General features: G+C 62.8%; 220 protein-coding genes, 1 other RNA gene and 4 pseudogenes. 92 read left to right on the forward strand and 133 right to left on the reverse strand.

Annotated features, from left to right (window positions below; all coding sequences use genetic code 11):
- Positions 1-270 precede the first annotated feature (270 nt).
- The gene (locus NVS32_RS11005) at positions 271-966 is read right to left on the reverse strand and encodes a prepilin peptidase (RefSeq protein ID WP_368407208.1); all 696 of its coding nucleotides are present in this window, start codon (positions 964-966) and stop codon (positions 271-273) included.
- A 312-nt stretch (positions 967-1,278) separates the two neighbouring features.
- Between NVS32_RS11005 and NVS32_RS05210 the strand changes: the two genes are divergently transcribed.
- The 4 genes from NVS32_RS05210 (at position 1,279) to epsC (ending at position 4,693) form a co-directional block, all read left to right on the forward strand.
- Positions 1,279-2,451, forward strand: coding sequence for a cation diffusion facilitator family transporter (locus NVS32_RS05210; protein WP_258498952.1), 1,173 nt, complete (start codon positions 1,279-1,281; stop codon positions 2,449-2,451).
- Between the two features lie 8 nt (positions 2,452-2,459).
- Positions 2,460-2,906, forward strand: coding sequence for an aminoacyl-tRNA hydrolase (gene pth2, locus NVS32_RS05215; RefSeq protein WP_258498953.1), 447 nt, complete (start codon positions 2,460-2,462; stop codon positions 2,904-2,906).
- Between the two features lie 201 nt (positions 2,907-3,107).
- Positions 3,108-4,019 carry a cysteine synthase A gene (gene cysK, locus NVS32_RS05220; protein WP_258498954.1) on the forward strand — a complete coding sequence of 304 codons (912 nt, stop codon included), beginning with the start codon at positions 3,108-3,110 and terminating at the stop codon, positions 4,017-4,019.
- Positions 4,019-4,693 carry a serine O-acetyltransferase EpsC gene (epsC, locus tag NVS32_RS05225; RefSeq protein WP_258498955.1) on the forward strand — a complete coding sequence of 225 codons (675 nt, stop codon included), beginning with the start codon at positions 4,019-4,021 and terminating at the stop codon, positions 4,691-4,693. The genes cysK and epsC overlap by 1 nt, the downstream gene beginning before the upstream one ends.
- Positions 4,694-4,879: 186 nt before the next feature.
- Here epsC and NVS32_RS05230 read toward each other — a convergent pair whose 3' ends face one another.
- The 3 genes from NVS32_RS05230 to NVS32_RS05240 form a co-directional block, all read right to left on the reverse strand.
- On the reverse strand, positions 4,880-6,250 hold the full coding sequence (locus tag NVS32_RS05230) for an MFS transporter (RefSeq protein ID WP_258498956.1): 1,371 nt from the start codon (positions 6,248-6,250) through the stop codon (positions 4,880-4,882).
- A complete protein-coding gene (locus NVS32_RS05235) occupies positions 6,251-7,426 on the reverse strand; it encodes a metallophosphoesterase family protein (RefSeq protein WP_258498957.1) in 1,176 nt (391 codons plus the stop codon). It abuts the gene before it with no gap.
- Between the two features lie 74 nt (positions 7,427-7,500).
- A complete protein-coding gene (locus NVS32_RS05240; protein ID WP_258498958.1) occupies positions 7,501-8,169 on the reverse strand; it encodes a class II aldolase/adducin family protein in 669 nt (222 codons plus the stop codon).
- A gap of 158 nt (positions 8,170-8,327) precedes the next feature.
- Here NVS32_RS05240 and NVS32_RS05245 point away from each other — a divergent pair, with 158 nt between their 5' ends.
- From NVS32_RS05245 to NVS32_RS05260, 4 genes are all read left to right on the forward strand, one after another.
- Positions 8,328-9,311 carry a LacI family DNA-binding transcriptional regulator gene (locus NVS32_RS05245; protein WP_258498959.1) on the forward strand — a complete coding sequence of 328 codons (984 nt, stop codon included), beginning with the start codon at positions 8,328-8,330 and terminating at the stop codon, positions 9,309-9,311.
- A gap of 226 nt (positions 9,312-9,537) precedes the next feature.
- The gene (locus tag NVS32_RS05250) at positions 9,538-9,744 is read left to right on the forward strand and encodes a PTS transporter subunit EIIB (RefSeq protein WP_258498960.1); all 207 of its coding nucleotides are present in this window, start codon (positions 9,538-9,540) and stop codon (positions 9,742-9,744) included.
- Complete coding sequence (locus NVS32_RS05255; RefSeq protein ID WP_258498961.1) at positions 9,650-11,470, forward strand: PTS sucrose transporter subunit IIABC; 1,821 nt, start codon at positions 9,650-9,652, stop codon at positions 11,468-11,470. Before NVS32_RS05250 ends, NVS32_RS05255 begins: the two co-directional genes overlap by 95 nt.
- Positions 11,471-11,552: 82 nt before the next feature.
- Positions 11,553-12,983 (forward strand): glycoside hydrolase family 32 protein, encoded by a 1,431-nt coding sequence (locus NVS32_RS05260; protein WP_258498962.1) that lies wholly within the window; start codon positions 11,553-11,555, stop codon positions 12,981-12,983.
- 166 nt (positions 12,984-13,149) lie between these two features.
- Here NVS32_RS05260 and NVS32_RS05265 read toward each other — a convergent pair whose 3' ends face one another.
- The 3 genes from NVS32_RS05265 to asnS form a co-directional block, all read right to left on the reverse strand.
- Positions 13,150-13,794: a glycoside hydrolase family 3 N-terminal domain-containing protein gene (locus NVS32_RS05265; protein WP_438273324.1), complete on the reverse strand. Its 645-nt coding sequence runs from the start codon at positions 13,792-13,794 to the stop codon at positions 13,150-13,152.
- Between the two features lie 364 nt (positions 13,795-14,158).
- The gene (locus NVS32_RS05270) at positions 14,159-15,139 is read right to left on the reverse strand and encodes a magnesium transporter CorA family protein (protein WP_258498963.1); all 981 of its coding nucleotides are present in this window, start codon (positions 15,137-15,139) and stop codon (positions 14,159-14,161) included.
- Between the two features lie 26 nt (positions 15,140-15,165).
- Positions 15,166-16,575 (reverse strand): asparagine--tRNA ligase, encoded by a 1,410-nt coding sequence (gene asnS / locus NVS32_RS05275; protein WP_032111161.1) that lies wholly within the window; start codon positions 16,573-16,575, stop codon positions 15,166-15,168.
- Between the two features lie 107 nt (positions 16,576-16,682).
- On the opposite strand from asnS, the gene NVS32_RS05280 reads away from it, so the two are divergent.
- Together NVS32_RS05280 and pyrE are read left to right on the forward strand one after the other, a co-directional pair.
- Positions 16,683-17,210 (forward strand): GAF domain-containing protein, encoded by a 528-nt coding sequence (locus tag NVS32_RS05280; protein ID WP_258498964.1) that lies wholly within the window; start codon positions 16,683-16,685, stop codon positions 17,208-17,210.
- A 50-nt stretch (positions 17,211-17,260) separates the two neighbouring features.
- Positions 17,261-17,923, forward strand: coding sequence for an orotate phosphoribosyltransferase (pyrE, locus tag NVS32_RS05285; protein WP_258498965.1), 663 nt, complete (start codon positions 17,261-17,263; stop codon positions 17,921-17,923).
- Between the two features lie 103 nt (positions 17,924-18,026).
- Here the strand turns inward: pyrE and NVS32_RS05290 are convergent, their stop codons facing one another.
- The 6 genes from NVS32_RS05290 to NVS32_RS05315 all read right to left on the reverse strand — a co-directional run bounded on the left by NVS32_RS05290 (position 18,027) and on the right by NVS32_RS05315 (position 22,131).
- On the reverse strand, positions 18,027-19,019 hold the full coding sequence (locus NVS32_RS05290) for a DUF5692 family protein (protein WP_118100269.1): 993 nt from the start codon (positions 19,017-19,019) through the stop codon (positions 18,027-18,029).
- A 57-nt stretch (positions 19,020-19,076) separates the two neighbouring features.
- Positions 19,077-19,226 carry a hypothetical protein gene (locus NVS32_RS05295; protein ID WP_258498966.1) on the reverse strand — a complete coding sequence of 50 codons (150 nt, stop codon included), beginning with the start codon at positions 19,224-19,226 and terminating at the stop codon, positions 19,077-19,079.
- Positions 19,172-19,723, reverse strand: coding sequence for a TetR/AcrR family transcriptional regulator (locus NVS32_RS05300; protein ID WP_258498967.1), 552 nt, complete (start codon positions 19,721-19,723; stop codon positions 19,172-19,174). The genes NVS32_RS05295 and NVS32_RS05300 overlap by 55 nt, the downstream gene beginning before the upstream one ends.
- Before the next feature lie 190 nt (positions 19,724-19,913).
- The gene (locus NVS32_RS05305; protein WP_032111166.1) at positions 19,914-20,429 is read right to left on the reverse strand and encodes a ferritin; all 516 of its coding nucleotides are present in this window, start codon (positions 20,427-20,429) and stop codon (positions 19,914-19,916) included.
- 96 nt (positions 20,430-20,525) lie between these two features.
- Positions 20,526-21,518: an inorganic phosphate transporter gene (locus NVS32_RS05310; RefSeq protein ID WP_032111167.1), complete on the reverse strand. Its 993-nt coding sequence runs from the start codon at positions 21,516-21,518 to the stop codon at positions 20,526-20,528.
- The gene (locus tag NVS32_RS05315) at positions 21,511-22,131 is read right to left on the reverse strand and encodes a DUF47 domain-containing protein (protein ID WP_032111168.1); all 621 of its coding nucleotides are present in this window, start codon (positions 22,129-22,131) and stop codon (positions 21,511-21,513) included. Before NVS32_RS05315 ends, NVS32_RS05310 begins: the two co-directional genes overlap by 8 nt.
- Positions 22,132-22,380: 249 nt before the next feature.
- Here NVS32_RS05315 and NVS32_RS05320 point away from each other — a divergent pair, with 249 nt between their 5' ends.
- Positions 22,381-22,863, forward strand: a complete 483-nt coding sequence (locus tag NVS32_RS05320; RefSeq protein WP_258498968.1) for a hypothetical protein — start codon at positions 22,381-22,383, stop codon at positions 22,861-22,863.
- 46 nt (positions 22,864-22,909) lie between these two features.
- Here the strand turns inward: NVS32_RS05320 and NVS32_RS05325 are convergent, their stop codons facing one another.
- Entirely contained in the window at positions 22,910-23,131 is a 222-nt protein-coding gene (locus NVS32_RS05325) for a hypothetical protein (protein WP_258498969.1), read from the reverse strand.
- Positions 23,132-23,245: 114 nt separating this feature from the next.
- On the opposite strand from NVS32_RS05325, the gene NVS32_RS05330 reads away from it, so the two are divergent.
- From NVS32_RS05330 to NVS32_RS05360, 7 genes are all read left to right on the forward strand, one after another.
- Positions 23,246-23,467 (forward strand): helix-turn-helix domain-containing protein, encoded by a 222-nt coding sequence (locus NVS32_RS05330; RefSeq protein ID WP_233516530.1) that lies wholly within the window; start codon positions 23,246-23,248, stop codon positions 23,465-23,467.
- A 96-nt stretch (positions 23,468-23,563) separates the two neighbouring features.
- A complete protein-coding gene (locus tag NVS32_RS05335) occupies positions 23,564-23,977 on the forward strand; it encodes a holo-ACP synthase (protein ID WP_052009902.1) in 414 nt (137 codons plus the stop codon).
- Positions 23,974-24,993 (forward strand): NADH:flavin oxidoreductase, encoded by a 1,020-nt coding sequence (locus NVS32_RS05340; RefSeq protein WP_199590057.1) that lies wholly within the window; start codon positions 23,974-23,976, stop codon positions 24,991-24,993. Before NVS32_RS05335 ends, NVS32_RS05340 begins: the two co-directional genes overlap by 4 nt.
- 50 nt (positions 24,994-25,043) lie before the next feature.
- Positions 25,044-25,352 (forward strand): hypothetical protein, encoded by a 309-nt coding sequence (locus NVS32_RS05345; RefSeq protein WP_117651803.1) that lies wholly within the window; start codon positions 25,044-25,046, stop codon positions 25,350-25,352.
- On the forward strand, positions 25,349-27,958 hold the full coding sequence (locus tag NVS32_RS05350) for a DEAD/DEAH box helicase (RefSeq protein ID WP_118110452.1): 2,610 nt from the start codon (positions 25,349-25,351) through the stop codon (positions 27,956-27,958). Before NVS32_RS05345 ends, NVS32_RS05350 begins: the two co-directional genes overlap by 4 nt.
- A 148-nt stretch (positions 27,959-28,106) precedes the next feature.
- Positions 28,107-28,568 carry a universal stress protein gene (locus tag NVS32_RS05355; protein WP_117651801.1) on the forward strand — a complete coding sequence of 154 codons (462 nt, stop codon included), beginning with the start codon at positions 28,107-28,109 and terminating at the stop codon, positions 28,566-28,568.
- A 300-nt stretch (positions 28,569-28,868) separates the two neighbouring features.
- Positions 28,869-29,960, forward strand: a complete 1,092-nt coding sequence (locus tag NVS32_RS05360) for a coiled-coil domain-containing protein (protein ID WP_032111176.1) — start codon at positions 28,869-28,871, stop codon at positions 29,958-29,960.
- Between the two features lie 243 nt (positions 29,961-30,203).
- Here NVS32_RS05360 and NVS32_RS05365 read toward each other — a convergent pair whose 3' ends face one another.
- Positions 30,204-31,169 carry a DMT family transporter gene (locus NVS32_RS05365; protein WP_032111177.1) on the reverse strand — a complete coding sequence of 322 codons (966 nt, stop codon included), beginning with the start codon at positions 31,167-31,169 and terminating at the stop codon, positions 30,204-30,206.
- 193 nt (positions 31,170-31,362) lie between these two features.
- Between NVS32_RS05365 and NVS32_RS05370 the strand changes: the two genes are divergently transcribed.
- Genes NVS32_RS05370 through NVS32_RS05380 form a run of 3 tightly spaced genes read left to right on the forward strand, consistent with a single transcriptional unit; the run spans position 31,363 to position 37,418 of the window.
- On the forward strand, positions 31,363-34,332 hold the full coding sequence (locus NVS32_RS05370) for an insulinase family protein (protein WP_118110446.1): 2,970 nt from the start codon (positions 31,363-31,365) through the stop codon (positions 34,330-34,332).
- Position 34,333: 1 nt separating this feature from the next.
- Entirely contained in the window at positions 34,334-35,653 is a 1,320-nt protein-coding gene (locus tag NVS32_RS05375; RefSeq protein ID WP_118110443.1) for a 2-hydroxyacyl-CoA dehydratase subunit D, read from the forward strand.
- Complete coding sequence (locus NVS32_RS05380) at positions 35,643-37,418, forward strand: acyl-CoA dehydratase activase (protein ID WP_258498970.1); 1,776 nt, start codon at positions 35,643-35,645, stop codon at positions 37,416-37,418. Before NVS32_RS05375 ends, NVS32_RS05380 begins: the two co-directional genes overlap by 11 nt.
- Before the next feature lie 27 nt (positions 37,419-37,445).
- On the opposite strand, the gene NVS32_RS05385 is transcribed toward NVS32_RS05380, so the two are convergent.
- Both NVS32_RS05385 and NVS32_RS05390 read right to left on the reverse strand, forming a co-directional pair.
- Entirely contained in the window at positions 37,446-38,030 is a 585-nt protein-coding gene (locus NVS32_RS05385; RefSeq protein ID WP_258498971.1) for a nitroreductase family protein, read from the reverse strand.
- 106 nt (positions 38,031-38,136) lie between these two features.
- Positions 38,137-39,297, reverse strand: coding sequence for an aminotransferase class I/II-fold pyridoxal phosphate-dependent enzyme (locus tag NVS32_RS05390; protein ID WP_072354319.1), 1,161 nt, complete (start codon positions 39,295-39,297; stop codon positions 38,137-38,139).
- Between the two features lie 510 nt (positions 39,298-39,807).
- On the opposite strand from NVS32_RS05390, the gene nrdD reads away from it, so the two are divergent.
- From nrdD to nrdG, 4 genes are all read left to right on the forward strand, one after another.
- Positions 39,808-42,030, forward strand: a complete 2,223-nt coding sequence (gene nrdD / locus NVS32_RS05395) for an anaerobic ribonucleoside-triphosphate reductase (RefSeq protein WP_258498972.1) — start codon at positions 39,808-39,810, stop codon at positions 42,028-42,030.
- A gap of 565 nt (positions 42,031-42,595) precedes the next feature.
- Positions 42,596-42,886 (forward strand): hypothetical protein, encoded by a 291-nt coding sequence (locus NVS32_RS05400; protein ID WP_032111183.1) that lies wholly within the window; start codon positions 42,596-42,598, stop codon positions 42,884-42,886.
- Positions 42,879-43,148 (forward strand): type II toxin-antitoxin system RelE/ParE family toxin, encoded by a 270-nt coding sequence (locus tag NVS32_RS05405; RefSeq protein ID WP_052009903.1) that lies wholly within the window; start codon positions 42,879-42,881, stop codon positions 43,146-43,148. The genes NVS32_RS05400 and NVS32_RS05405 overlap by 8 nt, the downstream gene beginning before the upstream one ends.
- A 28-nt stretch (positions 43,149-43,176) precedes the next feature.
- Positions 43,177-43,725 (forward strand): anaerobic ribonucleoside-triphosphate reductase activating protein, encoded by a 549-nt coding sequence (nrdG, locus tag NVS32_RS05410; RefSeq protein WP_032111184.1) that lies wholly within the window; start codon positions 43,177-43,179, stop codon positions 43,723-43,725.
- Positions 43,726-43,795: 70 nt separating this feature from the next.
- Here nrdG and NVS32_RS05415 read toward each other — a convergent pair whose 3' ends face one another.
- Positions 43,796-44,224 (reverse strand): Hsp20/alpha crystallin family protein, encoded by a 429-nt coding sequence (locus tag NVS32_RS05415; protein WP_032111185.1) that lies wholly within the window; start codon positions 44,222-44,224, stop codon positions 43,796-43,798.
- A 498-nt stretch (positions 44,225-44,722) separates the two neighbouring features.
- Here NVS32_RS05415 and NVS32_RS05420 point away from each other — a divergent pair, with 498 nt between their 5' ends.
- Positions 44,723-45,841, forward strand: a complete 1,119-nt coding sequence (locus tag NVS32_RS05420; protein WP_052009904.1) for a DUF3810 domain-containing protein — start codon at positions 44,723-44,725, stop codon at positions 45,839-45,841.
- Here NVS32_RS05420 and NVS32_RS05425 read toward each other — a convergent pair.
- On the reverse strand, positions 45,814-47,541 hold the full coding sequence (locus NVS32_RS05425; RefSeq protein ID WP_438273325.1) for an alpha-amylase: 1,728 nt from the start codon (positions 47,539-47,541) through the stop codon (positions 45,814-45,816). The genes NVS32_RS05420 and NVS32_RS05425 overlap by 28 nt on opposite strands.
- Positions 47,427-47,687, reverse strand: a complete 261-nt coding sequence (locus NVS32_RS05430; protein WP_258498973.1) for a hypothetical protein — start codon at positions 47,685-47,687, stop codon at positions 47,427-47,429. The genes NVS32_RS05425 and NVS32_RS05430 overlap by 115 nt, the downstream gene beginning before the upstream one ends.
- Before the next feature lie 199 nt (positions 47,688-47,886).
- Between NVS32_RS05430 and NVS32_RS05435 the strand changes: the two genes are divergently transcribed.
- Positions 47,887-48,066, forward strand: coding sequence for a hypothetical protein (locus NVS32_RS05435; RefSeq protein WP_032111187.1), 180 nt, complete (start codon positions 47,887-47,889; stop codon positions 48,064-48,066).
- Positions 48,067-48,167: 101 nt separating this feature from the next.
- On the opposite strand, the gene NVS32_RS05440 is transcribed toward NVS32_RS05435, so the two are convergent.
- Positions 48,168-49,046 (reverse strand): type III pantothenate kinase, encoded by an 879-nt coding sequence (locus NVS32_RS05440; RefSeq protein ID WP_258498974.1) that lies wholly within the window; start codon positions 49,044-49,046, stop codon positions 48,168-48,170.
- A gap of 148 nt (positions 49,047-49,194) precedes the next feature.
- On the opposite strand from NVS32_RS05440, the gene NVS32_RS05445 reads away from it, so the two are divergent.
- Positions 49,195-50,913, forward strand: coding sequence for an OPT/YSL family transporter (locus NVS32_RS05445; RefSeq protein WP_258498975.1), 1,719 nt, complete (start codon positions 49,195-49,197; stop codon positions 50,911-50,913).
- 177 nt (positions 50,914-51,090) lie between these two features.
- On the opposite strand, the gene NVS32_RS05450 is transcribed toward NVS32_RS05445, so the two are convergent.
- The 4 genes from NVS32_RS05450 to NVS32_RS05465 form a co-directional block, all read right to left on the reverse strand.
- Positions 51,091-52,299: a MalY/PatB family protein gene (locus NVS32_RS05450; RefSeq protein WP_258498976.1), complete on the reverse strand. Its 1,209-nt coding sequence runs from the start codon at positions 52,297-52,299 to the stop codon at positions 51,091-51,093.
- The gene (locus NVS32_RS05455) at positions 52,296-52,778 is read right to left on the reverse strand and encodes a YbaK/EbsC family protein (RefSeq protein ID WP_118100277.1); all 483 of its coding nucleotides are present in this window, start codon (positions 52,776-52,778) and stop codon (positions 52,296-52,298) included. The genes NVS32_RS05450 and NVS32_RS05455 overlap by 4 nt, the downstream gene beginning before the upstream one ends.
- A gap of 80 nt (positions 52,779-52,858) precedes the next feature.
- On the reverse strand, positions 52,859-53,584 hold the full coding sequence (locus NVS32_RS05460; protein ID WP_081920128.1) for a metallophosphoesterase family protein: 726 nt from the start codon (positions 53,582-53,584) through the stop codon (positions 52,859-52,861).
- The gene (locus NVS32_RS05465) at positions 53,581-55,533 is read right to left on the reverse strand and encodes a BMP family ABC transporter substrate-binding protein (RefSeq protein WP_258498977.1); all 1,953 of its coding nucleotides are present in this window, start codon (positions 55,531-55,533) and stop codon (positions 53,581-53,583) included. Before NVS32_RS05465 ends, NVS32_RS05460 begins: the two co-directional genes overlap by 4 nt.
- Before the next feature lie 807 nt (positions 55,534-56,340).
- Here NVS32_RS05465 and ilvD point away from each other — a divergent pair.
- The 10 genes from ilvD (at position 56,341) to NVS32_RS05515 (ending at position 66,598) form a co-directional block, all read left to right on the forward strand.
- A complete protein-coding gene (ilvD, locus tag NVS32_RS05470; RefSeq protein ID WP_118077617.1) occupies positions 56,341-58,005 on the forward strand; it encodes a dihydroxy-acid dehydratase in 1,665 nt (554 codons plus the stop codon).
- Positions 58,002-59,912, forward strand: coding sequence for a biosynthetic-type acetolactate synthase large subunit (gene ilvB, locus NVS32_RS05475; protein WP_258498978.1), 1,911 nt, complete (start codon positions 58,002-58,004; stop codon positions 59,910-59,912). Before ilvD ends, ilvB begins: the two co-directional genes overlap by 4 nt.
- Complete coding sequence (ilvN, locus tag NVS32_RS05480; RefSeq protein WP_233519074.1) at positions 59,909-60,394, forward strand: acetolactate synthase small subunit; 486 nt, start codon at positions 59,909-59,911, stop codon at positions 60,392-60,394. Before ilvB ends, ilvN begins: the two co-directional genes overlap by 4 nt.
- 115 nt (positions 60,395-60,509) lie before the next feature.
- Complete coding sequence (gene ilvC, locus NVS32_RS05485; RefSeq protein WP_032111191.1) at positions 60,510-61,514, forward strand: ketol-acid reductoisomerase; 1,005 nt, start codon at positions 60,510-60,512, stop codon at positions 61,512-61,514.
- A 600-nt stretch (positions 61,515-62,114) separates the two neighbouring features.
- Entirely contained in the window at positions 62,115-62,915 is an 801-nt protein-coding gene (locus tag NVS32_RS05490; protein ID WP_032111192.1) for a protein-ADP-ribose hydrolase, read from the forward strand.
- Complete coding sequence (locus NVS32_RS05495) at positions 62,860-63,735, forward strand: SIR2 family NAD-dependent protein deacylase (RefSeq protein WP_118078414.1); 876 nt, start codon at positions 62,860-62,862, stop codon at positions 63,733-63,735. Before NVS32_RS05490 ends, NVS32_RS05495 begins: the two co-directional genes overlap by 56 nt.
- Positions 63,736-63,776: 41 nt before the next feature.
- Positions 63,777-64,571, forward strand: coding sequence for an SDR family NAD(P)-dependent oxidoreductase (locus NVS32_RS05500; RefSeq protein ID WP_258498979.1), 795 nt, complete (start codon positions 63,777-63,779; stop codon positions 64,569-64,571).
- Positions 64,572-64,728: 157 nt separating this feature from the next.
- Positions 64,729-65,502, forward strand: coding sequence for an AzlC family ABC transporter permease (locus NVS32_RS05505; RefSeq protein ID WP_258498980.1), 774 nt, complete (start codon positions 64,729-64,731; stop codon positions 65,500-65,502).
- Positions 65,499-65,822, forward strand: a complete 324-nt coding sequence (locus tag NVS32_RS05510; RefSeq protein ID WP_258498981.1) for an AzlD domain-containing protein — start codon at positions 65,499-65,501, stop codon at positions 65,820-65,822. The genes NVS32_RS05505 and NVS32_RS05510 overlap by 4 nt, the downstream gene beginning before the upstream one ends.
- A 26-nt stretch (positions 65,823-65,848) precedes the next feature.
- Complete coding sequence (locus tag NVS32_RS05515; RefSeq protein ID WP_258498982.1) at positions 65,849-66,598, forward strand: alpha/beta hydrolase; 750 nt, start codon at positions 65,849-65,851, stop codon at positions 66,596-66,598.
- On the opposite strand, the gene NVS32_RS05520 is transcribed toward NVS32_RS05515, so the two are convergent.
- The 4 genes from NVS32_RS05520 to crcB all read right to left on the reverse strand — a co-directional run bounded on the left by NVS32_RS05520 (position 66,595) and on the right by crcB (position 70,057).
- Positions 66,595-67,914, reverse strand: a complete 1,320-nt coding sequence (locus NVS32_RS05520) for a DHA2 family efflux MFS transporter permease subunit (RefSeq protein ID WP_258498983.1) — start codon at positions 67,912-67,914, stop codon at positions 66,595-66,597. The two genes, NVS32_RS05515 and NVS32_RS05520, sit on opposite strands and share 4 nt — an antisense overlap.
- 121 nt (positions 67,915-68,035) lie before the next feature.
- Positions 68,036-68,758, reverse strand: coding sequence for an MBL fold metallo-hydrolase (locus NVS32_RS05525; protein WP_258498984.1), 723 nt, complete (start codon positions 68,756-68,758; stop codon positions 68,036-68,038).
- Positions 68,759-68,780: 22 nt separating this feature from the next.
- Positions 68,781-69,305, reverse strand: coding sequence for a nitroreductase (locus NVS32_RS05530; RefSeq protein WP_258498985.1), 525 nt, complete (start codon positions 69,303-69,305; stop codon positions 68,781-68,783).
- A gap of 371 nt (positions 69,306-69,676) precedes the next feature.
- Positions 69,677-70,057, reverse strand: a complete 381-nt coding sequence (gene crcB / locus NVS32_RS05535) for a fluoride efflux transporter CrcB (RefSeq protein WP_258498986.1) — start codon at positions 70,055-70,057, stop codon at positions 69,677-69,679.
- 516 nt (positions 70,058-70,573) lie between these two features.
- Here crcB and NVS32_RS05540 point away from each other — a divergent pair.
- The 4 genes from NVS32_RS05540 to NVS32_RS05555 all read left to right on the forward strand — a co-directional run bounded on the left by NVS32_RS05540 (position 70,574) and on the right by NVS32_RS05555 (position 74,458).
- Positions 70,574-71,146: a hypothetical protein gene (locus NVS32_RS05540; RefSeq protein WP_258498987.1), complete on the forward strand. Its 573-nt coding sequence runs from the start codon at positions 70,574-70,576 to the stop codon at positions 71,144-71,146.
- Between the two features lie 54 nt (positions 71,147-71,200).
- A complete protein-coding gene (locus NVS32_RS05545; protein ID WP_032111200.1) occupies positions 71,201-71,758 on the forward strand; it encodes a tryptophan transporter in 558 nt (185 codons plus the stop codon).
- Between the two features lie 140 nt (positions 71,759-71,898).
- Positions 71,899-73,719 carry an ABC transporter ATP-binding protein gene (locus NVS32_RS05550; RefSeq protein ID WP_258498988.1) on the forward strand — a complete coding sequence of 607 codons (1,821 nt, stop codon included), beginning with the start codon at positions 71,899-71,901 and terminating at the stop codon, positions 73,717-73,719.
- Positions 73,712-74,458: an energy-coupling factor transporter transmembrane component T family protein gene (locus NVS32_RS05555; RefSeq protein ID WP_258498989.1), complete on the forward strand. Its 747-nt coding sequence runs from the start codon at positions 73,712-73,714 to the stop codon at positions 74,456-74,458. The genes NVS32_RS05550 and NVS32_RS05555 overlap by 8 nt, the downstream gene beginning before the upstream one ends.
- Before the next feature lie 111 nt (positions 74,459-74,569).
- Here the strand turns inward: NVS32_RS05555 and NVS32_RS05560 are convergent, their stop codons facing one another.
- From NVS32_RS05560 to NVS32_RS05570, 3 genes are all read right to left on the reverse strand, one after another.
- A complete protein-coding gene (locus NVS32_RS05560; RefSeq protein ID WP_258498990.1) occupies positions 74,570-75,517 on the reverse strand; it encodes an L-lactate dehydrogenase in 948 nt (315 codons plus the stop codon).
- A gap of 72 nt (positions 75,518-75,589) precedes the next feature.
- Positions 75,590-76,204, reverse strand: a complete 615-nt coding sequence (pcp, locus tag NVS32_RS05565; protein WP_258498991.1) for a pyroglutamyl-peptidase I — start codon at positions 76,202-76,204, stop codon at positions 75,590-75,592.
- Between the two features lie 62 nt (positions 76,205-76,266).
- Positions 76,267-76,461 (reverse strand): hypothetical protein, encoded by a 195-nt coding sequence (locus tag NVS32_RS05570; protein ID WP_258498992.1) that lies wholly within the window; start codon positions 76,459-76,461, stop codon positions 76,267-76,269.
- A 627-nt stretch (positions 76,462-77,088) separates the two neighbouring features.
- Between NVS32_RS05570 and NVS32_RS05575 the strand changes: the two genes are divergently transcribed.
- Both NVS32_RS05575 and NVS32_RS05580 read left to right on the forward strand, forming a co-directional pair.
- On the forward strand, positions 77,089-80,235 hold the full coding sequence (locus tag NVS32_RS05575) for a thiol reductant ABC exporter subunit CydD/CydC (protein WP_258498993.1): 3,147 nt from the start codon (positions 77,089-77,091) through the stop codon (positions 80,233-80,235).
- A gap of 304 nt (positions 80,236-80,539) precedes the next feature.
- Complete coding sequence (locus tag NVS32_RS05580) at positions 80,540-82,918, forward strand: LuxR C-terminal-related transcriptional regulator (protein ID WP_258498994.1); 2,379 nt, start codon at positions 80,540-80,542, stop codon at positions 82,916-82,918.
- A 93-nt stretch (positions 82,919-83,011) separates the two neighbouring features.
- Here NVS32_RS05580 and NVS32_RS05585 read toward each other — a convergent pair whose 3' ends face one another.
- From NVS32_RS05585 to NVS32_RS11105, 3 genes are read right to left on the reverse strand one after another with little or no spacing between them, the layout of a single operon-like run.
- Entirely contained in the window at positions 83,012-83,308 is a 297-nt protein-coding gene (locus NVS32_RS05585; RefSeq protein WP_258499085.1) for a dioxygenase family protein, read from the reverse strand.
- Positions 83,256-83,429 carry a hypothetical protein gene (locus tag NVS32_RS11100; RefSeq protein WP_438273326.1) on the reverse strand — a complete coding sequence of 58 codons (174 nt, stop codon included), beginning with the start codon at positions 83,427-83,429 and terminating at the stop codon, positions 83,256-83,258. The genes NVS32_RS05585 and NVS32_RS11100 overlap by 53 nt, the downstream gene beginning before the upstream one ends.
- A 36-nt stretch (positions 83,430-83,465) precedes the next feature.
- Positions 83,466-83,789 (reverse strand): dioxygenase family protein, encoded by a 324-nt coding sequence (locus NVS32_RS11105; RefSeq protein ID WP_438273327.1) that lies wholly within the window; start codon positions 83,787-83,789, stop codon positions 83,466-83,468.
- Between the two features lie 467 nt (positions 83,790-84,256).
- Between NVS32_RS11105 and NVS32_RS05595 the strand changes: the two are divergent.
- Positions 84,257-85,188: pseudogene (locus NVS32_RS05595) on the forward strand (carbon-nitrogen hydrolase family protein).
- 20 nt (positions 85,189-85,208) lie between these two features.
- On the opposite strand, the gene NVS32_RS05600 reads toward NVS32_RS05595, so the two are convergent.
- Both NVS32_RS05600 and NVS32_RS05605 read right to left on the reverse strand, forming a co-directional pair.
- A complete protein-coding gene (locus NVS32_RS05600; RefSeq protein ID WP_258498995.1) occupies positions 85,209-85,835 on the reverse strand; it encodes a response regulator in 627 nt (208 codons plus the stop codon).
- On the reverse strand, positions 85,832-86,929 hold the full coding sequence (locus tag NVS32_RS05605; protein WP_258498996.1) for a sensor histidine kinase: 1,098 nt from the start codon (positions 86,927-86,929) through the stop codon (positions 85,832-85,834). The genes NVS32_RS05600 and NVS32_RS05605 overlap by 4 nt, the downstream gene beginning before the upstream one ends.
- A gap of 165 nt (positions 86,930-87,094) precedes the next feature.
- Here NVS32_RS05605 and NVS32_RS05610 point away from each other — a divergent pair, with 165 nt between their 5' ends.
- From NVS32_RS05610 to NVS32_RS05620, 3 genes are read left to right on the forward strand one after another with little or no spacing between them, the layout of a single operon-like run.
- Positions 87,095-88,048 (forward strand): ABC transporter ATP-binding protein, encoded by a 954-nt coding sequence (locus NVS32_RS05610; protein WP_258498997.1) that lies wholly within the window; start codon positions 87,095-87,097, stop codon positions 88,046-88,048.
- A gap of 10 nt (positions 88,049-88,058) precedes the next feature.
- Complete coding sequence (locus tag NVS32_RS05615; RefSeq protein ID WP_258498998.1) at positions 88,059-89,228, forward strand: ABC transporter permease; 1,170 nt, start codon at positions 88,059-88,061, stop codon at positions 89,226-89,228.
- The gene (locus tag NVS32_RS05620; RefSeq protein WP_258498999.1) at positions 89,215-90,393 is read left to right on the forward strand and encodes an ABC transporter permease; all 1,179 of its coding nucleotides are present in this window, start codon (positions 89,215-89,217) and stop codon (positions 90,391-90,393) included. Before NVS32_RS05615 ends, NVS32_RS05620 begins: the two co-directional genes overlap by 14 nt.
- A gap of 38 nt (positions 90,394-90,431) precedes the next feature.
- Here the strand turns inward: NVS32_RS05620 and NVS32_RS05625 are convergent, their stop codons facing one another.
- A complete protein-coding gene (locus NVS32_RS05625) occupies positions 90,432-92,045 on the reverse strand; it encodes a peptide chain release factor 3 (protein ID WP_258499000.1) in 1,614 nt (537 codons plus the stop codon).
- Between the two features lie 240 nt (positions 92,046-92,285).
- Here NVS32_RS05625 and NVS32_RS05630 point away from each other — a divergent pair, with 240 nt between their 5' ends.
- From NVS32_RS05630 to NVS32_RS05640, 3 genes are read left to right on the forward strand one after another with little or no spacing between them, the layout of a single operon-like run.
- Positions 92,286-92,531: a hypothetical protein gene (locus tag NVS32_RS05630; protein WP_258499001.1), complete on the forward strand. Its 246-nt coding sequence runs from the start codon at positions 92,286-92,288 to the stop codon at positions 92,529-92,531.
- Positions 92,532-92,568: 37 nt separating this feature from the next.
- Positions 92,569-92,892, forward strand: a complete 324-nt coding sequence (locus NVS32_RS05635) for a nucleoside triphosphate pyrophosphohydrolase family protein (protein ID WP_258499002.1) — start codon at positions 92,569-92,571, stop codon at positions 92,890-92,892.
- A 24-nt stretch (positions 92,893-92,916) separates the two neighbouring features.
- Positions 92,917-93,621, forward strand: a complete 705-nt coding sequence (locus NVS32_RS05640) for a DNA alkylation repair protein (protein ID WP_258499003.1) — start codon at positions 92,917-92,919, stop codon at positions 93,619-93,621.
- A gap of 503 nt (positions 93,622-94,124) precedes the next feature.
- Here the strand turns inward: NVS32_RS05640 and NVS32_RS05645 are convergent.
- From NVS32_RS05645 to NVS32_RS05665, 5 genes are all read right to left on the reverse strand, one after another.
- Positions 94,125-94,988 (reverse strand): hypothetical protein, encoded by an 864-nt coding sequence (locus NVS32_RS05645; RefSeq protein WP_258499004.1) that lies wholly within the window; start codon positions 94,986-94,988, stop codon positions 94,125-94,127.
- 82 nt (positions 94,989-95,070) lie between these two features.
- Positions 95,071-95,805 carry a DUF4428 domain-containing protein gene (locus NVS32_RS05650; RefSeq protein ID WP_258499005.1) on the reverse strand — a complete coding sequence of 245 codons (735 nt, stop codon included), beginning with the start codon at positions 95,803-95,805 and terminating at the stop codon, positions 95,071-95,073.
- 163 nt (positions 95,806-95,968) lie between these two features.
- Complete coding sequence (locus NVS32_RS05655) at positions 95,969-96,583, reverse strand: response regulator transcription factor (RefSeq protein WP_258499006.1); 615 nt, start codon at positions 96,581-96,583, stop codon at positions 95,969-95,971.
- Positions 96,580-98,091, reverse strand: a complete 1,512-nt coding sequence (locus NVS32_RS05660) for a sensor histidine kinase (RefSeq protein WP_258499007.1) — start codon at positions 98,089-98,091, stop codon at positions 96,580-96,582. Before NVS32_RS05660 ends, NVS32_RS05655 begins: the two co-directional genes overlap by 4 nt.
- Positions 98,088-99,920, reverse strand: a complete 1,833-nt coding sequence (locus tag NVS32_RS05665) for a hypothetical protein (protein ID WP_258499008.1) — start codon at positions 99,918-99,920, stop codon at positions 98,088-98,090. The genes NVS32_RS05660 and NVS32_RS05665 overlap by 4 nt, the downstream gene beginning before the upstream one ends.
- Positions 99,921-100,121: 201 nt before the next feature.
- On the opposite strand from NVS32_RS05665, the gene NVS32_RS05670 reads away from it, so the two are divergent.
- Entirely contained in the window at positions 100,122-101,399 is a 1,278-nt protein-coding gene (locus NVS32_RS05670; RefSeq protein WP_258499009.1) for an SPFH domain-containing protein, read from the forward strand.
- A 111-nt stretch (positions 101,400-101,510) separates the two neighbouring features.
- Here NVS32_RS05670 and ulaA (NVS32_RS05675) read toward each other — a convergent pair whose 3' ends face one another.
- From ulaA (NVS32_RS05675) to NVS32_RS05690, 4 genes are all read right to left on the reverse strand, one after another.
- The gene (gene ulaA, locus NVS32_RS05675; protein ID WP_258499010.1) at positions 101,511-102,902 is read right to left on the reverse strand and encodes a PTS ascorbate transporter subunit IIC; all 1,392 of its coding nucleotides are present in this window, start codon (positions 102,900-102,902) and stop codon (positions 101,511-101,513) included.
- A 62-nt stretch (positions 102,903-102,964) separates the two neighbouring features.
- Positions 102,965-103,243: a PTS sugar transporter subunit IIB gene (locus NVS32_RS05680; protein WP_258499011.1), complete on the reverse strand. Its 279-nt coding sequence runs from the start codon at positions 103,241-103,243 to the stop codon at positions 102,965-102,967.
- 99 nt (positions 103,244-103,342) lie between these two features.
- Positions 103,343-103,792, reverse strand: coding sequence for a PTS sugar transporter subunit IIA (locus NVS32_RS05685; RefSeq protein WP_258499012.1), 450 nt, complete (start codon positions 103,790-103,792; stop codon positions 103,343-103,345).
- A 9-nt stretch (positions 103,793-103,801) separates the two neighbouring features.
- The gene (locus NVS32_RS05690) at positions 103,802-104,506 is read right to left on the reverse strand and encodes a transaldolase (protein WP_258499013.1); all 705 of its coding nucleotides are present in this window, start codon (positions 104,504-104,506) and stop codon (positions 103,802-103,804) included.
- Between the two features lie 283 nt (positions 104,507-104,789).
- Here NVS32_RS05690 and NVS32_RS05695 point away from each other — a divergent pair, with 283 nt between their 5' ends.
- On the forward strand, positions 104,790-105,578 hold the full coding sequence (locus NVS32_RS05695; protein ID WP_258499014.1) for a DeoR/GlpR family DNA-binding transcription regulator: 789 nt from the start codon (positions 104,790-104,792) through the stop codon (positions 105,576-105,578).
- 147 nt (positions 105,579-105,725) lie between these two features.
- On the opposite strand, the gene NVS32_RS05700 is transcribed toward NVS32_RS05695, so the two are convergent.
- The 5 genes from NVS32_RS05700 to NVS32_RS05720 form a co-directional block, all read right to left on the reverse strand.
- Complete coding sequence (locus NVS32_RS05700) at positions 105,726-106,097, reverse strand: VOC family protein (protein WP_258499015.1); 372 nt, start codon at positions 106,095-106,097, stop codon at positions 105,726-105,728.
- Positions 106,098-106,197: 100 nt separating this feature from the next.
- The gene (locus NVS32_RS05705; protein WP_258499016.1) at positions 106,198-107,331 is read right to left on the reverse strand and encodes an MFS transporter; all 1,134 of its coding nucleotides are present in this window, start codon (positions 107,329-107,331) and stop codon (positions 106,198-106,200) included.
- Positions 107,332-107,555: 224 nt separating this feature from the next.
- On the reverse strand, positions 107,556-108,665 hold the full coding sequence (locus tag NVS32_RS05710) for a hypothetical protein (protein WP_258499017.1): 1,110 nt from the start codon (positions 108,663-108,665) through the stop codon (positions 107,556-107,558).
- 132 nt (positions 108,666-108,797) lie between these two features.
- Entirely contained in the window at positions 108,798-109,367 is a 570-nt protein-coding gene (locus NVS32_RS05715) for a DUF2798 domain-containing protein (protein ID WP_258499018.1), read from the reverse strand.
- Between the two features lie 241 nt (positions 109,368-109,608).
- Complete coding sequence (locus NVS32_RS05720; protein WP_258499019.1) at positions 109,609-110,517, reverse strand: LysR family transcriptional regulator; 909 nt, start codon at positions 110,515-110,517, stop codon at positions 109,609-109,611.
- Between the two features lie 113 nt (positions 110,518-110,630).
- Between NVS32_RS05720 and NVS32_RS05725 the strand changes: the two genes are divergently transcribed.
- Positions 110,631-111,374 (forward strand): carboxymuconolactone decarboxylase family protein, encoded by a 744-nt coding sequence (locus NVS32_RS05725; RefSeq protein WP_258499020.1) that lies wholly within the window; start codon positions 110,631-110,633, stop codon positions 111,372-111,374.
- 176 nt (positions 111,375-111,550) lie between these two features.
- Here the strand turns inward: NVS32_RS05725 and map are convergent, their stop codons facing one another.
- Positions 111,551-112,435 (reverse strand): type I methionyl aminopeptidase, encoded by an 885-nt coding sequence (gene map / locus NVS32_RS05730; protein WP_258499021.1) that lies wholly within the window; start codon positions 112,433-112,435, stop codon positions 111,551-111,553.
- A gap of 341 nt (positions 112,436-112,776) precedes the next feature.
- Here map and NVS32_RS05735 point away from each other — a divergent pair, with 341 nt between their 5' ends.
- Positions 112,777-113,229, forward strand: coding sequence for a MerR family transcriptional regulator (locus tag NVS32_RS05735; RefSeq protein ID WP_258499022.1), 453 nt, complete (start codon positions 112,777-112,779; stop codon positions 113,227-113,229).
- Positions 113,230-113,591: 362 nt separating this feature from the next.
- On the forward strand, positions 113,592-113,891 hold the full coding sequence (locus NVS32_RS05740; protein WP_032111229.1) for a YhbY family RNA-binding protein: 300 nt from the start codon (positions 113,592-113,594) through the stop codon (positions 113,889-113,891).
- A gap of 114 nt (positions 113,892-114,005) precedes the next feature.
- Here NVS32_RS05740 and NVS32_RS05745 read toward each other — a convergent pair whose 3' ends face one another.
- Positions 114,006-114,539: a flavin reductase family protein gene (locus NVS32_RS05745; RefSeq protein WP_258499023.1), complete on the reverse strand. Its 534-nt coding sequence runs from the start codon at positions 114,537-114,539 to the stop codon at positions 114,006-114,008.
- Between the two features lie 110 nt (positions 114,540-114,649).
- A complete protein-coding gene (locus tag NVS32_RS05750) occupies positions 114,650-115,297 on the reverse strand; it encodes an NAD(P)-dependent oxidoreductase (RefSeq protein ID WP_258499024.1) in 648 nt (215 codons plus the stop codon).
- Between the two features lie 143 nt (positions 115,298-115,440).
- Between NVS32_RS05750 and NVS32_RS05755 the strand changes: the two genes are divergently transcribed.
- The 4 genes from NVS32_RS05755 to NVS32_RS05770 all read left to right on the forward strand — a co-directional run bounded on the left by NVS32_RS05755 (position 115,441) and on the right by NVS32_RS05770 (position 118,865).
- Positions 115,441-115,800, forward strand: a complete 360-nt coding sequence (locus NVS32_RS05755; RefSeq protein WP_258499025.1) for a winged helix-turn-helix transcriptional regulator — start codon at positions 115,441-115,443, stop codon at positions 115,798-115,800.
- Between the two features lie 52 nt (positions 115,801-115,852).
- Positions 115,853-117,343 carry a sensor histidine kinase gene (locus NVS32_RS05760; RefSeq protein ID WP_258499026.1) on the forward strand — a complete coding sequence of 497 codons (1,491 nt, stop codon included), beginning with the start codon at positions 115,853-115,855 and terminating at the stop codon, positions 117,341-117,343.
- Positions 117,340-118,062, forward strand: a complete 723-nt coding sequence (locus NVS32_RS05765) for a response regulator transcription factor (protein ID WP_258499027.1) — start codon at positions 117,340-117,342, stop codon at positions 118,060-118,062. Before NVS32_RS05760 ends, NVS32_RS05765 begins: the two co-directional genes overlap by 4 nt.
- A 155-nt stretch (positions 118,063-118,217) precedes the next feature.
- Positions 118,218-118,865: a DedA family protein gene (locus tag NVS32_RS05770; protein WP_258499028.1), complete on the forward strand. Its 648-nt coding sequence runs from the start codon at positions 118,218-118,220 to the stop codon at positions 118,863-118,865.
- Positions 118,866-118,884: 19 nt separating this feature from the next.
- On the opposite strand, the gene NVS32_RS05775 is transcribed toward NVS32_RS05770, so the two are convergent.
- The 8 genes from NVS32_RS05775 to NVS32_RS05800 all read right to left on the reverse strand — a co-directional run bounded on the left by NVS32_RS05775 (position 118,885) and on the right by NVS32_RS05800 (position 123,896).
- Positions 118,885-119,205 (reverse strand): ArsR/SmtB family transcription factor, encoded by a 321-nt coding sequence (locus NVS32_RS05775; protein ID WP_258499029.1) that lies wholly within the window; start codon positions 119,203-119,205, stop codon positions 118,885-118,887.
- A 32-nt stretch (positions 119,206-119,237) separates the two neighbouring features.
- Positions 119,238-119,726 (reverse strand): arsenate reductase/protein-tyrosine-phosphatase family protein, encoded by a 489-nt coding sequence (locus NVS32_RS11010; RefSeq protein WP_368407209.1) that lies wholly within the window; start codon positions 119,724-119,726, stop codon positions 119,238-119,240.
- Between the two features lie 35 nt (positions 119,727-119,761).
- Positions 119,762-120,589: a fructosamine kinase family protein gene (locus NVS32_RS05780; RefSeq protein ID WP_258499030.1), complete on the reverse strand. Its 828-nt coding sequence runs from the start codon at positions 120,587-120,589 to the stop codon at positions 119,762-119,764.
- An 87-nt stretch (positions 120,590-120,676) separates the two neighbouring features.
- Positions 120,677-121,141: a GNAT family N-acetyltransferase gene (locus NVS32_RS05785; RefSeq protein ID WP_258499031.1), complete on the reverse strand. Its 465-nt coding sequence runs from the start codon at positions 121,139-121,141 to the stop codon at positions 120,677-120,679.
- Entirely contained in the window at positions 121,138-121,416 is a 279-nt protein-coding gene (locus NVS32_RS11015; protein ID WP_368407210.1) for a MarR family winged helix-turn-helix transcriptional regulator, read from the reverse strand. Before NVS32_RS11015 ends, NVS32_RS05785 begins: the two co-directional genes overlap by 4 nt.
- A gap of 37 nt (positions 121,417-121,453) precedes the next feature.
- Entirely contained in the window at positions 121,454-121,729 is a 276-nt protein-coding gene (locus tag NVS32_RS05790; RefSeq protein WP_258499032.1) for a hypothetical protein, read from the reverse strand.
- Positions 121,730-121,931: 202 nt separating this feature from the next.
- Entirely contained in the window at positions 121,932-122,378 is a 447-nt protein-coding gene (rpiB, locus tag NVS32_RS05795; protein WP_258499033.1) for a ribose 5-phosphate isomerase B, read from the reverse strand.
- A 102-nt stretch (positions 122,379-122,480) separates the two neighbouring features.
- The gene (locus NVS32_RS05800) at positions 122,481-123,896 is read right to left on the reverse strand and encodes an ATP-binding protein (protein ID WP_258499034.1); all 1,416 of its coding nucleotides are present in this window, start codon (positions 123,894-123,896) and stop codon (positions 122,481-122,483) included.
- Between the two features lie 298 nt (positions 123,897-124,194).
- Between NVS32_RS05800 and NVS32_RS05805 the strand changes: the two genes are divergently transcribed.
- The 3 genes from NVS32_RS05805 to NVS32_RS05815 all read left to right on the forward strand — a co-directional run bounded on the left by NVS32_RS05805 (position 124,195) and on the right by NVS32_RS05815 (position 125,760).
- Complete coding sequence (locus NVS32_RS05805) at positions 124,195-124,842, forward strand: alpha/beta hydrolase (RefSeq protein WP_258499035.1); 648 nt, start codon at positions 124,195-124,197, stop codon at positions 124,840-124,842.
- A 3-nt stretch (positions 124,843-124,845) separates the two neighbouring features.
- Positions 124,846-125,175, forward strand: coding sequence for an alpha/beta hydrolase (locus NVS32_RS05810; protein ID WP_258499036.1), 330 nt, complete (start codon positions 124,846-124,848; stop codon positions 125,173-125,175).
- An 84-nt stretch (positions 125,176-125,259) separates the two neighbouring features.
- Complete coding sequence (locus NVS32_RS05815; protein ID WP_258499037.1) at positions 125,260-125,760, forward strand: YaiI/YqxD family protein; 501 nt, start codon at positions 125,260-125,262, stop codon at positions 125,758-125,760.
- Positions 125,761-125,862: 102 nt separating this feature from the next.
- On the opposite strand, the gene NVS32_RS05820 is transcribed toward NVS32_RS05815, so the two are convergent.
- The 3 genes from NVS32_RS05820 to NVS32_RS05830 are packed head-to-tail and all read right to left on the reverse strand — an operon-like array spanning position 125,863 to position 127,249.
- Positions 125,863-126,381, reverse strand: coding sequence for a DUF2207 family protein (locus NVS32_RS05820; RefSeq protein ID WP_258499038.1), 519 nt, complete (start codon positions 126,379-126,381; stop codon positions 125,863-125,865).
- A complete protein-coding gene (locus NVS32_RS05825; protein WP_258499039.1) occupies positions 126,374-126,838 on the reverse strand; it encodes an SPASM domain-containing protein in 465 nt (154 codons plus the stop codon). Before NVS32_RS05825 ends, NVS32_RS05820 begins: the two co-directional genes overlap by 8 nt.
- 48 nt (positions 126,839-126,886) lie before the next feature.
- On the reverse strand, positions 126,887-127,249 hold the full coding sequence (locus tag NVS32_RS05830; protein ID WP_258499040.1) for a hypothetical protein: 363 nt from the start codon (positions 127,247-127,249) through the stop codon (positions 126,887-126,889).
- A 339-nt stretch (positions 127,250-127,588) separates the two neighbouring features.
- Here NVS32_RS05830 and NVS32_RS05835 point away from each other — a divergent pair, with 339 nt between their 5' ends.
- From NVS32_RS05835 to NVS32_RS05845, 3 genes are read left to right on the forward strand one after another with little or no spacing between them, the layout of a single operon-like run.
- Complete coding sequence (locus NVS32_RS05835; protein ID WP_258499041.1) at positions 127,589-128,050, forward strand: Rrf2 family transcriptional regulator; 462 nt, start codon at positions 127,589-127,591, stop codon at positions 128,048-128,050.
- Positions 128,047-128,739: an alcohol dehydrogenase catalytic domain-containing protein gene (locus NVS32_RS05840; RefSeq protein WP_258499042.1), complete on the forward strand. Its 693-nt coding sequence runs from the start codon at positions 128,047-128,049 to the stop codon at positions 128,737-128,739. The genes NVS32_RS05835 and NVS32_RS05840 overlap by 4 nt, the downstream gene beginning before the upstream one ends.
- The gene (locus NVS32_RS05845; RefSeq protein WP_258499043.1) at positions 128,721-129,143 is read left to right on the forward strand and encodes an alpha/beta fold hydrolase; all 423 of its coding nucleotides are present in this window, start codon (positions 128,721-128,723) and stop codon (positions 129,141-129,143) included. The genes NVS32_RS05840 and NVS32_RS05845 overlap by 19 nt, the downstream gene beginning before the upstream one ends.
- Before the next feature lie 320 nt (positions 129,144-129,463).
- Here NVS32_RS05845 and NVS32_RS05850 read toward each other — a convergent pair whose 3' ends face one another.
- Positions 129,464-129,778 (reverse strand): hypothetical protein, encoded by a 315-nt coding sequence (locus NVS32_RS05850; RefSeq protein ID WP_258499044.1) that lies wholly within the window; start codon positions 129,776-129,778, stop codon positions 129,464-129,466.
- A gap of 158 nt (positions 129,779-129,936) precedes the next feature.
- On the reverse strand, positions 129,937-130,659 hold the full coding sequence (locus NVS32_RS05855) for an SAM-dependent methyltransferase (protein WP_258499045.1): 723 nt from the start codon (positions 130,657-130,659) through the stop codon (positions 129,937-129,939).
- A gap of 537 nt (positions 130,660-131,196) precedes the next feature.
- Here NVS32_RS05855 and NVS32_RS10905 point away from each other — a divergent pair.
- From NVS32_RS10905 to NVS32_RS05870, 4 genes are all read left to right on the forward strand, one after another.
- Complete coding sequence (locus tag NVS32_RS10905; protein ID WP_303646539.1) at positions 131,197-131,808, forward strand: TetR/AcrR family transcriptional regulator; 612 nt, start codon at positions 131,197-131,199, stop codon at positions 131,806-131,808.
- Between the two features lie 23 nt (positions 131,809-131,831).
- On the forward strand, positions 131,832-132,248 hold the full coding sequence (locus tag NVS32_RS05865) for a hypothetical protein (RefSeq protein ID WP_258499046.1): 417 nt from the start codon (positions 131,832-131,834) through the stop codon (positions 132,246-132,248).
- 37 nt (positions 132,249-132,285) lie between these two features.
- The gene (locus tag NVS32_RS11020; protein ID WP_368407211.1) at positions 132,286-132,501 is read left to right on the forward strand and encodes a PF20097 family protein; all 216 of its coding nucleotides are present in this window, start codon (positions 132,286-132,288) and stop codon (positions 132,499-132,501) included.
- 278 nt (positions 132,502-132,779) lie between these two features.
- Positions 132,780-133,574, forward strand: coding sequence for a CPBP family glutamic-type intramembrane protease (locus tag NVS32_RS05870; RefSeq protein WP_258499047.1), 795 nt, complete (start codon positions 132,780-132,782; stop codon positions 133,572-133,574).
- A gap of 271 nt (positions 133,575-133,845) precedes the next feature.
- On the opposite strand, the gene NVS32_RS05875 is transcribed toward NVS32_RS05870, so the two are convergent.
- Genes NVS32_RS05875 through NVS32_RS11025 form a run of 3 tightly spaced genes read right to left on the reverse strand, consistent with a single transcriptional unit; the run spans position 133,846 to position 135,911 of the window.
- The gene (locus NVS32_RS05875) at positions 133,846-134,796 is read right to left on the reverse strand and encodes a redoxin domain-containing protein (RefSeq protein WP_258499048.1); all 951 of its coding nucleotides are present in this window, start codon (positions 134,794-134,796) and stop codon (positions 133,846-133,848) included.
- Positions 134,797-134,830: 34 nt separating this feature from the next.
- Complete coding sequence (locus NVS32_RS05880; RefSeq protein ID WP_081920135.1) at positions 134,831-135,790, reverse strand: 4Fe-4S binding protein; 960 nt, start codon at positions 135,788-135,790, stop codon at positions 134,831-134,833.
- On the reverse strand, positions 135,735-135,911 hold the full coding sequence (locus NVS32_RS11025) for a CD1871A family CXXC motif-containing protein (protein WP_042089143.1): 177 nt from the start codon (positions 135,909-135,911) through the stop codon (positions 135,735-135,737). The genes NVS32_RS05880 and NVS32_RS11025 overlap by 56 nt, the downstream gene beginning before the upstream one ends.
- A 59-nt stretch (positions 135,912-135,970) precedes the next feature.
- Between NVS32_RS11025 and NVS32_RS05885 the strand changes: the two genes are divergently transcribed.
- From NVS32_RS05885 to NVS32_RS11030, 3 genes are all read left to right on the forward strand, one after another.
- Positions 135,971-136,645 carry a response regulator transcription factor gene (locus NVS32_RS05885; protein WP_258499049.1) on the forward strand — a complete coding sequence of 225 codons (675 nt, stop codon included), beginning with the start codon at positions 135,971-135,973 and terminating at the stop codon, positions 136,643-136,645.
- Positions 136,642-137,781: a sensor histidine kinase gene (locus tag NVS32_RS05890; protein WP_258499050.1), complete on the forward strand. Its 1,140-nt coding sequence runs from the start codon at positions 136,642-136,644 to the stop codon at positions 137,779-137,781. Before NVS32_RS05885 ends, NVS32_RS05890 begins: the two co-directional genes overlap by 4 nt.
- Positions 137,782-137,941: 160 nt before the next feature.
- The gene (locus NVS32_RS11030; protein WP_368407215.1) at positions 137,942-138,340 is read left to right on the forward strand and encodes a DUF2992 family protein; all 399 of its coding nucleotides are present in this window, start codon (positions 137,942-137,944) and stop codon (positions 138,338-138,340) included.
- Between the two features lie 30 nt (positions 138,341-138,370).
- Here NVS32_RS11030 and NVS32_RS05895 read toward each other — a convergent pair whose 3' ends face one another.
- Positions 138,371-139,117 (reverse strand): DUF8612 domain-containing protein, encoded by a 747-nt coding sequence (locus NVS32_RS05895; protein WP_258499051.1) that lies wholly within the window; start codon positions 139,115-139,117, stop codon positions 138,371-138,373.
- 69 nt (positions 139,118-139,186) lie between these two features.
- On the opposite strand from NVS32_RS05895, the gene NVS32_RS05900 reads away from it, so the two are divergent.
- The 5 genes and pseudogenes from NVS32_RS05900 (at position 139,187) to NVS32_RS05920 (ending at position 141,212) form a co-directional block, all read left to right on the forward strand.
- Positions 139,187-139,513 (forward strand): MFS transporter, encoded by a 327-nt coding sequence (locus NVS32_RS05900; protein WP_143712638.1) that lies wholly within the window; start codon positions 139,187-139,189, stop codon positions 139,511-139,513.
- Positions 139,514-139,564: 51 nt separating this feature from the next.
- Positions 139,565-140,119, forward strand: coding sequence for a hypothetical protein (locus NVS32_RS05905; RefSeq protein WP_032111254.1), 555 nt, complete (start codon positions 139,565-139,567; stop codon positions 140,117-140,119).
- A 155-nt stretch (positions 140,120-140,274) separates the two neighbouring features.
- Positions 140,275-140,370: pseudogene (locus tag NVS32_RS05910) on the forward strand (hypothetical protein); the annotation flags it as partial.
- On the forward strand, positions 140,359-140,598 hold the full coding sequence (locus tag NVS32_RS05915) for a hypothetical protein (protein WP_258499082.1): 240 nt from the start codon (positions 140,359-140,361) through the stop codon (positions 140,596-140,598). The pseudogene NVS32_RS05910 and the gene NVS32_RS05915, both read left to right, overlap by 12 nt.
- Before the next feature lie 275 nt (positions 140,599-140,873).
- On the forward strand, positions 140,874-141,212 hold the full coding sequence (locus NVS32_RS05920; RefSeq protein ID WP_258499052.1) for a hypothetical protein: 339 nt from the start codon (positions 140,874-140,876) through the stop codon (positions 141,210-141,212).
- 116 nt (positions 141,213-141,328) lie between these two features.
- On the opposite strand, the gene NVS32_RS05925 is transcribed toward NVS32_RS05920, so the two are convergent.
- Positions 141,329-141,655: a winged helix-turn-helix transcriptional regulator gene (locus NVS32_RS05925; RefSeq protein ID WP_032111257.1), complete on the reverse strand. Its 327-nt coding sequence runs from the start codon at positions 141,653-141,655 to the stop codon at positions 141,329-141,331.
- A 150-nt stretch (positions 141,656-141,805) separates the two neighbouring features.
- Here NVS32_RS05925 and NVS32_RS05930 point away from each other — a divergent pair, with 150 nt between their 5' ends.
- The 3 genes from NVS32_RS05930 to NVS32_RS05940 all read left to right on the forward strand — a co-directional run bounded on the left by NVS32_RS05930 (position 141,806) and on the right by NVS32_RS05940 (position 144,771).
- On the forward strand, positions 141,806-142,159 hold the full coding sequence (locus tag NVS32_RS05930) for a cupin domain-containing protein (RefSeq protein WP_258499053.1): 354 nt from the start codon (positions 141,806-141,808) through the stop codon (positions 142,157-142,159).
- Positions 142,160-142,256: 97 nt separating this feature from the next.
- A complete protein-coding gene (locus NVS32_RS05935; RefSeq protein ID WP_258499054.1) occupies positions 142,257-142,592 on the forward strand; it encodes a sortase family protein in 336 nt (111 codons plus the stop codon).
- 241 nt (positions 142,593-142,833) lie between these two features.
- Positions 142,834-144,771, forward strand: a complete 1,938-nt coding sequence (locus NVS32_RS05940; protein WP_258499055.1) for a tellurite resistance TerB family protein — start codon at positions 142,834-142,836, stop codon at positions 144,769-144,771.
- Positions 144,772-144,789: 18 nt separating this feature from the next.
- Here the strand turns inward: NVS32_RS05940 and NVS32_RS05945 are convergent, their stop codons facing one another.
- Positions 144,790-145,269: a hypothetical protein gene (locus NVS32_RS05945; protein WP_258499056.1), complete on the reverse strand. Its 480-nt coding sequence runs from the start codon at positions 145,267-145,269 to the stop codon at positions 144,790-144,792.
- 790 nt (positions 145,270-146,059) lie between these two features.
- Here NVS32_RS05945 and NVS32_RS05950 point away from each other — a divergent pair.
- The 4 genes from NVS32_RS05950 to NVS32_RS05965 are packed head-to-tail and all read left to right on the forward strand — an operon-like array spanning position 146,060 to position 150,479.
- Positions 146,060-148,240, forward strand: coding sequence for a DUF8426 domain-containing protein (locus tag NVS32_RS05950; RefSeq protein WP_497023374.1), 2,181 nt, complete (start codon positions 146,060-146,062; stop codon positions 148,238-148,240).
- Between the two features lie 23 nt (positions 148,241-148,263).
- Positions 148,264-149,292, forward strand: a complete 1,029-nt coding sequence (gene mcrC / locus NVS32_RS05955) for a 5-methylcytosine-specific restriction endonuclease system specificity protein McrC (protein WP_258499058.1) — start codon at positions 148,264-148,266, stop codon at positions 149,290-149,292.
- Positions 149,285-149,722, forward strand: coding sequence for a DUF6508 domain-containing protein (locus NVS32_RS05960; protein ID WP_258499059.1), 438 nt, complete (start codon positions 149,285-149,287; stop codon positions 149,720-149,722). Before mcrC ends, NVS32_RS05960 begins: the two co-directional genes overlap by 8 nt.
- A complete protein-coding gene (locus NVS32_RS05965; protein ID WP_158553576.1) occupies positions 149,715-150,479 on the forward strand; it encodes a PD-(D/E)XK nuclease domain-containing protein in 765 nt (254 codons plus the stop codon). Before NVS32_RS05960 ends, NVS32_RS05965 begins: the two co-directional genes overlap by 8 nt.
- Here NVS32_RS05965 and NVS32_RS05970 read toward each other — a convergent pair.
- From NVS32_RS05970 to NVS32_RS05985, 4 genes are all read right to left on the reverse strand, one after another.
- Complete coding sequence (locus NVS32_RS05970; RefSeq protein ID WP_258499060.1) at positions 150,383-150,892, reverse strand: YraN family protein; 510 nt, start codon at positions 150,890-150,892, stop codon at positions 150,383-150,385. The genes NVS32_RS05965 and NVS32_RS05970 overlap by 97 nt on opposite strands.
- A gap of 277 nt (positions 150,893-151,169) precedes the next feature.
- Entirely contained in the window at positions 151,170-151,487 is a 318-nt protein-coding gene (locus tag NVS32_RS05975) for an ATP-binding protein (RefSeq protein ID WP_258499061.1), read from the reverse strand.
- A 411-nt stretch (positions 151,488-151,898) separates the two neighbouring features.
- Positions 151,899-152,534: a GyrI-like domain-containing protein gene (locus NVS32_RS05980; RefSeq protein ID WP_258499062.1), complete on the reverse strand. Its 636-nt coding sequence runs from the start codon at positions 152,532-152,534 to the stop codon at positions 151,899-151,901.
- A gap of 366 nt (positions 152,535-152,900) precedes the next feature.
- A complete protein-coding gene (locus NVS32_RS05985) occupies positions 152,901-153,584 on the reverse strand; it encodes a hypothetical protein (protein WP_258499063.1) in 684 nt (227 codons plus the stop codon).
- Between the two features lie 481 nt (positions 153,585-154,065).
- On the opposite strand from NVS32_RS05985, the gene NVS32_RS05990 reads away from it, so the two are divergent.
- Positions 154,066-154,824: a GntR family transcriptional regulator gene (locus tag NVS32_RS05990; RefSeq protein WP_032111267.1), complete on the forward strand. Its 759-nt coding sequence runs from the start codon at positions 154,066-154,068 to the stop codon at positions 154,822-154,824.
- Positions 154,825-154,903: 79 nt separating this feature from the next.
- On the opposite strand, the gene NVS32_RS05995 is transcribed toward NVS32_RS05990, so the two are convergent.
- From NVS32_RS05995 to guaA, 8 genes are all read right to left on the reverse strand, one after another.
- The gene (locus tag NVS32_RS05995; RefSeq protein WP_368407212.1) at positions 154,904-156,094 is read right to left on the reverse strand and encodes a glycerol dehydrogenase; all 1,191 of its coding nucleotides are present in this window, start codon (positions 156,092-156,094) and stop codon (positions 154,904-154,906) included.
- Between the two features lie 24 nt (positions 156,095-156,118).
- Entirely contained in the window at positions 156,119-156,817 is a 699-nt protein-coding gene (locus NVS32_RS06000) for a transaldolase family protein (protein WP_197713856.1), read from the reverse strand.
- A gap of 9 nt (positions 156,818-156,826) precedes the next feature.
- A complete protein-coding gene (locus NVS32_RS06005) occupies positions 156,827-157,648 on the reverse strand; it encodes a PTS system mannose/fructose/sorbose family transporter subunit IID (protein WP_032111269.1) in 822 nt (273 codons plus the stop codon).
- A complete protein-coding gene (locus NVS32_RS06010) occupies positions 157,638-158,417 on the reverse strand; it encodes a PTS mannose/fructose/sorbose/N-acetylgalactosamine transporter subunit IIC (protein WP_032111270.1) in 780 nt (259 codons plus the stop codon). The genes NVS32_RS06005 and NVS32_RS06010 overlap by 11 nt, the downstream gene beginning before the upstream one ends.
- 31 nt (positions 158,418-158,448) lie before the next feature.
- On the reverse strand, positions 158,449-158,922 hold the full coding sequence (locus NVS32_RS06015; protein WP_032111271.1) for a PTS sugar transporter subunit IIB: 474 nt from the start codon (positions 158,920-158,922) through the stop codon (positions 158,449-158,451).
- Between the two features lie 33 nt (positions 158,923-158,955).
- Positions 158,956-159,789, reverse strand: a complete 834-nt coding sequence (locus tag NVS32_RS06020; RefSeq protein ID WP_032111272.1) for a sugar phosphate isomerase/epimerase family protein — start codon at positions 159,787-159,789, stop codon at positions 158,956-158,958.
- A 1-nt stretch (position 159,790) separates the two neighbouring features.
- Positions 159,791-160,201 carry a PTS sugar transporter subunit IIA gene (locus NVS32_RS06025; protein ID WP_032111273.1) on the reverse strand — a complete coding sequence of 137 codons (411 nt, stop codon included), beginning with the start codon at positions 160,199-160,201 and terminating at the stop codon, positions 159,791-159,793.
- An 865-nt stretch (positions 160,202-161,066) separates the two neighbouring features.
- Positions 161,067-162,659, reverse strand: a complete 1,593-nt coding sequence (gene guaA, locus NVS32_RS06030) for a glutamine-hydrolyzing GMP synthase (protein ID WP_258499065.1) — start codon at positions 162,657-162,659, stop codon at positions 161,067-161,069.
- A gap of 248 nt (positions 162,660-162,907) precedes the next feature.
- Between guaA and NVS32_RS06035 the strand changes: the two genes are divergently transcribed.
- Entirely contained in the window at positions 162,908-164,539 is a 1,632-nt protein-coding gene (locus NVS32_RS06035; protein ID WP_258499066.1) for an LCP family protein, read from the forward strand.
- A 93-nt stretch (positions 164,540-164,632) separates the two neighbouring features.
- Here NVS32_RS06035 and ychF read toward each other — a convergent pair whose 3' ends face one another.
- The 4 genes from ychF to groES all read right to left on the reverse strand — a co-directional run bounded on the left by ychF (position 164,633) and on the right by groES (position 169,409).
- Positions 164,633-165,706, reverse strand: coding sequence for a redox-regulated ATPase YchF (gene ychF, locus NVS32_RS06040; RefSeq protein ID WP_258499067.1), 1,074 nt, complete (start codon positions 165,704-165,706; stop codon positions 164,633-164,635).
- Between the two features lie 45 nt (positions 165,707-165,751).
- Positions 165,752-167,029, reverse strand: coding sequence for a 4Fe-4S binding protein (locus NVS32_RS06045; protein WP_117652263.1), 1,278 nt, complete (start codon positions 167,027-167,029; stop codon positions 165,752-165,754).
- A 382-nt stretch (positions 167,030-167,411) separates the two neighbouring features.
- The gene (gene groL / locus NVS32_RS06050; RefSeq protein ID WP_032111277.1) at positions 167,412-169,052 is read right to left on the reverse strand and encodes a chaperonin GroEL; all 1,641 of its coding nucleotides are present in this window, start codon (positions 169,050-169,052) and stop codon (positions 167,412-167,414) included.
- A gap of 66 nt (positions 169,053-169,118) precedes the next feature.
- Complete coding sequence (gene groES, locus NVS32_RS06055; protein WP_032111278.1) at positions 169,119-169,409, reverse strand: co-chaperone GroES; 291 nt, start codon at positions 169,407-169,409, stop codon at positions 169,119-169,121.
- Between the two features lie 395 nt (positions 169,410-169,804).
- Between groES and NVS32_RS06060 the strand changes: the two genes are divergently transcribed.
- Positions 169,805-170,383 (forward strand): xanthine phosphoribosyltransferase, encoded by a 579-nt coding sequence (locus tag NVS32_RS06060; protein ID WP_118078445.1) that lies wholly within the window; start codon positions 169,805-169,807, stop codon positions 170,381-170,383.
- Between the two features lie 72 nt (positions 170,384-170,455).
- Here NVS32_RS06060 and NVS32_RS06065 read toward each other — a convergent pair whose 3' ends face one another.
- The 36 genes from NVS32_RS06065 to NVS32_RS06240 form a co-directional block, all read right to left on the reverse strand.
- Positions 170,456-172,381 carry an NAD(+) synthase gene (locus NVS32_RS06065; protein ID WP_118078446.1) on the reverse strand — a complete coding sequence of 642 codons (1,926 nt, stop codon included), beginning with the start codon at positions 172,379-172,381 and terminating at the stop codon, positions 170,456-170,458.
- Positions 172,382-172,426: 45 nt separating this feature from the next.
- The gene (locus NVS32_RS06070; protein WP_258499068.1) at positions 172,427-173,185 is read right to left on the reverse strand and encodes a transposase; all 759 of its coding nucleotides are present in this window, start codon (positions 173,183-173,185) and stop codon (positions 172,427-172,429) included.
- A gap of 153 nt (positions 173,186-173,338) precedes the next feature.
- On the reverse strand, positions 173,339-174,124 hold the full coding sequence (locus NVS32_RS06075) for an amino acid ABC transporter ATP-binding protein (protein ID WP_303646540.1): 786 nt from the start codon (positions 174,122-174,124) through the stop codon (positions 173,339-173,341).
- Position 174,125: 1 nt separating this feature from the next.
- Positions 174,126-175,328: an amino acid ABC transporter permease gene (locus NVS32_RS06080; RefSeq protein WP_258499069.1), complete on the reverse strand. Its 1,203-nt coding sequence runs from the start codon at positions 175,326-175,328 to the stop codon at positions 174,126-174,128.
- A 33-nt stretch (positions 175,329-175,361) separates the two neighbouring features.
- The gene (locus NVS32_RS06085; protein WP_258499070.1) at positions 175,362-176,315 is read right to left on the reverse strand and encodes a transporter substrate-binding domain-containing protein; all 954 of its coding nucleotides are present in this window, start codon (positions 176,313-176,315) and stop codon (positions 175,362-175,364) included.
- Positions 176,316-176,616: 301 nt separating this feature from the next.
- Complete coding sequence (gene tsaD, locus NVS32_RS06090) at positions 176,617-179,046, reverse strand: tRNA (adenosine(37)-N6)-threonylcarbamoyltransferase complex transferase subunit TsaD (RefSeq protein ID WP_258499071.1); 2,430 nt, start codon at positions 179,044-179,046, stop codon at positions 176,617-176,619.
- Positions 179,047-179,296: 250 nt separating this feature from the next.
- A complete protein-coding gene (gene tsaE, locus NVS32_RS06095; RefSeq protein ID WP_032111282.1) occupies positions 179,297-179,794 on the reverse strand; it encodes a tRNA (adenosine(37)-N6)-threonylcarbamoyltransferase complex ATPase subunit type 1 TsaE in 498 nt (165 codons plus the stop codon).
- Positions 179,795-179,796: 2 nt separating this feature from the next.
- Positions 179,797-180,414 carry a uracil-DNA glycosylase gene (locus NVS32_RS06100; protein ID WP_032111463.1) on the reverse strand — a complete coding sequence of 206 codons (618 nt, stop codon included), beginning with the start codon at positions 180,412-180,414 and terminating at the stop codon, positions 179,797-179,799.
- 43 nt (positions 180,415-180,457) lie between these two features.
- Positions 180,458-181,615 (reverse strand): alanine racemase, encoded by a 1,158-nt coding sequence (gene alr / locus NVS32_RS06105; RefSeq protein ID WP_117652259.1) that lies wholly within the window; start codon positions 181,613-181,615, stop codon positions 180,458-180,460.
- A gap of 11 nt (positions 181,616-181,626) precedes the next feature.
- On the reverse strand, positions 181,627-183,249 hold the full coding sequence (locus NVS32_RS06110) for an NAD(P)H-hydrate dehydratase (protein ID WP_258499072.1): 1,623 nt from the start codon (positions 183,247-183,249) through the stop codon (positions 181,627-181,629).
- Between the two features lie 6 nt (positions 183,250-183,255).
- Positions 183,256-183,858: a holo-ACP synthase gene (gene acpS, locus NVS32_RS06115; RefSeq protein WP_042089151.1), complete on the reverse strand. Its 603-nt coding sequence runs from the start codon at positions 183,856-183,858 to the stop codon at positions 183,256-183,258.
- A gap of 3 nt (positions 183,859-183,861) precedes the next feature.
- Complete coding sequence (gene glmS, locus NVS32_RS06120) at positions 183,862-185,712, reverse strand: glutamine--fructose-6-phosphate transaminase (isomerizing) (protein WP_117652258.1); 1,851 nt, start codon at positions 185,710-185,712, stop codon at positions 183,862-183,864.
- A 168-nt stretch (positions 185,713-185,880) separates the two neighbouring features.
- Positions 185,881-187,218, reverse strand: coding sequence for a phosphoglucosamine mutase (gene glmM / locus NVS32_RS06125; protein ID WP_032111286.1), 1,338 nt, complete (start codon positions 187,216-187,218; stop codon positions 185,881-185,883).
- A gap of 311 nt (positions 187,219-187,529) precedes the next feature.
- Positions 187,530-187,925 (reverse strand): 30S ribosomal protein S9, encoded by a 396-nt coding sequence (gene rpsI, locus NVS32_RS06130; RefSeq protein ID WP_032111287.1) that lies wholly within the window; start codon positions 187,923-187,925, stop codon positions 187,530-187,532.
- 3 nt (positions 187,926-187,928) lie between these two features.
- Entirely contained in the window at positions 187,929-188,369 is a 441-nt protein-coding gene (gene rplM / locus NVS32_RS06135) for a 50S ribosomal protein L13 (protein WP_032111288.1), read from the reverse strand.
- A gap of 200 nt (positions 188,370-188,569) precedes the next feature.
- On the reverse strand, positions 188,570-189,463 hold the full coding sequence (locus NVS32_RS06140; RefSeq protein WP_042089154.1) for a patatin-like phospholipase family protein: 894 nt from the start codon (positions 189,461-189,463) through the stop codon (positions 188,570-188,572).
- A 103-nt stretch (positions 189,464-189,566) separates the two neighbouring features.
- Positions 189,567-189,938: a transfer-messenger RNA gene (gene ssrA, locus NVS32_RS06145) on the reverse strand.
- A 248-nt stretch (positions 189,939-190,186) separates the two neighbouring features.
- Positions 190,187-190,915 (reverse strand): YoaK family protein, encoded by a 729-nt coding sequence (locus tag NVS32_RS06150; RefSeq protein ID WP_118078447.1) that lies wholly within the window; start codon positions 190,913-190,915, stop codon positions 190,187-190,189.
- Between the two features lie 110 nt (positions 190,916-191,025).
- A complete protein-coding gene (locus NVS32_RS06155) occupies positions 191,026-191,847 on the reverse strand; it encodes an HAD family hydrolase (RefSeq protein WP_258499073.1) in 822 nt (273 codons plus the stop codon).
- Between the two features lie 146 nt (positions 191,848-191,993).
- Positions 191,994-192,137, reverse strand: a complete 144-nt coding sequence (locus NVS32_RS06160) for a rubredoxin-like domain-containing protein (protein ID WP_032111290.1) — start codon at positions 192,135-192,137, stop codon at positions 191,994-191,996.
- Positions 192,138-192,230: 93 nt separating this feature from the next.
- Positions 192,231-192,896 (reverse strand): flavin reductase, encoded by a 666-nt coding sequence (locus NVS32_RS06165; RefSeq protein ID WP_032111291.1) that lies wholly within the window; start codon positions 192,894-192,896, stop codon positions 192,231-192,233.
- Positions 192,897-192,957: 61 nt separating this feature from the next.
- Positions 192,958-193,434: an SsrA-binding protein SmpB gene (smpB, locus tag NVS32_RS06170; protein WP_032111292.1), complete on the reverse strand. Its 477-nt coding sequence runs from the start codon at positions 193,432-193,434 to the stop codon at positions 192,958-192,960.
- On the reverse strand, positions 193,418-194,356 hold the full coding sequence (locus NVS32_RS06175) for a hypothetical protein (RefSeq protein WP_042089159.1): 939 nt from the start codon (positions 194,354-194,356) through the stop codon (positions 193,418-193,420). Before NVS32_RS06175 ends, smpB begins: the two co-directional genes overlap by 17 nt.
- A gap of 75 nt (positions 194,357-194,431) precedes the next feature.
- Complete coding sequence (rnr, locus tag NVS32_RS06180) at positions 194,432-196,483, reverse strand: ribonuclease R (protein WP_118343381.1); 2,052 nt, start codon at positions 196,481-196,483, stop codon at positions 194,432-194,434.
- A 76-nt stretch (positions 196,484-196,559) separates the two neighbouring features.
- Complete coding sequence (ftsX, locus tag NVS32_RS06185; protein WP_032111294.1) at positions 196,560-197,486, reverse strand: permease-like cell division protein FtsX; 927 nt, start codon at positions 197,484-197,486, stop codon at positions 196,560-196,562.
- Complete coding sequence (gene ftsE, locus NVS32_RS06190) at positions 197,473-198,459, reverse strand: cell division ATP-binding protein FtsE (protein ID WP_032111295.1); 987 nt, start codon at positions 198,457-198,459, stop codon at positions 197,473-197,475. The genes ftsX and ftsE overlap by 14 nt, the downstream gene beginning before the upstream one ends.
- 204 nt (positions 198,460-198,663) lie before the next feature.
- Positions 198,664-199,593, reverse strand: a complete 930-nt coding sequence (locus tag NVS32_RS06195; RefSeq protein WP_032111296.1) for a transketolase family protein — start codon at positions 199,591-199,593, stop codon at positions 198,664-198,666.
- 2 nt (positions 199,594-199,595) lie between these two features.
- A complete protein-coding gene (locus tag NVS32_RS06200; RefSeq protein WP_258499074.1) occupies positions 199,596-200,462 on the reverse strand; it encodes a transketolase in 867 nt (288 codons plus the stop codon).
- A 25-nt stretch (positions 200,463-200,487) separates the two neighbouring features.
- Entirely contained in the window at positions 200,488-201,174 is a 687-nt protein-coding gene (locus NVS32_RS06205; RefSeq protein ID WP_032111298.1) for a transaldolase family protein, read from the reverse strand.
- Positions 201,175-201,428: 254 nt separating this feature from the next.
- Positions 201,429-202,070 (reverse strand): beta/alpha barrel domain-containing protein, encoded by a 642-nt coding sequence (locus tag NVS32_RS06210; RefSeq protein WP_118343592.1) that lies wholly within the window; start codon positions 202,068-202,070, stop codon positions 201,429-201,431.
- A gap of 38 nt (positions 202,071-202,108) precedes the next feature.
- Positions 202,109-203,005, reverse strand: a complete 897-nt coding sequence (locus tag NVS32_RS06215) for a dihydrodipicolinate synthase family protein (RefSeq protein ID WP_118078650.1) — start codon at positions 203,003-203,005, stop codon at positions 202,109-202,111.
- 41 nt (positions 203,006-203,046) lie between these two features.
- Positions 203,047-203,655: an SIS domain-containing protein gene (locus NVS32_RS06220; protein WP_117652387.1), complete on the reverse strand. Its 609-nt coding sequence runs from the start codon at positions 203,653-203,655 to the stop codon at positions 203,047-203,049.
- A 44-nt stretch (positions 203,656-203,699) separates the two neighbouring features.
- A complete protein-coding gene (locus NVS32_RS06225; RefSeq protein ID WP_032111301.1) occupies positions 203,700-204,440 on the reverse strand; it encodes a hypothetical protein in 741 nt (246 codons plus the stop codon).
- Positions 204,441-204,592: 152 nt separating this feature from the next.
- Positions 204,593-205,903, reverse strand: a complete 1,311-nt coding sequence (gene ulaA, locus NVS32_RS06230; protein ID WP_118100708.1) for a PTS ascorbate transporter subunit IIC — start codon at positions 205,901-205,903, stop codon at positions 204,593-204,595.
- A 73-nt stretch (positions 205,904-205,976) separates the two neighbouring features.
- Positions 205,977-206,288: a PTS sugar transporter subunit IIB gene (locus NVS32_RS06235; protein WP_032111303.1), complete on the reverse strand. Its 312-nt coding sequence runs from the start codon at positions 206,286-206,288 to the stop codon at positions 205,977-205,979.
- A complete protein-coding gene (locus NVS32_RS06240) occupies positions 206,288-206,743 on the reverse strand; it encodes a PTS sugar transporter subunit IIA (RefSeq protein ID WP_117652384.1) in 456 nt (151 codons plus the stop codon). The genes NVS32_RS06235 and NVS32_RS06240 overlap by 1 nt, the downstream gene beginning before the upstream one ends.
- 413 nt (positions 206,744-207,156) lie before the next feature.
- On the opposite strand from NVS32_RS06240, the gene NVS32_RS06245 reads away from it, so the two are divergent.
- Positions 207,157-207,972 (forward strand): DeoR/GlpR family DNA-binding transcription regulator, encoded by an 816-nt coding sequence (locus NVS32_RS06245; protein ID WP_032111305.1) that lies wholly within the window; start codon positions 207,157-207,159, stop codon positions 207,970-207,972.
- A 21-nt stretch (positions 207,973-207,993) separates the two neighbouring features.
- Here NVS32_RS06245 and NVS32_RS06250 read toward each other — a convergent pair whose 3' ends face one another.
- From NVS32_RS06250 to NVS32_RS06265, 5 genes and pseudogenes are all read right to left on the reverse strand, one after another.
- Positions 207,994-208,869, reverse strand: a complete 876-nt coding sequence (locus tag NVS32_RS06250; RefSeq protein ID WP_032111306.1) for a YitT family protein — start codon at positions 208,867-208,869, stop codon at positions 207,994-207,996.
- Positions 208,866-209,981: a peptide chain release factor 2 gene (prfB, locus tag NVS32_RS06255; protein WP_032111307.1), complete on the reverse strand. Its 1,116-nt coding sequence runs from the start codon at positions 209,979-209,981 to the stop codon at positions 208,866-208,868. The genes NVS32_RS06250 and prfB overlap by 4 nt, the downstream gene beginning before the upstream one ends.
- A gap of 2 nt (positions 209,982-209,983) precedes the next feature.
- Positions 209,984-210,109: pseudogene (locus tag NVS32_RS11110) on the reverse strand (SEC-C metal-binding domain-containing protein); the annotation flags it as partial.
- Positions 210,110-210,288: 179 nt separating this feature from the next.
- Positions 210,289-212,782, reverse strand: a pseudogene (gene secA, locus NVS32_RS06260) (preprotein translocase subunit SecA); the annotation flags it as partial.
- 160 nt (positions 212,783-212,942) lie between these two features.
- Positions 212,943-215,945 (reverse strand): AfsR/SARP family transcriptional regulator, encoded by a 3,003-nt coding sequence (locus NVS32_RS06265; protein WP_118078649.1) that lies wholly within the window; start codon positions 215,943-215,945, stop codon positions 212,943-212,945.
- Positions 215,946-216,209: 264 nt separating this feature from the next.
- Here NVS32_RS06265 and NVS32_RS06270 point away from each other — a divergent pair, with 264 nt between their 5' ends.
- Positions 216,210-216,539, forward strand: coding sequence for a helix-turn-helix domain-containing protein (locus NVS32_RS06270; protein ID WP_258499075.1), 330 nt, complete (start codon positions 216,210-216,212; stop codon positions 216,537-216,539).
- Positions 216,540-216,546: 7 nt separating this feature from the next.
- On the opposite strand, the gene istB is transcribed toward NVS32_RS06270, so the two are convergent.
- Both istB and istA read right to left on the reverse strand, forming a co-directional pair.
- Positions 216,547-217,215 carry an IS21-like element helper ATPase IstB gene (gene istB, locus NVS32_RS06275; protein ID WP_032111470.1) on the reverse strand — a complete coding sequence of 223 codons (669 nt, stop codon included), beginning with the start codon at positions 217,213-217,215 and terminating at the stop codon, positions 216,547-216,549.
- Positions 217,216-217,285: 70 nt separating this feature from the next.
- A complete protein-coding gene (istA, locus tag NVS32_RS11035) occupies positions 217,286-218,740 on the reverse strand; it encodes an IS21 family transposase (protein ID WP_258499076.1) in 1,455 nt (484 codons plus the stop codon).
- A 171-nt stretch (positions 218,741-218,911) separates the two neighbouring features.
- Between istA and NVS32_RS06285 the strand changes: the two genes are divergently transcribed.
- Both NVS32_RS06285 and NVS32_RS06290 read left to right on the forward strand, forming a co-directional pair.
- Positions 218,912-219,196 carry a helix-turn-helix domain-containing protein gene (locus NVS32_RS06285; protein ID WP_368407213.1) on the forward strand — a complete coding sequence of 95 codons (285 nt, stop codon included), beginning with the start codon at positions 218,912-218,914 and terminating at the stop codon, positions 219,194-219,196.
- Complete coding sequence (locus NVS32_RS06290; protein ID WP_258499084.1) at positions 219,145-220,053, forward strand: IS3 family transposase; 909 nt, start codon at positions 219,145-219,147, stop codon at positions 220,051-220,053. The genes NVS32_RS06285 and NVS32_RS06290 overlap by 52 nt, the downstream gene beginning before the upstream one ends.
- Positions 220,054-220,226 lie beyond the last annotated feature (173 nt).

Genomic DNA, 220,226 nt, shown 5'->3' on the forward strand with positions numbered 1-220,226 from the left:
CCCCACGAGTGTAACGCGATGCATGCGCACCGGCATTGCGGCCGTCAAGCGCCCTGACGTAGGGGGAGACGACCGGGGCGCGAGGCCGCGCACTCGAAGGGCAAGACCATTCGACAGGGGGGGTGCGACACGGGGCCGCAGGTCCCAGCCGAACCGCCGGCGGGTGTTGGGGGACCGCCAGTGGCTCACCTATCGTACGACTACCAAAGCCCTCCCAACATCAAAAAACTTTTTATGAAATAAATTGGAATGAGCACAAGGTGCGAACGGTCAAAATGCTCGGTAGGCGGTCAATATGACAACCGACGCAAACACCTGGGGGGCAAGGGGAAACACTCTTGGGAAGGACTTTCCCTCTCCCCGTGCGCACCCAAATGCCCACGCGCCCAAACAGCATGCCAATGCCAGCACGCACGAGAGGGCAACGCATGCCATCCCCCCAACTGCCCCAAGACAGGTGCCGCATGCAGACAGCAGTTTTGCATCTCCCCCGCCAAGGCAATGCTGCAGACTTCCCCGCGCTCGCATCCAGGGCAGCTGAACGCCGAGAAGGACGAGAAGCACAAGCGCTCCGCCCGCAACCGATGCCCAAGCCTCCTCAAGGACGTCGCCGCATCCCAAGCCATGCGCACTCCCCCAAACCGCTTCCAGGCAGAGATACGCGCCCCGGATGGCAAGGATGCCCCAGACGATGCGATTGGGGATAACGCGCCGAGCAAGGTCTGTCACGCTGCAGGCGAGAAGCGCGGTCACAAGCATCGCAAGCTCCGCCGCCTCTAGCCAACTCGCCGCAACAGCGCCCACGCAAGCCCCCGCAAGCGCGCCACTCAGACATATGAGGGTCTTTGCAGGAGCCTGCCATCCCGCCTCCCGTCTTGTCACGGCATGCCCCACGCCGCCCGCAAAGCCGGCGCACAGGATGCATTCCGCCAAGAGGCGGGCAACCGCTGCATGCGCAAAATCCATGGCATCCTCCCATCAACGCAGCTCCATGGTAGGATGGTATACGAACACATGTACGTGGTTTGGGCATAGGGTTATGCCCAAACCATCACGGAACCCGGTTTTCTTGCCCACTTTCCCTGCCTGAGCTGCAGGGATGACAGCATGTGACATTGGCCGTCAGAAATGTGACAGATTCGCAAGCGGCAGAATCATGACGCTTGGGAGACGTCCCTCTCCTGTGCGCCAAAAGGTCTAGACTCAGGCCCACTTGCCCAAATCGCAGCTATGAGTCCGCGGGGCGTTGGCACTACTCACGGGGAGGAGATGGCAACGATGACAGATTGGCTTGTACGGAGGTTCCTGACAGGGGTAAGCACGACGGACCCCGCCGGCAGGACGCGCTACGGACAGTTTGCGGGCATGGTCTGCATCGTATGCAACGTGGTGCTCTGCATCGCAAAGGGAATGGTGGGCTTCATCGCGGGATCGGTCTCGATCATCGCCGACGCCGTGAACAACCTGTCTGATGCGTCGAGCAACATCGTCGCCCTTCTCGGCTTCAAGCTAGCAAGCAAGCCTGCTGACGACGAGCACCCCTATGGACACGGGCGCTTTGAGTACCTGGCGTCGCTGACCGTTGCTGCGCTGGTTCTTGCCGTGGGCATCAACCTGGTCATTACGTCGGTCCAGAAGATCATCTCGCCGGAGCCAACGGACTTTGGGCCTGCGGTTATCGTGGTTCTCGGGGTCTCGATGGCCGTCAAGTCGTGGATGGCGCTCTTCAACGGCTCGATGGGCAAGCGCATCTCGTCCGAGACGCTCGAGGCCACAGCCATCGACTCGCGAAACGACGTCATTACCTCTGGCGCTGTTCTCGCCGCCGCCATCCTCTCGTACTTCACGGGCTTTGACCTCGACGGCATTGCAGGCACCGTGGTGGGGGCCTTCATCTGCTGGAGCGGCTTCTCACTTGTGCGCGACGCCATCGACCCGCTCCTTGGCCGCACGCCAGACCCCGCGCTCATCAAGCACATCCACGACAAGATCATGAGCTACCCCGGGGTGCTTGGCACGCACGACCTCATGGTGCACGACTACGGTCCCGGCCGGCAGTTTGCAAGCGCGCACGTTGAGATGGCGGGCGAGGGCGACGTCTTTGCCTCCCATGACCTCCTTGACAACATCGAGCAGGACTTCCTCAAGGAGGGGATGGTCATGACCCTCCACTACGACCCCATTGTGACGGATGACCCGCGCGTGTCCGACATGCGCCACTGGATTTCGATCCACATCAAGGAGATAGACCCGCGCCTCACGATCCACGACCTGCGCACTGTTCCCGGCCCCACCCACACCAACGTCATCTTTGACTGCGTGCGCCCGCACAACCTGGCGATGACCAACGATGAGCTCCGGGCCGCCATATCAAATATTGTCACATCCAAGTACCCGAAGGCAATCTGCAAGATCACCATCGACAACAGCTACGTATCGTCCCAGCAGTGAGGAAAGACATGGCAGGCTACAAGTCCAAGCAGATGATCGTCATGAGACGCGACCTCAAGATGCGCAAGGGCAAGATCGCTGCCCAGGCAGGACACGCCTGCGTTGAGGCAACGCTCATGGCGCTTGTACGCGAGGGACGCCTTGACCAGGTTCGCGCTCGCACGGCGCCAGACGGGACGCCCGCGTGGGTCTACCTCGACCACCCCATGGCAGACTCCACGGCGCTCTCGGACTGGTTCGACTCGGGCGTGGCAAAGGTCTGCGTGTACGTGGACTCGGAGGACGCGTTGCTCGACATTGCTGAGAAGGGCCGCGAGCAGGGCTTTGCCGTGGCCCTCGTGCGCGATGCCGGCCTCACCGAGTTCCATGGCGAGGCAACGCTCACCTGCCTGGCCTTCGAACCGCTCCCTGCCGAGAAGATCGACCCCATCACGGGAGATCTGCCGCTCTACTAGCACCTCCGCTGCCATGAGACAAAGGGACTGTCCCTTTGTCTCATATCCCATCGCTTGAATGGGAATTATTTCCATTCATTAATTCCTACTTGTGTAGTGGGTTTATAAGTGTCACCCTTGTTCGTGACGAGTTGTCCGGCAGAGGAGCCCCAGTGGGGGCAGCCGACTTGCCTCGTCACCAGACGTACAAGGAGTAGAAAGATGAAGGCAGCAAGGAAGATCGAAGCTCTTATCGGCTCAACCCCCCTGGTAGACCTTTCGGGGCTCGTGGATGGCGCAGCAACCATCTACGGCAAGTACGAGGCCACCAACCCCGGCGGCTCCGTGAAGGACCGCATCGCCCGCGCAATGCTCGACGCTGCCGAGAAGGACGGCAGCCTCAAGCCCGGCGGTACCGTGATTGAGCCCACGTCCGGCAATACCGGCGTTGGCCTTGCCATGCTCGCAGCCGCGCGCGGCTACAAGATGATCCTCGTCATGCCCGAGACCATGTCCATCGAGCGCCGCAAGCTCGCCGCATCCTACGGCGCGCAGATCGTCCTCACGCCGGGCAAGGACGGCATGAAGGGCGCCGTCGCCAAGGCCGAGGAGCTTCGCCAGGAGACCCCGGGCGCCATCGTTGCCGGCCAGTTTGTGAACCCCGCAAACCCGCAGGCCCACTATGAGACCACCGGCCCCGAGGTCTGGGCAGACACCGAGGGCACAGTCGACTTCATCGTGGCCGGCGTTGGCACCGGCGGCACCATCTCCGGCACCGCCCGCTTCCTCAAGGAGAAGAAGGCTTCTGTCCAGGGCATCGCCGTCGAGCCCGCAGAGTCCGCGGTTCTCGAGGGCAAGCCCGCCGGCTCCCACAAGATCCAGGGCATTGGCGCGGGCTTTATCCCCAAGACCTATGATGCCTCCGTTGTCGACGAGGTCGTTCCCGTTGCCTCTGCAACCGCCATCGACACCAAGAAGCGTCTCGCAGCCGACTACGGCCTGCTCGTTGGCATCTCCTCTGGCGCAGCCGTTGCCGCTGCCGTCGAGCTTGCCAAGCGTCCCGAGAACGCGGGCAAGGTCATCGTTGCCATCCTCCCCGATACCGGCGAGCGCTACCTCTCGATGGACCTCTAATGGCTTCCGCAACCACTAGCGTCGCCAGCGCGGCTGGCTCTGTCGAGGACACGCGTTCCGTTGACGAGATGTCGCTCTTCGAGGTCATGCGCGAGGACGCCCACGCGGCGCTCGAGCGCGACCCGGCGGCCAACTCCATCTGGGATATCGTGTTCTACTCAACCGGAACCCATATCGTCTGGGCGTATAGGCGCCATCACTGGCTCTACACCCACGGCATGAGGGGCTTGGCGCTGCTCCTTGCCAAGCGCACACGTCGCAAGCTGGGGGCGGACATCTTCCCCTCCGCGCAGATTGGCAGGCGCTTCTCCATTGACCACGGCATTGGCGTGGTCATTGGCGCCACCTCGATTATTGGTGCCGACTGCCTCATCTACCAGGGGGTTACCCTTGGCATGACCGGCAAGCACGGCGGCAAGCGCCACCCTACGCTGGGCAACAACGTCATGGTTGGCGCCGGAGCCATCGTTCTGGGCAATATCACCATAGGCGATAACGCCAAGGTCGCCGCCGGTTCCGTTGTTGTCCACGACGTGCCGCGCGACGTCACGGTGGCCGGCGTTCCCGCCAAGGTGGTGCGCGACCGCCGCTTCAACGGCCCCCGCCTCGTGGAGGACGACTTCGACCCCTCCAAGCTGGACGACGAGAACATCCGCTGGTCCTGCGCGCTGTAGCTTCTCGGCGGGCTTGTTCACGGAATATCGGCAAGCGAGCGCTCCCGTGTCTTTCGACGCCGGAGCGCTCATTTCTTGCGAATGCGTCAAAGTGTGCCCTCCGGAGACAATTTGTCTCCGGAGGGCCATGCCTGTTGCAATCGCCGCCAAAAGGGGCCTTTCGGCAACAAGGAGCCGGCATCGCAGCTACCGCTTCTCCCCCTCCGCCGCAGCCTGGCGCTCGCGCACCTCGTCCATCGTGAGCGAGTCCGCGTTCTTCACGAACAGCAGCGGCACCGCCGAGATGGCCGCGCAGATGGCCACGTAGATGTAGAGGTACTGGTATCCCACAAACTGCATGACGGCACCAGAAAGAATGGGCGTCACCACCTGCGCGGACATGCTTGCCGTGTAGTAGAACCCGGTGTAGCGGCCCGTTGAGTTGGCGCTCGCCAGCTCCATGATCATGGGGTACACGGTGAGCGAGACCGTCGCCATGCCAATGCCAAAGAGGGCAACCCACACATAGATGATCGCCGAGAAGCCCGTGGCACCCGAGATGAGCAGCGGGGACACCACCATGAGCGCAATGCCAATGTACGTGGTGACCTTGCGGCCAATCTTGCAGGAAAGCTCGGCCATAGGCATATAGGCAACGATCGCCGCAAGGGTGGCCACGGTCTGCACCTGCGCATACGATCCGCCGGCCATTCCCCACACCACGTCTGCATAGCGAGAGATGCCGCTGGTCACGGCGTTGTTCGACATGAAGTAGAAGAAGACGCAGACAAGGACGCAGACAAGCGAGCGGCGCTTGACCGGGTCCGCCTCGCGCTCCTTGCCACCCTCGTCGGAAGCCTCGATCTCATCCTCGGGAATGCCCAGCTCGGCACTCTCGCAGTGCATTGCCGCAACCTCTTTGGGCTCGCGGAAGAACACCATAAAGATGATGGTCGTCACCAGCAGCATGAAGGAGATGACAAGGTACACCGGTATGTAGTCCGGGTTCTCCACGGCAGGGACGAGTAGTGCGATGGCAACAAGCACAATCACGCCGCCGACCGCCGCCATGAGCGAGTTGAAGGCATCGGCCTTGCTTCGTACCGGGCGCGGGGTGACGTCAGGCATGAGCGCCACGGAGGGAGACCGGTAGATCGAGAGCACCACAAGCGTGGCCACAAGCACTGTCACAAAAAGTGGCAGGCTGCGCATAGAGTTTGCCACGGCGACGAGGGGCGTGAGAGCGGCGGCGAGAAGTGCGCCCACCACGATGAACGGCGTGCGCCTGCCCCAACGCGTGGTCGTGCGGTCGGAAAGCGCCCCCATAAGCGGGAGCATGAAGAGCGCGAGCACGTTGTCGAGCGACATGAAGACGCCCGTAAGCGTATCCCCCATGCCAAAGGTGTTCTTGAACATAAGCGGCACCAGCCCATCATAGGCCTGCCAGAACGTGAGCGCCCCCATGAACGGCAGCGTCACCAGGATGGTGCGCCTCATGTTAAGCTTGGTAAGACTTCGACCGGCAGCCTTCTTCTCGCCAGGTCTCTCGTCGAACCCTTCCGTGGATTTCGCTGCCATCTACCTGCCCCTTTTCTGTCGTGTTGCCACGCCGAGGGCAAACGCTGCGATGGCCGCCGCGCCAAGCACGGGAAGCGCCGGCCGCGCCATCTCGCGCGCCTCCTCCGTCGAGACGGGCACGCGCTCGGACGCCCAGTCGGTGAGCGGCCGCTCCGTCCGAGAGCCCACCAGCTCCGCATACGTGAGCAGGCGCGTGGTATAGAGGGCGGCGTTCTGCTCATCAAACGAGAAGAGCCGCGCGGCGCGGGCGGTACCCGGCCCGTAAGAGCCAAAGCCGGCAGAGGGGGCATACCCCAGGTCGAGGCCTCCGTAATGCGAGACCAGCGTGTTCTTGTGATCGTGGCCAAAGTAGAGCGCGAAGGTGCTCCCCTCGCGCATGAGGGCGGCCACCTCGCCGGTATCCGTATCCGGGCTGCACACGGGCTCCCGAAGCCCACCGGAGACGCGAAGGTCCTCTATGGGGACAAGCGTGCGGCCGGGATGGTAGTGCGTGCGAAACCCCGGGACGCCGTACTCGCCCTCGCAGGCGTCACGCAGGCAGTCGTAGACCTGAACGGGCGGAATATGCTGGTAGAGAATGCAGGGGACCCTGTGACCGGCACGTTCTGCAAGGTCGTGCGCACAGCCGGTGACCCATGCGGTCTGCGCCGGGTCAAAAGGCTCGTATCCGCTACTACCCGAGCCCGCGCCAGAGTCCGCCACCAACACTGCCAGACGAATGTCATCCCCGTCATGGGCAAGCACGGGCACGGCAAGCGTGCCTGCACCGCGGTAGAGGCTGGGTTCGCGCGCCGCAACCATGCCGTTCACACATCCGGGGATGGCCTTGTACCAGCTCTCCTGCTCCTCGTTGCCCATGCCGCACTGGCGATCGTGGTTGCCGTAGGTGACCACAAACGGAATGTTGCGCTCGACCATGGGTGAGCAAATCTTCCTCACCACGGTGCGGGCGCGCCCGGTACTCTCGCCCAGCGAGAACTCAATCGCGTAGCCCTTGATCTGATCGCCCGTGAGCACCACGAGGTCTGGCCGCGCCTCATCAAGAGCGGCGCGGAGAAGCGCCATGGTGTCGTCACGCACATGCGAGGTCTCTTGGATGTCTGAGAGCTGCAGAACGCGGAAGCGTCCCTCGGAGTCAAAGCGCAACGGCCACGTGCCCCGGTCTATTTCGTCCATCACACGTTCCTCCTTTGGGGACAGCGCCGCCCCCTCGATTTCTGGGGCCAAGCCCAGCCACCAGCTGTCCAGCCCTATGCCTTGTCGCCGGCAGGCTGCCCGTACGTCTCGAAGCGTCTCGAAACGCCCGTGACCTCCTCGCCCGAGAGCACGCGCGGCGTGCCCACGCACTCCGCCTGCCACTGGACGCGCGACATAAACTCAAGGTTAATGGCAAGCCCAAAGGCGGCCGCCATGCTGGGGCCGCATGCAACAAGCCCGTGATTTTCCATGAGCACCGCGTTGGTCTCGGGGTGCTCGCCAAAGGTCGCGCCCACCGAAGCTGCTAGCTCGGGGGTACCAAACGTGACATAGGACGAGAGCGGCACCTCCTCGGCGCCCGAGTCCGCAATCGTGAAGTGCACTGCACGGATGGGCTCGCCAAGCGCGGCGAGCGTGGTCGCATAGGGTGAGTGCGTGTGCACCACGGCGCGGGCAGCCAGGCGGCGGCGGTAGACCTCGGCATGGAGCGGTGCCTCGGAGGACGGTCGGCGGCTCCCCTCAACCACGCTGCCATCCAGGCGGAGCACCACCACATCCTCGGGCGTAGTCTCGAAGTAGCCCAGGCCCGACGGACTGATGGCCATCAGGCCGGTCTCGGGGTCGTACTCCGAGAGGTTGCCGCTCGTTCCCACGGCAAGACCCTCCGTGGCGATCCGCTTTCCGTACGCCACGATGCGCTCGCGCGCGTCCTCCATCAGCATGGTCTGCTCCCCTTTCCGGCCGGTCACGTGACAACACACTCCGCCCAAGAGCTTACCCCATGCCCCTCGCCGCATTCGTCCAACCATGACCATTGTCATCTGGTATCGTTCTCATGTTGCGTATGGGGAACGCATGCACACGAGAGGGGGCAACGGGCGTGGACATCAATGAGATAGCAAAACTTGCGGGAGTCTCACGGGCAACCGTCTCGCGCTATCTCAACGACGGCTATGTCTCCAAGGAGAAGCGCGAGCTCATCGCGCGCGTCATCAATGAGACGGGCTATGTCCCCTCGCAGCAGGCCCGCACGCTGCGCACCGGCAAGACCAAGCTCGTGGGCGTCATCATCCCCAAGATCAACTCCCACTCCGTGAGCCGCATGGTCGCCGGCATCACCAAGGTCCTTGCACAAAACGGCTACCAGGTACTTCTCGCCAACACGGACAACAACGAGAAGGCCGAGGTCGACTATCTCAACCTCTTTGCCGAGCGCAACAAGGTCGACGGCATCATCCTCATTGCCACGGTCTTCACGAACGCCCACCACAAGGCACTGGACTCGCTCAACGTCCCCGTGGTCATCCTGGGCCAGCGTCTGGACGGTCACTCGTGCGTCTACCAGGACGACTACCACGCCATCTACGACCTCACGCGCTCCATCCTCAAGACCTCCCACACTCCTGGCTACATTGGCGTCTACGAGAAGGACGTGGCTGCGGGACACGAGCGACACCGCGCCTTTCTCGACGCCTGCGCCAGCATGGACGTTGCGGTAGACCCAAAGGCGCAGCAGAGCGCCACCTTCTCTGTCGACTCCGGCTACCTCAGCGCCGAGAAGATCCTTGATGCCGTGCCGGACGTCGACGCAATAATCTGCGCCACCGACGACATTGCCTTTGGTGCCATGACCTGCCTGCGCGAGTACGGCAAGCGCATCCCCGAGGACGTCCAGGTGACGGGCGTGGGAGACTCCAAGCTCTCGAAGATCATGACCCCCAGCCTCACCACCATCCACTTCTACTACCTCACGAGCGGCGTCGAGGCGGCAAAGATGCTGGTAGACGCCATGACCGATGGCGACGGGGTCCCTCGCGAGCTGCGCATGGGCTACGAGATCTACGCCCGTACCAGCTCGCGCTAGCCACTGCGGTGCCATCTGCGCCGCTGCAATGTGAGACCGTTCACACCCGCTTTTCTACCACTCACCGTTATTCCTGCAATCCACATTTGCTCGCCCGCCCATTGGCTACTATTGGAAATGTGAGAACGATTTCATACACGGCTAGTTTGAACAAGTTTTCACGCGATGAAATAAGCTATGAGAACGGTTCCATAAGTAAGGTCACTGGTTGGGGAAGGGAGACCACATGGCTCTGGACTACGCAGAGGCGGCGCGCGAGGTTCTGGAGGCAATCGGCGGCTCGGACAATATTGTCTCGGCGGCGCACTGCGCCACGCGCCTGCGCCTGGTCATCGCCGATGCTCGACAACGTCGTGGGAGCAAAGGGCAACTTCCAGGCCTCCGGCCAGCTCCAGGTGATCTTTGGAACCGGCACCGTGGACAAGGTCTATGACGAGTTCATCAAGCAGTCCGGCGTCACCGCCGCCTCCAAGGCGGAGGCCAAGGAAGCCGCTGCCAACCAGGGCAACGCGTTCCAGCGCGCCATCAAGGTCCTCTCGGACGTCTTCGTCCCCATCATCCCCGCCATCGTGGCATCCGGTATGCTCATGGACATCATGGGTGCCCTCTCCTATATGGGATCCCAGGGCATCATCGCGCTCGACACCACGAGCGTCTGGTGGCGAATCGCGTCTCTCATCAACGCCTGCGCCCTTGGCAACCTCCAGATTCTCCTGGGCTTCTCCGCCGCTACGGTCTTTGGGGGCAACCCCTACCTCGGCGCCTCGCTCGGCGCGCTGCTCATCAGCTCCGACTTCATCAACGCATACAGTGCCAGCACCGCCATCGCCGAGGGCACCATGGTCACGCTCGACGTGATCCCCGGCATCTACAGCATCGACTGGGTGGGCTACCAGGGCCACGTCATCCCCATCCTGGTGGGAGTGTGGATCCTCTGCTTCTTCGAGAAGCGACTCCACAAGGTCGTCCCCGAGATGTTCGACCTCTTCCTCACCCCGCTGCTCTCGGTCTCTCTTGCCGCCTATATCACGATCCTCTTCGTCGGCCCCATCTTTGTCTGGCTTGAGAACAACATCCTCGGCCTGCTCATGTGGCTGCTCCAGGTGCCCTTCGGCATTGGCTACATCATCATCGGCCTGATCTACTCGCCCTCCGTTGTCACCGGCCTGCACCAGATGTACACCGCCATCGACGTCTCCATGCTCGCCCAGTACGGCGTCACCTACTGGCTGCCCATCGCCAGCGCCGCCAGCATCGCCCAGGGCGGTACCTGCCTGGCCGTTGCGCTCAAGACCCACTCCGAGAAGACTAAGTCCCTCGCCGTTCCCGCCGGCATCTCCTGCCTGCTCGGCATCACCGAGCCCGCAATCTTTGGCGTGAACCTGCCCAACATGAAGCCCTTCGTGGCAGGCATGATTGGCTCTGCTTGCGGCGCCCTGTGCTGCTTCATCTTCAACCTCGCCGCATCCGGCACTGGCGTCACCGGCATCTTTGGCATCCTGCTCTGCATCGCGCAGCCGCTGCAGTACGTCATCATGTTCGCCGTCGCCTTTGGCGTGGCGTTCGCAATCTCCTCGGCGGTGTATCGCGACAAGGACGCCACAGCGGCACCCGAGAAGGTCGCTGCCCAGACCGCTGCGGCGGCCGACGAGGCACGCGCTCTCGAGGCAGACGAGAAGGCCGAGGCCCCCGCAGCCCAGGCCCCCAAGCCCGAGACCATCGGCGCCCCCGCAACCGGCACCGCCGTCTCCCTGACCGACGTCTCCGACCCCGTCTTTGCCTCGCTCGCCATGGGCAAGGGCATCGCGGTCGAGCCCACGGATGGCAAGATCGTCTCGCCTGTCGACGGCACCGTGACCGTAGTCGCCGAGACCGGGCACGCCCTTGGCCTGCTCTCCGACTCCGGCGCAGAGATTCTCATCCACATTGGCATCGATACTGTCGAGCTCAAGGGTGCGCCATTCACGCCCCTGGCCAAGGTGGGCGACCACGTGAGGCGCGGCGACGTCCTCATGGAGGCAGACCTTGGCGTCATCGAGGCGGCAGGCAAGAAGGCAACCACGATGCTCGTGATCACCAACACCGACGCATACTCCTCGGTTGACCAGCTCGCAACCGGCGCGGTCAAGGCCGGTGACGCCGTGGTGGCCACGCGCTAGGCGCAACCACTGCTCCACATACGGGCGGTCGCCTCTGGTGGCCGCCCGTCTCGCATATCCGCACCCACTTGAGAGGAGCCCCATGTCCCCCACGCACGAGCGCTGGACGCCCCACTTCCACCTGGCCCCACGCCAGGGGTGGCTCAACGACCCCAACGGCCTCTGCCAGTTCCACGGTACCTACCACGTCTTCTACCAGTCGGCGCCCGCGTGGCCCGCTCCCGGAAAGAAGGGCTGGGGGCACTTCGCCAGTCGTGACCTGGTGCGCTGGGAGGACCTGGGCGAACCCCTCGTGCCCTCCATCCCCGAGGACGCCGATGGCGTCTACTCCGGCTCGGCGCTGGTGGTCACAGGCGGCGCGCAGGACGGAGGCGACCTCCTGCGCCTTTACTACACCGGCAACGTCAAGTACGAGGGCGACCACATCCACAACGGCCGCGACTCCAACCAGGTCATGGTCACGAGCGATGATGGCGTCTCGCTCTCCGAGAAGAAGGTTCTGCTCCGCCCCAAGGACTACCCCTCCGACCTCACGCGCCACGTGCGCGACCCCAAGGTCTGGGAGCAGGACGGACGCTACTACATGGTGCTGGGTGCCCGCCGCTCTGACGACGTGGGCGACGTCCTTCTCTACGAATCCTCTGATGCCGTGGAGTGGGCATATCGCGGACGCATCGAGTCCACGCATTCCTTTGGCTACATGTGGGAGTGCCCCAACGTCATCCAGGTGGACGGCCATGATTACCTCGTGGTTTGTCCGCAAGGCCTGCCCAGCGAGCCCACGCGCTGGCAGAACCTCTACCAGGCCGGATACTTTCCGCTGCCGCAGGGCATCCTTGCTACCACGCAGGTGGACGAGACGAGCTTCGTCGAGCTCGACTGGGGCTTCGACTTCTATGCGCCGCAGGTCTTTGAGGACGAGAAGGGCCGCTGCATCCTCATCGGCTGGATGGGCATGCCAGACGCGGACTACACCTCGGCACCGGACGGGCTTGCCTGGTGCCACTGCCTCACCGTCCCGCGCGAGGTAACGGTTGGGGAGGACGGCCTTCTCCGACAGTGGCCCGTTACCGAGATTGACGGCCTTCGCGGCTTTGCCCAGCCAGTGAGCCCATCGGCGGGCGCGATTCTCCCCCACCACTACGCCGACATCGAGCTTCTGGGCATCGAGGGCAACCTCGAGATGGGGTTCGACGGACAGCTGCAGCTTTCCTTCTCGGCAGAAGATGGCCTGCTGAGAATGGCGTTTACGGACGAGAAGGCCGCCTCCGGCCGCACCGAGCGCGTGCTTCCACTTGCAGCGCTGCACGAGCTCCGCGTGCTGGTGGACGGCTCCACCGTGGAGGTCTACGTGAACCACGGCGAGGAGGTCCTCTCGACCAGGTGGTTCCCCACGGCAGACACGCTGCTGGTCACCCTGCATGCTACCTGCGAGAGCGCCCGCTCCTGGGAGATGGGCGGCGAGCCTCCGCGCGCGTTACGACGCTTCCGGCACGTGGCGCCTGGCGCGTGACACCCGATGCGCGACGTCTCTCGCGTGACGCCCGAAGGCCTTTCTCGTACGGGTTTTCCGCTATTCCCCACGCTCCGGCGTCATTTTGGCGCCGGAGCGTTTACTTTGTACGCGCCTACTGCCAAAACGGGCCTTCCGGCGGCGGGCGGTAGCACCCCACTCCCCTTTACGAGTACGTAACCCTCACAGTAGGCAAGATCCCGTTCATGGCATTGGAGTTGACCACCACGTAGAGGTACCGATGCACCGATCTGTGCAGGTTGTTGAGGGTATAGGCGCTTCTCGGATCATCGACGGTACCCATTGCGGCAGTCGCCAGCATGAGGTCCGTCCCGGCGGCAATCCCCTGGTCGTGGTCCATGTAGTAGTCATCCACGTTGAAGTCCGAGAGGACAACTCCGTCAAAGCCCCACTCGTCACGCAGCAGGCCCGTCTGAAGGTCCTCTCGGCCACCGCCCCAAGTGTTTCCAAGGAAGCTGTAGCAGCTCATGATCGAGAGCGGCACATTCACCTTGGTCTGTGCCTGCTCCCCCGTCGACACGTCCAGCGCGGGCACCGCGCGCCGCGAGGATGACTTGACCACCATCTCGAACGGTCGCGCATAGATCTCGCGGACGGCCTGCTCGGTGGCCCAGGTGCACAGATGCTCCCTGCGGCTGGTCTCCTGGTCGTACACGCAGAAGTGTTTGAGCATGTTGACCATGCCGCACGAGGCGCCACCATCCACCATGGCCCGGGCAAGGGCCCCCGTAAGCAGTGGGTCTTCCGAGTAGTACTCGTAGTTCCTGCCCGAGAAGGGCGAACGGTGCATGTTGATTGCCGGACTCCACCAGCCAAAGATGCGTCAAGTGCCTCGATGCCCTGCACGCCGCTGGGCTCCTCGAAACCATTCCCCCCGTTCCGCGTCGTCGTAGCTGCACAGCCCGCCTGCGCGCAGGCGGCAAGCGCACCGGCAGCAAGGCCGAGCGCCTGTCGACGTGTAACATCCCGCATAATGACCCCTCACCCAAGCCCAGCATGAACGCACTCCGCGCGCGTTCCGGAAAGGGTATCCGCCATACGGCAGCCAGTCCCAGACTCGTCGCGATTGGTCGACGCCTTAACGCAAAATGCCGTGCCCGCCACCGGGTGGCAGGCGCGGCATTGAGACGCGCTTCTGGGCCCCGCGCCGGCGGCTACCTGACAACGCGGCTCTTCAGAATCCAGAACGTCGCAAACACGGAGAGCCCTATGGAGAGAATGACCGGGAACACCCATGTCTCGTCCATGGGAAGCCCGGTGTTCATGCCGTAGAACGAGAAGACCGTGGTGGGAACGGAAAGCACAAGCGTGATGATGGCGAGGGTGCGCATTGTGAGGTTGAGGTTGTTGTTGATGATCGAGCCAAACGTTTCCATGGTCTCGTTGTAGACCTGCGTGTATATCTCGCACATCTCGATGGCCTGCTTGACCTCAACGGACGTGTCGTTCAGAAGGTCTCGGTCCTCGTCGTAGAGCTTGAGGATACGTCCGTAGCTTATGCGCTGGATGGTGGTGTCGAGTGCCTTGAGCGATGTCGAGAAGTACACCAGCGACTTCTCGAACCCCAGCATCTTGATGAGCTCCTCGTTGCGCATGGACCTCCGAAGCTCGCGCTCGTTCTCGCGAAACTGGCGGTTCACCGAACGCAAGTCAATCTGGTAGCGCCTGGAGATGTGCAGCAGAATCTGCAGCAGGAAGCGCGTGCGCTGTGCCGTATTGATGTCGCGGACCCGGCCACTCTCGAAGGCGGAGATGGTCCAGTTCTCCTTGAGGCTCACGGTCATGACCAGGTCCTTCTCGGGCAGGAAGAGCACGGCGAGCGGATGGGTGTCGTACTGGACGATCGAGGCGCTCTCGGCCTCGCTCTTGTCCTCCACGAAGGGGCAGTCCATAATCACGAGCACCTGCCTGGTCTCGTCGTCCCGCTCGATGCGCGAGCTCTCCTCGTCATCGAGCGCAGAGGCGACAAAGTCCGGTATGACGCCCATCTCGCTTTGCATCCAGGCGCGCTCCCGCTTGGTGGGGGCCACGACGCTTACCCAGCATCCCGGGCAGGGCCCCGCCACTCGTGAGGTGAGAAAGACCTTCTCACCGCTCTCGTCCTCCTCGACGGATGTCTTGAAGCACTCGATCACAGGCCCTGCCCCTACTCTTAGCGCCCTTAGAAGTCCGCGTTGCCCACGGTGCGCGGGTGCGGCAGCACGTCACGGATGTTGTCGACGCCCGTGAGGTACATGACCAGGCGCTCGAAGCCCAGGCCAAAGCCCGCGTGGTGGCAGCCGCCATAGCGTCGCAGGTCAAGGTAGTACTTGTACTGCTCGGGATCCATGCCCAGCTCCTGGATGCGGCGCTCGAGCACGTCCAGGCGCTCCTCGCGCTGAGAGCCGCCGATGATCTCGCCAATGCCGGGGACTAGGCAGTCCGCAGCGGCAACGGTCTTGCCGTCGTCGTTCAGGCGCATGTAGAACGCCTTGATGTCGCGCGGGTAGTCCGTCACGAACGTGGGGCGCTTGAAGTGCTTCTCGGTGAGGAAGCGCTCGTGCTCGGTCTGGAGGTCAACGCCCCAGGAGACGGGGTATTCGAACATCGTGCCGGAGTTCTGGGCGTCCTCGAGGATCTTCACGGCGTCGGTGTAGCTCACGCGCGCGAAGTCGCTCGTGGCAACGTGCTGCAAGCGCTCCTTGAGGCCCTTGTCCACCCACTTGTTGAAGAAGTCCAGCTCGTCGGGGCAGTGCTCCATCACGTAGGTGATGACGAACTTGAGCATCTCCTCCGAGACGTCCATCTCGCCCTCGAGGTCGCAGAAGGCCATCTCGGGCTCGACCATCCAGAACTCGGCGGCATGACGGCGCGTGTTGGAGTTCTCGGCGCGGAAGGTGGGGCCAAAGGTGTAGACGTCGCCAAAGCTCATGGCAAAGTTCTCGGCCTGGAGCTGACCGGAGACCGTGAGGTTGGTGGGCTTGCCAAAGAAGTCCTTGCTGTAGTCCACCTTGCCGTTCTCGGTGAGGGGCGGGTTGGCCGGGTCGATGGTGGTCACGCGGAACATCTCGCCCGCGCCCTCGGCGTCCGACGCGGTGATGATGGGAGTGTTCACGTAGAGGAAGCCACGCTCCTGGAAGAAGCGGTGGATGGCAAAGGCGGCCACGCTGCGCACGCGGAAGACCGCACGGAAGAGGTTGGTACGGCTGCGCAGATGCTGCTGGGTGCGCAGGAACTCGCGCGTCTGGCGCTTCTTCTGCATGGGGTAGTCGGGCGCGGAGGCACCCTCCACCGTGACGGTCTCTGCCTGCAGCTCGAAGGGCTGGGGACGGTCCGGCGTAAGCTCGAGCGTTCCGCGCACGATGAGGGCGGCGCCCACGTTCTGCGAGACAATCCCCTCGTACGTCTCGTCCCCCAAGCGCTCGCGGTTGACCACAACCTGCAGGTCCTTGAAGCAGCTGCCGTCGTTCAGGGTGACAAAGCCAAAGTTCTTCATGTCGCGGATGGAGCGCACCCAGCCTGCGACGGTGAGCTCGGTGCCACCCAGCTGCTCCATGTCCGCGTAGAGCGCGGCGATTCTCGTGCGATTCAAGGGACGTCCTTCCTCTTGGAATTGTGTCATGCTCGTTAACCGTCCTATCTTATCGCGACGAGCTGGCACCGCATCCATCATTCTCCGCACTGGAAGGAGACGCCATCATGGACAACCCGCAGACCACAGACTACGAACTTCTCGCTCAGCAGGTAGGCTCACTTGCCGAGGGAACGCCGGGTTGGCTGCCCGCCCTTGCCAACGCGGCCGCCCTCCTGGGCGAAAGTCTGTCAGACATCAACTGGGTGGGCTTCTACGTGGCCGTCGCAGGTCCCACAGGCAAGCAGGACCTTGTCCTTGGCCCCTTCTGGGGACGTCCCGCCTGCGTGAGCATCCCCTATGGCGCCGGCGTCTGCGGAAGGGCCGTCGAGACAAACGAGCCCCAAATCGTGCCCGACGTCCACGCCTTCCCGGGCCACATTGCCTGCGACGCCGCTTCGCGCTCGGAACTCGTGGTGCCCATCGACGTAACCGCCGCTGACGGCAGCACCACCGTCTGGGGCGTCCTCGACTGCGACAGCCCTGTCCCCGCGCGCTTCTCGGCGGCGGACCTCGACGGATTCGCGCTCATCGTACGCGCGCTGGAGAAGTTTGCAGACCTTGTCAATCCTGCCGTGCGCCCCGCGCGCTCGTAGTCGCGTAGAATCTCATGCGAGACGATCGTCACCACCGAGAGGAGACGTCAATGGAGGAGTACAAGCGCCAGTTCATCGACTTCATGGTCGAGAGCAAGGTGCTCAAGTTTGGCGAGTTCACCCTCAAGAGCGGCAGGAAGTCGCCATTCTTCATGAACGCGGGAGCCTACGTCACGGGCTCACAGCTCAAGCGCCTGGGCGAGTTCTATGCCCGTGCCATCCACGACAACTTTGGCCTGGACTTCGACGTGCTCTTTGGGCCCGCCTACAAGGGCATCCCCTTGGCGGTCTCCTGCGCCATCGCCTTTCACGACCTCTACGGCAAGGAGGTGCGCTACTGCTCCAACCGCAAGGAGGTCAAGGACCACGGTGCCGACAAGGGCAACCTCCTTGGAAGCGAACTTAGAGACGGCGACCGCGTGGTTATGATTGAGGACGTCACCACCTCCGGCAAGTCCATCGACGAGACCTACCCCATCGTGACCGGCGCGGCCGCGGTCGAAGTCAAGGGCCTTATCGTCTCGCTCAACCGCATGGAGGTGGGCAAGGGCGGCAAGGTGAGCGCCCAGGAAGAGATCCAGGAGCGCTACGGCTTCCCCGTCGCAAGCATTGTGACCATGGCCGAGGTCGTCGAGGCGCTCAACGGCACCGTCATTACGCCAGAGCTCAAGGCCGCCATTGACGAGTACTACGAGAAGTACGGCGTAAAGTAGCGCGCGGATACAAGCGCCGCTTCACGCGGCACAGAAACGCGGGGCGTCAGCACAAGCTGGCGCCCCGCATGCGTTGCGAGCGGCTTGTCTTGCCCTGCTCGTCCTACGCGGCCAGATCGGCGCGACGGGCCGTGGCCTCCTCGAAGTCGCGGGTGCCCACAAAGACGTCCTGCTTGTAGGGGTTGACGCCCAGCTTCTTGGCACGGTAGGCAATGTAGCAGATGGCAGTCACATTGGCCGCGAGCGCGATCACAGAGACCACGGTCGCCGTGGTGGGGTTGAGCGTGGAGTGCGTCACGAAGACGGACTCCTCCTGGAACGCGGGGAAGACCTGCGCGAACATGCACCAGATGGCAAGCGTGTTGGCGCGGTTTTGGATCCAGCCGCCCTTGTTCCAGAGCGCGTTTGCCACCGTGGGGGCAAGGAGCAGCGCCAGGCCGCAGTACCAGGCGTGGTGCGGCAGGCAATTGTAGGTGTAGCAGAAGTTCCAGATGTCGTAGGCACCAATGAAGACCCAGGTCATGTCGGGCCAGAGCATGTCTCGCCCGTCCTTGGAGGAGTAGACGTTCCACCAGGCCGTCATGCAGAAGATGTTGATGATGCCGGCAATGCCGTTGAAGACGTTGTTCCAGCCCGCGAGCTGCGTCGCGCCCTCTGAGGTCACCCACGTGCTCTGACCGAGCGCAAAGAAGTGGTAGGCGCTCTCGAAGTCGGAGCAGACGGCAATGAGGATGTTGATCGCGACGATTGCAAAGGGGAAGGCGCGGAACCAATGCGCGCGGCCAAGGCTTCCCCACTGGTACTTGATGACCATGAAGCCGATGCAGCCGGCAAGCGCGGCGTAGACCTTGGCGTAGTGGAACCAGCTGTTCTGGTAGATGTGGGTTGGGTTGGTGAGCGCCCACTCCTGACCCTGCGCCACGCCCACGGCAATGGCAATGCAGTAGATGGTCATTGCCACGGGCAGCACACCAAACATGATGAGCCCCCCGACCTTTGACCTGCGGGCAAACTCGTTGAGCACGATGAGCCCAACGAAGACCATCACCCACCCCAGGAGCTGGAACGGCAGATTGGCGCTGTGGTCGAACAACATGGCACTTCCTCTCTCTTGCTGTCTTTGGGAAAACGCTACCGTCGCGCCGTGGCGCGGCTAGTCCTGTTGGGAGCCAAGGTCGAGGTGGAGCGTGTCAGTGATGAGGTCGGCCACAAGCTCGTCCGAGGCGTCGGGGTGGGTCCTCATGTAGCTCATGAGGCCAATGATGAGCAGGTAGAACTCCTCGTAGGGATGGCGTATCTCCACGCGGTGGTACCTTGCGTACTCGGTGACGGTGTCACGGTCGCCCAATCGACCAGTCTGGGCGCTGGGTGGTACCTTGCGTACTCGGTGACGGTGGTACGGGTGAGGTACTCGGCAAGAGTGTGGGCCGTCTGCTGACTAAAGCGCTGGTAGAGCAGGGCGTTCTGGCTCTTGAGAAGATCGGTCCTAAAGCTGTCCTCGTCAAAGAGGTGGCGTCGAAGCATGGCGACGCAGGTCTTGAGGGCGCCGGCGACGTCCCCGCGCACACGCTGCGCGTTCCACTCGCGCACGGCAGCCACAAAGGTGTCGACATAGGCGTCGAGAATGGCGTCGGTCACCTCATCGCGACCCGAGAAGTAGTGATAGAAGAGGCTGCGCGTGATTCCCGCCCGATCGGCAATGTCCTTTACCGAGGTGCGGTCGATTCCCTTCTCCTCGTAGAGGGAGCGAGCAGCGGCAATGATCTGCTCGCGCCGCGTCTCTGCAATCTCGCCGCGCATCGACTCCACCTCCTTAGTTGACACCATGTCAACGAACGGGCCAATAATAGGATGTGAAGAGAATGTGTGGCAACAAACAGTTTGCGAAAAACGTCAACGATTCCCAGCCCAGAGGTGGTGCTGCGGACGAAAAAACGCGGCTGCCTGCTTGGGCAACCGCGCTCCTTGCCACCAATTGTGTTGCAGAGGCCTACATGGGCATTGTGGGGGCAACAAAGGTGCGGGCCTGGTACTCGCGATCCAGGTCGTAGAGGCCCTTGGGGTCGGAGCCAAAGAGCTCCATGTTCTTGATCATGTCGGAGGCGTTGGTCTCCTCCTCGCCCTGCTCCTTCACGAACCAATCGAGCAGCTGCATGGTACGGAAGTCGTGAACGTCGTAGGCGGCCTGGTAGCACTCGTTGATCGCGGCCGTGATGTAGCGCTCGTGCTCGAGGCCAGCCTGCAGCGGCGCAAGGTCGTTGGTGAAGGTCTTGTCGGGCTCGGCGATGGCTGCCATCTTGACCTGGTAGTCGTTGTCCAGTAGGTAGCGGCGGAGGATCTTGGCGTGGGCAATCTCCTCCTGCACCTGCACCATGTACCAGTTAGCGAACCCCTTGAGGCCGCGGTCCTCGTAGTAGTCGGCAAACGTGAGGTAGAGGTATGCCGAGTAGAGCTCCTTGTTGATCTGGGCGTTAAGGGTGTCGCCGACCTTCTTGTCGAGTGCCATGACAACCTTCTTTCCTGCCCCGCGGGGCATGTAAGCGTCTGTGCCAGTGAAGAGTTTACCCAGTGCGTCAGAAACCAGTCTCGCGACACGCCACCGTCACACGAACAGGCCGATGAGCGCGCAGAACGCCGCCCCAAGGCACATGGTGACCGGCAGGGTGACAAACCATGAGGTCACAATCTTGCGCGCCATAACCCACCGCACGCCGGCGCGGCGCTTGGCGCTGCCGGCGCCCATGATTGAGGTGGTGACCACCTGCGTGGTCGAGACGGGAGCGCCCAAGGCGGTCATGGTCTCAATTGCTATCGCAGTGGCCATGTTCGCCACAAAGCCAATGGAGGGCTCCAGGCGAAAGACCCCTCGCCCCAGCGTCTTCATGATGCGCTGCCCGCCAATCGCCGTGCCAAGTGCCATGGTGGCGGCACAGAAGAGCTTGACCCACAGCGGCACGCCCCCATCCTGGGAGAGCAGCCCCTCCGTTGTGAGCGCCAGCGTGATGATGCCCATCGTCTTCTGTGCGTCATTGGAGCCGTGGCTGTACGCCATGAAGGCAGAAGAGGCGATCTGCAGTCGGTGAAAGAGACCGTTCGCGTTTGCCGGAGTCCAGTTTGCAAAGAGCTCAAAGACAAGCCGCATGAAGGCAAAGCCCAGCACAAATCCTATGAGCGGCGAAGTGAACAGGGGAATGACGACCTTCTCGACCACGCCCTCCCACCTAACGTCCGAAAACCCGTGGGTATAGGCGATGGTTGCCCCAATGAGGCTGCCAATAAGGGCGTGGGAGGAGCTGCTAGGAACCGTAAGCCACCAGGTGAGAAGGTTCCAGAAGATGGCACCGAGCAGCGCGGCGAGAATGACGTAGAGCTCAAGCTGGACGTCGACGAGTCCGCTCGAGATGGTGCGCGCAACGCTCTCGTTGGTGAGCGCGCCTACGAAGTTCATGACGGCGGACATCGCAATTGCGACCCCAGGCGAGAGGGCGCGCGTGTAGACCGTGGTGGCAATGGAGTTTGCCGTGTCGTGGAAACCGTTGATGAGCTCGAACGCAAATGCGACAACGAGCAGCATGACGAGAAGGACGCTAGGCATTCTTCACTACCACGCCCTGCACGATGTTGCCCACGGACTTGCAGCAGTCGAGCGCGGCCTCCATCCTCTCGAAGAGCATGACCCACTTCAGCGTCTCCATTGGGTCCGTCCCCGCAAAGAGGTCCCCCAGGGCACCGCGATAGACTACGTCACCCTCGTCCTCGAGCATCCCAACCGACCTCACACGCTCCATGACCACGGGATCCTTGTGAAAGTTGGGCAGGTGGTCGAAGAGCTCTCCAAGCTGCATGCAGGCGCTCGCGGTGAGGTCTGCCATGCGGACGGCCTCGGGATGCATCTCCTCGATTCGGAAGAGCTCGAAGCGGCGAGAAGCACCCTCGATCTGGTCGACCACGCCATCCATCGTGCGTGCGAGCATCGCGATGTCCTCGCGGTCGAAGGGGGTCACGAAGGACCCATAGAGCTCGGTCAGAATCTTGGCAACGTGGTGGTCGCAGTCGACCTCGTACTCCTTCATCTTGGCGACAAGGTCGCGCGACTGAGGGTAGTTGCGCACGAGCGTTGCGTAGTCCTGGCCGACCTCGGCAATCTTGTGGCCAAAATCCGAAAGGAGCCCGTAGAAGACGTCTTCTCTATGTTTGACGCGACTCAATGGCGTATCCCTTCATGCGATGCATTGCTCGGTTGGGCAGACGTCGAGGCCTCTCGTTCTCCCACAGCTGTCTGCCCCAGCGGCCGCAAGGATGTTAGCAGTTTGTAAGCTGCCGGCAGCGAAGCGAAGCATACCGCCTGCCGAATGACGCAATACAAACGAAACGTTTTGCTTGTTGGAGTCGATTAGTTATGCTCGGTTTTGGAGTTGGCAAGACGATTGGCGACCAACAACGGGAGAGTGCACCAGATGACCAAGCTCATGGAGTATCTGCTGGAGCCGCAGACCGCCGTGGTCTTTGACATCGACGGCGTTCTCGCGGTCTACGAGTTTGGCGAGCTCTCGCACAGCGCATGCCCCGACGAGGACTGGGAGGACTACGTCCGCACCCACGACCCTTATGCCAGCTCGCGTCCGGTCCCGCAGATTAAGCGTTTTATCAAGGACAAGGGCGAGAGCCGTGTGTGGGCCTGCTCGCAGGCAAGCGACGTCGAGGCGCCCGGCAAGCGTGCCTTTGTCACGCGCTGCTACGGCCTTGTCCCCAGCCACGTGGTGACCGTTGCTCAGAAGGCTGAGAAGGTCGAGTTTCTCCGCCGGCTGGCACAGGAGCTAAAAGTTCCCGAGAGCCGCGTGGCCATCGTCGAGGACACCGTGAAGACGCTGGACCTTGTCAACCGCGAGACCAACTGTGTAACGGTGCACGTCTCGTCCTTCTTCGACTACGGGATGTAGCCCCGGGCACACACGCAGTCCCGCACCCACCTGCACGCCGAGACGCCTACGCCCTCTCCTCGTGGACCTCGCGCTCAACCCCGTCGGCATCGCGAATGACCTCGATCCAGCGCTCGATACGCTCCCCGTCGAGCATGCGCGCCGCATCGTCAATCTTGTCTGCGAGAAGGTCGAGCGACTCTGGCGAGACGGAACCGTTTGCCGCCTGAAGGGACAGCGCTCTGGCAATGTCTGCGCATCCGTACAGCGCTTCTTGTGGACTTTCCAAGGTATCACCTGCTAGATAGCGTCGTTTTCCTGGCAGATACCAGAATATTCTATTTTTGAATGTCATGCGCGCGGGTCTACATTCCGGCGCATGTACGAGATTGCCGACAGACTCGTGGGAAAGGTCCTCCGTAAGCTGAGGATGGAATCTGGCCTCAAGCAGGACCAGGTCGCGGCACGTCTTGGCATCAACCAGTCGATGGTCTCGAAGTTCGAGTCTGGCGAGCGCTCGCTCCACCTGGGCGAGGTCTACGCCTACGCAAAGGCGCTCGACACCACACCGGAGCGCATCCTTCAGGAGGTCTGGGACAACCGACTGCCCCGACACGGCAACTAGGTACGGCGAGACACGCCCCTCCCTGGCAACCCAGCAATCGCTCCCCGCGCTACCCTTAGGGGACAAGCCGCACGGGAGACGGGGAGCACCAGCACCATGAACACAGGAACGCACGCCACGGGAACGCGGCTTGTGCGCATAGCAAGCGCTCAGGACCTTCTCGCCAGCCCTGGGGGCGACCTTCCTCACCTGCTCACGCCAGCCGAACTCGCACAGGCCAACGCGCGCGAGAACCCCGCCGAGTACATGGCCGGCCACCTTGCCGCCAAAGGTGCGGCAACGGACGCCCTAGCGCAGCTCCTCCCCCCGAGCACGGGAATTGACCCCCAAGAGCTGGAGACCCTCGACGCTTCCTCCGGCGCGCCGGTGTGCACGGTCCACGGACGCCTGGCCGCCGTCCTTGCCGCGCACGGCATAGAGCCGCCGCGCATCTCCATCACCAACGAGGCCGGCGCCGCGCTGGCTACGGCCGTGGCATGGGCTCCCGCGGTGGGAGGCGAAGGGGCGTGATCTTTGACCAGCCACTCGCCGTGAGCGATCTGATGCTCAAGAACCGCCTGGTCATGGTACCCATGGCCACGAGGAAGGCGGGAGCGCGCGGCCAGGTAACCCAAGCGCTCTGTGACCACTACGCCACCCGTGCGCACGGCGGCTACCTGGGCCTCGTCGAGTGCGGCCATCACTTTGTCTGTGAGGAGGGCCGCGCAACCGCAGGCCAGGCGTCAATCGCGCACGACGAGGACATCGAGGGTCTCAAGCGCGAGGCGGCAGCCGTCCACGATCAGGGAACTCCTGTCTTTGTGCAGCTCTCGCATGCAGGTTCGGCAGCAACCGAGAGACTCACGGGCACGCAGCCGCTGGCACCCTCGGCCGTCACGTGCCCAGGCGCCAAGGTGGGCCACCCCATCCCCCGGGCCATGAGCGCGGATGACATCGCGCGCATGCCGGAGCTCTTCTCGGCAGCGGCACGGCGCGCCTACGCGGCCGGCTTCGACGGCATCGAGATTCACGCGGCTCACGGGTACCTTCTGGACCAGTTCCTCTCGCCCCTCACCAACCTACGCAAAGACGCCTACGGAGGCTCGCTCGAGAACCGTGCGCGGCTCCTTCAAGAGGTGCTCTGTGCCGTGCGAGCAGAGCTGCCCTCAGGCTACCCGGTCTCCGTGCGCCTGGGCGGCTGCGACTACATGCCCGGCGGCAACACTATCGACGATGCCGTGGCGCTCGCGCGCATGGCAGAGGCGGCGGGCGCGAGCCTCATCTCCGTGTCGGGCGGCATGTGCTACTACGGCAGGCCCGGCCACGAGGACACCGCCGGCTGGTTTGCGGACTCGTCGGCGCCCATCCGTGCGGGCGTGGGCGTGCCGGTGCTTCTGGCGGGCGGCATAAAGACGGGCGCGGCGGCGGAAGCGCTGCTCGAGCAAGGCGCCTGCGACCTTGCGGGCATCGGACGTGCAATACTGAACAGGCCCGCATGGGCGCGGCGCGAGACCACCAAGCTCCGCGCTGCCAGCGCGCCCACGTAAGGCACCACAAGATAGCGAGAACACCGGCCGCGCAGGCCGAGGAGGACAGCATGGACGAGAGCGACATGAAGCTCGCGGAGCAACTGCGCGAGCAGCTCGAGGCAAACGGGGCAAAGACGGCCTTTGGCGCGCCAGCAGCAACGCCGGAAGCAGCGCCGAGCAAAGCCACCCCGCAGGGCGAGCAGGACGACGCAGGCAGCCTCGTAGAGGGGCCGTTTGCCCAGGCAATGGCCGCCTACCGCAAGGCAAAGCGCTCGGGCGACGCCGAGGCAACAGCGGCAGCCGAGCGCCACCTCCAGGACGTGGTGCGCGCCGAGCTTGCCGGCGGCGCCGAGCCCTGCTCGGGAGACGAGCGATGAGCGCGGAGGAGACCGGCGCCACCGCCAGCGCGTCCAACCCCACTCCCGTTGACCTTGGCCCCAATGGCCCGGGCTCGCTGGGGCGCCTCATCCCCTGGCCGGATGACGAGACGTATCCAAACATCCCCGCCGAGGACGCCCTCGAGCTCTTCCTCGGTTGGGTCGAGTCGCGCGGCATGCAGCTCTGGGACCATCAGGAGGAGGCACTTCTCGACCTTGCATCGGGTGACCACGTGATCTTGGGCACACCCACGGGCTCGGGCAAGAGCATGGTTGCCGTGGGCATGTTCTTCATAGCCAACTGCACCAACCGCCGCGCCTACTACACGGCGCCCATAAAGGCGCTGGTCAGCGAGAAGTTCTTCAACCTGGTTGACCTTCTCGGCAAAGACAACGTGGGCATGATCACCGGTGACGTGGTGATAAACAGCGAGGCTCCCGTGATCTGCTGCACAGCCGAGATCCTTGCCCAGGACGCGCTGCGCTTTGGCGAGCACGCAGACATCGGTTGCGTGGCCATGGACGAGTTCCACTTCTACAGCGACCGCGACCGCGGCTGGGCCTGGCAGGTGCCGCTGCTGGCGCTGCCCCACACGCAGTTCCTGCTCATGTCCGCCACGCTGGGCGACGTCACCGACATTGCCACCGCACTCGAGGAGCACACCGGACGCGCCGTCGACAAGGTGCTCGACGCCCCCCGGCCGGTACCCCTCTCCTACGAGTTCGTGGAGACTCCGCTCGAGGGCACGGTCGAGCTGGCCCTGCGTGACGGCGACGCGCCTCTCTACATTGTGCACTTCTCGCAGGAGGCTGCCCTCAAGAGCGCGCAGGCCCTCTCGAGCTACGGCGTCTCGTCGAAGGAGCAGCGCGAGGCCCTGAAGGACGCCGTCAAGGGCGTGCGCTTCACCACTACGTTTGGCAAGACCCTGAAGCGGCTCATCCTCACGGGCGTGGGCGTGCACCACGCCGGTATGCTGCCGCGCTACCGCCTGCTGGTGGAGAAGCTCGCGCAGCAGGGCCTCCTGCCCGTAATCTGCGGTACCGACACGCTGGGCGTGGGCATCAACGTCCCCATCCACACCGTGCTTCTCACCCAGCTCACCAAGTTCGATGGCCGGCACATGCGCCGACTCAACGCGCGCGAGTTCCACCAGATTGCAGGGCGCGCCGGCCGCGCCGGCTTCGATACCGAGGGCCGCGTGATCGCAGAGGCCACCGAGTACGACATCGAGCGCGCAAAGGCGCTGGCCAAGGCAGGTGGAGACCCCAAGCGCGCCCGCAAGATCAAGGTGAAGACGCCACCCTCGGACTTTGTGGGCTGGAACAAGCAGACCTTCGAGCGCCTCATTGCGGCAGAGCCCGAGAAGCTCCGTCCGCGACTGCACATCACGCACTCCATAGTGCTCGCCGAGATCGAGCAGGGCGGGGACGCCTGGGCGCGCACGCACAAGCTCATAGAGGACTCCGCCCAGACGCCTGAGGAGAAGGCTGCGCTCTCGCAGCGCACCGACGAGGTCTTTGCCACGCTCATCGACGCCGGCGTGGTCGAGCGCCATGAGGAGGAAGACGGCTCCACCTCCTACCTGCTCACCGTTGATCTGCCCGAGGACTTTGCGCTTGACCAGCCCCTCTCGCCCTTCCTTCTCGCCGCCATCGAGCTGCTGGACCCCGAGAGCGAGACCTACGCGCTCGACCTCATCTCGATGGTGGAGGCCACGCTCGAGGACCCGCCGCAGATCCTGCGCGCCCAGGAGCGCGAGGCCCGCGGCGCCGCCATCGCGGCCATGAAGGCCGAGAGCATCGAGTACGAGGAGCGCATGGAGCGCGCGCAGGAGGTCACCTACCCCAAGCCGCTCGAAGACCTTCTCAGCGCTGCCTTTGCGGAGTACTGCGAGAAGGTCCCCTGGGCAAGCGACTACTGCCTGCGGCCCAAGAGCGTCCTGCGCGACATGGTCGAGACGGCAAGCGACTTCAAGACCTACATTGGCCGCTACAAGATCGCCCGCTCGGAGGGCACGCTCCTGCGCTACCTCTCCGACGCCTACCGCGTGCTTGACCGCACGGTGCCCGCCGAGAAGCGCGACGAGCGTCTGGATGACATCGTGACCTGGCTCAGGCTGGTCGTGCGTACCACGGACTCCTCGCTCGTGGACGAGTGGGAGGGCGCCGGCACCGAGGATGGCGCCGCGGTTGCCGCGCCCAGTGTGGACGAGGTCGTCCATGACAGGCGCGGCCTCACCCTGCTCGTGCGAAACGCCCTCTTCGCCCGGGTGCGCCTGGCGGCGCTGGGCAAGGTCGAGGAGCTGGGCGACCTCGATGCGGATTGGGGCTACCGCTCGGTCGTGTGGCAGCAGGCGCTCGACGCCTTCCACGCGGAGCACGAGCAGATCCTGCTGGACGCAGACGCCCGCTCCTCCGCCTACCTCGACATCGACGAGAAGGACGAGAAGGCAGACCACGTCTGGCACGTCCATCAAATCTTCCGCGATTCCGACGATGACCACGACTTTGGCATATGGGGCGATGTCGACCTTGACGCCACGCAGGACGAGGGCGCCGTGGTGTTCAAGACCTACCGCGTGGGGTTTGTGGACACGGTTGCATAGGGACGTGGTTGCGCAGGGTATTGCCGTTCAGGGGCGCGGGACGCACGTCCCGCGCCTTTTTCGTCCGCTTGGGTGTCCAGGCGGGTAGAACCATGCCGTAGGGCAACGCATGGGCGTTGTCCCCGGCTCGCACACAAGGGAGGACGCCATGGCAGAGACAAACCAGACCTACCAGGACCTCGGTTACGACAAGATCTTTGTGTCGCTTGACGGAACGGAACGCCAGTCCAAGGTGCTCCACCGCGCCATCGTGATGGCGGCGAACGACAACGCGGAGCTCTACATTGGCCACGTGATTGACTCCACCGCGCTCGAGACCGCGGGGACTTACCCCGTCGACCTCATCCCCTCGCTCGAGAAGGACTTCCGCGAGTCCATCGCCGACCAGGTCGCCGAGGCCGAGGCGGAGCCGCAGATCAAGAGCGTCAAAGTCATCGTGAAGGCGGGGCGCATCCGCGAGACCCTGAAGGACGACATGCTGGACGTGATCAAGCCCGACCTTGTCATCTGCGGGGCGCGCGGCCTCTCGTCCATCAAGTACGCGATTCTCGGCTCCATCTCCACCTTCCTCACGCGTTCCACGACCTGCGACGTGCTTGTGGTGAAGTAGCGCGCCTGGGATGCACATCATGCCGTTCACGGATTTCTTTGGTACCTTCACGGTATCCCACAGAAATCCCACAGCTTGTTCCCCCGCTCGGTGGTAATTCTCAATGACTTTGTAAAGTCGCAGGTAATTATCGTATTTTTCGTTGCGGCCCCTCTTGCGCGGCGGGGCCGCAACCCTATATGACGACTTGAGACTTTTGCAGGAACCGTGATACCTCACTTTTCACGCTAAGGTTATCTAGCTGCGCTGTTGGCATGTTCTCGCCCGGCGCTCCGTCAACGTCGGCCACGGAGGTAACCTTTGTCGCTCTCGTCTACAACCCGATCAGGAGTCCTTGCGCTTGCACTCGCCTGCACCATGGCGGTTGGTATTGGCGCCGCAAGGCCAACCATCGCCTGGGGCGATACGCTCGACGACCTTGAGGCAAAGGTCGAGCAGACCAACGACGAGCTCACCGCCGCCAACGACAAGGTTGCCCAGCTCCAGCAGCAGATTGACGACAACCAGCAGCGCATCTCCGAGATCGAGGCCCAGCTGCCCGACGCGCGCGCGACCGCGGCGCAGAGCATCCGCGCCCAGTACAAGATGCAGCAGGGCTCACAGGGTCTCGTCGAGCTGATTCTCTCGTCCGACAGCTTCTATGATTTCCTGTCGGCCATCCAGTTCCTTGACTCCGTGACGTCGTACAACACCGACCAGATCCAGTCCCTCGTCGACCTTACGACCGAGCTCTCGAACACGCAGTCAGACCTCAACTCCCAGCTTTCCCAGGCCGAGACCGAGCGCCAGAACGCTCAGGACGCGCTCGACTCCGCCGTTGCCGCACGAGAGGCGCTGCAGCAGCAGATGGCGGAGGAGCAGGCCGAGCAGGAGGCTGAGGCCCAGGCCGCGCTCCAGGAGGCAGCCCAGAGCGAGGGCCAGACCTTCCAGACCGAGTCGGGCAACACGACAACCGTCGAGGTTCCCCAGTCTTCCAGCAACTCATCGAGCAATTCGAGCAGCTCTAGCGAGAGCGTCAACTGGCAGAGCGACAAGGACAGCTTCGTGTCCCAGTGGAGCGCCCGCATCGACGCCTACCTGGCGGGGTCCCCGCTTGCGGGCTACGGCAGCACCTTCGCCGCCGCGGCTTGGGACTACGGCATCGACCCGCGCCTCTCGCCCGCGATTGCGGCCGTCGAGAGCAGCAAGGGCCTCTATTGCGCCTACCCCCACAACGCGTGGGGCTGGGGCAACGTGAGCTGGAACAGCTGGGAGACGGCCATCTACGCTCACACAGCCGGCCTTGCCTCCGGCTACGGCGGCTACCTCACCTACGCCATGGCACAGAAGTACTGCCCGCCCAACTCGTCGGCGTGGTACTCCTCTGTTGCAGCCAACATGGCAATGATCTAGGGGCGTTTCAAGAACAAGAACACCGCAATTTTATGGCAAGGCGAAGGGCCCGGTGGCAGTATGCGCTTCTCGCATGCTCCGGAATCGGCTTTCTCGCCAGACCTGCAGATTCCGATCGATTAGCAGCCTCTAACCGATCGGAATCTGCAGCTTCACTCTCAACTTGTATTTTTCGATCGTTTAGCAGCCTCTAACCGATCGAAAAACGCATCGTTGCGAGGGCTAATTAGCGGTCACACGCCTCTATGCCGTGAGATACACCATCGCAAGCACCAGCGCAAAGCCCACAAGGTCCGCCGCCGAGAAGCTCGTTCCCAGCCACAAAACCGAGGTCACTGTGGCGGTGAGGGGCTCGATGGTCCCCAAAAGGCTCGCACGCATCGAGCCTGCATCCTTTACGCCCTGCAGGTAGAGCGCGTATGCGCCAAACGTCCCCACGACCACCATGAAGGTGAGCAGCGCCACGGCAGCCACGTCAAGCTGCGGCATGTGCTCCCAAGGCCTATACGCAACAAGCAGGATGACGCCCGAGAAGAGAAACGCCAGCCCGTTCACCACGAAGTTGCCCCACTTTGCCAGCTGGCGAGCAGGCAAGATCGAGAGGCACGCCGAGGCTGCCGCGCAGAGAAGTCCCCACGCCAGGCCACCCAGAGGCAGGCTGAGCTGCCCAGGATTGCCTCCCGTTGCCAGCAGATAGGTCCCCGCCAGGGCAAACACGATGCCCAGCACCTCTCGCCGCTTTGGTCCGCGGCGCATCTTCACGCATACGTAGGCGAGCACGGCAAGCATTCCCAGGCTCTGCATCACCGTGGCCGTGGCAGAGTTGGTCCAGCTGATGGCCTCGAGGTAGGCCACCTGCGAGAAGAGAATTGCCCCAAGGCTCACGCCAAAGATCCCCACCAGGGAGCGCGGGTCGCGCAGGGCACGGGTGACCTGCCCCTTGTTGGTGACGCGCGCCGCGGCGAGAAAGAGCCAGCAGGCAGAGAGCTCGCGAACGCACGCGAGCCACAGCGGGTCGACCTCGTACGCGTCCATGAGCAGCTTCGCTGCCGTGCCGTTGATGCCCCAGAACGTGCCGCCCACAAGTGTGCACACCACACCGCGCAGGATGCGCTTGCGACGCTGCTCATCGCTGGGCGGCACGGTGTCAGCCACCTTGGGGTGGTTGTCCCTCTCGTCGCGCGAGCCGTCCTCGAGCGCCTCTGCCATTACGCGTTCCCCGTCTTTCTCGGATGAGACAAAGGGACTGTCCCTTTGTCTCACAGCGACATGTGATTCTACAGCGGAACGCCACACCCGCCGCACGCGGGTCTGCATGCTGGGGAAAACGGGCACCATACCATGCGTGTTAAGCTTCTTCTCGAAATACGATATCGGCGGCCAAAGGCCGCAAGGAGGAACCATGGCATCCGAAGGCATCACCGCAACACCCCAGCGTGACTTCCTCACGCCCGACCCGTCCCTCGCCCCCGGCAGCGTGCACGCCGGCTTCGAGGTTGTCTCCGCGACCCCCGTCCCCGAGGTCTCCGGCACCATCTACGTGCTGCGCCACCAGGCGTCGGGCGCCCGCGCCATGTGGATCGCGTGCGCCGACACTAACAAGTCCTTCTCGATTGCCTTCAAGACGCCGCCCGCGGACGACACGGGCGTCTTCCACATCATCGAACACTCCGTACTCTGCGGTTCCGACGCCTACCCCGTGAAGGAGCCCTTCGTCAACCTGCTCAAGACGTCCATGCAGACCTTCCTGAACGCCCTCACGTTCCCGGACAAGACCATGTACCCGGTGGCCTCCACCAACACGGCAGACCTCGAGAACCTCATGGGCGTCTACCTTGACGCCGTCCTCCATCCCGCCATCTACCACCGCCGGCGCATCTTCGAGCAGGAGGGCTGGCACCTCGAGGCGGCAGACGACGGCTCGCTTTCGTACAACGGCGTGGTCTTCAACGAGATGAAGGGCGCCCTCTCAGACCCAGACGAGGTCCTGGGCCTGGCGCTCTCTCGCTCGCTCTTCCCCCAGAGCCCCTACCGCTTTGAGTCCGGCGGCGCGCCACGCGCCATCCCCACCCTCACCTACGAGGGCTTCCTTGACGCACACGCCCGCCATTACGCCCTGCCCAACAGCTACACCATCCTCTACGGGGACATGGACATAGACCGCGAGCTGGCCTTCATCGACAAGCGCTTCAGCGGTGCCGAGAACCGCAATGCAGGCGAGCCCAACCCCCTTCCGCTCCAGCCGGCGGTCACCGCCGCCCCGGTGAAGGTCGAGATGGCAACTACCCCCGATAACGCCTCGGTGTGCCTGGCGTATGTCGTCGCCACGTCCAACCAGCGCGAGCGCGTGCTCGCCGTGGACGTGCTGCTCGACGCGCTCTGCGGCTCCAACGAGGCCCCGCTCAAGCGCCGCGTCCTCGACGCCGGCCTTGCCAACGACTTCCAGGCCGCGCTCATCGACGGCGTCGCCCAGCCCGAGGTGGTCTTTCAGCTCAAGGGCACCCGTGCGGACGTGGCAGACCGCTTCCGCAAGCTCATCGAAGACTCCTGCCGCGAGTTTGCCGAGAACGGCATTCCTCGCGACAAGCTCGAGGCCTCTCTTGCCCAGGCGGAGTTCAACCTGCGCGAGCGCGACTTTGGCTCCTGGGCAACAGACGGCGTGGCCCTCTCGATGCAGGCGCTCTCGAGCTGGCTCTACGACGACAACCACCCCTTCGACTACCTGCAGTACGAGGACGCGCTGGCCGACCTCAAGAAAGGCCTGGACAACGGCCTGTTCGAGGGCCTGCTCAAAGAGACCGTGTGCGAGAACCCCCATTCCGCGCTGGCCGAGCTCGTTCCCACCGAGGGCGGTGACGCTGCCGAGGAGGCAGAAGAGCTCTCCCGCCTGCGTGCGCAGATGAGCGACAAGGACGTCGAGGCCGTGCGCCGCGAGGTCGAGGCTCTCCGTGCCGAGCAGGAGGCACCAGACTCCCCGGAGGCCCTGGCCACGCTGCCCACGCTCACCGTCGCAGACATCGAGCCGGCACAACCGGACCCGGAGGTCGCAGACGTAAAGGCGCCGCTCTCCTGCCTTGCCCATGAACTTGACACCCGTCACATCGACTACGTCTACCACTACTTCGACCTGCGTCGCGTTGGCTTTGCCGAGCTGCCCTACGTGGGCGTGCTCACAGACCTTCTCGGCAAGCTCGACACCAAGCTCCACACCGCCTCGGACCTCGACACGCTGGTCGAGGCAAACCTTGGCAACCTCGGCTTTGGCTACGAGACCTACGGCCGCGACGACGATCTCTCGTTTGCCCGCCCCATGCTCGTGGTGAGCGCGAGCGCCCTCTCCGAGAAGGTCGACGCCCTGGCAAGCATCCCGCAGGAGGTCTGGGGCAAGACCCTCTACCTCGACGGTAATCGCATGCGCGACATCCTCACGCAGCGCAAGGTGGCGCTCGAGCAGTACTTCGTGAACTCTGGCCACACGGCGGCGGCAGCCCGTGCAACAAGCTACTTCTCGTCCGCTTCGGTGGCGTCGAGCCAGATGGGCGGCATCGACTACTACCTCTTCCTCAAGCGCCTGCTTGCCAACTGGGACCGCAGGCTCCCTGCGCTCCAGGAGATCCTCCCCAACCTGGCAGACCGCATCTTCACCGCAGACGAGGTCACGGTAAGCTTCACCGGCCCCGCCGAGGACCGCAAGCGCTTCTGGGAGCTTGGCGGCACGCTGGGCCTCGAGGAGCAGGGCGAGAATGTCTGCGAGCACAGGCTCCAGATTCCTGCCCCCAAGGTCGCTCGCGAGGGCTTTGTGATCCCCTCCAACGTCTCCTTTGTGGCGCGCGCTGCCGCGCCAACCACGAAAGACGCAGGCACCCTGGGCACCTGGCAGGTGGCAACCCGTGCGCTCTCCTTCGACTACCTCTGGAACGAGGTCCGCGTGAAGGGCGGCGCCTACGGCGTGGGGTTTAGCCACACCACCGAGGGCATCCGCAGGTTCTGGTCGTTCCGCGACCCCAACGTTGCCTCCACGCTCCAGCGCTACGACGGCGCCGCCGCGTGGCTTGCCAACTGGACCCCCACGGACGACGAGCTCTCCGGCTACATCGTCTCCTCCGTGGCCACGCAGGACGCTCCCGAGAAGCCCCGCGCGCTTGCCCGCAGGCAGGACATGCAGCGCTTCAACGGCAGGCCCGCCAACTGGCGAAACATCATCCGCCAGCAGGAGCTCGACACCACCGCCGAGGCCGTGCGCGCTCTCGCGCCGGCGCTCGAGCCCACCGCCGCTCCCGCGGGCGTCTGCGTCTTTGGTCCGCGTGAGGCCATCGAGGCATCCGGGCTCGACCTTACCGTGCACGAGCTCGTCGGCAGCGAGGGGGCGTAGCGTGGCGGGCGGCTCGGCAGGCGAGCGCCTCATAGGCTGGTACGGAGGCGTGGCCGAGAAGAACCTCTCGACGCGCCCGGACTTTGTGCGCAACTGGCTCATGCTTGGCTTCCAGGCCATGCGCGGCAAGGTCCACCTTGTCCCCTACGGCGACCTTTTGCCCTCGGGCAACCACGGCTACCAGCTCTTCATGGACTCCGTGGTGGGCACGCTCGCAAACTTCGACAATGCGGTGGTCACGAGTGTCTTCACCCCCAACGAGATCTTCCACGCCCTGGACGCTCACCCCGTGACGGCGGAAGCCGTCGCCTCCTTTGCGAGCGGCGCCCAGGCGGAAGGCGCGTTCATCTCCGCAGCGGAGGGACGCGGCATTCCCGAGACGTACTGCTCCTACCACCGCATCCTCATGGGCATGGCGACCTCGGGGGTGCTCGGCAAGCCCCGCATGCTCGCCAGCTGCTCGGTTGCCTGCGACGCCAACAACCTCACCTTCAAGGCCCTGGGCCGCTTCTGGGGCGTCCCGCACGTGTACGTGGATGTCCCCTACGACGTCTCGCGCGACTCGGCTCTCTACGTGGCAGACGAGCTGCGCGAGCTTGCCCGCGTCACGGAGGACGCGTTCTCGCGCAAGCTCGACGAGGGTCGCCTGCGCGAGGTCTGCGCATGCTCCGAGCGCACGATGCATGAGCTTGCCGCAACGCTTCCCACGCGCCGCGGGCGCTACCTGGCAAACACCATGACCATCGACATGATGGAGATGCTCGACCTCCACCTCTCGCTGGGACTCCCAGAATGCGAGGCCCTGGCGCGAGAGATGCAGCACGACTTTCTCGCCGCCTCCCCGTACGAGGGCGTGAACCTGGTGTGGGCGCACGTCTCGCCCTACTTCCTGGAATCTCTGGGCGAGCTCGTGAACACCAGCCAGACGTCGCAGATCGTGGCATCGGACATGATGTTCGAGCACGTGAGTGCAGGAGATGCATGGTTTGACGCCTCGAGCCCCTACGAGTTCATGGCCGAACGCCTGGTGCGCAGCTGCTTCAACGGCCCGGCGACGCGCCGGGCAGACTGCATCGAGCATCTCGCACGCGAGACAGGCGCGGATGCCGTGGTGCTCTTCTGCCACTGGGGCTGCAAGCAGACGGCGGGTGCGGCGCAGCTCATCCGCCGGCAGCTCGAGGGGGCAGGCTGGCCCGTGCTGGTACTCGATGGCGACGCCTGCGACCGCGCCAACTGCATGGAGGGCCAGATGTCCACGAGGTTCTCGGCCTTCCTCGAGATGGTCGAGAAGCGCAAGGAAGCTGAGAAACATGGCAGCTGAACAGCAGAAACATAACGAACTCTTCTACGCGTGCAAGTACACGCCCATCGAGCTCCTTGCGGGATTTGGAGCCGCACCACGCATCGCCGAGGCGGACGTTGCCTCCTTTGCGTACGCCGACGCGTTGGCTCATCCCAACCTCTGCGGCTACGGCAAGGGCCTCATCGAGCGCATGATGGCGGCCGACGTGCACGAGGCAGTGCTTGTGACCTGCTGCGATGTGGTGCGCCGCGTCTACGACGTGCTGCAGGCCTCTGGCCGTATGGACTTCCTCTACCTGCTTGACCTGCCGCACCGGCGCGGGCCCGCGGAGATTGCGCTCTTCCGTCGCCGTCTGCGGGCGCTCGCAGACGCCTACGCCGCATACAGTGGAGCGCAGTTCGACGTGAGCGCGGCATGCGCCGCCTGCGGGACGGGCGTGGCGCGCGCGGACGACCGCGTGACGCTCATGGGCGCGCACGCTTCGGCATCGCTTGTCGCCGAGGTGGAGAAGGGCGTGGGCATGCCGGTGGAGAACGCCACCTGCACGAGCCGGCACCTCAAGGTCTCTCCCCCGCCCCAGCTCGCGCGGATGGCTACGGGTCCTGCCTGCGGCGTGTGCTGCGATGGCGGTGCAACCCCCGCGGCCGACCCCCTCGACGCTTTTCTCGACTGGTACGCACCGGCGCTTCTCGGCCAGATTCCCTGCATGCGCATGGATGACATTGCCGAGCGGAGCGAGCTTGTGGGCGAGCGTGGCCAGCAGGGCGTGGTCTACCACACCATGAAGTTCTGCGACTACTATGGCTTCGAATACGGGGCCCTTGCGGAGAAGGACGAGATTCCCATGGTCAAGATTGAGACGGACGGTACGTCGCAGAGCGAGGGCCAGCTGCGCACAAGACTCGAGGCCTTTGGCGAAACCCTGCGGGCCCGCGGCGGTGCCGCGCACCAGGTACAGCCCGCGCCGACGGCGTCAGGTGACGCACCCGTAGGCCCCAAGGCAGCGGCCTACGTCATGGGCGTGGACTCCGGCTCCACCTCGACCGACGTCGTGATCATGGACGCAGACAAGCACATTGTGGCCACGGCCATTGTGCCAACCGGTGCCCGCGCGGCAGACGCCGCGGCCCGTGCGATGGACGAGGCACTCTCCCAGGCAGGCATTGCTGCGAGCGACGTGGCCCTGCGCGTCTCGACGGGCTATGGCCGTGACAACATCGAGGGCATGGACTCCTCGGTTACCGAGATCACCTGCCACGCGCGCGGCGCCCACTACCTCGCGCCGGATGCGCGTTCGGTCATCGACATTGGCGGACAGGACTCAAAGGTCATCCACCTGAACGCCAACGGCAGCGTGGCGGGCTTCGTGATGAACGACAAATGCGCCGCAGGTACCGGGCGTTTTATGGAAGCCATGGCGCGCGTGCTTGAGATGGACCTCGACGAGTTCTGCCGCCGGGGCCTCGAGTGGCGCCATGAGGTGCGCATCACAAGCATGTGCACCGTGTTTGCCGAGAGCGAGGTCGTCTCGCTTGTTGCCGCAAACACCCCCACCCCCGACGTGATCCACGGGCTCGATGTCTCGGTGGCGAGAAAGACCGCCACGCTCGCAAGCCGCGTGGGTGCCGAGCCGCCCTACCTCATGACCGGCGGTGTCGCGCAGAACGAGGGTGTGGTACGCGCGCTCTCCGAGGTGCTCAAGGCGCCAGTCGCCACGCACGAGGACTCGCAGCTCTGCGGCGCCATCGGCGCGGCCCTTATCGGCCTCGACTCGCTGGGATGAGACAAAGGGACAGTCCCTTTGTCTCATCTACACGAGAAGGTCCTCCAGCGCGAGCTTGGGCACGTGGTGGATGCCCTCGTCGTCGCGCCAGTACGCAAGCCCGTGCTCGGTCTCGCTCGTCGCCAGCGCCACGCGCTCGCCGCGCTCTCCCAGGGCCAGGACCAGCTCGGTGACGTAGTCCACAGCCGAGACGCCCATGACGTCGTTCAAGTCTGGGTCAAAGCTCCTGAGCATGCAGCAGCCAAGCCCACGCGACGCCGCTGCCAGCGCAATCGTCTGCGCCGCAATGCCCGTGTCAATCAGGCGGATGGGGTTTGCCGCAAGCGCCTTGGGCGCGCACACGGCAATGTAGCCCGTGGGCCTCTCGCCCGCGGCCGGACCGTTCCAGTCGCGCAGCTGCGCAGCCCAGTGCAGACGGGAGAAGACCGCCGAGCGCTCCGCGGGCTCAACCGCAATGTGGAAGCGCAAGGTCTGCATGTTGTTCCCCGAGGGCGCAAATCGCGCGGCGTTCACCAGCGCAGCGAGGTCCCCGTAGCTCAGCGGCTCGTCCTCCGCGAACCGCCGATACGAGCGAGAAGATCTCACCAGGTCCTGGAAGTTCTTCGAGTTCATCTCAACACCCCCTGCCGGGCATGCCCGGCTGACTGCCGCCGAGGCCGCTCCCCGGCAGCGACAACGCGCTCGGTGCCACACCCGCGCTTCCGCAGACGCGACCCCGCTAGATCCCGGACTCTCCAATCCTCTGGCATGCCTCGCGCAGGCGCTCCGGAGGCATGACCAGGGCAAAGCGCACGTAGCCCTCACCCGAGGGACCAAAGCTCGCGCCCGGCGTCACAATGACGCCGGCCTTCTCCATGAGCTCGAGCGCAAACGCCTGGGAGTCCATGCGGCCATGCGGTATGCGCGCCCACACGAACATCGACCCGTGCGCGTTGGGTCGCTCCCAGCCAACAGCCTCCAAGCCGTCGCACAGTGCATCCCTGCGCTCCTGGTAGAGCAGGCGCTGGCGCTCAACCGAGTCGCGCGGGCCCGTAAGCGCGGCAATGGCCGCGTCCTGCTCGGGCAGGAACATGCCAAAGTCCACCTGGCTGCGAAGCTTGCGCGTGGCAGCCACGATGTCCTCGCGCCCCACCAAAAACGAGAGGCGGGCGCCGGTCACGTTGAAGGACTTGGAGAGCGAGAGGAACTCCACACCCACGTCGAGCGCACCGGGGTAGTCGAGGAAGCTTCCACCGGCCGGCCCGTCGAAGATGATGTCGGAGTAGGCGTTGTCATGGATGACCACGATGTCGTGCGCCTTGGCAAAGGCGATGATCTGCTCGTACACCTCGGGCGTCCCCACGGAGCCAACGGGGTTCGCGGGAAGCGAGACCACCATGTAGCGCGCGGCGTCCGCAACGTCTGCGGGGATGCCCTCGACCCACGGGAGGAAGTCATGCTCTGCCGTAAGCGGGTAGTACCAGGGCTTCGCTCCCGCCAGAAGCGTGCCTGTGGCAAAGACCGGGTAGCACGGATCGGGGATGAGAGCCACGTCGCCAGGATCTGCCAGCGCCGCGCACACGTGGCCCATGCCCTCCTGCGTCCCGCGGCAGCTCATGACCATCGAAGGCGTGATGCCCTCGACGCCAAAGCGCGTACGGTAGTAGTCGCAGACGGCCTGGAGCAGCTCGTCCTTGTCGTGCAGGGCATACTTCCAGTTGGCGGGGTCTTCCGCGCTCTTTCGCAGCGCCTCGACCACGTGATGCGGCGGCTCGAAGTCCGGCGTACCAACAGAGAGGTCAAAAACCTCGCGACCCTGTGCCTCCAGCTCGCGACGCTTGGCGTTAAGCGCAGCGAAGACCTCGTCGCCAAACAGGTCGAGCCTCTTTGAGAACTGCATGCGCACCCCTCCCCGGATGCAGGCGTAACGTACGCATGGGACTGTAGACCACCGGCGGCCGCAGGAACATCTCCTGAGGCAATGACGTGCCCGATTGTTACATTGGATGGCGCCGGCGGCAGCGCGTGGACGGGCCAACGGCAGTGAGCGGCCCACGCCGACCAAAAAAAACCAGCCATCCGGCCGCTTGCGCCACACGGCGCACAAGGTCAACAAGACCCCGTGCCGTTCACCGAAAATCGGGTCGCCAGATGTCGCCGTTATCTTAAATGTTTGAACTTGCGCTCTTTTCTCACCTGCGATGATTCCGCAATGTTCCAACGCATTGTGAAATATCAAGAGACAATATCCGGTATTTATCTCGCACACTGGGCACAAGATATTGTGGCATAGTAGACGACACCGCAACGCTGCACTCGCTGCAGCGTGAAGAGAAACAAGCCAGCCGCATTGCCAACAGCTGCACGTTTTCAGTCTGTTGTCAGGCAATACGCAAGAGGGAGTGAGCACATGAAGATTATCAAGCGCAATGGCTCTGAGGTCACGTTCGACGTCGCAAAGATCGAGAACGCCATCCGCAAGGCCAACATGGAGGTGCCCGAGGACGAGCGCCTCACCGAGCGCGAAATTCGCTTCGCTTCGCTCAACGTAACCGACGAGTGCATGGAGTCTGGCCACACGGTCACCGTCGAGGAGGTCCAGGACCTCGTCGAGGACCAGCTTATGGCCCTCGACCACTTTGAGGTGGCCCGCAAGTACATCATCTACCGCTACGTCCAGAACCAGAAGCGCCAGAAGAACACGACGGACGACAAGATCCTCTCCCTCATCGAGTGCAACAACGAGGAGGTCAAGCAGGAGAACTCCAACAAGAACCCCACCGTCGTCTCCGTCCAGCGCGACTACATGGCCGGCGAGGTCTCCAAGGACCTCACCATGCGCGACCTTCTCCCCGCCGACATTGTCCAGGCGCACGAGGAGGGCATCATCCACTTCCACGATGCCGACTACTACGCGCAGCACATGCACAACTGCGACCTCATCAACCTCGACGACATGCTGCAGAACGGCACCGTGATCTCCGGCACGCTCATTGAGCGCCCGCACAGCTTCTCCACCGCCTGCAACATCGCCACGCAGATCATCGCCCAGGTGGCCTCCTGCCAGTACGGCGGCCAGTCCATCTCGCTCACGCACCTCGCGCCCTTTGTCGACGTCTCCCGCAAGAAGATCCGTCGCTCGGTCTACGCCGAGATGGAGACCATTGGCTACAAGGCCACGCCCGAGCAGATCGACGAGATGGTCGAGAAGCGCCTGCGCGACGAGGTCGCGCGTGGCGTCCAGACCATCCAGTACCAGGTTGTCACCCTCATGACCACCAACGGTCAGGCACCGTTCATCACCGTGTTCATGTACCTCAACGAGGCCCGCAGCGCGCAGGAGAAGCACGATCTTGCCCTCATCATCGAAGAAATGCTCAAGCAGCGCTACCAGGGCGTCAAGAACGAGAAGGGCGTCTGGATCACCCCGGCGTTCCCCAAGCTCATCTACGTGCTCGAGGAGGACAACATCCACGAGGGCGACCCGTACTTCTATCTCACCAAGATGGCAGCCAAGTGCACCGCCAAGCGCATGGTGCCCGACTACATCTCCGAGAAGAAGATGCGCGAGTACAAGCTCTCCAAGGGCGAGACCGAGGGCCACGGCGACGTGTACACCTGCATGGGCTGCCGCTCCTTCCTCACGCCCGACCGCTCCGGCAACGGCTACGACAACGTTGCCAAGGCCAAGAACTACGAGCCCGGCAAGCCCAAGTACTACGGCCGCTTTAACCAGGGCGTCGTGACCATCAACCTGCCCGACGTTGCCCTCTCGTCCGACGGCGACATGGACAAGTTCTGGAAGATCTTCGACGAGCGCCTCGAGCTGTGCCACCGCGCCCTGCGCTGCCGCCACGACCGTCTCTGCGGCACCCTCTCCGACGCGGCGCCCATTCTCTGGCAGTACGGCGCGCTTGCCCGCCTCGACAAGGGCGAGAAGATCGACAAGCTCCTCTATGGCGGCTACTCCACCATCTCGCTTGGCTATGCTGGCCTCTACGAGTGCGTGAAGTACATGACCGGCAAGAGCCACACCGACGAGGAGGCCAAGCCCTTCGCGCTCTCCGTCATGCAGCACATGAACGACAAGTGCGCCGAGTGGAAGGAAGCCGAGAACATCGACTACTCGCTCTACGGCACGCCGCTCGAGTCCACCACGTACAAGTTCGCCAAGTGCCTGCAGAAGCGCTTTGGCGTGGTCAAGGGCATCACCGACCACGGCTACATCACGAACTCCTACCACGTGAACGTGCGCGAGAAGATCGACGCCTTCACCAAGCTCAAGTTCGAGAGCGAGTTCCAGCGCCTCTCCCCCGGTGGCGCCATCTCCTACGTCGAGGTGCCCAACATGCAGGACAACCTCGAGGCCGTTATCCGCGTCATGCAGTTCATCTACGAGAACATCATGTACGCCGAGCTCAACACCAAGTCCGACTACTGCCAGGTGTGCGGCTACGACGGCGAGATCAAGATCGTGGAGGACGACGGCAAGCTCGTCTGGGAGTGCCCGCACTGCGGCAACCGCGACCAGTCCAAGCTCAACGTGACCCGACGCACCTGCGGCTACATTGGCACGCAGTTCTGGAACCAGGGCCGCACGGAAGAGATCAAGGATCGCGTGCTGCACCTGTAAGGTCTGAAACCCTCGCCCCTTTGCCCGTGCTCAAACATCCTCGCACGCTATGCGCGCTGCGGAACTGCGCCGGGACAAAGGGGCGAGGTCTCCCTTACGGGCAAAGCACGCAAAAGGCACCCTAAGAGCAGAGGGGCGAGGTCTCCGCAGCTGGTGGGGGCAGAAAAGGCTCCTTGCTCGAAAACTGCGACTTAATAGCAGCTCTCTTGGTAACCGCAGGTATTCTACCTGCGATTTTTCTCAGCACGCGATCGTCGGGGGACGAGTAGTTTGTGCGTCTCGTCAGTGTGTCTCCCCGGTACGCCTCGATGTGTCCACACCGGAGCGGAATTATTGCGCGTTATTTCTAGGTATCGATAAGCTCAACTGGTCAAATGTCGTTCTTGTCAGGAATTTCGCGCAATGATTGCGATGGCATTAGGCTGCACCTTGCGAGAGACGAGTCACATCGCGCTTTCGTACGTGATTTGGGACACAGTCATCCGTCGAATCACTCTGCGGTATTAATTTGATACTCAATTTGGTACCATATCTGGTATCGAATTGCGTCTACAAAGGAGCCCCCATGACTGCCATCTATTCCTCCGCAGCCCTCAAGACGCGCCAGCGCGAGATCAAGGACATTGCCCGCAAGGACGTGGTCCACATAACCGAGAACGGCAACGCAGCCTTTGTCTTCATGAGCGAGGACCTCTTCGAGGAGCAGCTCAACAATGCTGCCGAAGAAGCGGCGCTCACGGAGCGCATGCGCGCGTGCATTAAGGCCTCTGATGACTGCTTTGAACAGGGAGAATACATCGAGGGAACTGATGCATTCTTTAGCGCTCTCGACGAGAGGCTGGCAGCCAATGGCTAAGATGCTTTACGCCCTCACGTTTCTTGAGGACGCCGAAACCATCTACTCCCCTCGCGTTCGCAAGCATCTCGAATCAGTCCTCTCGATGCTCGAGACCTTCCCGGAAAGTGGAACGCTCGTCTCCTCGGAATACCTTAAAAGCAGGTATGGAGGAGAAGTACGCCGATGCGATGTTGCGCCGTTCTATATCGTTTACACCTATGAGCGTTCAACCGATACGGTGCGGATACGTGGCCTTGTCCCACAGCGCTCTACCCACTAGCACGTCTCAATCCAAAAGGGGTCTTCCCATGAACTACGCAACCATCAAGTACTGTGACATTGCCAACGGGGTCGGAGTGCGCACCTCGCTCTTTGTCTCTGGCTGCCGTCTGCACTGCAAGAACTGCTTCAACGAGGAGGCATGGAGCTTCTCGGCCGGCAAGCCGTTCACGCAGGAGACCGAGGAGGAGATCCTCTCGTCACTTGCCGCACCATACGTCGACGGCCTCTCCGTCCTGGGCGGAGAACCCACAGAGCCGGAGAACGCCGCGGCCCTGGCACCCTTCCTCGAGCGCGTGCGGGCAACCTACCCCGAGAAGAACATCTGGATGTACTCCGGGCGCACCTGGGAGCAGCTCACCGGCAGCGGAGACCACGCCTCGCCCGATATGGACCGCATTCTCGCCTGCCTGAACGTCCTGGTAGATGGCCCCTTTGTACAGGAGCTGCACGATATCACGCTGCGCTTTCGCGGCTCGTCGAACCAGCGTCTCATCGATGTCCCCGCAACGCTTGCCACGGGCAAAGTCACCATATGGGAGGACGACCCCCAGTTTGCCCAGCATGCGTGGGCATAAATAATGGCGCCCCGGCCGAAACCGGGGCGCCATTGCATACTGCGCGCTGCATGGGGCAAAGCCTACGCTGCTAGTCGATTGCGACCTTCGTGACGTTGGACTTCTCGGCCTGCTTGGGGACATTGACGGTAAGGACGCCGCCGTCCATCTTTGCGGTGAGTCCATCCGTCGCGGCATCCTTCAGGTACACGCCACGACTTGCCTGCCACTCCGAGGTCTCCTTCTGCAGGTAGTTCTTGTTCTTCTCCTCGTCAGACTCCTTCTTGTCCACCGAGATGGAGAGCCTGCCCTCGTTGAGCTCGACGCCGACCTCGTCCTTCTTGACGCCCGGGAGCTCGGCGGTGACCACGTACTTGTCGCCCGCGTCCTCGACGTTCATCTTGAAGGCGTCATCTGCGCTGATCGCTGCGAGAGGAGCGAAGAAGTCGTCGAAGGCTCCAAACGGCCAAGCCCTGCGAAGTGCCTTCTCGTAGTCACTATAAGGAACCATGCCAGCCATCGTTACCACTCCTTCTATGTGGTGGAAGCCCTTTCTTTGGGCTTCCTTGGGTTCACTCTTATATGTTCCCCGCTGCGATTCCTTTATACACACTATCTAAGTTTTTCTAAGTCAATCGTACTTAGATATTTCTCAAACCTCGAGGTACAGCAGCCCGCCTCTCTCACCCCAACTACGCCAAACCACGCACGGTCGCGATTGAGCTTTGTGTGATGCTGGGCTTTTGCCCGTCTCGTCCCTCACCCGTGCGTAGTTCCAACGCCTGACGGGGTAGTGGAATCGCCTCACGCTTCCACCCTCTCTTCCCTCGAGGCATTTGTGGGGCAAGAATTCGACATCTTGCTGCTCATTCAACGCGAATTCTGTTCGAAAACGACCCGACAACGACAGGGGTTACAGGATGGTTGTTCTGGCACCCAGGCGTGAACGCCGCAGTGAGAATCGTGGGGAGAACCACAGCGTCTAGACTGGGAAGGCGGCGGACGAGAGGAGCGGCACATGGCAAGGGGCGGCCGAGAAAAGCAGGACCAGGCGACAAGGAACCGCCTTGTGGCAGCAGCCCTCCTGGCAGCCGCCTGCCCGCTGCTCGCAATGCTCTTTTCGCAGCCAAGCCTGCAGGCAATCCTCTTCCCCGGCTACCGACGACTCTCGGAGCTCCTGATGTCCGCGCTCGCCACCGCAACCTCCGTGGCCCCCTTTGCCATCTGGGACTGGCTCACGGCAGGCCTTGTGGTGGCGGCCTTCACGACGCTGGTGCGCCGCATCCGCCGTCACCGGCGCATGCTTCCGTGGTTCTCAGTTGTGGCACTGGTCGTCGCCGCAACGGCACTCCTGGGCACCGCCGGCTGGGCGCTCAACCACTATGCCCCGGAGCTCTCGCAGGACCTTGGCCTTGAGGTTGGCCAGTACAGCGAGGACCAGCTTGCCGACGCCACCTCGTACTACCTTAACCAGGCGGCCTCCCGCGCCCAGCTTGTTCCGCGCGAGGAGGACGGCACCCTCTCCCACCAGGACTTCTACGAGCTGGCACGCATCGCCGGGGCATCGTACGCACCGCTCTCCCAGCGCTACGAGGTCTTCTCAGGCAGCACCGCCCCCGTCAAGTCGCTTCTGCTCTTTGGCGAGCCCCTGCTCTACAGCGGCCACACGGGAATCTTCTGGGCCGCAACCGCGGAGTCGAGCGTGCCCCTTCACACCGCGATCGCCGAGCTCCCCTTCACGATGTGCCACGAGGCCGCGCACCGGCTGGGCATAGCCAGCGAGCAGGAAGCCAACTTCTCGGCGTTTCTCGCATGCTCTGCCAGCGATGACGTGCGCTTCTCGTACTCTGGCTACTACTCTGCCTTCAACTACTGCGTAAATGCACTGCTGGCACAAGACCCGGAGCGCGCCCAGCAGTTGGTCTCGGACGCGCTCGCAGGTGCAAACGGCGCCGGCGTGGCACTCGTGCTGAAAGACCGCGCCGCCACCCAGAAGCACTACCAGGCCTTCGAAGGTCCCTTCGAGGACGTGGGCACCACGGTCAACGACACCTACCTCAAGAGCTTTGGCGAGAAGGACGGTGTGCGCTCATACGGCCTGGTTGTTGACTACCTGCTCGCCTGGCTCGACGAGTAGCGCTCGGCGTCGCGCCGGATGCGGTCCCCCTCGCGACGCTCCTCCTCGGTAGGCGGCGGCAGGTGCGCGCCAAGGTCCGCGGGCACGTCGCGCCCATAGCGCACGATGTCGTTCTCGAGCACGCCAGCCGTATCCTCGGGCAGGTACACCGAGAGGCCCCCGCCCTTGCAGACAAACTCAGCGCATCCGTCGTCCCCCACGCTGGCGTCGGACTCCCCGCCAAGCACCGAGACCCACCGCTCGCCGGCGTGGCGCGACCCCACGTACATGCGCTTTGCTCCGCCTGCGCGATCGGTGAGCACGCACGCCACGCCGGAGCCGCCGTGGCGCCCGTCGCCCTCGCGCGTCCAGCCAACAACATCCGGGTCGTCGAGGTAGTCGTGCTGCGGCCCGTAGGCAAAGCGACGCCGCAGCTCCATGAGCAGCGGCAGCTCGCGCACGGCGGGAATGTTGCCGTCGTTGGGCATGCCAAAGAGGTCACCGTAGAAGACGCACGGGTAGCCCGCCTCGCGCAGCAGGATGAGCGCGTATGCCGAGGGCTTGAACCAGCTCTGCACAAAGGACTGGAGCGCCTGCCCAGGCTGTGTGTCGTGGTTCTCGACAAAGGTCACGGCGCGCGTGGGATCGGCGCCCACAAGCGTACCGTCAAAGAGATGTCGCAGGTCAGCGCTCCCAAACGAGCAGGATGCCTGGTACAGGTGGTAGTGGAGCGGCACGTCAAAGAGGCTCATCGCGCGCTCAGAGCCAAGGTAGGCCTTAAGCTCACCCACATCCGGAGACCAGTACTCCCCCACTGTGAAGAGCTCCTTGCCAAACTCCTGGCGCAACGCCGGCAGCCAGCGGAGAAAGAACTGGCGGTCCATGTGCTTGAGCGCGTCCAGCCTAAAGCCATCGAGGTCACAGGTCGAGAGGTACCACTCGCCCCAGCGCAGCAACTCGTCGTAGACGGGCTGGTACATCTCGTCCACGTCGCAGCCCATGAGGTAGTCGTAGTTGCCGTTGTCACGGTGGTCCACCTGCTCGCTCCAGTGCTTGCCGTCAAAAAGGTAGATGGCGTTCGCATGCGTTGTCTCGTCGTAGTCCACGCCGTGAAAGCAGGTCCAGTTCCACTTGAAGGCAGAGTACTTGTCGCCGCGCCCGGGAAAGTCGAAGCGCGTCCAAGCCGTGATGTCGCGCGGCGCCGAGACGGGCTGCTCGCGGTTGTACGAGGCAACCTCGGTCGCGCGTACGCGCTCCGTTCCGTCGGCGCCCATGCGGTGGTCGAGAACCACGTCGGCCACGGCCTGCATGCCCGCCGCGTGAATCGCGTCGATGGCGGCCAGGTACTCCTCCCGCGTGCCATACTTGGTGCGCACGGAGCCCTTCTGGTCGAACTCTCCCAGGTCATAGGTGTCGTACACGCCATAGCCAACGTCGTTTGCGCCGGCCATGCCCTTGTATGCGGGCGGCAGCCACACGGCGGTGATGCCATTGTCGGCAAAGAGCTGGGCATCCTCGGCCAGGCGGCGCCAGTGCCCGCCGTCCGCGTCGAGGTACCACGAGAAGCCTTGGAGCATCGTGCCGTTCATAAGCGCAGCCGCCGCACCTACCCTATGCGCGTGGGGTGTGCGCAGGCCACAACTGCCGCAACTATGGCCACGAGGATGGCGGGCGCAAAGCCAATGAGCCCTAGCACCAGCGAGGCAAGGAAGAGCCACCACACCACTCGCAGCCCAGCGCCAATCGCCCAGCCCATCACGCGAAGTACGCCCACGACAAGGGCAAACACAAGCCACACCGCGATAACCGCCAGCATGACCGACGCAAGCAGAACGGCAAGAAGCGATGCGAGAAGAAACGTAACCATGGGAACCTTCCCTTCGGGACGCCAACGCGGCGTCCACCTGTTACGGGAATCCTACCCCTTTAGCCCAAAAAGCTTGCGCCAGCCACAATGCCCGCGTCCTGTTCAGCATCGCGAAACACACTTGAAACAATATTGCCAACGTGTTACAACGGTCTTGTAAAAACTACAGGCCGTTTAAGAAAGTCGCAGGTGACGGCATATGTCCAGCATTTCAGGTCCGCTCTTTATTCTCGCCGTGTTTCTCATCACAATCGCCCTGCTCGTTGGCGCCGTGCTCGTGGCGGCTGCGGCTCAGGCACTTGTGAACAGGGTGCGCGGCCAGCATGGTCCGCAGCAAAACGCGACCACCTATCCCACGATGCTCTATCCGCGCTACTAGCTACCTGCGCGCAGGAGAGGCGCACAGACGACTCGCGACGGCCCGGACGGGAAGTGCCCGCCCGGGCCGTTCTTGTGCGCAACCCCGCTTGCCGGGCCCCACTACCTCCTGCGAACGACCCCAAGGCGCAGCTGATGAAGTCCGCGCAGCGTGAGAGTCTTGTCCACCACGGCCGTATGAGACACAAGAGGCGCCAAGCGACCAGCACCGCTGCCCGTGAGCACGACGGGAGCCTCCTCGCCAAGCTCGGCAAAAACACGATCGAGAAGACCATCCACGCGGGCGACCTCGCCAAAGACCACGCCGGACTGCATGGCCTCGCGCGTGGAACGACCGATGGCCGCCTTGGGTGCATGCAGCTCGATCACGGGCAGGCGGGCTGCGGCGCGGGAGAGCGCCTGCGCCCCAAGCGCAAGCCCCGGCGCGATAATTCCGCCGAGAAACGCCCCCTCACCATCAATGACCTCGATATTCATGGTGGTCCCAAAGTCCACCGCCACGACCGGTGCCCCATAGGTGGCACGCGCGGCCACCACGTCTGCTATGCGGTCGGGACCAATCTCGACAGGGTCGCTGTAGCGCATGCGCAGCCCTGTCTTGAGACCCGGCCCCACTACCACGGGTCGCGTGCGGCAGGCCGTTTCCAGCGCCGCCGACCAGGCCTCCGTTAACGATGGGACCACGCAGGAGAGAACCGCGTCGAGTGGCGGCTCGGCAAAGGTCGCGGCACGCGTGGGGGCGAGGGTGCGCTGCTCGGCAACGTCGCGCGCAAGCACGCCCAAGACCTGCGCCACCTGCATGCGGGCCTCGTCGGCCGTGAGTTTCTCGGGCGTGGTGAGCTCCCAGGTACCCAGCGGCTCATCCGTCTCGCCGGCGTCCGCCGAGAAGAGCCCAAAGCCGGTTGAGGTGTTGCCCACGTCAACGGCAAGAACACAGCGTCCCTCACCCGCAGCAGGGCTGGCCTGCTCACCCTTTCCCATATGCGCTCCCTTCGACGTCACCGCAGAGGCCATTCGCTATACTCTAGCAAGTCCGCGCGCATGTCCGGCGCACGGCACCGGTAACCCGACTCCTCGGCCCGCAACCGCCGGCCACCAGGGGGAGCGGATATACGCAAAGGAGAACAACATGGACAATCCCTCTGGCCGCGCCTCGTGGCGTGGGCAGCTGACGGCGCGCGGCGTCGTCATTGGCTGCATTGGCTGCGTCGTCATCACTGCTTCCTCCGCCTACACGGCGCTCAAGCTCGGCGCGCTGCCGTGGCCCATCGTGTTTGCGGCCATCGTCTCGCTCTTCTTCCTCAAGCTTCTGGGCAACGCCAGCCTGAACGAGGCAAATGTCACGCACACTATCATGTCTGCCGGCGCCATGGTTGCGGGTGGCCTGGCCTTCACCATTCCCGGCGCATGGATGCTGGGATACGCCGACGAGGTGGGCTTTGCGCAGATGCTCGTTGTGGCGTTTGCCGGCACAGGCCTGGGCCTTGTTGCCACGGCAATCATCCACCGGCACTTCATTGTTGACGCGAACCTGGAGTTTCCCATGGGTGCCTCCGCGGCGCAGACCCTGCGCGCAACCGAGGCCGGAGGCAAAACCGGACGCCGGCTCTTTGCCTCGATGGGACTAGCCGGCGTTTATGCTGTGCTGCGCGACGCACTTGGCGCCGTACCCTCCATGCTGGCGGCGCTCCCCATCCCCGGCGTGAGCTTTGGCATCTACAACTCTCCCATGATGCTCTCGGTGGGATTTCTCGTGGGCGGCGTGGCCGTGGCCTGGTGGTTTGCGGGCGCCCTGCTCGCCAACTTTGGCATCGTGGTGGCAGGCAGCGCCGCAGGACTTTGGGCCGTCGACGCCGCACAGGGCATCGTGAAGAGCCTGGGCATGGGCCTCATGATGGGCGCCGGGCTTGCCGTGGTGGCAAAGGACATCGTGCCGCAGCTCGCGGGCATCGTGCGCGGCGTGCGGGGTGCCAGTAACGGCGCGGGCAGCGATAGCGATGGCGCGGGAGCGACGGAATCCCTGGTCACCGGCAATGTGCGCACCGACGCCGGCACGTTTGCGGTGATTGTCGCCGCCATCGTGGTTCTCATGTGCATGGGGCTTGGCCTTCCGCCGGTGGCGAGCATTGTGGTGGTGCTTCTCGCCTTTGTGACCACCGCGATGAGCGCGCAGTCATGCGGACAGACGGGCATCGACCCCATGGAGATCTTTGGCCTTATCGTGCTGCTGCTTGTCTCGGCATTTGCGCAGGTACGAGAGATGCAGCTCTTCTTCATTGCCGGCGTTGTGGCTGTTGCCTGCGGACTTGCCGGCGACGTGATGAACGACTTCAAGGCCGGAAGCATCCTTGGCACCGACCCGCGCGCCCAGTGGCTGGGGCAGGCCATCGGCGGCGTGCTGGGGGCAGTGGTCTCCGCTGCGGTCATGATGGCGCTGGTGGAGGCATATGGACCGGACGCCTTTGGGCTGGGCAAGGAGTTTGTCTCGGCGCAGGCGAGCGTGGTGGCAACAATGGTCTCGGGCATCCCCAGCGTTCCCGCGTTTGTGATTGGCCTTGCGGCGGGCATCGCGCTCTACTGGGCGGGGCTGCCGGCCATGATGCTGGGGCTTGGCGTCTACCTGCCGTTCTACATGTCGTTCACCGCTGCGCTGGGTGCGGCGCTCAAGTGGGTAATCGATCGCGTTCGTACCGCGCGCACGGCCAACCTGCCCGCAGACGAGCGCGCCGCGCGCGACGCCGACGCGCAGGAGGCGGGGGTGGTCATTGCCTCTGGCGTGCTGGGTGGCGAGTCGATCGTGGGTGTCATTATCGCAATGGTGAGCGTTATTGCGGGGCTTACGGCGTAGAGACGCGAGGGCACGTCGCCGGAAGGCGCATTTTGGCAGCGCTCGCATTCAAAAGGGCCCCTCCGGCGACTTTTTGTCTCCGGAGGGGCCTGTGTGTTGCAAACGACGCAAAAGAGTCTCTTTGGCGACATTCATTGATGCGTCGCGCTGCCGGCACCCGCCGCCGACGCCGCACCGCTACGCGTTGAACACGTAGCGATCCAGCCGCTCAAACGCCTCTCGCACGCGCGAGAGCGGCAGCGCGAGGTTCATGCGCACGTGGCAGGGCCCGTGGAACGCGCGGCCATCCTGCCAGTCAACGCCCACGCGCCATCCTGCGCGCTCGACCCACTCGATGTCGCGGCCGTGGCGCTCGCACCACTCGCTGCAGTCAAGGAACAGCATGTAGGTCCCCTCGGGCCTACTTACCTGTACGCCCTCGAAGTGCTCGCCGATAAAGTCGCACGCCCAGGAGACGTTGCCGTCCAGCACCTGCAGCAGCTCCTCCAGCCAGGCCTCGCCCTCACTGCTATACGCGCCGATAAGCGCGTGCATCGAGAGCACGCTCATCGAGTTGTAGCAGGACTTCATGCTCTTTGCCACAACACGATCGCGCAGGTAGTCGTCGTAGATGATGTGGTAGCTCCCCACCAGCCCAGCCAGGTTGAAGGTCTTGCTCGGGGCGTAGAGCGCCACCGTGCGCCGGCGGGCGTCCTTGCTCACGGACTGCGTGGGCACGTGGGCGTGCCCGGGCAGCACCAGGTCGGACCAGATCTCGTCGGAAATCACCACGCAGTCGTGCTCGCGGTAGACCTCCATCGCGCGCTCAAGCTCCCAGCGCTCCCACACGCGCCCGCAGGGGTTGTGCGGCGAGCAGAACACCGCCACATGGATGTGGTTCTCCTCCAGCTTGGCGGCCATATCCTCATAGTCCATGCGCCAGACGCCCTGCTCGTCCTTGACCAGCGGCGACAGGACGATCCTGTAGCCGTTCTCCTTTATGCAGTGCGTGAAGCCAATGTAGGTTGGGCTGTGGAGAAGCACGGCGTCACCTGGCGCGGCAAAGGCCGTAAGCGTGGAGACCAGGCCGCCAAGCACGCCGTTCTCGTATCCAATGTGTGCCGGCTCAAGGCCGCGCACGCCGTTGCGCCGGGCCTGCCAGTCAATGATTGCCTGGTAGTACTCATCGCGCGGTGAGAAGTAGCCAAACGCCGGATGCTGGATGCGCTCGGCCATGGCGCGCGTGATGGAGGGTGCCGTGGGGAAGTTCATGTCGGCAACCCACATGGGAATGGCGTCGAAACCCTCCGCCGGCGCGTCCGGCGCCATGCCGCCCGAGCCAAGCGCGTCGACCGCGATGGCATCCATGCCGTGTCGTTCCATGATTGATTTGAAGTCGTACGTCATGCGGTCTCCTCCCGCCAGTCCTTGCACACGTCCACCCAGCCCTCGGACGCCGAGCAGCGCTCGAGCTCGGGAAGGGTGAGGCCAATCGCGCTGCTCTCGCTTCCCGCCGCGGGAAACACGCGGTCAAAGCGGCGCAGCGAGACGTCCAGGTACGTGCGCACGCCGGGCTTCACGGCAAACGGGCAGACGCCGCCCATGGGGTGGCCCACCACCTGCGGCAGGTCGCTTGGAGCCACAAAGCGCGGCTTTGTCCCAAACTCGCACTTGAAGGCCGCACTCCACAGCTTGGCGTCGCCCGCGCACACCACGAGGACGGCACCCTCCCCAACCGCGCACGCCATCGTCTTGGCAATGCGCGCCGGCTCGCAGCCCAGGTCGCGCGCAGCCAGCTCCACCGTGGCGCTCGACTGGTCAAACTCGATGATCTTGTCGGCAACGCCAAAGGGCCCGAGGTACGCTCGGACGCTCTCGACGGACATGGGCCACATCCCCTCTCGAACAGCCGTCCACTCGCAGGGCAGCATCACAAGAGAGTAGCCTACCACCGCCATCGGCCAAGTTACCACCGCTGGCCGTAGGACTGGCCGGCTCCGAGAACGCCTTCCTCGTGCGAGGCGATGCCGTCGCTCTTGCGCAGTGCTCGCTTGTTGACCAGGTGTTCCTTCCAGCCGTACGAGAGCTGCGGCGGCGTGGGCGCCTCTAGCTCCACGTGGCCAAAGGCGTTGACCACCCGGGTTCCGCAGGCAAGTTCCCTCTCGCGCGAGAAATCCGTGATGTAGTTGGCATGCACGTGGCCGTGGACCATGAGGGCGGGCCGCCAGCGCTCGAGCAGCGTGTTGAAGCACTTGAAGCCGCGGTGCGGGAGGTCGTCCAGATCTCCCACGCCGCGCGCGGGTGCATGGGCGAGAAGCACGTCGAAGCCGCCCAGCAGGCGGATGCTCGGCTCGACCTTGCGGATGCGCCGGCGCATCTCCTGCTCGGTGGACATGTAGGTACCGTCCTTGTAGCGCATGGAGCCACCCAGTCCAACAATGCGCAGGCCACGGTACACGTAGACCGAGTCGTCCACGCAGATGCAGCCCAAAGGCGGCTTGCGGCGGTAGCTCTCGTCGTGGTTGCCATGCACGTAGAGCACGGGACACGTGAGCATGGTGACGAGAAACTCCAGGTAGTCGGCATCGAGGTCGCCCGCCGCCAGGACAAGGTCAACGCCCTCGAAGCGCGAGCGGCGGAAGTTGTCCCACAGCATGCGCTCCTCGACGTCGGCAATCGCGAGGATCTTCATGGCCGCGCCTCCCCCGTGACGCCACCGGCGGAAAGGCCGCCTCCCAGCCCACCGGCCAGGGACGTCTCGTCAACGGGATGCCAGTTTGCAGGGAGAATGCCCTCCACATTGTCGTTGAGCCAGTCCATGGAAACGATGTCCAGCTCCCTCAGCCTGGGCGAACCCGCCGGCTGCACCACGCCCGTCTGGCTTCTGAGCTCGCCCGCAAAGGGGTCGAGCACGCCGCGCTCGATGCCGTGCGTGAGCTGGTCAACGAGCTTGCGCGAGTAGTAGGGCAGATCATCCGAGAGGCTAAGCCCAATGACCCCCGACGACATGCCGTACCAGTAGCTTACCGCCTGCGGACGCGCAGCGTCGTCGGCGTCCTGCCAGGACCCGTTGAGAAGCCCCTGCACGATAAGCTCGTAGTAGCGGCCCCAGTTCCAAACCGGCAGGGCCAGGTTGTGCACGCGGCCGTTCACCATCTTGTAGAGGCCCAGCGCGAGCGGGTCGTCCCAGGGCGCGGTGACGTCCGAGCCCGACATCACGGTAACGCCCTCGTTAGCCATCCGGTGGTAGAGGGAGTCGCCGCCGCGCGTGGACCAGACCAGCCGCACCTTGACCTTGGGGTCCACCAGCGCCGCGCCAATGGCGAAGGCGTTTATCTCGGCAACCGAACCAAACATGGGGACGTTTGCCTGGTAGCCCACGCGATGGTTGGTGGCAAAGCTCGCCGCCAGCGCACCTGTCACGAACTTGGCCTCGTACATGCGCCCGTAGTAGGAGCGCACGCGGCTGTGTGGGAGGTTGCAGGAGCAGTTGAGGAAGTGCACCTCGGGGTGGGTAATGGCCGCTTTGGCCGTGCTTGCCATGAGCGTGGGCGAGCAGGTGAAGACCGCGCGCACGCCCTGCTCGACGGCTGCGTCCACCACCGCCGTGAAGTCGTCTGGGGAGGAGCAGTCGTCGTAGGCTACCGTCTGGACCGTGCCGCCAAAGCGCTTCTCGACCTCAAGGCGTCCGGCGTCGTGGGCACGCGCCCAGCTCGAGGTTGCCAGGGATCTCTCGTAGAGAAACGCCAGGCGAAGCGGGTTGGCTGGCGAGTAGGGCGTGCGGTACGAGAACCGCGAGAGGACGCCGCCGTGGGAGGTTGGCTCTGCCTCTGGCTCGCTCACCAGCACCACATCCTCGCGCGGACCCGCCAGCGCGAGCTCGGACCACAGGCGCCCCAGCCGCTCGACCACGATGGAGGGCGGCGTGTCCAGAAGGCGCTCGTCCGGGAAGTAGCTCAGGTATGCGAGAAGCGCGTCGCCGCAGGTTGCATCCAGGTGCGAGCCACCCGCGCGCTGGTAGAGCGAGCGGAAGTACTGGTAGGTGGAAGTGAGCTCGCGAACGGCTTCGTCGGGCCAGGGGGAGCCAAGGTCGCGGCCGAAAAGCGCGGCAAGGCGCCGGTAGGAGCCCTCGCGCGAGAACTCGATGTCGTAGGTTGGCACTGCTCGCCAGAACTCGAGGAACTCGCCGTAGAGGCGGCGCTCCGGCGCGTCCCACTGACGCGGGAGCAGACGCGTGACCTCGGCCTCGATGGAATAGGCGCCCAGATAGCGCATCACGGAGGTGCGCTTGTTGCCCTCCTGGACGTAGAAGCGGTGCATGTACTCGTAGACCTTGACTGGGTCGCGGAAGCCCTCTGTGGTCTGGATGGTGTAGAGGTTCGACCACTTGGCCGCGAACTCCGTGGTGGGTGCAAGCACGGGCATAAAGGTGCGCGAGAAGGAGCGCTGCCTGCCCTCGGTGCGCGTGCCGGCCACCATATCGAGGGGGATCTCCATGGTGCCCAGACGCACCTCGCCGACGGTGTCACCGGGGGCAAGCACGGAATCAAGCGCGGGCAGGTAGGGGTAGATGCCAGCCGACGCGTCGCGGCGCAGGTCACGCTCGCCGCGACGGAGGGCCTTTCTGTACTCCTCGCTCATGGTGGCGGACGTCTCCTTTCGTGCGCGGTGGCGCGCGGCGGGCGCGGGTACTTGTTCAGACAAGTATACTGCCGCAGGTGCCGGCCGGACCCCAAGCGAGAGGCGCGACTTTAGGCCGCCTGCAAATCCCGATTGTTTAGAGCACTTTAACCAATCGGGATTTCCGCGATTCGGATTGCGTGGCGCTGGTCATGCGAACGCGGCCAAGCATTGTTACCGGCTTGGAGCCTCTCGCAGCTCACAACTGCAGATATTCAGCAACCACGCGACGAGCCGGTAACAAGCGCGCTGCTCGGCCACTGGCTCTGCCACCTGTTGTTACCGGCTCGACCAGACCCACTTACGTTCGCCCAGTTGACTGCTGACAACTTCAACGGGCCGGTAACAACGCGCCACGCCGTCGGGAAGAGAAACGCCAGGACAGGCGAGGAGAACGTCGCAACGCCCGGCGCCGGCGCGTAAATCACCTCGTCATCTCTGGAATTTACTTCCTCGTTACAGCACATCACCAGTACGTAGCGTAGAATCGTCCGCACAGTTTCAGAGCAAATGCGATGACAGGGCGAGTACTTGCCAAGCCATCCCACAGTAAGCGGGCGAGATGAGAACCCGCGGTGGTTGGCAAGGAACATTCCCTCGAGCTGCTCGGGCGAACGCGCGCCGCCTCTGGGCCACCCCCCACGCAGGCAGCAGCGCAACTACCTCGGGCCGGAGTCCACCGTAACGGGCATCGGGAGAACGCACCACGTCTCACCTGAAGTCGCATTTCTCACATGGAATAGGTTGTGCAGGAAGCGAGAGGTGACCATGGAACTTCGAAGCGATGCCATAAAGCGGGGCTTGGCCCGCGCTCCACACAGAAGCCTGCTCAAGGCCGACGGTCTTACCGACGAGGAACTCGAGCGCCCACTTGTGGCGGTTGTCTCGTCCCAGAACGAGGTAATCCCCGGCCACATCCATCTGGACAAGATCGCCGAGGCCGTTAAGGCCGGCGTCCGTATGGCCGGCGGCACTCCGATGCAGGTAAACACCATCGGCGTCTGCGACGGCATCGCCATGAACCACGAGGGCATGCGCTTCTCGCTCACCAGCCGAGAGGTAATTGCAGACTCCGTCGAGTGCGCCATCCAGGGCCACCAGTTTGACGCCATGGTCCTCATCCCCAGCTGCGACAAGATCGTCCCCGGCATGCTCATCGCCGCGTGCCGCCTGGACATCCCCACCGTGCTGGTCTCCGGCGGCCCCATGCTCGCCGGCCGCGGCCGCCACGGCGAGGAGACCGACCTCAACAGCCTCTTTGACGCCGTGGGCCAGGTGACCGCCGGCACCATGACCGAGGACGAGATGCACTGGCTCGAGAACACCGCCTGCCCCACCTGCGGCAGCTGCTCGGGTATGTTCACCGCCAACTCCATCTGCTGCCTGGCCGAGGCCCTGGGCATCGCACTTCCCGGCAACGGCACCATCCCCGCCGTCTACTCCGAGCGCATCCGCCTGGCAAAGCACGCCGGCATGAAGGTCATGGAGCTGCTCGAGAAGGGCATCACCGCCCGCCAGATCATCGACGCCCGCGCCGTGCGCAACGGCATGGCGCTTGACCAGGCCTTTGGTGGCTCGACCAACACCATGCTGCACCTCACGGCCATCGCGCACGCAGCCGGCTGCCCCGTGACCATGGACGACTGGGACAAGGCCTGCTCGGCCACGCCCAACATCGTGCGCCTGGCCCCGGCCGGCCCGCTCCACATCCAGGACCTGAACGACGTGGGCGGCGTCTCTGCCATCATCGGCGAGCTGGGCCGCTCCGGGCACCTTGACCTCACGGCCAACACCTGCCACGGCACCATGGCCGAGTGGGTCGAGCAGTGCCCGCCCGTCGACGGCACGGTGGTGCGCCACATCGACAACCCGTACTCCCCCGACGGCGGCCTCAAGGTCATGCGCGGCACCCTCGCGCCCGACTGCGGCGTGGTCAAGAAGAGCGCCGTCGACCCCAGCATGTACAAGCACACCGGCCCCGCGCGCGTCTTCGACTCCGAGGAGGCCGCCTGCGAGGCAATCTTCGGCGGCAAGATCAACCCCGGCGACGTCGTGGTGGTTCGCTACGAGGGCCCCGCCGGCGGTCCTGGCATGCGCGAGATGCTCACCCCCACCTCCGCCATCTGCGGCATGGGCCTGGCAAAGTCCGTCGCCCTCATCACCGACGGCCGCTTCTCCGGCGCGAGCAAGGGCCCCTGCGTGGGCCACGTGAGCCCCGAGGCCGCAGCCGGCGGCCCCATCGCCCTGGTGCACGAGGGTGACCAGATCTGCATCGACATCGAGGCCGGCACGCTCGACCTGCTCGTCGATGAGGACGAGCTGGCTCGCCGTCGTGCCGCCTGGGAGCCGCCCGCGCCCAAGTACACCACGGGCGTCCTCTCCCGTTACGCCAAGCTCGTGACCAGCGCAGACAAGGGGGCATACCTCTCATGACGAACACCGACAGCCACGCGGCGTCCGTCGCCGAGAAGCTCGCCCGCAAGCAGACGGCCATCGAGGGAAAGCCCTTTGGCATGGGCTCCCACTCAGAGTACGAGGGCAAGACCATGACCGGCGCACAGGCGATCATCGCAAGCCTGGAGTGCGAGGGCGTCGACACAATCTTTGGCTATCCCGGCGGCCAGGCAATCAAGATCTACGACGCGCTCTATGACTCCAAGCGCATCCACCACGTGCTAGCCAGGCACGAGCAGGGCGCAACCCACATGGCCGACGGCTATGCCCGCGCCACGGGCAAGGTGGGCGTTGTTCTCGTCACCTCTGGCCCCGGCGCCACCAACACCGTGACGGGCATCATGACCGCATACATGGACTCCGTACCCCTGGTGGTTATCACCGGCCAGGTTACGCGCGGCGTCATTGGCACCGACTCGTTCCAAGAGTCGGACATCGTGGGCATCACCATGCCCATCGTGAAGCACTCGTTCCTGCTGCAGTCCACCGACGACCTTACGCGCACCTTCCGCGAGGCATTCTACATTGCCTCCACCGGCCGCCCGGGCCCCGTCCTCATCGACATCCCCAGCGACCTCTCCGGCTCGCAGATGGTCTTCCACTACCCGGACTCCATTAGCATCGCCAGCTACAAGCCCACCTACCGCGGCAACGCGCGGCAGGTCAAGCAGGCCGCGCAGCTCATCATGAAGGCCAAGCGCCCGCTCATTTACGCCGGCGGCGGCATTGTGACCAGCCACGCCTGCCAGGAGCTGGTCGAGCTCTCCGAGACCATGGACATCCCCGTGGTGACCTCGCTCATGGGCAAGGGCGCCATGCCCTGCTCGAACAAGCACAACCTGGGACCGGTTGGCATGCACGGCTCGAAGTACGCAAACATGGCCGTCATGGAGTGCGACCTGCTCATCGCCGTGGGCGCGCGCTTCTCGGACCGCGTGACCGGCAAGGTCTCTGAGTTTGCCCCGCACGCACAGGTCATCCACATCGATATCGACCCGGCCGAGATAGGCAAGATCGTGAACCCCACGGTGCCCATCGTGGGAGACGCCAAGGTGGTTCTCGCCTCGCTCAACGAGCGCCTGCACAAGGAGGACGCCAAGCCCGTGGACGACGGCTGGTTTGCCGAGGTCTGCTCGTGGCGCGAGCGCTGGCCGTTCTACACCGACAACTTTGCCAGCACCATCGACTACCCGGACAAGATCGCACCCGAGGTCGTGCTCTCGATGCTCTCGGATAAGCTTGACCCCAATGCCTCCATCGTCACCACCGAGGTGGGCCAGCACCAGATGTGGGCGCACCAGAACATCCGCCGCGAGCACGCACGCACGTTCCTCTCGTCCGGCGGCGCCGGCACCATGGGCTTTGGCTTCCCTGCCGCCATTGGCGCCAAGATCGGCTGCCCCGACGACGAGGTGGTCTGCATTGCCGGCGACGGCTCGTTCCAGATGAACGTGCAGGAGATGGCCACCGCCATCCAGGAGAACGTGCCCGTCAAGGTGATGATCATCGACAACAGCGCCCTGGGAATGGTCTACCAGTGGCAGAAGCTCTTCTACCACGAGCGCTACTCGTTCACCAAGCTGCCTAACGTGCCGGACTTTGTGAAGCTGGCAGACGCCTACGGCTGGCGCGGCCGGCGCATCTCTCGCCCCGAGGAGGTCGAGGACGCGCTTGACGAGATGCTCGCCTCCAAGGAGCCGTACCTCTTGGACGTCGTGATCCCCACAGACCAGACGGTCTACCCCATGGTTGCCCCCGGTGCGCCCATCGACGACATCATTGGCGCGCTGGACGTGACGCTTGGCGGCGTGCGCGTCTCGGGCAAGGGCTTTGGCAAGGACGGACGCCCCGCCACCGCGGACGGCGAGAAGGACGGTGACGAATGATGAAGCACATCCTCTCCGTGCTGGTCGAGAACAAGCCGGGCGTGCTCTCGCGCGTCACCGGCATGATTAGCCGGCGCGGGTTCAACATTGGTTCGCTCACCGTGGCCCCTACCGAGGACGAGAACCTCTCGCGCATGACCATCATCGTCGAGGCCGATGACGTGGGCTTCGAGCAGATCACCAAGCAGCTGCACAAGCTCGTCTCGGTCTTCAAGATCTCCGACCTCACCGAGGACGACGCCATCGAGCGCGAGCTGGTGCTCTTCAAGGTGCAATGCTCGCCGGAGCGCCGCCACGAGATCATCGAGATCGCGGGCGTCTTCCGCGCCAACATCGTGGACGTGGGCAAGAACACGCTCACGGTGGAGGCCACCGGCACCGAGAGCAAGCTCGATGCGCTTGAGGACCTCTTCCGCAGCTACGGCATTCGCCAGCTCACGCGCACCGGCAAGATTGCGATGTCGCGCGGGCACGACCAGTAGCACCCCGTGGGCCGACGCCTGCGTCCGGCCCCACACACGGTTCAAACCGCCACCCGGCGGTTGAACATAGAAGGAAACGGCACAAGGAAACGGCACAAACGAAAGGAAGTACGACATGGCCGTCACCATCTACTACGAGAAGGACTGCGACCCCTCGATCATCCAGGGCAAGAAGGTCGCCATTATCGGCTACGGCTCGCAGGGCCATGCCCACGCGCTGAACCTCATGGACTCCGGCGTCGACGTGCGCGTTGGCCTGCGCGAGGGTTCCAAGTCCGCCGAGAAGGCCCGCGAGCACGGCCTCAAGGTGACGGACATGGCGACGGCCGCCAAGGAGGCCGACGTCGTGATGATCCTGACCCCCGACGAGACCCAGCCGGCGGTCTACAAGGAGTTCATCGAGCCCAACCTCGAGCCGGGCAACACCCTGGCCTTTGCCCACGGCTTCAACATCCACTACGGCTACATCAAGGCTCCCGAGGGCGTCAACGTGATCATGGTTGCCCCCAAGGGCCCGGGCCACATCGTGCGCCGTCAGTACACCGAGGGCTCCGGCGTGCCTGACCTGGTCTGCGTTGAGACCGACGCCACCGGTGACGCGTGGCCGCTGGCCATGTCCTACGCGTGGGCGCTGGGCGGCGCCCGCTCCGGCCTCATCAAGGCGACCTTCGCCGAGGAGACCGAGGAGGACCTCTTTGGTGAGCAGGCCGTTCTCTGCGGCGGCCTGGTCGAGCTGGTCAAGGCCGGCTTCGAGACCCTCACCGAGGCTGGCTACCCCGAGGAGCTGGCCTACTTCGAGTGCTATCACGAGATGAAGATGATCGTGGACCTCATGTACGAGAAGGGCATCCACTTCATGAACTACTCCATCTCCAACACGGCCGAGTACGGCGAGTACTACGCCGGTCCGCTGGTCATCAACGACAAGTCGCGCGAGGCCATGAAGTACATCCTCAAGCGCATCCAGGACGGCTCGTTTGCCCAGGAGTTCGTCGACGACTGCAACAACGGCCACAAGAAGCTGCTCGAGGAGCGCGAGAAGATCAACACGCACCCCATCGAGACCACCGGCGAGCGCGTGCGCTCCATGTTCTCCTGGCTCTCGAAGGACGAGGACTAGTCGCGCGCTTGCGTAAGCTAGACTTTGCTGCTTGATTGCCCCGCCGGAACCCAGTTCCGGCGGGGCTTTTCTTGTGCGAGACGGCCGCATAGCTTGATTGTGCAATTCTCCTGCCAGCATTGCGTCCGTCCTTCCTGCGCACGTTGCTCTAGGACAGCTGCCTGAGGGCAAAACAAAGGCTGGATGAGAACGTAAGACACCTAGTGCTGCACAAAATAGGTCTATCGAACGGGAAAAACGCTGGCGCTGCACAAAAACGGGCTATCGAACGGTGCCTCAGTTCCATTAGCATCAACTATTTAAATATCTATGCGTGTAAATGCAAATTTTGGATAGGCAATGCATCATTTTGCATGTTTAGTTGTATATTTGATAATTGCAGCAGAAACGCACCGTTCGATAGAGCATTTTTGTGCACGGAGTCCCAGATTTCCGTCCGATAGAGCGTTTTTATGCAGCCCAACGTCCGGATTCAGTAGTTTCCCTAAGGTAACCAGCCTACTTGTAAGTGCGTACTTCCCTATGTGGAGTCAACAAGCCACACTGAGACCAGTGAATACGGCGGGCACCCCGGCGCCCGTCCAGCAAGGGGAGGAAACCATGACGCAAGATGGACGGCTTGAATACCTCATAAACGCGCTGCTGGTAGACCCCGCCTGCGCATACGCCATCGGCGGCCCCATCGACATTCCACCTTCGCGCGACGACCGTCGCCACTTGCTACGAGCCCTCATGAACGTCCGCATGCCGGAGCAAGCAAGCGAGGAGTTTCTCGCAATCCAAGACGCCTATCTCAAGGAACGCCTGGCAGAGCGGGGTGTTACGCGTGTCTCGGCCCTCCCCTTCACCGAAGACGGCATGGCAGTGTGGCGCGGCGACATCACCACGCTTGACGCCGATGCCATCGTGAACGCGGCAAACAGCCAGATGCTCGGCTGCTTTGTCCCCAACCACCGCTGCATCGACAACGCCATCCACACCTACGCCGGCATCCAGCTGCGTCTTGCCTGCAAGCGTATCATGGACGAGCAGGGCCACGAAGAGCCAACCGGCGCGGCCAAGCTCACGCCCGGCTTCAATCTGCCTGCTGTGCACGTGCTCCAAACCGTGGGTCCAATCGTCCCCACAGGCATCCCCTCCGCGCACGACCGCGAGCTTCTTGCCAGCTGCTACCGCTCCTGCCTTGAGCTTGGCGCTGCACACGACCTGCGCAGCGTTGCTTTTTGTTGTATCTCGACCGGAGAGTTTCGCTATCCCAACCGCGAGGCGGCGCAGGTGGCGATCAACACGGTGCGAGCCTTTAAGAGCGAGCAACCCAACCATTCCCAGATGAAGGTGATCTTCAATGTCTTCAAGCCAGTGGACGAGCAAATCTATCGAGACCTCCTCGCAAGCCGCTGAGCAAATCGCCACATGGCTTGACCAGAGCGACGCCGTGCTCATAGGCGCCGGCGCCGGCCTCTCGGTGGCGTGCGGGCCGGAGTTCGCCTACACCGGCAAGCGCTTCGAGCGGCTCTACGGCGACTTTGCGCAGCGCTACGGCTTCTACGACGAGTACTCCGGCGGCTTCTATCCCTACGACTCGCAGGAGGAGTTCTGGGCCTGGTGGTCCCGCGTCATCTGGAACGAGCGCTACGCCGGAACGGTGGGGAACGCATACCTTGACCTGAGTCGCATTGTGAACGGCCGGGACTACTTTGTCCTCACCACCAACGTCGACCACCAGTTCCAGCGCGCCGGCTTCGACAAGAAGCGGCTCTTCTACACGCAGGGCGACTACGGGCTCTTCCAGTGTTCGGTCCCATGCCACCGCCGCACGTATGACAACTACGACGCCGTGCGCCAGATGGTCAATGCCGAGCAGGACCTTCGCATTCCCACCGAGCTGATCCCACGTTGCCCCATATGCGGTGAGCCCATGACCATGAACCTTAGGGTGGACGGCCGTTTTGTGGAGGATGACGGCTGGCACGCAGCCGCGCGCCGCTACGACGCCTTCGTGCGCGAGCACGCCCACGACAGGGTGCTCTACCTGGAGATTGGCGTTGGCGCAAATACCCCGGGCATCATCAAGTATCCCTTCTGGCGACAGGTTGCCGAGAACCGCAACGCGCGCTACGTGCAGCTCAACATGGGCGGTGTGATTGCGCCCGCGCGCATCGCCGAGAGGTCCGCGCTGTACGATGGAGACGCAGCAGAGGTGATTTCGAAGCTCGCATGAGACAAAGGAAGTTTCCCTTTGTCTCATAGAGAGGCGGCGTCATGCGCATAGCGTTGATTACCGGCGCATCGAGCGGACTGGGCCGCGAATACGCACGCTGGGCAAGCGACCACGGCGGCTACGACCAGATCTGGGCCGTGGCCCGCAGGCGCGAGCGCCTGGAGGAACTGGCGGCCGAGCTCTCGACGCCCGTGCGGCCAGTTCCTCTCGACCTTACAGACAAGGCCTCGATTACGCAGCTCAGGGGGTTTCTCGACGAGGCGGCGGCGCAGGACAAGGCGCGTGGCGAGAAGTTCTCCGTAGACCTTCTCGTCAACGCGGCCGGCCTGGGGAAGTTTGGCACCTACGCCGACATGACCTGCGAGGAGGTCGACACGATGGTCGACCTCAACTGCCGCGCGCTTGTCGACGTGACGCAGGTGGCGCTTGCGCACATGGAGCGTGGCGGGCGCATCATCCAGATTGCGTCCAGCGCGTCGTTCCAGCCGCTGCCCGGACTCAACGTGTACGCGGCAAGCAAGGCGTTTGTCCGCAGCTACACGCGGGCGCTCCGCTTTGAGCTGCGCGGCCGCGGCATCTTTGTGACGGCGGTGTGCCCGCTGTGGGTGAAGACCGAGTTCATCGACGTTGCACGCCAGACGGCCAACGGCCAGACGGTGTGCCATCCCTTCCCCGTGCTGGGCGCGCGGCGGGTGGTGCGCTGGTCGATGCTGGTAAACGCCGTAAACTACCCCATCGCCACATGCTGCGTGACGGGATTCCTCATGAGGATTGCCGACAAGATCGTTCCTGCGCCGGTCATCATGTGGATCTGGGAGGGCGTGCGACGGATATGAGCACGGGTGGAGACGCGCCAAACGACACCCGCCGTCGCCGGGGAGGATCTTTGCCGGAACCCAGGACCTGCCCCGATGTGTCAACGAACCCGAAAGGTTGGCCTCTGCGAGCCGGTGTACGATGACAGCCCACCACCCGAACAGCTCAGGAGACCCGGTGCGAGAAGCAACGAGAACAACCGCCAGGAAGGTCCTGTCGGCCGCCTGGCCGGTCATGCTCTCCTACGTGGCCGTGGGACTTCCCTGCGGCGTGCTGGCCGCCAAGGCCGGCATGACGCCGCTTATGAACTTTGTCCTCAGCCTCACGTTTCTCTCGGGCGGCGGTCAGTTCATGATGAGCAACCTGTGGCTGGCAGGAACCCCTTTGCTCTCGATCATCGCCTCGGTGGCGGCCATCTCTACGCGCTTTGCACTCTACTCGGCGTCGCTCGCGCCATACCTCAAGCGCTTTGGACGCAGGCAGTCCCTTGCCATCGCGTGCTGCTACACCGAGGAGGCGTACGGCATCACGCTCTCACGCCTTGCCTCGAGGGACGCGTGGACGGCGCACCACGCGCTTGGCCTCAACGTGTGCGTGCAGCTTACCTGGGCCGTGTCGTGCGCCGCCGGCGCCGCGCTTGGCTCTGTGGTCGACATCCCCACCGCCATCGCCGGCTTTGCGATGACCTCGCTCTTCATCTACCTGCTCTACGCTCAGCCCCACACCCGCGGCACCGTCTGCACCGCCTTGGGAGCAGCGGTCACGGTTGCGCTCTGCAAGTGGAACGGACTCGCCGGCGTGGCCGTGCCGCTCGCGGCGCTTGTGGGCGTGGCCGCAGGGATGACTTCGGAGCTTGCGCCGCGACGCGGCGGCGGTGACGGCAGCAATGGCGAGGAGTCCGCCGCATCTGCAGAGCCCGCAGGGTCCGCCCCGGGAGGTGGAGCCCAATGAGCACCTCTCAGTTCCTTGTGCTCTGGCTCTCCTCGTTCGCGTTCATTCTCGCATGCCGCGTGGTGCCCGTGGTTGCCCTGCGCGGCCGTCCCCTCTCGCCGCGCGTGGTTGAGGCGCTGGGCTACATCCCGCCAGCCGCCTTTGCGGCACTGGTCGCAAACGACCTGCTCTCCCCCACCATGTTCGACGCCGGGCTATGGGCGGGGCTCATGCCGCTGGTTGCGGCCGGTGTGGTGGTTCTTGTGGCGTGGCGCACGCACTCGATGCTATGGTGCTGCGTGGCGGGAGTCGCGGCATATGTACTACTCTCGCTGGTTTAGCGATGCCGGAACGCTGGAGGCGGGGCATGGTCGAGCAGAGCTTTGATGTCGGAGGCGAGAAGGTCACCCTCCGCGCGACGGAACCGGCCGCGGGTGGCGGCGCTCGCCTGGCCAACGTTCCCGTTGTCTACCTGCACGTATTTGAGGGTGACGGGGCAGACGTGTGGCAGCGCCTGGGCGAAGGCGGCAGGCCGGCAGGCCGTCCGGCGATGTCCCTCGTGGCAATAGCCCCAAAGAGCTGGGACAACGACCTCACCCCGTGGCCGGCCCCGCCGGTATTTCGCGGCGGCAGGGCATACGAGGGTGCCGCAGTGGCGCAGTTCGCGCTTCTCGGACGCGAAATCATGCCGCAGGCCGAGACGCTTCTCGCACAGCATGGCATGGCACCGTCCTTCTCGGCGCTTGCGGGCTACTCGCTGGCAGGGCTCTTTACCGCATGGGCGGCAACGCAGTGCAGCCTCTTCGAGCGCATTGCCAGCGTTTCCGGCTCGCTGTGGTATCCGGACTTTGTCAAATACGTCGCAGCTAACAGGCCCAGTCCTTGCGTACGGCGCGCGTACTTCTCGCTTGGGGACGCCGAGCCGCGCACGCGCAACCGCGTGATGCGGAGCGTGCTCGAGGACACGCAACAGGTGGCCAAGAGCTTCGAGCACGCGGGCGTCGCCACGCGCTTTGAGCTCAACCCCGGAAACCACTTTGTGGACGAGGACCTGCGCACCGCGCGGGGCATCCGCTGGCTGCTTGACGGCAGCGCGGACGCCGCCCCAACGGCCTAAGCTGCCCGAGCCGGCCGCGCGGTGGCCCCCACCTGCGCCGCATTGACCACGGCTGTCACGACGCTGGTGCCAATTGCGCCCGCCAGCTGCTGCAGCGTGTTGATCACTGCGATGCCGTCGGCCTTGATGGCTGCGGGCAGAAACGAGAGGGACTCGGTCATGGTGTTGCCCACCATGAGGCTCTGGCCAAAGGCAAAGCACACGTAGATGGCAATGGCCGGCGCCGTGGGCGGGCTCTGTGAAAGCGCGGCAAAGAGCACCGTGCCGAGAAGGGCGCAGGTGGCGCCCACCAGGATTGGCCTTCTCGGCCCAAAGCGGTCGAGGACCTGGCCCGAGAGCGGCGCCATGCAGGCCCCCACCACGCAGCCGGGCAGCAGAATCGAGCCGGCCTCGGTCTCGCCGGTACCCATCACGAGCTGCGAGTAGTTGGGGATAAGAAACGAGAGTCCAAGCACAACAAACTGCAGGCAGACAAGAGCGACCACGCCCATCACAAAGCGGCGCTGAGAGAAGACGGCAAGGGAGATGAGCGGGTGGTCTGCTCGCCCTTCTCGGCGCACAAACAGGACGAGAAACACCACGAAAGCTGCAAGCAGGCAGAGCTCGGCGGGGCTAGTCCAGCCAAGGCTTGAGCCAAGGTCAACGGCAAAGACCAGCGTGGTAAAGGACGCGGCAATGGCAAGCCAGCCGGGAACGTCAAAGGGGTCGCGCGAGACCTCGTGGCTCTGGCGGATGGAGAACACGCCCAGGAGGAAGGCCACGCCCAGTACGGGCAGGAGCGCCGCGAAGATCATGCGCCATCCGTAGTTCTCCGCAAGCCAACCGCCCACGGAGGGACCAACGGCCGGTGCCATGGCTGTGACCAGCGTGCCAATGCCCATCATGACGCCCATGTTCTTCTTGGGCGCCTGCTCGGTGATGATGTTGAACATGAGGGGAAGCGCGATACCGGTGCCCACGCCCTCGAGGATGCGTCCGCACAAAAGCATGGGGAACGAGACCGCGGTGAAGCCGCACACTATGCCGGCAATGTAGAAGACCATGGCGGCAATGAACACGCTGCGAGTGCGGAAGCGTTTGTTGAGATAGGACGACGTGGGGACAACGGTGGCAAGAACCAGCAGGTAGGACGTGGTCATCCACTGGACGGTCGAGGTGGTGATGTTGAACTCGGCCATGAGCGAAGGGAACGTGACGTTCATGGCGGTCTCGACGGTCACGCCTGAGAACGACATGATGCCGGCGGCGATGACCGACAGGACGAGACGAGCGTCGAGCATGCGCTCGAAGCTGCTTGCGGTGGTGCTTTCTTTCATGGGGCGACTCCCGGGATTGGCTAGTCCAGGAGGAAATGTCTCTGGTTCCGCTCGGGACAGTGGGAACTATAGCCAATGCACGGGAGTCGCGCTTTCAGTTTCGCGCGGGGTGGCAGCGGCGCTAGGCCGGGCGCGCGGACGGGTCGGGCAGCTCACACACGTCCTCGAAGTGCGTAATGCCTGCGTAGGGGGCTAGGCGCGCATCTGTCATAAGGGCGCGGGCGGTGTCGGCGTCATCCCAGTAGTGCATGGGGAAGAGCGCGCGAGCGCCAACCACGTCCATAAAGGCTGCAATTCCGGCCGCTGGGTCTTTGAGGCGCGGGTCGAGCGGAACAAAGGCAAGGTCCACCGGACCGGAGGCAATGCGCGAGAGCTCCGTTCGGAAGAACTTCTCGGATGCGGCGTTTTGGTCGGCCGGACGGCGCCACTGCCAGGAGTTGAGGTCACCCGAGAAGTAGATCGAGGTTTCGCCAGCACGGACGAGAAACGCCACGCCCTCGTCGTTGGACTCGAGGGTCTGGATGGAGAGCGTGGTGGGGGCAGCTCCCGGTGCGGCGGGCAGCCGCAGCTCGTAGGACGCGTGCGGCTCGACTGCGGTCACGCGGGCGTCTGCCGGCGCGTCTGCTGCGACGTCTTTGTCCAGCACGTAGCATGCGTTGGAGAACTGCTCGCGCAGCGGCCAGATGCAGCGACCGTAGTGGTCGTAATGCTCGTGCGAGACGAACACCACCAGCGGGAGGTCACGGCGGAGCTGGGGGAGCTCGCCCTTATACCAGTCGAAGAGCAGGGTACAAGCGGGTAGTTCCACGGCAAAACCGCTGTGGTAGATGTGCGTGACGCGCATTGAATCCCTCCTTACGAGCGTGCTACTCGGCCCAGAAGACGCGGCCGTCCTTGCGTGCTGGCTGGGCCTTCTCGGCGTCCGGATAGCCAATCACCACGTGGCCAATGCCCTCGTAATCGCCCTGCACGCCCAGGCTTGCCAGCAGCTCCTTGTAGCGGGGCTCCTCGAACTCCTCCTTGGCGCGATGGATCCAGTGGCCGCCCAGGCCAAGCGAATGCGCCGCAAGCAGCATGTTCTCGATGGTCGCCGAGCCGTCGTACACGCGCGTGGGGGCCGAGGCACTGGCGAGAACCACCAGGACGACGGGGGCGCCGTAGAACGGGTCCATGCTCTCGGGTGCGCCCATGATGCGGCGGTTCTCCTCAGCCAGCTCGTCGCGGAGCTTGCGGTTGGTCACGGCCACAATGATGGGAGACTGCTTGTTCATGCCGGAGGGCGCCCAAAGGCCGGCCTCGATGACGCGCTCGACCAGCTCGCGCGCCACGGGGACCTGCTTGAACCTAGGGGTGCTGCGACGCTCGCGGATGCACTTCTCGACCTCGTTCATGGCTCCTCCAATGCGGTTGGGAAAAGGCGCGGCCAGCCCTCGCGCAGCCTCGCTGCCCATGTTCTTCCCAAATCAGCGCCAGAAGTACCGTGGCGATGTTGGCAAACGGCGCCAAGAGGCCGCGACGCGATTCCTTCTCGCGCGCGACCCTGCAGAAAACGAGCCCTCCGGTGCCACCCCAAATCCCGACGCCGACACGACCCGGGTAGCCGTCGGTGCCCCTCCGGAGAGAATAGCTCCCTTTCTTAAACGGCATCCACGTTTGCCCAGTTGGCGGCAATCGAGCCGCCCGACACTCGGGGGTACCTCGAAAACCGCATCCCAGCCGTCAATAGCTGCCAACGCAGCCTGCAGAACTGCCGGGCCAACCCCTATGCAGCCACCTGCTGGGCGAGAAGCACCGCGCCCATACCCAGACCGGCGCTCAGCATCACGTACGCAACGGCCACCAGAGGCTCGCCGCGCTGCACCAAGCCAACGCTTTCCAGCGCAAACGTCGAGAACGTGGTAAATCCACCACACACACCCACCTTGAGGAAGAGAACAAGGCGCGAGTCAAGTTCGTGACCTGCGGCAACGGCGGCAACGATAAGCCCAATTACAAACGCGCCCACAATGTTGGTCACAAGTGTGGCTAGCGGGAATCCGGCATCGCCCACGCTCTTGAACGGGGCAACCGAGATGAGATAGCGTGCGAGAGACCCAAGGGCTCCCCCGGCGCAGACGGCAAGGCAATCGAGCAGCGCAGGCATGGTCGCGACCCTTCAGATAAGACGGGCGGCGAACCGCCCAACACAGAAGCCATCAGCACCATGCGGTTCGGCGAGCGCACCCGCCGGGGAGGCCTCATTCCCCAGCGGGCAGCGTAGCACAGCCGGCGACCGCCTACCCGCGTGGCCACTCGTTCGCACGGCTTTCGCACCCCGACCCACCCGAGCCCCGCGTTACCAAGCGTTTACATAACGACTCTTGCGGCGCGCGGCAAATCGGGCGTATAGTTCCCGACAACAAGCACAAGCCGCCCACGCGGCAGGAACTCACGAGAGGAGCGCCAGAGATGAACCGCATCGCCACTAACGTCGCACGTATGTCCATGAACTGGTGGTGGCGCGATTCGCAAGCGGTCGGTCGATCGTGAGTCTCTCGCGCCATAATTTCGCGAATTAAGAGGGCTCCCGGTTTGACCGGGGGCCCTCTTTCTTGTGCAAGCACACCTTCCAAGCCATCCCAAACCACACCAGCGTCACCCAAGCAGAAAGGAACCAACCATGTCAGAGAACACCAACACCCAGCAGGCCCGCACCGTCACCTCCAAGGACCACGGCAAGCTCGACGTTCGCGCCCTGGTGCTTCTCGCCGTGCTTCTCGCCGCCGGCTTCATCCTCAACTTCACCGTGGGGAAGGCAATCTCCAGCATCTCCGGCGGCATGATTAGCCCCGAGTTCATCATCTCGGCGTTCTGCCTTACCATCCTGGTCATTCGCCCCAACGTCCCGCAGGCGCTGGTCATTGGCCTCATCTCCGCGGCCGTGATTCAGATCACCACCACCTCGCCCTTTGTCGACTTTGCCGCCGAGGGTGTGGCCGCCATGCTCATGGCGATCATCGTGAGCGCCGGCATGCGCGGCGGCGCCAAGAAGGTCATCCCCGCCATCGGCACCTTCGCCACCACCGTTGTCTCCGGCGTCATCTTCATGATCATCCGCATCGCAATGGTTGGCGCCGCCCAAGAGCTCGCCGCCGCCATGCTCCCCGTTGTCTTCGCGACCGCCATCTTCAACGCCATTCTCGTCCAGGCGCTCTACATCCCCGTGTGCAAGGCCCTCAAGGTCAACGACTAACCGCCCGTCCGCAACCGTAGCCCTCACCAGCAGCGCAATCGAAAGGAACCCACCATGTCCGAGCAGAACGCATCCCAGGCGCGCACCGTCAACACCACCGAGCGCTCCGGCAAGGCCGACGTCTCCTCCCTCGTCCTTCTCGCCGTGCTTCTCGCCGCAGGCTTCATCCTCAACATGACCGTGGGCAATGCCCTTGCGATCGTGGGCATCAAGCCGCAGTTCATCATTGCCTCCTACGCGCTGGCGATCCTGCTCTCCAACGCCGGCTTTGGCCAGGCGGCCATCTTTGGCCTGGTCTCCGCCGCCGTCATCCAGCTCACCACTTCCATCCCCGGCCTCAACTTTGCAACCGAGCTCGTCGCCGCGCTGGTGATGGCAGCCCTTATCCGCCGTCCCCTCAAGGTTGGCGGACGTGACGTCACCCCGCTCGTTGCGACCTTTGCGACCACACTCGTCTCCGGCGCGCTCTTCGCCGTGGCCGGCACGCTCATCATGGGCGCGGCCCTTGGCACCGTGGTCGTGAAAATCCCACTCGTCCTGGGCACCGCAGTCTTCAACGCAGTCGTGGTCCAGGCCCTCTACTTCCCCCTCAAGAAGGTCCTCAAGAAGTAAGTTCGACTACGATAGTGAACCGCACGTGAGACAAAGGGACAGTCCCTTTGTCTCACGCATAAGGCGGGGATTCACCTTGCCTCCACTCCAGCATTGACATGAGACAAAGGGACTGTCCCCCTGTCTCACGAAAGGCTCTTATGACCGCACGGGAAGAAAAGCCAATCATCGAGATGAGCCATGTCACGTTCTCCTACGACGCGCCCGCCGAGGGTGCCGCCGAGAACAGCGAGGACGCCGCGCTGCGCGACGTGTCGCTGAGCATTGGCGAGGGCGAGTTCGTGGGCGTGATTGGCCCCTCGGGCGCCGGAAAGTCCACGCTTGCGTCCGTAATGTCGGGCGCCATCCCCCACCACTACCGCGGCGCGCTCTACGGCGCCACGCTGGTGGACGGGCACGACACCTGCGACGTGACGCTCACCGACATCTCGCAGGTGGTTGGCAGCGTCCTGCAGGACATCGACACCCAGATGGTGGCGTCGGTAGTCGAGGACGAGATGCTCTTTGGCCTGGAGAACTTTGGCGTCCCCCACGACCAGATCGAGGGGCGCATCGCCCAGACGCTTGAGACTGTGGGCATCTCCAACCTGCGCGAACGCGAGATAGCCACGCTCTCGGGCGGTCAGAAGCAGAAGGTGGCCATTGCCGCCATTCTCGCCATGCGCCCGCGCGTCCTGGTGCTCGACGAGCCCACAGCCGCGCTCGACCCCGCGTCATCGACCCTCGTCTTCGACACGCTGCGTAAGGTGCGCGAGGAGGGCGTCACCGTGGTGGTCATCGAGCAGAAGGTGGCGCTGCTCTCGGAGTACTGCGACCGCATCCTGGTGATGAGCAAGGGTTCGCTGGTGCTTGACGGCACACCGCGCGAGGTCTTCTCGCACGGCGACGAGCTGCGGCGCATTGGCGTCGACAGCCCGCGCGTGGCGCGCGTGTACAACTCGCTTGCAAAGGACGGCCTGGTTTCGGGGGCGCCGTGCCTCACCGTGCCCGAGGCGGCGGAGGTCATAACAGGCCTGGTGCAGCCCGCGTCCAAGGCGAGCTGCCACGTAGCGAGCGCCGAGGAGGGGGCACGCGAGGCGGGCTTTCGCGCAGGCTCCAAGCACGTGGCCGCGCCGCGTCCGCACGCCGAGGGCGCCCAGCCCGTGGTGAGCCTTGAGGACGTGAGCTTTGCGTATCCAGGCGGGACGGCTTCCGTGGACCACCTGGACATGCGGGTGTATCCCGGCGAGGTCGTGGGCATCGTGGGCCAGAACGGCGCCGGCAAGACCACGCTCACCAAGCTACTCAACGGCCTGCTGCGACCGGCGTCGGGCACCGTGCTGATGGCCGGCCTCGATACGCACGAGGTTCCCACCAGCGCGATTGCCGCGCACTGCGCGACCCTCTTCCAGAACCCGGACTACCAGCTGTGCAAGGACACCGTTCTTGAAGAGGTCGCATTTGGCCTCACGTTGCAGGCCGTGGACGAGAAGGACGCGCACGAGCGTGCCGGTGCGGTGATTGAGCGCTTTGGGCTGTCTGCGGACGAGGCACCCTTCTCACTCTCGCGCGGCCAGCGGCAGATGGTGGCACTGGCGTCCGTGGTGGTGATGGAGCCGGAGGTGGTGCTTCTCGACGAGCCCACGAGCGGTCTTGACTACCGCGAGTGCATGACCGTGATGGACACGGTGAGCGAGATGGCCGAGCGCGGCTGCGCCGTGATCATGGTCTGCCACGACATGGAGGTCGTCTCGGACTTTGCCGAGAGGATCGTGGTCATGGCAAACGGGCGCATCCTCGACCGCGGCGGCACGCTCGAGATGTTCTCCAACGCAAAGCTCATGCGGGAGGCAAGCGTGAGGGCGCCGCAGGTCATCGAGCTGTCCGGGGTTCTCGCACGCGATCTTTCACCTGAGTTTGCCGGTATCAGCCAGGTCTCTGGCATAGTCGACCTCACCGAGGAGATGGTTCGCCGTGGTTAACGTGATTGACTACGTGCCGGGAGACACCCTGCTGCACCGGCTGAACCCCGTGACCAAGCTGGGCATTGCCGCGGCAATCATCATTGCGATTTTCCTGGCCAACACCTACCCCATGCTGCTGGGGCTTCTCGTCCTCACCTTTGCACTGGGTGCCTACGCGCACACCACGTCCAAGCTGGTCTCGCTGCTCAAGCTGCTTGTGCCGCTGGCGGTGGTGATGCTGCTGCTTCAGACGGCGTTTGTGCGCGGCGGCGCGCCCGTGTTTGCATGGATGACCACGGAGGGCCTGGTCACGGGTAGCAAGGCGTGCCTGCGCCTTTTGGGCGTGGCGCTGCCGCTCATCCTCATGCTGAGCGTGACCAAGCTCAACGACCTGGCAAACGCCTGCGTCGAGGTGCTTCACATCCCGTATCGCTACGCCTTCACGTTCACCACGGCGCTGCGATTTGTGCCCGTGTTTAGCCAGGAGATGAACGCGATCATGGAGGCGCAGACCGCGCGTGGCGTTGAGTACGACACCAAGAACCCCATCCGCAAGCTGCAGCTCATGCTGCCGCTGTGCGTGCCACTGCTGGTGAGCTCGGTGGGAAAGACCGACGCCACGGCGCTTGCCGCCGAGCAGCGCGGCTTCTACCTGCGCACGCGCGAGAGCAGCTACAAGCGCTACCCCATGGCGGGTCGCGACGTGGTGGTGCTGGTTGCATGCGCCGCGCTGGTAGTTGCCGGCGCGCTGCTGTAGTGGGGCGCAGGGCGGCGGCAGGCACGTTATTGCAGCTACATCAACCCCCTCGGGCGCTTCCATCTCGCCCGAGGGGGTTTCTGCACCAATGAAAGGAACTGCCGAGAGGCCCTAGAGCTTCTCGTCTAGGCCGTGGAGCATGTCGGCAGACTTCCTCAGCGCCTCAAGCTCGTCCGGGAGAAGGTCGATCTCCACGATCTCTTTGGCACCGGTGCTGTCGACAATGGTTGGCACCGAGATGAACGTGTCGTGGATGCCGTACTGCCCGTCGAGGTACACCGAGACGGGCATGATGCGGTTCACATCGAAGAGTATCGACTTGGCGATTGACGCGGCACTCGACGCAATGCCGTAGCAGGTGTTTCCCTTGCGGCTAAAGATGTCCCAGCCGGCCTGCACCGTGCGCTTGCGCAGCTCGTCGCGGGTGACACCGCGCGTACGCGAGGCGTTGTCGCGCAGGACGTCGTCCACGCGCTTACCACCGATGGTCGCGCTGTTCCACGAGACGATCTCCGAATCACCGTGCTCGCCCAGCACGTAGGCCTCGACGCTGTTGGACGCTAGATCGTACATGTCGGACAGCGCGCGGCACAGTCGCGCGGAGTCAAGGAGGGTACCGGAGCCTATCACGCGCTCATGCGGCAGGCCAGAGACTTTCCAGGTGTAGTAGCTCATCACGTCAACGGGGTTCGATACCACCAGGAAGATGCCGTCAAAGCCCGACGCCATGACCTGCTCGACCACCGAGCGCACCACACCCAGACTGGGCTTGAGCATCTCGAGTCGGTCGTTGGAGTCCTTGGGCATGGGTGCCGCCGCTGTGATGATGACAATGTCTGCGTCTGAGCATTCGCTGTAGTCGCCGGCGTGCACGTTGACGTTGCGGTTCATGAAGAAGACCGAGTCGCGCATGTCGAGCGCCTCACCCACCGCATGCTCGTGGTTTACGTCGATGAGGCACACGTCACCGCAAAGCCCCTGGTTGATGATGCTGAACGCGGTAGTGGACCCCACCTTGCCAGCGCCTACGATAACGACTTTGGTGTCCTTGAAGCTCATGTGGTTCCCCTTTCTGGTTCGCGGACGCTTGGGCTGCCGGGCAATGCCAAGGGCCAGCGCCACGCGACGAGCCTAGCCCCACGAGCAGGCGCACTCAAGACCGCTTACGATTCCTTGCAGCATGAGCGCAACCGGCATGCTGGGAGTTGCCTTGGCCAGATGGCATGCCTGCTCGGGCGAGTTGGGAACGTGCACAAAGCCGGCACGCGCCGTAGACTGGGATGCCGCGAGCGCATCAAGCACCGAGAAGAGCACCGCATTGCAAACGTAGGTCCCCGCGGAGTACGAGACTGCAGCTGGGACGCCAGCATCAATCATTGCCTGTGCCATTGCGCGAACGGGCAGCGTCGAGAAGCGTGCGTCCGGCGCGTCCGCCAGGAGGCGCGTTGCCTGGGGCTGCTCGCCGTCGTTGTCTGGGATGCGCGCATCTGCGTAGTTGATGCCGACAAACTCCGGCGTCACCTTGGCACGGCCGCCCGCCTGTCCCACGCAGAGCACAATGGAGGGGTTCTCGCGTTGAATGGCTTCAAGAACCGCCGCGGGCCCGCGACGAAAGGATACGGGAATGCACTCGCGCACCACCGCATGGCCGGCGATGACCCGCGGGAGCGCATTTACTACCTCCCACGAAGGGTTGGTTTTCTCGCCGCCAAAGGGCTCGAAACCCGTGACCAGGATCTTCTCCATGCGTGCCACCTCCCGTGGACAAAGAGCCACGCTTACCCAGAAGACGGGTGCCCGGCAGTACTCTAGCGGTCGAAGGTAAACGTGATGCCGATAAACGGCTGCCGGCCGCCGCGTTTCTTGGCTGCCCTGCGGCGGTTCTCCTCTTCTTGCTCACGGTCCTCCTCGTCACACATGCGCTTGAATTCCTCGAAGCTAAGCTCTCCACTACGGTACTGCTCAAGTGCGTCATCCAGCTCATCATGCATGTAGCTTGCCATAGCGGCCTCCTGACCTGGAACCAACGTACCAAAGCCGTTGCTTTGGATTGAACCGAATATACCCGACGGACGCGACAATAATTAGGGGTTCAGGATTGGACGCCGAGAGGCTCGCGCACGTATTGCAGACGTCATTGGGAGAATGCCGCGGATTCCGAACGGTTAGGACTTTTCCGAACGGTTAGGGTGCCTTAAACGGCGAGGACGCGCGGCATCCCCGGACATGCCGCGGATTCCGAACGGTTAGGCCGTCTTAAACGTTCGGTTTTTTCCTAAACGTCGAATTGCGGCGGCAAGCGGGCGGTGATGCGCCAAGGCGCTGGCCAGCGCGCAAAACTGCCTCCCACGCGAATTACCTGCGTCTCCCCCACCTCACCATAAAGTTAGGCTATTCTTACACGCTGCTAATTACGCTTTGGCAGCCGCCGCACCGCGCACCGCCGCCGCACCGCGCACCGCCGCCGCACCGCGCACCGCTGCCGCACCGCGCACCACCGTGCCCAACGCCAACCGCGGGCAACCGTCCGCAGGAGGAGGAACACTATGATGGACAAGGGGCCCCTGGCACTCGTACCAGGGGCAATGCGACACGTGCTCGCTACCGTGGGCTGGCAGTAGCTCGACCTCGTGGGCAACGTGCTTCTCAGCTGGGAGATCTGCCGCGTCGTTGGCGCGCTCCTTCTCGGCACCGCGCCCAGCATCCTAGAGGCCGCGCTCGCCCTGGCCGCGGCCCTCGTCGCACGCCTGGCGTCCACGCGGCTCTCGGCCCGCGAGTCCTTCGCCGCGCCGCAGGACGTGAAGGGCGCGCTGCGTCGTCGCATATACGAGAAGCTCCTGCGCCTTGGCACCGGGTACGCGCAGGACGTCTCCACCGCCGAGGTCGTGCAGCTCTCCGTCGAGGGCTGCGAGCAGCTCGCGACGTACTTCGGCCAGTACCTGCCGCAGCTCTTCTACTCGGTGCTCGCACCGGTCACGCTCTTCTGCGTGGTGGCACCGGCGTGCCTTCCCGCCGCGGTGGGGCTTCTCGTCTGCGTCCCGCTCATTTCGCTGGTCATCGTGGCCGTCCAGAAGGTGGCCAAGCGCATCCTCTCGCGCTACTGGGACCAGTACGCTACGCTGAGCGACTCGTTCCTCGAGAACCTCCAGGGCCTCACCACGCTCAAGATCTACCAGGCCGACGCCGAGCGCCACCACCGCATGAACCAGGAGGCCGAGCACTTCCGCGTGGTCACCATGAAGGTCCTCTCGATGCAGCTCAACTCAATCATCGTGATGGACGTCGTGGCGCTGGGAGGCGCTGCGGCGGGCATCTCGGTGGCGCTCTGGCAACTTGCGGCAGGCTCTATCGCTCCCACGGTGGCGCTCTTTGTGGCGCTCGTCTCAGCCGACTTCTTCCTCCCCATGCGCCAGCTTGGCTCCTACTTCCACGTTGCCATGAACGGCATGGCGGCAAGCGAGAAGATCTTCCGCCTGCTGGACCTCGAGGAGCCGCCCGCGCGCACCCTTACGCCCGCACCCGCCGACGCGCTCTCCATGCGCGACGTGGACTTCTCCTACGACGGCAACCGCAAGGTCCTCTCGAACCTGACGCCTGAGGTGTCACCGCAGGGCATGACGGCTGTGGTGGGCGTCTCGGGCTCGGGCAAGTCCACCGTGGCGTCGCTTCTCTGCGGGCACGAGCGCGGCTGGACAGGTGACGTGCTGGTGGGCGAGACAAGCGTGGACCAAGTGGACCCGGCAGCCCTCTCGCGCCACGTAACCATGGCCGCCGCGGGTGCTCACGTGTTCTCCGTCACCGTGCGCGAGAACCTCCTTATGGCACGACCCGAGGCAACGGATAACCAGCTGTGGGCGGCGCTCAAGACGGTCCGCCTTGACGGCTTTGTGCACGAACGCGGTGGCCTGGACATGGCAATCGAGCAGGACGCGGCAAACCTCTCTGACGGCCAGCGTCAGCGTCTGGCGCTTGCGCGGGCGCTTCTCCACGACACGCCGGCCTACGTCTTTGACGAGGCAACAAGCAACATCGACGCCGAGAGCGAGGAGCAGGTCATGACGGCCGTCCGTGAGCTCTCGCGCGAGCGTGCGGTGCTCGTGATCTCTCACCGCCTGGCAAACGTGGTTGACGCGGCGCGCATCATGTGGAGGATGCTGGGCTTTGCGAAGCCCCTGGCAGGCGTCATGGTTGTCTCGGTGGCCTGTGGCGTCGTGGGCTTCTGCTGCACGACGGGCATTCCGGTGCTGGCGGCGGAGGAGGTCCTCGCGCTGGCGGGCTCAGGCTCGCTTACCTGGCCGCTTGCCACCGTGTGCTGGGCCCTCGCGGCCATGGCACTGGCGCGCGGTGTGCTTCACTACATCGAGCAGCGCTGCAACCACTACATTGCGTTCCGCCTGCTGACGCACATCCGAGACCTGGTCTTTGGCGCGCTGAGGAAGCTGGCGCCCGCCAAGCTCGCTGGCCGAGACCGCGGCAGCCTTGTCTCCACGGTCACAAGCGACGTCGAGCTCCTTGAGGTCTTCTTTGCGCACACCATCTCGCCCGTCTGCATCGCCACGCTGATGGCGATTGTGGGTGCAGCGTTCCTCTGGCAGCTCGTGCCGGCATTTGCGCTGGTAGCACTTGTTGCCTGGGTGCTGGTGGGCATCACGGTGCCGCTTTCCGTCTCACGCGGGTCGGGCGACGCCAGACGCCGGCAGCGCGACCTTGCGGGGTCGCTTTCCGGCTACGTGCTGGATGGCCTGCGCGGCCTTGGCGAAGTGCTGCAGTTTGGCGCCGGCGCCGCTCGCCTTGACGGTCTTGACGCCCGCTCGCGCGAGCTGGTGGAGGCGGAGCGAGAGGTGCGCCAGGCAGGTGCCCGCGGATCCTCTGCCGTGAGCGCCGTGATCCTTCTCGCAACTATTGCCGAGCTCGCGCTTGGAGCGCAGCTTGTGTCTGCGGGCGACGCAACGCCCGAGGCCACCGTGCTGGCAACGGTCTTTGTGCTCTCGAGCTTTGGCCCGTTCGCAGCGCTTGCCAACCTGGGTGCAACGCTCCAGGGCACGCTTGCCTCCGGTGCGCGCGTGCTGGAGATCCTGTACGAGAAACCCCAGGTGGATGAGGTCGAGAACGGCGTCGTCGTGACCTTCTCGGACGCCTCCGCCGAGCACGTGGACTTCTCGTACGGGGCCGAGAAGGTCCTCTCGGACGTCTCCGTGCGCATCCCCGCGGGACGCATCGTGGGCATCTCCGGCCGCAGCGGACCTGGCAAGTCGACCCTGGCGCGTCTGCTCATGCGCTTCTGGGACGTTGACCAGGGCCGCATTGCCCTCTCGGGTACGGATGTCCGCGAGATTCGCACTGCGTCGCTGCGCGATGCGGGGGCGCTGGTCGAGCAGGACACCTCGCTCTTCCACGACTCCATCCGCGACAACCTTCTCATCGCCAAGCCCACGGCCACGCAGGCTGAGCTCGAGGAGGCTTGCCGCAAGGCATCGATACGCGACTTCATCGAGGGCCTGCCCGAGGGCTACGAGACCATGGTGGGCGAGCTTGGCGGGACGCTCTCCTCGGGCGAGCGACAGCGTCTGGGGCTGGCCCGCGCGTTTCTCCACGACGCACCGTTCCTGCTCCTGGACGAGCCCACGAGCAACCTCGACTCGCTCAACGAGGGCCAGGTGCTGCGCTCGCTCGACGAGGAGCGCGGGCGGCGGGCGGCGCTTCTCGTCTCGCACCGCGCCTCCACGATGACGGTTGCCGACGAGGTGCACTCGATGGACTCGGGCCGCGTGAGCTAGCGGCGGCAGGCGGCGGCCCCCTGGCGGCAGCGAGCGCCGGACCCTGGCGGAGGAGAGCTTGAGGTGCTCTCGCAGCCAGGGCCCGGCGCAACTGTAAACAGCCGCGATTTGGCCGTCCGGCATTGGTGATGCCGTTGTTTTTTTTGGACGCACGGCCCTGTTCGTCTCGCGTACCATTAGGCCATCGAGCAAGCTTGCGCACCGCTCGATTGGACATCCACTTTCTAGAGAAAGGCGAAGGCGCACTTATGGCATGGCTGTCATCACAACGCACCCGAAACCAACTATGCGCAGGTGGTTGGCCATGCTAGTCAAGGTTCCCCTCGAACTTGACGAGTGCCTGCAGCCACAATGGGATCGTACGCGGCTGGCATTTGTCTGCGCCCCGCTCGGCTTTGGCAAGTCCGAGTTTGCACACCGCATGCTCCAGGATCTTGACGTGCTCAAGATCGATGCCGCCACTGCCGACGTTGCTCGGGCGGTGACCGTCCAAGATGCCGAGAAGCACGATGCCGTTCTTGTCGACAACATCCACGACTCTGTCACCAACAAGCAGGGATTCGCACTGGCAGCCGTTGCCTCTCGCTGCACCAGCACGCGCTTTGTCTTCCTTTCCCGCGCACCCATGCCCGGCTGGCTCACCCCCTTCTTCGCCAACGGAGAGCTGCTCATCGTTACCGCAGAGGACCTCTTATTCACCGACGCGGACATCGCCCACCTACTTATCGCAAATGGGATTCTCTCCACACCCGAGCTTGTGGAGCGCATCGCGACCGCGTCCGAGCGCTATCCCATGGCGGTGGCCGCGGCTGTTGTTCACATCCTGCGCGACGGTGACTCAACTTGGGAAGTAAGCCTCCGCAACGAGGTCATGGCCTACTTCGAGAGCGAGTTTGAGCGCCGCTTTGACGAGAAGACCCAGGACGTCCTGCTTCTGGTTCCCCTCTTCGACACCATTGACGACGACCTTATCGTCAATGCGCTTGGGGAGGAGGAAGGGGCACGCCTACTGAACGCCCTCCATCACGCGACGAGCTTCATCACTCGTGAAGCAAACACGTGGAAGGTCAACGAGGGAATGCTCGACTTCTGCAAGTGGGAGCGTGCTCGTAGGTGCGATAACGTTGCTTCCATCGATATTGTCAACCGAGTCATTGGCTATTACGAATCCCGGGGAAACTTCAAGAGCGCACTTGAGCTTTGCTCACGGCTCAAGGACCACAGCCGCATGCTCGTTATCCTCGACGAGCACGCACGCCTCAACCCGGGAAGCGGCAGCTACTACGAGCTTGAGCACTACTACCACGAGCTGCCAGAGGATGTTGTTCTCTCTTCTCCGCGCCTCATGCGCATCATGTCCATGCTGGAGTCCATGGCCATGAGCATCGCAAAATCGGAGGGCTGGTACGACGCACTCGAAAACTACGCAAAGGCGCCTGAGCGCACGGCCGAGGAGCGTCGCCTTGCCCAGTCCTACCTGGCTTATCTTGACATTTCGCTTCCCCATAGGCAGCCGGCAAGCATCGTTGCTTCCGTTTCCGCGCTGGCAAAGATGCGCGGGGGCGACAACCCCGAGCTTATGCCCTCTGTTACAAGCGGCCTGCCAAGCGTTCTCAACGGCGGACGCGACCTGAGCCCTTGGGTCCCTTCCGACGATATGACCGCCCGTGCGATAAGCAAGGTTGCAAGCAAGGCGCTGGGGCGCATGGGCGTGGGCATTGCAGAGATCGGGCTGTGCGAGAGCAAGTTCGAGAAGGGCGAGGACGTAACGATCTACCTCGCACGGGTTAACGCCATGCTCCCCAGGATACAGCGTGCCGGGACCCCTTCGCTCGAGTTCGCCGCCGTGGGAATCCAGTGCCGCTGCCTCATCGATCAGGGAGACGCGCGCCAGGCGCTCTCTCTTCTCGGTGCGCTTCGCCGCCGGTTCTCGCGGGACGATAGCCCAGAGACAAGGCGTATCCTCATGAACCTCGAAGCGCTGCGCTGTCGTGCGTGGATGCGGCTGGGCGAGTGGGAACGCGTCCACACCTGGCTGGAGGAAAACGCGCCGGACCTCTCGGAGCGGCTCTTCTACATGGATCGATACGTCTATATCACCGTTTGCCAGGCATACGCAGCGGAGGGGCGCTTTTCGGAGGCCCGCATGCTCATGGCGGCGCTCACCGAATACATCACGCTGTGCGACAGGGTCATCGACGCCATTCACTTTGACATTCTGGCGTCGATTGCGGCGTGGCGCCTTGGCGAGAAGGACTGGGGTCGGTGGCTTTCGCATGCGCTGGCAGCGGCGCGCTGCTACGGATACGTGCGCACGATCACGCAGTACGGTGGCGCGGTGCTGCCGCTCCTGCTGGAGTTCTCCGAGCGCGACGATATTAGCGACGCCGAGAAGGAGCAGCTTGCGCGGCTGATTAAGGGGGCGCGTGCGCAGGCGTCGTTCTATCCGCAGCTCCTTGCTGGCGCAGTTGACCCCTCCGAGCTGCCCTCCATTCAACTCACCGAGACCGAACGACAGGTCCTACGCCTCATCTGCCAGAACAGGACCAACGCCGAGATTGGCGAGCTTCTCGGCGTGAGGCTGTCCACGGTGAAGACCCACGTGTGTCATATCCTTGCCAAGCTGGGCGTAAGCCGCCGCGCACAGGCAGCGAGCGAGGCTCAGCGGTTGCGGCTGGTGTAGGAGCGCGAGGGCGGACGCGGGGTGGCGGTGACGGCGCCGGGTGCTGGAGCGGGCGCGGGGGCGCCGGACGCGGGGGCGCCGGGTTTCTCGCCGTCACGCAAACGCGTAGCTGGTCATCGATATAGAGCCGAGGTTGCGAACGTCATTGAAGACCTCGGGCTTCTCGCCCTCGGAGGCGCCAAGGACCGTAAGCAGCGGCAGGTAGTGGTCGGGCGTGGGCACGGCGTAGGACGCATGCGGTAGTCGCTCGTAGGCGATGGCCTTCTCGTCATCGCGCGCCTCTACCGCGGCGCGCACCGCGGCGTCAAACTCGATGCAGGCAGGCGTGCCCGCAGGGTTATCCCAGTCGGCCTCGCGCAGGTTGTGCACAACGTTGCCACTTCCCAGCAAGCACCACGAACCCCTCGTCGCGCAGAGGTGCAAGGCGACGCCCCAGGTCATAGGCGTAGCGGGCGTCTGCCAGGCCGTTCACCGAGAGCTCCACCACAGGCACGTTGGCCTTGGGGAGCATATGGTGGAGCGGAGTCCAAACGCCGTGGTCGATGCCTCAGGTGTCGTCCACTTCCACGTCGCTGCCCAAGAGCTGCCTCACACGAGCGGTGAGCTCGGCGCTGCCGGCAGGGCGATACTTGATCGCGTAGAGCTCCGGTGGGAAACTGTACATGTCGTTCACCTGACGCGGCGTGGGGTCGCTCTGCACGAGCGTTCCTCGCGTGAACCAGTGGGCCGAGACGGCGAGAATCGCGCGCGGCTCGTCTGCCAGGATTTTCTCGCCTATCGCGCGCAGACCGTGCGCCACCTCGTCGTCGCGGAGCGCCATCATGGGATCGCCGTGGCCGACAAACACCGCCATCTGCCTTGTATTTGCCATCTTGTCCTCCACTGCTGAGATTGTCCGTTATTGCTACTTGGTACTTGTTTTGTACCTATCGTCTGCGCTCTATTCTACACAGCGCGAAATGCCATGCAATAGGTATCTTTTAAGGTACCGAAGATAGCCGGGGCAGGAGGCGCCGTTACCCCGGCGGTCCAGGCATCCCCGACGGTGCCGGCCGCCCCGGCGCCGAACCCCCCTTCCCGGAGAATATCGCTATTTCTTAATCCTCCCCGACGTTTTCCCAGTTGGCCCACAGCCGTTTTAAGAAATAGCGATATTCTCTGCGGGTTAAGTCGCTGAGGGCCGCGGCGGCATCAACCTCAGCTGCAACGGCATCGACGACGGTAACCGCGACGGCATCGTCGCCAGCGCAATCAACCCCTCTAGCTGCGCTAGTCAGGCGCTCTTCTCGGCACTACAATTGTCTCCGCCATATACCCCACCCCCGTACGGAGGCACCAATGAGAGACATCCAGGGCTCGTGCAAGGTTGCCGTGGCACAGTCGCGGCCTCAGCCGTTCGACCGCGATGCCTGCCTGGCCGGGGCACTTGACGCCATCCACCGCGTGGCGGAGGAGCGCCCAAGCGACCTCGTTGTGCTGCCGGAGCTCCTCATTCCCGGCTACCCTCACGGTCTGACCTTTGGCTTTGTGGTAGGCGCCCGCGAAAGCGGCAGCAAGGAGCTGTGGAAGCGCTACTACGACGGTTCGGTTGTGGTAGGCGGCCCGGAGACCGAGGCCATAGCAGCCGCGGCGAGAGAAACGGGTGCCTGGGTGAGCGTGGGCGTTTCCGAGCGCGACGCCACCTCGGGCACGCTCTACAACACCAACCTGGTCTTTGCGCCCGACGGCCACCTTGACACCTGGCACCGCAAGCTCAAGCCCACCGGCGCCGAGCGCCTGGTGTGGGGAGACGCGCAAGACCACTACTTCCCTGTGAGCCAAACGCCGTGGGCCCCATGGGCACCCTCATCTGCTGGGAGAACTACATGCCGCTGGCGCGTGCGGCGCTCTACCAGAAGGGCGTGGCCATCTACCTTGCCCCCAACACCAACGGCAACCCCGAATGGCAGGCAACGGTCGAGCACATCGCCATTGAGGGTCGCTGCTTTGTGGTGAACTGCGCCCCCCACCTGCTGCGCGACGATTATCCGGCAGATCTTCTCGCCTCGCCCGAAGTGGCGCTCCTGCCCGAGGTGGTGTATCGCGGAGGCTCGAGCGTAGTCGACCCGTTTGGCCACCCCGTACCTGGAGGGGAGCCGCTCTGGGACACCGACGGCATTCTCTACGCCACGCTCGACATGCAGCAGGTACCTGCGTCGAAGTGGGAGTTCGACCCCGTGGGGCACTACGCGCGCCCCGACGCCGTGCGACTAGAGGTGAACGACATCTAGCCGCACGCCGTCGGGGCGCCCTAGCCCCGGTAGTAGTACACCGCAATCTGCGTGCGGTTGCGCAGCCCCAGCTTCGCGAGGATCGACGAGATGTGGTTACGCACCGTCCCCTCGCTCATGTAGAGCGCAGCGGCAACCTCCACGTTGCTCATCCCGTCGGCAATGGCGCGCACCACCTCGCGCTCGCGCTCGGTGAGGCCGCGCATCTCGGGCTCCTCTCGCTGCGGCCGCACGCAGTCGGCCGAGAGCGCCGCCGCCCGTGCCAGCACCTCGCCCTCAAGCACGCTCTGCCCAGCCATCACGGACCGCAGCGCCGGCGCGATCGTTCCCACGTCCTGCTTGATGAGGTAGCCGCGAGCGCCCAGCCGCAGCGCCCGCACAATGTAGTCGTCGTCGGAGAAGGTGGTGAGAAAGACCACCCGCGCCGCGGGATTGGCGGCCAGAATCTTCTCGGCAGCGCTCAGGCCGTCTACGCCAGGCATCTGGATGTCCATGAGCACCACGTCGGGCTCGCACATCGAGAAAAGCGAGACGGCCTCCTCCCCGCTTGTCCCCGTGCCCGCAACCTCTATGTCCGGCTCCGCGCCAAGGATGGTCGAGAGCGAGCGCACCACAATGGCGTCGTCGTCCACCACGATGACCCTCATGCCTGCCCCTTCCTGGGAATCGACGCAAACACCGAGAAGCGCCGCCCGTCCGACTTCACCAGTAGCGTACCGCCAAGCCCCTCCACGCGCTCGCGCATACCGCGCAGGCCCATGCCGCGCCCCTCGAGGCCGGTCACGTCTGCGGGCACGTCACCGTCGTTCTCGACGCGCAGCTGCCAGATGCCGGGAAACCCCGTGACGTGCACCGTCGCGTGCGCGGCGTGCGCATGGCGAGCCGCGTTCGTGAGCGCCTCGCGCGTCACGGCAACCAGGCAGCGGCTCACCTCGGCGGGCGGCGCGCCTTCAAGGCCACAGTCCACATCCACGTGCGTAATGCCGCTCTGGCCGGCAAGCCGGTTGAGCTCAACACCCACGTCAAGAGTGGAGTCCTCCAGTGCATGGACACTCGTGCGCATGGAGGTAAGCGCCTCGCCCAGGCCGTCCGAAAGCTCGCCAAGCTCCTCGACGGCGGAAGGTTCGTCGCGGTGCACCACCTTCAGAGCCTCCACCTCGAGCACCAGCCGGGTGAGCTGGTGGCCCACGGAGTCGTGGATCTCTCGCGCGATGCGCGTCCGCTCGGCCAGCGCGGCGGCATGGGACTCGTACACGCGCGCGTCCTCTAGCTCGCGGTTCTTCTCGCGCAGGTCGATGACCTTGTCCTGAAGGTCGTCCTGCAGGGCGTGGAGCTGGCGCCCCAGCCCAACGGCGCGCCCGCAGCGCCACGAGAGCGCCATCGAGCACGCAACCAGGGCGAGAAGGACCCCCGCCGTGGTCGCGGGCACACCGGCCGCCCACGCCCACCCAACGCAGCACGGCGCCACCGCCAACGCCCAGCGTGAGCGAACGCGGGGCAGGTCGTAGCAAGTAAGCGGCAGCGCCACCCACGCCCCCGGCACCAGCGCCGCCAGCGCGCACGCCACGCAGCACGCGGCCTCGGCAACAGCCGGCCGGCGGCCGCGCGCAAGCTCAAAGCAGGCGCTCGCGCCCAGGGCGACAAGCAGCGCCACCACGCGCACGGCATCCACCGAGCCTGCCAGCACCACAAGTGCCAGACAGGCGAGAAGCACCACGCACTTGTCGGCAATTCTCTCCATGGCCGCAATTATACGGACGCCAGACGCACAGCCTCGGCTCTTGCCCCCAGCCGGCCAAACCCATGACATTTGTCACGCCCCACCGGCGCAACCGGTGACGTCGCTCACTTCCCACGCGCCGCCCGCTACGCGACACTTTCACCAGAGCAGACGAGAGGAGCCGGCATGGCGTCTAACGAGGCGGTCGTTCGCATTCGCAACCTGGTCAAGCGCTACGGGGAGCTGGTGGCGGTGGACCACCTGTCGCTGGACATCGCTCCCGGCGAGGTCTTTGGGCTTCTCGGCCCCAACGGCTCGGGCAAGACCACGACCATCAACTGCATCCTGCAGCTCCTCTCGTACGACCACGGAGAGATCGAGCTCTTTGGCCAGCCCATGCGCCCCACCAGCTACCAGCTCAAACGCCGCATTGGCGTGGTTCCGCAGGAGGTCGCCGTCTTCGACGAGCTCACCGTGCGCGAGAACGTGGACAGCTTCTGCGCGCTCTACGTGAGAGACCGCGCGCGCCGCCGCGAGCTGGTCGACGCGGCCATCGACTTTGTGGGGCTCCAGAAATTCGAGGGCTTCCGCCCAAAGAAGCTCTCCGGCGGCCTGCTTAGGCGCCTCAACATTGCCTGTGGCATCGCGCACCGGCCCGAGCTCATCATCATGGACGAGCCCACCGTGGCCGTAGACCCGCAGAGCCGCGAGTCGATCCTCTCGGGCATCGAGCGCCTGAACGCCGAGGGCGCCACCGTGATCTACACCTCGCACTACATGGAGGAGGTCGAGCGGCTCTGCTCGCGCATCATGATCATGGACCACGGCCGCAGCGCTGCCAGCGGCACCGCCGACGAGCTCAAGGGCATGATCGGCACGGGCGAGAAGGTCTCCGTCGAGGTGGGCGAGATGGACGAGGCGACCCTCGAGCGCGTGCGGTCCCTCCCCCACGTGCGCTTCGCCGAGGTGGACGCGGGCATTCTGCGCGTGCAGTGTGCCTCGGGCGCGCACAACCTGGCAGACGTTCTGGGCGTGCTGGCGGAGAACGACCTCTCATACGGGCGCGTGCTTTCCGAGCCGCCCACCTTGAACGACGTCTTCCTCGAGATCACCGGTCGCGCCCTGCGCGACGAGGCATAAGGGGGCAGCGATGCTCGCCAGCCTAAAGAACTGCGTGCTCTCGCTTGCGCGCGACAAGGCCCTTCTCGTGTGGGCGCTGGCCTTTCCCGTGATCATGACCTTCATCTTCATGGGCATGTTCTCCGGGATCCAGGACGCCTACACCACCGTGGGCTCCACGCTGGGCGTGGTGCGCGACAAGAACTATTCGGCCGCCCTGAGCCTGGACGAGACGATCCAGGCCATCTCGGACCCTGCGTCGAGCGACCGCATCTGCGACGTGGCCTACTACGAAAGCGCCGCAGACGCCGAAGCCGCCGCTAACGCGGCCGAGGTAGACGCCTATCTCACCGTAGACGTAGACGGCACGCCGCAGCTCCATGTGACCAACGCGAGCCTCTCTGAGAACGGCACTCTCCCCACATCGGTTCTTGCCGAGGTACTGGACACCTACCAGCACACACGTGCGGCGGTCGAGAAGGTCGCAGCCACGCGGCCGGAGCTTCTCGCCACGGGCGAGGCCATCGGCGCCTTCACCAAGAGCGCCGTCCAGACGGTGCGGCTCACGGCAACCAAGAACCCGCCCAGCCCCGACGCGCGCTACTACTACGCGCTTCTCGCTATGGCCGCGGGCATGGGGGCAACCGCCGCCATGGAGTCGGTGCGGAGGCTCCTTCCAACCGCAGGCCCGTTGGGAGCCCGGCAGTCGCTGGCCGCCGTGCCCCGCTGGCGCATGCTTGTGGGCGCGCTTCTCGGCGCATGGCTCTGCGAGTTTGCGTGCCTTCTGGTGGCAGTCCTCTTCATGCGGGGCGTGGCGGGCGTCTCGTTTGGAAGCGACACCCACGGCGTGGTGGTTGCCCTTGCCGCGTCCTCGCTCATGGCATGCGCAGCGGGCGCCCTCTGCGGGACCGTCCCGCGCATGGAGACGGGCATGATATCCGGCATAACCTGCCTGCTCTCGCTCTTCACGGGCCTATACGGCACGTCCTCGCAGCAGCTCGCGGACGCGATCGAGGCCGCGGCACCGGCCCTCGCGCACGCAAACCCCCTCTGGCAGACAACCAACAGCTTCTACGCACTGCTCTACTACGACACTCCCGACGCCTTTCTCGAGAGCGTTGCCGCGCTGCTGATAATGGCGCTCGCGTTTCTCGCCCTGGCGTCTTTCCGCATGAGGAGGACCTCGTATGACCACCTTTAGGACCTACCTCAAGATCTTTCTCTCCCACCGGGTCTACATAGCCATCTACCTGGTCATGCTTTCGCTCGTCGGCGTGATCATCGGGCTCTCCTCGTACTCCGGGACTGCGGGCGAGTTCCAGGTTGCGCCCGCAAACGTTGCCGTGATCGACCGCGACGGCTCCGAGCTCTCCGCCGCGCTCGCACAGCATGTGCTTCAGGGCAACAACCAAGTGCAGGTGACGGACGAGAAGCGCGCCATCCAAGACGCAGTGGCACGCGACCAGGTGAGCTACCTGCTCGTTATTCCCGAGGGCTGGGGCGAGGAGCTGATGGACGCCGCGCGGCGGGGCACGCAGGCGCCCGACCTCGAGACCTATGTGTCGTACTACTCTGGCATGGGGCGCCTGCTAGACATCGAGGTCACCGGCTACGCCGACGGACTCTACGGCATGGCGGCAACGCTGGGCGGCAGCGCTGCAAACGTGATTGCCGCCACGGACGCCGCATGGGAGGGATCCACCCAGGTGAGCATGGTCGAGCAGGCCGCGTCGCCCTTGCCCACGAGCATCGTCACAGCGGCGGAGTTTGCCTCGTATCCCATCTTCTCGAGCGCGATGGTCTGCATTGCGGTGCTCATGTCCTCCGTGGGACGCAGGCCTGTGCGAGACCGCAGGCTTGCCTCGCCCGAGCCGGCCCGCGCGCGCAACCTGGCGCTGTTTGGTGCCTGCGTAGTGATTGCCCTCATCGCCTGGGCGTGGAACTTTGGGCTTGAGGTCGCGGTGCTGGGCGGCTCTGCGCTGACAAGCTCGCCCGTGCAGCTGGCGCTTGTGGGGGCGGCACTTCTCGTCTACGCGCTGGTGTCGGCGAGCATCGGCTTTCTTGCGGGGCAGCTTGGCGTGAGCGAGAACGCCGCCAACGCGCTGGCGAACATCCTGGGCATGGTGATGTCGTTTCTCGGCGGGGCGTGGACGGGTCTCTCGCTGCTGCCCGACGGGCTTCTCGCCGTGGCACACTTCACGCCGGCGTACTGGGCGACGCTGGTGATCGATGGCGCGGCGGGCATGGGCGAGGTGAGTGGCGCGACCGTGATGCCGCTTGTGGGGGACCTTGGCGTCTGCACCCTGTTTGGCGTGGCCGCCGTCCTAGTTGGCCTGGCTCTGGGACGGGATTCAGTTACCAGGTAACGGGATTCCATTACCAGGTAAATCAATCCCGCGGCGGGCTAGAACGTGACGTTGCCAAACTCCGAGAGACGCAGGCCGGGGTTGTGCTCGATGGCCCAATCCAGATTCCAGTCGCTCGTGAACAGCAGCAGGCGGCCGCCGCGCATGTCCTCCACGCGGCAGGTCTCGCGCGTGAGCTTGAGTGTGCGCACGTCCAGCTCCTCAGGCGAGTTCTGGATCCAGCGGATGATCGAGTACGGCAATGACGTCCTGCTCACCTCGACGTGATACTCGCTCCTAAGGCGCTGCTCCAGCACCTCAAACTGCAGCACGCCCACGGCGCCCACAATCACGCTCTCCAGACCGGTGCCCAGTTCGCGGAAGATTTGAATCGCGCCCTCCTGCGCCAGCTCCTCCATGCCCTTCACGAACTGCTTGCGCTTGAGGGTGTCCACCTGCGTGATGCGCGCAAAGTGCTCGGGCGCGAAGGTGGGGATGGGCGGGTACTGCACGCGCATGCCCGGCGCGCAGATGGTGTCGCCAATCGAGAAGAGGCCCGGGTCGAAGAGGCCCACGATGTCGCCTGCGTAGGCCTCGTCCACGGTGGCGCGGTCGTCAGCCATCATCGCCGTACCGGTTGCAAGCTTGATGGTGCGGTCGCCCTGCACGTGGTAGGCGTCCATGCCGCGCTCGAACTTCCCCGAGCAGATGCGCACAAACGCGATGCGGTCGCGGTGGCGGCGGTCCATGTTGGCCTGGATCTTGAAGACAAAGCCCGAGAACTCGTCGCGCGAGGGCTCCACCGGCTCGTCGCTCAGCGTGTCGGTGTAGGAGAGCGGCGGCGGGGCCAGGCGCAGGAAGTCCTTGAGGAACGGCTCAACGCCAAAGTTGGTGAGGGCCGAGCCAAAGAACACCGGGGTCAGGCGCCCGTGGCGAACGGCGTCGAGGTCAAACTCGTTATCCGCGCCATCGAGCAGCTCGATGTCATCCATCAGGTTCTTGTGGTTCTCCTCGCCGATAAGCTCGTCCAGCGCGGGGTCGCCCAGCTCGGCCTCGATCTCGCCTACCTTCTTGGTGGCATTTGCGTGGCCATCGCCCTCGAAGGCAATAACGCGGCGAGAATTGCGGTCAAAGACGCCCTTGAAGTTGCGGCCAGAGCCAATGGGCCAGGTCATGGGGTAGGTGCCAATCCCCAGGACGTCCTCGATCTCCTCCATGAGATCGAAGGGGTCGCGTGTGTCGTGGTCGAGCTTGTTCACAAAAGTGAAGATGGGGATGTGGCGCAGCGTGCAAACCTTGAAGAGCTTGATGGTCTGGGCCTCGACGCCCTTCGCGCCATCGATGACCATAACCGCCGCGTCCGCCGCCATGAGCGTGCGGTAGGTGTCCTCGGAGAAGTCCTGGTGGCCAGGGGTGTCGAGGATGTTCACGCAGGCGCCGTCGTAGGTGAACTGCAGGACGGAGGAGGTCACGGAGATGCCGCGCTCCTTCTCGATGTCCATCCAGTCAGAGACCGCGTGGCGCGCGCTGGCCTTGCCCTTGACCGAGCCGGCCGTCTGGATGCTGCCGGTGTAGAGCAGGAGCTTCTCGGTGAGCGTTGTCTTGCCGGCGTCCGGGTGCGAGATTATGGCAAAGGTGCGCCGCGAGGCCACCTGTTTCGCAATGCTAGGCATGTGCTTCCCATCTTGTTTCTATGCAACTGACCTCGCGTATTGTAGCTAACACAGGGCCATGCGGTGGGCATTGCACAAAATGCCGAGACGGGCGAGCTCGCTAACGGAAGCGAATCGACGTTCACCTCCTATGTTGGTGGATACGAGAAGCGAATGCGGAGGCACCCCATGCGGCAAGACCCCGGGGAGCTCAATTGCGCCCGTCGTGCCATACTGGGGGCAAAGGCCAAGGAGGCGCGCATGACGAGAAGTACGAAGATTGCGGACACCACGCGCGAGGAGCGCATCCATATCGTAGCCGAGGCGCTTGCCTGGGGCGACGACTGCGGGGACTGCTCGCTTGACGCCTGCGGCATCGACAAGTTCTACCAGCCCTACATTGACGGCGAGCTTGAGCTGGCGGAGCTCAACATGGCCCGAGCAAGCACGACCTACGTGCTTGGCGACGCGAACCGCGGAGAGCGTGGCACCAGCTGCGTCATGTAGGGCAAACGGCACGCGACGCCAAACGAGGAGAGCAAACATGGAGCCAAGCGAGGCGCAGCGACAGTCCGTCGCGATTCGCGCACGCCATCACGAGCTTGAACGTCAGATCCACGGTTCCGAGTGGACAGCCGAGGAGGACGCGCTTGCCTTTCTCACCGACGCGGGCCTGGTAGGGCGACTGATTATGGACGAGGAGGGCCGCTGGCCCTCGTCCGGCGACGTCACCCTGCCCGCGAAGGTCGGCGAGTGCGTGTGGTGGCTCGCGGTCCTGGCGGAGCGCACGGGGCTGAGCCTCGACGAGTGCGTGGCAGAGTTCCTTGCCGAGAGGCAGCGCAGCCTAGGCATTGAGGATGCGTCATAGCGCAGCTTGCGGAGGGCGGTTCCCATGCAGTGGGTCGAGGACAGGCTGCGCGAGCTAGCCGACAAGGACGGACAGTACCGGGAGTTCAACGCCCGAGTAGTTGCAACGGCGGACCCTGCCACCATGCTGGGCGTCCGGGTGCCCAAGCTACGCCGTCTTGCGCGGGAGGTCTCTCGCTCGGGTGACCGTGACGCGTTTCTCGCCGAGCTGCCCCACCGCTGGTACGAGGGGTACCTGGTGCACGCCTTCGTGCTTAACGAGACGAGCGAGGTCGCCGACGCGGTGCGCCTGTTGGACGCGCTTCTCCCCTTTGTGGACAACTGGTGCGTGTGCGACGCGCTTAACCCGCGCGCGTTCCACAACGAAAAGGCCCTGGGCGGGCAACAGCAAGAGGTGCTTTTGCCTCTCGCCCAGCGTTGGATGGCCTCGGAACACACCTTCACCAGGCGCTTTGGCGTATCGATCCTCATGCGCGACCTTCTCGGCGAGGGTTTTCACCCCTCGCAGCTGCACCTGGCCGTGGCCGCGGACAACGGCGAGTACTACGTGCGCATGATGATCGCCTGGTACCTGACGGAGGCGCTCGTTCCCCATGAGGAGGACGCCCTGGAGGCCATTGCGTCGTCCGAGCTTGACCCGCAGCTTCGGCGCATGGCCATCCGCAAGGGAATCGAGAGCCTGCGTGTGCCCGCAGAGACCAAGGACGCGCTGCGCCGCCTGCGGAGGTAGGTGCGGTATCTGCGCCGCCTGCGAACCGCGGAGAATATCGCTCTCTCTTAAAACTGGCACACCTCAACTGGGAAAACGCTGCAGCCGTTTCAGAGATAGCGATATTCTCCGACTCTTGCCAGGGATGGGTCTGGCCCTCCCTGCCATTTTCCAGTGGATGAACCCGGCTCCCCGTAGGCTTTCCCGGACTTCCGGCGTGACCTCGTGTTCAAAAGTTGCGGTTGACGGCCTTTTTCGGAGGTTCCGCTTAGTATCACCCCACAGGTGCCATTTCGCTACCTGCGGCTCCGCAAAAAGTTAGTGTCTTCGTACTCGTCGATTCGCCCAAAATGGGCCGTCAACCGCAAATTTTGGGCAGAGCCGCACAATTCGCGAAGGAGCGACGCCGTAGGGCCACTTTTCTACGTACTAGCCGCGAACACCGCACCTCTGGCGCCAGCAAACAGCCCCGGGCCGCACGGACCCGGGGCCAACCCCCAACGCAAGCACGCGGCGAACGCACACTAGAAGACAAACGGATACTCGCCCAGCGTGTCATACGTATCGTCATCGTAGACCTCGATGACGCCCTCGACGTTCACCAGCTGGTCAAGGCTCGCAACGTCATCGTCGCTAAACCACATGAAGCACTCGACGTACTTCCCGGGCTGAATTGTTTCTACCAGCAGGGGATCCACCATCTTGCCGTCAACCGAGAACGTTCCGTACTGGGCGATGGCGGTGACGGACTTGTCGGACTTGTTCGTAATCTTGAGCGTGTAACCAGGGTCACCGGCCCAGTCGGCCTTCTTGTCAACGACCTCGATGGAGCAGATGTCATCATCGGCGATGGTCTGACCGATGGGAGTTACGGTCTCTTCGCCAGTGTCAGTCGACGTTGTCCCAGCGTCCGTTCCCTTTGCGGTCCCGGTATCGGTACCGGCATCGGTCCCGGTCCCCGCCGTTCCCGTAGCCGTATCGGTACCGCTAGACGCCGCACCGCTCGAGCCGCTTGTGGACACCGTTCCCTTCTCGAACATCATCTTGGTACCGTCCTGCTCCAGGGTCAGGACGCCATTGTCGAGCTTGGCAGGAACGCTCTGCCCCTCGACGGTGAACGTGGCCTCGGAAGCGCTCTTCGCCTCCCACGTACCAGACATCTCCTCGCCCATGACGTTGAGCGAGAAGGACTTATCCTCCTTGACACTCAGCGTGATGGCCAGCCCCATGTCTTCCATGAGTTTGAGGTCCTCGGCACTGGTTGCCTCGCCGTTCTCCTCCATGCCCGTAAGCTTCCAGTCACCTACGTAGTTCTTTGCCGCGTCTCCGCCTCCGCCACACCCCGCCAGCACTAGACACAGCGCAAACACCGACGCCAGCATTGCCACCCATTTCTTTCCGATACTCACTCTCACCACTTCCTTTCTGCTCTCCAATGGCACCGCACTCATACCGCCACCCAAGCAACCGCTATGCGCCCATGGCTCCGCCGCAGTACTCACAGCGCCCGTTGGCATCTGGAATGGTCGTCGCACCGCAGAACGGGCAGGTACGCGCCGTCTTTGGCGCTGAGGCGGCGGCTACCTTCTCGCGCTCGCTCTCGCGCAGCTGCGTGAGGGCATCGCGAATCTCGCCCGCCTGCCGCTCGGCCTCGCGGAACTCCACCGAGTTGCGCTCCTCAATCCGGTAGTCGTTCACCTTGAACGTGATCGAGTCGTAGTAGGGAACGTTCACGTGAATGGTCACGTAGACGTCGTAGTCGATGTCGTAGCGAGGCGGTTCGTAGCTGTGCTGCTCGCCGTCCTTGTCCTTCCAGTAAAGCTCGGTGCGACTCTCGCGCGTCTCGGTGTCGCAACCCGTGACCTGCGAGAAGTCTAGCACGTCCGGGTTGGCGTCACGCCAGCGCGAGACCGAGGTCACCAGGAATCGCCCGGCGTCCTCATCCAGGAGCACCTTGGTGTCGCAGCCCAGCGTGCGCGTGACGTTGAAGGCGTCCACGCGTGCCTTGTTGGCCTCGCGCCAGTCGAGCTGCTCGCGAATCTGGTCGACCGTTGAACTTCGCCTGTCACTGAAGAACGGCGAGAGCTTCTTGGCACACTCCTTGCAGAGGTTGCCGTCCTCGAGCTTGCGGTTGCCGAGAAGCCCAATCTCGCCGCCACAGATGCTGCAGATCTTCTTTTCGAACATCTTTCCGAACAGTCCCATGGTCGCCTCTCCTTTCCATCACTCACGATTGCCTGCGTCCCCAACACTCGTCACCACAAATTGTTTCGCGAGCCCTTCGCGCACAGAAGTGCCCCGCGGCCCATCCAAGGCCACGGGGCATGATGCGACGTCCAAAATGAGACAAAGGGACTGTCCCTTTGTCTCACATCCCGGGGACGATGAGACCGTTGGAGACGGCGTGGACTGCCAGGCGCAGGATGTTGTCGTAGCCGGTCTTGGCGAGAATCTCGGAGATGTGTCGCTTGACCGTTCCCTCGCTCAAGTAGAGTTCCTGGGCGATCTCTTTTCTCGTCTTTGACTCGCACACAAGGCGCAGAATGTCTATCTCCACCGGCGTGAGATCTACGCCGTCGGGGATGATGCCCCGCTTCGCCAGGGGAAATGTGGAGTACCCCTCCATGGTCGAGCGAATGATACCAAGGAGCTCGTTCGTCCCCACGTTCTTGTAGACAAAGCTGTCCACGCCCGCCTCGCGGGCCCGCTCGACAAACGTAATCTCGGGAAGCCCCGTCATCACAACCACCCGAACGTCAGGCAACTCCTCCTTGATGAGGCGCGCCGCCACGATGCCACTCGAATCGTTCTCGGTGCACACGTCGAGAAGCGCACAGGTAGCGTCGGTGCGTCGCGTTGCCTCGAGGGCATCCGCGGCATCGGCGAGAGACGCCACAACCTCCATGTCCTGCTGCGCGCTGATGGTGCAGGCAAGTGAGTCCCGAAGCATTGCCTGGTCCTCTACAAGCACGATGCGAATCATGCGCGCCCCCTCTCATCCTGGGTTTCTGGGGTGAATGCCTGGTCCTCTGAGCCGAGCGCGCCGGCCCACGCCTCCGATACCGTGCCATCTTCACTCGCCGGCAACACGACCTCGACGGAGAAGGGTGGCCCAGCGCTCACGTCAAACGAGGCGCCCACGGCCGCGGCAATCCGCCGCATGCCGGGAATGCCCGTGCCCTCGACAATTTCCTCTGGCACACAGCCGTCGTTGGTCACACTCAGCGCCACCGCACCGCCAGGGCCTCGACAGACTCTCACGTCCACGCGGCGCGCCTGGGCGTGCTTCGCGGCGTTGGTCACCGCCTCGAGGACTATCTCCGCAAACGCGCGGGCCACCGTCTCGTCCGACGGAAGCTCGCCCACCACCCGAACCTCCACGCCCACAAGTGAGAAGGCGCTGCAGATGGACTCCAGGCCAGCACTTGCGGCAGGCAGGTCCGTCTCGGCAAGGTCATCCACGATGCTGTTGAGAAGCCCCGTGACCTGCTTAAGCGTCCGCGGGCCGTCGCGGTCGTCTTCCAGGAAGCGATGGAGTATCGAGAGGCGCGAGCCGATGGTGTCGTGCACGCGCGCCTTCATGCGCATGATTGCCTCGGCCTCGGCCACCTTGCGGACCTGCTGCATCGACGCGCGCAGCTCCTCGTTCGCCGCCTCCAGGAGCCGGTTGACGCTCTCCAGACGCGCGTTGATCGCCACCTCTTCGGTCACGTCGAGCGCCATGATGCGTCTGCAGCGACGCTTTCGCAGCACCACCGTATCGTGCACAAAGAGGCGGGCCGTCTGAGAGCCAGTCTCAATGATCAGGCGGTCATGGTCCACCTCCCTGGCATGGGACTCGAGCCGCTCCCACAGTCCACGGGCGTCCGCAAGGTCCGTCGCAAGGCCCAACGACGTGAGGCTCCCACGCATGGCGTCGTTCATGAAGAGAACCTCGCCGCGCTCGCTTACCCACATCACGCCCTCGGGCAGGGCGTCCAGGGCATCTACGAGCGAGAGACGCGAGACCAAGGTCTTGCTGTCGCGAACGTCAAGTGCCAGCGATGAAAAGACGCGCGCCGCGAAGAACGAGACGTCTGCAATCAGGAGCAGCGAGGAGCCCTCCCCCATTGCCGCGATGACCGGCGGTGTACAGCAGGCGAGAAGCGCCACCTCCGCCGCCATCCAGGGACGACGCAGGCGAATGGCGCACACGCCTCCCAGCACGGCGGTAAGGGCGTTTGCCCAGAGCAGCACCTCCACGCCAAGGAGCACGGGATGCAGCCACAGAAGGATGGCACCTTGGTTCTCCAGCGCTGAATTCGACACAGCGCAGACAAAGAGCAGGTGGATGGCGAGCATGACCTCATACCAAACGCGAAGCCAACGAAATCTGCCATCCTGTTGTACCGAGGCATAGCACGCGTGGACGGTCTGACCAGCGGTGAGAAGGTAGGAGATCCCACAGATAACCATGAGCGTCGAGGCCCTCATCGAGAAGAGATGGTTCACTTGTCCCCGCCTCCTCCCCGCGCAGCATCTCCCACAGGCATGCGAATCGCTGCGTTGAGCGAGGTTGGGGACAGCTCGAGGGAGAGGGTGCCGCGGGAACCCTTGAGGTCTTCTCGCAGGCTCGCCGCTGCGGCCTCCAGACGCGCCGCGTCCATCTGTGCCACGTCCAGCGCCGCCCGCATCTCAACGTGCCTCTCGTCACCGCTCACAAAGAGCATGAGGATCGGGTCGACAGCAAAGAGCGCAACGGAGGCCACGTCGTACAGGCAGTCGTAGAGCACGCTCACCACCGCGGAGGGAAGCTCGCCATCCAAGTTCACCACTGCCGCACAGTCAACGCCAATGGAGCGCAGGTCAGATGCCGTCTCGTTAAAGACGAGCTGCAGGCGGTCGCGGTCGAACTCGGGATCGCTCCTCTCGGAGAGGACCAGGGCGCCCTTGCGCTTGCAATAGGCCACGAGGAGCTTGACCTCGGTGAGCATGTCCCGCCTTTGCGCACGCTCACCCGCCTCGCTCCCCTTTGGCAGCGCAGCGAGAAGCTCGCGCATGTGGCTCACCTTGTCCGAGATGGACCCTTCAATACTGCTGAGCAGGCGTTCCTCGCTCTCGAGGCGCCACAGCTCGCGACGGACGCCGCTCTCGTGCCGAAGGACCTCGTTGCTTCTCCGCAGGCGCTCCTGACGCTCTGTAAGAACGCGGCGGCGCTCGTCCAAGAGGGTCACGTCCTCGGCGAGAAGCGCCGCCCCGCCACTCACCCCGTAGACCTTGAAGAGCGTGTGCGGAATGGCGGAGGTCCTGAACCTCGTGACCCTGTCGCGCGTCCGTGACCGGGCGACTCGTAACGTGAGATCGAAGACGGGAGCAGGCACCGGACCGGCCGAATTGGTGGCAAAGGCAACCGAGCCGTCTCTTTCGAGGACCTTGAGGTCGAGGGGCAGGCGCGAGAAGGCCTCACCATGCCACGAGTACGACGGCAGGAGGCCAAAGTCGAGCGCAAGCTCCAGAAGCGTCACCACTATGAGGGAGTAGTTGAGGGAGAAGTTCGTCTTGATGGCAAACTCGTGGCGCAGCGCGTACATGAGGCAGTAGGCAACAAAGGGAACTGCCGCCATGACGAGAAGCGCAATGACGCCGTGCAGCCTCCGACGCGACGCGGCCAAGAGAAGAGCAAAGAAGCCCATGTACTCCGCAACATAGACCGCCACCGCAAACCAGTAGCCCCAGTTGTAGACGTAGACCTCCTGCCAGTCTGGCCTCGAGATGTCAAAAGAGAAGACCTGCAGGTGCATGCCGTTGGTGAGCACCAAGGCAATGATTGCGGAGCTTGTCGCCCAGGCAACCCGTCGCAGGAATACAGCCCAGGGCCTGGCATCCAGAGCCGCCGCGCGCAGGGCGCACAGCAGGCAGAGCAACGGAATGAACGTCATGGGCACGTAGTAGAGGTACCAGAGAAAAGCAATGAGCTGAGGGCTATTGATGGGACACCGATACTTGATGAGCACGTCGAGCATCCATAGGCCAACGAGCAGCGCCACGCCCTTGAGGCGGTGGCGAATCTGCGCGTCCGAGCACCGCATGTGGACAGAGAAGCCCCAGAGCGCTGCTGCCGGAGCCATGAGAATCATGAATCCCGAGGTGGCAGATGGCCCCACGCCATAGGAATCCGGCGGTCGGAAGGGAGACCAGCGCAAGAGCATGGTGCTGCTCGGCTTGGGCGAGGGCATGCTGCCAAACACCTGCATGGCGAGGAGGGCCAGGCACAGGAGGACCCCTCCGGCGCATGCGCCGGCGATAACCTTTCGCGCAAACGTGTCATCAGACCTGCTCACGTGGGTGCCCCCTCCCACTCGCACCTCAATGGCGGCCCATAGCCCCATTCTAGTCGCGCCGGATACTGCGCTTTGGGTCGCGCGGCCAACGTTCGACAGACGTTTTGGGACGTTCGGTAATTCCGCCATCGGGGCATGCGAATCACCCTGATGGTGAGGGCGACCGTGCCCAACGGAAATAACGACGAAGGAGCGTGAACCATGGGACTTCTGAGAGCTGGAATGGGTGCCGTGGGCGGGGTTCTCGCCGACTCCTGGCGCGAATACTTCTACTGCGACTCGCTTGACGCGAATACCCTCGTGGTCAAGGGACGCAAGAGGGTTTCGGCGCAGGGACGCTCGTCGAACACACGCGGCGAGGACAACATCATCTCGAACGGATCCATCATCGCCGTGAACGAGGGTCAGTACATGATCATCGTGGAGCAGGGCGCGGTGGTCGAGGCATGCGGCGAGCCCGGCGAGTTTGTGTTCGACAGCTCCACGGAGCCAAGCCTTCTCTTTGGCGAGGGCGGCTCACTGGGCGAGAGGATACGGGCGTCGTTCGAGCGCGTGGGCACACGCTTCTCGTTTGGCGGTGACACGGGCAAGGACCAGCGCGTCTACTTCTTCAACGCCAAGGAGATTGTGGGCAACAAGTACGGGACAGCCGCTCCGGTGCCCTTCCGCGTGGTGGACAACAACATCGGGCTGGACGTTGACATCTCCGTGCGCTGCAACGGCGAGTACTCCTACCGAATAGTCGACCCGCTCATGTTCTACAAGAACGTGTCCGGCAACGTCGAGCAGCCCTATACGCGCGACAAAATCGACTCGCAGCTCAAAAGCGAACTGCTCACCGCGCTGCAGCCGGCGTTTGCGCGCATCTCGGCCATGGGCGTACGCTACTCGGCGGTGCCCGCGCACACGAAGGAGCTGGCTCAGGCCCTCAACGAGGAGCTCTCCGAGTCTTGGGGGCAGATGCGCGGCATCGAGGTGGCGGCGTTTGGCGTGAACTCCATTGTTGCCTCTCCCGAGGACGAGGCAATGATCAAGGAGCTGCAGAAGGCCGCAGTAATGCGCGATCCCACGATGGCAGCGGCAAACCTGGCGGCATCGCAGGCGGATGCCATGCGCATGGCGGCGTCCAACAGCGCCGGTGCGGCGATGGGGTTCATGGGCATGGGGATGGCCAACGCCATGGGCGGAGGCATGAACATGCAAGGGCTCTATGGTATGGGTGTCGGCGGCCGCGCCGCGGGAGGCGGTCCGTCGTCGGGTACGCCGAGCGGCGCAGCGGGCGCGGCATCGGCGGGTGGCGCGGGCACGGCGGGCGGCTCGGGGACCTGGACTTGCTCGTGCGGCGCCCAGAACACCGGTCGCTTCTGCGGCAACTGCGGAAGCCCCAGGCCCCAGCCGGCTGACGGGCCGTGGACCTGCTCGTGCGGCGCCCAGAACACCGGGCGCTTCTGCGGCAACTGCGGTAGCCCGCGCCCGTAAGCGACGCGCGGCATGCCACTTGCAACAACGAGCCCTCCGGCGCGTAAAAAACGCGGACCCGCATCAGCGAGCCCGCGCAAGAGAACAACCGAACACGAACCAGTTGCTTCACTACTCCTCGGGAGTGTGATTGATGACCGGGCTCTTGGTCTTGATGAAGTTGGGGACAAAAGCCACAACGAGCAGAATGGCGAGAATGACGTAGACGCCGGTAGGACCGAAGGCGGCAGCGGTGCGGCCAAGGGTGATGCCAATCACACCAAAGTCGAAGTCACCGAAGGTGGTGTTCTGGAAGCCGAAGACGCTCAGAACGGGGAGCAGCAGGGCGGGGGCGAAGGTGATGAGCAGGCCGTTGACGAAGGCACCAAGTGCTGCGCCCTTGCGACCACCGGTCGCGTTGCCAAAGATGCCGGCAGTTGCGCCGCAGAAGAAGTGGGGAACCATGCCGGGGATGATGAAGACGCCCATGGTGGCACCCACGATGAACATGCCAACCACGCCGCCGATGAAGGAGGCAACAAAGCCGAGAATGACAGCCGTGGGGGCATACGGGAAGAACACGGCGCAGTCGACGGCGGGAATGGCGCCGGGGATGAGCTTGTTCGAGATGCCCTGGAAGGCGGGCACAAGGTCGGCGAGGATCATGCGGACGCCGTTGTAGACGATGGTGACGCCAACGGCGAAGGAGAGCGCGCAGGTCAGGGCGTAGACGATGAAGTTATCGCCACCAGCGAGCTCGTCGACCACGGCGGGGTCGGCAACCCAGGCGACGATGCCGGTCAGCAGGTAGAAAAACGCCATCGTCAGGCCGGTGGAGATGGTGGTGTCACGCAGGAAGGCAAGGCTCTCGGGAACCTCGATCTTCTCGGTGCTGTTCTCCTCTGCATCCTTCTTGAAGATGCTGCCCACGGCAGCGGAGATGTAGTACGCAAGGGAGCCAAAGTGGCCCATGGCAATCTCGTCGCCCTCGGTGACCTTCTCGGTGAAGTGCTGGCCAACGGCGGGGAGCATGGCGCTCACGAGGCCGAGGAACAGGCCGCCCGTGATGACCAGGGGAACATCGGTGAAGCCAGAGGCCTGGAGCACGGCGGAGAGCAGGCAGGCCATGAAGAGGCTGTGGTGGCCGGTGAGGAAGATGTACTTAAACTTGGTGAAGCGGGCGATCAGGATGTTGACCACGTAGCCGAGAATCAGGATGACCATGGTCTGGACGCCAAGGACCGTCTGCGCCATGGAGACGATGACCTCGTTGTTGGGAACGACGCCCTGGATGTGGAAGCCGGTCTCGATGAAGGTGCCGAGAGGGGCAAGGTTGGTCTGAATGAGTCCGGCACCCGCAGAGAGCATGAGGTAGCCGAGGATGGGCTTCAGGGTGCCGGTCATGATCTTGTGGGCGGGACGCTTGAGTGCCACAAGGCCCACAAACGAGAACAGACCCATGATCCACGCCGGCTTGGTGAGAATAGACTCAAAGAACTTGAGAATGACGAGAACTGCGTCCATATACATCTCCTTCGATAGTTACTGCTCGCACCTGGCTGCTGGTCCCAGGCGCAACCTCATCGCTACTGGGCCTTTGCCGCCGCGGCCTTAATCGCCTCGAGGGCGTCCTCGCGGATCTTCTTCTTGTTCACGTAGCTGCGAACGATCACGATGTTGCCGTGAAGCTCGGGCGCGAGCTCCTTGACCGTGATGAAGAGGTCAGGGTTTGAGGAGGAGGCGCCGTTCAGGTCCATGGACTCGACGTCGGCGGAAATGCCCTCCTCGTCACAAATCTCCTGCACCTTGCCGGCGAGCATCAGGCTCGAGCCGATGCCGTTGCCGCAAACCGTAATGATGTGCATGTTCCTTCCTTTCATCCTCAGCCCGCATTCTCGCGGGCGTCGTTCCGAATGCGCGCCGTTGGAGCGACCTCTCGAGGTCGCCCTTCTCGGCGCCAAGCCCTACTCGAAGAACGAGTCCATCGTGGCGATGACGTCTTCCGGGGTCGCACAGGCCGCGAGCTTAGGGATGGCGTCCTCGTCGTCGAAGATCTTCGCCAGCTCAGCCAGGCAGTCGAGGTGCTCGCGGGGGTTGGGAGCGCAGATGCCGATAAGCACGCTCACCGGGTCGTACTCGTCGTGGCCAAACCTCACGGGCTCGTCGAGCGTGAGGATGCAGATGCCCTCCTCGGAAACGTTACCGTTGGACTGGGCGTGAGGCATTGCCACGCCCTCCTCGAGCACCACGTATGGCCCGAACTTCTCGATGGAGGCAATCATCGACTCGGTGTAGCTGTGGTCGCACTTCCCGGCGGCCTCGAGCAGCGCCCCCGCCTGGGTAACCGCGTCGCGCCAGTCCATCGCGTGGACGTGGCAACGAATCGCATCGGGGGTGAGCAGATCCTTGAGCATCCCCATCACCTACGGCAGGATGTGGAAGCCCAGGGCCTGGGCGTCCTTGTTGAAGCCACGCACGGTGTCGAGCGAGTACTCGAAGAGGTCCTTGCCCACGTTCTTGCGCTTGGCGAGGATAGAGTTCTGCACGGTGATGATCTGGCAGCCCACCGACTCGGCCTGGAAGATGTTAAGCAGCTCGCGCGTGCTTGCCCAGAGGATCTCGCACTGGGGCTTGGGGGCAGCGAGCTTCACGGCGTCCGCAACCACCGGCAGGGGATCGACGCCGGTGTCGGCGATGCGACCGGCAAAGATGGAGATGATCGACGGCACGTCGGGAGAGACGGCTTCGATGAAGTCGGAGATCTGCTCGTTGGTGAAGAGGGTCGTGACATTGATCTTGATGCCATCATGCGAGAGCTTGCGCACCAGATCCTTAGTGGACTCGCCCTTGGTGTTGAGCGCGGGAATCTTCACGTAGACGTTCTCAGCCCACGTTGCGATTTCACGCGCCTCGGCCTCCATGCCCTCGAAATCATCGGCAAAGACCTCGAACGAGACGGGCAAATCCTTGATCTGGGAGAGAACCTCCTTGGCGAAGGCACGGTAATCCGTGACCCCACCCTTCTTCATGAGTGAGGGGTTGGTCGTGAACCCCTGGACATTCCCCTCACGGTACATGTCAAGCATGCCCTCGATGTTGGCGCCGTCTGCAAATACCTTGATGCTCATTCCTCCGCCCTCCACGAAAGGATTCATAAAGTTCAGATTTATGTTCATAAGTAAATTACTTATGTTCTGAACTTCATTTACATGGAGGTAGTGTACACACGTGGAGACTATATGGTCGATTGACCTTGTATGATTCTGTAAACGGCTGATTTTTACCTGCAAACGGCTTAGGGCATAAAAACCGCCGAGATAAACGTTTTAGTTTCGAAATCGGAACCTTATGATGAGCAGAAGAGTGCTTTCCGCAAGCAAGCGCACCGGTTTTCGAAAGGGATGGCAGCAGGTGTCCTCCGAGGAATCATCTCCCGCAGATCGACAGTCGTTTATTCTCGAGTGGCTTGACAGCAACCCCAGCATCGCAGTCTCTGACGTGCAGAAGAGGTTTGGGGTATCAGACGTAACGGTACGTCACGACCTCATTGCCCTTGAATCCGCCGGGAAGGTTCGACGCGTTCGCGGCGGCGCGGTCTCTCTCGCTCGCACCATGCTCATGAGCTACCCGGAGGAGCGAATCAACTTCAATGTCGCGGCAAAGGACCGCATCGCGCATGCGGCTGCGGGGCTCGTCGAAGACGGAGACGTTATTATCGCCGACATTGGCACCACTGCATACCAGTTTGTGCGTCAGCTTGAGGACAAGAAGGGCATCACCATCATCACCGGAGATCTCTCGATTGCGCACTTTGCGAGCTTCAATCTTCCTGGCGCAGAGGTCATGCTCCTCGGGGGAAAGGTGCGAAAGGAGCACCTGTACCTGGCGGGCGCCATGACGCTCGACGCAATGTCAAAGCTCTATGCCGACAAGGCGTTCCTGAGCTGTGACGGATTTCACCACGACCACGGGTTTACGGTCGAGCACGACTTCAGCACGACCATCAAGCGCGCCTACATCGCAAACTCCCGCCAGAGCGTGATGATGCTCGACTCGAGCAAGCTTGGGCGAACAAGTTTCTATCGCTTCTCAACCATGGATGACTTTGACTATGTCATCACGGACGAAGACCCCGAAGGCTACCTTGTCAAGTCAGTTGACCGTTCCAAGCACGCACCGCAGCTAGTGATTGCCAGCTGACTCATGGCGCGCCGCCTGCAGAAACCCTCGCTGCGGTGCCAGATCGGCGCCACAGCGAGGGTTTCGTACGCACTTGCTGTCAAAGCGCACCCTGTGGCGCCAAAATGAGACAAAGGGACTGTCCCTTTGTCTCATGCGCCGCGGTCCCTACGCTTTCGCGGGGATAATCTCGATCCACTGGCCCTCGGGGTCGGCAATGAAGTAGAGCCCCATCGCGTGGTTCTCGAAGACGATGCAGCCCATCTCCTCATGCAGACGGTGGAAGGCATCGTAGTCGTCGACCTCAAACGCAATGTGGGTGTCATCGCCGCCATTGGCGTAGGGCTCAGTGCGCCCGCGGTTCCACGTGAGCTCCAGCTGGAACGGCGAAGCGTCGTTCTCCATGAACGTGTTTGTCCAGGAGCCGTCGTCCGGGCCGGACTCCCTCACCACGTGGAAGCCAAGCGCCTTCTCGTAGAACGCAATGGTCTTCTCCTTGTCCAGGACGTGCGTGCAGCGATGAACGAACTTTGCCTTCATGGTTGCCTCCCTAGAAAAACGCGGACGCGAGCACCGGCCCGCGTCCGCCCACGTCACGTGCACTGGGTTCAGGATACCAGCGAGAAGCGCCGCTCGGCCACTATCGGCCGGCGAGCATCTTGCTGAACGACGTGTCGGAATGGCGCGCCCACGTCACGTAGACAATCACGCTCAGCACGCAGGCGAGAGAAACAATCGACCACATGGCCGAGTAGCCCAGCCCCGTGATGAGCGAGCCTGCAATGCCTCCGCCCAGGCCGTAGCCAATGTCGTAGCCGCAGAGGAAGGTCGAGTTGGCCGAGCCGCGCGTCTCTACGGTCGAGGTGTGCACCGCCATCGACTGCAGCGACGGCTCGAGGCCGCCAAAGGCGTAGCCCGCGAGCACTGCCGAGAGGATATACGTCACGGCGTTGGGCACAAATGCCAAAAGCAGGAACGCCACGAGCATGGCTGCGTTGCAGGAGTAGACGAAGAACGCCTCACCCCGCTGGTCAACCAGCTTGCCCAGCGTAATGCGCACCAGAAGCAGCATCGCGGACATCACGAGAAAGTAGATCGAGCCCGAAGGCAGCGAGGCCTCGGAGGCAAAGATCGCCACGAAGTTCTCGAGCGCACCAAAGGTGAACATGAAGATGAGCATGGTCACCGTGGCAGGCAGCGAGTCACGGTTGATGATGGTGCGCAGGTCAAGCTTCTTCTTGGGAACGTCGACCTTGGGCGCGCGCACAAAGGCAAAGAGCACCAGGCCAAGGCCCGCGATGGCGGCGGCCACAGCGTAAAGCACGTTGAAGCCAAAGCCCTCCATGAGCGAGAGCCCCAGCGCCGTCGCCATACCAAAGTAGCCCATGCCCTCGGCAAAGCGTGGACGGCAGATCACGTCGGACGCCACGGTAGCGGTGGTCGAGTTGGAGAACGACAGGCCAACGCCATGCACCATGCGGATGGCAATCGCCACGGACAGCACGGGGACAAACACATAGCCCAGCGGCGCCAGGCCCATGAGGACAAGGCCGGCAACAAGCGCTGCCCTACGAACGCCATTGTCGAGCCACCAGCCCACAAACGGCCTGATAATCACGGCCACAAACGAGAAGGCCGCCACGCAGATGCCCGCCACGGCCTCGGTGCCGCCAAGGCTCTGGATGTAGAACGGGAAGGTCGAGAGGCTCATGATGTGGTTTGTGAAGACGCACAGGTTCACCAGGATGATAAGAACCAGCTCGCGCGCGTCCACAGCTTGGGCTCGCCCTTGCCCTTGGCGGCAGCAGATGTTGCTTCTGTCAAAAAGATCCCTCCTAGACGGGTTGAAGTGACCGTCCAGCAGGAATCGATCGTGCGCAGCGCGCGGATACGTCACGGCTGGACGGCGTAGCCATCAATTGGACTTACGCCGTACGGCAGCTCATTGACGTAGTGCAGTATAGCCGAGAAGCGCAGACTCGGACGGGGGCACCAGCGTTAGCCCTGCCCCTCGGCCTGCCCCTGGGAGCGTTGCGGCTTGGGGACGTCGATGCTCCCCGCGCCGGGGGACCAGTACCCGAGCTTGATTCCGCGCTGGTAGACGGCGACTGCCTTGGCAAAGTAGCCACGCGCGTTAAGGTGGGTCCAGTCCGAGCGCAGCTGCTTCGAAATGCACCCCAGGCGCGCATCCGCCACGTCCTCTGGAGTTGGCGTGAGGCCCGAGATCTCGAGCCCGTGCTTGATGAGAAAGACGCGCATGTTGATGAAGTGGTCGCCAAAGGCCTCGCGAAGCGCCGTCTCCCAGCTGGTCTCGCGCGGTGCGTAGTCATCCGTGAAGGGGACCTGGCTTGTGTCACCAACGGAAGAGCCCGGGTCATCGGTGTCACCCAAGATGAGATAGTCGTCGCAGCCGGAACGATCGATCATCGCGCGGTACTGGTCGATGAGGACCTGGTAGTCGCCATCCCAGCCGCCGTTGCTTCCCATCTCAAGCACGAGGATGTCGCCCGTGTGCTCCTCGCCCTCGTCAACGACCTCGGGGTCTATGTGGCTGATGGGTTGCTCGCCCTCGTCCGCGGGCGCGTCCTCGTCCGCGGGCGCGTCCTCGTCCGCATCCGCGTCCGGATCCGGATCGTCGTTTTCGCCTTTGTCGTCAGCGTCGCTGGTTGCGTCCGCGCCGTCGTTGTCGAGCGTTGCCCACGGGAGGGCGCCCTGCATGACGGCAATCTCCTCCGAGGTTGCGCCAGCAACGCCAAAGTTGTACGTGTCGAGCCCTGTGAGCTGCGAGAGCACCTGGGGGTATGACTGGCAGCTCGTGTCGTAGAGCTCTCCGTCCGCAAGCGAGACAAGCGCCCCGGGGTCATCGTCGGCGCCCACGCCCTGGGTCATGCTGTCGCCCCAGCAGACAATCTCGCGCGTGTCATCGTCGCTGGTGCCGGGGTAGAAGCGCCAGCCGAAGTTGTCCACGTACGAGACGTCCCCCTCAGCCTGCTGGGTACTCTCCTCGTCCGCGCCTACCTGAGAGGAATCGTTTGCGGGGCTCTGGCCGCAGCCGGCAAGAGAGGCCGCAAGCATGACGGCGGCAACCGAAACGCCAAGTCTTCTCACAAGCGCACCTCCCCTTTGCGCGCATTCACCCCAACACAAAAAAGGATAGTCGCGTGAAAGGGAAGTGTAAGGAAATCACACGGTACGTACCCGTAGCCAAAAAGCGACGCCCTTCGCGGGCGTCGCCGACGGCTACATCTCGGTGCCAGACTCGGCTTGCAGCGGCGTCGCATCCGCGTCCTTCTCGGCCTTGGACTCACCCACGTGCGAGAAGCACTTGGCAAACACCAGGCGCGAGATGGGGCCAGCCGCAAAGAGGTTCCACAGGAGCGCCATCGGGAAGTTCTTGATGAGCGTCCCCACCCAGATGGCGGGGAGCTGCGCTACGGGCATGCCCGCAAGAATCACGTTGAAGAGGATGCTCGCAACCAGGCTCATCGTGGGGCACATGATGAGGACGGTGCAGCACGAGCGAATGGTGCCCTGGATAAAGGTGCTGTCGCACTTGGGGTTGGTGAGACGTGCCGCCAGCGCCGCGCCGCCGCGCGTGCCCCAGAGGTTCGAGAACAAGAACACGAAGAGCCACATGTACGAGGCCTCGACCAGAGCGCTAAGGAACACGTCGTTGGTCATGTTGGAGAAGCCGCCGGGCATGGTGGGGATTCCCATCTTCCATGCCACGTTGTAGACCTCCATCCCGTAGGCCATGGTGATGGACATGAGAATCCCAAAGATGACTCCCTGTGCCTTGGTCTTAGGCATGCCTTGCTCCTCTCCGCCGCGCCTGCCCTGAGCTCGCGGCACACGAAAAAAGCGTGCGGCCGCCCACCAAGGGGCAACCGCACGCTTTGCTGACTACACCTTTTCGCCGCGGAGGATGGCATTGTTGGGCATCCGGCTCGCGGCGGCTTTGCGCTACACGCAAGGAAGACCATAGCACGCACGCAGCGCGGCACGACAAAATCAACACGTGGCAAGAGAGACGACGATAAGGCCCGTCGCCCTAGGCCCGTACACCCGGCACACCCTCGCCCAGGCCCTCGACCAGGTCAATCACCGAGCGCACCAGGCCGCCATCCGCATAGGCATCCTCGCGTACGCACAGGTAGAAGGTGGCATGTGCCTCCGGGTCACGGATGGGAACAAAGACCCGCTCGACCTGGTCATCATCACTCGCGCCGGCGCCGGCAACGTCCGGACGCACGAGCACGGGCGCGTCGGACGAGAAGCCCAGCATGCGGGTGGTGCGCATGAGCTGGCGCCAGACCTCGCGGTCCTCCTGCACCACCATGTGCGCGTGCGGGGTGGTGCGACGGTGCATGTCGCCCCAGAAGCCGATGCCCCCAAAGAGCAGGAACGTCTCGCCATCGAGGTCCTCAAAGCTCACGCTCTCGCGCTGTGCCAGCGGGTGGTCCTTTGGCGCCGAGAGGTACAGGCTCTCGCGCATGAGGAGCACGCTGCGCATGCCCGATGCCTCTCGTGTGCAAATGGCCAGGTCGATAAGGGAGTCGAAGAGGGCGCGCTCGGCATCTGCCTCGTCGCCCACCATCTCGGAACTCACGAGCGCGCCGGGCATGCGCTCCACGATGAGCGACGTGAGGTACCACAGCGGCGCCGGCGCGATGGTCCCCACGCGCAGCACACGCTCGCGCCGCGATGCGTCGAGAGACGACTGGCGCATGCGCCTCTCGGCGGCGAGAAGCTCCTCGGCGTGCGGCAGCAGCTCGCGTCCCACGCGGTTGAGCGCAAGCGAGTTCTTGCCTCGGTCGAAGAGCGACACGCCAAGATCCTCCTCAAGGTGCTGGATTGAGCGGCTGAGCGCCGGCTGGGAGATGTGCTGCTCGCGCGCGGCGGCCGTCACCGAACCTGTGCGGGCAACGGCAACAAAGTGGCGTACCTGGTCGGTGTTCATACGGACGCACCCCTCTCCCAGCAATGCACTTTGTGCATGGCAAGAACCCATAGCGGCATTGTACTTCTCGCCTGTACGGCTGCATCATTGGTAGAAAAACTAAGGAGGGCACCATGAAGCAGACCGCAGGCAGAGACCAGCTGGGCACCATCGCCCCACTCTTTGCGCACCTCAACGACGACGTGCTGTTTGGGGAGGTATGGGACCAGGAGGCCATCGACATCAAGACCAAGTGCATCGTGACCGTGACCACGCTCATGGCCTCGGGAATCACCAACGCATCGCTGGCGCACCACCTGGCAAACGCCAAGGCTCACGGTGTGAGTCGAGACGAGATTGTGGCCGTGGTGACGCACGCGGCCATGTACTGTGGCTGGCCCAAGGGCTGGGCCGTTTTCCGCATGATCAAGGAGGTCTGGGGCGAGGACGAGCAGGTCGGCGCCACCAGCGTCGATGAGCCACAGGGGCTCTCGGACATCTTCCCCATGGGCGAGCCCAACGACGCCTATGCCCAGTACTTCATCGGGCGCAGCTGGCTCGCGCCGCTTGGAGACCCGCAGCTGGGTGCGGACAACGTGACCTTCGAGCCGGGCTGCCGCAACAACTGGCACGTGCACCACAAAGGTGGCCAGGTGCTCATCTGCGTGGCTGGTCGCGGCTGGTACCAGGAGTGGGGCAAGCCGGCGCAGGAGCTTCACCCTGGCGACGTGGTGAGCATTCCGCCCGAGGTCAAGCACTGGCACGGTGCCGCGCGCGACTCGTGGTTCCAGCACATCGCGCTTGCCGTGCCCGCCGAGGGAGCCAGCGCCGAGTGGCTCGAGCCCGTCACGGACGAGGCGTACGCGCAACTGGCATAGGCGCTGGCGGCTCCCGCTCCGCGCGAGTCGCCGGAGGCACGGTTTCCGCTGCAAAGCCTGCAAGAATGGCCCCTCCGGAGACGATTTGTCGCCGGAGGGGCAACATTGGATGCAACTCTCGCAAAAAGCGGGCTTCCGGCGACTTTGTGCTAGGCAACAACCGCCGGAGCCACTCGCTACCAGGACAGCAGCTCGTAGCCGTCCTCGGTGACCACCAGCTGGACCTCCCACTGCGCGGAGTCCGAGCCGTCAGCCGTCCGCACGATCCAGCCGTTGTCCTTGTCGGTCGTGATGTCGGGTGCACCGGCGTTGACCATGGGCTCGATGGTAAAGCACATGCCAGGCACCAGGATGGGGCCGGTGCCCTTCTCAGAGACAAAGCTCACAAACGGGTCCTCGTGGAACTCGCGCCCAATGCCGTGGCCGCCGTACTCCTCGACCACCGTGAAGCCGGCCTCGCGGCAGAGCTCGTTCACGGCCGCGCCTACGTCGCCCAGGTGACCCCAGGGTCGCACGGCGGCAAGGCCCGCCTCGACGGACTTCTTGCACGTCTCTACCAGACGACGGCGCTCGTCAGACACCTCGCCAATGCAGTACATGCGGCTGGAGTCCGAGAAGTACCCACCCTTGATGGTGGACATGTCAACGTTAATGATGTCGCCGTCCTGAAGGATGTCCTTCTCGTTGGGGAACCCGTGGCAGATGACGTCGTTGATCGAAGTGCACACGCTGTAGGGATAGCCCTCGAAGTTGAGGTCGGCCGAGACCGCATCGTGCGCCGAGAGGTACTCCTCGACCCAGCGGTTGATGTCCATGGTCGAGACGCCCGCGGCAATGTGCTCGCCAACGTAGTCAAGGACGCCCATGTTGACGGCGGCCGACGCCTTGATGCCCTCGATGTCCGCGGCGGTCTTGAGGAGCGAGCGGGGCAGGACCTCCTCGCCGTCGAGGTACAGGCGCTCCATGCGCTCGTCCGCCGGGCCGTGGCACTTCTTGTACTTGCGGCCGCTCCCGCACCAGCAGGGGTCGTTGCGCCCAGGAACGGGCAGCTTGTCAAACATGGCGATTCTCCCATCGGGTCGAGCTTGGCTAACGTTTCAACGATACCCTCGTAGAGCGCCTACCGGAACCGGGATTGCAAGTTAGACGAATCTAATCACACCGTTTCGAGGGTGGATGACCGGGCCACCAAGGCGCCCGACACGCAGCTGGTGAAAAAGCTTAGTCATAACGTCGTAAACCATGCTGCCCTGCCCAATCGGGGACATTCGCGTTGGTTGGTAGCGACATGACCCCACGAGCAGCGTCGGAAAGAAGCGGACGCAAGTTTGTAAGCACTCGGAGAGCATTGTAAGGTATATATACCTGACTTTAGGTTCATATCTATCTCGGGAGGCACCGCATGTACACCATTGGCCAGGTGTCGCAGATGTTCGACCTGCCTGTATCGACGCTGCGCTACTACGACAAGATGGGGCTTCTCCCCGGGCTGGCGCGCACGTCGGGTACCCGCCGCTTCGACGAGGAGCAGCTGGAAGCGCTGCGCGTAATCGAGTGTCTGAAGCGCTCCGGGCTGGAAATTCGCGACATCAAGAAGTTCATGGACTGGTGCCAGGAGGGGCCCAGCACGTACGCCGACCGGCTGGAGCTCTTCCGCGAGCAGCGGCACGAGGTGGACAAAAAGATTGCCGAGCTAGAGCGCACGCGCGCGATGCTCAGCTGGAAGTGCTGGTACTACGGCAAGGCCTGCGAGCAGGGCAACGAAGACTTTGCGGCCAACCTGCCCGAGGGGCTCCCCGAGGATGGTCGCCGCCTCTGGGACGCTGCGCACAGCAAGACGGACGAGAACGCCTAGCGGCATGAAGACCTTCGGTCGCCGTAGCCGCGGATTCTCGCCAGTTAGGAAAAATCCGAACGTTTAAGCCGGGTTAACCGTCCAATATCAGCGGCACCGCTGGTAAGCCGCGCAGTTTCACCATTTAGACCAGGCTAACCATTCGGAATCCGCGTCTTAAGAGAAGACGAGCAGAACGCATGCGGTCATCGCCCTCTCGGCCCCACCGCTAAGCCGCAACGTGCACGCTTCAAGGGGAAACGCTGGTGCCGCAGCGTTGCGGCGCCCGCGCGTGGTAACCTGCCATACCGTTATCAAAAGCGAGAAGCCCGCGCACCGAAGCCGCGTGCTTCGAAGCCCCGCGCTTCCACACAGGAGGAACCATGGAACTCACCGGCCGTCAGATTCGCCAGCTCCGCAGCATGGCCAACCGACTCGAGGCGACCATCGGCGTTGGCAAGGCCGGCATCACGGACGCCGTCGTGCGCCAGACCGACTCGGCGCTCGAGGCAAACGAGCTCGTCAAGTGCTCGGTCCAGGGCACCTCGGGCATGGACACCCGCGAGGCTGCCATTGCACTCGCGCGCCCCACGCACGCCGAGGTCGTCCAGGTAATCGGCCACAAGTTCGTGCTCTACCGCACGTCCCAGCGCGAGGACATCGAGCACATCCAGCTGGTGTAGAGCTCGGCTCTGCGCTCTGGGGGCAGCCCCAACGAAGGAATGCGACAAAGCGCGACGACCTTTCGTCGTATATGCGACAACTATTGCGTCGCATATGCGACGGACGTCTCGTTGCTACATCGTGTATGCAGCAACAACCTCGCCGTAGTAGGCAATGTGCATGTCGCGGTTGGCGTCGCAGTTGGTGCTGGGAACGTCCTGTGGATAGAAACGGTCAAGGATGCCTGCCGGCAGGGCGTTGCGGTCCTGGGGCTGACGGTACACCACGCGGCACTCAAGGGTGATGACGGCCTCAGCGATTGCTGGCACGGAGACAACCTGGGACTTCACCGTGTGCAGCCCCAGCTCGGCAATCTTGTCGATATCGCGGCCGGTGACGCTACCCGCGCGACCCAAAATCTTGCGGTCGAACCCCTCCCCCGGGATTCCAATGGTGAACTCGCCCGTCTCGTCCAGCAGCGTGCGGGTGAAGCGACCCTCGCGCACAAAGGTCACGAACACCGGACGCGCCCACTCCACACCCAGCATTCCCCACGAGATGGTCATGGTGTTGGCCTTCCCATTTGCCGCGCTGGTAAGCAGCACTCCCTTGTTGACGGCAGGTAGAATCTCGCCCGCGTGCTCGAGCACGTCGATCTTCTCGCCCATGCAATCACTCCACTTCTGAAAGTCCCACGCCAGGGCGCCCGGGGACAACTCGGAACTGTCACAGTTGTACCCAGGCGCTTAGGAAATTGCTTCTCGGGCGCCGTTGGCCTCTACTTGCTCACAACCGAGATGCGCTCGCGGATGTGCTCGCCCGACTCGATCTCGTCCACCATCGCAATGGCGTAATCGGCGTACGAGATAACCGACTCGCCCTTCTCGTTGAGCGTGAGCTCCTCGCCGGCGAGGGTGTACGCACCGGTGCGCTCGCCCTCCGCCTGGAAGTCCGCCGCAGGCGAGACGTACGTCCAACGCACGTCGTCGCGGGTACGCAGGTAGTCGAGGGACTTCTGCGCCGCCGCTGCCACGTCCTTGAAGGCGTCCGGGAAGTCCGGCGTCTGCGCAAGGGTCACGGAGTGCTCGGGGTTCACGAAGAGCGACCCGGCGCCGCCCACGACCACCAGACGCACATTGGTGCCCGCAAGAACGTCGGCGAGATGTGCCACGGCGTCGGGAACAAGGTGAAGCGTGTCCTCGGTCCAACCGCCCACGGCGTCGACCACGGCGTCAAACCCCTCGAGCTGCTCACGAACAATCGTCAGGGCGTCGCCCTGGAGGAAGTGCTGCGCCTGCGTGCGGTTATCGCTTCGGGCGATGGCAGTGACGTCAAACCCGCGACGCACGGCCTCCGCCACGACGAGGCTGCCCACGCGACCATTTGCTGCGACGACAGCGATCTTCTTGGTGTTGTTCTGGCTCATGGTGATCCCCTTTCGGTTCTGGCGTCGGCCCGGCGCCGCCGCCCTTTTGACACTTGCAACATTACGGGCATTAGTGCATATTTGAAAGTAAGCCCGTTAAAGTGCTGTAAGTACCTACGAGTAACTATTGGAGGATACCAGGCATGTCGCAAAACGAAGAGTTGCTCAGCAGATTGCCGGCATGCCCGGTAGAGACCACGCTCACGCTCATAGGCAACAAGTGGGAGGTTCTCATCCTGCGCGACCTCATGGAGAGCACCAAGCGCTTTGGCGAACTGCGCCGCTCGGTAGGCCACATCTCGCAGAAGGTGCTCACCAGCCAGCTGCGCACCATGGAGGAGGCAGGTCTCGTGCACCGCGAGGTGTTCGCCGAGGTCCCGCCGCGCGTGGAGTACTCGCTCACGCCGCTGGGCAGAAGCCTCCAGCCCGTGCTGGACTCGCTGCGAGACTGGGGCACCAAGTACAAGCGCCACCTGTCAGACGGCACGCCGATAATGGAGTAGCACGGCACAGCCAGACCCTCCCTAACAGCTACGACGAGAGGTACGCTCAGCAATGACGTCGAGGCAGACCATACGCCACCGGCTCCTTGTCTCCAACGTGATCATGGTCGTGGTGCCAGTCCTCGTGACCGCGCTCGTGGGCGTGGCGTGCCTTGCCGTGATGCTCAACACGGCTCGTCACAACGGCCTGGGACTCGACAGCGAGAGCGACTTCTATTGGGCGGGTACCACGGCAGTCGAGCTGGTCGAGAACACCGTGGACAACGCTGCACCCACGTCCGTCTCGTACGACGGCGTCGCCTCCATGCTCCAGGGGCAAGGCCTTGACCTCGCCGTCATTGAGGATGGGGACGCCGTCTTCACTACCGGTGGCGTCACGGAGACGGACCTCTCGTTTGCGCTCGCCGCCAGCGCCACGGGCGAGAGCCCCGTCACGATGCGCTCCGGCGAGCGGACCATGTTCCTGAAGGCCGAGGTGGCCGACGACGGCGCAACCAACTACCAGGTTGCCGTCTTTGGCTCGCTCACCGAGGTCGCGGATGGCACCATCAAGCACATGGCGGTGGCCAGCGCCTTCATCCTGGCAATTACCGCGGCCCTCTCTGTCTACCTGGTAAACCGCTTCTGCCACCGCTACGTGTTCGACCGCATCGAGTGGTCGCTTGGTCACCTCGAGGAGGGCGTGCGGCAGCTCTCCGCCGGCAACCTTTCCTACCGAATCCGCTATGACCGCGACGACGAGTTCCGGCCCATCGCGGACTCGTTCGACCGCATGACGGCCCAGCTCCAGGCGTCCGAGGAGCGCCAGCAGCGCGACCAGCGCAACCGCCAGGAGCTTATCGCGTGCATCTCGCACGACCTGCGCTCCCCGCTCACCTCCATTCGCGGCTATGCCGAGGGGCTGCGCGACGGTATTGCCACCACGCCCCAGATGTGCGATCGCTACGCCACGCGCATCGCCTCCAAGGCCGAGGAGATGGATGGCCTGGTATCCGAGCTGTTCATGTTCTCCAAGCTCGACCTTGGTGACTTCCCGCACGAGGAGCGACCCGTGCGCGTGGATGCGTTCCTCCAGGGCGTGTTGGACAACCTTACGCCAGAGCTCGAGCGAACGGGCAACGCGCTCGCCCAGGTGGAGCTCGCACCGGCAACCGTGCTTGCCGATGAGCGACTCCTGCGCCAGGCGGTGACAAACGTGCTGCTCAACGCCTCCAAACATGCGCCGGGCAGCGCAATCACGGTTCGTGCGAGCGTTGCGCCGGACGGCAGACACGTCGAGGTCGCCATTGCCGACAGCGGACCCGGCGTGCCCGCGGAGTCGCTGGGACGCATCTTCGAGGTCTTCTACCGCACCGATCCGTCGCGCACGGCAGCCTCTGGCGGCAGCGGGCTTGGCCTGGCCATCGTTCAGCGCGCCATGCGCGCAATGGGAGGCGAGGCAACGGCAGAGAACGCCGAGCCGCACGGGCTGTGCGTGACCCTCACGCTGCGCATCACCGGGCAGAAAGCCGCCGAGAATAGCACAAGGGAGGCATCCGCGTGAGTAAGATCTTGATCGTCGAGGACGACGGGGACATCGCCGAGCTCGAACGCGACTACCTCGAGGCCAGCGGCTTTGACACCTTGATTGCACACGACGGCCGCAAGGGCCTCTCGCTTGCGCTAGGCGGTGGCTTTGACCTGGTCATACTTGACCTCATGCTACCGGGCGAGGACGGGCTTTCCGTGTGCCGTTCAATCCGCGAGCGCTCGGGCATCCCCGTCATCATGGTGACTGCGCGCAGCGAGGACATCGACGTGATCCGCGGCTTGGGCATTGGCGCCAACGACTACGTGACCAAGCCGTTCTCGCCAAGCGTGCTCGTGGCTCGCGTGAAGGCGTGCCTCGCCGCTGCCGAGCGCGCAGGAAGCGCTTCCACGGCGGCCGTTGAGACAAACGAATCCCAGGCAAGTGACCTTGTTTTTGGCGACGTGCGTATCTGTACCGCCTCGCACACCGTGAGCGTGGCGGGCAGCGAAGTCACACTCACCAACCGCGAGTACGAGCTCCTGCTGTTCCTGGCCCAGCGGCCGGACACCGTCCTCAGCCGGCAGGCCCTCTACGAGCGCGTGTGGGGTGAGGACGCCGTGGGCGACGGCGCCACGGTCACCGTCCACGTGAACAGGCTGCGCGAGAAGCTCGAGCATGACCCGGCACACCCGGTGCTCATCCAGACTGTGCGCGGCGCGGACTACATCCTGCGCTCGGAAGCCGGCAAGTAGCGCTGCCGGGCGGCCCGCAGCGCTACATCAGCTGCCGCCGTGTTTAGCTAGCGTTTATCTTTGCGTGCCAAGGCGTTTAGCGCATCTCCTTAGCATGTCTCGCCGTCAAGAAGCCAACACGGCGCCGCGGTGGTGCCCATGCTAAGGAGCGTGCCATGCAGGCCTTTGTCCTTTCCTTTATCGCCCAGTACGGTTACCTGGCGCTTGCCGCGCTGATCTTCCTTGAGAACGTCTTTCCGCCCATCCCCAGCGAGGCCATCCTCCCCGCTGCGGGCTTTATGTCGAGCATCGGATCGCTCTGGCTTCCCTCGGCAGTCCTCGCGGCAACCATCGGGTCACTGTTGGGCGCCTACGTCCTCTATGGCGTTGGTCGCGTCCTTAGCCAGGAGCGCCTTGAGCGCCTGATGGGCACCAAGCCCCTGCGCATGCTGGGCTTTGAGCCCGGCGACGTCTCGAGCGCCATCGGCTGGTTCAACAAGCACGGACGGATCAGCGTTCTGGTGTGCCGCTGCATCCCCGTTGTGCGCAGCCTCATCTCCATTCCCGCCGGCATCTCGGGCATGGGCGTGCTGCGCTTCTCGGCATACACGTTCCTTGGCTCGCTGGCCTGGAACACCGTCCTCTGCACGCTGGGCTATGTCGCTGGCTCTGCGTGGGAGAGCGCCTCGGCGGGTGCCACGCAGGCCATCGACGTGATGACCCTCGTGGTGATTGCAATCATTGTTGTTGTGGCGGCAATCTGGGCTGCCAAGCGCGCGATTCCCGCCATCAAGAACGCCGTGCGCTCCGAGGGCGCTGAGTAAGGCGAGCAGGACAGACGGACTACGCGCCGGCCTTGCAACCGTCGCACGGACAGCCTTCCTGCTGGGCATCTGGCGCTGTAAGTCCCGCGAAGAAGGAGGCCAAGCCGGTAGCCACCTGGGAATCTACCGAGTAGTGGCGCCAACGACCCTCTCGCCGACAGCGCACTATGCCGCAGTCGCAGAGCACCTTCATGTGGTGGGAGAGCGTGGGCTGGGAGATATCGAGGCAGGAGAGCAGGTCGTGCGCGCACATCTCCCCGCGCGAGCCCACCATGCGAACAATGGCAAGGCGGTTCTCGTCTGCCAGGGCCTTGAACACCCCGGCATCAATCTCGCTCATCCGCATCTCCCTTGTGCACGAGCCTAGTTTTCTCAGTCCCCCATTCTCACACGAAGGTCGGCAAGGTGGCGCAAAATGTCCTCAGCGCATGCTGCGTATTGCTCCTTGAGTCCTCCCATGGGATCTTTCAGACCCCAGTCTTCACGATGCGCACACGGAAGCGCGGGACAGGCGACACCGCAGCCCATAGTTACCAGCCAGTCCACGTGTTTGGGCAGTTCGGATAGGTGCTTGGGGCGCAGTGCTGCGATGGCTTCCGCCGGAATCCCCCGGCGCGAAAGCTCCTCCAGAGCGCCTGCGTCGACATGGGAAGCCGGGTCTGTTCCCGCCGAGAGGAATGTGGCTTCGCCGGACATCATGTGCTCCGCCAGTGCCTGGGCCATCTGGCTACGGCAGGCATTGTGCGTACAAACAAAGACAACGACTGGTCGAGGCGCACCCGCAGCCACAACGGCTGTCCCAGACTTGTTGGAACTTGTCTCTCTCGCCATGGCCTTCTCCCTTGCTGCAATCGTATCCATCTCGTTGCCGTCACCGCCACAGGCGGCGAGCAGCCCTACGCGTAGCGCCGCGCAATGGAGAGCGCAAGCCCTACGTAGCTCTCGCCAAAGAGCACGCAGTGCAAGAGCACCGGCACAAGCTGGTGGATGCCCACGCGCTCACGCCAGCCATCTGCCAGCGGCGACACCTCGTTGTAGCTGGCAAGAAGATCGTCCAGGTACGCGCAGCCAAAGAGCTGGAGCATAGCAAGATCGGTCTCGGCATGTCCGCCCGAGGCCATGGGGTCGATGAGCGCGGCGCCGGTGGATGCAGCGCGGGAGCCGTCGGCTGCCCAGAGAAGGTTACCGACCCAGAGGTCACCGTGGATGCGCGAGCAGCGGTGGCCCCGGCTGCGAACGAGCACCGGCTCTGGGGAGTCAAAGTTCCCCGCTGCCATGCGATCTGCCACATGGGTGAGAAGTCGTACCTCCGAGGCGTCCACCAGGCCTTCGTCGCGAATGGTACGCAGGTGAGGCATCACGCGCCACTCCGCGCACATGGCGCCCCACCCCGAACTTTCAGCCGGCTCGTCGGGTACCACGGGTGTGAGCGAGCGGCCAATCACGTAGCTGACGCCACTCCAGCCCGGCGGCGGGCAGCCGTACCACGCGGCGCCCGCCGCGTGCGTGTGCGCAAGCGCGGCACCAGCAAGGCGGGCCTTCTCGCGCGTAGGCGCACCCTCGTCGATGCGCTCTTCCAGCAAGCGGTGGACGCCCGCCTCCACAACGCGCGAGCACACAATGCCACCGTCTTTCTCGGCTTCGCCAAGCCAGCGCAGACCAGCCGCCTCACCTGTAAGGTCTGCTTGCGGGTTGTCGTCTCTCTTCTCGAAGGTCTCGGACATCGCACCGCTCCCAAACTCCGCCGCCACAAGGCATGCTGTTTGGAAGTATAGCGAGCGTCCAGCAAATGCCGCAGTCGCCTGCAGACGCTATTGCCGCACAACCTTCTCGAGAGCATAGTCGCCACGGGAGTAGCCCTCAAAATCATCCGTCTGGATGCGCCTGAAGCCGTGACTCTCATAGATGTGGATCGCTGGTTTGAGCGCGCTGTTCGTAAGGATAAAAATACGCCGAGCCCCATGTTGCTCCGCCCACGCAACGGACGCCTCGAAGACTGCCGTACCGCATCCGGAGTGTTCCCGAGCTGGGTTCGAACCAAGTTTGGCAATCTCCCAACCAGCGTCCCCGCGATCGAACGCGGCGCAGGTAGCAAGGGCTGTCCCATCGTCATCCACGGCAAAGAACGCCATGCCGCCATGGCGCACTTCGTCGTCTATCCCTTCGAACTCCAGCATGTCCGTTGGCTCGATTGGGCCAAAATAGCGTCCAATCCACCACGTGTTGAGGTCGATGAAGTCCTGTCTGCGAGCTGGAGTGTATTGCTCCAGCCTCACCGGGAACCCGCCTCGCCCTCGCCAAGCACATTCAGCACGAGCTCCATGGCATCAGCAACTTGCGAGAGCTGCGAATCGGCATCAGAGGTGACCCTCGCAATTAGCCCACTCTTCTCAAGGCCATGAATCATTCTGCTGAGATACCCCTTATCAAGGTGTAGCTCGGTAGCAATGTCTCGAGCACTGCAGCCTTCGCAATCCGCAATCTCGATAAGGACGTCGACTTCCATTGTCGACATGTCCGTATCAAGATATCCTTTGTCGAGAAGGCGCATGACTGGGACGTAGTGCCTGTTAAACCGGCGGATAGTCTCAATTCACGCAGATTCCGGCAATTCCCAGGATTCCCGCGACCACACCAATGTCAAAGGCCACACTCGAGCCGTCACCAACGACGCCCATCGTGAGGCACATGCCAACGCCAAGCACAAGCGCGGCGACAATCCCCAGTGAGTAGGCGCAGATAGTCGCCGGCAGCTTGGCACGCTGGTCGAGCTTGTGCAGCGCCACGACCTTCGACGCGTCTTTTGGCGCATACTCGCTTGCAAGCTGCTCAGCATAGATCTTGTCGGTGTTCATAGTCTCCATTGCGGTTGCCTCCTTTGCCATTGGGGGGCATCCGTCCGGCGCCCCGTGACATGACCATTACAGCGGAGGCCAGGCGCCAACGGAACAACACGAATGTCGTCTGGTGTCGAGTTGCCCCAACGGAGAAGACCATGAGCAGAGAGCGGCGCCGCCAGCCCAGAGCCAGCAGCGCCTCCACCTGCGGATTACCGCTTGCTGCAGGTTACTGCTCGTTCTCGATCTGGGCGATCTTCGCGATGCGGCGCACATGGCGCTCATCACCACTGAACGGCGTGTCGAGGAACGTGTCCACAATCTTCAGCGCAAGGCCGGGGCCGGTCACGCGAGCGCCCATCGTGAGGATGTTGGCGTCGTTATGCTGGCGCGTTGCCTCGGCAGAGAAGCAATCGCCGCACAGCGCGGCACGGATGCCCTTGAACTTGTTGGCGACAATGGAGACGCCGATGCCCGTGCCGCAGATGATGATGCCGCGCTCGCACTCGCCGCTCTGAACCGCGCAGGCCACCTTGGAGGCGTAGTCCGGGTAGTCGACGGAATCGGTGCTATAGGTGCCAAAGTCCTTGTACTCCAGGCCACGCTTGTCCAGGTGCGCCTTGACCTCCTGGAGAAGCTCGTAGCCGCCGTGATCACAACCCAAAGCAATCATCATGTATCCTTCCCTCGTGGATGGGCCCGCCCGGCGGAAGCGCCGGCGCAGGCGACACCTCATGGTACGACCTCGCGGCCGCAAATGCGTCCTCATGCCGCGACGTCACGACTCAAGCGTCTGCGCTGCGTCAACAAGCCACAGACTTTCCTGTCCGCGAGCCTTAGCAACCGTCCCCTCTGACACCTTGTACTTCGAGAACAGCACATACGTCCTTGCGGCGGCACCTGCAAAGACATCAGAGCGCTGGGCGAGAAGCCGCAACGCCTCTGTCTCATCGAATTCGTTTCTCCACTTACACTCGCCAACCAGCAGATTCGAACGGCCCGCATCCGATGCCACAACGTCCACGTCTGCCCGCTCGCGCGCAACGGGGTCGGTTCCCCACCACTTGCCAAACGTCGTCGCAATGAATCCCAGGTTGCCCGCAGCGTTCTGGCGCTCGACCCACTGCAGGCAGATGTCCTCAAAACGATCCCCCACATATGTGTCAAGTGCTTGGCCCGCAACAACCTGTGCAGCGGTCGCCTCTCCAGAGCCAGTCTCCACTGCTCCGGTATAGGGGCTCACAAACCGATACCAAAATGCAAAAAACGGATCTCTCAGGCGATAGGCCCCTTTCCTGGACCGGCTGGGATTCTCGCCAAATGGGACTTGGCGCTCGACCATCCCAAGTCCTTCAAGCGTCTGCAGATACTTGCCCACAGAGGGTTGTGCCACCCCAGACCTATCCGCTATCTCGCGAGGCTTTGTTGCGCCGGACGCAACAGCATCCAAGATCGAGGTGTAGAGGGTCGTCTCGTTAAGCTCCTGTCGAAGCAACATCTGGGGTTCCTCAAAGAGCAGGCCATAGGGATCAAAGAACAGCCTTGCTACGTTCTGCCTATAAGACTCCTCGGGACGTATCTGCGCAAGATAGTAGGGAGTGCCGCCAAATGTGACGTAATACTCAATTACCTCCTGGGGGCTTGTATTTGGAAGCATGAGCCTTGCGTCGAAGCAGTCGAATGGCTTTAGCTCAATCTGCGCCGTGCGCCGCCCGTAGAGCGGACTCTTTTGTCCAAGCACCTCGCTCTCCATGAAGCCCTGATTAGAGCCGCAAAGCACCAGCGTCATATTGGTTTGCAAGAGCTTGTGGTCAATCGTTGACTGCAGAATTGAAGGCAGTCCGGGATTTGCCTTCGCCGCATAGGGGAACTCGTCGAACACAAGTAACAACGGGGCATCATCCCCAACAGCGCGGCTGCCAACAAAGGCAAGTGCATCTCCCCAAGAGGCAAAAGGCGCGATTGGCATCGAGAAGAACGATGCTATTGCGCTTGAGAACTCCGCCAGATTGATAGTGTCGGACTTCTCTTGAGCGGTAAAGAAGAGGCAGCGCTTATCCTTCGCAAACTCCGTAAGGAGCATGGTCTTCCCAAGTCGACGCCTTCCGTATACGACAACCATCTCGAACCGTCCCGTATTGAAATGCTGCTCGAGCGCGGACAGTTCTCTCTTTCTGCCGACAAACCGTTCCATGGACGCCTCCGCTGTTGGCGAGACTAGCCTGGTTGCCCGGTCCCACCGTACCGATGGAAAGAGTACGAGTTCTAGCTAAGATACTACAGAGTAACTTACTTAAGAGTATCTTAGCTAATTGCATTCTCCTCGGTCCGTGTGAACCTAAGGAGCAACTCCCCCAAGAATCCCCAATACAAATGTGTGCAAAAGGCGTGCGTCAGGCAGGCGTCGCAATTCTACCTTGACCTAAAGTCAGGTTTAGATTCTAAGGTTCATATAACAGCGTGACCGCCAGCAGACAACCAGAGGAGCCACCATGATGCAGACCGAGAAGCTCGAACTTACCCAGGAGTGGGACAAGACGTTCCCGCAGGACACACGTGTTGACCACGAGAAAGTGACATTCGTGAACCGCTACGGCGTCACCCTTGCAGCAGACCTCTACAAACCCAAGGGCGTGCAGGGCAAGCTCCCCGCCCTCGCGGTAAGTGGTCCCTTTGGCGCCGTGAAGGAGCAGGCAAGCGGCCTGTACGCGCAGGAGATGGCAACCCGCGGGTTTCTCGCCATTGCCTTTGACCCGTCGTTCACGGGAGAGAGTGGCGGCCAGCCCCGCCGCGTGGCCTCCCCCGGCATCAACACCGAAGATTTCTGCGCTGCGGTGGACTATCTAAGCTGCCGTGACGATGTTGACCCGGAGCGCATTGGCATCATCGGCATCTGCGGCTTTGGCGGCATGGCCATCAACGCTGCGGCGCTCGACCCCCGCATCAAGGCGACGGCGGCCATGACCATGTACGACATGTCACGCGTGACCCGTGAGGGTTACTTTGGCTCCAGCGACAACAAGGAGGCTCGCGACGAGCAGCGACGCGCCTGGGCTGCCCAGCGTACCGCCGACTACAAGGCCGGCGAGTACACGCGCGCCGGCGGCGTGGTGGATCCCCTGCCCGATGACGCGCCGTAGTTCGTGCGCGACTACCACGACTACTACAAGACGTCGCGCGGCTACCACGACCGCTCGGGCAACTCCACCGACGGCTGGAACGCCACGGGCACCATGTCCTTCATGAACCAGCCGCTCCTGGCGATGGCCAGTGAGATTGACACCCCCGTCCTTCTCGTCCATGGCGAGAAGGCCCACTCGCGCTACTTTAGCGAGGGCGCGTTTGCGCAGCTCAGAGGTGACAACAAGGAGCTCATGATCATTCCGGGCGCCAACCACGTGGACCTCTACGACAACCGCAAAGCCATCCCCTTCGACAAGCTCGAGGCATTCTTTGACAACAGTTTTCGATAGGAAGACCAACTATGCGACACCATCGTTGAGGGGCATTACGTCCGATACTGTACTCAAGATCAATCGGACCAGGAAAGAGCGCTCGTGACCAAACTCTACATAGATGCCGACGCCTGTCCCGTCATTCGCGAAGCCCTGGCAGCAGCCAGGGCGCAGGACGTCCCCTGCGTCATCGCCGGCAACTCCACGCAGAACCTAGAGCGCCACCTCCGCGCATCCGACCCACGCGAACCGCAAGACCCCGCACATCCGGACCGCGGCTTCTGGGCAAGCACGCTTCAGGTGGGTGTGGGCGCCGACTCCGCGGACTTTGCGATCGTCTCCGCCATTACCCCCGCCGACGTGGTGGTGACGCAGGACATTGGCCTCGCGGACATCGTCCTTGGCCGCGGGGCCCGCGCCATAGGCGTGCGTGGTCACGTGTACAACCCGCTCACCATTGACTCGATGATGTTCATACGCCATGAAAAGAAGAAGGTGCGCCGCGCAGGAGGCAGAACCAGGGGTCCGGCAGCCTTCACGGATGAGGACAGGGAGCGCTTCTCGCATAACCTTGCCCGACTTCTGCGAGAAGCGCGCCAGTAGCCAGGCGACGGCCCTCTACCTCATAGCCCCAACATGACTACTCCTCATCAAGAGCAGCCAAGGCCTCCTTAACCGAGTTGTAGGGACCAGACAGTTTTTCCGTCACCGCATCATCCATGGCTGCTCGAAGACACCGCCACCGCCTCCACCGCCTCCACCGCCGCCGGAGAACCCGCCGCCCGAGCCGGAGCCCGAGGAAGCCACGGTGAACGCGGCATTCAGGCTGAACCTCATCGATGTCGCGGGTGCAGGAGTCCCGTAGCCCATACCGCACCAGACATATGTCGGCAAGAAGTCAGGGTCAGTCACAACGTCCGGCGCAACTACTCCAAGTTTCTCTATCACCTGATCAGAGACGCCCAGAACAACGGCCATCACGAGAAGGCGATTCCACAGGACAACGTCTTGAGGGACGGCTTCGTCGAGGTCGGTGAAATCGAGAAGCCATCTCTTCAGAGCTTTCATCTTCGCCTTGATCTCGATTGCGTTGTTGGAGAGCTTGGGCATGTGCTTGCCGACCCTCGAGATGAGAAACACGTCGACCGGCAGGGTGCCAAAGGAGACGCAGCCCTGTACGGTGGCAGCCGATCCATAGGCGCCGTCCGCGCCCCGGTTAGTCACGAACCCACGCGGTCGCGCTCTTGCCCTCGGCGACCAGCTGGTCCGAGAGCTTCTTCTTGGGCGAGAGCTCCCACAGGGGCTCGCTCGCCTTGGCCCAGCGCGTGGCAGCCTCCGCGCACTTGGACTCCGCCTCCTCCGCAGGCTCCGGGGCCGTGTAGTCCGTGGACTTGGCCCCGCTCTCGCGCACCATCTGGGAGAGCATCCCGGGGTTGTCCAGCAGCGGGCACGGCCTCAGCATGTTGGCGTTGAACGGCTGGTGCGCGCGATATGCCGAGAAGAGCGGGCTCTGGTAGCACTCCAGGAGGGTCTTCTCGCGGATGATTGACGCCGGCGCGCGAGAGATTTCCTTCACGGTAATGAAGGGAAAGCTCTTTTCACCGAGAAGTCCTATGAACGCCTCGTCCATACGCACGGCGGTCTCGTGGTACCTGCCCTTTTGTGCGCCGAAAACAGCCACGTTACCCCATCTTTCTCGCTTCGGGTGGAAACCGGATGCCCGACGTTCCTACTCTGCGCTGATCTCCTGGGCGAGTCGGACGATGTCCGTGCCGTAGCGCTCCTTGCCCCTCTGGATAAGCCGGTTGTAGAGGGGGTAGTTGACGCAGATTCCCGCGATTCCCACCAGCCCCGCAATCACGCCAACGACAAAGAGCAGGCCAGACCCATTGCCTATCACACCCATCGTAAGGCACATGCCCACGCCCAGCACGAGGGACGCGACAATTCCCAGGCTGTATGCGCAGACGAGTGCGGGAAGCTTGGCGCGCTGGTCAAGCTTGTGCAGGGCCATGACCTTCGTCGTGTCCTTGGGAGCATACTCGCCCGCAAGCTGCTCGGCGTAGATCTTGTCGGTGTTCAGGTTCTCCATTGCAGTGCCTTCTTGTTGTTGGGAAACGCCCCTGTGGCGCCTTGCTCACAAGACCATTTCACAAGACCATTACAGCGGAGGCGGGCAACGGGCGGAACAACACGGTTTGCTCCCCGTGTCGACTTTGAAAAAATAGTTAGCGAGCAAGCGGAGCAGGACGAGCGGCTCACGCGAACGCCTGACGGCTGCCCAGCCAGAAGCACCGTCGGCACGCCGCCTACAGACAAAACCATGTGTGGGTACTATGGGCGAGTCGCATGGTGTATTACTTACTGATACATTTATGAGGAAGCAAGAGTCCGGTACAAAAACTGGCAAAAAGCCCGAAGGGAGCAAGACATGGACACAAAGTTCTCGACGGCCATCCATATGCTGATCCTGGTATCCGAGGCGAAGACCCCCATGAACTCGGAGCAGATTGCTCATAGCGTGGGGACAAACGCCAGCTACATCCGCAAGGTGGCCACCCGCCTCAGCCGGGCGGGAATCATCGAGGGACGGCGCGGCGTGAGTGGGTTCTCCCTGCTCAAGGCACCAAAGGATATCTCTCTTCTCGAGGTGTACCGCGCGGTCGAGCAGAGCGAGGACGTCCACGTGTTCGACGTCCACCAGAACCCCAGCGACGAGTGCATCGTGGGGCGAAACATCCGCCCCGTGCTCAACGGAATGTTCCGACAAGCGGAGCAGGTAGTCGAGCGCAAGCTGGCGGGCGCGACGCTCGCGGACTGCATGGCGCGCATGCGCGAGAGGATCGAGAGGGGCGAGGAAGGCTCCCAAGAACAGGAAGGCGGCAAGCAATGAAGGCCGCAATTCTGGACAAGTACGACAAGAACGGCACGACCCTGGCAGTGAGGGACGTCCCCACCCCCAAGCCGGCAGCGCACGAGGTGCTCGCGCGCATCCGCACCGCTGCCGTAAACCCGCTGGACAACATGATAATCCGTGGGGACGTTCGTCTCATCGTCCCCTACCGCACGCCGCTCGTGATGGGAAACGAGTTCTCGGGCACCGTAGTACAGGTGGGTGCCGCCGCCGTCAAGTTCAAGCCCGGCGACCGCGTGTACGGACGCATGCCGCTCGCGAAGATCGGGGCATTCGCGGAGTATGCCGCAATAGATGAGGGAGCGCTTGCGCTCGTCCCCAGCTACCTCTCCATGGAAGAGGCCGCCTGCGTGCCGCTGACCGCGCTCGCCGCCCTGCAGGCGCTGGACATCATGGAGGCACAGCCTGGTCAGACGCTGTTCGTCTCCGGGGGGTACGGGCAGCCTTGGCGCCATGGCGATCCCCATCGCCGCGCGCATGGGCCTCACCGTGGCGACCAACGGCAGCGCCCGGAACGAGGAGGCGTAGTGTCGTACCTTACTACGGGCAATTCGTACGTGGACGTAGGAGGCAGGCGCATTGCATACCGTGAGCTTGCCGCCGGACGGTCCGCAGGCTCATCCTTGTTGGCACGGCGCCTCGTGGCGGCATGGGGATCGATCGCGTAACGTCCGTCACGTTTCGCCACATGCTCCACGCAGTTGCCAGGTGCAAGGACATGAAGCGCTACATCTTCTTCACGGACGACGCGACCGGGGAAGCCGCGGCAAACGCCACGTTCGCGCGACTCTATTCCAGGGCATTGTCCAACCAGGACACGCCCGTAACGATGCCTGCCTTTCTCGCCCAGCTCGGCGCAATCAAGCGTTGGGGCAAAGCGGCGGAAGACGACCTGTCGTTCGTTCGCGTTCCCACGCTCATCGCAAACGGTGACGACGACGCGATGGTCCCAACGCCCAACTCGAATGCGATGCACGAGAAGATCATCGGCAGCCGACTGGCGCTCTACCCTCATGCCGGTCACGGCTCGCTCTTCCAGTATCCAAATGAGTTTGCCGACGAGGTCAATTAATTCCTGAGCTAACGCCGGTGTGGAACGTGTCGCGGCAAGCGTTGCCTACCGCTTGCTTCCACAGAACGTACCATGAAGCGTGGCCACAAAGGACACCTCTTCTTCCATAGTGGCCTCCTCGTCACAGAGCGCCGCAAGCCTCGCAATCGAATCGCCTGGGCAGCAGCCCGCGAAGACCTTTACGCGAGCTTCTTCGTCCAAGAGGCAACCTCGTCCCGCGACTGCGTCGCCCTGTTTCCCGTGATCGAGAGGCCCCCTCCACCGTGGCGCCCTTGTAGACCCTCTTCAGGTGCCTCTCGGAGCCACCCATGCCGGAGCCCTCATAGCCTCTCAGTTCCACCGGCCTCGTTAGCTTCATACTTGATCACGGCCAACTCTATCTCGCAGATAAAGTCCGCTATCTGCTGGAGCCGGAAGTCCGCGGGACTACAGTTCCTGCAGGTAATCACCTGCTTGCTCGGCACGTACTCGAAGGCGGCGTGGAGCGCGTCGTTGGCCATGCCCTGCCCGGCGTCATAGTAGATCTTTACGATGTCGTAGGCCTGCAAGGTCTCCAGCTTGTCGAAGAGCAGGAGGATCAGGTCCCTCTTCGTCTTGGAGCCGAGAGCTCCCTCATGCGAAATCTCCCTAGGCAAAGAAAATGCCGGGTTCTGAATCCCCCCGGCATTTGATTACCCCTCCTTTCCAGGTGACTGATTGCCTTTTATCATCGGATGGTTGCCGCGCCAAGGCTCTCACGTGTAGCAAGACGCACGAGAAGCGCCCGACGCCCCATTTTTTTCAGTTACCTAGCCTAGGCCTTCACAAGCGTGACCGCGATGGTATTCAAGAACTCGAGCGCACCCGCCTCAACGGCCGCGCGGTCGCCTTGAGCGTACTCGTTATCGCAGGTAATCCAGTCAGCCCATGCCTCGGACGTGCACGTCATCTGGTGCATATCCTCGATAATTACACCACTCGTTTGGCCAATCATGTCTCGCCACCAAGCCAAATCGTGCATATATTCAAGCTGCTCTGCGTCCCAGGATGCGAGCAGACATGCCGGCAGCGCGTCGTGGCAGTCGCGCACCATGCCGGGGATGGAAAGGTAAATCCTTCCGCCAGACTTCACATACGGAAGAAGCCTCTCCCCCAGATAGTGCGGATCGCGTCCGAAATAGTTATATGAATCGATGCTCACCACGCTGTCGAAGAACTCCGGCTCGAAAGGTAGGCCTTCCGCGGCGTTGGCCTTGACAGGATGAATCCGCTCGTCCGGCACGCTCATCTCGCGAAAGAACGCGCGATTCTCATCGGGGTCGCTCCACAGGTCGACGGCGTACACGTCGAGCCCGTATTCGCGTGCAAGCATCACGCTTGTTATACCAGTGCCGGAGCCGAGGTCGCACGCGCGCGACCCCTTCGCGATATTCACGCCGCGAAGAAGTTCCTCGCAGAGCTTAAGCGGATTGGGGCCCATGATCTTTGATCGGACAAGGTTGACGTCAAAGCTATTCGCTTTTGGGAAGTTGTTCATTGTTACTCCTGTTCGCTGAGCTGATGATGAAAACAGGTGCGGAACGGCGCAAAAGCACAAGGCCTTGATGCGGCCTTTTCAAAAGCGCTCTGCGATTAACCGTTCCCTAAAGAACAATGACCAAAAAGACATCCCCTAAGATGTGTTTACGCGGAGCACGACTGCCCCGTCGGGCGCAGTATACAACCGAGCACAGTCGAACGGCAACTGGTCGCAGGCATCAGGCGCGCGTAACCAACATGGCGCTAATCTCCGATGGCCGGGGGACCGTGCATCCCCGCCGACCACGCTTGATACGATTTGCTTCCTCGTTGCCGAAGGGAAGGCGGAGATGTTTCCGTCCTATTCTGGCCCACCGGTTGTACGTCGACGCTCTGGACCAGCGCGGTCCAGAGCGCGAAGGCGGCAAGCGGGGCGGCGCCCACGCTCTCGATGAGATTGCCCGCCTCTCCGGCATCTTGCATGCTTTCTTGACAGGTGACCGAACGGTAACTATACTAGGTTACCGTTCGGTCACCTAGTATAGAGAGGACTGATATGGAACCGAGCACGAAGGATCGGATCACAGCAGCAGCGCTGCGGTTGTTCTCCGAAAAAGGGTATCTGGGCGCGTCTTTGAGCGATATCGCGAAGCAGGTCGGAATCTCGAAGGCCGCCCTTTATAAGCATTTCGCCAGCAAACAAGAAATCTTGGATCACATCGTCGCGCGGATGGACGAGCTGGACAATGAGCGGTCGCAGCGGTTCTCCATGCCGGGGAATGAGCTGGGCGGCACTGCTGCCTATAAGGAGATTCCCGTCGAGAAGATCCGCGCATACAGCAAGGCGCAGTTCCTGCATTGGACGGAGGAGGAATTCCCCTCTCGTTTTCGCAAGATGCTGACGTTGGAGCAGTATCGGGATTCGGGCATGGCCAATCTGTACCAAAAGTATTTGGCAGGCGGCCCCGTTGAATACATGGCGTCGGTGTTCGGTGAGATTACAGGCTCTGAAGACGCGGCTTGGCAGCTTGCACTGGAGTTCTATGGGCCGATGTTCCTGTTATACGGCTTGTCCGACGGGGGAATGGACGAAGCGCGCGCAATGGAGCTGCTGGACGATCATGTAAGCCGATTCATTGACCAGATAGAAGCAGGAAAGGTTCGTTGAGCAGCGGGTAAGGAGGGTTCCCAATGACAAAGCTTTACTTCGGCGATACGACCACCATAGCCACAACGATCATGATTCTTGGTCTTGTCGTCTTCATCGGCTACACGATCGTCAACCGCGGCGGTGTCCAGCACTGGGGAATGCGGGGGCTGTTGCTCCTTGCGTTCGGCCTTGTCGTTTGCTGTTTCGCGGAGGCTCGCGACGGGTTGGACAAGACCATTCAATCCTCCATCGACGGGAGTTGCGCGGCCGGGCTGTTCCCGTTGGTCAGCATCCCGACCGTCGTAGGGTGCATTGGCGCCCTTGTCATAATCGCGTCCGCAATCGCCATGCTCATCGCGAACTCGCAACAGGCTAAAGAACTCTGCTTTTGGTTTATGGCGTCAGGCGTTGCCGTGAAGATCATGGTCGTGGAAATCGCGAGAGTTATTGCGCTGTAATCCCGACCGATAACAAAATGCATGGAAAGGAGCGACTATGAACTGCCCTGAATGTGGCGCGAGTATGGAACAAGGTTTGTTGTTTGCCAGCAAAGACGGCGCTTTCGGGTTCGCAAGTCGGGTTCCCGGCGTTTTCGAGAACGCGCGGAATGCCGAGGGCTTCGTGCAAATCACCGAACCGAAACTAGGATGCCGAACTAGCGTGGAAGCTTGGCATTGCGCGGACTGCAAGGTTGTTGCATTCAAACACTAGCTCCCGCCACGCTCTGCGCCGATACGCTTGCCTCCGCCCTCGATCATGCTCGACCCGCATCGCCCCTCTCGAGGCCTCGCGGTGCGTCTGCGGTAACCGCTCGTGCTACAACAATACGGACATCAGAGATTAAAACACAGCCCCCGTCGGGTAGTCGTGGGCGTGCGGGAGTCCGCATCAGTAACCTGCCTCCTTGGTTGTCCCTTCTCTGCATGGTCATCTACATTTCAGTAGTAGAAACTAGCCCTAATCATAGACGGTCGAGAGGGGGCTATCGCGTGAAGCTGCCGAGGCATTATTCAGGGTTGCGCGCCAGCACCAGGTTTCTCCTGACAACCTTCCTCATCACCTGGCCCGCGTGGTGGCTGAACGCAGCCCTGACCTCGGCGGGCATCATCGAGTATTCAAGTCCCATCGAAACGGCGCTCCACACCGCCGGCGTCTTCGGGCCCACCGTCGCCGGGCTCTCGTTGATCCCGGGAGGCTTTACCCTGAAGCGCAGCCTCGCGTTCACGTTCGGCGGACTGAGACGCTCGCTCCCTTGGACCGCGGCGTTTCTCGTCGTGCCGCTGGTTCTTCTCACCGCCGCTTCCGATGGCCTCGCGGAAAGCTTCAGCCCAATCTCCGCCATGGGGGTCTTCCTTGCTGCCCTCATGGTGAGCGGCGGCAACGAGGAGCTGGGTTGGCGAGCGGTCCTGGAGCCTGAGCTTGAGCGAAGAATTCCTTTTTTCGCGGCCTGTCTTGCCACCGGGGCGATTTGGGGCCTGTGGCATCTGCCGCTGTGGTTCACGCAGGGCGCCGGGAGGGAGACGACCCCGTTTCTTGCGTTCGTAACCCTCGCCGTGCTCCTCTCGTTCTGGCTGTCAGCGCTCTATCGCGCGGGCGGGTGCGCCTTCTCCTGCCGCCTTCTCCATGCATTAGCGAACACGCTAATCGGGGTGCTTTCGCTTTCAAGCATTTCACTTGTGATAGCCGCGATGCTCGCCCTCACGGGGCTCTCGTTGGCCGCTTTCCGCCGCAAGCTCCCAATCGAAGAGGTCTGCGACGGAAAATCGGAATGGCCTGCTCCGTGAATTAGGTGAGGCCGCGCTGGCGAACGATCGCAGACAGGCGAGCACCCTTGAACCGGAATGCCGTTCCGATCCAGGATGCTCGTTTTTTCTATATGTGGACAGGCGTGCAAAAGGGGGGCACGAGAAGCGACCCTGAGGACCCCACCCCCCACTCGACCACGCTGACGGGCTTCGTCGTGAGCTCGTGGTAAACGCGGCAAATACCGGGGATCTCGTCCTTTTACAGCCGCTCGATATGACAAAGGGACTGCCGCTTTGTCATATTCCGCACCTACGCGAGCGCTTGATCGATCAGCTTGTTGAGTGCCTCGCGCTGCTCAGCAGAGTTGATACCGCCCATGATCGGTTCTCCCACGATGTTGCCGTTCTGGTCGATCACGTAGGTGGTCGGGAACGAGTACAGGTTGGAGGTGAACTTTCCGGCCTCGCTATCCGACTTAAACCAGATGTTTTTATACGTCACGCCCTTCTTGGAAAGCACGTCCTTGGCATCGGCCACCTCGTCTTTGTTACCATCGAGCGTAAAGGAATTAACGCCCACGACCTGGCCGCTCTTTGCAACAAGCTCCTTGTTAAGCTCCTCCAGATCGCCTAGCTCTCCCACGCAGGGCTTACAGGTGGTAAACCAGAAATTCATGACGGTCACCTTGTTCTTGGAGAACAGCTCGTCGCTGTTTACATCGTTGCCGTCCAAGTCCTTGCCCTTAAAGCTGGGGAACTTCGCTGCCTCGCTCTTGCCGTTGGTCATCCCTGCGGTCGAAGCATCAACGCTCTCCCCCTCGCCAGGCGTGCTGCCACATCCGGGGAACTCCTTCTCCAGCGCCGTGAGCTTTTCCTCGATCTCCTTGACCTGCTGTGCGCCGGCCTTAAGCGTCTTGAACTCGTCAGCCGTAAACTGGTCCTTGGCGCTCTCGATGGTATCAAGCAAAAAATCGCCGTAGTTCTTGCCGTCCTCAATCATGGGAACGTCTTTGTTGGCCGCAAGGAACACCTTTTCCCACAAAGCGCTATCGCTCGCAAAGATCTCGTTCTCCTTTTGCAACAGCTGCTGAAACAGTTCGGTGGCCTCCTCGGCACTCGACGGCTTTTGCGCTATGAGCTCGGCAATCTGCGTATCGCCGCTCGCGGTATTGTTCGCGTCACTCTTAGGTGCAGAACACGCCGCGAGACTCAGCGCCAGCACGGGCACCATCAGCAGGGCCGTAATTTTTGACAGTTTCATGGTTCCTCCGTTATATCGAAGCTTATATAGGTACCTATTTGTTTTCGCGGGCTTGCGCGGACTGCGCGGTGCTGTTGCCCGTCACGCCCAGCCCGTAGCGAAAGCTAATGGCATCGACGGGGCACGCACCCACGCACTTGCCGCAGCGGATGCACTCGGCATGGTCGGGCGTACGCGTAACGTCCACGTCCATCTGGCACACCTTGGCGCACTTGCCGCACGAGACGCACTTGCACTGATCAACCTGGATCCCCAGTAACGACACCTTGTTCATGAGTGCATAAAATGCACCGAGGGGGCAAATCCATTTACAGAAGGGGCGATAGAACAGTACACTCAGCACCACAACCGCAATGAGGATCGCGAGCTTCCAGGTAAAGAGCTTTCCCAGCGCGAAGCGGATCCCCGTATTCATGATGGACAGCGGAATCGCGCCCTCGAGCACGCCCTGTGGGCAGATGTACTTGCAAAAGAACGGATCGCCCATGCCCACATCGTTGACCACCAAGACGGGCAGCAGCACCACGGCAAACAGCAGCACGGCATACTTGATGTACGTGAGCGGCTTGAGCTTTTTCGTGGAGAGTTTTTTGCCAGGAATCTTATGCAGAAGCTCTTGCAGCCATCCAAACGGACACAAAAAGCCGCATACAAAACGCCCCAACAGCACGCCGATCAGAATGAGTGTCCCGGTGACGTAATACGAAAAGCTGAACTTAGACGAGCCCACCACCGACTGAAACGACCCGATGGGGCACGCGCCCGAGGCAGCCGGACACGAGTAGCAGTTGAGCCCCGGCACGCAGACGGCTTTGCCCGCCCCCTGGTAGATGCCTCCCTTGGCAAAGTTGGGCAGATGAATGTTGGTCGCGAGCGTCGCCGCCGCCTGAATCAATCCGCGGAATCGCGCCAAAAGGTGCGATACGGTGTTTATTCTTTTATCCAATTCCGATACACTCCAAGCACAGCCTGATTGCCTTGGCCAGCACGGCATCCGCCTCGCCGCGCATAACGCCAAAGCACACCATGGCCATCCCGACGATCAGCAAAGCAACCTGCGCCACAGGCTTAATCGCTTTGAACAATCTGACCACTCCTTTCGCTTCGCGACCCATTGGACCATACCGACTATAAAATCCGCGTTAAGCGCGAATGACTATGCAAGGAGAACGTTATGCGCATCTTGGTCGTCGAGGACGAGCGGGCGCTGTGCGATGCGATCGCACGCAGCCTGCGCAACTTGGCCTATAGCGTCGACTGCTGCTACGACGGACAGCAGGCCCTCGATCTGCTCGATGTCGAGACCTTTGACCTTGTCGTGCTCGACCTCAATCTCCCCCATGTCGACGGCATGACCGTGCTCAGGCAACTCAGAAAAACCGATTGCGAGACCAAGGTGCTCGTGCTCTCGGCACGTGGCGAGGTCGCCGATAAGGTGGCGGGACTCGATGCCGGCGCCAACGACTACCTCACCAAACCGTTCCATCTTGACGAGCTGGCGGCGCGCATCCGCAGCCTCACGCTCAGGCGCTTCACGCAAAACGATACTGTCCTCACCTGCGGGTCGCTGAGCTTTGATACCAAGACTCGCGTCGCCTCGGTGGGCGACGTGCCCCTATCCCTCACACGCAAGGAAACCGGCATCTTGGAATACCTGATGCTCAACCAAGGACGACCAGTGAGCCAAGAAGAGCTTATCGAGCACGTATGGGACAGCAGCGTCAACAGCTTTAGCAACGCGATTCGCGTGCACATCTCGTCGCTGCGCAAAAAGCTGCGCGGCGCGTTGGAGCTCGACCCCATCCGCAACCGGATCGGCGAAGGCTACGTTATGGAGGATGGCGAATGAAGCGGCTGTCGCTGCAGTGGCGCATCACGTTGATGACGGCCCTGCTGATGTGCTTGACCGGCGTGCTCATTAATTGCATGGTCGGCTACTCCGGCATGCGCTACATGGACTCGATCGGCACTGAAATGTCGGCGCATGGCGAGGTGCAGGCGGACTTGCCCAGCTCATTTGACCCGGCGAGCAAAGAGCTCGACGACGAGCTGACCATCGTCGTGAGCAACGCCCAGGAATCGTTTGGCGCGACGAGCTGGTATATAACCGCGGCGGTAACGCTGCTCGGCGGCGTGCTGGCCTATTTTGTGAGTGGGCATGCGCTGCGGCCGCTGCGCTCCTTTGCGGCGCAAGTCGAGAGCGTGCAACCCGACAACCTCGCCGACGCAAAGATCAGCGAAGACGTGCCTACCGAACTCAGGCGCTGCAGCGCGTCGTTTAACGACATGATTGCCCGCCTTGACGAGGGTTTTTCTGCGCAAAGGCAGTTTACGGGCAATGCGGCGCACGAGCTGCGCACGCCGCTCGCGCTCATGCAGGCCCAGGTTGAACTGTTTTGTGCCGAGCACCCCGGCATCGACGCTGACACGGCTAGCCTGCTCGGCCTGCTGCAGGAGCAGACCGAGAGAATGACGCACATGACAACGACGCTACTTGAAATGAGCGAGCTGCGCGGTGTTCCCTGCAACGACGAGATTGACCTGGCGCCGATGATCGAGGAAGTGCTCACCGACCTGGCGCCGCTTGCCGAGGAAAAGGGCATCACGCTTGCAAGCGAGGGCGAAGCGCAAACGATCGGCAGCGACACGCTGATCTATCGACTGCTGTTCAACTTGGCCGAAAACGCCATTCGCTACGGCGCGCCCAGCTCGACCGTGCAAATCAGCACCCGCGACGAGGGCGACCGCGTGCTGCTGCGCGTGCGCGACCAGGGGCTGGGCATTCCCGAGCAATACCAGACGAGCATCTTCCAGCCCTTCTTTCGCGTCGACAAATCGCGTAGCAGGGCATATGGCGGCGTGGGCCTGGGACTTGCGCTAGTCTGGGAGATTGCCGCGCTCCATGGTGGCTCCATCGAGGTCGAAGAGAGCTCGGAGAGAGGAACGACGATGCTCGTGACCCTTCCCGCACGCGCGCTCGGCTAATAACGCCTCGCCACAAGGCAGCGCAACGCCAAGACCCGCACTCCAATGTCTACTCTTTTCGAAAAAGGGGCCCCGCGCGATTGCGCGGGCCCTCATTCATAGAGCATGACCGGAGTAGGCCGAACAGCCTACCCCCACTCGTATATTGGATGCGCTTTAAATAACTGAGCTTTATGATCTTAAGCAAAGGCACGGAGGAAAGCAGGGGCGAAGTTACCCCCCTGGGGCAAAAGGCCTCGTAAATGGGCGAAGCTCGCGTTCTTCGGCGACGACCCCGCCGAGGCGAGCAAGCCCGCGAAACCCCAAGCGCCGAGCCCGCGAGGCATCGAAGGCCCTTAAGCAGCCGGCGATGGGAACCAAGGCGCAGCAGGCGCTCGCGAGTCAGCGGGAGACAATGAAACGGGAGTCGGCCCGCGCAAGAAGCCAACGTCGCACGGACGAGGCGGAGGCGCGCTTCGAGCAGCGGAAGCTGAGGCGCAAGCAGAAGCACCGCGGGCATTTATCGCCATCTGTGGCAACCCTTAAACCCTTATACAGAAGCGGCGTCAGTTCCGCTTGAAACCGACACCGCTGTCTATTGCGCCGCTCGTCAACAGCCAATCCTCATCCCGCTCAGAAGGTCCTCCCCTCCTGCATGAACTCGGGGAAGTTGGCATGGATGATGCCGTCCCTTTGCTGAATGGGGGTCGCTTCGCGTCAGCAGGTACTTGGAGTAGTTGTCTCTGACCTGCTCGAACGGGCGGTATTCGCGCTCCTCGGTGGACCGGTCGGCCATGATGTCCATTGCGACCTGAACGTATGCGTAGCCCATCTCCGGGTTCCTGAGGATGAAGTCGCATTCCAGCTTTCCAATGCGCCCAACGCTGACCTTGCAGCCCTGCGCGCGAGCGTAGCGGTAAACGATGTTCTCGAGGACGGGCCCGTAGTTGATGCGGTTGTCAGTGTTGGGGGCGAAGTAGAAGCCTAGGTCCGCCAGGTAATACTTCTGCTCGCCCCGCAGCGATTTTCGTGACTTCAGGTCGAAGCGTGCGCACTTGCTGACGATCTTCGCGTCCTCGAGGATCTGGAGGTATCGCGCGAGCGTCTCGCGCTTGACCCTCACGCCCTGCTTGCTCTCGAGGTCGGACTGGATGCTCGCAAGCGAAGTGGTGGCGTCGAAGTTGTTGATGACGTAGTCGCGCATCTGGTTGAACACCGAGATGTTCTTGATCTTCACGCGCCGGCGGATGTCCTTTTCGAAGATCTCCTGGATTACCGCCGCGACGTAGGCGCGCTTGTCGGCGAGCCCGGAGGTGGTGATGCGCGCCATGTCGTCAGGGCGCTTGTTGGAATCCACGTAGGGCTCCTTCGGGGTCGATGGGATGCGCCGGCACGCGCAGGCGCATTGGTCACAACATTAAATTACATGCAGACACGACCCGGTTTTCCCTACCGAGCGCGAACGGAAGACGCAGCACGGCTCATCGTACTGGTGAACCTCTACGTCTTCACCAACCACATCATGACCCTGGCCACCCTCCCGTTCTTTATCCAAAGCCTGGGCGGAAGCGAGGCGGTCGCGGGCATCTGCGCAACGGCCCTCTCTTTAGCCGCCGTGATCATCAGACCGTTTGTGGACTGGTGGCTCGATAACGGAGCCCGCAAGGTGGCGCTTGTGATAGGCCTTCTGCTCTTGGGCGCCGCACCTCCAGGCTATGTGTTTGTGCCGATTTTCTGTCATGCCGCCCAATGACCCCGAAGCGGGTATCACCCAAGAGGCACAGACCCAGTTGAAAGAGGCATCATGTCCAAGCTTGACGATTTCATGCGGCTCCTATGCGGCGAGTTCGACAACAGGGAGCAGTTCGAGGCGAAGCGGGCCGCGGGCGAGACCTTCCCCCTTGCCCGCCACGTCAACACCGCCTGCAACGACAAGATCCTGGGGCTTCCCGACGACTTCGCCGGCACCTTCATGGTCGAGGAGAGCTACTACGAGGTTGACGGCAAGAAGTCTGCCTCGCCCCACCTGTTCCTCTTCACCGAGGAGAAAGACGGCGTCCTTCTGACCTCCTACGACACGCCCGAGGGCAACGACAAGCGAACGTTCTCCTACGCGACCATGGTCCCCGCCGAGTTCTCGTCCCTGCGCGAGTCGGGCAAGTTCACGCCCGCGCTCTACCGCGAGCACGATGGCGTATGGGAGGGCGGCTCGGACTCCATGTTTTCGCCCGTCATGAGGTTCCACCTGTTCGAGAGGTTCTCCGCCGACGTCCTGGAGGTCTCCGAGTCCATGGAGATGAACGGCAAGCGTGTGTTCGGCTTCGACGAACCAATCCTCTACAAGCGCATCGGCAAGTAGTCACGAGGCGAGCACGGATAGGCTGTTCCGCGAGGGATGGAGGAGCTTCTACGAGACCCTCGGACCACAGGAAGGGACTGGGCGTGCCTGCCCCCTCCCTCGAGGTCAGCTAGGGTTGGTACGGAAATGCTGCCGCAGTCCCGAGAGGCTATGTCTTCTCTGGTTGGTTCAGCAACAAGGACTGCACCACGGCCTACGGCTTCGACGCCGCCGTGGACGGCACTGAGGCCGAGTTCACCCTGTATGCAGGTTGGAAGGCTGAGGCCCAGCCCGGCGCTGGCGAAAACGGGGGCAACGGCGGAAACTCCTCTGCCAATGCGAACGCAAACGCCAACACCGCTAACAGCAACAGCTCCAACAAGGGCAACTTGCCCCAGGCCGGCGACAGCCTCACTCTTGTCGGTAGCGCGTTTGCTTTGGTTGCCGCTGTCGCTGCCCTGATTGCGGCATCCGCGCTTCGCCACAAGGAGATTCACTAGCGTATTTAGCTCGTTTGTCTCCGTTTGCCGGACGGTAGTACAGAAATTGGGCTGCTTGATGAAAGGGGCCGAGCCTGGAGACAATCCAGACTCGGCCCCTTCGAGAAGCATTCCGACCACACCCGAACGAATCTCGTTCCTGGACTGCGCCCTCAACGACCCCGAACTATCCCCGCAGGGCACCGTTCAAACAGTTACGAAACAATCTTGTTGACAAACTGATCCCCGGCGGCCAACCACGGGCGACGCCGGGCAAGGCGCAGGTAGACAAGCTCATGGCATTCCTTCGCGACCTTGGCGCCCGCGATCGGTTTAGCTCCTACCATTCGCCAGTGCTCGACGGCAAACAATGGCAGCTCTTCGATGGATGCCGCTCGCACGAGGGGTCTAACGCATATCCCAAAGGCTTCGAGAAGCTGCTGAAATACCTGGCGGACGAATTCGGCTGTGAGGAGATGCGACCGCAGCCCGACGATACCTGCGATGGCCCGACCGAATCGGAATGCCTCGCGATGCTGGCCTTTTACGACCTGCCAAGCGGCGAAGAAGCCAGGCAAAGGCTCGAGAACGGCACCTTCGCACACTGGACAAAGAGGCTTCGCGAGCTTTTGTAGACCCCTCGAAGACGTGAGCCTTCCCTCCCGCCCGCCTCCACGCATCGCCCGTGGCGAGCGCAGGCCGCCTGGCCGCTTGCGCCCACCATGGGACGCGTCTCCAGGCGGCGCTCCCGCTACGAAACAATCGTCTTGTAATAAGCGCCGAAGTCTGCGAGCGAGTCCATGACGGGCATCATCTGGCGGCCGAGTTCAGTGAGGCCATACTCGACGCGGGGAGGATTCTCGCCATAGTCATGGCGAAAGACCAGCCCGTCATCCTCCATCTGTCGCAGGCTGTCGGTGAGCACCTTCTGAGAGATCCCCTCGAGGTCGCGGCGCAACTCGTTGAAACGCCAGGGGCGCACGCGCAGGTTACGGATAATGAGCAACTTCCACTTGCCGCCGATGAGCGCTACCGCCGTCGCGACCGGACACTCCGGAAGCTCCTCTTTCGCCTTCATGGGAGACCCACCCTCCTCGATCATGCCGGTTTCAAAAAAGATACGCAGTTACAAATAAGTGCGTACTCGTATTTGCATGTGCCTTTGCGTTGAATGTATCCCACGCAGGAGATGCCTGCAAGGTAAATCAGCCTCAGGAGAGGAGCCATTATGGCCAATTACGCAAAGACCAACATCGGCAATGAGGGCCGCGTCGAGCTGCACGAAGTGCTTGGGCTTACCGGAGCAGAGGCGAGCGTCAACAAGCTTCCCGCCGGCGCCAGCGTTCCGTTCGTGCATGCGCACAAGGATAACGAGGAGATCTACGGCGTGCTCGAGGGCGCTGGCTCGGCCACGATCGACGGAGAGGACATCGAGCTTGCCGCCGGCGAGTGGCTGCGAGTCTCCCCCGCCGCGCACCGCCAGTTCCGCGCCGCGTCCGACTCGGGCATCACGTACGTTTGCATCCAGGTCAGGCAGGGATCCCTCGACGCCTTCACGGCCGACGACGCCATCATGCTCTAATTCGCGATCAGCGCGCGAGGGGCCAACGAAGCCACACATTGGCCCCTCGCGCAAATCTCACGCTCGCTACCACCTCTACCCCAGCCTCGAGCAGCCCATGTTCGCCCCGCTCGCGCAGTACTCGTCGCGCGGCTTTGCCGAGGGTCGCCGCACCATCCGGGTCTTCACCCGCGAGAAGGCGATCGGGCTCGAGGTCTTCGCGGTGGACGTGGTGGACGCGAGCTCGGAGGGCAAGCGGACCGACTTCGCCGACGCGGCGGAGCTCGACGCTTACCTCTGGGACAAATTGCCCCGATGCGAGGTCGTCCTGGAAGAGCCGGCGGATATCGCCCAGGCATGGGCCTTTGTGACGTGCGGCTACCAGACGAGCAACTCCCACACCGTAGTCTACGCGAAGGAAGTGGAAGCATGGGATTCGCGCCCATCGGAATAGGGCTCCTCACGCTCACGGCCTACGCCTGCTGCGCAGCCGGCGGCGACGACGACCGAGACTAGCCTTCGAAAATCGGAATCGCAACCAAGCAGAACGATCAAGCCCCTCGCTCCGATGGTCGGACGAGGGGCTTGCGCATGGTGGAATAATGAAGAGCACGTGAGACGCGTCGTGTGTGCCGTGTTGCATCGGTTGCGCATGAGAGCCTTACGCAAGGTTCGTTTACGTCAGGAGATACAGAATGGCGCTCAAATTCGATCTCGGGGAAGCCCTGTCCCAAGCTGCCCACGCCGCAGGAGAGATGGCAAAAGGTGCATCGGCGACCGTCGAGTCCGCCGCCAAAGGCGTCGCGAATGCGGCCGAGGACGCGGGGAACGCCATCGTCGATACGGCCGTCTCGGCATCCGAAGCCGTCGGAAGCGCCATGTGCTCGGCTGCGGAAGGCGTGTCGAGCGCCGGCGAGCAGATCGCGTCGTCCGATGCGGACAAAGCGATCGCAGGGGCTGCGAACGCGGTGGGCGGAATCGCCGTCGGCGCCGCAATGGGTTTGGCCCAGGGAGCGTCGTCCCTTGCGTCCGGCGCGGCGTCGACCGTCGAGGGCGGCATCAACGCCATCAAGGAGAACTCGTTCTCCGCGCGCCTCCGCAAGGCGCGCATCAAGGGGTTCCGTGACGGCATCAAGCAGGGCGCCTACCTTGCGGGCCAGAAACGGTACAACTTCATCTACGCCTACGTGGCGACGCTCTGCTTCCTGATGCGCTGCGACGGCGATTTCTCCCAAGAGGAGCAGGAGTGGCTCGAGGACGGCCTCAGCTACCTCAAGCTGGACGGCGGCCTTCCGGACGACGTGAAGGCGAGGGTGCAGGCAATCGCGGACGACGAGGACCTGTCCTTCGACCGGGTCAAGGACTACCTGGACAACGTGAGCACCGTGTCGCTGGACTCCATCGCCGAGCAACTGCAGGTCGCCGCGGCAGCGGACGGTCAGGTGACAGAGGAAGAGGAGCACGCTTGTAGGCTCTTCGCCGACTACATGGCGGCGAGGGCGGCATGCGTGGCGGTCGACGAGAGCTGGGCCGAGCAGGCAGTCGAGAAATCCGTCCGCGAGTACGGCGAGAACCTCGAGCGCATCGACCGCGAGTTCAAGGAGCGGACGAAGCTGCAGGACGCCGACGCGGCCTTCGTCATCGCCGCGACCATGCTCCAGGTCGTCCGCGTGCTCGTCATCAACTCCCTGACGGAGGTCGAGCGGGCGGGGGCGGGCAACGCCAAGGAAGACGCCCTGCATAACTTCCAGGACCGCGTTTTCTCCGGCTTCGACGATGGGGGTCCGGCGGAATCGGGCCGCCTGTTCGCCTCCAAGAGCCACATCCTCTCCTCGCGAGGCGTGCCGTACGACGCGACACGCTACGAGGCCGAGAACCTCAAGATATTCAAGGGGGCGAACCACCGGTTCGCGACCCTCGGCCACGACCCGGTGCTCGGCCTCGTGTTCGGGACCTCAAACATCATGACCAACAGCATCACCTGCGTTAAGGACGCCAACGTCTTCGGAATCGGCGCGCGGATCCCCGCGACCTACTCGGTCTCCTACGACGCCTTCGGGAAGAACCCGCTAATCGGGGCGCCCGCCGGGACCGTGGAGATGCTGGTCGCGGCAGGAAGGCGCGTCGTAAGCGAGCCGGATGCCGCCGCAGCGGCCCTGATCAAGCAGCTGATCCACATCGGCACGGACCTCTACACGCCGTGCGGGATACAGGTCCCGTTCGCCAACCTCGTTCTCGACAAGGCGCACACCGAGGCCCTCACCAAATACGTCAGCACCGGCGACGTATTGAAAGTCGGCATGCAGGCTGGCATGACGGTGCTCATCAACTGGCTGATAGCGGCGCTCCACGGCTGCTCGCTGATATTCAAGGACGACGGGTCGGACTACTGCACCGAGATGTACCAGGCGCGCACCAAGAAGATCATCCTCATCTCCGACACCATCGCGACCTCGAGCAGCGTCGTGCAGGCATCGATAACGAAGAACCCCAAGTGCCTCGACCTCGGAGGCGCGGCAGTGCTCGTCTACCGACTGTTCTCGGATGCTCGCTTCGTCGCCAAGCTCAAAGAGGAGTTTCTCCAATCGGAGCTTGACAAGATCTACGACGAGCGAGCCAAGGGGCTACTCTAGACCCAGGCGCCTTCGTTCTCACATCACCCACTTGAACACGACACGGAACAGCCAGACGAAAAAGCCCAGCGTGACCTTAAGCGGCGCCTTGAGGAACCTACCAAACCTCTTCATCGACGTCGCCTCGGCCTTCCTTGACCTTGTGGGCGCTCTCCTCGACGCCCTCTTCCTTCTCCTCCGCGAGCATCCTCGCCAGCTCTTCCGGCACGCCCGGGACCTGCGCGCCATCGGTATGCCGTCCGCGGGCACGTCGGCACGCCAGTCGTCGCGCACCTGGTGCCAGTTCGCCGTGAGCCAGAGCCCCTCCTCGGGCTCCTCGCGCATCTCGAGTTCGAACTCCGTGAGGTAGACATCCCACCCGCCACGTGCGCGAATGCTGCTGCTTGCCCTCTCGAAGCCCTCGCGCAGCTGCACCTCGTCGATGAAGAGGCGGCTCTGGGCGCCCTCAAGCGCCCAGAGCCGCTCCATGTACGTAGTGTGGCCCACCCATGCCATCATCCGCTCCCTCTCGGTTTCGAAACTCGAATTTGTTTAGAGTTTCGAAACCGAGAGGGCAATATGCGCGCGGATGCGTCGAGGGGCGAATCCCGGTCGTGCCACGTCGGCAGCGATTCGAGCTGCTGGGCAGACTCAACGCCCACATCGCAGGGCTGAACAACGGCTCCTTCGTCATGGACGACCAGGAAACGCCGCGCGTCGAGGCATTGTAGCCAGCGGGCAAGCCAGCGTTGCCAAGGCCAGCGCCCCGCTTGGAGCGTTGGCCTTTTCCAGCCCCACATCAAGTTGCCATGCAGCGTCTTGCCCTCCTCGCCCAGGCGGCTCTTCTCGTTAGCTCCAACGAGTAGCGAACGTGCTGGGAAATGACGATGCGCAGCATCCGAGATTCCCGCCTCGCCCTCGAGGACAAAACCGCGTGTCTACTCACTTGGGATAAACGCATGCCGGCTCCAATCTTCATTGGAGTCGGCATATCAAATTAGAGGTTCATTGAGGTATTCAATATCGTTTAAATGATTTACGCCCGCATAACTAAGGATATTTCTATTTCCATGCTCTCAATACCGGTCTATTGAACATTTATGCCGAGCTAAAAAGAAACGTTATCAGCGCAATTGACGGAGTAGTAAGAAATGGGCGCAATATCGACGAAGCGTTGGATTACATTGATGCAAAGATGCTCGTTGGTGTACTTAGGTTCGATGAAGATACCTGTCGCGCATGTAGACGTATGTGGAAAACATTGCAAGCAAGGCGCCTCGGCAGAGGCACAAGATAGGCAGTGACTATAATGACCAGCACAAAATTTACTTGGATTAGCTTTTATAAAGAGTTATCTGACAAGCTGCTGACCTATCGAGACAGGCGCGACGATCTGATAAACAAGCTAGCAACTGTCTATGAATCGATTGGGATGAGTCTCCCTAAGCTTGAGGCAGATGAGCTCCAAGACATCGATCCGTTCACCGTCTTCGGCCTCTTCAACAAGGGCATCACAGATGCAAACCGGCAAAAGATCATCGCCGGCATCGCCGAGGTGTTCGACATTGGGGCAGATCAGCCAACGGACTTCGAGGGCATCCCCGTGCTCAACAACCTCAACGCGACCTTCTATGCCTTCGCCAACGACGAACATCGCGGCAAGCACGACATCGACAACCTCTGGCACGTGTTCGAGGCCGAGCTTGTACTAGCTGCAGACGATAGCGAAGAGAACCGCAAGGCATTCGTCGATGCATTCGATGCCGCCGTCATCCAGTTCACACTTGGCTGGAAGCTCACCATGGGCCTCTACTGGGCGAGGCCCTACAACTTCATCAGCCTGGACTCGCGCAACCGCTGGTTCATGGCCGACGCGGCAAAGGCTGGCTCCACCATCGCCGGCACAGTGCCGAAGGAGAAGGACTCGCCAGTTCATGACGGAGATCGCTACCTCGCCATTTGCGACACCATCAAGTCGGAGCTCGGAAGCGAAGAGTGCTCGTATGCAGACTTCCCCTCGCTGACGGCTGCCGCCTTCGTGGAGTCCGAACGCGTCAACCAGGAGCGGAAGGCTGCCGAGAAGGCTGCAGCTGAGAATGCAGAGGAAAACGCCCTTGGAGACGAGGGGGTCAAGACCACACATTACTGGACCTACTCCCCGGGAGACGGTGCCGCGAGGTGGGATGACTTCTACGCACGTGGCGTAATGGGCGTCGGCTGGAGCAAGCTCGGCAACGTCGAGAAATACGCCAGCAAGGAAGATATCCGCAAGAACCTGCGCACCCTGTACAGTAGCAAGTACTCGCAGAAGAACTCCGCGCTCGCGCTCTGGCAGTTCTCGCGCGAGATCAAGCCGGGCGACGTTGTCTTTGCTAAGCGGGGCCGCAGCGTGATTATTGGTCGCGGCATCGTTGAGGGGGATTACCAATTCGGCGAAAATGGCGACTCCTATCCGAACATCCGCAGGGTACGCTGGACGAACAGAGGAGAGTGGCACACGGAAGACCTCCTCGCCATGAAGACCTTGACGGACATCACCGCCTATCCCGGCCTCGTTGAGAGGCTCAACTCGTTCTTCGAGGACGAGGGCGGCGAAGTCGAGGAAGACACGGAGGAGGCTGAATACCCCGCGTACACGTCCGAGGACTTCCTCTCGGAGGTCTACATGGACGGCGAGCACTACAGGTCCCTCGTCAACGTCCTGCGCGCGAAGAAGAACATCATCCTGCAGGGTGCCCCAGGCGTGGGCAAGACCTTCGCCGCAAAGCGCCTGGCCTACTCCATGATGGGCGTGAAGGACGCCGAGCGTGTGATGATGGTGCAGTTCCACCAGAGCTACAGCTACGAGGACTTCATAGAGGGGTTCCGCCCGAGCGCGCAGGGCTTCGACCTCGAGAAGGGCGCGTTCTACAACTTCTGCAAGAATGCGAAGGACGATTCTGACAACGACTACTTCTTCATCATCGACGAAATCAACCGTGGCAACCTCTCGAAGATCTTCGGCGAGCTGTTCATGCTCATCGAGAACGACAAGCGCGGGCCCAGGAACACGCTGCAGCTCCTCTACTCGCACGAGCTGTTCTACGTCCCGAGCAACGTATACCTCATTGGCATGATGAACACAGCGGACCGCTCGCTCGCCATGCTCGACTACGCCCTGCGCCGCCGCTTCGCGTTCTTCGACCTCCGTCCCGCCTTCGACACGGAGAGCTTCATCGCCTATCAGGAGGGACTTGCCAGCGAGAAGTTCGATAGGCTCATCTCCTGCGTCGTGAAGCTGAACGAGGCGATCGCGTCCGACGAGTCGCTGGGAGACGGCTTCTGCATCGGCCATAGCTACTTCTGCCGCATGTCCCCGGACGACGTGACGGACCATAAGCTCTCGGCAATCGTCAACTACGAGCTCGTGCCGATGTTGCGCGAGTACTGGTTCGACGAGCCCACCAAGGTCGACGAGTGGGCCGGCAAGTTGCGCAGGTCAATCCGGTGATCCGGATACAGAGCATCTACCACATGCTCGCCTATGCGTTCCAGACGCTGCAAGGGCAGGGCTACCGCGACATCACAGCCGAGGAGTTCGACAACACCGCCGACCTCCTCGCCGAGATACTGTCACGGGGCGTGAGCCTGCAGCTCAAGCACGGCCTTGGCCGAGAGTACGTCGACCGCGAGGATATGCTCTCCTCACCGAGGGGCAAGATTGAGCTGTCCGAGTCCTTGAAGACGCGCTCGATTCTGCGCAGGCAGCTGGTCTGCAGCTACGACGAGTTCAGCACGGACACGCGCATGAACCGCATCCTCAAGGCGACGATCATGCTCTTGATTCGCTCGGACATCGACAAGGCGCGCAAGAAGGCACTTAGACGGCTGCTTCCGTACTTCGTGGACGTGGAAGACGTGAACCTTTCGGGCGAAGACTGGCACATGCGCTTCGACCGGAACAACCAGACCTATCGCATGCTCATGAACGTGTGCTGGCTGGTCGTGAAGGGCCTTCTCCAGACGCGGGAGAGCGGGAGCCTCCGCATGATGGACTTCCTCGACGAGCAGCGAATGAGCCACCTGTACGAGAAGTTCATCCTCGAGTACTACAGACGCGAGCACCCAGAGCTCTCCGCAGGGGCGCCATACATCAGCTGGGCGCTCGACGACGGCTTCGATGACATGCTCCCCGCCATGCACACCGACATAACGCTCACACGGGGCAGGACCGTCCTCATCATCGACGCGAAGTACTACAGTCACACAACACAACAGCAGTTCGACAAGCGAAGCGTCCACTCCGGCAACCTGTACCAGATCTTCACCTACGTGAAGAACAAGGAAGCGGAGCTAGCCAGCACTCACGAGCAACATAGCGTGTCGGGCATGCTGCTCTATGCCAAGACCGACGAAGACGTGCAGCCTGATGGCGTGTACCAGATGAGCGGCAACCAGATAAGCGTGAGGACATTGGACCTGAACCAGCCCTTCGAGACAATACGCTCGCAGCTCGACAGTATTGCTGAAGCTCATTTCCCAAAAGAGGTGGCTTATGTTTGAGAGCCTGACAAAACATCTGCCTGCGATTGAGAATGCCGAGGGATTTGGCAACTGGGTCGTAGACCGAGAGAGCAAGGGCACCATGGACGACCCAATCAAGATGCCCTACGTGAATTACGGAACGACGGTTGCTGACGTTGAACAGGCAATCTACGACTTCGTCGACGAGCATCCCGAGTACGAGCTCACGCATTACCGCGACATACTTGAACGCAACGGACTCGAGTGGGGCAGCCAGGCAATGTCTGGGGCAGATGTATCGGAACTCGACGGCCAGGCGGTGATGGCGCTTCTGCTCGGAGCCGTAAGAGCAGAACGCTTCTGCGATGGGGCACTGCTCGGCTTCTTTGGGGACGGAAGCATAAGACGCTGGCTGTTGAGGTTGAAAGAGATTGACGGGCGAGACGGGAATGAAGTGCGACATGAATAAAGATGACGCCATCGCGAAGCTTGAGTTGTTGATCAAAGAGGGCGAGACAGTTCTTGCTACTTCGCACTATATCGAAGGCGTAATCGGAGCACCTTATGTTAAGTCTGAGCTATTTAGCCCCTGGAGAGCGAAGGCATCCATTGCGCTCCATGAGCTACTTCCCGAGTCTCAGCAGGACGCGCTGAAAGACCTTGAGAAGAAGGCTAACGACCACACCGGGATTGCAAGACAATGGCAAGGACTTCTCCAGGGAACTTTGGGGGGAATACGGCAAGGCTTCATCGTCCTTGAAGACTCGAATGATAGCGACAGTGACATTGTCATTGAGCAGATATTGGACAGGTTCCCCGACGTCGTTGCTTCCATCAATCGTAGACATGCTGGTAGAGACGGTTTTGCGATCAATGATGAATACGACGTCCAAGACCTTCTCAGATCAATCTGCCTGGCCTACTTTGATGACGTACGCGCTGAGGAGGCGGTGCCCGGCTTTGCTGGAAAGAACTCGCGCACGGATTTCTATCTCAAAGACGAAGCGCGCTTCATTGAAGTGAAGATGACACGTGATGGCCTACGTGACAAGGAGCTTGGCGAGGAGTTGAGCATCGACATTCCTCAGTACAGAGGGCATCCAGGATGCGAGCGACTTTTCTGCTTCATCTACGACCCAGGTAGACTTGTCCGAAACCCAACTGGTCTCAAGCGTGACCTCGAGAAGATAATCCCGGAATTCGTTACCGTCATCATTGCACGGTAGACAGAACAAGCAGCCTTTAGAGCTAGTGCCCCCCGGGAGCCGAAGCTCCCGGGGGCCCTGCGCTTAGATCGGCCGAGCGCGTTGAGATGGTGGCGGAGAAGCGCCGGGGCCTCACCGACGATGAGCATGCTCACGACGTCGAGCCTGATCCGGATGTCCTCGGAGTCCAGGTGCTCAGCGAGGTAGGCCGCCGCCAGCCGTTCGAGCGCCGCGCGGTCCGCGTCCTCCTCGGGGAATCCCTCGCCGCCGTTCTGCGTGACCTGGCAGTGGACGAAGACCAGCTCGTCCTCGTCGCGGGCGATGAGGTCGGCTACGTCGCCGCCGTGCGCCCAGCCATCCTCCAGGATCTCGAAGCCCCTGTGCTCAAGGTAGACCCTGATGCCCCTCGTGGCCCTGGTGTCGATGGCTTCCATGATGTCCTCCTTAGCTCCCGGCCCGCCCCGGTGGCGCGCCTTGCGGCTCGCATGCCGGCGGGGTTCGCGTGGGTGCAAGGGGGGAAGCAAAACCCGGAGGGCTCGAGTTTTCGCAAGGGTGCTTCGTACCCGCGAAAAGTTTTTGCGGCCCTTGCGGCCGCAAGCGGTTCCCAGCGAGCCTGCAAGAGTCCAAGGAGAGCCCTTGGAGGTGGGCAAGGTGCAAGGGGGGGCATTGTCCCCCACTTGACCTAGTGGTTTCGCGATGAATCGCATGGCCCTAGAGGAAAAAGTCCCTCGCGCTCACGATGCGGATGCCGTCGATGTCCGTGTCGTAGGAACCCTGCCTCACAACCACGATCTTCTCGTGGTTGTCTCGTATCGACTTCAGAGAGGCGATCTCTCGCTCCCTGGTCTCGCTTGCGAACATCTCGTCAGTCGCCTGCACGTAGAGCACGCGCCCGTCCTTCGTCGCAACGAAGTCAACTTCCTTGCCATAGAGCTTGCCCACATGCACGCTCCACCCTTCGTAGAGCAGCTGGAGATGCACGGCGTTCTCGAACAGGCGGCCAGTATCCGTGACCCTATAGCCGGCCATCCAGGTCCTGAAGCCGGTGTCGACGATATACTCCTTCGGGTTCGTCTAGAGGAGCGCCTTGCCGTGCAAGTCGTAACGCGTGGCATAGAGAGAGGTCAGCCACCGCGCTTTTGCCCTTTGCACTCGTGATCACGCCGGCGAAGTCGGTGTTATGAAAGAGCATTGCCTCCTCGAGGTATCTATCGGGCGTTTCGGTCTATCGCCTCTCAAGAGCTGCTCCTAAAATTCAAATCCCATTTCACTTTTGGGAGTATCAAAACTCCGTGTCGCAAGAGAAGCAAAGAGCCAACCTCGAGACAAACCGCCTAAAGGGATAACGCTCCCGCCGAAAGACTGGGCAGCTTGCTCGATCGACGCGGACCGGCAATTGCTAAACCCCAAAAGCCGGACCGCACGGCGTCCCTCGCTTCGCTAAATCAATTTTATGGGATGACGGATCACGGTCTTGAGCTTCTCCGGCGCGCACTTGCGCGGGTCGGAGAGGTAAATCTCGTGATGCAGACGGGCTTCGGAGAAGTCGGGGGCGTAGCCCCGTTCCGCCGCGAATGTGCGCATGGCGTCTATGGTCGCCGGCTCATCGTCGTAAGGCCCGGTATGCATGCACTGAACGCAAAGGCCCTCGTCGACCCTCAGCAGCTCGACCGCCGAGAAGTCCAGCTTCTTCTTGATGGCAGCTTCCGAAACTGCCCAGTCGAAGTCCTCGCGAGTGACGAAATCGGGCAGACGGATGCACGAGATGAAGTTGAAGTCATCCTTCCGCGCATAATCAATCTCGCCATCGGCGCGGTCTTGCCACCAGAAGCCCTCGAGCGGCGGAACAACGAAGTCGAAATAGCCCTCGATTTCCCGCGGGCCCTTCTTCGACATCTTGATGGCATATGCGACGCCGTAGAGCAGCGGCAACGCGTTCTGGTACTCGCCGCCTTCGGCATTGGGATCGCCCTTGCCCCGCACGGCGACGTAGCTCATAGGCGGAACGGTTACGACGCTCGGCTTGCCGGACGGCCTGTAGAGCTCCCTGAACTCCTTCTTGAAATCGTATGCCATCGCAACAGCCCTCCCTGAGCTTGGGTTTCCGACGATATCCGACCAAATATAGCAATGGGCGCGGCTTCGGAGGAAACCGCGCCCATTGGCAGACACTATAACATGTAATCGAACGCTTGTTCTATTCCCACTCAGTAATCAAATCGTGCACTTCCATAGCCTCTCGTCTACGTGGTGTACCGTCGTCTCCCCTCTTATTAGAGTTGGGCGATTTTCAGGCACCCGAGCTGAACTCAAATTGAAATCAACGACGCCTTATCGGTCGGGGGCTTCCTAGCGAGAATATACAGAGGCGCACATTTCGCAGGGAACCTCCCATTCGTTATTTTATCGGGATGCTGTCAAGGCGGCGTCAATGCGTTCGACCTACACCTTCTCGCTTTTCGAGGCTTCGTCTGTAGGACCATCGGAATCGATACGGAATCGATCGACATACCATTCATCCGAAGCAATTACCTTATGGAGCATCTGGAGATGCAGGTCGACATAGTGGCAGAACGCCTTGCCGCATTCCACGAGAGACGCATTGTTGCTCTCGTTGGGCTCGGCTCCAAAATTAAACTCGACCTCATAGCCCTCCCCAGGCACACCCATGCTCGGCAGAATATCAGTGGAGAAGTGGACGAATCCAGACGTCACCTTGTATACATCTTTTACCTTTGGATCGGACTTCTCGAGTAAGTCTTGAAGTCTTCCATCGGACATCTTCTCACCCGAGAAATCTTTCAGCTTGTTCACAGGCACACCTTGAAACACCTGCTTGAGAAAGTCATCCTGGTCTTCCGCGGCGAATAACGCGAATGTCCGCAGGCAGACTCCAACCTGCGCGCGGAGAAGCTGGGCGACGCAAACAAGATTCCTCGACTCGAGCAAGGAGATGAATCCGTCTATCAATCTCATCGCATACTCAGAGGAGGATGCCAGATATAGATCCCATTGGGTAAAGTCGCCGTTCATGAAGGGAATCATTGCATTGCGCTCGGCGACTCTCAAGGCACTCAGGCTTTGTTCTATTTTCTCAGCTTCTTGTTTGAACCGCTCGCCGTCCAAAATGCCCCCAAATGCTGGCTTCCCAACAAATCAGAAAAAGCAAGAGAGACAGAGATTAGGTTCATGCTCCACTGAACCCGCGCTTCCAGTCGAGGTACTCCTCATCGGAGATCTCCCCGGAGTCCCGTCTCTCGCGCCCCTCACGAAACTGTCCATATCAGTGTAGCCAATCCACCGCAAGGCCTCGAAGCGCGCGGCGCCGCTCAGGCGCTGCGCGCCGCCAGCGCCCAAGACCTTCGGCGGCCACGACACGGCCGACCGGTCGTGGGGCGGTGCGGACTCCTAGTCGGACCTATTCGGTCCACCTATTTGTCCGCGCTCACCCATCGGAAAAGCCACCGTTATGGTCGTCACTTACGATTCAACAACCATCTCCTGTCATCTTTATGGCGATATAAAGTCTTATATCATCATATACTTACGAAAACAGTGGGCTACCTAGAACGCCCTTACTATCACCGCTCGCGTCATCGGAGACGTCATGACATCAAACAACGACGCTAGACCCGACCTGCTCTACTCACAGGTAGAAAACAATCTCCGTCAGCAAATCATCTCCGGAGAGCTCGGCGTGGGAGAGAAGATTCCGACCGAGCTCGAGCTCTGCGAACGCTATTCGGTGAGCCGCATTACCGTCCGAAGAGCCGTCCAGAATCTCGTGGATGAGGGTCTTATATACCGGCTTCGCGGAAAGGGCTCCTTTGTCTCCGTCCCCAAGCGAGTCATCCGAAAAGGATCACCTAACAACTTTGGCTACCACGCCTTTTCTGATATCGGTGGCAAGAGCCATAGACGGGTCCTAGAGCGGTCCTCCCTCGAAGCCACCCCTGCCCTCGCAAACGCACTGGACATAAAGGTCGGCGATACCGTTCTGATGGCAAAGAGGCTCGTGTTCGAAGACTCCATCCCTATCGCGCTCGACTCCGTCTATGTCTCGGAGAGGTCTTTCCCGAGCTTTCTTGACGACCTAAGCGAGGATATGAGCCTCTATGGCCTCTTGTCGGAAAACTACGGCATACAGCTGGGGGTCGAGGAGCTTGTCATAGACGTTTCGACCGCGCGCGAGGATGAGGCCAAGCTTCTCTCTTGCATCGTCGGTTCACCCGTCTACGTGCTATCCAAGATAACCAAGGACAGCGAGGGCAACCCCCTTCACTATTCAAAATCCCTGCTCAGGGGAGACAGAGCGTCATTCCGCTTCGTGATTTCGCCGGAGGGAAAAATCCTTACCGAAGCATAAGCACGTAAAAGAGGCCGCAAGCGGAGTTCGAGCTCCGCTTGCGGCCCTCAGCTTTTTGTTTCTCGAGGAGGGACGTTGCTCACTCTTGCGCAATCCTCCGCCCAAGGGCGTCAGTTGCTTTGAGAATGTCCACGACCTCCGCGTCGCAGAGCCTCACGGGGCTCGCGCCCCAAGACTCGGCCTGCATTGCCGCCTGCGCAACCTTGCGAAGATCGTCATCGTTGGGCGCAAGCGAGAGCTCCGAGAAGGTTGTCGGAACGCCACAGTCCCTGCAGAAGCGCGCCACTCGCTCGACTTCCTCACTCGGGTAGTCCTCGGCAATCATGAGGCTCAGCGTCGAGAAACCCACCCTCTCGCCATGCATGGATTTCTCGCCATCGGGAAGCACCGTCATCGCGTTGCCCAGACCGTGGGCAAGAGAGCACCCGACATTCTCGAAACCAATGCCGCTCATGAGGATGTTTGCCTCAATCACGTTCTCAAGCGCCGGCGTAACAGTGCTCTGCTCGCATGCCTTGACGGCAGCGCGACCATCCCTCTCGAGCGTTTCCATGCACGCGCGAGCAATCGCGCGACCTGCCGCAGTGCCAACCGCCTGCTCGCTTTGGCACCAAACGTAGTTGGCATGACCAGTCTTCCAGTTGGACTCGCCCTCATAGTAGGTCGAGAGGGCGTCCCCTATCCCCGCCGAGAGAAATCTCGTTGGGGCGCCTGCGATGACCTTGGAGTCCACCAGAACGAGATCGGGATTCTTCACATGGAGGACAATCTCGTTCATCTCCCCTTCATCGCTATAGAGGATGGACATGGCACTCGTGGGAGCGTCCGTCGCCGCAATCGTCGGGCACACGACGAGCGCCGCGCCACTTTGAGCGGCAACCATTTTGGCCACGTCGATGACTTTCCCGCCACCCACGGCAACGATGACGTCAAACTCACCCCCAGCTTCATTGCTAAGCCTCGATATGCTTTTGCGGCTTATCTCGCCCTCAAATGTCAGGGTCCGATACGTGCATCCATCCAAAGAGGGGTAGGCACCATAGAGTCCCTCCCCCAGCATCTGGCACACGAAGCTGTCCACAAGGAACAGGTGGTTTTTGCCAAACATCGACGCATACCGGCCTACTCGCCCAATAACATCAACGCCCTGCAGATAGTGGCCAACAGAACACCAAGCTCTCATTTCGCGCCCCTTTCTTCTGGCCCGGTTATCAGGCCTGCGGCTTGCTCCCAGCCGAACGGCCCCACCGTCTCCGGCGGGGCCGTTCATATCCCTTGTTTGACGGCGGAAATCTTACGCAACCATGTCGACGATGCGGACGCCCTCGCCGAACAGGCCTTCCCAATCAGACTTGAAGGTCTTAAGCGTGCCCTCGGTCATGGGGTGGACCGCCAGGGCCTCAAGCATCTCAAGGTCGACGGTGACGTTATCGGCACCGGCCTCGATGGCCTCTTGGAGCGAGAGCGGAGTCTTGAGGGAAGCCGCGCTGACCACGCAGTCGATGTTGTGGGCAACGAAGGCCTGCTTGATGCGGCGCACGACTTCGATGCCATCCCCGCCGTTCTTGTCGAGCCTGCTCACGTAGACGGCAACGTATGAGGCGCCCGCCATGGCCGCGAGCATCGCCTGGTTGAAGGTGTAGACGGCAGTGCAAGAGGTGGCAATGCCGGCATTCTTGAGCTCGCGAATTGCCTTGAAGCCCTCCGGACATGCCGGAATCTTCACGAAGGTGTTGCCCGGAACAGCCTTGACCATTGCCTTGGCGTCCTCCACGAGCTCCTCTGCAGTGTCTCCCATGGCCTCAAGGAAGAAAGGAGTTTCCTCACCGATGACGCCACGGATGTCCAGCGCATTCTGCACGAAGGACTTGCCGGTACCCTTGAGGCAGTTGACGGCAATGGAGGGGTTCATGCTGAAGCAGTTAACGGGATAGATGCTACTGGCGGTCTTCACCATTTCAAAGTCGCCGGTATCGAGACAAAATTCAAGCACTAGATTCTCCTAACCGAGGATTCCGACGGCCCCAAGCGCGACGCCAAGGACCATGATTGCGATGATTTGTGCGAGGACGTTCACGCCCTTCTTGTTGAGGACGTACAGGATGCCGAACGCCGCCACCGGAAGAAGCTTCGGGAAGATGGAGTCGAGCGTGTCCTGAAGCGAGAACGCGGTGCCGCTGATATCAAAGGCGATGGGAGTCGTGATGGCGACGTTTGTCGCAATCATGCCGCCTATGACCATGAGACCGACGATGGAGAGCGCGCAGGTAAGCTTCTGCATGGTGCTGGGATCGGAAACCTTGGAGATGATATTCTCGCCCAGGCCGTAGCCATACTTCACGCCAAGGCAGCGCAGAGCAATGTTGACCGCGTTGAAGATAAGCAGAAACAGAAGCGGGCCGAAGGGAGAACCCGCCATGCACAGACCGCCCGCGATGCCGGTGGCGATGATGCGCAGGGTACCGCCGATGAGGGAGTCGCCGATGCCCGCAAGGGGTCCCATGAGGGCGACCTTCATTGAGCTGATCGAGGAGGTGTCGAACTCCTCGTTGTTGGCGTTCTCCTCCTCCATGGCGCAGACGATACCGCCGATGAGGGGTTGCATGGTCGTGTGACAGTTGTAGAACTCGAGGTGACGCTGATAGGCGGCAATCCTGTCCTCGGGCCGGTCATAGAGCTTCTTGATCGCAGGGATCATCGACCAGCAGAAGGCCATGTGCTGCTGGCGCTCGAAGTGCCATGCGTGAGACGTCGAGAAGGACCTGAGGAAGAGGCTCCTGAGTTCCTTCTTGCCAAGCTTCTTCGTTGCATCGCTAGAACTCATTGTCGTCCTCGCCTTCCGTCATCAAAGCCGAGCCCTGGCTGGGCATAAAGATGTGTGCCATAAAGAGAATCCCGACTATCACAACCGCGAAACAAACAATGCCCAGGACCGGAACGCCAAGGTACGCCGCGAGGACAAAGCCCAGCAGGAGGAAGACCGCGGTCTCCTTAGAGGCAATCATGGTCACAAGCTGGGCAAAGCCGAGCGCAGGGAGAATGCCGGTCGCGATGGTGATGCCAGCGGTGAGCCACGCCGGAATCGAAGCGACAAAGGCGGATACCGCGTCGCCGCCGAACATGAACGCCACAAAACCAATGACACCAAAAGTCACGTCAAAGAGAAAACCGTTGGCAAGAAACACCGCGGAGATGCCCTTATCATTGTCCTCGGCGGCAAACTTGTCTGCCGTTCGAGCCATAAGCGGGGTAATCACGCCATAGAAGAGGTTCACCACAAAGGCAGAGAGAATCGCCGCAGGCATCGCGATGGTGACCGCTGTGTCGATGCCGTTGCCCGTGCTGATGGCAAAGGCGGTGCCCAGCACCGAGCCGACGATCATGTCAGGCGGAATGGATGCGCCGATAGCCTGCATGCCCATAAAGACGAGCTCCAGCTGGAAGCCGATGATCACTCCCTGAGACACGTCGCCCAGCGCAATGCCGACGAGCATGCCAAGGACCAAGGGTCTGCCCAACATTGCCGTGCCGACGAAGTAGTCGGCCTTTCCCACAAAGATAATCAGAGCGATAAGAAACGCTTGAAAAGCCATTGCCCCTCCTTCAACTTACTGTCCGCCACAATCAGAGGTCCTTCTCGGAAAGAACGACCTTCTTGTCCTTTGCTACCTGCCTCACCTCGACTTCCACGCCATCGCGGACGAGGCCGCGGACGACCTCTACCTCTTCATCGGTTAGATGGACCGCACTGCCGAAGCTGCGGGTCGTCTCGGAGCTCTTTACGGTGCCGCCCAGATTCAGCGAGGAAATGCCACACTCGCGGACCAGCCTCTCGGCATCCGCAATGCTGCCGGTAACGATGAGCAGACGATATTTGTCGGTTACGCCGCTTTTGATTGCCTTGATGGAGTCGTCGACGCCCTTGATAACCAGCTTTATGCCCACCGGCTTTGCCAGCCGCATCGTCTTCATGCGGACCTCGTTGGATGCCACTTCGTCAGAGACGATAAGAATGGCATCGGCTCCCAGAGCATGGCTCCAGGAGAATGCGACCTGGCCGTGGAGCAACCTGTGGTCCACCCTGCATAGCTTGATCATCTTTTTTCCTTTCCTTGGTTGATGCACGCCTGGCTAAATCGTTTGAAGGCACTTCTCGAACAGGGCTTTTGTCTCGGCTAGATACCCTGCCGGATCTTGGAAGCTCATTGGGTGCACGTACTCAAGCGAGAAGCCCCCTTTGTAACCGGCTTTCTTGAATGAAGCGAGAATGCCTCGCATATCCAGGTTGCCGTGGCCCCAAGGCATATGTCCCGTAGGAGTACCGTCCACGAAATGGCAGTGCGCGATGTCGCTGCCGAACGCGCTGAACCAATCGTCGACAGTCTCGCCCGCGTCGCTCATGGCGCCAAGGTCAAGCGTGAGCTTCAGGCTGTCGCTATTCACTGCATCCTTGATGTTGGCAATCTGCGCTATCGTTGGCGCGATCTGGGAGGATTTACCCCAGATGCTCTCAAGCACGAGAGTGACCCCCCGAGCATGCGCGTAGACCGAGAGCTCTCTCAGCATGTCGATGCTTCGTACGCGCGCTTCGTCGACCTTCTCGTCAAAGTAATTCCAGCCGGGGGTCACAAGAACCTTCGGGCAGCCAATGGCCTCAGCAAGATCAATCACCCTGTGGAAGTAGGAGCGCGTATTGCCAACGAGGAGTTCGCCGCGAGCCGCCATGTTATTGGGCTTTGGATTGTTCTGCTCGCCACAGAGGCACTTGATCTGAACTCCGTACTCACGCATGAGAGCCTTGAGCTTTGAAGGGTCCTCCGAGAACTGCCCGTTGATAAGAAAGTGCTGGGGACAAAGCCAGATCTCTGCATTATGCAGACCTGTTTTGGCGCAGGACTCAAAGAACTTCTCGAGGTCGAAGTACCTGAACGAGATGTTCATCGGGTAAAGGGACTGGACATCCATGTCAGAAATCCTCGCCACAGTCCTGGCCGACATCGAGCAGGTCGTTGCAGACCATGATGGAGTCCCTGCAAGAGTCGACTGCCGCCCTTACGGCCGCGAGGTCGGGATTTGCGTCAGAGAGAATCTCGACGAGCAGGGGCATGTTCATGCCGCAGACGAGCGTAAAGTTATTCTCGGCAAGGGCGGCCATGAACTCGTTGTTCACGCTGCCGCCAAAGAGATCGGTAACGACGAGCATCTCCTCGCCGGGAACCTTACGCGCCAGCACGTCTTTGACCTGCTGGGCTAAGGTGATGTCCGGGTCAACGTATGCGCAGAGCGTTGTCAGGTCCGGCAATTCCCCCAAAATGATGCCAAGGGTATCTTTCATTCCCTCAGCAAGACGACCGTGCGATGCCAGAACTACCTGCATATCGGGACTCCAAACTTTGTTATCCGCTGTAATATTGTCATTGCAGATTATATGACGTGATGTAACAAATGCAAGACAAAGAGAACATTTCTGCTTGCAGCCCCGCGAACGGTCGCGAATAACCGGTGGATGGGTTTAAGCCCGACGCAGCACCTGAAGTAGCTGCCGCCTGAAGTAGCTGTCACCTGAAGCCTGGAGGCTGTCCGCGAAGTCCAAGTTGCACGGAGGAGCAGAGACGCAAGGCGACCGAGGCGGCCAGACGCTCGGCGGCCTTCATTGACCGAATATCATCTCACCGTGTCCAGGGACACGACCCTCGTGGTCGAACTGCTCAATTATCGTGACCACGAGGGCCAATTCTTGGTAAACATCGACGCGCGATCTGCCCAGCGTGTTCCAAGACCGGCTTGTTCGCGGGTGTGTCAAGCTCGCGACAATCGCCGAGGGCGACCACTCGTATCTTAGAAAGAGTAGATGCAGCTGGTTTAATGCGATGCCGACGGCATGTGCCAGTTCTCCCCCTCGGGAAGCAATTGCGCGATATCGTTGATAAGGACTTGTACAAAGACGCCGATGCGGCGCATTTCCGGAAGCTTCACGGCTCCGGCATACACGAATCCTTACTCCCGTTCCCCCGAATACCGCCCCGTGCCTTGCTGTCACGAAACACGGGGAGTAAATAGCGAAATCGCAGGTGAAAGGGAGTAAAAAGGCAAAGAAAAGCCTCCGTTCCAACATGGGAACGGAGGCTCGATAATCGAGTTTAATCACCAATGTCGCTGGTGGCTTTGCCGTGACCTTCGCACGAAACGAAACTCAGCAGCACAGAGCAGCACTCAAAAGTGCAGGCCAGAACCCTGTCGGCTTACTCCCACTCGATCGTGGCTGGCGGTTTAGGCGTGACGTCATACACCACGCGGTTCACACCATCGACCTCGTCCACGATGCGGCTGGAGATGCGCCCGATCACGTCGTAGGGAAGCTTTGCCCAGTCGGCGGTCATGGCGTCTGTAGACTCCACCGCACGGACGATGATGGGGCGACGGTACGTGCGCTCGTCACCCATCACGCCAACGCTCCTGATGTCGGGCAGCACGGCGAAGTACTGCCAGCAGGCGTGCTCGGAGTTGCGGTCGCCCGTCTCCTCGAAGAGACGCTGATTGTAGGCGTCAAGCTCCTCTCGCACGATGGCGTCGGCGTCCTTGAGGATGGCGAGCTTCTCGGGTGTGACCTCGCCGATGATACGGATGGCCAGGCCAGGGCCGGGGAACGGCTGGCGCCACACCATCTTGGCAGGCAGGCCGAGCGCAATGCCCAGCTCGCGGACCTCGTCCTTGAAGAAGTGGTCGAGGGGCTCGATAAGGTCAAAGTGCACGCCCTCGGGGAACGGGATCAGGTTGTGGTGGCTCTTGATGGTTGCCGCCTTGCCGCCGGTCTTGCGCGCGCCGGACTCGATGATGTCCGGGTAGATGGTGCCCTGCGCAAGCATCTCCACGTCGCCGATCTTCTGGGCCTCGTCGAAGAATACCTTCCAGAACTCGGTGCCAATGAGACGGCGCTTCTTCTCGGGGTCTGTCACGCCGGCGAGCATCTTGGCATAGCGCTCCTCGGCGTGCACGTGCACGAGCGGCATGTGGAACTGCTCGCGGAAAACCTCCTCGACCATCTCGGGCTCGCCCTTGCGAAGCATGCCGTGGTTCACAAACACGCAAGTGAGCTGGTCTCCGATGGCACGGTGCACCAAGGCCGCCACCACGGAGGAGTCAACTCCGCCAGAGAGGGCGAGAATCACCTTACGCGACCCAACCTGCTGGCGGATCTCCTCGACCTTCTGGTCGATGATACCCTCCATGGTCCAGTTCTTCTCGAGGTGGCACACGCCGAACAGGAAGTTCTCGAGCATGCGCGTGCCGTACTCGGTGTGGCGCACTTCAGGGTGGAACTGCGTGGCAAAGAGGCGACGGCGCGGGCACTCCATAACGGCCACGGGGCATGTGTCCGTACGGCCGGTGACCATGAAGCCCTCGGGGGCGCGGCTCACGGAGTCGCGGTGGCTCATCCACACCGTCTGGCCGCCCTCGGGTGTGCCGTCGAGAAGAACCGACGAGCCAAGGCGCGTGAGCGTTGCCGGGCCATACTCGCCCTTGTCGGTGTGTGCGACCTCGCCACCAAGCTTGACGGCCATGATCTGCTCGCCATAGCAGAAGCCCAAGATGGGGATGCCCAGCTCAAAGACGCGTGCGTCCATGTCTGGCGCGCCCTCGGCGTAGACCGAAGCGGGACCGCCGGAGAGGATGATGGCAGAGGGCGCCATTGCCGCAAGCTCGTCCGCGGAGATGTCGCACGGGACAATCTCCGAGTAAACGTGCAGGTCACGAACTCTGCGAGCAATGAGTTGCCCGTACTGGGCCCCAAAGTCAAAGACAGCCACAAACTGCTTGGGCCTTGCCTCGGACATGCGCGTCTCCTATCCCCGGCTGCTGCTGCCGGACAAAATGCGTATACGTTCTAGAGGATACTACCGATTCCCCACCTCAAGGACCTCCAAGGATTGAGGACACCGTATGTCCGCCGGCATCGTCGAGCATCCTTCATGGAGCGTTCACGCCCGTCACGTATGATGGGCCAGTTATGGCGGTGCCCTGAGTGGCGCCAGCATCGAACAAGAACCGCACGACGTCCGTCCGGACACGGTTAGGGGGCCACTTGGCCGAGAGAAGAAGGCACCACCGTCGCATGTCGTCTGAGGAGCAGGGCCGCCTCTCCGCAGAGCGCTACGGCACGGGCGGCGGCCGGAACGCAGCCGGCTCTGACGCGCGCCAACCTCACAGCACACCGCTTGTGCAGGGCCGCCACGTCAATGCAGGCTCCTACTCCCATACCAGCGCCGCAAGCGACACTCACGCCGCTCACCTGCGCGGTAACAACCCGGACGAGATGGACCACGCTGCGTCTCGCTCGGACGGTGTTGGCTACTACGTCTCAAAGCGCCAGCAGGCAAAGCGCAGCCACCGTGTGCTCAAGGTCGTGGTAATCTCGCTCGTCGCCGTCCTGGCCGTTGCGGGCGCCGCCTTTGCCTGGTACATCAACAGCATCAACAGCAAGCTCTCCAAGGGCATCGACTCGAGCCTCCTCAACCAGCTCGTTGCCCCCACCAAGACCGACGACCCCTTCTACATGCTTCTTCTCGGCGTTGACCAGGACGAGGAGCGTACGGAGGAGTGGGGCGCAGACCAGTCCAACTACCGCACGGACTCCATCATCCTGGTGCGCATTGACCCGCCCAACAAGAAGGTCACGCTCATCTCGATTCCCCGAGACACCATGGTCGACATGGGCGAGCACGGAACGCAGAAGATCAACGCGGCGTACTCGTTTGGCGGCGCCTCCTACATGGTCGAACAGGTCTCCAAGCTCGCGGGCGTGAACATCTCGCACTACGCGGAACTCAACTTCGAAGAGTTCACCTCGGTTGTCGATACCCTCGGCGGCGTGGAGGTCACCCTGCCCGTCGCCGTGTCCGACATGGATTACGCTGGCATCGACCTGCCCGCCGGCACGCAGACCCTCAATGGCGAGCAGGCCCTTGGCCTCTGCCGCAGCCGTCACGCCTATGACGCCTACGGCGGCGGTGATTTCTACCGCTCCGCCAACCAGCGCATGGTCATCGCAGCTATCATCCGCAAGGTCCTCGAGAGCGACCCCGCCTCGTGGCCAAATCTCATCTCCCAGCTGGCAGACAGCGTGACCACGGACCTCTCGGCAACGGACATCCTCTCGCTGGCCAATCAGTTCAAGGACTTGGACACCGAGAACGACATCTACTCCGGTTCGGTGCCCACCACGTCGCAGTACATCAACAACCTCTGGTATGAGGTCGTGGACGAGGACGCCTGGAAGACCATGATGGAGCGCACCAACGCGGGCGAGCCGCCCTACTCGGACTCCTCGCAGGACTTCACCGCGGGCGTCGCCGGTTCCGTAAGCGCAGGCGGGGACGGCTCGGACTCCTCGGATACCACCAGCACCAGCTCCGACCCCGTATATTCTGGTTCCGTCCTGGTGCTCAATGGCACTGAGACCCAGGGAGTTGCCTCCAATGCCGCCAACGTCCTCACGGCGGCGGGCTTCTCTACCATCGCCGGAAACGCAGACTCGACGGGCCACACGACCACGACCATCGTGTACAACACGAGTAAGACAACCTCCGCGTTGGGTGAGGCAAAGGGCGTTGCCGAGAAGCTCGGACTTTCCGTCACGCCAACGGAGAACCCCGGTACCTACTCCGACAACTACGACGTGGTGGTTATTCTCGGCACCGACTACAAGGGCAAGTAGCCACACCCGCGCTCAAGGTTATAGGAGAGGGGCTCCCGACATTGTCAGGAGCCCCTCTCTTGCTGCATCCAGTGCCTCGCGATAGTTTCTTGGCTACACGTTGAATCGGAAGACCATTATGTCACCGTCCTGGACCACGTAGTCCTTGCCCTCCATGCGCAGGCGGCCGGCGTCGCGCGCACCGGACTCACCGCCCAGCTTGACGTAGTCCTCGTAGCTGATCGTCTCGGCCTTGATGAAGCCCTTCTCGAAGTCGGAGTGAATGACGCCTGCTGCCTCCGGGGCCTTGGCGCCAATTCGCACCGTCCAAGCACGAACCTCCTTGGGGCCCGCGGTGAAGAAGCTCTGGAGGCCCAGCAGGTGGTATGCCGCCCGGGCCAGTGTCTCGAGGCCGGAGCGCTCGAGCCCCATGGACGCCAGATACTCGGCGGCCTCATCCGGGTCGAGGTCTGCCAGCTCCGCCTCAACCTCGGCGCAGATGGGAATGGCGTCCTGGCCGTTGATCTGGGGCTTCTCGCCCAGCTGGTCCTCGTCGCAGTTGGCCACGTAGAGAATGGGCTTCATGGTGAGCAGGAAGAGGTCATGAGCAGCGGCGCGCTCGTCGTCGGTCATGTCCATCTCCGCCGCGCGGTGCCCCTCGTTAAGCCACGCCTGCAGGCGCTTGGCCACCTCGAGGCGAGGCGCCATCTCCTTGTCGCGCTTGGCCTCTTTCTCAAGCTTGGGGATGGAGCGCTCGAGCGAGCCCAGGTCTGCGAGGACGAGCTCGGTCTGGATGGTGTCAACGTCTGCCGCAGGGTCGACAAACGCGCCGGTACGGCCCGTCTCGCGCATGACGTTGGGGTCCTTGAAGTAGCGCACGACCTCGCAGATGGCATCGCAGTTACGGATGTTCGCCAGGAACTGGTTGCCAAGGCCCTCGCCCTCGTTGGCGCCCTTCACCAGGCCGGCGATGTCAACGAACTCGACCGTGGCGGGCACGATCTTTGCAGGGTGCACCATCTCGGCGAGTTTGTTGAGGCGCTCGTCGGGGACGTCCACCACGCCCACGTTTGGATCGATGGTGGCAAAGGGGTAGTTTGCCGCAAGCCCGCCCTTGCGGGTAAGCGCGGTGAACAGGGTCGACTTGCCCACGTTGGGAAGTCCCACGATGCCGATGGAAAGTGACACGGTGTCTCTCCTTCTTGGCCTTGGCCTCTTGCCAGTGGCCTCTTGCTACTTCTTGCTATCGTCCAGCTTCTCAAGGGTGTCAGCCGCCTTGGAGAGCTGCTTCTTGCCCTGCTCCATGAGTCGCTGAGCCTCCGCCTTGGCCTTTGCCTTCTGACGCGCGATCTCCTCGGCGTTCTTGTCAGGAACGGCCAGCTCGCTTGCGTCCTGCGGCCGCATGGAGAGCGCGCCCTCGGGGCATGCCTTCACGCAGGCGGCGCAGTTCACACAGTACGCGGCCAAGGTGTGCACGTGGCCGCTATCGTCGAGGTCGAGGGCATGCGTCACGCACGCCTTGGCGCAGTCCCCGCAGGACGTGCAGAGGTCCGGGTCAACAACGGGCACGTCAAGGGTGATGTCCGCTGCCAGCTCCTGGTCGTGCTGGAGACCGCCCATCATGAGCTTGCGGTTCTGCGTAAGGATGCGCTGGCGGTTCTGGTTGGTCTTGGCCCCCACCGCGTTCTCCAGCTGACGCTGCAGCTCGTTCAAGCGGTTGGCGTGATCGGTTATCTTCTTGGCAACCGCCTGGGCGCCGGCGAGCTTGGGGCTCGAGCGCGTCACGAGGTTCTCGGTTGCATGGATGGCGGAGCTCACAAACTGGCTACGGCGGTACTCGCGCGTGAACTCGTGCGTAAGGTTGTCCTTGTCGACCTCAAGGCCAACCGCGGACTTGGCCCACTCCTCCGCCGTTCCGATGGCCTCGGTGTAGAAGTCCTCGCCCGTGGTGGTGCGGCAGCGGTCGCAGATGCCAAGCGGCAGATAGACAGACACGTTGGTGTAGTCAACGAGGATAGAGAACCACAGGTCGCGCGAGACCATGCCCACGCACGGGAGGAGGATCTCGTTGGGCTTGGGGAGGCGCTTCAGGGCACGGGTGCACGTGACGTAGCACTGCTCGTACGCCGAAGCCGCGCGGGCGATGTTGTCGTAGAGCTGTTTTGCCATGTGGCGACGCGTGTTGAAGACCTCGGTGGGGCACGCGGCCTGGCAGAGGCCGCACTTGCGGCAGGAGTCCGTGATTGTCACAGACTTGTTGTGGATGTCGATCGAGTTGGTGGGGCACACGTCCAGGCAGACGGAGCACACGTCATCCCGCTCCGCAGCAGTGCGCAGGCAGCGGCTGGAGTTGCACCAGGGCTTCTCCTTGTAATCCGCCGGGTCGAATACCTTGCGCTGGCTTGGGTCCTGGGCAAGCGAGTCCGTGATGCCCGCAAACGGGTTTTGGACTGCCTGCCAGTTATCCTGGATGTCGATGATGTCATCGAGAATGTCACGCTTCTGTGGCATCGCCTCTCCCCTCTTCTCGGCGGGGTGACCGCACGCAGCTCCCCCGCGGTGCGTGTGCCTGCACACGCAACCGTTACATTGTACCGTCCGTCGGCGAGAAGCCCACCCACAGGCGAGAAGCGCACAAGGAAGGGACCTGTGGGTCTCTCCTTGCGTTTGGCGGGAATCCTGCAGGAGCTGCAGGGGCGCTGCGTGATCTGTGGAAAAGATAATCGACAGTTTTGGCTGTTCAAGGACACCAAAGCGTCTAATTTCAGCCCCACAGCCAAGGCAGACAGCCTGTAACGGAAAAAAGGCCCCGGGTGCCACATGGCACTCGGGGTCCTGAGGTTCGCTCGGTCGAGTCGCATGACCGAGGAGCGGTACCGGGGCTGTCTAGCCCTTAGTACATGCCGCCACCCTGGCCGCCAGCAGCGGCTGCCTTGGAGATGGCCTCCTCGATGGTGGTGTCCTTGGGCTCATCGGAGACAGTGGCCTCGGTGATGAGGATGAGGGACGCCACGGAAGCGGCGTTCTGGAGCGTGGTGCGGGTGACCTTGACGGGGTCGAGGACGCCCATCTCGATCATGTCACCGTAGTTGCCGGTCGCAGAGTCGAGACCCTGGCCCTTGGGCAGGCCCTTGATCTTCTCGACCACAACGGAGCCCTCGTAGCCAGCGTTGCTCGCGATGGTCTTCACAGGGGCCTCGAGCGCCTTGCGGATGATGTCGACACCAATCTTCTCGTCAGGATCAGAGGTCTCGACGGAGTCGAGCGCGGGAGCCGCAGCCAGGAACGCCACGCCGCCGCCGGCGACAATGCCCTCCTCGACGGCCGCACGGGTGGCCTGCAGGGCATCCTCGATGCGGTGCTTGATCTCCTTGAGCTCTACCTCGGTAGCAGCGCCAACCTTGATGACCGCGACACCGCCGGAGAGCTTGGCCAGACGCTCCTGGAGCTTCTCCTTGTCGAAGTCGGAGGTGGTGTTCTCAATCTCGTTCTTGATCTGGGAGACGCGCTCCTCGATGGCGTCCTTGGAGCCGGCGCCGCCAACGATGGTGGTGTTGTCCTTGGTGATCTTGACGGACTTGGCGCGACCGAGCATCTCGGCGGTAACGTCGGTGAGCTGGACGCCAAGCTCCTTCATGGCAACCTGGCCACCGGTGAGGATGGCGATGTCCTCGAGCATGCGCTTACGACGGTCGCCGTAGCCAGGGGCCTTCACGGCGGCGATGTTCAGCGTGCCGCGCAGCTTGTTGAGAATCAGCGTGGCCAGAGCCTCGCCGTCCACGTCCTCGGCAATGATGAGCAGCGGCGCGCCCTGCTTGGAGACGGCCTCGAGGATGGGCAGGATGTCCTGAATGTTGGAGATCTTCTGATCAGTCATCAGGATGTAGGGGTTGTCCAGCTCCGCCGTCATGGTGTCGTTGTTGGTGGCGAAGTACGGGGAGATGTAGCCCTTGTCGAACTGCATGCCCTCGACGGTGTCGATGTCGATGCCAAAGGTCTGGGACTCGTCGACGGTGATGACGCCGTCCTTGCCCACAACCTCCATAGCGTCAGAAATCTTCTCGCCAATCTCGGGGTCGCCAGCAGAGATGGTGCCCACGGAGGCAATCTGCTGCTTGGTCGAGATCTCCATGGCGGAGTCCTTCATCTCGGCCACAACGGCGTCGACGGCCTTGTCGATACCGCGACGGATGGCGATGGGGTTGGCGCCAGCGGCGACGTTGCGGAGACCCTCGTTGACGATGACCTGCGCAAGCAGCGTGGCGGTGGTGGTGCCGTCACCCACGGTGTCGTTGGTCTTGGTGGCGACCTCCTTCACCAGCTGGGCGCCCATGTTCTCGATGGGGTCCTTGAGCTCGATCTCCTTGGCGACGGACACGCCGTCGTTGGTAATGGTGGGGGCGCCATAGGAACGCTGCAGGGCAACGTAGCGACCCTTGGGGCCGAGCGTGGTGGTGACGGCGTCAGCGAGGGTGTTCACACCCTTGGCCAGCTTGGCGCGGGCGTCGGTGCCAAAAACAATGTCCTTAGCCATGTTGTGCTTTCCCTTCCAGAAAACCCTTGATGGGTTGTTTACCAGCTAGCGAGCAGCTCGCGCGAGCTACTCCTCAATAATGGCGTAGATGTCGTCCGCACGGAGGAGCAGGAAGTCCTCGCCGTCGACCTTGACCTCGTTGCCACCGAACTTGCCGTAGAACACCTCGTCGCCGGCCTTGACGTCAACGGGGATACGATTGCCGTCCTGATCGCGCTTGCCCTCGCCCACAGCGACGACCTTGCCGCGCTGCGGCTTCTCCTGGGCGCCCGAGGAGATGTAGAGACCAGAAGAGGTCTTCTCCTCCTTGGGTGCGGGCTTGACGAGGACGCGGTCTCCCAGCGGCTTAAGAGTCATAACCAAGAACCTCCTTTTAGGGCGCCGTACGGCGCTTGAACCTGTGACGGCGGGCGCGTGGCCGCGCCATCCAATCCAACGCTCAACTATGTACCCATCCGATTGGGGTTATACCGTCGAGATGAGAAAAATCTTACGAATGAGACTTAGATTTTCTAACTGGTGAAGGACTAGGGACTTGATATTGGCGCCTTTCTCGGCTGGTGCGCGGGTGGCCTTCCACGAACTTCCCCTGCAGCAACGCACTCTCCGGTGCCGCGCCCTTGCTGGAGGCTCAACCCCCGTCAATCCGCACCGTCTCACGCCTACGACAAATCACCGCAGCTCGCGGCATTAAGCTTGCTCGCAATGCGTACAATGGGATGCACGTCAGGCACCGAGGAAACGGGGATTGCATGCGGGAGCTCGAGGAGAGGATCAAGCAGGAGGGCATCGTCCGCGAGGGCAATGTGCTCAAGGTGGACAGCTTTCTCAATCACCAGTGCGATGTCGCGCTGTACGCGGACATGGGTGACGAGTGGGCGCGGCGCTTTGCCGGCCGGCCTGTCGACAAGATTCTGACCATCGAGGCCTCGGGCATTGGCATTGCCTGCGTCGCAGCCACGCGCTTCAACAACACCCCCGTGGTCTTCGCGCGCAAGTCGCAGTCCATCAACCTTGATGGCGAGCAGTACGTTGCCCGCGTGCACAGTTACACCCACGGCAACGACAACACGGTCATTGTTGCCAAGCGCTTCCTCAACAAGGGCGAGCATGTCCTCATCATCGACGACTTCCTGGCCAACGGGTGCGCACTCGACGGCCTCATCGAGATCTGCGAGCAGGCCGGAGCCATTGTCGAAGGCATTGGCATCGCTGTCGAGAAGGGCTTCCAGCCCGGCGGCAAGCGCCTGCGTGAGAAGGGCTTTGACGTGCAGTCTCTTGCCATCGTGAAGTCCATGGACGCAAAGACCGGCAAGATTGAGTTCGAGTAGCCGCCCGCATCAGGTGATGCGTCAAACCCAACCGCACAAGCAAGGGGCCCGCACGCTGCGGGCCCCTTGCTTTTACAGCTCCTCCAGTTCGCGCAGCCAGAGCGTGGCACAGGCATCCGACGGCATGCGCAGGTCTCCCCTGGGCGAGACGGCCGCCGAGCCAACCTTTGGCCCGTCCGGCAGACAGCTGCGCTTGAACTGCTGGGCAAAGTAGCGCCGGTAGAAGGTCTTCTCCCACTTGAGGATCGTCGCGTCGTCGTAGGTGTCGCCAAGCGCGTAGCGCGCCAGACGGTACGCCTTGCGGGGCGGCGTCCCGCGGCGCAGGACCTCGTACAGGAAGAAGTCGTGCAGCTCGTAGGGGCCAACAAGGTCCTCGGTGCGCTGGGCAATGGTGCCGTCCTTCTCGGCGGGCAAAAGCTCCGGCGAGACGGGTGTGTCCAGGACGTCGTAGAGGACCTGAGCTTCCTCGTCGTTTCCGCAGGTATCGGCCACGTAGCGCACAAGGTGACGCACGAGGGTCTTGGGCACGCTCGCGTTGACGGCGTACATCGACATGTGGTCGCCGTTGTAGGTGGCCCAGCCAAGTGCCAGCTCGGAGAGGTCGCCGGTGCCAACCACCAGGCCGCCCTCCTGGTTGGCAATATCCATGAGCACCTGCGTGCGCTCTCGCGCCTGGCTGTTCTCGTACGTGACGTCGTGGACGGACTCGTCATGGCCAATATCTGAGAAGTGCTGGCGCACGGCGTCGGAGATGTTGACCTCGCGCAGGTCGCAACCGAGGGCGTCGGCAAGCGTCGTAGCGTTGCCGTGTGTACGCCCGGTGGTGCCAAACCCGGGCATAGTCACAGCAATGATGCCAATGCGGTCAAGGTCAAGCAGGTCAAACGCGCGGGCGCACACCAGGAGCGCCAGCGTGGAATCAAGCCCGCCGGAGACACCGATAACCACGTGGCTCGAGTGCGTGTGTGCAAGTCGTTTGGCCAGTCCGCGCGCCTGGATGCTCAGGACGTCCTCGCACCTCTCGGCGCGGCGCTCCGCGTCTGAGGGAACAAACGGGTGCGGGTCGACAAAGCGCGTGAGCGTAGTGGCACTGGGCGTGAGCGAGAAGTGCGTGACCGTATAGCCCATCGCCTCGGGCGCCGGAGCGGTGACAAAGGTGGACATGCGGCGGCGCTCCTCGCAGAGAAAGGCTACGTCGACCTCGCTTGTTGCGGCGCCGGTGCCAAAGGGCTCCGCCTCCGCGAGCATGCGGCCGTTCTCGGCAATCATGTCGTGGCCGCCAAAGACCAGGTCCTGCGTGGACTCGCCGTTGCCGGCGGACGCGTACACGTACCCGCAGATAAGACGCGCCGACTGACCGCTAACCAAGCTGCGACGGTAATCCGCCTTGCCGACGATGGCGTTGGACGCCGAGAGGTTGCAGATGAGCGTGGCGCCTGCCAACGCGTGCTGGGTCGAGGGCGGGTTGGGAATCCACAGGTCCTCGCAAATCTCGGCGGCCACCACGAGCTGCGGCAACTCGTGGCAGGCAAAGAGCTGACGGGTGCCAAAGGGCACGCCCGAGCAGCCCGCAAAGTCCACGGGCACGCAGTCCTCCGGGCCAACCGAGAAGTGGCGGGACTCGTAGAACTCGTTGTAGGTGGGGATGGCTCGCTTGGGGACAATGCCCAGCACCCTGCCGTGCGCGAGAGCGATTGCGCAGTTGTAGAGCTTGGCGTTTGCGCGGACGGGTGCGCCGAGAAGCACGAGGGCGTCGATGTGGGAGGTCCTCTGGGCAATGACGGCAACGGCCTTCTCGGCAGCGTCGAGAAGCGCGTCCTGCCAGAAGAGGTCTTCGCAGGTATACGCCGTCACGCAGAGCTCCGGAAGCACGATGACGCGCGCGCCCTCCTCGATGGCGGCATCGATCTGCCGCAGGCAGGAGTCCATGTTGTACGCCACGTCGGCAACGCGAACCTCGGGGGTCCTTGCCGCGACCTTCACGAATCCGTCCTGCATCTTTCCTCCCCGTGAGACAAAGGGACAGTCCCTTTGTCTCATTGCCTACTGGCCGGCACGTGCGACAATGTTTCTTCCAATGCCGGTGAGCCGCTCGATTTGGCGAACGGACAAACCGGCGCTCTTGAGCTCTAAGAGTACCGCATCGCGCCTGCCACGCTCGACTGACTTCAGGCGGCTCGGCGGCAAATCGTCCAGGACTCCAGCTAGAACCTCTGCGGCCGTGTCATCGGGAATACGCGGCCGCAGGTTTGGTTGATAGCCGTCACTCCCGACCTCTTCAAATGAGAAGCTGGCAAAACCATCCGCCCCGCCCAACATCCCCAATAGCAAGCGCGTGTCTGCAAATCTCTGACCCCAAAGCGACTCCCCCAGATACTCGTGGTAGCTGCTCCACCGATACGACGCGGCAGAAGCAATTCTCGCCTTGGCCGGGTTGTTATGGATATAGCGCATCGCCTCAAGAAGATAAGAGTCACCTTCGATGGGAAAGCTGCGAAATCGCTGCTGGAAGACATGCCCGACATGGCCTGACCTCGTGTTGTACTGCAGCGCATAGGTTGTGGCGATCTTCTGCATGGCACTACTTAGGGCTTCGCCAGCATCCTCTACCAGCAAGTGCACATGATTGTCCATAAGGCACCACGCGAGAAGCGTGATCTCACTCTCGTGAAAGGCGTCACTCAGCAGCTCGAGAAATCCAAGGCGGTCGGCATCACACTCAAACAGGATTTGCCGCCCGTTGCCCTTGAGAATCACGTGATAGTAGCCTGACTCAGAACGTACGCGAGCTGTCCTCGCCATATTCGGCCTCCCGTCACCGCATTGTCTGTGTGACGGGTGTATACCTTGGGCGAGGCAGCTCGAAGCTTATTCGGCGAGCGCAAAACTATCTTTGACAGCAACCAGCAAGACTCCGGAAAGGCGTCAATGAGACAAAGGGACTGTCCCTTTGTCTCATAGGTACCGCGCGAGGAACTCGCGGGTGCGGGGCTTTTCGGGATTGGTGAACATCTTCTCGGGGTTGCCCTTCTCGGCAATGACGCCCTTGTCCATGAACACAACCTCGTCGGAGACGCTGCGCGCGAACGCCATCTCGTGCGTCACCACGACCATGGTCATGCCCTGGGATGCCAGGCGGCGCATGACCTCGAGGACCTCGCCGGAAATCTCGGGGTCGAGGGCAGAGGTGGGCTCGTCGAAGAGCATGAGGTCGGGCTTCATGCAAAGCGCACGGGCAATGGCCACGCGCTGCTTCTGCCCGCCAGAGAGCGTGTTGACGTCGGCTCCGGCAAAGTCCGCAAGGCCCACGGAGTCGAGGTTGGCCAGCGCGACCTTCTCGGCCTGCCCCTTGGTCATCTTCTTGAGCGTCACCGGCGCAAGCGTGCAGTTGTCCAGCACGTTCATGTTGTTGAACAGGTTGAAGCCCTGGAAGACCATGCCGATCTTCTCGCGCAGAGCGTTGATGTCCACGTGCTCGGCGGCAAGGTCCTTGCCGTGGAACCACACGTGGCCGGCATCCGGCGTCTCGAGCAGGTTTATACAGCGCAGAAGCGTCGATTTGCCGGATCCGGACGCGCCGATAATGGTCACCACCTGGCCGGGCATCACGGTGAGGTCGATGCTGCGCAGGACAACGTTGCTGCCAAAGGACTTCTGCAGTCCCTCGACGCGAACCACGGCCTCCTCGGGGTTGGCTGCGCCCGCAGCGGCGCCGGCGACTGCGTCCTTCTCGTCTGCCATGCTACTTCTCGCCTCCTGCCTTCATCTGGTTGGACACGCCCAGCACGGGCTCGGTCTTCGCGTCAAGCCGCTTGGCCAGCTTGCCCAAAAGCCACGACGCCGTTGCCGTCATGATGAGGTAGAAGACCGCAATGACGAGATAGGCGTTCAGCTGCTTGTAGTAGATACCAGCGATGGTCGAGGCGGCAAACGCCAGGTCAAACACGCCAATAACCGAGAGGACCGAGGAGTCCTTGATGTTGATGACCAGCTCGTTGGAGAGGCCGGGGATGGCGTAGCGAATGCCCTGCGGGAAGACGACCTTGACCATGGCCTGCCACTGCGAGAGTCCGAGCGAGCGAGCGGCCTCCATCTGGCCCTTGTCCACCGACTCGATGCCACCGCGCAGCACCTCCATCATGTACGCGGTGGAGTTGAGCGAGATGACCACCAGGCCGGCAATGAAGCGCGACCACACGGCGTTGATCTCGCTCACGGACATGCCCGAGCCGCTGAACAGGCCAAACCCGGCGTAGTAGATGATGACGCCCTGGACCAGCATGGGCGTGCCGCGCACCACGGTACTGTAGACCTTGGCAAAGCCCACGCCGACCTTCTTCCAGAAGCGGACAAAGTCGTTGTCGGGGCGGTCGATGTGCTGGATGCGCACAAAGACCAGAAGCATTGCCAGCACAAAGGCGATGGCCGTGCCAAAGACGGCCAGCTCGATGGTCGTGAGGATGCCCTGCAGGTACGTGGCATAGCCCTGCTGGAACATGTAGAGGATCTGCGTGAGCATGTCATCCTGCGGCATCCCAGAGGAAGCCGCGGCAGCCGTCCACGCGCTCGCGAAGCCCATGACCGCGCGGTCGACAAAGAGCACAATGGCCAGCACCCAGATGACGTAGGACCCCAGGCGCAACACCCGTCGCGCGCCGGGCTTCACAAAGGGCGCCACCTGGCCATACGTAGTCCAGTGCATGAGCTTGAAGACAAGCGCCACCGCCGAGAGCGCGAGCCACGCGACAAGCACGTAGTACATCACGACCTCGACCGTGAACGCATGGGCAAGGAAGCTCATGGCCGGGCGCGGCTGGCTTGAGAGCCACATCCCCGCAAGCGCGACGGCAGAGGTGCCGAGAAGGACGTAGCGATGGTCTCGGCGCAACCACGCCGCAAAGCGGGCGCGCCGGGTCGTCACCGGAATGGATGGTGCATCTGACATGTTCTTGCTTCTCCCTGCTGTGTGTGGCGCGCGCTAGGCGGGCTGACGGTCCATGCAGTCATCCCACATGCTCTGGCGCTCGTCTGCCGAGATGCCGTCAATGACCTCGTTAATCTTGGCGAGAACCGCATCCTGACCCTTGGCGATGGCCGCGTTGTCGGGGTTGGAGGCATCCGTGAAGCCCTCGCCATCGGCAAGGTCGACCTTCTTGAGCGTGGGATAGTCCTTCAGCAGGCGCGGAAGCGAGAGGGACGAGAAGGTAATGGCATCGCAGGTGCCGTTCATGAGGCCGTCGACCACCAGCGGCACGGTGGCCACCGGCGTGAGGTGGTTGACGTTGGGGATCTGGTCGATGAGGTCGTCGTAGAAGGTGTCCTTCTGACCCAGAACCGAGGCGCCTGAGAAGTCCGAGAGCTTGGTGGCGTTGGCGTAGGGAGAGTCCTGCTTGACGACCATAATGACCTCGTCGTCGATGTAGGAATCGGAGAAGTCCGCGGACTGCGCGCGCTCGTCCGTCACGGACATGCCAGCGCAGATGATGTCGATCTGGCCGTTGACCAGCGAGTCAACCAGGCTGCCAAACTCCATCTTCACCGCAACGGGCTCCATGCCCAGCGCGTCGGCAATCTTCTTGGCCATCTGCACGTCATAGCCATCGGCATAGGCGCCGTCGACGTTCTCGATGGGGATGGTGGTGTCGCTGGCCGAGGACTCCTGCCAGTTGTAGGGGGCGTAAGCGGCCTCCATGCCCACGCGCAGGGTCTTGCCGTCTCCCAGCTTGAGGGAGTCAGACGAGGAGGTATCGCTGCCGGCGGAGATGGTTGTGGTTGTGGCGGAGCTTGCGGATGCGTCGCTCGACTGAGCGGCTGGACCACATGCCGTAAGGACGGTCATCCCTCCAACGGTAAGTGCCGTGATACCCGAGGCCCTGAGAAAGTCTCGACGAGAAAATGAGCCAGACGCGTGCTGGATGGGATGCTTCTTCATGGTGGTCCTCCCTGGACGATCCCCGCTGTTCCCCTTTCGCGCGACGCAACCGGAGGGGACCCATTCCCCTCCCCCTTGCAAGCGAGACACGCACATGCGACCCGATGCGAGAAAGTTACGCGCACACGGCAACGATACTCCTCTGGTCGCGACGTGCCCCGATAGTCACAGTGAGGTAACAATGGAAGGTGTCAATCCAGTGAGACTCAATTTGATATTTGATATAACGAACGAGACGCCCGTTCCCGGCGGGAGGCAGTCCCTCTCGTCACGAATGAGACAAAGGGACTGTCCCTTTGTCTCACCAGGCGGGCGGGACGGGGGCGTCGGTCGTGGACCAGGCACCAAGAGGCGCGTTGGGGTCGGCGTCAAGCGTGAGCGGCGCGAAGTTGCGCGCCCGATAGCTTCTCAACGCCGCAACGCTGATCATGGCGGCATTGTCGCCACAGGCCCGCATGGGCGGCACGGTCACGCGCACGCCGCGCTTGTCAAAAGCCTTGCGGTACGCCTCGCGTAGCTGCGGGTTTGCGGCAACGCCGCCGCCCACGCAAAAGTCCGAGACACCCGTCTGCTCGACCGCCGTCACAGCCTTGGCCACCTGCACGTCGATGACCGCCGCCTCGAAGGAGGCCGCAAGGTCGGGCAGGTCGATGGGCCGGCCGGCGCGGTTCTCGCCCTCGATGTAGGTAATCACGGCCGTCTTGAGGCCAGACAGCGAGAACTGATAGTCGCCGCTGTGCATCATGGCACGCGGGAAGTGGATGGCGCACGGGTTGCCCTTTGCGGCAAGCCTGCTAATCACCGGGCCACCGGGATACCCCAGACCCAGTGCCTTGGCGACCTTGTCGAAGGCCTCGCCCACGGCGTCGTCGATGGTGGTGCCCAGAATCTGGTAGTCGCCCCATCCGCGCACGTAGACCAGCATGGTGTTACCACCAGAGACCAGACTCGCCACAAAGGGCGGCTTGAGGTCCGGTGTCTCGAAGAGGTTGGCGAGAAGGTGCCCCTCAAGATGGTGCACCGCAATGAGTGGCAGACCCGTTGAGGCGCAGAGACCCTTGGCAAACGCAACGCCCACCACAAGAGCTCCCACAAGGCCCGGACCGGCGGTGACGCCAACGGCGGAGAGGTCCGCGGCAGTAAGGGTGTCGCAGCCAAAGTGCGAACCCGCCTGCGCCATAGCCTCCTCGTAGACGCCCACGATGGCCTCGACATGCTTGCGGCTGGCTATCTCTGGTACCACGCCGCCAAAGCGGGCATGGAAGTCAATCGAGGTGGCAACCACGCTCGAGCACACGGTGCCATGGGAGTCCACCACGGCAATTGCGGTCTCGTCACAGGAAGACTCTATCGAGAGGACCAGATCGCCTGCGGCAGCCAGGGCCTCCTTGCACGCGGCGTCTCTCGGCCCGGCGAGAATGGGCCACGGGCGGATGGAGGCATGCGGCTCGGGACGCTTGCTCAGGGCCTCGACGTCACCCGCAAGCGGCAGCTCTGCGCGCAGGATGAGCGCGTCGTGGCCGGGTGCGTAGTAGCCCGGACGGCGGCCAACCTCAGCAAAGCCCAGGTGGTCGTAGGCGGCTCGCGCAGCTTCGTTCTTCTCGTCCACCTCGAGCGAGGCAGTCTTTGCATTGAGGACGTGCGCGTCGTAGCACAGGCGCGCCACCAGGCGAGACGCCACACCCTGGCGACGGTGGCCCTCCTCCACGGCAACGTCGCAGATCTCAAAGTCGTCGCCGGCCATCATGCCGCCGGCAAAGCCGATGATGCGCCCCAGATCGTGGGCCACCCACCAGCTGCGACCAGGCTGCGAGAGCTCCTCGTAGAAGAGCTTCTCGGTCCAGGGGGTGTGAGAGGAGCCCGAGAAAGCCGCAGCCTCCAGCTCCGCGACGGCGGGCAGGTCGTTCACCGACATGGGGCGCAGCTGCAGGTGCCTGTCGGCCAGCGCGTCATCCACGCCCGTGACCTCGACGCTTGCGGGCGCCTTGAGGCCCAGGCGCTTGCGCTCGTTCTCCTCGGCGTCCGAGAGGCGCGTGTAGATGGGCAGCACCAGCGCGGGGTCTCCGGAGTCCAAGGGCGCCGAGGCAGCGGCAAGCGCCAGCCCCTCGCCCGTGGGGTACCACAGCGCTTCATCAAGGACGTTCGTGAACTCGGCCGCCTCGAAGCGCGCGCGGTACTTCTTGAGCCCGTTGCCCGTGAGGACAAGCTGGGACGCGTCCGCTCGAGCGGACCACGCAGTCACGCACTCATCTGCCTTGCAGACGGTCTCGGTGGCAAAGGTGCGGTGCGCGCCGTTGTCATCCAGCTGGTAGACGCCAGGGTAGACTTCGCCGCGCATGGCGTCGTCGGCAACGGCGAGAAGCCCGCGCACGCCTGCCTTCCAGGCACCCCATGCCGTGGCGTCGAGAACCGAGACACCGTGGAGCGGCTTGGAGAGACCGCACGAGAGACCCTTGGCAGTGGCGATGCCAATACGCACGCCCGTGAAGCTGCCGGGGCCGCGACCAACCAGAACGCGGCCGAGGTCGGCCATGGTGTGACCGCAGTCCTCGAGCGTCGCGAGGGCCGTTGAGACCAGCTCGACGTTAGCCTGACGGCGGCACATGTGGTCTCGCGCGGCGAGGACGCGCGGGGTCGAGCCGGGCTCCCAGGACACCACCGCACACGCAAGCATGTCGGTGGACGTATCGATGGCAAGGGCAAGGCCCTTGGTGTTGGTATCGCTCGTCATTCTCATCTGACTCCAGAGACGTGGCATTATCACGAGGGATAGTGTAGCGCGGGCGGTGGGGGCAGGCGTCGGCGGGCGCTGCGCTGCCACTAGAGCACACGCGATTCTCGCCGGGAGCTGCCAGAAGGCCCTCCGGGGGACTGTCGGGCCAATATTCGACAAAATCTAATCTGATGACACAGTTATGTGTCCGGAAATAGCCCCATAGCCCCACAAGGAGAAGGTGCCGGCGAGAAGCCGCAGCCGCCCCCTACGCCGTTGCGGCCGCCAGCGCATCCACCAGCGCCTCGCCGCGGGCGTCGTGCGCAACAAAGCGCACCTCGCGCGGGGGCTCCTCGCCCGGAGCCGCCTCGGCATCCAGGCGCGTGACAAACACGTCCACGCGCGCATCGCCAATCTCGTTGGCAAACTGCTCGCCCCACTCGATCACGCAGACGCCATCGGCACCCAGCACGTCAAAGAGGCCGGTGTCCTCGAGCTGCTCCGCACGGTCAAGGCGGTAGAGGTCAAAGTGGTCGAGGTCCATCTCGCGCCCGTGGTAGACCATCTCGATGGTGAAGGTTGGGCTCGTGACGTCTGCCATCACGCCCATGCCCGCGGCAATGCCTTTGGTAAGCTGGGTCTTTCCTGCCCCCAGGTCCCCCGTGAGCACCAGCACGTCACCTTCGCGGAGAAGCCCACCCAGCACGCGGCCAAGCGCGATGGTCTCTTCCTGCGACGCGGTCCTAAACGACGCCTCTCGTGCCACGGCTACTCCTTCCCCGGGCCAGGCGGGTTGTCCCGCAGCCATTGGCCCACCATTGCAAGGTCGCTCTCGAGAAGCGGTTGCCAGTCCGAGTGGTAGATGCAGGCCGCCGGGTGAAATGTGGGACACACCACAAAGTGCCCGGTCTGGTACAGCTTGCCGCGCAGCGACGTGACGCCCGCCTCGGTGCGCAGCACAAACTGGGAGGCAAAGTTCCCCAGGCAGACAAGGACATCCGGCCACACGGAACGAATCTGCTCGCGAAGGAAGGGCGAGCAGGCAGCAATCTCCTCGGGCTTGGGGTTGCGGTTTCCGGGCGGGCGGCACTTGACCACATTGGCAATGTAGATCTGGTCGCGCGTAAGGCCAGCAACCGAGAGAAGCGAGTCGAGCTTGTGCCCGGCGGCACCCACAAAGGGCTCGCCCTGCAGATCCTCGTTGCGGCCAGGGCCCTCGCCCACGAACATCACGCGCGCGTTGGGGTTGCCCACACCAAACACGAGGTTGGTGCGCGTCTGCCCCAAGGGGCAGAGCTGACAGTTGCCCATCACGGCGCGAATCTCCTCGAGCGTGACCTCCTGCGGACCCTGGTGCTCGTGGCCGGGGATGTGCATCACCGACATCTCTCCATCGCCCTCCAAGAGGCTGGCGCGCTCACGCCGGCGCCTAGACATAGACCTTCTCGAGACGCATGCCAAAATCACATACGACCTCGTAGTTTATGGTGTCACGGAGCTTGGCCATCTCGTCGGCGGTAATCTCCTCGTCACCGTCGCGGCCAATGACAGTCACCACGTCACCCATCTCTACCGGCTTGGCAGGTCGGTACGCACGGGCGTTGTTCACGTCTACCGCAAACATGAACTGGTCCATGCAGATGCGGCCAACCTGGCGGCAGCGAGAGCCGTTCACAATGACGTCCATGTTGTTCGAGAGCGTGCGAGCAAGGCCGTCGGCATAGCCGATGGGCACGGTTGCCACCTGCATGTTCTGCTTGGGGACGCGCCAGGTGAGGCCATAGCCCACGCCGTCGCCCACGTTGGGGTAGATGGCACGGGTGACGCGACCGCGCACGCTCATCACCGGATCGAGCTGGATGCGTGGCGCCGTGGTCTCGGCCGGCTGCAAGCCATAGAGGCCAATGCCCACGCGACACATGTCGTAGTGGCACTCGGGGTGCAGGACCGTGCCCGGTGTGTTGTCGCAGTGGACAAGACCGGTCTCCAGACCCGCCTCGCGCACCGCAGCAACAGCCTCGTTGAAGCGGTTGAGCTGCAGAGCAAAGTCCCAATCGTCGATGGCATCAGCGGTGGCGAAGTGCGTGAACATGCCCGCGCACTCAAGCCCACGGTGGAAGTCGATAGTGCGGCGCAGCTCCAGCACGTCCTCGCGACGCACGCCAATGCGCGTCATGCCGGTGTCTACGGCTAGATGGTAGCGGGCCACCTTGCCCGAGGCAGCCGCGCACTCGCCCAGCGCAAGGGCGAGCTCAGACGTGTAGACCGAGGGCATGATGTCATAGTCCACGAGCGTCTGCACGCAGTCCATGGGTGGCTCGGAGAGCACGAGGATGGGCCACTCGATGCCCGCCTGGCGCAGCTTCACGCCCTCGTCTACGGTGGCAACGGCAAACTGGTCGGCACCGGCAGAGTGCATGGCTCGCACGCAACGCTCGGCGCCGTGCCCATACGCGTCCGACTTCACAACGCACATCATCTTGACGCCGGGTTCGAGGAGCACCTTGAACTTGCGCGTGTTCCGCTTGAGGGCCGAGAGGTCAATCTCAACCCACGCCCACCTGCTCGCAGGGCTCTGAACTGCCATGCCTACGCTCCCTAGTTGTTATCGTCACCGTTGTCGGCGTCGGGGAAGGTCACGCGCTCCCCCAGAGCGTCGTCCGCAATGCCCAGCTCATCGATAATGTCAGATGCCATGACGCCCCTCGAGCCCATGCGTTCCATGGCAAGTGTCGCGGCATAGCCGTGAAGCTCGCAGGAGAGGGCACAGAGCAGCGGCAGGTTGTCCAAGCGCCCGTAGGTCTGCGCGAGCCTGGAGGCAATGATGCCGCCCAAAACGTCTCCCGAGCCCGCCGTGGCAAGCGCCGCCGGGCCAGGCTTGGGAAGGATGGCCTGCTCGACGCCCACGCAGCCGGTTGCGGTGCCCTTGGCAACCACGACCAGCTCGGAGCCACCATCGGACCACACGATCTTGCGCGCGTCCTCAAGCTGGTCCACCAGCGAGGCGGGCGGGTTCTCCTCCTTGCCTACCAAGCGGCCAAGCTCGCGACGGTGCGGGGTAAGCACAAGCGGCGTGTTCCTGCGCAGAATCTCTGGGAAGTCCTGCAGCTTGCCCGAGGTAAGCCGGGCGATGCAATTGAGCGCGTCCGCGTCGAGCACAAGCGGGGCGGGAGATGCGAGAAGTGCCGAGACAACGGCCACGGTGCCGCCGGAGACGCGCATGCCGGGACCAGCGAGGACGGCCGAGCGCTTCTCGGCCAGCTTGGTCACTATGGGCACGGCCTCCTTGGAGATGGTGCCGTCCTCGTCGCAGGGCAGCCCCACGACGGGAATCTCCAGCACGTGGGCCTGTACCTGCGGCACGATGTACGCGGGCACGGCCAGCGTAACGTAGCCCGCACCAGCGCGGGCGGCAGCGCGCGCCGCCAGAATTGGCGCGCCCACAAAGCGAGAGGAACCACCCACGACAAGCACCGAACCGCGCGAGAACTTGTCGACCGCCGTGGTGGGAGGCACCATCACGTCGAGGTAATCCTCGAGGTCGGTGCGCCAGGCCACGGGGTCTGCCTCGACCACAATTTGCTCGGTCTGCTCGGCAAGTGGCGCCACGACAATAGATCCGCACACGTCGCGACCGTCGTCGGCGAGAAGACCGGGCTTCAGGCACAGCATGGTAACCGTGAGGTCTGCGACCACGCAGGCGCCAGGGGCATGCCCTGTCTGCGCCGAGAGGCCGCTGGGCACGTCCACCGCAACCACGCGCACCCCGGAGCTGTTCACGCAGTCGATCCAAATGTCAAAGGGCGCGCGGACGTCACCGTGGAAGCCGGTGCCCAGCATGCAGTCGAGCGCCACGTCGGAAGCAGAGAGGAGCCCCTCGAGCTCGTCACGCGACGGCCCCACCAGCGTGGAGACGCCCGCGCGCACGGCACGCTGGGCAACCTGGCGCGCAAGGTCGCCGGAGAGCTGATCGGGCTCGACGGGCGTGACCACCTTGACGTTCACGCCATGGGCGAGCAGGGCCTCGGCGGCAACCCAGCCGTCTCCCCCGTTATTGCCCATGCCGGCAAGAATCACGGCGTTCTGCACGTCGCCTAGGGCAAGTGCCTCCTGGGCAGCAGCACATCCAGCACGGTGCATGAGCTCGGAGATGCTCACGCCCACGCGAGTGAGCGCGACCTCGACGCGCTTGACGTCTTCGACGTTGAGTACGGGCTGCATATCGTTCTACTCCTTGGCTGGCTCTACCGGCACGGATGCGTCCGCGGGTCCCCCGGCTTCACCTTCCTCTTGTGTCATCTGGGTGTCGACAACGGAACTCTCTGCCGGCACGTCAGCCATTATCCCATCTTGCGCACGCTCGAGTTCGTCCAACACAGAACGCGCTTCCCGGAACGAGGCGGCAAGCTCGCGCTCTGGGTCGGGCCTGTCCTCTGGCTGGGGACGTACCTCGTCGGTCACGGCAACGGCGTTAGCAACCGCCACGTCACGCGTGTAGGAGAGCGAGAGCGCCACCTCACGCACGCCGCCCTCGCGGGCGATCTGGGCGGCACGACCGCTGAGCAGCGCGCGAGGTCTTCCCTGTGCGTCCATAGTCACCGAGACGTCCGAGAACCCCACACCGTTCGAGAATCCCGTGCCCAGCGCCTTGACCACGGCCTCTCGCGCCGCAAAGCGCGCGGCGTAGTGCTCGGCGGGGCGGGCGCAGGCGTCGCAGTAGGCGCGCTCCTCCTCGGTAAACACACGTCGAAGAAACGACGGCCTGCGACGCATGGTGCGCTCCATGCGCGCAATCTCGAGCATGTCGACGCCAATGCCAGCCAGTGCCATGCGCTACTCCACCGTGACGGACTTGGCGAGGTTCCTGGGCTTGTCCACGTCGCAGCCGCGCGAACGGGCAACGTAGCGCGCCAGCACCTGCAGGTGAACAACGGCCACAATGGGGACGAGAAGCTCGTCTTCGACGGGCGGGATCCACAGCACGTGCTCGCAGAGCGACGCCACGGACTCATCGCCGTCGGTAGCGACGGCGACACAGGTGGCACCGCGGGCGATGACCTCCTGGATGTTCGAGACGGTCTTGTCGTGCACGCGATCCTCGGGGACGATGGCCACCACCGGGAATCCCGGCTCGAGCAGGGCGATGGGCCCGTGCTTCATCTCGCCGGCGGGGTACGCCTCGGCGTGCAGGTAGCTAATCTCCTTGAGCTTGAGTGCGCCCTCGTAGGCGGTGGTGGAGTTAACGCCACGTCCAAGGAACAGCGCCGAGTGCGCGCGACGGAAGACGGCAGCCGCTTGCTTGTCCTGCCAGGCGCGGGAGAGCACGGTGCGGATGAGGTCTGGCAGCGTGGCAAGGTCGGCGTAGTGTCCGCTCACCTCGGTGGCGTCCATGTGGCCGTTGGCCTGCGCAAGGCGCAGCGCAAAGAGCGCGCAAGCCACCATCTGGGCGGTATAGGCCTTGGTGGAGCACACGCAGACCTCCGGCCCTGCCTGCACGTAGAGGACGCCGTCGGACTCGCGCGCAGCGGAGGAGCCCAGCACGTTGGTCACGGCGAAGACCTTGCAGCCCAGCCCCTTCATGCGGCGCGCCGCCGTAAGAGTATCCGCAGTCTCGCCGGACTGCGTGATGATCATGCAGAGCGTGTGCTCGGTGATGAGGACGTCCTGCTCGTAGTTGAACTCGGAGGCATACTCGCAGACAACCGGGACGTGCGCCCAGGTCTGGATGAGAGTTCGGGCAATGAGGCCCACGTGGTAGGAGGTGCCACAAGCGATGATGAAGATGCGGTCCACGGCCGCGAGGTCCTCCTCGCTCATGCGAAGCTCGTCGAGAAGGATGCCCTTCTCGCCCAGACGACTCTTGAGCAGGCGCTCGATGGCCTCGGGCTGCTCGGCAATCTCCTTCTCCATGAAGTCGGCGTAGCCGCCGAGCGTTGCCGCGGAGGCGTCCCAGTCGATGTCAAAGGTGCTGGGGTGCTCAACCGTGGTGCCCTCGGCGTCATAGACGGTGACCTTGCCAGACTTCTCGAGGCGTGCAATCTGGCCGTTCTCAAGCTGGATGACGTGAGCCGTCACGCTTGCAAGCGGCGTGACGTCGGAGGCTGCGTAGGCGCCTTCGGGCGTGGAGGCCACAACGAGCGGCGAGCCATTGCGTGCAACGACAAGCTGGTCGGGGGCATCTGCACACACAACGGCGAGCGCCCAGGAGCCCTCAAGGCGGCTCACGGCGTTGCTCACGGCAGCAACCAGATCGCCCTTGCAGGGGCCGTCCCACGCGTCCTCGACGAGGTGCGCCACGACCTCGGAGTCTGTGTCGGAGGCAAAGGTGTGGCCATTGCGCGCCAGGTAACTACGAAGCTCGCGGTAGTTCTCAATGATGCCGTTGTGGACGATGGCAATACGGCCGGTGCAGTCCAGATGTGGGTGGGCGTTCTTGTCGGTTGGGGCGCCGTGCGTGGCCCAGCGCGTGTGCGCGATGCCCGTGGTGCCCGTAAGGTTGGCGGTCTTGCAGCGGTCGGCCAAGATAGAGACGCGACCGGCGCACTTCACGCCATGGAGCTCTCCGTCGGGCGACAGAACCTCGACGCCTGCCGAGTCATAGCCGCGGTACTCAAGCGTTGCCAGCCCGTCCAGAAGGAACTGGGCCGCCTGCTTCTTGCCAGTGTATCCCACGATTCCGCACATGTTTGCCCCCTCGCACACAAATTACGGTTAGTTTGCGCACGTGCGCCGGTATGGCGCACGTCGCCTAGAGTCTATCAGCCGCGGATAATGCTCCGCGGCCCAACTGGTATCGACGAAGAGAAACCACGCCGCCGGACCTATGTACGGCAGCGTGGGCGTCAATGTTTCCTACTCCTTGAACGGCTCCAGAGCCTTGAGGACGATGGCATTGGCCTCCTGGCACAGGTGATCCTCCGGAGCTTCGGCAAGCACGCGGACCAGGGGCTCGGTTCCCGAGGCGCGCACTAGCACGCGGCCGTTGCCCTCAAGGAACTTCTCGGCCTCAGCCACGGCCTCCTTGACCTCGGGCGCCGCCATAGTTGCGTCCTTATCGGCAACGCGCACGTTCACAAGCTGCTGCGGATAGAGCGTGACGGGGCGCGTGAGCTCGGAGAGCTTCTCGCGCTCGGCACGCAGGACCTCCATGATGCGAAGGCTCGTCATGATGCCGTCGCCGGTCTTCTCAAGGTCGCCAAAGATGATGTGGCCGGACTGCTCGCCACCCAAGGTGTAGCCGTTCTCCATCATGCAGGCCCACACGTTCTTGTCGCCAACTGCGGTCTTCTCGTAGGAGATGCCGGCGGCGTCAAGCGCCTTGAAGAAGCCAAAGTTACTCATGACCGTGGGCACCACGGTGTTCTTGGCGAGACGCCCGTGCTTGGCCATGTAGGTGCCGCACACGTACAGGATGAGGTCGCCGTCGACCAGGCGGCCACGCTCGTCTACGGCAAGGCAGCGATCGGCGTCGCCGTCGTAGGCAAAGCCCACGTCGAGGCCGTTGCGCACGACAAAGTCCTGCAGGCGCTGGATGTGGGTCGAGCCGCAGTCGACGTTGATGTTGAAGCCGTTGGGTGCATTGTTGATGACGTGGGTCTCGGCGCCCATAGCGTCAAAGACCGGGCGCGCAACGCTGGAAGCGGCGCCGTTTGCGCAATCCAGGCCCACCTTGACGCCCTGCATTGAGAAGCCGCAGGAGGCAATGAGGTGCGCGATGTAGCGGTTGCGGCCCTGCATGTAGTCAACGGTGCAGCCAATGGCATCACCCGTGGCGAGAGGAACCTCGAGCTTTCCGTCGATGTAGTCCTCGACCTGCTCGAGCACGTCCTCGTCCATCTTGTAGCCCTCGCGGTTAACGAGCTTGATGCCGTTGTCCGTGAAGGGGTTGTGGCTTGCGGTGATCATGACGCCACAGTCAAAGCCACCGTCGATGACCTCATACGAAACGCCCGGCGTGGGGATGACGTGGAGCATGTAGGCATCGGCGCCGCTGGCAACCAGGCCTGCTACCAGCGCAGACTCGAACATGTAGCTCGAGCGACGGGTGTCCTTGCCGATAAGCACGCGAGCTTTGGCGCCGCGACGGGCACCGTAGTACCAGCCCACAAAGCGCCCGATCTTATAGGCGTGGTCAACATTAAGGCCCTCGTTGGCCCTGCCCCTAAAGCCGTCGGTTCCGAAGTACTTCATTTCTCGCTCCTTGTTTCGGGGTACCGGTTTTGCGCAGTGAGAATGATTCTACCAGTTGCCTGTGGGCGCACTGTGGGGAGTGGCTCTCTCAACTCTCGTCGCGTCCGTACCCCTCCCGGCCTCCTCGTTCTTTAGCGGTTTCTGAGAGACGGGCGCCACGTTTACCCAGATGGCGAGTGGTACGGTTCTCAAATACCACTAAAGAACGGCAAGGGACGAGGGGGCGGAAGGGGGCAAGGACGGCCACGCACAAAAAATCGGGACCCGCAGCAAGTGCGGATCCCGATAAGGGGCAAAGCGATGAGAAGAACCTAGCGCTTCGAGAACTGCGGGCGCTTGCGGGCCTTCTTGAGGCCGTACTTCTTGCGCTCGACGGCACGGGAGTCACGGGTGAGGAAGCCAGCCTTCTTGAGCTCCTCGCGGTACTCGCCAGCCTGGAGAAGAGCGCGGGCGATACCAAGACGAAGGGCGCCGGACTGGCCGTTGATGCCGCCGCCATCGCAGCGAGCGAGGACGTCGAAGGACTCGGCGGTCTCAGTCAGACGGAGGGGCGCAGCGGCGTTGTCAACAAGCTGCTGACGGCCAAAGTACTGTGCAGCGTCGCGGCCGTTGACGACGATCTTGCCGGTGCCGGGAACGAGGCGGACGCGAGCGACAGCCTCCTTACGACGGCCGGTGCCGGTATAAACAACGGTGTTGTCAGCCATCGGTTAAGCCTCCACATCGATCTTGACGGGGTTCTGAGCGGCGTGCGGGTGCTCGGGGCCAGCGTAGACCTTGAGCTTCATGCCCTGCTTGCGACCAAGGGTGGTCTTGGGGAGCATGCCCTTGACGGCGTGCTCGATCACGCGCTCGGGGTGCTTGGCCATGGCCTCCTTGAAGGACTCGGTCTTGAGTCCGCCGAGGTAGCCGGAGTAACGCCAGTAGGACTTGGTGTTTGCCTTGTTGCCGGTAAGAACGACCTTGTCGGCGTTGATGACAATCACGAAGTCACCGGTGTCGGCGTTGGGGGTGTACTGGGGCTTGTTCTTGCCACGGAGAATCATGGCAGCCTGGGTCGCAAGGCGACCGAGCGTCATGCCGTCGGCGTCGATGAGCACCCACTTGCGCTCGACTTCGCCCGTCTTGGCGAACTGAGTCGACTTCTTCACTTGACTCCTCCTACACACATCTTGAATGGCTACCTCTGGACAGGCCGCCGTGCTTTTTCGAAACAGAGGTTACGGGGCTCTGGGTGGAAAAGCCTTAAAAGTATACAGCCGCAGACGCCCCGTTTTGCGAGCTTTTTTTCCACACAATTTTGACAAGCGAGAAGCACCGCTGTGGACACCGCTGCTGCTTGGGAACGCCCCTACAGAAACGCGCGAATCTCGTCAAGGTGACTTGCTGCCTCCTGGCGTCCCTGCAGGTAGAGTCGCAGGAGTGGCTCGCCGTTGTGCTCGGAGGTGTGGATCTTCACCGGCTCGGGCGGCCTCAGCACCAACGCGCGGCCCTCCGCCTCGAGGCCGGCAAGTTCTTCTCGCTGCGCGTTGTAGCGGTCTGCGCGCGTGGCAAGGGCCTGCTCGTAGTAGGGGTAGGCGTCGTAGCGGTGGGTCCTCAGGATGGCGCGCTCGGTGGCACCATCCTTGATGTAGGTGCGGTCCTGCGTGAGAACCACGAGCGCGCGGTCGGCGGGCTCTGCACCGGATACCTCGGGCGCACCGTCGAGCCCCATGGCAACGGCAAAGGGGATGGAGTCCGTAGTGCCGCCGTCGAGGTAGCGGTGGCCGTCTATCTCGACCATCGTCGAGACGCCCGGCAAAGACGCGGACGCGCGGGCCTTGGTGGCGTCGAGCCTCTCGCCCTCCACAGCCAGGTAGGCCGGCGCGCCAAACAGCACGTCGGATGCCACGAAGTACATCGGCGTGAGGTCATTGTCAAAGACTTCCAGGTCGCAGGGGTCAATGTGGTTCTGGACCTCGTCGTACATGAAGTCGGTCCCGGCGAGGTTGCCCGTGCGTACCAGCGAGAGGAGCGACATCATGCGCGGGTCATCGCGGAAGGTCAGCATGATGCGCATGGTGCGGCCAATCTGGCGCGACCGGTAGCTCACCGCGTTGAGCGCACCCGCCGAGACGCCCCACGCGCTCTTGAAGGAGCTGGTGTAAATGCCGCTCTCGAGAAGGACGTCGAGAACGCCGGCCGTGAAGATGCCCCTGTAGCCGCCGCCCTCAAGGACGAGGGCAGGCTTGTCGTTGCTGCCCATAGACCGCCTCCGAATACGAACCGTCACGTTGCCGCACCGTGCGCGACCACCCAACTATACAAAAAGCGCCGAACCCCCTTACGGGGTTCGACGCCTACGCTTTTGGTGGAGGTGCGGAGAATCGAACTCCGGTCCAAAGCACGTCCCTGACAGGTGTCTCCAGGCTCAGCTGCCGGTTGAGTCTTGGAGGCCGCGCACCCGGTAGCCCGCGCTTGGCCTCCCAGCCGGTTTAGTCTTAGCGCGCGGCATACCGACTACATCCGCGCGAGCGTCTCCCTAGAATGACGCCGCCCCGGGAGCGGGAGAGACCCCCGGTTTGACGCGCTGGTTAGTTAAGACTAAGCAGCGAGAGCCAGCTGAGGCTCGTAAGAAGAGTTGTCGTCAATTCAATTTGACGGTTCCCCTGTTTTACGTGGCGAGGAGACCACGGCCTGCTGCCCATCTCAGATGCACCCTGTCGAAACCAGTCACCCCCAGAGATGGAATGGGGACACTGCCACCATACGCGTTATCAGAGAACAGCGGCTCACAGCCGCATGGCATAGTCTACCCAAAGAGGAGTTGTTCTCTACTGTGCTTGTCGGAAAAAGCCCTTGCGGAGAAAAGCGGACGCCGAGAAGCGCGTTTCATACGCAATTGCTTCGGAAACCGTTGCTCTGGCGTCATACTGACGCCAGAAGGCACGATATCGCGGCAATCACGTACAAAGTCGCTGCTCAGGCGTCATTTTGACGCCTGAGGGTGCGCTTCCGCAGTCTCGGCAGCAGCAGCCGCCGCAGCGCGCTCACGGGCGCGCTTCTCGCGATCTTGGAACAACACGACAAAGGCACCCAGGAGCAGCACGGGGCTCACGAGAATTGCCCTCAGGCCCAGCGCCCCAATGACACGGCTGCCCACAATGGCGCCGATGGCAAAGCAGAGAATAACCCCGTAGTAGAGCAGGCACCCCTCAAGATACGTGCGGTCCTTCTCGTGCACGTAGTCAACGAGCCTCTGGGTGCCACTGCGCAGGTTGCCAATGCACATGGTGGTGGCAAAACCGTTGCCGTGGAGCTTCCTGAACGCCTGAACCTGGATCCCGCAGCCCAAAGACGTGAGGCTGTTGGCAACGAGGTTGAGGTCGTCGGGGATGAACGCAACCACAATGAGAAGCGCCGCCTCGACGAGAAGCGCAGCTTGACGCCAGTGCAGGCGACGCTCCTTCGAGATGATCTTGATGGAGTGCGCAAGGGCAATGCCCACCGCGAACGCGATCACGGGCACGGCGTAGTGAAGGGCGCGATCCACGTCGCCGTCGGCAAGGTTCACGCCAAAGAGCAGGATGTTACCGGTCTGCGCGTTGGCAAAGACCTTCCCGCGTGCGAGGTACGAGTACGCATCCATGAGTCCGCCCGAGAATGCGAGAATTGCCGCCAGCTCGATTGACTCCGACGTCTGCCGTGCGCGCTTCATGTACCAGGGCCTCCTAGCCTCGCGGGGCGTCGCCTAGTCACGCGCCCCACCGGTCGCACAGCCGCAACGCCGGCCCCAAGCCGCCACGGCCCCGCCATTGTAGCGCAGGGCTAACACGCCTGCGGCTCTATGAACTTCTCGACCACTTCTGCAAGGATGCCGTCATCGCAGCTGGAACGGGCAGCGTAGCCTGCCAACCCGTCGATGCCGTCAGTGGCATTCGAGACGGCAACGCCAAGCCCCGCAGCCTCAAGCATAGGCAGGTCGTTGAGGGAATCCCCCACCGCAATGGTCTCTGCCACGTCGACGCCCAGGATGCGTGCCAAGGCGCACAGTCCGTGGCCCTTGTCCACGCCCTCGGGGAGGTACTCGAGGTAGCGGCCCGACGAGAACGTAAATGAGGTCCCCGGAACCGCGCCGATCTGCTCGGCCATCTGATGGAGGAAAGCGAGGTCGTGCCTCGCAAAGAGGATCTTTGCCAGGGGTACGTCGCGCAAGAAGTCGACGGAGACGCCATCGAACTCCTGGTAGGCCATGTGTCCGTCAAGGTAGCGCTTGTCATCCTCGGGCAGATTGGCCGCCCATACAGTGCCGTCGCACTGATAGATGTGAACGCCCACGCCAAAGGTCTTGGCCCGCCCAAAGAGGTCACGAACCGTTTCAAAAGGAAGCGAGTGGCTCTCCAGGGGGCGCGGGTCACCCATGCGGTTGATGGTTCCGCCGTTGTACGAGATCACGTAGGTGCCGTCGAGAAGGTCTGCAGGAACGGACGAGAGGCTCTCGACCACCGACGCGTACGACCTCCCCGACGCCGGCACAAAGAGCACGCCCAGCTCGCGCATGCGCCGAATGGCTTCGATGTTTGCCTGGGGGATGCTGTGGTCGTGCGCGAGAAAGGTCTCGTCCATATCGCTTGCAACCAGCCTGTACATGCGCGTCTCCTCACCCGTGGCAACACGGCGACAGCGGCAAACGCCGCCCCTGCAACCTTTTCGCACTCAAAGGTACGGGCTAGGCCGCTCACGCGGCGCCAGCCCGTACCCCATCAGCACTAGATCAACGTCTTAGAGAGCCAGCGCTACTCCTCGACGAGCTCAAACATGTCGGGGCCAACGCCGCACACGGGGCAGACGTAGTCCTCGGGGAGCTCGGGGGTGTCAACGGTGACCTCGTAGCCGCAGACGGTGCAGCGGAAGGTGTAGGTCTTCTTCTCGTCAGCCATGGTGGTTCCTCTCTCTTTGATCCAACTAACGACCGGGTCGAACAAATGCTACCTCAGAGCTTACATCAACCGTGGCGCACCACGGGCGGAACGCTAGTCGATCTTGGTGAAGTTCTCGGGGCCAACACCGCAGACGGGGCAGCGGAAGTCCGCCGGGAGCTCCTCGTCGGTGGTCTCGTAGACGTAGCCGCAGATGTTGCAGCGGAAGTGGTGCTTGGGCGCTGAGACGGGCACCACGGGTTTGGTTGGGTCTTCTCCCTCGATGTAGGAGGACGCCTTGGGCGGTGTCTTGCCCTTGAGGACGCTGTGGTAGTAGGCGTAGGTCATAGGTTCCTCATCCGAGACGCGCTCGGCATCGCAGACCTCGCCGATGAACATCACATGGGTGCCCAGGTCGATGGTGTTCACCACGGCGCAGCAGACCATGGCGCAGGCATGCTCTGGCGTGTAGGGGTCAAAGAGCAGCGACGTCTTGGTGGTGATGCCCTCGAACTTATCGACGTCCGCGGAGCTCTTGAAGCCAAAGCGGCCAATGAAGGGCATGTCAGCCGTCTTGGAGACCACCGTGAGCGTGAAGTGCTCCGCCGCCTTCACGACCTGGGTGGTGTGGTTCTGCTTGTTAAGCGTGACAGCAACCTGCAGCGGGTCGCCCGTCACCTGCAGCGCAGTGTTGATGAGACAGGCGCCAACGTTCTCGCCGTCGTTGGCCGACACCACATAGAGCCCGTACGAGAAACTGAACATCGCCTTTGCGTCCATGGGTCTCCTCTCCTCGACCTTGCGGACCAGACGTTTCCATCATATCGCCCGGCGGCGCCACCTAGCGGTTCCTCTCCTTGAGCGCGCGTTGAATCTCGCGGTCGGTATCGCGGCGCGCCATGTCGTCGCGCTTGTCGTAGAGCTTCTTGCCACGGCAGAGGCCAATGCAGAGCTTCACGCGGTTGTGCTCGTCGAAATAGAGCTCAAGCGGGATGAGGGCCATGCCCTTTGTGCGGAGCTTGCCGTCAAGGTAGTCAATCTGATGACGGTGCAGCAAGAGCCGGCGCTTCCTGTCGGGGTCCACGTTCCACACGCCGCCGTTGGAGTAGGGGTGGATGTGCACGCCATGCAGCCACACCTCTCCCCCGCGAATGAGGCAGAAGGCGTCCGTGATTTGGGACGCGCGCTCGCGCAGGCTCTTGACCTCGGTGCCGGTGAGCTCGACGCCCGCCTCAAAGGTCTCGTCCACAAAGTACTCGTGTCGCGCCGCGCGGTTGCGCGCGATGGTCTTCTTCTCGCGCTTAGTTGGCTTGGGCATCGCCCGCACCCCCGTTGGCCTGCGGATCGTTTTCGTCCCCGGCATCATTGGCGTCGCCAGCTGCTGCCTCCCGGGCCATCTCGGCGTCGGTGTCGCGGATGAGCTGCAGAAGCGTCATGGCAGCGGACTCGCCCACCAGGTCGCGAGCGCGCAGTGTAAGGTTGGTGGCCACGTTGCGATCTCCTGCAACGGCAGCGTCCTGGGCGCACATGAGCAGGCAGATGGCCACCTCGGCGTTTGCGCCGTCGGGCAGCCCCTCCTCGGCGAGAAGATCTGCGGTCTCCTTGTCCGTCACGCCATCCGGGTCTCGCTCGGTGCCAGCGGCCTGGTCGAGCGCGGCCTTGAGCGCCGAGTCCTCCACCTCGAGGCGCCTTGCCGCGCGAAGCGCGGCGGCCGCCGTGCGCGGCTTGCCCTGCGCCTCGAAGTAGCCGGCAAAGTTGAGGAAGGCGCGCGCAAGGTGGCGCGCCTCGCTCGCGCGCTCGAAGCAGCTGTACGTGAGCGCCAGGTACTCCTGCATGTCACCGTTGGTGCGATAGAGATCGGCCAGGTCAAGGCGGTAGCCGCAGTTCATGGGGTTCCAGCGCACCGCCTGCTTGAGCGCCTCGACGCCAGCGTTGTAGTCGCCGGTGCGCACGCACGCAAGCGCGAGGTCCGCATAGAGGCGGTCCAGGGGCTCACCCACGTCATGCAGGGTGCGGGGATCGCGCTCCACGCGACGGTAGCACAGGCGGTCAAAAATCGTGGGAAAGCTGAACCACTGGTCGCTCTCGGTGGCCGCGCAGTTACGGTCGACGTACTCCTCGGCATCCTCTGCAAGACGGGCGAGAAGCTCCCGCGCCGCGTCGTCCTGCTCCTGCAGGATAAGTCCCTCGGCTTGCTCGAGGCTGTCTGTCAGCGTGCTCTGGCTCTGCTCCTGATCCATGTCCCTCTCCCCTGGCCCCTTGGGGCCAAACTCACGCGCGAGACGCGCGGTATGCACTGCTCGTTAGTCTTCCCATTATCGCGCGGCATCACGCGGGTCTGCGAGCGCGAAGTCTATCCTTCCGCGCGGTATGTCCGTCTCGGTGACCACTACGCGTACGCGGGTGCCCATCCCCCACACGCGACCGGACTCCTCGCCCGTGAGGGTCATGCGGTCCTCGTCGTACTCGAGCCATTCCCCGCCAAGGGCGCGCGCGGGCAGGAGTCCCTCGGCGCAGGTCTCGTCGAGCATCACAAAGAGCCCAAAGCGCTCGCAGCCGCACACCACACCCGAGAACGCTTCTCCCACGTGGTCTGCGTAGAGCTCGGCCATCTTGATGCGCTGGCTCGCGCGGGCAGCGCCGTCTGCGGCGCGCTCCATCTGTGAGCACGTGGCGCAGAGCTGCGGGAGCTGGCCCGCTATTTGCTCCTGTTCCTTGCTGCCCAGCGTACCGGCAAGAAGAGCTTTGAGCGCGCGGTGCACCAGCTCGTCCGGGTAGCGCCTGATGGGCGAGGTGAAGTGGCAGTACGCCTGCGCCCCCAGGGCATAGTGCCCCTGGTTGGTGGGCATGTAGATAGCACGCTTCTGCGCGCGAAGGAGAAGTGCGCTGGCGAGAAACTCGCCGGCGGTTCCTCGGGCGGCATCGAGTACGGCGTTGATCGCCTCCGGCTCGCCCGCAATGAGCGCTTCGCGCTGTGCGCTGCCGTCAATGAGCCCCAGTTCCATGAGGGGGCGCACCGTTGCGCGAAGGTCTTCCGGCGACGGCCGCTCGTGCACGCGGTAGGCGCAGAGCACCTCGCGGTCTGCAAGCATACGAGCCACGGACTCGTTGGCGAGAAGCATTGCCTCCTCGACCAGGCCAGTCGCTCGCGTGCGCGTGCGCACGATCACACCCGTGGGATGTCCCTCCTCGTCGAGGGTAACCTTTGGCTCCACGGTGTCAAAGTCGATTGAGCCGCGCTCCTCGCGGATGCGCTCGCGAAGGCCGCGGATGCGGTCAAGCACGCGCAGAGCCTCCTCCAGCGTCTGGGCGTCCCTTTGGTCCTCGTGCAGCGCAGAGGCATTCACGCGGCCGGCAAGCAGGGCGTCAACGGTGTCGTAGTCAAGGCGCGCGGTCGAGCGAATGGCCGAGGTCATGGCCTCGGCCGAGACAAGGCGGCCCTGATCGTCAAGCTCCATGCGCACGCTCATGGCCAGCCGGTCCTCGCGCGGTCTGAGTGAGCACACGTCGTTGCAGAGGCGCTCGGGCAGCATGGGCAGCACGCGGTCGACAAGGTAGGCTGAGCAGGTGCGACGCTTTGCCTCGTTGTCGATGGGGGTGTCCCAGCCCACGTAGTGCGTGACGTCGGCGATGTGCACCCAGAGCTCAAAGCCGCCGTCGGGGAGTTGGGCTGCGTACACCGCGTCGTCAAAGTCGCGCGCATCGGTGGGGTCGATGGTCATGCAGCAAAGGGAGCGCAGGTCTCGACGGCCAGGTTCGCGCTTCAAGGCCTCCTCGACACCTGCCTGGATACCCTCTGCCTGCGCAAGCGCGGCCGGCGGGAACTCCGTGGCAAGTCCATAGGATGCGATGACCGATTCGACATTGAGGTCGAGCTCGTCCGAGGAGCCAACGCGGCTCTCGATGGTCACCACGGCGGCGCTGTTGCGAGTGGGGTACTCCGCAATGCGGGCAACCACTACGTCGCCCTCCCCCACGCCAAGGCGGGCTGGCGACGTGTCCTCAGGCACCACGAAGAAGTCGCGGCCCAGGCGCGCGTCGAGCGGTACCACGGCACCCAGAGGACCCGCCAGTTCAAAGCGGCCGAGGAAGGTGGTCTGGGCACGGGTGATCACACCTTGTACCAGGGCGACCTTCTTGCCACCACGGGCGGGAAAGACCGAGACCGTGACCTCGTCGCCGTTCATGGCCTCGCGCAGACCTCGGCGAGCAACGCGAAAGCTGCCCTCGGCCGTCTCAACCGTGGCAACGCCGGGCTTTGTGACGCGCAGCGTGCCCGCGAGCGTGGGCGAGCGGCGCACGGCCGCCTTCCCTCTGCCACGACGATGTCCGCTGCCGCGACGAGCGCCTGGACGCCTTCTGCCCATATCTCCTCCTTGATAAAACGGGGCGGCGCGAACAAGCCGCACCGCCCCAACTAACAGCAAGCCTTTTATACCCGCCCTACACCTTGAGGTAGCGCCTCATGGCGATGGCAGAGCTGAAGAGGCCGATGAGGACGCCCAGCACCAGAAGGCCGCCATAGGTGAGCCAAAGCGTCTGGGGTGACACGTAGAACGAGAGGAACTTGAGACTGTTCTCGAGCCTGGGCATGACGTAGCTCATACCGGCCGCAAGTGCGGCGATGGCAAGTCCCGCGCCAATAAGCGACTCCAGCGTGCCCTCCATGATGAAGGGCCCTCGTATGAAGCCGTTCGACGCACCAACCAGGCGCATGATGGCGATCTCCCTGCGACGGGCGGTGATGGCGAGGCGAATGGTGTTGTTGATGAACACGAACGCCACGAAGATCAGAAGCACCACAAGTACGATGGCGGCAACGCGCACGATGTTGGTGACCGAGAAGAGCTTCTCGACGGTATCGCGGCCATACTGGACGTCGCTCGACGGGTTGTCGGGTGTGTCGCAGACGGACTTGAAGGTCTCGTCGGCGATGAGCTTCTCGGCCGTGCCCTCGACCTGCTGTGGGTCGGTGAGCTTGATCACGAGCGAGGCCGGGATGGGGTTCTGGCCGTCGAGCGCCGCCACGGCGTCAGAGGCGTTCCTCTGCGACATCGAGGTGCGATACTGCGCGAGGTTCTCGTCCTTGCTGCGATACGTGACGGACTCGACGTTGTCCCAACCCTCGATCTCGGACTGGAGCTGCTCGACGGTTGCCTGGTCGGCGTCGTCGGCAAGGAATGCCTGGATGGTCACCTTGTCCTCGACGCTGCCCACCATGTTGCTGAGCACGTTTGAGGCAAGGACGAATGCTCCGATGATGAAGAGCGAAAGAAAGATGGTCACGATTGCGCCGAGGACCGTCGACCAGTTCCTGCGGAAGTGGTGGCCCGCCTCGCGCAGCGAGTAAGTGAAGTTAGAGGGCACCATAGTAGCCGTAGCCTCCCTTCTCCTGGTCGCGGACAACGTGGCCGGCCTCCAGCGCGATAACGCGCTTGCGCATGGAGTCGACCATCTCGCGGTCGTGGGTAGCCATGACCACGGTCGTACCCTCGCGGTTAATGCGATCGAGCAACTTCATGATGCCCAGCGAGATGGCCGGGTCGAGGTTGCCCGTGGGCTCGTCGCAGATGAGCAGCGGCGGGCGGTTGACCATCGCCCTTGCCACGGAGACGCGCTGTTGCTCGCCACCGGAGAGCTGGTCGGGATAGTTGTCCTGCTTCTCGGCAAGGCCAACAAGGCGAAGCACCTCGGGGACCTGCACGTTGATGACAGCGCGCGGCTTACCGATGCACTCAAGAGCGAACGCGACGTTCTCGTAGACCGTCTTGTCCGGCAGGAGCTTGAAGTCCTGGTAGACGGTGCCAATCTGGCGACGGAGGTACGGGACCTTCTTGTTCTTAAGCTTGGTGAGGTCCTGGCCGGCGACAAGGACCTGGCCAGAGGTCGCGCGGCGCTCACAGGTAATGAGGCGCAGGAGCGACGACTTGCCCGAGCCGGAGTGGCCCACGACAAAGACGAACTCGCCGGGATAGATGTCCAGGCTCACGTCCTCGAGGGCCGGCTTGTTGGGCTGGGCTGGATAGATGAGGGTCACGCTCTTAAACGAAATGGTGGGGGTGCCGGTGTGCGGCGTCACAGGGGCGTCGTTGCCCGCGAGGGACGCAAAGACGCTGGTGTAGGGACGCTCTTGCTCGCTTGTGGAGTCTGCTGGATCGGATGCCGTGACGACGTGGACCGCCTCTGGTGCGTTTTCTGTTGCGGCGGGGGTTTGCGGCTCGTCAGCGTTCTCGACGGGCTCGATGTCCGGGACGTTGCTCACGATATTCTCGCTGGGAGGCACGAGCCTCATGCCATCCCCGCCCGACCCCTGTCGCTCTGTGCTGCGAAAGTGGTTGGCCACGAAAGCTCCTTCTTCTTGCATAGCAGATGCAGATACATTTGCAATGATACCAAGCGATGGCACATCCGCACGCGAGCAGCTCTGGGCGAACAGAGAACACGCAGATGGAAGCCACAAGAAGGCCACAGGGTTCAAAAACAACAGGTGCGCGCGACGGCTGCTGCACCGTCACGCGCACCTGCATAGGCGCTGGTTGGCTCGCCGCTAGGCGCGGACGAACTCCTCGACCTGGCGGGCAATGCCTGCCCCGTCAAGGCCAAAGTGCTCGAGAAGCACGTCGCCTGGAGCGGAGGTACCGAAGCTCCCCATGCCCACAAAGCGCATGGGCGTGGGGCGCTTCTCGGCAAGGAGTGCCGCCACCGCGGAGCCCATGCCCGTGGAGACCATGTGCTCCTCCACCGTCACGACGCGGCCTGTCTTCTCGGCAGAGGCGAGAATCACGTCCTCCGCGAGCGGCTTCACCGAGAAGACGTCGATGACCTCGGCAGAGATGCCGCTCTTTGCCAAGATGTCTGCCGCAGCAAGCGACTGCGCCACCTCGACCCCGCAGGCAAGGATGGTGACGTCGGTTCCCTCGCGCAGCACGCCCGCGTACGGAAGGCCGCCGACGAAGTACTCGTCGTAGACCTCGGGCACCTTGTGGCGACCCATGCGAACGTAGACGGGGCCAGGCGTGGTAGCGGCAATGCGGATGGCGGCCTTTGCGGCGCGATAGTCCGCGGGCACCAGGACGCGCATGTTGGGAAGTGCCCGCATCATGCCAATGTCCTCGAGCATCTCGTGCGTCGCGCCGTCCTCGCCCACCGTGATGCCGGCATGCGTGGGGCACACCTTCACGTTGAGGTTAGAGTCGCAGACGGTATTCCTAATCTGGTCGTAGCAGCGGCCAACGCCAAACACGGCAAACGACGCCGTGAACGGGATGAGCCCGGTAAGGGCGAGGCCCGACGCCACGCCAATCATGTCCTGCTCGGCGATGCCCACGTCGACAAAGCGATCGGGGTATGCCTTCTGGAGCTTGTTGGTTGTGGTCGACCCGGCAAGGTCGGCGTCGACCGCGCAGACGTTCACGCCCTCGTTAGCCAGCTCGACGAGCGTCTCGCCAAAGGCCTCGCGTGTTGCCCTCTTAGCCATGGCTAGGCCTCCTTCTCGATCTGGACTCGCTCGGCGTCAAGGTCGGCCAGCGCAAGCGCCGTCTCCTCCTCGTTGGGAGCCTTGCCGTGCCAACCCGCCTCGTTCTCCATGAACGAGACCCCCTTGCCCTTGACGGTATCGCACACAATGGCCGTAGGCGCTGCCGAGAAAGCCAGTGCGTCCTCGACCGCCGCGTGCAGGCGCTCGATGTCGTGACCATCGGTGTGGATAACGTGCCAGCCAAACGCGGCGAGCTTGGCGTCAACGTCACCCAGGGAGTTGACCTTGCGCACATCGCCATCGATCTGCAGGTTGTTGAGGTCAAGGAACATGGTGAGGTTAGAGAGCCCGTGGTTGGGAGCAAACATCAGCGCCTCCCAGTTGGAGCCCTCCTGCATCTCGCCGTCGCCGCACACGCAAAAGACGTGGCGCGGACGGACGCCCTCGGGGGCGTCCGCCAGAAATCCCAGCGCCGCGCCAGCGGCAATGGAAAGCCCCTGCCCCAGGGAGCCAGAGCAGACCTCGACGCCCGGCAGCGCGTTCCTGTCGGGGTGACCCTGCAGGCGCGTTCCAAGCTGGCGAAGCGTTCCCAGCTCGTCATCGCGAACCCAGCCAAGCTGATGGAAGGCCGCGTAGAGCGCCGGTGCCGCATGGCCCTTGGAGATGATGAGGAGGTCCCTCTCGGGGCTTGAGGGGTCATTCTCGTCGTAGCTCATCACACCGGTGAAGAACAGCGTCGCAAGGATGTCCGTGCATGACAGCGATCCACCGGGATGCCCCGACTTTGCCTTCGACACCATGGTGATGATGTCGTGGCGCATCGAGTTGGCGATGAGCCGCGCCTCGTGCGTCGTCTTGGTGATGCTCATGTGTCTCCTCTCGAGACGGTTGTGGCTAGGCCTGCTCCCCTGTGACCTTAGCCCAATCTGCGTCGAAGCGCTCGCGACCTTGGTCGGTAAGCGGGTGGCGTAGGCACTTCTTGAGCGCAGCAAAGGGCACGGTGGCGATGTCGGCACCAAGGAGCGCCGCCTGCGTCACGTGGTTGGGGGTACGCACAGAGGCGGTGATGATCTCGGGGCCGTCCTCCTCGTCCCAGTAGCCGTAGGTGTAGTTCTTGACGCACTGCACCACGGTTGCCAGCTGCTGGATGCCGTCGTCTCCAATGTCATCGAAGCGACCCACGAAGGGGCTGATGTAGCGGGCACCGGCGGAGGCGGCAAGCAATGCCTGGGGCGCCGAGAAGACCAGCGTCATGTTGACGCGGATGCCCTCCTTGGCAAGCGTGTGCGTGGCAGGCAGGCTCTCCTCGCAGATGGGGAGCTTGACCACAATGTTGGGTGCAAGAGCAGCAAGGCGCTCGCCATCGGCAATCATGCCCTCGGTGGTCTTTGCCTGGGACTCCGCCGAGACGGGCAGCCCCTCGCAGAGTTTGCAGATCTTGACCATGTGGTCCTCGAAATCCGCAAGCTTGCCGCCCGTCTTTGCGTAGAGCGACGGGTTGGTGGTGACGCCGGCGAGAACGCCCCAGCTTTCCGCCTGTTTGATCTCGTCTAAGTCCGCCGTGTCGATAAAGAACTTCATGACGATCCTCCCTCAAATTGCCGTGTGAGCCACAAAATGCGGCTCGTTCTATGCTATGCGGCATCTGCCGTCGCGCGAGTCGCCTCCCGCCCACACGTCGCCTTCGTTCCGTGAGCGCGAAGTGGTGTGCAGGTTAGGTGACGGCGAGGAGAGCCGAGGATACGTTGCGCCGAATAGGCAGCGGCCGCGCGGGGCAACGCACACGCGAAGACCCGCACGGCCGCCATGCCGGCATCTATGGTTCCGGATGAAACCTACTCGCCCATCTCCGCGCGGGTCTCGTCGATGATGCGGCGCACCTCGGCGGCGTTCTTGGCGATGTCATCCGCGGAACCCTTGGTGAGCAGGCTCCCCATGCCGCAGGTGTCAACGCCGGCACGCACCCACTCGGCAAGGTTGTCGAGGTTGATGCCGCCGGAGGCCATGAGGGGCATCCAGGGCGTGGGGGTCTTGAACAGCTTCACGAGCTGGACGCCATAGGTGTTGGAGATGGGGAAGCACTTGATGAACGCGGCGCCCATCTCGAGACCCTTGTTCGCCTCGGTCATCGTGGTGCAGCCCGGCGCGTAGGGGACCTGGTAGAGGTTGCACACGCGGGCGACCTCCTCGGACTCCATGTTGGCCACGACGAACTCGGCGCCCGACATGATGGCGAGGCGGGCGGTGGCGGCCTCCATCACGGTGCCGGCGCCAACGCACATCTTGTCACCGTACTTTGCCTTGACGGCGGCGATCACGTCGCCGGCGTTGGCGTTGGTGTAGGAGATCTCCATTGCGGGGACGCCACCCCTGACCAGGCCATCCGCAATCTCGAGGCCGCGCTCGACGGTCTCGACCCTCACGACGGCGAACGCGCCGACCTGGGCGAGTCTCTCGGTGACCTTGGCCTTCTGCATCTTCACGTTTCTCCCTCTTTCTCCCGTATGCTTGCGCGCTACTCGTGCGCGATGCCGTAGTGGTCGAGCATGGCGCGGACCTTCTCGTCCACCCCGGGCGTGGTCTCAGCCACTGGCCTCCTGGCGGGGCCCACGGGGACGCCGGCGAGCTCGAGGGCGCGCTTGAGGGTCTGGGGCGTGGAGCCCATGTGCAGGACGTCACGAATGGGCTCGACGTCTGCCTGGTAGGAAGCGGCGGCCTCGGCGTCGCCAGCCTCGAGGGCGCGCCACAGCGACACCACCACGTTGGTGATGAGGTTGGCGGTGCCGGCGATGGCGCCGGATGCGCCGAGCGCGTGGGCGGCGGAAATCTTGCCGTCAGAGCCCACGAGCACGTCGACGTCCTTGCCCTCGGCGGCTTCGACGTAGGCGGCGAGGTTGTCCATGTTGCCGGAGGAGTCCTTCACGCCCTTGACGTTGTCGATCTCGGCGACGCGCGCCACGACCTCGGGCGAGAGGTTGGTGCCCGTGGACTTGGGAATGTTGTACATGAGCACGGGAATCTTGACGCTCTCGGCGACAGCCTCGTAGTAGCCCTCGATCTCGGCGTCGGAGACCTTCATGAAGTAGGGGTTGATGACCGAGACGGCTGAGGCGCCGGCGTCCTCGGCGCGCTTGGACATCTCCACGGCCTCGCGCGTGGAGCAGGAGCCGGTTCCCACGTAGACGGGCACGCGGCCGGCGACCCTCTCGATCACGAACTTCGAGAACTCGATCTTCTCGTCCGGCGTGCACACGTGGAACTCGCCGTTGGAGCCGAAGGTGAAGATGCCGCTCGCACCGCCCGCGATAATCCTCTCGACGAGCTGCTCGCCCGCCTCGTAGTTGATGGTCTGGCCTTCGTCGCGCCTGAACGGCGTGACCATGGGGACGATGACCCCGGAGAACGTTGACATGCTTGAAACTGCCTTTCTGCCTGTCCTTACGGATGGGTCTACTACTTGCCTGCGCGGATGGAGGCGCCGAGGGCTCCGCCTGGGTGCCAGGTGACGTACTTCTCGGGAGTGAGGCCAAATTCGTTCTGCAGCAGAATGGAGAGGCACTGCAGCTCGATGACCTCGGCCAGAATGGAGGCGCGTGGCGGCTTGTTCATGGAGTCGCCCTCCTGCTTGACGCCTGCGACTAGTACAACGTCACCCTGCTGGGCAAGCCAGGACTGCGGGTTGCCCGTGAGGGCGATGATCTTGGCACCATTCTTCTTGAGGCAGGTGACGGTAGCCTTGAGCTCGCCGGTCTCACCAGAGTTGGAGATGGCGATCACAACGTCGCCAGAAAGCACCTGGCCAGCACTGCCGTGAACGCACTCGGTCCCGTGAAGCTCGTAGGTGGGCGTGCCGGTCGACGAGAAGAGCGAGGCTGCATAGCCGGATACGTGGCCGGGCTTGCCGATGCCCGTCACGTGCACGCGGCCACCGTTCTTCTCGGCGTCGAGGATGAGCTGCTTGGCGGCGCTCAGGGCATCAAAGTCGATGCCAGCGACGTACTCGTCGAGCGAGGTCTTCACAATGCCGAGGAACTCCTCGACCTGCTCCTTGTCAGTTGCCATTGTTTCCCCTTTCCTTCTATGTAGAAGCCGGAATCGTTCCGGCGCTACTTCTTTTCCTTGACGTGGTGACGCGCCAGAGTCTCGCAGATCTGGGTTTCCAGGGGGTCAAGCGTGTCTGCCATGAACGGGCGCGTGATGCCCACGTAGAGATAGCCAGACGGATGCTTGACCCAGTCGCCCCAGAGGAGGAGGCGAATGGAGTTGCCCTGACGCACGGTCTTGTAGAACTTGACGTCCTTGTACGTGACGACCGTGGCCTCCTTTGGATCTGACTTCTCGTAGATGTAGACATACTTGCTGCCAAAGTCGACGACCCCGGTCTTCATGAAGAACTTGCCGAGAAACCTGCCCATGCGCTTAGACACGAACCACGCGGCAGTGAGTGACAGGATGAGCGCCAGGAGGAACCACACGTTGCCGGAGGCGTTGGCCACAACGCCAAACCAGAAGGTGAGGAAGAGCAGGGCGAGCACCGCAAGGAGAAGGAGCACGCCCTGGAGCAGGAGCCTCTTCCTGTCCTCCCCAACCGAGAGCTCAAGCTCGTCCTCGGGCAGGTCGGGAATGGCTATTGGCTTGGCCATCCCAATGATGTCTCCGAGAACCGCGTCGCTCGCCCTTTTTGCCTTGTCGGCGGAGGAGTCCTGAGCGTGGCCCCCGATCTTCTGCGGGCCCTTCGAAGGCTCGGTGGATGCAGTTGGCTCGCTCTTGTCGGCCTCGTCACGCTCGACGGAGTTGACCTTGGACCTTGCGGTGGTCGCTTGGCTCTTCTGCTTCTTCTGTGCCACTGGTCTCCTTTCGTGTTGCCTCCACCGGTATCGTTGCGTCCGATGGGGCCGCTGTTCCCAGATTGGCGAAGGGGCGCCCGTGGCGTGCCGCGGGCGCCCCTGAAATCAAACGCTAGGGCTGAGTAGGAAGTGCAATTCTGGTTCCCGTACGACTAGGCGAAGAGGCTGCCGATGCCGTAGATGATCGAGCCGACGATGTTGTAGTCGACGTTGGGGAACGAGGCGCCGGCGATTCCGAGCGAGGCGAACGCAGGATAGAGGATCAGCGGGCCAGCGCAGAGGAAGATGCCAACGAGGAACGAGCCGAGCAGAGCGCCACGCCAGCCACCGTAGGCATAGCCGCAGACGCCGCAGGTGCCACCAGAGAAGAAGCAGATGCCGGCAGCAGGAATCATGATGGTCGGGCTGTGGAAGGCGACCATGAGAGCCATGGCAACGAGGCCACCGAGGAACGAGCCGATGAAGCCGATGATGACGGCGTCAGGCGCAAACGGGAAGATGGCGGGGCAGTCGACGGCAGGACGGGCATCGGGAATGAGCTTCTCGGAGATGCCCACGAAGGCTGCGGTGATCTCGGCGATGAACTGACGCACGCCGTAGATCAGGACGGACATGCCAGCGGCGAACTGGAGGCCAGCGAGGAACGGCCAGACCCACCAAATGTCGTTGCCGAAGTAGGAGGTGAAGGGCTTGCCGTTGGCAAGGGTGTCACCAAAGTGACCGGTCACGAAGCAGGCGATGGTCACGATGTAGAAGAGCACGATCATGAACAGGGCCACGGAGAAGACGAAGTCACGGAAGAGCTTGAAGAACTCGGGGAGGTTGGCCTCCTTGACCTCGCTGTTCTCGATCTCCTTCTCGTTCTTCTTGGCGAAGAGCTTGCCGCAATAGCCGGAGAAAGCGTAGCCGATGCAGTTGAAGTGACCGATAGCGAAGTCGTTGGAGCCGGTGAGCTTCTCAACGAAGGGCTGGCAGAGCGACGGAAGAGCAGCGCCGCAGAAGCCGAGGACAACGCCGCCGCAGATGACGGTGACGGCAATGGGGGCACCCAGGGCGATGAAGACCAGCGCGAGGACGCAGGCGAAGTACAGGAAGTGCTGACCGGTCAGGAAGATTGCCTTCCAAGGGGTGATCTTGGCGAACACGAGGTTCATGACGAAGCCGAAGACCATGACCAGGGCGACTTCGGTACCGTAGGTGTCAAGCGCGAGAGAGGTTGCGACCTCGACCTGCGTCACGACGCCCTGTACGTTGAAGGCGGTGGAGAACATGGCACCAAAGGTGGTGATCTGTGCGGACATGGCGCTGGAGCCGATGTTGAAGATCATGAAGCCGATGATGGTCTTGACGGTGCCGGCAAACGTATCAACCGCCGACTTCTTCTGCAGGAGCAGGCCGACAAGGGCGATGATGCCCATAATCAGCGCTGTGTCCCTCATCTGCATGAGGAATGCGTTCAGCATGTGATAATCCTTCCGATGAAACTGCGGGTTCTCCCGCTCGTGTGGTGCGTTGTCCTACCCAGCTACGTGTTTGCTACCTGCGGGGCTCCTCGCCCTTGTGCTCGTCAAGCCACGCGTGAAGCTTCTCGCGGATCTCGTTCTTGTCGACGAGGTTCTTGATGCCAATCGCGGAGGGAACGCGGGGGTCCTGTGAGAGCTCCTCGGTGAGGTCAATCATCGTGATGACGAGGTCGCCGCGGAAGCCGATGATGGAGTCAAGGTTGCCGTGCTCGGTCTCGATGGGAAGGTTGTCCTCCTTGATGACCTGGTCGCACTTGATCTTGAGCATCATCGAAGAGCCCATGCCAGCGCGGCAGCACACCAGAGCGTGATACTTGCGGTCCATTACATACCCCTTTCCTTAGCGTGGACAAGGTCCACGACTTCCTTTGCATCCTTGCAGGCGTCGAGCTTGGTAAAGAAGTCCGGGTCGGAAAGAAGCTCGACCAGCGACTGAAGGGCACTCAGATGCGAATCGTTGTCCTTCGCGCTGAGCGGGAACAGGTACTTCACCGGATCGTTGTCCTCGCTGCCAAACTCGACAGGATTCTTGAGCGTCACAATACCCACGGCAGACTCGAGAGCTCCGCTCTCGGGACGGGCGTGCGGGAGCGCCACGTGCTCTGTGATCACGATGTACGGGCCAAGCTCGTGGACGCCCTTGATGATGTCGTCGACGTAGCCCTCCGTGACTTTGCCATTGGCAACCAGGGGAGCCGTTGCCTTGCGGATGGCATCCTCCCAGTCGCTCGCCTCAACATTGAGCCTAACTAGGCTCTCGTCGAGAAGATCGCTGAGCATGCAACCACCTACCCTTCCTTGATTCGCGGGCAGCCACGCACGGCTACCCCTCAATGACCGTTCGTAACTGTGACACTAAATGAACGCCTTCGCAACCAATTTTTCATATTCTCGGCGCAAATTTTCCCCAATTTCGCTCAACGGTCTAATGAATCATCGTGCATACATGCAATCTAGCTGCGGTTTTTCATATCTAATTGAATGATGCATCGTAGAATAGCTACGTATATAACGATATCTTTATGTATTTATGACATGATTTTACGAATGATAGAACACTGTTCATCTTGTTTCTATAAACAAAACAATTAGGTATTTGAGTATCAAACTTTATGTACGATTGACTATGAATAGACATTTCCACTTCGTATAATTGATTCCGTCAGCGCGACATTGTTGAGGGCGGAGACACTGTGAAGAGAAGCAAGGCATACATTGCCGCACGCAGGGATGCCATCGTTGCTCTCCTCGAGAGCAACGGGCAGGTGGGCGTGGCCGACCTCGCCGAGCACTTTGGCGTCTCTACGCTGACCATCAGACGTGACCTCGACTACCTGGAGGAGCAGCACGTCCTTTCTCGGCAGTACGGCACGGCGACTCTGCTCAACCCGCTTGGAAGGCCCTCTGGTTCCCGACAAATCCGCGCCAATAAGGCGATTGCGCGCGAGGCTGCCAAGCACGTGAACGACGGCGACTGCATCTTCATCAATGCCAGCTCCACGGCGCTATCGATCATTTCGAACATCACGGCGCAGGACGTGACCGTTATCACCAACAACGCTAAGGCCATGCTCCTGACCGAGCGTCCCAACGCATCAATCATTCTCACGGGCGGAGAGATAAGGCCGCCAAAGGCATCGATGACCGGCGAGTTTGCGCTCGAGTGCGTGAAGCGCATTACGGCAACTAAGTGCTTCCTGGGCGTGACGGGCCTCTCGCCCACTTACGGCCTCACTTCCGCCACCGCCCCCGAGCCTGCGGTAAACGCCATGATGCTCGAGCGCTCGCATATGCACGTGATCGTTGCAGACTCTTCCAAGATTGGGAAAACGTCAAGCTTCCAGTTTGGCTCAACCGACGAGGTGGACCTGCTCATCACAGATTCCGGCGCCACAGACGAACAGGTCGAGCTGCTTAAGGAGAACGGCGTATCCGAGGTGATACGCGTTGACCTTGGACCCAGCTCGATGCCGCTCGCAGAGGATGACACAGAGCCCCGCGATCTCTAGTCGCGTGCGGCCGCTCATGGGCTATCGCTTGTCGATGCTCTTGAAGCCCTCGCCATAGGCCTCGTGCACCTCGGCGATGACCACGATGGCATTGAGATCGGTCTCCGCAACGATCTCCTTGAGGTGCGCAATTTCGCCGCGGGAGAGCACGCAGAAGAGGACGGGTCGCAGCTCGCGGCTCCACATGCCCCTTGCCTCGAACTCCGTGCAGCCTCGATCAAGCTCCACCAGTATCTGGCGGGCGATTCTCTCGTGCTTCTCCGAGATGATGTAGGCCGCGCGCTGGACACGTGGGCCGTCGACAACGGCGTCGATCACGCGACCGCAGATGTACATTGCAACCGCGGCGTAGAGTGCGTTCTCTATCGAGAAGACCGGGGCCGAGAGGGCAACAATGGCGCCGTCGACCACAATCGCCATGCTTCCAACGGACGCGCCAGTCCTTCTCGCTATGAGCTGAGCAATGATATCGGTCCCGCCGGTGTTGCCACCCGTGCGAAAGACCATGCCGAGTCCCACGCCTGTAATGACACCGCCCCACAGCGCGCAGAGTAGGAGGTCCCCCTCCCCCAGAACGGGAACAAAGGGGGCAATGGCATCGGTGAGCACGCCCGAAACAATGATGCCCGCTGCGGTGAGAACGGCGTATCGCCTGCTCCCAGAGTTGACCACATACGCAAAGAGCAGGACGTTCATCACGATGGACTGGATGCCCACAGGAAGGTTGACCCCCGCCTGGAGGGCAAGGGCATGAAACACCGTTGCCAGACCCGTAATGCCACCAGCAGCCAATCCGTTGGGGACCTCAAAGCAGTCAAGGCCAAAGGCAAAGAGAAGCGACCCGAAGAGAATCAGGGCGGCGTCTGCCGACACCTCCCGCCAGCTGAGCTGCCTCACTGCTCCGGCCTCCCCGCAAGCACCCATCGGTGGTAGGCAACGATGAACTTGTCGAGGTCGCCATCCTGGAGAACCGAGTCGACGTTGCCGGTCTCCACCCCCGTGCGCAGGTCTTTCACCAGCTGGTAGGGATAGAGGACGTAGCTCCTAATCTGATTTCCAAAACCGATCTCGTGCTTTGGGCCGCGAAGCTCGTCGAGCTCGGCAGCGCGCTTCTCAAGCTCCATCTCGTAGAGGCGGCTGCGAAGAATCTTCATCGCAAATGCCTTGTTCTGGAGCTGGCTTCGCTCGTTCTGGCAGGTCACCACCGTGCCGGTTGGAATATGCGTGATGCGTACGGCGGAGTCGGTGGTGTTGACGCCCTGGCCGCCGTGACCAGTAGCGTGATATACGTCGACGCGAAGGTCCTTGGGGTCAATGTCGACTTCAATGTCATCCGGCAGAACCGGCAGCACCTCGACGCCCGCGAAGGTCGTCTGCCGGCGCTTCTTCTCGTCTGTGGGCGAGATGCGCACCAGGCGATGTACGCCCTGCTCTGCGCGGAGCATACCGTAGGCGTTGTGTCCATGCACCGTGAAGGTGGCATGGTCGATGCCTATGACCTCTGCCTGCGGGGCGTCATTGACATCAACCGTCCAGCCGCGCCTGTCGCAGTAGCGCAGGTACATGTGAAAGAGCATGTCGCACCAGTCCTGGGCCTCGAGCCCGCCCTGGCCCGGCGTCACCGTCACGATGGCGTCACCGTGGTCGAGGTCGTCGGTGAACCAGCTGGAAAGCTCAAGCTCGGTTAGATCGTGCTCGAGCGACACCGCAATCGAGGCGGCCTCGGCGAGAAGGTCATCATCCGAAGTCTCCTCGCCAAGCTCGAGCGCAGCGCGCGCGTCATCGAGCTTGGCGCGGGCGTTATCTATGCCGGCAACATCTGATTTTGCCGCAGAGAGGCGCGCCATGGTCTCGCGCGCGGCGTTGGCGTCATCCCAGAAGCCGGGGGCAGTACTCTCCTGCTCGAGCTGGGCAACGGTCCCCCTCAGCTCGTCCACATGAAGGTAGCCCTCGACCTCGTCGAGACGAGCAGACAGGGCATCAAGCGAAGAGTCATCCATGTCTGCCATGGCTACCTGTTCCTACCGTGGCAGTTCTTGAACTTCTTTCCGCTGCCGCAGGGGCAGGGGTCATTCCTCCCCACACCTACGTAGGGGTCTGGATCCTCATCCTTACGATACGTGCGCGGCTTGCCGGCGCCCGCATTGGCGTTGCCAGCACTACCCTGCTGACGCGGTGCGCCCGTAGTAGGACGACGCGCAGGAGAGCCGTGATCACCGTCGACCTCGGCAGGGCCAGAGTACTGCGCACCGCGCAGCTCATCGGAGAGCGCCTCGTCGTCACCCTTGGGCTTGGCGGGCGCAGGCTGGCGTACGGCAATCTCAATGCGCAGGATGGTGCGAAGAAAGTCCTCGTACATCGTGTTGACAAGCTCGGTGAACGCTGCGTATGCCTCACTCTTGTACTCAACGAGAGGGTCGCGCTGACCGTACCCGCGCAGGCCGATTCCCGTCTTGAGGTAGTCCATCTCCTGCAGGTATGTCATCCAGCGAGTGTCGATGACGCGAAGCATGACCTGAGCGGAGAGATCACTCATGATCTGATCGCCAAGGCGCTGCTCCTTGTCCTTGTAGCAGGTGTCCACAAAGGCGTCCACGGCATCGATGATGTCGCCCTGGTCGGAATCCGTGTCGAAGGTGGGGCCGTCTGTGCGGCCGGTGAGCTCGCGGACCCACTTGTCAAGGCCGGTAAGATCCCACTCTTCCGGGTCAACTCCCTCTGAGCAGTACTCGTTCACCTTTCGCTGGACGGTATCGTAGGTGACCTCCTCCACGTGGCTCATGAGGTCCTTGCCGTCCAGAATCTTGTTGCGCTCCTCGTAGATGACCTGACGCTGCTTGTTCATAACGTCATCGTAGTCGAGGACGCTCTTGCGCATGGCGAAGTTGACCTCCTCAACCTTGCGCTGGGCGCTCTCAACGGCACGCGTAACGAGCTTCGACTTGATGGGCATGTCATCGGGCATTTCGTACTTGTCCATCATCGCCGCAATGCGGTCCATGCGATCTCCGCCAAAGAGGCGCATGAGGTCGTCTTCAAGCGAGAGGTAGAACTGGGTCTCGCCTGGATCTCCCTGACGGCCGGAGCGACCGCGCAGCTGGTTGTCGATGCGGCGGCTCTCGTGGCGCTCGGTGCCAATGACGGCAAGGCCACCAGCAGCCACCACGTGCTCACGTTCCCGCTCGCAGATGGCCTTTGCCTTCTCCAACGCAGCGGCACGCTCTTCCTCGGTAGGCAGGACGGGCTCCTCGTCCTCCTTGGCCGGCGCATAGAAGCCCTGCTCGCGGAGCATATCCTCAGCCATAGCCTTGGGGTTACCGCCAAGAAGGATATCCGTACCACGGCCAGCCATATTGGTTGCAATGGTCACGGCGCCCTCGCGACCTGCCTGTGCAACAATCTGCGCCTCACGCTCATGGTATTTAGCGTTAAGGACGTTGTGCTTAATACCGCGCTTGTCCAGGATGCGCGAGAGACGCTCGGAGTTCTCGATGGAGACCGTGCCCACCAGGCACGGCTGCCCCTTGGCGTGGCGCTCTGCCACGTCGTCTGCAACAGCATTGAACTTTGCTGAAACGGTCTTGTAGACGAGGTCCTCGTGGTCCACGCGAATCACTGGCTTGTTGGGCGGAATGACCTGCACGGGTACGTGATAGACCTCACGGAACTCTGCGTCCTCAGTCATGGCGGTACCCGTCATGCCCGAAAGCTTGTCATACATGAGGAAGTAGTTCTGAAGCGTAATCGTGGCGAGCGTCTGGTTCTCCTCGCGCACAAGGACGCCTTCCTTGGCCTCGATTGCCTGGTGCAGGCCCTCGGAGTAGCGCCTTCCCTCCATGATGCGGCCAGTGAACTCGTCGACAATCTTGACTTCGCCATCAACGACGACATACTGCTGATCGCGATGGAACATGTACTGTGCCTTGAGAGCCTGCTGGAGATGGTTCACCAGCTGACCAGAGGGATCGGCATAGATGTCATCAATGCCCAGGTTGCGCTCAATCTTCTTGAGACCCTCGTCGGTCGCCGCAATGGTGTGCTTGGCCTCGTCCATCTCGAAGTCTACATCGGGCGTGAGGCCTCGAACAGCACGAGCGAAGTCCTTGTAGGTTCCCGCCGACTTGGTGCCAGCACCCGAGATAATGAGCGGCGTTCGCGCCTCATCGATGAGGATGGAGTCGACCTCGTCGACGATGGCATAGTGGTGGCCACGCTGAACGCGCAAGCTAGGCCGCGTGACCATATTGTCGCGAAGGTAATCGAAGCCAAACTCCGAGTTCGTGCCATAGGTGACATCTGCCTGATAGGCAGGCTTCTTGAGATTGAGCCTCATGCCGTTCTGGAGCAGGCCCACGCTAAGGCCCATGAAGCGGTAGATTTGGCCCATCCACTCGCTATCGCGTTTTGCCAGATAGTCGTTGACGGTCACGATGTGTACGCCCTTGCCTTCAAGAGCGTTGAGGTAGCCTGCAAGCGTGGACACCAGCGTCTTGCCCTCGCCCGTCTTCATCTCGGCGATAGTACCGCGATGTAGGGCAATGCCGCCAATAATCTGCACGTCAAAATGGCGCATCCCCGTCGTGCGACGGGACGCCTCCCTCACAGCGGCAAACGCTTCAGGAAGAAGGTCATCGAGCGCCTCGCCGTTCTCAATGCGCTCACGAAAGAGCTTCGTTTGGCCGCTCAGCTCCTCATCATCCATAGCGCTGAAGCGCGGCTCAAGCTCGTTGACGTGCGCGGTGATGCGCTGGTACTCCTTGAGGTCCTTGTCGGCTCCAGCGGAGAGCAGTTTGGAGAGAAAGTTAGGCATGGGCAGTCCTCCATACTGGTTGATGGGCGGTGACTATCCACCGACACATGCATTTTTTCACTTTACCCATAGCAAACTCGCCGTGGTGGCCCGGGATGTGGTCTCACTAAAAGCGCACTGTATTCTGGAGGTTAATCGCCTGGAAATCGAGACCATCAGGTCAGCTTGCCATGGGTTCGCCATCGTTTTGCCGATGCTGCTTGTCTCCTTCTCCGCGACCACCTTCACCCATTGCTTTCCTAAGCCTCTTGGAGGGCGGCATATGCGTCCTGTCAACAAAGTGCACAGCGTACTTTTTGTAGCGCTGCTCCGCCTCAAACATTCGCCCACTGGCGCGAAGGGCCCGGATGAGTACCTCTACGGCGTCCTCCCGGAGGTCGTCGACATCGGTTGCCGAGTCTGCAAGCCGCGCCGAGATGCGATAGCGGCCAAGCCTGAATGCGGCCTCCGCGCCTGCTACCATCGAGTCAGCGTAGAGTTCCCTTAGTTCCTGCCGGCGGGCCACCACGTATCCAGTGAAATCTCGTGACGGAACAAATAGATCGCCCACATATAACCTCTCGGCTCTGAGCGCTGCATCCAAAGAGCGAGCATCATCGCCCTCGCACGTCAGCGCCTCCTTTGCCGCATCTGCAAACTCCTCGAAATCGCATGCGAAGAGCGCCGGGTCGAACGACACGGACTTGTCCTCTCGATACGAAAGGAACGGATCGAGGTCTGGCGTCACTTCTGCGATGACCCTTCGCAGCGCACTCGTTGCCTGGTATATCCTATCGAGGCCAGCCTTATAGTCGCAGTCGGGCCAGACCTGATCGATAATCTCGTATCGCCTCGCCAGGAGATTGGGGTGCAGCGCGACAAATACCAGCATCGCTTTTGCGCATCGCCTATCCAGCCGCCACTCGGGGACCGTCTCGCCATCCACCTGCAACGAAAAGCCACCGAGGAGGCTAAGCCTCAGACGAGCTCCAGGAGCCACTCCTCGCGCATCTCCGTCTCCTTTATTTCCGCCTCCCGCCTCACTTGTCCGTATAACCTGAGGAGCCCGCTGTACGAAGGCGATGGGGGCCAGCGCAGCAGTCCAGGCATGGGGAATGAGCTTCCTTACGCGTTCTTGTATGTCACCCTGTCCTGACGTCAATACCTTGAGAAGCCATACCTCGTCACTAGGAATAGGGGCGTCCCCAAGCGTCAACCGAATATCCGGCGAAAGGTCATCTCCCGCAAGCGCCGCATGCACCAGCCTTGCTACAGCAGAGAGCTCCTCCGTGTCACATGCATCCTCCCAGTCCGGAGGTACTGCGCCGATTCCCAGACCAGGCCCCGTCGCGGCCTTGCAGAGAATCCCTGCCTCGGCTTCCAGGTGCGAGAATCCAGCCCGTGCCGCTGCGCTGGCGGCAATCGCACTTCTAAGCCCTGCGCTGCGAAAATCCCCCATCATGTACTCTGCTGCCGCCCCAGTCATGAGAGCCGCAACTCGCACCAGCTCGTTCCCTGTCCGTTCCGACTCCCTCACTAGCGCATCCATAGATGCGAGGTCACATGACCCATGAAGAATCGCATCAAAGGCTAAGAGTAGGGAGGCCTCGTCCCGTATCGCTGCATAGCCCTCTTGGGCGAGAAAATCCTGCGCACGGGAGATCGATCCATCTACACTTGTTTGGTCATCACCGAGGAGCGCGCTGGCAATGCCCAGGTCGAGGTGCAGCAGCGCGGCTGGGAGGGTTCCCTCCGTACAAGACAGCGCATGAGATCCCGCAAGGCCCTGAGCTGCGCGAATTCTACCATCACGCAGGAGCTGGACAGCCTGGAGGTGAACGGCGATTCCCGCTACCCACGCGATATCGGGCGCGCTCGTTGGAATGGCCTCGCCAGCAAGCACCGCACGGCACCCCACGAGGAGAGCGTCAGCCTGGTTGGCACCTCCAAGATCAGAGCCGTCCGCAGACGATTGGGGCGCCCTTGCCCCTGGCGTTCTGAACTTCGTATCGCCCAAAGCCGCAAGGACATGGTCAAGACACCTAGAGCGATCGTCGGAAATTTGCGAGTGAGCTAGGGCTGGCCCTAGGGTCCTTCTAACGAGACCAGCCTCCCCCACCCCTATGAAATCCTCGGCATGTTCCAGGAGAACGGATGCAACCGCTTTCGAGGGAGCCATACGGGCAATAGTCGCCGCACGCTTAAACTCGCCCCTCTCAACAAGTACGCGGAGAACGGAGTCGAACACAGAAGACCACAAGGAGGCCCTAGTGGAAAGGACGGAAGAACAAGCAGAGATGCCATCGATTGTGTCAACGCCAAAGCAACAAAATGAATGGTCGCGGCAGGAAACACCAAACAAAGGTGCAAACTCCTCCAAACCACGCGCCACATCACTCGGCTCTACACACACGACGCTGGCAATGTCCTCAAACGTGCCCCTCCCAAGAAGAATCATGGACAAGCGAACGAGCAGTTCTTCATCAAGAAGATTGGATCGAAGCGAGGAATTGACGAGCTGCTCAAGGGCACTGTAGTACGAGTTGCCAAATAGGATGGAATCCGAACGTAAACTACCATTGTCACGTATGATCGCACCAACAAGAGACGGAATGCCGCCGGTGGCAGTGCGGACATCATAGAGAGGGTCGCTAGGCCGAAGATCGAGAACATCCGAAACGAGAAGATCCTTTGGGGAGACACACACGGAATCTGTAAGCCTCTCGGCGAGCAGTGCATCCTCAGGAAGGAGAGACACAGCGACGATGGCACCAGATCCGGTCATTCTAGAAATAGCAGCGATCTCACGATCAATCACGACATCATCGCCGGCAGGGACAGAATCAAGCGCAACAAATACTCCTTTACCAGCGAGACATTCCTTCTCCACCTGTCGAGCAAATCGAGAGAGCCGCTTGGAAGCAGCATCCGCCTCGATACCAGAAAAACGAAATATATGAGTAGCTGAGTGCTGCTTCATGTCAGAGAGCATCACCTTTAGAGCAGCCCCCTGACCCATCCCGGGCTCTAGACACATCACGAGAAGGTTTGAAGTACGGATGTCCGACACGAACGCATCAATTACAGGAGAAGTTAACTTCCAAGAAGAAAGTCGCCCAGTAACGAAGCCGGAGTCATGAGCAGGTAGTGATTCAGCAGAACGACGACGTACTTTGAGTGGCATGGCTCAACACCTGGCCTTTCATGGGGCATTAGGGCGGGAGATGAGCACCAAAGGTCACCGCCCAAAAAATAACGGTGACCGAAACATATCATTGCTACGCCACGTATAAAACACGAACAGGATAAACGGCAAACAAATTGTGACAGTAACCTGCAAGCAGGCTGCAAGATGTCGATTCCGAACATAAAGAAGCCCGGCGCTTAAATGAACTGCCTCCCATTTCTTGGACATGGAAATAGAAGTCCGAGAGATGGGAGGCTTTCCATGTCCATCGGCCTGCGATGCAGGCACGACCGATCGGTCAGGGAGCTGGCCGCCGGGATGTTCGGCGAGGGCCGGGGGTACAAGTCCGTCGCCAGAAGTCTGGGCATCCCTGCCGAAGCCGTGCGAAAATGGCAGCAGACGTACCGCGCGACCGGGAGGGACGGCCTGCTGAAAATGGGCGAGAAGCGCTCGAGATACGACTTCGAGACCAAGGTCGCCGCAGCCAGGGCCGTGGTCGACGACGGGATGTGTGTTTTGTCAACACGATTTGAGCAGAATGGTCACCAATTTCTGAGCAGTTCGCCCACGCGTTCTGGGCATGCTTTCTGAGCAACTCTCACCGCATCAGCGCGTGCCTGACGCGGTAGGACTCGCCGCGGAACTGCAGGAGCCTCCCGTGGTGCACGACGCGGTCTATCACGGCCGCGGCCATCTGGTCGTCCCCGAAGACCGAGCCCCACCTGGAGAACTCGAGGCTGGTCGTGAACACGACCGACTGCGTCTCGTAGGCCTCGGAGACCACCTGGAAGAGCAGCCTCGCCCCGTCGGCGTCGAGCGGGAGGAAGCCCAGCTCGTCTATGACCAGGAGCTCGGCCCCGCCGAGCTGGGCGAGCTCGCGGTCGAGCCTTCCGTCGTCGCGGGCGCGGCGCAGGCGCATCACGAGCGAGGAGGCCGTGAAGAACCTGGCGGGCCGTGCCCGCTGGCAGGCGAGCGCGCAGAGCGCCTCCGCCATGTGCGTCTTGCCCGTGCCGACGTCGCCCATGAGCACGAGGTCCTCGCGACCGTCCAGGAACGAGAGCGAGAGCAGGTCGTCCCTCCCGAAGCCGTCGGGCCACTCGATCTGCCCCCACTCGTAGCCGTCGAAGCTCTTGGCCCGTGGCAGCGCGCAGCGCCTCAGGAGGTTCGCGCGCTTCGACGCCTCCCTGCTCGCGCACTCGGCCTCGAGGTAGCCCGCGAGGTACTCGACCTGCCTGGGCGCGCCCCTCCGCGCCCACTCGGCGAGCACGGACTTCGTGAGCGAGCACCTCCTGCCGGCGGCGACCACCCTTGCGGCGAGCTCGTCTGCCACGGCCACCTCAGATCGCCTCCCTTCCGAGGAACCCGTCGTAGACGGACAGGTCGGGGCCCGCCGCGCCCTCCTTGCCCCCCGCGGCGATGCGCCTCGCGAGAATGTCGCAGGAGGCCTCGTCCGGCACCCTCCCGCCGGCGAACACGCGCTCCTCGGCCTCGCAGGCCGCCCCGAAGCCCGCGACGCCGGCAACCCTGCCGAGCACCCGGAGGGCCTGCCTCCTGTCGGCCTTGCCGCAGCGGTCGATGGCCTCCACCAGACCGTCCGGCATGTCCCTCCGAATCGTGGACTCCCCGAAGGCCCTGGGGCGGGCGACGAGGGCGGGCATCAGCGAGACCGGGTTCCTCACCGTCTCGCCCTCGCCGAAGCTGCGGGCGAGCGTGGCCACGTGCCTGCCGCGGTCAGCGAGCACCTCCACGGTGCGGGCGCGCACGCCCACCAGCGGCTCGCGGTCGTGCCATGCGGGGCCGGCGCAGTATAGGTTGCCGTCCACTCGCACGTACCCGCGCTTGTCGGCGCGCGCGTGCGCCCACCTGACCGCGTCGAACGGCGTGCCGGGCAGCGCCAGCATGCCCGCGAGATCCTCCGGGAGCGCCTCCGCGGTCCTCCTGCCCTCCCCGTTCCTCGCTCCGGCGTTGATGCGGCCGCAGCCGGACGCGAGCCTCGCGTTGAGCTCGTCCAGCGAGTCCGCCACGGGGACCGGGACGAGGAGGTTGCGGCGCAGGAAGCCCACGGCGTTCTCCACCGACCCCTTCTCGTTCCCGGAGTAGGGGTTGCAGTAGCGGCTCTCGCAGCGGTAGCGCGCCCGGAGCTGGGAGAAGAGCCTCGACTCCGTGACCTTGCCGAACGCCATCCTGCCGGCCTCGGTGGCGTTGTCGAGCACGAGCAGGCGCGGCGCGCGCCCGATCCGCTCGAAGACCGCCCTCAGGCCCCGGCAGAAGACCTCGGCCCTCTCGCACGGCAGGGCGGCGCAGAAGCGGGCGTTGGAGTGCGGCAGCGTCACCACCAGGAGCTTCAGGTCGACCGTGCGTCCCGCGACCGTCGCCCGGAAGTTCCCGAAGTCGACCTGCGCCGTGCCCGGCGCCCACTCGAGCTCGAGGTACCCGTCCCTCGGCCCCTGCGCGTGCTCGCCCCTCCAGGCGGCCACGTACCTCCTGATCGACGAGTACGAGCCCTCGTAGCCCATCTCGTCCACGGCCCTGTCGTAGACCCTCTTGGCCGTGTGCCTCTGCTTGCGCGGCACCGACAGGTCCGCCTCCAGGATCGCGTCGATCCAGCGCGAGAGGCCGTCCGTGGCCGGGCGGGCCCTCCTCCGGACCAGCGGGGGCTCGGGCGACATGTCCCGCATGTCCGCGTACTTGGCGACGGTGTTCCTGCTGACCCCCAGCTCGCGGGCGATCCGCGACCTCGGCACCCCGTCCCTGTCCATCCTCCTGATATCCTCTTGTTCGTCTAGGGACACGGTCATCTCCCCTTCCTTCCCGGGGCGGCACTCGGCAAAGTCGACGCCCCGGGAGAACATAGACCTGGCCGTGTCCCTGACGCCCCGGGGCACGGCCAGAATCTGACCAGACTGCTCAATTTTTCCTGACCACGGCGCTCAGTTCCCGATGGCCATTCGCGTCACTTCTTAGTGAACATCAACAGGATGGGCAAGCCCGAGGCGATGGGGCTTTTCGGGATAGCGAGCGCGACGCCGCTGAAGCAGTGGTGCAGGCTGTACCGCGGGGGCGGGGCCGAGGCCCTGAGGCCCAGGCCCAGGGGCAGGCCGAGGGGGTCGGGCGCGAAGGCCGCGCCGACGACCCGCGAGCAGGAGCTCGAGCGCGAGGTCAGGAGGCTCGAGGCGCAGGTGGCGTACCTAAAAAAATCGATGGCCCTGAAGGCGGAGCTGCGCTCCCGAACCGGGAGAAGGCCCTAGCGGTCGCCGAGCTTTCAGGGCGGCACGACCTCTCCGGCCTCCTGGGGGCCGCCGGCCTCTCCAGGTCGAGCTACTACTACGCGCTGTCCCATCCCAAGACGCCGACCAGGCCGGAGCTGCGCGCCAGGGTGGCGGAGATCTTCGGCGGGCTCCCGAACGGCGTCGGACACCGGCAGGTGGCCATGGAGCTGCGCGCCGTCGACGGCGCGCGGATAGCGGGCAAGACGGTGCTCAGGATGATGAACGAGATGGGCCTCAGGTGCGGCATCCGCCGGGAGACCGACCACCACCGGTACAGCTCGTACAGGGGCGCCGTCGGCGAGGTGTTCGAGAACGCGCTCGGACGCGACTTCGCCGCCGACGGCCCCTGGCAGAAGATGGGCACCGACGTCACCGGGTTCAAGTGCTCCTTCGGCAAGGCCTACCTCGCGCCCGTGTACGACTTCGGCAGCAAGGAGATCGTGGCGTGGTCGGTCTCGGAGCGCCCTGGCCTCGCCCAGCAGGAGGAGGTGCTCGCCATGCTCGTGGCGGCGAAGCCGGAGGGCGCGAGCCCCGTCCTGCACTCCGACATGGGCTGGCAGTGCCAGCACCCGTCCTACGTCGCGAAGCTCAGGGAGAACGGCTTCGTGCAGAGCATGTCGCGCAGGGGCAACTGCATCGACAACGGCGCGACCGAGCAGGTCTTCGGCCACCTGAAGGACGAGTTCTTCCGGGGACGCGACTGGAGCGACTTCGAGAGCTTCAAGCGCGACCTCGAGGCCTACATCCGCCATTGGAACCATGTGAGGCGCCAGGTCAGGCTGAAGGGCCTGACCCCGGTCGAGTTCCGGGACCAGGCCCTTCGGGGGGCCGCCTAGCGGCTATGATTTATCGCGTCCAAGTTTTGGGGCGCAGTTCAAAATGCCGGGCGACTACGCCTGCACAAAAAAGGAGGGGCCCCGCGCTCGGCGCGGGGCCCCTCCCGTGGCGAAAACGCCCCCAGTCGGCCAGCGGCGTCCTGGTCTCCCACGGGCTCTACCCGCAGTACAAT

The sequence above is a fragment of the Tractidigestivibacter montrealensis genome (assembly GCF_024741235.1).
Classification (GTDB): Bacteria; Actinomycetota; Coriobacteriia; order Coriobacteriales; family Atopobiaceae; genus Tractidigestivibacter; species Tractidigestivibacter montrealensis.

Bases quoted from the DNA above. Each gene is read 5' to 3' on its own strand.
- NVS32_RS11005 (WP_368407208.1), bottom strand. From the start codon at position 966: ATGGATTTTGCGCATGCAGCGGTTGCCCGCCTCTTGGCGGAATGCATC.
- NVS32_RS05210 (WP_258498952.1), top strand. From the start codon at position 1,279: ATGACAGATTGGCTTGTACGGAGGTTCCTGACAGGGGTAAGCACGACG.
- pth2 (WP_258498953.1), top strand. From the start codon at position 2,460: ATGGCAGGCTACAAGTCCAAGCAGATGATCGTCATGAGACGCGACCTC.
- cysK (WP_258498954.1), top strand. From the start codon at position 3,108: ATGAAGGCAGCAAGGAAGATCGAAGCTCTTATCGGCTCAACCCCCCTG.
- epsC (WP_258498955.1), top strand. From the start codon at position 4,019: ATGGCTTCCGCAACCACTAGCGTCGCCAGCGCGGCTGGCTCTGTCGAG.
- NVS32_RS05230 (WP_258498956.1), bottom strand. From the start codon at position 6,250: ATGGCAGCGAAATCCACGGAAGGGTTCGACGAGAGACCTGGCGAGAAG.
- NVS32_RS05235 (WP_258498957.1), bottom strand. From the start codon at position 7,426: ATGGACGAAATAGACCGGGGCACGTGGCCGTTGCGCTTTGACTCCGAG.
- NVS32_RS05240 (WP_258498958.1), bottom strand. From the start codon at position 8,169: ATGCTGATGGAGGACGCGCGCGAGCGCATCGTGGCGTACGGAAAGCGG.
- NVS32_RS05250 (WP_258498960.1), top strand. From the start codon at position 9,538: ATGGCTCTGGACTACGCAGAGGCGGCGCGCGAGGTTCTGGAGGCAATC.
- NVS32_RS05255 (WP_258498961.1), top strand. From the start codon at position 9,650: ATGCTCGACAACGTCGTGGGAGCAAAGGGCAACTTCCAGGCCTCCGGC.
- NVS32_RS05260 (WP_258498962.1), top strand. From the start codon at position 11,553: ATGTCCCCCACGCACGAGCGCTGGACGCCCCACTTCCACCTGGCCCCA.
- NVS32_RS05265 (WP_438273324.1), bottom strand. From the start codon at position 13,794: ATGCACCGTTCGCCCTTCTCGGGCAGGAACTACGAGTACTACTCGGAA.
- NVS32_RS05280 (WP_258498964.1), top strand. From the start codon at position 16,683: ATGGACAACCCGCAGACCACAGACTACGAACTTCTCGCTCAGCAGGTA.
- pyrE (WP_258498965.1), top strand. From the start codon at position 17,261: ATGGAGGAGTACAAGCGCCAGTTCATCGACTTCATGGTCGAGAGCAAG.
- NVS32_RS05290 (WP_118100269.1), bottom strand. From the start codon at position 19,019: ATGTTGTTCGACCACAGCGCCAATCTGCCGTTCCAGCTCCTGGGGTGG.
- NVS32_RS05300 (WP_258498967.1), bottom strand. From the start codon at position 19,723: ATGCGCGGCGAGATTGCAGAGACGCGGCGCGAGCAGATCATTGCCGCT.
- NVS32_RS05305 (WP_032111166.1), bottom strand. From the start codon at position 20,429: ATGGCACTCGACAAGAAGGTCGGCGACACCCTTAACGCCCAGATCAAC.
- NVS32_RS05310 (WP_032111167.1), bottom strand. From the start codon at position 21,518: ATGCCTAGCGTCCTTCTCGTCATGCTGCTCGTTGTCGCATTTGCGTTC.
- NVS32_RS05320 (WP_258498968.1), top strand. From the start codon at position 22,381: ATGACCAAGCTCATGGAGTATCTGCTGGAGCCGCAGACCGCCGTGGTC.
- NVS32_RS05335 (WP_052009902.1), top strand. From the start codon at position 23,564: ATGAACACAGGAACGCACGCCACGGGAACGCGGCTTGTGCGCATAGCA.
- NVS32_RS05345 (WP_117651803.1), top strand. From the start codon at position 25,044: ATGGACGAGAGCGACATGAAGCTCGCGGAGCAACTGCGCGAGCAGCTC.
- NVS32_RS05350 (WP_118110452.1), top strand. From the start codon at position 25,349: ATGAGCGCGGAGGAGACCGGCGCCACCGCCAGCGCGTCCAACCCCACT.
- NVS32_RS05355 (WP_117651801.1), top strand. From the start codon at position 28,107: ATGGCAGAGACAAACCAGACCTACCAGGACCTCGGTTACGACAAGATC.
- NVS32_RS05365 (WP_032111177.1), bottom strand. From the start codon at position 31,169: ATGGCAGAGGCGCTCGAGGACGGCTCGCGCGACGAGAGGGACAACCAC.
- NVS32_RS05370 (WP_118110446.1), top strand. From the start codon at position 31,363: ATGGCATCCGAAGGCATCACCGCAACACCCCAGCGTGACTTCCTCACG.
- NVS32_RS05380 (WP_258498970.1), top strand. From the start codon at position 35,643: ATGGCAGCTGAACAGCAGAAACATAACGAACTCTTCTACGCGTGCAAG.
- NVS32_RS05385 (WP_258498971.1), bottom strand. From the start codon at position 38,030: ATGAACTCGAAGAACTTCCAGGACCTGGTGAGATCTTCTCGCTCGTAT.
- NVS32_RS05390 (WP_072354319.1), bottom strand. From the start codon at position 39,297: ATGCAGTTCTCAAAGAGGCTCGACCTGTTTGGCGACGAGGTCTTCGCT.
- nrdD (WP_258498972.1), top strand. From the start codon at position 39,808: ATGAAGATTATCAAGCGCAATGGCTCTGAGGTCACGTTCGACGTCGCA.
- NVS32_RS05400 (WP_032111183.1), top strand. From the start codon at position 42,596: ATGACTGCCATCTATTCCTCCGCAGCCCTCAAGACGCGCCAGCGCGAG.
- NVS32_RS05405 (WP_052009903.1), top strand. From the start codon at position 42,879: ATGGCTAAGATGCTTTACGCCCTCACGTTTCTTGAGGACGCCGAAACC.
- nrdG (WP_032111184.1), top strand. From the start codon at position 43,177: ATGAACTACGCAACCATCAAGTACTGTGACATTGCCAACGGGGTCGGA.
- NVS32_RS05415 (WP_032111185.1), bottom strand. From the start codon at position 44,224: ATGGCTGGCATGGTTCCTTATAGTGACTACGAGAAGGCACTTCGCAGG.
- NVS32_RS05420 (WP_052009904.1), top strand. From the start codon at position 44,723: ATGGCAAGGGGCGGCCGAGAAAAGCAGGACCAGGCGACAAGGAACCGC.
- NVS32_RS05430 (WP_258498973.1), bottom strand. From the start codon at position 47,687: ATGGTTACGTTTCTTCTCGCATCGCTTCTTGCCGTTCTGCTTGCGTCG.
- NVS32_RS05435 (WP_032111187.1), top strand. From the start codon at position 47,887: ATGTCCAGCATTTCAGGTCCGCTCTTTATTCTCGCCGTGTTTCTCATC.
- NVS32_RS05440 (WP_258498974.1), bottom strand. From the start codon at position 49,046: ATGGGAAAGGGTGAGCAGGCCAGCCCTGCTGCGGGTGAGGGACGCTGT.
- NVS32_RS05445 (WP_258498975.1), top strand. From the start codon at position 49,195: ATGGACAATCCCTCTGGCCGCGCCTCGTGGCGTGGGCAGCTGACGGCG.
- NVS32_RS05450 (WP_258498976.1), bottom strand. From the start codon at position 52,299: ATGACGTACGACTTCAAATCAATCATGGAACGACACGGCATGGATGCC.
- NVS32_RS05455 (WP_118100277.1), bottom strand. From the start codon at position 52,778: ATGTCCGTCGAGAGCGTCCGAGCGTACCTCGGGCCCTTTGGCGTTGCC.
- NVS32_RS05460 (WP_081920128.1), bottom strand. From the start codon at position 53,584: ATGAAGATCCTCGCGATTGCCGACGTCGAGGAGCGCATGCTGTGGGAC.
- NVS32_RS05465 (WP_258498977.1), bottom strand. From the start codon at position 55,533: ATGAGCGAGGAGTACAGAAAGGCCCTCCGTCGCGGCGAGCGTGACCTG.
- ilvD (WP_118077617.1), top strand. From the start codon at position 56,341: ATGGAACTTCGAAGCGATGCCATAAAGCGGGGCTTGGCCCGCGCTCCA.
- ilvB (WP_258498978.1), top strand. From the start codon at position 58,002: ATGACGAACACCGACAGCCACGCGGCGTCCGTCGCCGAGAAGCTCGCC.
- ilvN (WP_233519074.1), top strand. From the start codon at position 59,909: ATGATGAAGCACATCCTCTCCGTGCTGGTCGAGAACAAGCCGGGCGTG.
- ilvC (WP_032111191.1), top strand. From the start codon at position 60,510: ATGGCCGTCACCATCTACTACGAGAAGGACTGCGACCCCTCGATCATC.
- NVS32_RS05490 (WP_032111192.1), top strand. From the start codon at position 62,115: ATGACGCAAGATGGACGGCTTGAATACCTCATAAACGCGCTGCTGGTA.
- NVS32_RS05495 (WP_118078414.1), top strand. From the start codon at position 62,860: ATGTCTTCAAGCCAGTGGACGAGCAAATCTATCGAGACCTCCTCGCAA.
- NVS32_RS05500 (WP_258498979.1), top strand. From the start codon at position 63,777: ATGCGCATAGCGTTGATTACCGGCGCATCGAGCGGACTGGGCCGCGAA.
- NVS32_RS05510 (WP_258498981.1), top strand. From the start codon at position 65,499: ATGAGCACCTCTCAGTTCCTTGTGCTCTGGCTCTCCTCGTTCGCGTTC.
- NVS32_RS05515 (WP_258498982.1), top strand. From the start codon at position 65,849: ATGGTCGAGCAGAGCTTTGATGTCGGAGGCGAGAAGGTCACCCTCCGC.
- NVS32_RS05520 (WP_258498983.1), bottom strand. From the start codon at position 67,914: ATGAAAGAAAGCACCACCGCAAGCAGCTTCGAGCGCATGCTCGACGCT.
- NVS32_RS05525 (WP_258498984.1), bottom strand. From the start codon at position 68,758: ATGCGCGTCACGCACATCTACCACAGCGGTTTTGCCGTGGAACTACCC.
- NVS32_RS05530 (WP_258498985.1), bottom strand. From the start codon at position 69,305: ATGAACGAGGTCGAGAAGTGCATCCGCGAGCGTCGCAGCACCCCTAGG.
- crcB (WP_258498986.1), bottom strand. From the start codon at position 70,057: ATGCCTGCGCTGCTCGATTGCCTTGCCGTCTGCGCCGGGGGAGCCCTT.
- NVS32_RS05540 (WP_258498987.1), top strand. From the start codon at position 70,574: ATGTCAGAGAACACCAACACCCAGCAGGCCCGCACCGTCACCTCCAAG.
- NVS32_RS05545 (WP_032111200.1), top strand. From the start codon at position 71,201: ATGTCCGAGCAGAACGCATCCCAGGCGCGCACCGTCAACACCACCGAG.
- NVS32_RS05550 (WP_258498988.1), top strand. From the start codon at position 71,899: ATGACCGCACGGGAAGAAAAGCCAATCATCGAGATGAGCCATGTCACG.
- NVS32_RS05560 (WP_258498990.1), bottom strand. From the start codon at position 75,517: ATGAGCTTCAAGGACACCAAAGTCGTTATCGTAGGCGCTGGCAAGGTG.
- pcp (WP_258498991.1), bottom strand. From the start codon at position 76,204: ATGGAGAAGATCCTGGTCACGGGTTTCGAGCCCTTTGGCGGCGAGAAA.
- NVS32_RS05570 (WP_258498992.1), bottom strand. From the start codon at position 76,461: ATGGCAAGCTACATGCATGATGAGCTGGATGACGCACTTGAGCAGTAC.
- NVS32_RS05580 (WP_258498994.1), top strand. From the start codon at position 80,540: ATGCTAGTCAAGGTTCCCCTCGAACTTGACGAGTGCCTGCAGCCACAA.
- NVS32_RS11100 (WP_438273326.1), bottom strand. From the start codon at position 83,429: ATGCTCCCCAAGGCCAACGTGCCTGTGGTGGAGCTCTCGGTGAACGGC.
- NVS32_RS11105 (WP_438273327.1), bottom strand. From the start codon at position 83,789: ATGGCAAATACAAGGCAGATGGCGGTGTTTGTCGGCCACGGCGATCCC.
- NVS32_RS05600 (WP_258498995.1), bottom strand. From the start codon at position 85,835: ATGAGGGTCATCGTGGTGGACGACGACGCCATTGTGGTGCGCTCGCTC.
- NVS32_RS05605 (WP_258498996.1), bottom strand. From the start codon at position 86,929: ATGGAGAGAATTGCCGACAAGTGCGTGGTGCTTCTCGCCTGTCTGGCA.
- NVS32_RS05610 (WP_258498997.1), top strand. From the start codon at position 87,095: ATGGCGTCTAACGAGGCGGTCGTTCGCATTCGCAACCTGGTCAAGCGC.
- NVS32_RS05615 (WP_258498998.1), top strand. From the start codon at position 88,059: ATGCTCGCCAGCCTAAAGAACTGCGTGCTCTCGCTTGCGCGCGACAAG.
- NVS32_RS05620 (WP_258498999.1), top strand. From the start codon at position 89,215: ATGACCACCTTTAGGACCTACCTCAAGATCTTTCTCTCCCACCGGGTC.
- NVS32_RS05625 (WP_258499000.1), bottom strand. From the start codon at position 92,045: ATGCCTAGCATTGCGAAACAGGTGGCCTCGCGGCGCACCTTTGCCATA.
- NVS32_RS05630 (WP_258499001.1), top strand. From the start codon at position 92,286: ATGACGAGAAGTACGAAGATTGCGGACACCACGCGCGAGGAGCGCATC.
- NVS32_RS05635 (WP_258499002.1), top strand. From the start codon at position 92,569: ATGGAGCCAAGCGAGGCGCAGCGACAGTCCGTCGCGATTCGCGCACGC.
- NVS32_RS05640 (WP_258499003.1), top strand. From the start codon at position 92,917: ATGCAGTGGGTCGAGGACAGGCTGCGCGAGCTAGCCGACAAGGACGGA.
- NVS32_RS05650 (WP_258499005.1), bottom strand. From the start codon at position 95,805: ATGGGACTGTTCGGAAAGATGTTCGAAAAGAAGATCTGCAGCATCTGT.
- NVS32_RS05655 (WP_258499006.1), bottom strand. From the start codon at position 96,583: ATGATTCGCATCGTGCTTGTAGAGGACCAGGCAATGCTTCGGGACTCA.
- NVS32_RS05670 (WP_258499009.1), top strand. From the start codon at position 100,122: ATGGGACTTCTGAGAGCTGGAATGGGTGCCGTGGGCGGGGTTCTCGCC.
- ulaA (WP_258499010.1), bottom strand. From the start codon at position 102,902: ATGGACGCAGTTCTCGTCATTCTCAAGTTCTTTGAGTCTATTCTCACC.
- NVS32_RS05680 (WP_258499011.1), bottom strand. From the start codon at position 103,243: ATGCACATCATTACGGTTTGCGGCAACGGCATCGGCTCGAGCCTGATG.
- NVS32_RS05685 (WP_258499012.1), bottom strand. From the start codon at position 103,792: ATGCTCAAGGATCTGCTCACCCCCGATGCGATTCGTTGCCACGTCCAC.
- NVS32_RS05690 (WP_258499013.1), bottom strand. From the start codon at position 104,506: ATGAGCATCAAGGTATTTGCAGACGGCGCCAACATCGAGGGCATGCTT.
- NVS32_RS05700 (WP_258499015.1), bottom strand. From the start codon at position 106,097: ATGAAGGCAAAGTTCGTTCATCGCTGCACGCACGTCCTGGACAAGGAG.
- NVS32_RS05715 (WP_258499018.1), bottom strand. From the start codon at position 109,367: ATGCCTAAGACCAAGGCACAGGGAGTCATCTTTGGGATTCTCATGTCC.
- NVS32_RS05720 (WP_258499019.1), bottom strand. From the start codon at position 110,517: ATGAACACCGACCAGGTACGCCACTTTGTTGCCGTTGCCCGCACAGGT.
- NVS32_RS05725 (WP_258499020.1), top strand. From the start codon at position 110,631: ATGAAGCAGACCGCAGGCAGAGACCAGCTGGGCACCATCGCCCCACTC.
- map (WP_258499021.1), bottom strand. From the start codon at position 112,435: ATGTTTGACAAGCTGCCCGTTCCTGGGCGCAACGACCCCTGCTGGTGC.
- NVS32_RS05735 (WP_258499022.1), top strand. From the start codon at position 112,777: ATGTACACCATTGGCCAGGTGTCGCAGATGTTCGACCTGCCTGTATCG.
- NVS32_RS05740 (WP_032111229.1), top strand. From the start codon at position 113,592: ATGGAACTCACCGGCCGTCAGATTCGCCAGCTCCGCAGCATGGCCAAC.
- NVS32_RS05745 (WP_258499023.1), bottom strand. From the start codon at position 114,539: ATGGGCGAGAAGATCGACGTGCTCGAGCACGCGGGCGAGATTCTACCT.
- NVS32_RS05750 (WP_258499024.1), bottom strand. From the start codon at position 115,297: ATGAGCCAGAACAACACCAAGAAGATCGCTGTCGTCGCAGCAAATGGT.
- NVS32_RS05755 (WP_258499025.1), top strand. From the start codon at position 115,441: ATGTCGCAAAACGAAGAGTTGCTCAGCAGATTGCCGGCATGCCCGGTA.
- NVS32_RS05760 (WP_258499026.1), top strand. From the start codon at position 115,853: ATGACGTCGAGGCAGACCATACGCCACCGGCTCCTTGTCTCCAACGTG.
- NVS32_RS05770 (WP_258499028.1), top strand. From the start codon at position 118,218: ATGCAGGCCTTTGTCCTTTCCTTTATCGCCCAGTACGGTTACCTGGCG.
- NVS32_RS05775 (WP_258499029.1), bottom strand. From the start codon at position 119,205: ATGAGCGAGATTGATGCCGGGGTGTTCAAGGCCCTGGCAGACGAGAAC.
- NVS32_RS11010 (WP_368407209.1), bottom strand. From the start codon at position 119,726: ATGGATACGATTGCAGCAAGGGAGAAGGCCATGGCGAGAGAGACAAGT.
- NVS32_RS05780 (WP_258499030.1), bottom strand. From the start codon at position 120,589: ATGTCCGAGACCTTCGAGAAGAGAGACGACAACCCGCAAGCAGACCTT.
- NVS32_RS11015 (WP_368407210.1), bottom strand. From the start codon at position 121,416: ATGCGCCTTCTCGACAAAGGATATCTTGATACGGACATGTCGACAATG.
- NVS32_RS05790 (WP_258499032.1), bottom strand. From the start codon at position 121,729: ATGGAGACTATGAACACCGACAAGATCTATGCTGAGCAGCTTGCAAGC.
- rpiB (WP_258499033.1), bottom strand. From the start codon at position 122,378: ATGATGATTGCTTTGGGTTGTGATCACGGCGGCTACGAGCTTCTCCAG.
- NVS32_RS05800 (WP_258499034.1), bottom strand. From the start codon at position 123,896: ATGGAACGGTTTGTCGGCAGAAAGAGAGAACTGTCCGCGCTCGAGCAG.
- NVS32_RS05805 (WP_258499035.1), top strand. From the start codon at position 124,195: ATGATGCAGACCGAGAAGCTCGAACTTACCCAGGAGTGGGACAAGACG.
- NVS32_RS05830 (WP_258499040.1), bottom strand. From the start codon at position 127,249: ATGGAGAACCTGAACACCGACAAGATCTACGCCGAGCAGCTTGCGGGC.
- NVS32_RS05835 (WP_258499041.1), top strand. From the start codon at position 127,589: ATGGACACAAAGTTCTCGACGGCCATCCATATGCTGATCCTGGTATCC.
- NVS32_RS05840 (WP_258499042.1), top strand. From the start codon at position 128,047: ATGAAGGCCGCAATTCTGGACAAGTACGACAAGAACGGCACGACCCTG.
- NVS32_RS05845 (WP_258499043.1), top strand. From the start codon at position 128,721: ATGGGGATCGATCGCGTAACGTCCGTCACGTTTCGCCACATGCTCCAC.
- NVS32_RS05855 (WP_258499045.1), bottom strand. From the start codon at position 130,659: ATGAACAACTTCCCAAAAGCGAATAGCTTTGACGTCAACCTTGTCCGA.
- NVS32_RS10905 (WP_303646539.1), top strand. From the start codon at position 131,197: ATGGAACCGAGCACGAAGGATCGGATCACAGCAGCAGCGCTGCGGTTG.
- NVS32_RS05865 (WP_258499046.1), top strand. From the start codon at position 131,832: ATGACAAAGCTTTACTTCGGCGATACGACCACCATAGCCACAACGATC.
- NVS32_RS11020 (WP_368407211.1), top strand. From the start codon at position 132,286: ATGAACTGCCCTGAATGTGGCGCGAGTATGGAACAAGGTTTGTTGTTT.
- NVS32_RS05875 (WP_258499048.1), bottom strand. From the start codon at position 134,796: ATGAAACTGTCAAAAATTACGGCCCTGCTGATGGTGCCCGTGCTGGCG.
- NVS32_RS05880 (WP_081920135.1), bottom strand. From the start codon at position 135,790: ATGCCGTGCTGGCCAAGGCAATCAGGCTGTGCTTGGAGTGTATCGGAA.
- NVS32_RS11025 (WP_042089143.1), bottom strand. From the start codon at position 135,911: ATGGGTCGCGAAGCGAAAGGAGTGGTCAGATTGTTCAAAGCGATTAAG.
- NVS32_RS05885 (WP_258499049.1), top strand. From the start codon at position 135,971: ATGCGCATCTTGGTCGTCGAGGACGAGCGGGCGCTGTGCGATGCGATC.
- NVS32_RS05890 (WP_258499050.1), top strand. From the start codon at position 136,642: ATGAAGCGGCTGTCGCTGCAGTGGCGCATCACGTTGATGACGGCCCTG.
- NVS32_RS05900 (WP_143712638.1), top strand. From the start codon at position 139,187: ATGCAGACACGACCCGGTTTTCCCTACCGAGCGCGAACGGAAGACGCA.
- NVS32_RS05905 (WP_032111254.1), top strand. From the start codon at position 139,565: ATGTCCAAGCTTGACGATTTCATGCGGCTCCTATGCGGCGAGTTCGAC.
- NVS32_RS05920 (WP_258499052.1), top strand. From the start codon at position 140,874: ATGGCATTCCTTCGCGACCTTGGCGCCCGCGATCGGTTTAGCTCCTAC.
- NVS32_RS05925 (WP_032111257.1), bottom strand. From the start codon at position 141,655: ATGAAGGCGAAAGAGGAGCTTCCGGAGTGTCCGGTCGCGACGGCGGTA.
- NVS32_RS05930 (WP_258499053.1), top strand. From the start codon at position 141,806: ATGGCCAATTACGCAAAGACCAACATCGGCAATGAGGGCCGCGTCGAG.
- NVS32_RS05935 (WP_258499054.1), top strand. From the start codon at position 142,257: ATGTTCGCCCCGCTCGCGCAGTACTCGTCGCGCGGCTTTGCCGAGGGT.
- NVS32_RS05940 (WP_258499055.1), top strand. From the start codon at position 142,834: ATGGCGCTCAAATTCGATCTCGGGGAAGCCCTGTCCCAAGCTGCCCAC.
- NVS32_RS05945 (WP_258499056.1), bottom strand. From the start codon at position 145,269: ATGATGGCATGGGTGGGCCACACTACGTACATGGAGCGGCTCTGGGCG.
- NVS32_RS05950 (WP_497023374.1), top strand. From the start codon at position 146,060: ATGACCAGCACAAAATTTACTTGGATTAGCTTTTATAAAGAGTTATCT.
- mcrC (WP_258499058.1), top strand. From the start codon at position 148,264: ATGCTCGCCTATGCGTTCCAGACGCTGCAAGGGCAGGGCTACCGCGAC.
- NVS32_RS05960 (WP_258499059.1), top strand. From the start codon at position 149,285: ATGTTTGAGAGCCTGACAAAACATCTGCCTGCGATTGAGAATGCCGAG.
- NVS32_RS05965 (WP_158553576.1), top strand. From the start codon at position 149,715: ATGAATAAAGATGACGCCATCGCGAAGCTTGAGTTGTTGATCAAAGAG.
- NVS32_RS05970 (WP_258499060.1), bottom strand. From the start codon at position 150,892: ATGGAAGCCATCGACACCAGGGCCACGAGGGGCATCAGGGTCTACCTT.
- NVS32_RS05975 (WP_258499061.1), bottom strand. From the start codon at position 151,487: ATGGCCGGCTATAGGGTCACGGATACTGGCCGCCTGTTCGAGAACGCC.
- NVS32_RS05980 (WP_258499062.1), bottom strand. From the start codon at position 152,534: ATGGCATACGATTTCAAGAAGGAGTTCAGGGAGCTCTACAGGCCGTCC.
- NVS32_RS05990 (WP_032111267.1), top strand. From the start codon at position 154,066: ATGACATCAAACAACGACGCTAGACCCGACCTGCTCTACTCACAGGTA.
- NVS32_RS05995 (WP_368407212.1), bottom strand. From the start codon at position 156,094: ATGAACGGCCCCGCCGGAGACGGTGGGGCCGTTCGGCTGGGAGCAAGC.
- NVS32_RS06005 (WP_032111269.1), bottom strand. From the start codon at position 157,648: ATGAGTTCTAGCGATGCAACGAAGAAGCTTGGCAAGAAGGAACTCAGG.
- NVS32_RS06010 (WP_032111270.1), bottom strand. From the start codon at position 158,417: ATGGCTTTTCAAGCGTTTCTTATCGCTCTGATTATCTTTGTGGGAAAG.
- NVS32_RS06015 (WP_032111271.1), bottom strand. From the start codon at position 158,922: ATGATCAAGCTATGCAGGGTGGACCACAGGTTGCTCCACGGCCAGGTC.
- NVS32_RS06020 (WP_032111272.1), bottom strand. From the start codon at position 159,789: ATGGATGTCCAGTCCCTTTACCCGATGAACATCTCGTTCAGGTACTTC.
- NVS32_RS06025 (WP_032111273.1), bottom strand. From the start codon at position 160,201: ATGCAGGTAGTTCTGGCATCGCACGGTCGTCTTGCTGAGGGAATGAAA.
- guaA (WP_258499065.1), bottom strand. From the start codon at position 162,659: ATGTCCGAGGCAAGGCCCAAGCAGTTTGTGGCTGTCTTTGACTTTGGG.
- NVS32_RS06045 (WP_117652263.1), bottom strand. From the start codon at position 167,029: ATGCCACAGAAGCGTGACATTCTCGATGACATCATCGACATCCAGGAT.
- groL (WP_032111277.1), bottom strand. From the start codon at position 169,052: ATGGCTAAGGACATTGTTTTTGGCACCGACGCCCGCGCCAAGCTGGCC.
- groES (WP_032111278.1), bottom strand. From the start codon at position 169,409: ATGACTCTTAAGCCGCTGGGAGACCGCGTCCTCGTCAAGCCCGCACCC.
- NVS32_RS06060 (WP_118078445.1), top strand. From the start codon at position 169,805: ATGCGGGAGCTCGAGGAGAGGATCAAGCAGGAGGGCATCGTCCGCGAG.
- NVS32_RS06065 (WP_118078446.1), bottom strand. From the start codon at position 172,381: ATGCAGGACGGATTCGTGAAGGTCGCGGCAAGGACCCCCGAGGTTCGC.
- NVS32_RS06070 (WP_258499068.1), bottom strand. From the start codon at position 173,185: ATGGCGAGGACAGCTCGCGTACGTTCTGAGTCAGGCTACTATCACGTG.
- NVS32_RS06075 (WP_303646540.1), bottom strand. From the start codon at position 174,124: ATGGCAGACGAGAAGGACGCAGTCGCCGGCGCCGCTGCGGGCGCAGCC.
- NVS32_RS06080 (WP_258499069.1), bottom strand. From the start codon at position 175,328: ATGTCAGATGCACCATCCATTCCGGTGACGACCCGGCGCGCCCGCTTT.
- NVS32_RS06085 (WP_258499070.1), bottom strand. From the start codon at position 176,315: ATGAAGAAGCATCCCATCCAGCACGCGTCTGGCTCATTTTCTCGTCGA.
- tsaD (WP_258499071.1), bottom strand. From the start codon at position 179,046: ATGACGAGCGATACCAACACCAAGGGCCTTGCCCTTGCCATCGATACG.
- NVS32_RS06100 (WP_032111463.1), bottom strand. From the start codon at position 180,414: ATGTCGGTGATGCACATCCCCGGCCACGAGCACCAGGGTCCGCAGGAG.
- alr (WP_117652259.1), bottom strand. From the start codon at position 181,615: ATGGCAGTTCAGAGCCCTGCGAGCAGGTGGGCGTGGGTTGAGATTGAC.
- NVS32_RS06110 (WP_258499072.1), bottom strand. From the start codon at position 183,249: ATGCAGCCCGTACTCAACGTCGAAGACGTCAAGCGCGTCGAGGTCGCG.
- acpS (WP_042089151.1), bottom strand. From the start codon at position 183,858: ATGGCACTGGCTGGCATTGGCGTCGACATGCTCGAGATTGCGCGCATG.
- glmS (WP_117652258.1), bottom strand. From the start codon at position 185,712: ATGTGCGGAATCGTGGGATACACTGGCAAGAAGCAGGCGGCCCAGTTC.
- glmM (WP_032111286.1), bottom strand. From the start codon at position 187,218: ATGAAGTACTTCGGAACCGACGGCTTTAGGGGCAGGGCCAACGAGGGC.
- rpsI (WP_032111287.1), bottom strand. From the start codon at position 187,925: ATGGCTGACAACACCGTTGTTTATACCGGCACCGGCCGTCGTAAGGAG.
- NVS32_RS06140 (WP_042089154.1), bottom strand. From the start codon at position 189,463: ATGGGCAGCAACGACAAGCCTGCCCTCGTCCTTGAGGGCGGCGGCTAC.
- NVS32_RS06150 (WP_118078447.1), bottom strand. From the start codon at position 190,915: ATGAAGCGCGCACGGCAGACGTCGGAGTCAATCGAGCTGGCGGCAATT.
- NVS32_RS06155 (WP_258499073.1), bottom strand. From the start codon at position 191,847: ATGTACAGGCTGGTTGCAAGCGATATGGACGAGACCTTTCTCGCGCAC.
- NVS32_RS06160 (WP_032111290.1), bottom strand. From the start codon at position 192,137: ATGGCTGACGAGAAGAAGACCTACACCTTCCGCTGCACCGTCTGCGGC.
- NVS32_RS06165 (WP_032111291.1), bottom strand. From the start codon at position 192,896: ATGGACGCAAAGGCGATGTTCAGTTTCTCGTACGGGCTCTATGTGGTG.
- smpB (WP_032111292.1), bottom strand. From the start codon at position 193,434: ATGCCCAAGCCAACTAAGCGCGAGAAGAAGACCATCGCGCGCAACCGC.
- NVS32_RS06175 (WP_042089159.1), bottom strand. From the start codon at position 194,356: ATGGATCAGGAGCAGAGCCAGAGCACGCTGACAGACAGCCTCGAGCAA.
- rnr (WP_118343381.1), bottom strand. From the start codon at position 196,483: ATGGGCAGAAGGCGTCCAGGCGCTCGTCGCGGCAGCGGACATCGTCGT.
- ftsX (WP_032111294.1), bottom strand. From the start codon at position 197,486: ATGGTGCCCTCTAACTTCACTTACTCGCTGCGCGAGGCGGGCCACCAC.
- NVS32_RS06195 (WP_032111296.1), bottom strand. From the start codon at position 199,593: ATGGCTAAGAGGGCAACACGCGAGGCCTTTGGCGAGACGCTCGTCGAG.
- NVS32_RS06200 (WP_258499074.1), bottom strand. From the start codon at position 200,462: ATGAGCATCACCAAGACGACGCACGAGGCGCGGCTCATCGCCAACTCG.
- NVS32_RS06205 (WP_032111298.1), bottom strand. From the start codon at position 201,174: ATGAAGTTCTTTATCGACACGGCGGACTTAGACGAGATCAAACAGGCG.
- NVS32_RS06210 (WP_118343592.1), bottom strand. From the start codon at position 202,070: ATGCAGAAGGCCAAGGTCACCGAGAGACTCGCCCAGGTCGGCGCGTTC.
- NVS32_RS06215 (WP_118078650.1), bottom strand. From the start codon at position 203,005: ATGTCAACGTTCTCCGGGGTCATCGTCCCCATGGTCACGCCGTTCAGG.
- NVS32_RS06220 (WP_117652387.1), bottom strand. From the start codon at position 203,655: ATGGCAACTGACAAGGAGCAGGTCGAGGAGTTCCTCGGCATTGTGAAG.
- ulaA (WP_118100708.1), bottom strand. From the start codon at position 205,903: ATGCTGAACGCATTCCTCATGCAGATGAGGGACACAGCGCTGATTATG.
- NVS32_RS06235 (WP_032111303.1), bottom strand. From the start codon at position 206,288: ATGGACCGCAAGTATCACGCTCTGGTGTGCTGCCGCGCTGGCATGGGC.
- NVS32_RS06240 (WP_117652384.1), bottom strand. From the start codon at position 206,743: ATGCTCAGCGATCTTCTCGACGAGAGCCTAGTTAGGCTCAATGTTGAG.
- prfB (WP_032111307.1), bottom strand. From the start codon at position 209,981: ATGGCAGACATGGATGACTCTTCGCTTGATGCCCTGTCTGCTCGTCTC.
- NVS32_RS06265 (WP_118078649.1), bottom strand. From the start codon at position 215,945: ATGCCACTCAAAGTACGTCGTCGTTCTGCTGAATCACTACCTGCTCAT.
- NVS32_RS06270 (WP_258499075.1), top strand. From the start codon at position 216,210: ATGTCCATCGGCCTGCGATGCAGGCACGACCGATCGGTCAGGGAGCTG.